Consider the following 230,686-nt stretch of genomic DNA (forward strand, 5'->3'; position numbering starts at 1 on the left):
TAATATTAACCCTGCCCTCTTTGATGCATTTATGGATGCCTCTACTAATCAAACGATTACCTTTATTGGCATTGTCTCATTAATGTCATGGGGATTAGGTTATTTCGGACAGCCTCATATTATTGTCCGTTTCATGGCTATTCGCTCTGTGAAAGATATTCCAGCTGCTCGAAACATCGGTATGAGTTGGATGATAGTGTCTATCATCGGCGCATTAATGACAGGTTTGTTTGGGTTAGCCTATATCACGGGCAATGGTAACGAGATTGATCCTGAAACCGTCTTTATCTACCTATCACAAATTCTCTTTCACCCGTTGATTGGTGGCTTTTTACTTGCGGCTATTCTAGCGGCCATCATGAGTACAATTTCATCACAACTGCTGGTAACGTCTAGCTCATTAACTAGCGACTTCTATCAAGCCTTTTTGCGCAAAAATGCTTCTGATAAAGAGCTAGTGGTTGCTGGTCGCCTTAGCGTAGTTGCGGTCGCGTTAGTGTCAATATTCTTAGCCTACGACAGAGACAGCACCATACTGACATTGGTGAGTAATGCGTGGGCTGGATTTGGCGCAGCATTTGGCCCGCTAGTACTGTTTAGTCTGTTTAAGCGTGAGATGACTCGTCGCGCAGCCCTAGGCGGCATGATTGTAGGCGCGGTAACGGTGTTACTGTGGATTTATCTTCCTGTCACCATTAATGGTCAGGCTTTAGGTGCTTGGATGTACGAGATTGTGCCTGGGTTTGTGCTTTCAAGCTTAACCATAATGATACTCAGCAAATCAGGTAAGCCCCGTGAAGGTGTAACCGAGACATTCGATGAATTCCAAAAGCAGTTCAATGCAAGATAATCGATAATGCTATGACTTTTAAAAAGCCCCAAACTGCAAAAACAGTTTGGGGCTTTTTTACTTTCTGATGGGTGAAAATAGCGCTTATGCCTAAATTGTATAGCAATTATTTTCTACGGCATAAGAAAGCTATTTTAAATAGCAAAATGGCATACTACTTTTGAAATTAAATATGTTATCTTTCTATGCAGAAAAACAACCCGCATATAACTTTTTTTTATATAACATAAATCGGACTTCAAAATGACTGCAAGTATCCCGTCTATCACGCATTTGAAACAACTCGAAGCCGAGAGCATCCAAATTTTCCGAGAAGTTGCTGCTGAGTTTGACAACCCAGTAATGCTTTACTCGGTAGGAAAAGACTCTTCGGTACTGCTTCATTTAGCACGTAAAGCCTTTGCACCTGGTAAAATCCCATTCCCACTTCTTCACGTTGACACAACGTGGAAGTTTCAAGAAATGATTAAATTTCGTGATGAGCAAGCCGAAAAGCACGGCTTCGATTTACTAGTGCATATTAATGAAGAAGGTGTTGAGCATGGCGTAGGTCCGTTTTCACACGGTTCAGCTAAACACACTGACATCATGAAAACACAGTCTCTTAAGCAGGCACTTAACAAGTATCAATTTGATGCAGCGTTTGGTGGAGCCCGTCGCGACGAAGAAAAATCTCGTGCAAAAGAGCGTGTCTACTCATTCCGCGACAGCAACCATCGCTGGGATCCAAAGAACCAACGCCCAGAATTGTGGAACATCTATAATTCACAGGTAAACAAAGGCGAGAGTATTCGTGTATTTCCAATGTCTAACTGGACAGAGCTAGATATCTGGCAATATATCTACCTTGAGAACATCGATATTCCACAGTTGTACCTGTCTAAGCCGCGTCCTGTAGTAGAGCGTGACGGCGTGCTAATCATGGTAGATGACGATCGCATGCCGTTAGAAGAAGGCGAAGTACCTGAAATGCGTTCTGTTCGCTTCCGTACGCTAGGTTGTTATCCATTGACCGGTGCTGTTGAGTCAACAGCGGCAACCTTACCTGAAGTAATTCAAGAAATGCTGCTTACCAAAACCTCAGAGCGACAGGGTCGAGTTATTGATCACGATAGCTCTGGGTCTATGGAGAAGAAAAAGATGGAAGGGTACTTCTAATGGCCACCGACAATGTTGTTTGGCATAAACATGAAGTGAATAAAGTGACACGCTCTGAAAAATTGAATCAGCGTCCACGAGTGTTTTGGTTAACGGGGCTAAGTGGCTCTGGCAAATCTACATTGGCTAATTTGCTTGAGAAAAAGCTTCACGAAAAGCAAAAGCATACCTATTTGCTTGATGGCGATAATGTGCGCCACGGATTATGTGGCGATTTAGGCTTTAGCGATAAAGACAGAGTTGAAAATATTCGTCGCATCAGTGAAGTGGCCAAGTTATTTGTAGACTCGGGCACCATTGTGCTGACTGCGTTTATTTCTCCATTTAAAGCAGACCGTGATTACTGTCGCAGCTTGCTTGAAGGTACGGAGTTTGTAGAAGTTTTCGTTGATACCCCCCTTGAGGTTTGTGAGCAGCGCGACCCTAAAGGCTTGTACAAGAAAGCCCGCAGCGGCGAAATCAAAGATTTCACCGGCATCGACTCTACCTACGAAGCACCTGAGTCGCCGGAAGTACACCTAACGTATCAGGAAGAACCTGCAGAGCAAACCGCTGAACGGTTATACACTTTGCTTCACGAAAAAGGATTAGTGTAAATGACACTGCCAATTAATTCTTTAGCACAAACTGTGCTGCGCATTGCCAAAGAGGCAGGCGATAAAATAATGGCGATTTATGAAAATGATTTTGCCATTTATGAAAAGCAAGACACCAGCCCCCTGACGGAAGCTGACTTAGCCGCTCATAACGTGATTGTTGATGCACTTACCGCAGAGTCAGACTTACCTATTCTTTCTGAAGAATCGGCTGATATCTCGTGGGACGAGCGTAAGCAATGGCAGTCATATTGGCTGGTTGACCCTCTTGACGGCACAAAAGAGTTCATCAAGAAAAATGGTGAATTTACGGTAAACATTGCCCTGATTGAAAATGGTAAACCAACCATGGGTATTGTTTACGCTCCTGCATTAAATAAAAGCTACGTAGGTATTGTAGGTGATGGTGCTTGGGCTGAAATAAATGGTGAGTTTGCACCTATTTCGGCGACAAAGCACAGTGGAAACGACGTTTGGAAAATCGTTGGAAGCCGCTCTCATCAAAGCCCTGAAATTCAGAATCTGCTAGCGCAACTTGACGGTGAGACTGAATTAGTTGCAATGGGTAGCTCATTGAAACTCTGTTTAGTCGCTGAGGGTGAAGCGCATCTTTATCCACGTTTAGGCCCGACCTCAGAATGGGATACAGGAGCAGCACATGCCGTGGCGATTGCAGCAGGCGCGAAAGTGACTGTCCTTGATCCGGCTAATCCTTTAGATTCCAATGCAGAAGATCTTACCTACAATCAGAAAGAATCTGTATTAAACCCCTTTTTCCTTGTGAGCGCATAACATGAACAACGAAAACGAATTATTGAGACAAGACATCCTGTCTTACCTAGAACAACATGAAGAGAAAGACATGCTTCGTTTCCTAACTTGCGGAAGCGTAGATGACGGTAAAAGTACATTGATTGGTCGTCTTCTTCACGATTCAAAAATGATTTATGAAGATCAGCTAGCTGCTATTACTAAAGACAGTAAAAAATCAGGTACTACAGGCGAAAAAGTAGACCTTGCATTATTAGTAGACGGTCTTCAGTCTGAGCGCGAACAAGGTATTACTATTGATGTAGCATACCGCTACTTCTCTACCGACAAGCGTAAGTTCATCATTTCAGATACGCCAGGACATGAGCAATATACTCGCAACATGGTAACCGGTGCGTCTACTTGTGACCTTGCCATCATTCTTGTAGATGCTCGCGGTGGTGTAAAAGTACAAACTAAACGCCATTCTTTCCTAGTGTCTTTATTAGGTATCAAGCACGTTATTGTTGCTATTAACAAAATGGACTTGATGGATTACTCACAAGAAGTGTACGAGCAAATTCAGGCAGATTACCTTAAGTTTGCCGAACAGCTTGATATTCCTGATATTCAATTTGTACCGTTATCGGCGCTTGAAGGCGACAACGTAGTAAGTATCAGTGAAAAAACACCGTGGTTTGACGGTATTCCACTGATGGAAATGCTAGAGAATATCGAAATTGGTGAAGATGATAATCACGATGATTTCAGATTCCCGGTTCAGTATGTTAATCGCCCCAACCTAGACTTCCGCGGATTTGCCGGTACAGTGGTTTCAGGCCAGGTAGCACCGGGTGACGAAATTACCGCATTGCCTTCAGGTAAAACGTCAAAAGTGAAGCAAGTGGTCACCTTCGAAGGCGATCAAGAAAAGGCCTACGTGCCACAAGCTGTAACGCTGACCCTTGAAGACGAAATTGATATCTCTCGTGGTGACATGATTGTGAAGTCGGATAACCTGCCTTTGCTGTCTACCCAGTTCAAGACACACCTTGTGTGGATGTCAGAAGAACCGTTAATGCCAAACAAACAGTATTTGTTTAAGTTTGCCACCAAATCAACGCCTGGCGTTGTAGCGCATATCGATAATCAAATTGATGTGAACACACTGGAAGAAACTGATGCTATGCACCTTAATCTCAATGAGATTGGTGTGGTAGACGTTAAATTTACCCAGCCTATTGCCTGTGACCCTTACAAACGCAACCGCCCAACGGGGTCGTTTATCGTTATTGATCGTCTCACAAATGGCACCGTGGGTGCGGGTATGGTGATTGATGCCATTTCAGGTGATGCACAGCACACTTCTCCAAACTTCTCTGAGTTTGAATTAGAATTCAATGAATTAGTGCGCAAGCATTTCCCTCATTGGAACGCTGTGGATATTTCCAAGCTATAAGCAGGACTGGACATATATGGATGTTACCCAGTTCATCGTACTGGCAATTTTTGCCAGTACGATTTTAGCGCTGATTTTTACCAATCAGCGCCCAGCTACCGTATTTTCAGGTGCGGTGTTAGGCTTACTGGTTACGCAGCAATTATCGCTAGATGACATTCTATCGAATTTAACGAACAAGGGCTTAATAACCCTTGTTTTGTTACTTTTGGTCAGTAGTGCCATCGATAAAACTGCACTCATTAAACGGTTGGGTAGAAAGCTCGTTACCGCTGACTTCACGCGCTCGTACTGGCGATTATTTTCGCTCACCTTTATTTCATCAGCACTGTTAAATAACACGGCTATTGTGGCCAGTCTCATTGGTCCGATAAAGCAAAACCAACATCACCCTGCTTCAAGATTACTAATCCCGCTGTCTTATGCCGCTATTTTAGGGGGAACAGTTACTCTTATCGGTACTTCTACCAACCTAATAGTAGACAGTTTTTTGCAGGAACACGGTCACCCTGGTTTCAACTTCTTTGACTTTACCTTGTATGGCACAGTAGCAGGATTAAGCTGTGGCTTACTGATGTTTGTATTGCTGCCACTTTTGCCGAATATCAGCAACAAAGACAGTAACTACTTTGAGTACATGGTCGAGGCTGAAGTAGAAGCAGGCTCTGAACTTATCGGCAAAACCGTTGAGCAAAACCACCTGCGAAACTTACCTGAACTGTTCTTAGTTGAAGTTGTTCGAGATAAAAATCTAATATCACCTGTTGGCCCTGATCTGATCATTCTCGAGCATGACAAACTCATATTTTCCGGAAATGTGCAGAAGTTAGAAAACTTAAGCCACATTAAAGGATTAAGTATGTTTGCAGAAACAGACGGTGTATTACGGGAAAGCCTCACCGAAGTGGTTGTTTCTAACCGCGCTCAAATTATTGGCCAAACTATTAAAGAGTTGGGCTTTAGAGCGTTATTCGATGCGGCAGTTGTGGCTATCCGCAGAGACGGCGAACAGCTATCAGGAAAGCTTGGAGAGATAAAATTAAAATCTGGTGATTTTTTACTGCTCGCTGCCGGCCCTGATTTTGCGACTCGGCAGAACCTAAGCAAAAACTTTTTTATACTTTCTGAACAGAAAATAGCGCGGCCGCTAACGAACAAGCAAGAGTGGATAACCCTAGGCGGCTTTTTAACCACTGTCGCCCTTGCTGCATCAAATATTATTCACTTAGCTATTGGTCTCTTATTTTTAGCCGCAGTGTTAGTGTTTATGAAAGTGACGTCTAACGGTGAAATGAAGCGCAATCTCCCCCTCAATTTGATTGTTGTCATAGTGGGTGCATTGAGTTTGGCTACCGCACTAGAAACCTCTGGCGTGATTGCAGTTACTACAGAGGCGCTCTTGCCGCTATTATCAAGCACTGACTGGTTTATTGCATTGATTGCTATTTATCTCATCACGCTTCTACTCACCGAGCTTGTCACCAACAATGCAGCGGCGGCGTTAATGTTTCCATTTGCTTATGGCTTGGTTGAGATTATAGGTGCACCACTTATGCCCTTTGCTCTCGCCGTCGCCTTTGCGGCAAGTGCGAGTTTTATATCTCCCTTTGGCTACCAAACTAACTTATTGGTTTATAATGCCGCGAACTACCGTTTTTCTCATTTTATAAAAATTGGGTTGCCCATCTCATTGGTTTATAGCGCCATTGTATTGTGCCTGCTAAACATCACCTATTTTTGAGTACAGCATCGCGCCTTATTCAAAATAAGGTAGAAAGTACGGTTGGAAACACGGTTGGAAATACGTTTAAAAGTACGGTTAGAAGCTCCGTTGAAATCACGGTTAGAAGCTCCGTTGAAATTACGGTTAAATATAGGGTGAAACGTACGGGTAGGCATACAATTTAACTAAAAAGGAAGCGAAGGCTTCCTTTTTTGTTGCCTAGCATTTTATAAGTAAACCTGTACCCCGGCTTTTTGACCAAGAGCTCGTTAATCAAGAGTGGGTAAACAGGAGCGTGTTGACCAAGAGGCATGCTGATCTGCTAATCACTTACAAATAGTCACTTACAAATAATCACCTAATTTGTGCCCATTTCTCTGTACTTAAATTCACCAACTCAGTAATCTATGCGTGCTTAATTGTTTATTTGTAAACCTTTAAAGCGACCCACAGGCCAACAAACCAATAAAAATAACTAAACTTTTTCAGGGAGTTAGAATGCACACAGTGTCAAATCCGTTTCAAGCGTGTAACGATATATTTTTCAAACCCAATGGGGTGTTCAAAGCCGTTGGCGAGAATAACAACTGGAGCTGGATGCCGTTTTTTATGGTCATGGGCGTTACTCTAGTCCTTCAATATCTTTATGTGAATTTTGTCGATATTGAATGGTTCGCGAATTTAAATATTGCCGCCCAGGGCGATATGAGTCCTGCTGAAGAAGATCAAATGCGTGCTTTTTTCACAAGAACAAGCCTAATGTGGTCCCAACTGATTGGGGCATTTTTTGTACTTACCATCGTTAATGCTATTTATGCTTTATACCTAAATCTTGCTACTCGTTCAGACGACAGCCACGTTTTTGGGTTTACTGACTGGTATGGCTTTTCGTGGTGGGTGGCGATGCCCTATGTTGTAACGGGTTTGATTGGCGTTGCCTTACTGCTTTTCGCAAGCGATCATCAGATATCTCCAGCGACACTCGCTCCCACTTCTCTTAGCTTTATGCTTAGTATTCCTATGGATTCACAGTGGTATGCCTTTGCTCAAGCAATTAGATTAGAGCTATTTTGGGGAATTTATCTTGCAATGGTCGGTATTGCTCAATGGACATCGTTTTCCAGGCAAAAAGCCGCCATTGTCGCCGCAGCACCATACCTCGTTATTTATTCTATATGGCTTATTGCAATCCTTGCATTTTAATCTGCTCATTAAGGGCCGGTAGCTACTGGCCCTACCGATTTCTACTAATCGTGCTTGAAAACATGCATTTCCCATAACCCATAACCTATAACCCATAACGTTAGAATGTCAGTATTGGCTATGGCTCCACAGCGGTAGCTGTATTGTTTGTTTAGCCCCCTTTCTAGCCGGCCTAAAATACTCTTCATTATCGTAAAAACTGTCAGACTGCGGGTGATGCCATCCTGGCACGCCAAGTAAAGGAATAGGTTTTAATATAGGTGCTTGCTGAAAGTCATCTAATTGGGCGATTCGCTTAACCATGGCATTATCCAACTCACTTCGTTGTTGCCACTGACTCAACTGACTAAAGCCCTCAGGAACTGCAACCGCTAACCATTTGCCGGTTAATCCAATAAAAGGGTTTAGCATCATTTCTAAATTTGCGTGGCCAAAAATGAAGGGCGTGACATCTCCTGCCCACTTGTTGCGCTGTTTTATAAACACTTCATGCCAGTTGTGCGTTGCTAGTGACGTTAAAAACGCTTCTAAATCGGCCGTATTATTGTCTTTGGGGGTTTCCACTGCCAGCACTACGCCACATTCATCGAAGTGAGTAATGCGATTGCGTCTCGCCGTACGGGGACTAATTCCAAACTCATTTATATCGTTCACATGCAGCGTATTCAACAAGCCTTTCGTGTTAGGAAACTGTATCCAGATAAGTGCGTTGAACAAGTCGTGCCAACTATCCTCCCGTGTAGGGACACGGTTATCTTCGCCAATGATAGTTTCGTAATATCGCGTCTCATCCTCGCCAAGCTCGCTTTGCGCTACAAAGTGAGGCCCCTGCCAATTGGAATGAAAGTATTGCGTTAATGCATTTAACTGCTTTGCCGAAGGAAACTCTCTGAGGTCTATCAAGTTCATTTCTGTCAAAAGGCGGGTAACACTTAACGAGGCACATTGCGATAAATACGTTTTACTAAAAGGAATATATGTTGATTGCATAACACCTATTGGTTCGTTTTGTGGATTTCTCTATACTGGGGTCTATTGTAGAGCAAACTAAGACGGTTAATAGAGACTAATAATGAAAAAAATATTCTTGCCCTTACTTGTTCCTACGCTATTAAGCGTAAGTGCATGTACTCCTTCTAACGACAGTGAAACGAAGGTTAGCGACACTGATACGTTAGCCACAGCACAAGAAACAACAAACTTCGACTCGGTGTACAACAGTATCTCCGATGCAGATATTCGAGAGCCGTTAAAAATACTTTCATCTGATGAATTTGAAGGTCGCCTACCCACGACAGAAGGTGAGAAGAAAACCATTGATTACCTTGTTAGCCAATTTAAAGAAGCAGGTCTTGAACCTGGAAATGGCGATAGCTATTTGCAGAAGGTAGCGTTAATGGAAATCACCGCGAACCCTGATATGACAATGACTATTGGTGACAACCGCTTCGCTTATAAAGAAGATATGGTGGCATCATCAAAGCGTGAACAAGCTTCGGTCTCGCTGAACGATTCTGAATTAGTGTTCGTAGGCTATGGTGTTAACGCACCAGAATATAAATGGAATGACTACGAAGGTCTAGACGTTGAAGGGAAAACGGTTGTTATCCTCATAAACGATCCAGGGTTTGAAAACCCAAAGAGTGGAAAGTTTCAGGGTACGACAATGACGTATTATGGTCGTTGGAGCTATAAATATGAAGAAGCCAGCCGCCAAGGCGCTGCAGCAGCTATTATCGTACACGAATCGGCCCCCGCATCGTATGGATGGTCGGTTGTTGCCAACAGCTGGAGCGGCCCGCAGTATGGTCTAGTTAGTGAAGACAAAGGCGCAAGTCGCGTTGCTGTTGAAGGCTGGCTGACTCTAGATGCCGCCAAACAAGTATTTAGCGATGCTGGATTGAACTTTGATGCTGAAAAAGCAAAGGCAATGTCAGGGCCTTACAACAAAGCCATGGACATAACCGCGTCGGTAACCGTTAAAAACACGTTCAAAAAATCAGAAAGTAATAACGTCATAGCCACATTACCAGGCTCTGCGTTTGCTGATGACCATATTATTTACACTGCCCATTGGGATCATCTTGGCAAAGATGAAAGCAAAGAAGGCGATCAAATTTACAATGGCGCCCATGACAATGCCACCGGCTCAGCTGCAATGATAGCGATGGCCAAGGCGTATTCATCACTAACGCCGAGACCCAAACGTTCAGTATCGTTTTTAGTGGTTACTGCAGAAGAACAAGGGTTACTAGGCAGTAAATACTATGCAGCTAACCCTGTTATTCCACTAGAAAAAACAGTGGCAAACATAAATATGGATGCCATGAATGTTTTGGGTAAAACCAAAAATGTTGCCGTTGTAGGTATGGGTAAATCAGAACTTGAAACCTATCTTAGAGCCGCAGCAAAAAAACAAGGCAGAGTGTTAACCCAAGAAGATAAGCCAGAGGCGGGATACTACTACCGCTCAGATCATTTTAGCTTCGCTAAGCAAGGCGTTCCAGCACTGTATGCTGAAGGTGGCAACGAGCCTGCTGATGAAGAAACAGCTAAATACCGCAAGCGAATGAACGTGATTGTGACCGGCTGCTATCACCAAGTGTGCGACGAGTATCGTGAAAATTGGGATATGGGCGGCATTGTTCAAGACACTCAAATGTTATTCGATGTAGGTGTGAATGTGGCGAATGCGCCAATGTGGCCAAAATGGAATGAAGGTAGTGAATTTCAGCGTCAGTATTAATCGACGTTGTCGTCATTAAACGTCAGAACATCTAATATGCGAAGAGAATAACTTAAGCCTGATTCAATCGGCATAAGTGGCTCCGAGTAAAGCTACAGTGCCCCGACGTATCGGGGCATTTCTTTTTTACACATCGTTATTGGTACTTTTCTGTAGATTCGCTTTTGTACTTACGCCTTTGCACTTACGCCTTTGTAAGTTCGCTTTTATAAGCACACTTTTGCCTCTGCACATTATCTATAGTCCGGTGATAATAGTTCTTTACTGGCGCAGACGAAAACTCAACGCATAAAGCTAAAAGATGGTTTTTTACGCAAAATAGGACACTTTTGCATTTATCATTGTAACTTCGCTAAAAAGAACCAATAAATTCCATTTTATCATCACAATGTACTTGCAATTTCCTGTCAGACTGGCACATTCAAGACACGCGAATCAGACAAATCAAAAATAATAATCCTTCGCTGCTCTTCAACGAGTACCCGACAGAAATAACCCATTTTTTTAAACCAGCGAACAGAGAGAATCCGTTTTATGTGTGGTATTTTCGGTATCCTTGATATCAAAACCGATGTGTCTGAACTCAGAACCCAAGCCCTCGACTTATCTAAATTATTGCGCCACCGTGGCCCTGACTGGTCGGGTATCTGGAATAATGACAATACCATTCTTTGTCATGAACGATTAGCCATCGTCGATGTGGATACAGGTGCTCAACCTCTTATCAGCCAGAACGACAAACATATCCTTGCAGTGAATGGCGAGATTTATAATCACAAGCAACTAGCAGCTGATTTAGACGAGCCTTATCCATTTAAGACTCGCTCGGATTGCGAAGTGATACTGCCTTTGTTTCAACAAAAAGGCATTGATTTCATTGATGAACTAGAAGGCATGTTCGCCTTTATTCTTTACGATGAAGAACAAGATGCATACCTGATTGCACGGGATCATATTGGTATTATTCCGCTATACACAGGCTACGATGAACACGGCAACTTTTATGTATCTTCTGAAATGAAAGCCCTTGCCAGTGTATGTAAAACAATTAGTGAATTTCCTCCAGGCCACTACATGTGGAGCAAAGAAGGTAAACTGACGAAATATTACAAGCGCGATTGGATGGACTATGAAAACGTTAAAGACAATAGTTCAGATTTAGACGAGCTTCGCGTTGCTTTTGAAAAAGCAGTAAAATCACACATGATGTCGGATGTGCCCTATGCGGTTTTACTATCTGGCGGGTTAGACTCTTCATTAGTGTCTGCGGTTGCTGCGCAATACGTGGCCAAACGCGTCGAAGATGAAGATAAGACAGATGCATGGTGGCCAAGACTACACAGTTTTGCTGTTGGTCTTGATGGGGCTCCAGATTTAAAAGCAGCCAAAAAAGTGGCTGACATGATTGGTACTGTGCATCACGAGATTCATTTCACCATTCAAGAAGGCCTAGACGCCATTCGTGACGTTATCTTTCATCTTGAGACCTACGACACCACGACGATTCGCGCAGCCACGCCTATGTACCTCATGACGCGTAAGATTAAAGCCATGGGTATCAAAATGGTTTTATCTGGTGAAGGTGCTGATGAAATTTTTGGTGGCTACCTGTATTTCCACAAAGCGCCAAATGCAAAAGAATTCCACGAAGAAACCGTGCGTAAGTTAGACCGCCTCCATATGTTTGACTGTGCTCGTGCAAACAAAGCAACGTCAGCATGGGGTGTAGAGGCACGTGTTCCCTTCTTAGACAAAAACTTTATTGATGTTGCTATGCGTTTAAACCCACAAGACAAAATGTGTCTTGATGGAAAAATGGAAAAGTGGATCTTACGTAAGTCTTTTGACAATGGCGACACCTTGCCTGCCGAGGTCTTGTGGCGTCAAAAAGAGCAGTTTGGTGATGGCGTAGGCTACTCATGGATAGATTCTATTCGCGAGTTTGTTGACGGCGAAGTAACCGACCAGCAGTTGGCAACAGCAGAGTTCCGCTTCCCTTACAACACGCCGGATACAAAAGAAGGCTACTACTACCGCACTATTTTCGAAAGCTACTTTCCACAAGAAAGCGCTGCACGTTGTGTTCCCGGTGGTAAATCAATTGCCTGTAGCACCGCAGAAGCATTGGAGTGGGATGAAAGCTTCAAGAATAATGCAGATCCGTCAGGTCGCTCAATGAAAGGTGTTCACTCTGGAGAGTCGTAAGCTTTTTCTTTAGCTAGCATATTCGAGTAACAAAAAACGCGACCCATGGTCGCGTTTTTTATGCATTATTTTTATTTTTCGGCTGCTGTTTTATACCACAACGCCTCATTCGACAAGGGTGTGTCGTTGGGTAAAAGCGGGTTTTCAATAGTAAAAATCGTTCTCTCATCCATATTTATTTCGTCGAGAATGGGCATATAAGTCGACTGGAAAAGTGTGTCGAAAGAACCGTCTTCAATGGCCCGTTGCAATCCGGTCTCAATTAAATGTGCAAGCGTTTTGTTATTGTTGCTCACAAAATAGTACATGGCCGTGGGGTAATAAATGGCAAGGGAAGGCTCAAGTGACACGCTGGCGCTTTTGCCTAGTTTGTCTAACTCTGGGGTAATTTCGATAACGGAGCGAGGGAAGAAATCCCCTTTTCCCTGGCTAAGGAAGTCGTAAGCTTTATCAAATTCTGGAACGGTAAATACATTGAATCCGCTGGCTTGCAGTATTTTTGTATCAGGCCAATCCTCACCCTGAATAGGAATAAGCTCACGCATATCGGCTATGGACTCAACCTGAGCAAACTTTGCACTTTTTTGGTCTTGAATGGCAAATACCCGTAACCCAATTAATCCTTTAGCAATGGGTATTCTAATGGCGGTTAGATCCTTCTCACGCTGGATGTCTGTCATACTCCATACCACGCTCACTTCTCTGTTTTCGCGCAGCTGTCGCATGGCTTTACCCGTAAGCAAAATTCTGTCAGAGGGCAGTAATTCATAGTTCACACCGGTTTTATCCAGTGCGAGTTTAAGCAATGCGATGGGGTATTGGGTTCGTTCATCGGTATCATCTATAGGGCGCGGATAAGTGATTGTCCACAATGCGCCGTGCGCACTAAGACCTACTAGCGAGAGCGTAAGCATCAACACTTTCAACAAACCTAAATTTCTTATTTGTTTTTTGCAGTCTCTAATCATTCTCAAGGCAACCAATACCCATTTACTCAATACCAATGTATTTATGTGTTTGTAAAGATAGCCGCCAGTTTCTTGCAATACAAGTCTCAACAGCGAGCTGTGTTGCTCTTGCCTGCTGACTAATGGGCTGCAGACATACCTGCTTGCCCTCTAAAGAAACATTTGCAAGCAGCGCGTCAAGTTCATCAATATGCTTTTGCATCGCAATAGGATGCTTTATTTCGTTAGCGCGCTCTAATGCGCTTGTCAGCACCTCAAAGCCGCCACGCATGTTAATTTTTGGCGACACTGTTACATAGGTTCGATCATCGCAGAGTACTTCAAAAGTACCGCTAGTTTCAATTTGCGTGGTAAAGCCATTATTGTGCAGCATAGTTGTCAGCCCCCGCAGATCGTACATGCAGGGTTCACCGCCGGTTATAACAACGTGAGTCGCTACGTAGCCTTCTTGTTTGAACAGCGAAAGCAAAGATTCATCGTCTGCCACAAAATAGGTCTCAGACTCCTCGGCCTGATCAATTACCTGCCGCGGGGCAACAATAAGGTCTTCTTTAATTTCCCAGGTGTGTTTTGTATCGCACCACGGACAACCCACAGGGCAACCTTGAAGACGAACAAAAATAGAGGGGATCCCAGTGTGTGCCCCCTCTCCTTGGATAGTTTCGAACATCTCATTGATGTTTAATGTGCTTAATACAGACAAATTGACGTCCTTTAACGATTGTGTGTTGGGATTTTACCAAGGATCACATAAAATTCTGACATTATTTCTTAATTCGTGAAAATCTATGTCAGAAAACGTTGTTGTTATTTACTCTGGGGGTATGGATTCTTTCACTGTGCTGCATAAAGCACTGCGTGAAGGAAAGAAAGTACATGCCCTTAGTTTTAATTATGGTCAGCGCCATAAGAAAGAGCTCGATTATGCCGCGAGAGTGTGTGATTCACTAGGCGTACCTCATAAGATTGTTGATATTAGTGCAATTAATTCACTGGTAGGTGGCTCTGCACTGACTTCTGATATTGAGGTTCCTGAGGGTCACTACGAAGAGCCAAGCATGAAGCAGACTGTTGTACCTAACCGCAACATGATCTTGCTTTCTCTTGCAGTAGGGTACGCAGTAAGCCTAGAAGCAAAAGAAGTGTATTATGGTGCCCACGCTGGAGACCATGCAATTTATCCAGATTGCAGACCAGAATTTGTACATCGAATGAATGATGTATGCGGTATTGCAAACTACACGCCTGTGGAAATTGTTACCCCTTACATTGATGAAAGTAAAACGGCTATTTTAACCGATGGGTTAAATATGGGGCTTGATTACGGCAAGACGTGGACATGTTACAACGGCCGAGAAAAAGCCTGCGGCAAGTGCGGTGCTTGTGAAGAACGACTAGAAGCCTTCAGAGACAATAACACCACCGACCCGTTAGAGTACGAGTAGTAACAGTTAATTTATTCATGTAGCGTCCAACTAGAGGCCTAAGCGCTTTTAATTGGATGCTTCTAGCTGGGCGCTTCTCGCTGAACAAAGTCGCCCCCCCCCTGCTTTATTTTTCAAGGGTTTCTCATTTTAATAGATAGGCGTGTCGCTACCATTTTAATGAGATGCACTGCTGACACTGAAATGAACGCGCAAACACCTAATGCTCCGCCAACGCCCTCAAGAAAGGGCAACAACAGCGAGCTAATAACACCAAATAAACATGCCGCCGCCACGACGCCTTTACTTGAAAGGCGATGAGATGATGTCATTCCTACAAAGCTTCCGCCAAAAAAGATGCTGGTATACGTATTAGCCGTCTCTGTGCCTGCTGTGTAAGCCAACAGTAAGTAACATATTAACGTACAGGTACTGCTTGCTCGAATAGCATTCATCCAAGGTAAGATAGACAGCTTATACGTAATAACACCCCCTAAAATAGCAAATAGTAACACTAACACTATTCAATCACCCATTTGCTAATCACCATTTACTAATAACCATTGTACAAAGCACGACACTTGCGACAGAGACAAAGGCGATTGCACCTAGCTTTCCCCCAACGCCAATAAAATGATTTTTTAGCGATGTGTAAATTGCCGCCCCAATGAGGCTAATAACAACAAGTTCATAAGGGGAATTAATAACATCAGACGAGCACATGCCCGCAAACGCGCCTGCATACATGGCAGCCTGTGGATGGTATTGAAATTGCGTGGTCGTGGGAAGGAAGCTGCCTATAAGCCCTATTGAGGCGGCACTCACCACAATAGGCACTTCCAATAACTGATGAAGCATAAAGCAGCCGTACAAACCCAAAAAGAAAGAAAGCAGTTTTACACTGTAAAAAAGACTCACTTTCTTAATGGCTTGCACTGCTTGGCTCCAAGTTAGTCATTGCTAGCGCCAAGTTAGTCATTGCTAGAACGCAAATCCAAGCACTTTTGAGAGGACGAAAGAATGCGACTACTTTTGGCTCTCAGCAATAAAGTAGCTTAGCTCTTTAATGCAGTGGCGTAACACGGGGTTCAATCGGGTATTTTTACCGTTCATCACAAACAATTCATGACTGAAGTTAAATAGGCTGCCATTGGCGATAGGTACAAGCCCTAGCGCGGCGCCCTGCTCTTTTGCCATATAATCAGGTAAAAGGCCTACATACTCTCCTGTCATTATCGCCGACATTGAAGCGTCAAAAGAGTCTGAGAATGTTTGAATGGCTAGCCTCGACTCATCTTCAATATAGTTCGCTGATGACAGCCCAGAAATTCCGATAGCGGGATAATCTTCAATATTCACATTATCAGGAAGCTCAGTATCTCGATATTTCGCTAGCACATGGGTAGGAGAACAATACAACCGGCCTTCAACATTCAAGCCTACCGGGTGGAAAGTCACTGATTCAGGTTTCACCATGTCGTAGGTAGACACTACCAAATGACACTCACCTGATAGGGCCACATGCTCTACTTCGTTGTAAAGACGAGTTTGAATATTCACGTGAATATCATCAAACTTTTTCATGGTGCTTTTAACCGCTTTACTCACTGCTAAATGCATTGAAAGTGGCAAACCAGCCATTAATACAAGGGTAATGTGTCCCGAATAATCATCGTGTAACGATTTGAGGTTAAAGACAAAGTTATCGAATGCATTAAAAATGCGCTTGGTTTCTTGAAAAACAACCTCGCCTTCTTTGGTCATTTGAAACCCGCCCCGCCCTCGGTGGCAAAGCACAAGATCTAGCCGTTCCTCTAACTTTTTGATTGCCGCACTTATATTTGGTCGCTGCATTCGTAGAACGGGTTCAGCCGCCGTAAATCCATTACAACTTGCTACTGCATAAAAAACGCGCAGTAACTTTATATCCGATTCTTGGAGACGATTTAACATAGTAGCACCTGTTTTAGGTATAGTTATTGATACTCTTTCACTAACTATATGAAACAACACAGGCTATTACAACGACAAATTGAGTCTTTTCATCGCAATGTTGTACATTTTAACGACTTGCCCGCCTACCGCGTGTTATTCAGCTTTATACTGAAAAACACGCGGTCTGAAAACGGCTTAAGACAAAGCGACGACTTGCTTTCTTAAAGCCTCTACATCATCGCGAAGGGAAGCTGCTTTTTCAAACTCCAACTCTCTGGCATATTCGAACATCTGTTTTTCAAGCTCTGCGATTTGGTCCATAAGATCCGTCGCATTCGCCGCTTTTTTCTGTTTATTCTTCTCTTCAACCTTACGCAGTCGAACCTTACCAGACGCAGGATGTGCACCTTCTCCCAAGTCCATAATATCCGTAATTGGCTTATTCAAGCGCATTGGCGTGATGTTGTTGGCTTTATTGTGTGCTAACTGCTTCTCGCGACGCCTATCAGTTTCATCTATCGCTTTGCGCATAGATTTCGTTATTTTGTCTCCATACAAAATAGCGCGACCATTTAAATGGCGGGCGGCACGACCTATGGTTTGAATTAACGAGCGCTCTGCACGTAAGAAGCCTTCTTTGTCTGCATCTAAGATTGCAACTAATGACACCTCCGGCATGTCCAACCCTTCCCTCAGCAGGTTAATGCCCACCAACACATCAAATTTGCCTAGGCGTAAGTCGCGAATAATTTCAATTCGCTCTACCGTATCGATATCAGAATGGAGGTATCGCACCTTAACGCCGTGCTCGTTTAAGTACTCACTTAAATCTTCAGCCATGCGTTTTGTTAGCGTGGTAATAAGCACCCGTTCATCTAGCGCAACACGCTTGTGGATTTCGGACAACACGTCATCCACCTGCGTAGCCACGGGGCGAACTTCAATAATTGGATCGAGTAGCCCGGTAGGTCGCACCACCTGTTCAACAATGTCACCTTCGGTTTTTTTCAGCTCGTAATCGCCAGGTGTGGCAGAAACATAAATAGTCTGAGGACAAATTTGCTCAAACTCTTCAAACTTCAGCGGGCGGTTATCAAGGGCCGATGGCAATCTGAAACCAAACTCAACTAATGTTTCTTTGCGAGAGCGATCGCCACGGTACATGGCGCCAACCTGAGAAACGGTCACGTGAGACTCATCGATAAACATGAGCCCGTCGGCAGGAAAATAATCGAGTAAGGTTGGAGGTGGCTCTCCTGGTGCACGACCAGAAAGATAGCGAGAATAGTTCTCGATACCCGAGCAATACCCTAATTCCATCATCATTTCGATATCAAATTGGGTACGTTGAGAAATTCTCTGCTCTTCAATAAGTTTGTTCGCTTCTTGCAACTGCGTTTTGCGCTCGCCCAATTCAACTTTGATATACTCAATCGCATTGAGAATTTTTTCTCTTGGCGTCACATAGTGAGTCTTAGGGAAAACCGTTGCCCGCACTACAGATTTGTCTACCGCACCCGTTAACGGATCAAATAAGCTTATCTTGTCTATCTCATCGTCAAACAGCTCTACGCGAACGGCTTGCTTTTCAGAGTCAGCAGGAAAAATGTCAATCACATCACCGCGAACGCGAAACGTGCCTCGCTCAAACGCCAAATCATTTCGTTTGTATTGAAGTTCAGCAAGTCTGCGCAGTATGTCACGCTGGTCCATCGTGTCGCCTTGGCGAAGATGTAGCAGCATTTTCATATAGGATTCGGGGTCGCCTAGGCCGTATATGGCGGAAACACTTGCAATAATGACAACGTCTCGACGCTCCATAAGCGCTTTTGTCGCAGACAAACGCATCTGTTCTATGTGATCGTTTATCGACGCATCTTTTTCAATAAATGTATCGGTGCTCGGCACATAGGCTTCGGGTTGATAATAATCGTAGTAAGACACGAAATATTCAACTGCATTATTGGGGAAAAAGTCTTTCATTTCCCCATAAAGCTGCGCTGCCAATGTTTTGTTGTGAGCAAGAATAAGCGTAGGACGCTGCACTTCTTTAATCACATTGGCCATGGTGAAAGTTTTACCAGAGCCCGTCACACCAAGCAGTGTTTGACCTGCTAAACCACTTTCCAATCCGTCGACTAGCGCCTCAATCGCAGCGGGCTGGTCACCGTCGGGTTTATATTTCGAATGAAGTTCGAAACCTCTACTCATTACTACACCTTTATTTTGTGCTAACTGGGTTGGCGTCAACTAAATTAGCATGCTCTTTAGTTACGGCCTGCGCTAAGGCTCTTTTAAATACAAAGAGTGATACACCTGCCATTGCCACATTAGCAATCACATTACCGACGAATAATCCTTGTAGACCATATAAATAACTTCCTAAAACGCTAATGGGTACGAAAAAAACGAACAAGCGGATGACGCTGAGAACAAGTGCGGTCATCGGACGATGCATTGCATTTAACGATGAATTAGTCAGAACAATAACTCCCTGCATGCCATAACCTAGGGGTACAATCATTAAAAACAACTGTATTAAACTACCCACTTCAGCCTCATGAGCAAAAGCTTGCGCTATCCACCCTGATAATCCCCACATAGCCAAAAAGACAATAAACTGCCATATCAATACGAACTTCAAGGTAATGGAATAGGCGCGTTTCACTCGCTCAATTTGCAGTGCGCCTACGTTTTGACTGATAAAAGGAGGCAATGTCATTGATAGCGCGAGTACAACGATACTTGCAATAGACTCCATTCGATTCCCCACTCCCCACGCGGCAACCGCTTCTGCGCCATAACTCGCCACTATTGCAGTCATTACGCCACCAGCAATTGGCGTGAGCATATTGGCACCTGCAGCGGGTAAACCAATTTTCAGAATGTCTCGGCTGCTGCTGCGAAGTTCACTCAGCGTCAGCAAACGAGGCAGCATTAATTTGCGGCGTACTGCCAGTATATAAATTATCCAACACGCTCCCACGAGCCATGCAATAAATGTGGCAAGTGCCGCGCCCTGAATTCCCATCGCGGGAATTGGACCAAAGCCAAAGATAAATAAAGGGTCTAACAAAGCGTTTAAACCGCCAACAGAAGCCATCACTATGCTCGGTGTTTTGGTATCACCGCAGGCGCGCAATACGCTATTTCCAACCATTGGTAGAGCAAGAAATACGCTCGACACGTACCAAAGCCCCATGTAGTCAGAGATATATGGCATGAGTCGTTCAGAAGCGTTTAATAAAGAAAATACCGGCGTTATAGAAAAGAAACCTATGGTAGCCAACACGCCAACCAACATTGCTGACAGCATTAAAGAACCGGTGGCGTAAAGTTTCGACTTCTCTATTTCCTTACTGCCCTGCAGCCGGCCAATTATTGCAGAAGTACCGATACCCAGGCCGATAGTTAAACTGATCACCGTAAACGTCACTGGGAATGTAAAGCTTATCGCTGCTAATTGCTCAGTGCCTAGCAAGCTAACAAAAAACGTATCAATTAAGCCGAAGCTCATCATCATTATCATGCCCAAAATCATGGGGATGGTCATACGCTTTAACGTGGACGCTATATTTCCCTCTAAAAGATTAGACGCTTTTGAGGATGACTTATTTTTTATCACTTATGCTCCTGATTCATGGTGTTTAAGCGCTCACTGATAATTTTACGTGTATAAACCGCACAATGCGATGACGGTGTGTGTAATGATGATGTTCTATGTACGCGAGCCGTTTGCGCGTGCATTGCCGGGTTTGCATTACCGATTTTGGCAAACGCACCATCGACACATCAGTGTAAAAGAGTACCCATCGTTACGCCACGTCAACACGATGAACTATGGGTTGAAAACGTCTGCTGCAATTTATTAGAGTGAAAGAGGAGTATGACCCTTTCTGTTTACTTGATACTAGGCTTCAGTAAATACTGGACTTCCTTTGATACTGAGCCACATGTTAACAATTTTTAGAACGCTAACTTCGCTGGTACCAAATATGCAAAACAGCATTATTTCTTCAGCTCGAGCTAGATTTGGGGACGAATTGGTCGAAATGTATATTTAGCCACCAAAATTAATCTTTGTTAGTAAAATACCCTATTTTTAATCATCTATTTTCTATCAGCTATCGATGCCGGCAGCATATTCCTACCTTATACGTCAGCAAAACTGGCTTTTTAGCCCTTTGCACTCAAAATTCGAAGGTTTAGCAACACGTAAATCTTGTTACAGTAATGTAACAACCTTTGATAAAACATAAATTTAGCTGCATAGCATTTAGTCAGTCGTTGAATTAACACACAAGCTAAATTTTGTCCATGAGATCTATTTCGATCTTATACTGAGATCGCGAATATGAATTCAGGTTATTGTTTTTACTTATTATTTATAAGTTACATGCAATTTAAAACAGAGATCAAAAGGACAAGGATCGTGCAATGAATTAGCACCAAATCAATCTATCAACATAGTTATCCACAGATTTAGTGGATAACTAACGCAAGACCATAGTTGGCGGGATTTTATGACCTAAAAGCAAAATAAAAGGTAAGTAGTGACTAACCTTTTAATCCTTACGTTCAGGTTACAGTTTTATTAAAGACTGTATATAATATCAGTATCAAAGCTTTTTTTTATTCTATTTTGTTATAGTAATTTCAAGTAATGGGATATAAAAAACAAAACATTCTAAGCGTGTTGTTCAAGTGACCGTAAAAACGTAATAAAGGTGATATTGAGGCTTTCGTTCACTAATTAATCATTAATTTTAACCCATTGGTGACAAATTAAGCATCAAGACGTTAAAAAGTTATTTTTTGTGCAGTCAGTACAAATATTTTAGATATATTGTTGACAGCAACTAAGTACCTCTTTAATATTCGCCCCCGTTGAAGCACAGGTCCCCCTTAGCTCAGTTGGTTAGAGCGACGGACTGTTAATCCGCAGGTCCCCCGTTCGAGTCGGGGAGGGGGAGCCAACTTCAGCAGCAAATTAAGTGTCAATTCCCCCTTAGCTCAGTTGGTTAGAGCGACGGACTGTTAATCCGCAGGTCCCCCGTTCGAGTCGGGGAGGGGGAGCCACTTGATTGGCTCCAAGCAACTCCCACATCATCAATGCCGTATTTATACATCTCTTTTATTCAGTTCTTGAATTACTCCTCCATATTTTCATTATTTAACCCAAATTCATTAAATTACCCTAATTCAATCAAGTTGTTAAAACGGCTGTAAAAAGCGATAATAGCGCTGCTATTTTTTCTTATTTATTTGCGATTAGAGCGCGCATAAAATTTACCAAAGATCCCCTCGCCTTCTTGAGCGTTTCTATTGGTTATTCATTTGGGTTTTTCATGACTGATTTTTTACTGCTATTGATTGGCACAGTATTAGTAAACAACTTCGTATTGGTGAAGTTTTTGGGCTTGTGTCCGTTCATGGGCGTTTCAAGCAAGCTAGAAACGGCTATGGGCATGTCTATGGCAACCACATTTGTGCTCACGTTAGCATCAGCGTCAAGCTATCTCGTTGAAACCTATTTATTGGCTCCTCTCGGGCTAAGTTATCTTCGCACCCTTGCCTTTATTTTGGTCATTGCAGTAGTTGTTCAATTCACCGAAATGGTAGTGCACAAAACGAGTCCTACGCTTTACAGACTATTGGGTATTTTTCTCCCCCTAATCACCACTAATTGCGCAGTACTTGGCGTGGCGTTACTCAACCTAACCGAACAGCACAACTTTATGCAGAGCCTCATTTATGGATTCGGCGCAGCCCTTGGCTTTTCATTAGTACTTATTTTATTCGCCGCAATGCGAGAGCGCCTTGCGGCCGCAGATGTGCCCGTTTCTTTCAAAGGAGCCTCCATTGCAATGATAACAGCAGGTTTAATGTCCCTCGCCTTTATGGGGTTCAGCGGATTGGTGAAAGTGTAATGTCTATTTCATTTGCTGTTATTACTATTGGTGTTCTTGCCGTTATCTTTGGCCTTATTCTTGGCTACGCCAGTATCCGTTTTCATGTTGAAGGCGACCCACTTGTAGAGCAAATTGACGAAGTTCTGCCTCAAACTCAATGCGGTCAATGCGGCTACCCAGGATGTAAACCCTACGCCGAAGCCATCGCTAACGGGGATGATATTAATAAGTGTCCTCCTGGTGGTGAATCAACAATTAAAAAGCTTGCGGATTTAATGGGTGTTGAAGCTAAACCCCTTGATGCTGCTCACGGTGAAGAAGATACAAAAAAAGTAGCGTTCATTCGCGAAGACGAATGTATTGGATGTACAAAATGCATTCAGGCCTGTCCAGTAGACGCTATTTTAGGGGCTGCTAAGCATATGCACACCGTTATTGTCGATGAATGTACCGGTTGCGACTTGTGTGTTGATCCCTGCCCCGTAGACTGCATTGATATGGTTCCATTGGTTCAAACAACGTCCACCTGGAACTGGGATTTTTCTTCATCACCGAAAGGTGACATTCCAATAAAAATGGTGTCTTAATCGTGTTATCTCCAAGCTTTGATTCCATTATTGAAACGCTGAACAACAACAAGCTGTATTCGTTTCCAGGTGGCGTGCACCCCGACGACAAAAAGTCGCTATCCAATACAACGACGATACAAGTGCCTTCTTTACCAGCGCATCTTATTATTCCTATGCGTCAGCATATTGGCTCTGATGGCGCGTGCTGCGTTGAAGTGGGCGATAAGGTGCAAAAAGGGCAAATACTGTCGCAAAGCGCAACGCCGTTTGCGGTGCCGGTGCACGCGCCCACATCCGGCGAAATTATCGCAATTGCACCACATGTTGTTGCCCACCCTAGTGGGTTAACTGAGATGTGTATCACATTGAAACCTGATGGAAATGATACATGGTGTGATTTAAGTCCTATTCCCAATTACACAGAGGTCAATAAAAACGAATTAATTAACCATATCTGCCAAGCAGGTATTTCTGGGATGGGCGGCGCAGGGTTTCCAACACATATAAAAACATCAACATCGAAGCCTATAGAGTTTTTGGTGTTAAACGGCATTGAGTGTGAGCCCTATATCACATCAGATGACCGTTTGATGAGAGAGCATGCCTGGCAAATTAGGCAAGGGCTCGACATATTAGCGCACCTTATTAACCCCAAGGCCATTATTGTAGCGATAGAAGACAACAAGCCGGAAGCACTTCAGGCATTAAACATTGCCTGCCAAGACAAAGATGCTTACCGAGTTGTTAGTGTGGAAACAAAGTACCCTGCCGGCGGTGAAAAGCAGCTTATTCAAGTGCTCACTGGCAGAGAGGTTCCCCGCGACGGCTTACCTGTTGATATCGGCGTGGTCATGTTTAACGTCGGTACTTGCTACGCAGTAGCCGATGCCATTTTGCAGGGAAAGCCTCTCGTAGAGAGAGTGGTGACGGTGACGGGAGAAGCCGTTAAACAGCCAGGCAATTTCAAAGCACTTATTGGTACACCTGTTGCTCATTTACTTGAACAGGCCCAGTACAATCCAAAAAAACAAAAAGCACCGAAAGTAGTAATGGGCGGCCCTATGATGGGGTTCACTTTATCAGATGCCACCATTCCTATTATAAAAACAACAAACTGCTTGCTAGTACCCAGCAAAAAAGAATTGGTAGACGACAATGCTGAGCGTCCTTGTATTAGATGCAGCGCCTGTGCTGATGCTTGTCCAGCGTCTTTACTGCCACAGCAAATGTTTTGGCATGCGAAAGCCAAAGAGTATGACAAAGCGGAAGAGTACGACTTATTCGACTGCATAGAATGCGGTGCATGTGCGTATGTATGCCCTAGTGAAATTCCACTGGTGCACTACTACAGACAGGCTAAAGCTGACATTCGCACCCAACGAGATGAAAAGAATAAAGCTGAAAAAGCTAAGCGGCGTTTTGAAGCCAGAAATGAGCGCCTAGAGCGGGAAAAACGCGAAAGAGAAGAAAAGCATCGCAGAGCAAAAGAGGCGCGACTGGCAGCAAATCAAGCTAAACCGGCAAACACTGACGCACCAGCACAACCGGCGAGTGACACCAAAGACAAAGTGGCGGCGGCACTTGCCCGAGCTAAAGCTAAAAAAGCAGCGCTACAAAGTAATGTCAGTAATCAAAGTCAATCTGAGCCTAAGACGCAAGAAAGCGCCCCGGTAACAGTAGTCGATTCAAGCGGCGGTTCAAGCGGCGAATCAAGCGAGGGATCGGGTAGTGATAAAAAGGCGCAAGTCGCGGCAGCAATTGCCAGAGCAAAAGCAAAGAAGGAAGCTCGGACGGCAAACGCATCCGAGGTGTCATCTTCGGGCACAGCAGACGTTGATGATAAAAAAGCGAAGATTGCTGCTGCCATAGCGAGAGCTAAAGCCAAAAAGTCAGCTCAACAGTCATCTGCGCCATCTAGCGATGAGCCCTCGTCTTTTGAAGCTAAGCCTTCTGAAGCTGAGCCTTCTAAATCTGAGTCTTCTAACGCTGAGCCCGCTAAAGAAGCGGAACTTGCGAGCACCACGGGTGACACTGAGGTAAATGATACGCCTTTAAGTGAGGCTGATGAGAAGAAAGCCCGTATTGCAGCTGCGGTGGCTAAAGCAAAAGCGAAAAAAGCTAGTGCAAAGCAGAGCATTAATAGCGGTGCAATAAGCAAAACCAGCAGTGAAGAAAGTCATATCAGCAAAAGAGAGAGTAATGAAGCCGCTGAGGTGTCAAAAAACGAAAGCATCAGCACACCGAGTAATAAGGAAGAGACTGGTTCGCAAGAGCACGGTTCACAAAATCACCATCCACAAAAGAATAGTACCGCAAATTCTAACAGTGGCGGAGATGCTAAAAGTGCCGCAGATGCGAAAAAAGCGCGTATTGCAGCTGCGGTGGCAAAAGCCAAAGCCAAAAAAGCAGCTATTGATAAAGAGAAAGAGTTGAAATGAAATTAAGTTTATCAAGCTCACCACATCAGCGCGTAAAACGAGATACGGGCCAAGTCATGCGCATAGTCATTTATGCCATGATCCCTGGCATGATAGCGCAGTCGTGGTTTTTTGGTTGGGGCATGCTTATTCAAGCTGTCATCGCAGTGGCTAGCGCGCTCATATTTGAAGGCGTGATATTGTATTTGCGAAAGCGCCCTATTGAGAGAACGCTTACTGACTATAGTGCGGTGCTAACGGGCCTGCTTATCGCTATCAGTATTCCACCTACCCTACCTTGGTGGATGACTATTATTGGGGTGTTTTTTGCCATTGCCGTTGCAAAACAAGTTTACGGTGGGCTTGGTTTCAATATATTCAATCCCGCTATGATAGCTTACGTGGTGCTACTTATCTCGTTTCCGGCAGCGATGAGTTTGTGGCTTCCTGCTGCAACACATGCCGCCATTACACCTAGTTTTCTCGACTCGGCATCACTTATTTTTACCGGATTTACCACCAGCGGCTATGATGTTACTCAACTTAGAACGATAGCCGGCGGCGCATCCATGGTTGATGGAGTCACTATGGCCACGCCTCTAGATACATTAAAAACTGATTTAACGCAGGGGCTTACATACTCAGAGTCATTAGCGAAACCCACATTTGACGGTAGCCTATTTGATGCAGCAGGTGCTGGTTGGGGCTGGGTTAGTCTCGCTTACCTACTTGGCGGTCTGGCCTTAGTGAAAACCCGCGTAATTAGCTGGCATATTCCTGGCAGCATGATAATCAGTGTGTTTGTTTGCGCAGCGGTACTGCACTTAGTTAACGGCGACCTGTACGCTTCACCTCTATTTCATTTACTCAACGGCGCAGTCATTGTCGGTGCATTTTTTATTGCCACCGACCCCGTATCGGCATCCACCACCCCAAAGGGCCGAATCATTTTTGGTGCTGCTATTGGATTCTGGGTCGTTATTATCCGTGTATTTGGTGGTTATCCCGACGCCGTAGCGTTTGCAGTTATTATCATGAACATGGCAGTGCCCTTAATTGACTACTACACACGCCCACGAGTTTATGGAAAAAATGTGAGTAGCAAACGGGGGGCTAAGTAATGTCAAAAGACAGCTTTTTTAAAGATCGTCCAATAAAAGATAGCCTGATTAAAAACGGCGCGATGCTAGGTGCCTTCGCGATTGTGACTACCGCACTTATTGCCGTTACTTTCTTTGGTACAAAAGACACTATTGAAGAGCAAAAAAGACGCAAGCTTTTGAGTGTTCTTAACGAAGTGGTGCCAAGTAGACTTCACACTAACCCGCTCTACGCCGACTGTACTGTTATTGATTCTTCGGCCCTTGGTCCAGGCAATCATGCTGTATATCGAGCCCGCCTTGACGGTCAACCCAGTGGGCTTGTTGTACAAGCCACAGCCCCTGATGGATATAGCGGCAACATCGACATGGTTATTGGCGTTGATGTTAATCTCAATGTGCTGGGCGTTCGTGTTGTTGAGCATAAAGAGACCCCAGGGCTTGGCGATAAGGTAGAGCTTGCCATTAGCGACTGGATAAAAACATTCGCAGGAAAAGACTTTTCTAGTGATAACCTCGCACCGTGGCAGGTAAAAAAAGACGGTGGTGAGTTCGATCAATTTACAGGGGCAACAATTACCCCACGAGCGGTGGTTAATGCCGTTAAAAATGCACTGATTTACGTGGAAGAGAATCAGACCGGCTTATTTGACGCCCCCAATCAATGCCGAATCGATAATGATATAAACGCCGACAGTCAGGAGCAGCCATCATGACAGATTTTCGCGATTTATCGCTTCAAGGACTATGGAAGAATAATCCTGCTCTAGTCCAGCTTCTCGGGCTATGTCCATTACTTGCAGTCACCTCTACCTTTATAAACGGGTTAGGGCTAGGTTTGGCGACCATGCTTGTTCTTATCGGCAGCAACGTTACTGTGTCGCTTGTGCGTAATATTGTGCGTAACGAAATCCGTATTCCCGTATTCGTTATGATCATCGCCTCATTTGTTACTATTGTTCAGCTACTAATGAACGCCTACACCTACGATCTGTATTTGGCACTGGGAATATTCATCCCTCTCATTGTTACCAACTGCGCCATCATTGGCCGCGCAGAAGCATTTGCTTCCAAGAATCAACCTCTCGCCTCGGCCTACGACGGCATGATGATGGGACTTGGATTCACCGCAGTTCTCGTAATTTTAGGCGGTCTCAGGGAAATTTTAGGGGCGGGTACCTTGTTTACCGGTGCCGATAGGCTATTCGGTGAGGTCGCACAAAACTGGACAATCACGCTGTTTGAAACAGACAGTCCTTTTTTACTGGCCATTTTGCCACCCGGCGCATTTTTAGCCATGGGCTTATTAATCGCAGTCAAAAACATGATAGACGCGAAAATCGCTGAAAAAGAGACAACACCGAAAGCGAAAGCTGAACGGGTGAGAATTACCGCAGAAACATAGCCATCAGCGGACCGTTCCTTAAACAGGGTTCAAGTTAACTATAATTATTATTAAGAGAGCACATTCATGGGTGACGCTGTAAAAACATTGTCAAAACACGAAAAAGTCCAGGCCATCATGGATATTCTCGACGAACTTTACCCTGAAATTCCTGTTCCTCTTGATCATACCGACCCATACACTCTATTAGTCGCCGTATTACTTTCTGCGCAATGTACCGATGAACGTGTTAATCAAATAACACCGAAGCTTTTTGCCAAAGCAGATAACCCATTCGACATGGTCAAAATGAGCATTGAAGAAATTCAAAATATAATAAGACCCTGCGGCCTATCGCCAATGAAGTCAAAAGGTATTTGGCACCTCTCTGACATGATCATTAAGCAGCATGACGGCAAGGTTCCTCAAGATTTTACGGCTCTTGAAGCTATGCCTGCTGTGGGCCACAAAACAGCGTCCGTAGTCATGTCTCAAGCATTCGGCGTTCCTGCCTTTCCCGTAGACACACATATTCATCGTTTAATGTATCGCTGGGGTTTATCAAACGGCAAAAGTGTCGAGCAAACAGAGCGTGATGCTAAACGCCTATTCCCTAGAGAGAGATGGAACGACTTACATCTACAAATAATTTTTTACGGCCGTGAATATTGCCCGGCTAGAGGCTTTTCGTTAGACCGATGCCTAATAACAAGAGAGTTTGGGCGAAAAAGCTTCATCAATGAAGTTATTAAAGAGCAGGAAAAGAAGAAAACACTAGCGGCTAAGAAGAAAGCAAAGCCCGTTAAGCGCAAATCGTAAAAATCGGAGCCACCTGTCCTCTGAAATCACGTTCTTGCAGCATGCAATATCGACATTCACTATGCAGTCGTTATGATTGAGTCATGCTTCAAAAATGTACAGTAGAAATCAAAACGCACTACTAACAAAAATAAAAACACAAAATTGACAAACAAGAACTTGGAGATGTCATGCTACAACTTAAAGCAGTAACACTGAGTGCATTAGTGGGAGTGTTTAGCACATCCTTACTCGCCGCTCCCTCCCCCATTACCGATTCACAAAAAGAAACCGCAGAACAACTCATACAAACAGCTCTTAAAAGTGATATGGGGTATGACATAGTCACATCACTGACAACAGAAGTCGGTCCTCGATTAGGTGGTTCAGAGGCTGAGGCTCGCGCAAGGAACTGGGGTGCTGAGCTTGGAAGAGAGTTAGGTTTTGATAGGGTATCTATAGAAGAGTTCACAATGCCTTTTTGGGATCGTGGTCACTTACATATTACGCTCACCTCTCCTTATCAACAGCCGCTTTATGGAACAGCCCTTGGCGGCGCTGCCCCGAGCGAGAGTGAAGTTAATGCCGATGTTGTTTATTTTCGCGACATTCACGCCTTAACAGATATCAAAGACTCAGAGCTAAAGGGAAAAATTGCCTTTGTTGACGGCGACGCCATGGTTAAAAGCCAAACTGGTGCGGGCTACGGACAGGCTAATCAGCGTCGACGCATTGGATGGCAACATGCACAGCGTGGTGGAGCAAGTGCGCTTGTTGTGCGTTCTGTTGGCTCTGACTCCCACCGTTTTCCCCATACAGGCATGATGAGTAAAAACGGCGACGAATGGGCAAACATACCCGTTATTGCTGTTTCTAATCCAGATGCCGACCACCTTCGCCGCCTTCATCAAGCCAATAAACCGCTTTCCATGTCGCTTCACAGTGAATCCAAGTGGAAAGGTGAAGTGAGCAGTGGCAATGTGATCCTCGATATCGTTGGTAGTGAGAAGCCAGAAGAGATTGTACTCATTGGCGGACATTTAGACAGCTGGGACTTGGGAACAGGTGCGGTTGATGACGGTGCTGGTGTTGCGATTACCACTGCAGCCGCAGCGCTTATTGCTAAGCTTCCAAAGCGACCTAAACGCACCATACGCGTTGTTATGTTTGGCGCTGAAGAAGTAGGCCTATTAGGTGCTTTTGCCTATGCAAAACAGCACGAGGCAAATTTAGCAAATCACGTTGTGGCCACTGAGTCAGATTTTGGCGCGCAAACAGTCTGGCAGCTAGTATCAAATGTTAATTCAGACGCAACGCAACTCGTGGACGATATCGCTAAGATACTGTCACCATTAGGCATTATTCGAGGCGGCTCTGACATCGCAGGCGGAGGCCCAGATATTATTCCATTAGCAGCGAAAGGCGTACCCACTATCAGACTGAATCAGAATGGACGTGATTACTTTGACTTACACCATACACCTGATGACACGCTGGATAAAATCAATCCTGAGGAGCTCGCGCAAAACATTGCAGCTTATGCGGCTAGTATCTATCTCTTGGCAGATACAGACGTAGACTTAAAAGGCGCAAAATAGCATCAAGATACGAGATAACAGTTAACATGGATGTTGGCTGTTCTATTTCGCGGCTTTTCTTATGCGGTTATTCCTACGAGCTTTTAATTACGCGTTTCTGACACGGGCTTTTTGGAAATTTGGTTTATGAGAATGTATTAAGCACTTTTCTCGAGCTAGGCTAGCTAATCAAATACGAATTTAATCAACACTGAAAGCGTTATGAAAAGTTTAATAACCAATTAAGGTAGGCTCTAGTTTCTTTCTTAGAACTGAATTCAATATGACGTTTGCTGTTTACTTCGGTAAAAGCAATGCTGTTTTTATAGACTGAAATATTGGAAATTGGAGTTTGTACTGGGGAGTTTTTTATAGATTGGATGTGCAAATTAATTACTTCTTTTATCATTATTATATTGTTGTTTTTAGTATTCCTTTTGTGGTCAGCAATTGGTAGTAAGAAATTTCAAAAACTTTATGTTAGGCTCTCATAAGAGAGCCTAATCACTTCAAAGACTCTAAGCGTCTTTTAGCTTATCGAACAACAACGTTAGCTGCTTGTGGGCCTTTTTGACCTTGTTCTACTTCGAAGCTTACCGCTTGGCCTTCAGAAAGAGTTTTGAAACCGTCAGAAGCGATTGAACGGAAATGTACGAATACGTCTTTACCGCCGCCGTCTTGAGTTAGGAAACCAAAACCTTTTTCTTCGTTAAACCATTTTACTGTACCGTTTACAGAATTAGACATAATATATACCTTTTAAAAAATTGATGTTTAAGTGGTGAAATCACCGATAGCGATAGACATAAACGAGCTAGTAAAGCAGATGTATATCTATATAAAACTTCAATTGAAGGAATAAAAGAGTGGTACAAAGCAGTATTAGGTAAAGCGTAAAACATATCTAAAGCCCGCGTAAGATACATGCAAAGCATGGGCATGTCTAACCTTTTCACCATTGATTTATCAACCTCACCCAAAAAAAAGCCAAATTAAATAGCAAGAAACTGTTTTATATGGATTTTATTGATTTTTTTCATGTGATTTTAATTTGGTTTTATTTTCTCCTCGTTTGAAAAAATTTGTGATTTACGTTTAAAACCCTTTTATTTTCGAAAATTGAGAGAAAATTAGGGTGTGAATAAAGGCATGCCGTCAATAAACCACTCATTTTCTTATCGGCTTATTAAGGCATGCCCTAATATAGACCGTTCGATTTAACCCCATCGATTTAAATCCAGCAATTTAAACTGTGTCTTCAAGTATTAACAATTACCTATTACTCTTAATCAAACGTGTTTCGATAACGTATCAATGACTTATCAATACTATATTAATGAAAGGAACGACTATGAGAATGCTCCACACTATGCTTCGCGTTGAAAATCTAGACGCATCACTTCACTTTTACACAGAACTAATGGGTATGCGCCTGTTGCGCCAATCTGACAATAAAGACTACGAATACACCCTCGCTTTTGTGGGTTACGGCAATGAGGAAGATTCTACTGTACTAGAGCTCACCTATAACTGGGGAGAAAATACCTACGACAAAGGCAATGCTTACGGCCACATCGCCATTGGCGTAGACGATATTTATGCATTTTGTGAAAACCTTGAGCAAAATGGCGCTGACGTTTACCGTAAACCTGGACCAGTAAAAGGCGGCAATACCGTTATTGCCTTTGTCCGCGATCCCGATGGCTATGCCATTGAGTTAATAGAAGGTCGCTAATCCCATTCAAACTAATTGCTGTTACCGTTTTTTTATTAAAGCGCTATTTATAATTGTGCAACTGATAAATAAAGCGCCCCGACTACGCACAATTCTTTTGGAGAATTCTTTTGAGTCTATTGATGAACAATCGCCACGGGATTTCGTTGTTTTTATTTTTCTGCTTAATGTCTTTGCCTTTTGCTAAAGTATCACAAGCACAAGGCCCATCAGCTGGGCTAAGCCCAGAAAAGATAAACAGCAAGACAAGCAGCAAGGTAAAGAATAATGAGGAAGGCCCTGAAAAATCCAGTAAAAGCCAAGCCTTTGAATTTACTGTCATCGCTCATCGGGGCGCCTCTGGCTATTTGCCCGAGCATACCCTTGAAGCAGCGACGCTTGCTTTTGCACTTAACGCAGATTTTATTGAACAGGATGTTGTGATCACCAAAGATGACATTCCCATTGTGCTTCACGATATACATTTAGAGACAGTCACCAATGTGGAAACTGTCTTTCCCGAAAGAGCACGAAAAGACGATAGGTTTTATGTTCGGGATTTTACATTAGCAGAGTTACGCAGGCTTAACGTGCACGAACGAGAAGATAAAAGCCAAAACAGAGTATTTCCATCACGTTTTTCCGCCACGACTTCTCGCTTTAGCATTGCGACTCTTTATGAGCACTTTGATTTAATAAGCGAACTCAACCGCCAGCTTGGCAAAAACATAGGGGTATATCCAGAAGTTAAATCACCTGCTTTTCACTTAGCTGAAGGAGTAGACGCAAGCCGCATTGTTATAGACGCACTCCAAGCATTTAATTTAGACGGTGCACAAGACAACAGCTACTTGCAATGCTTTGACTTTAGTGAAGTGAAAAGAATTCGCAGTGAGTTAGGCTACAAAGGCAAAGTTGTTATGTTAATTGGCGAAAATGATTGGAAAGAAAGCAGTACTGACTACACGTGGATAAGAAGTGCAGAAGGGATGGCAGAAGTCGCTAAATACGCAAATGGTATTGGGCCTTGGGTACCTCAGCTTTTCAATCAAGACGACGCAAAGAGTAAAAAAATTAAAGCTGCAGACTGGGTAACACATGCACACAGCAATAATCTGACCATTCACCCTTATACCTATCGTCAAGATGCACTGCCACCTGGATTAACGGGTCCGCACTTGCTAGACGCGTTGCGCAACATAGTTAAGGTAGACGGCATATTTACCGACCACGTGCCTCCTGTATTAGCATGGCGTGAACAAAGGCGTTCAAAGGTTGATGGCGCTCAATAATGCACCTATCACTTCTGACGGCTAGCCCGCAGCAAATACAGCGTAGCTAGCCAATCAGCCAATCAGGCAATCAGGCAATCAGGCAATCAGGCAATCAGGCAATCAGGCAATGCTACTATAAGGGCTCTGTCAGGAAAGGTTGTCTGGAAGCACTATTAATTAGAGTTTTTCAATAAGAGCCGCCCACCGTAGGCTACGGCGGCTATGACTTAGAAAGTCGTACTACAACTCGTCGATTTTGTGCTCGTGACTCTCTCGTATCATTAGGCGCCACAAAACGCTTTTCGCCATGGCCGGTTAGCTGAATACGATCATTGGGTACGCCAATAGCAGTGAGGTAATTTTTAACCTCATTCGCCCTTCTAATAGAGAGCTGCTCGTTGTTCCATCGCCCGCCGTAGCTATCGGTATAACCGTCTAGCAGCACGAGCTCTAACTCACCATCTTCTTTCAGATACTCGCCTATCATTGTCAGTCGCTTTTGCGAGTACTTAGTCAGCTCTGTGCTGTTATTTTGATAAGATAATACTGTGTAAGCTATATCATCGAAGGTATAAGGAAGCAGGTTAGAAACACACTCCACGAATTGTCTATAAACGCCGGCAAAATTACTGGCGTTCAGCGCCACGCTCACTTTGTCGTACTTATTGTACCAATCTTGGTAGTAGATAGTGGGCCAGAACCCTTTTTCAAGCTCTGAAAGCATGGTCCATGCCGCATCTTGAGGCAAGTCGCCGTTGTACTGCTTTCTCATTGTCATGTCCGCTATTGTTTTTGGTGCGACACCCGGCATCCACCTTGGCGGCACAGAGTATACCGCAGCAACATCAAAACGATTGGGCAGCAAATGCATATCAAGCTCAAATTCCATATTCAGCTGTTTAGACGCCACACTCGTAAACATGGCATCACCGTATCCGGGCAGTTCATGATTTAACGTACACTGCAAACGCGATTCTGTATCGACTTGCCAGTTAGACGTTTCCACTGTTGCTGAGTATTGGCGCATGGCCGCATGCGCTGCTGTCGAGCTCATCACAACGGCCGCGGTGACAACAAGCATGCAAATATAAGGGAGCCCCGTTAACGAAACTCTTCTTTTAAAATTCCACACTACTTTAGATGTCGATAGCATAACAAAAGCCTAGAAAATGAAAATTTAACCACGCAGCCAACGCGTGCTTGAGTACTTGATTAAGTACTTGCTTAGGTACTTGCTTGAGTAGCTGTCTTAGCACCTGCAAATACGAACTATAAACAGTATATCGCCTTAAGCACAAAAAAGTTTAGACGTGATTTATTAATTTACATTCTATAGGAGCGCATTACCCTTTTTAACACCGGGCGTTGCGATTTACCAAGCAGTGAAAAACCGGTGTTTAACAACGTTAACGCTGCAGGTTTATAAATTGCTTAATAAAGTGCAGCGCTAATTCGTGCTAGCACTTGCCTATTATCCTTGCGATAATCTCGTTCTATTGTTACCCGTGTCTGCGATTATCCTCACGACACTTCACATTCACTTGTCTTGAAAAGAGAATCTATGTCTTCAACCGCAATGCCTACTTTATCTCAGCGTTTCAGAGGTTATTTTCCCGTCGTAATTGATGTTGAAACAGCGGGTTTCATCGCTGGAACCGATGCGTTGTTAGAGCTTGCTGCTGTAACGGTAAAAATGGATGAAAATGGTCTGTTACACCCAGACGAAACCTTTCATTACCACATTGAGCCCTTCGAAGGCGCAAACCTTGAACCTGCTGCGTTAGAATTTAATGGTATCGATCCAAATTGTGCTCTACGAGGTGCTATTGAAGAAAGCGATGCAATGAAAGAGTTATGCAAAGGCGTTCGCAAGGCGCAAAAGAATGCCGATTGTCAGCGCTCGGTCATTGTGGCTCATAACGCCGCCTTCGACCAAGGCTTTGTGAATGCAGCCATAGCCCGATGCAATATAAAACGCACGCCGTTTCACCCTTTTGTCTCTTTTGATACCACAAGTCTTGCAGGTTTAGCTCTTGGCCAAACGGTACTAGTGAAAGCGTGTAGAGCTGCCGGTATAGACTTTGACCAAAACGAAGCACACAGCGCGCTTTATGATGCACAAAAAACCACAGAGCTATTCTGTTATATGGTAAATCGTTACCAGTCACTGGGCGGTTGGCCCCTTGCTGAAGAACAATAATCGGAAAACTCGGGCGTATTGGTAAAGTGCGCCTTATCAAGCACCATAAATTTAAGCCAATACGGGTAAATAAAAAGACTCAGTAAACCATTAGTCGTATTTAATGAAAATTATTCTCAACTAGCCTTGCCAAAAGCATGAATAACAATTATTATCATTTACAGATTCATTTGGAGTATTCGATAATGTTTGTATGTATGTGCTACGGGGTAACCGATAAGAGTATTCGTGCTGCTGTTGAGACTAACGGCGTAGGCAACATGCGTGAATTACGTGAGCATTTAGAGCTTGGCTCTCAGTGCGGCAAATGTATCGGCATGGCTCAGCAAATCATTGACCAAACGATCATCGACGAATCCCTATTCAAAAACGTGGGCTAATAATCGCTTCGACGCTTCGCAAATATCAATAGCTTGTTACAAACCATAGCTAGTTTTAAACCAAAGCGATTTTCAAATCATAGCCCGCAGCATTGAGTCCGCCTTTTTCATTTCACTACTTAAATTCAAACTCCAAACCTGCATAGAAAAAGTTTCCGTTTATACCGCCCGGCGTAGTCGGCGGATACAAAGCACCAACCTCTCCTTTGAAAATATTACTATCTGGCAACGTATTGAATAAGTTTTGCGCCCCTACTGTAAAGCGAGTTTCCTCTGACACTTGCCACGAAAACTGCGCATCCATTGTCAGTCTTGCACTACCGTATATATCAAAGCCTGCAGATGCATCTAAGTGATCTTCATAAAATGAGCCAAAGTAGTTTAAGCGCCATGTAAATGCGAATGACGAAATAGCTTGTTCGAGGGTAATGCTCCCCCTGTGGGCCGGCAAATTATCCTCCAGCATGCGTATCCGCGCATTGGTCAAATTTGGCGTAAGCTGAAGCGCGCCATTGACTAATGCTGGGTATAACGTCACTCGCTCTACCTGCGTATCGGTCCAGTTGTAGGCAAACAGCAGGTTGTTTTGCCATTCTCCTGCTGCAAATTGATAATTTACAACAACATCAACACCCTGTGTTTTCGTATCAAAATCGTTAGTAAAATATTTTGCAGCGTTGTATTTAGCCGCATCAGGTCGCCCATCGGCAATAAGTGCACTAATGTCATCTTCTGTGAGCGGGATAGCTGACGTAGTGCTGATCCTATCTTCCAAGCGAATATTGAAATAATCGACGGTGGCAAAGAAATACTCACTCACGTGCATTACCGCCCCTACACTGAAATTGACCGATTCCTCTGGTGTCAGCGGTGTCGCGCCAAGCTGTACGGATATTAAATCTGTAGGCGGCAGTGTGGCTTGGTCTTCTAGCCCGTTAGGGCCGTAGGCCGTGGTCACGTTAATAACATTGCTCTGCCCTACCGTGGGCGCTTTAAAGCCTGTATTCACTGAGCCTCTTAAAGCAAAAAGATCGGTAAGCTTGTAGCGCGTACTCAACTTGCCATCAAATGTAGTGCCAAAGTCACTGAAGTGCTCAAGCCGTGAGGCAACGCCAAATTGCAATGCTTCGGTAACGAAAAACTCAATATCGGCGTACATAGCCCAATTACTGCGGCTCCAATTTCCAGCAGACTGAGGCTGATAGCCTGGGAAACCGTTGGAGCCAATTGAAAATCCTTCGTTTAAGCCTAGCGGGGGCTCAAATGCGTAAGGCCCTGCAATATATGAACTCTCATCGCCTGCTTTTTGAAAATAGGTTTCTTTTCGCCACTCTATGCCAAGGCCAATACTCACAGGGTCGTCAAATACTGTTTGAATTAACTTTGAAAAATCCAAATTGAGCGTGCGTTCGACCTGAGACACGCCGCCAGGGTCGAATGACGTAGGAGAAAGTGGACCTAAGGACGGATTCACCGTGTTGGAAATGTCATAGTCTACGTTACTGTAGCCCAAACTCGCACTGACATCGAAAGCCCAATCGTAAGGAAGCTCTTTTCTAAGCCCCACAGCTAGTGAGGCATCTTCGATGGTGCCACCAAAGCTTGGCGTAAATCCACCTGGATAAAGTTCGTTAAAAGCAAAGCAGTTTGCGCCAAGCTCTGTACTGTTATCCGCAATCTGCTGATAGGTGGGATTTTGAAGCACATCGTTATCAGTGAGGGTAATTGAAGGGCATTGTATGCCAGAATCGATACCATCTAAGTCGGCAACAATTAATCGCCGTGCTCCGGTTTCACCATCAGTGCGGCTAAACACCCCGTCCCGTGTTTGGGGATTGCGGTAGTAAAATCCACCCGATAGCTTTCGAGTGGCTGCAGTGAGAAAGCCGTATACGGCCGTGGTGGAAGACGGACTATAGCCTGCGTTAATAGCGAGCTTCATATCGTTGTCAACATCAAGCGCTCCCCATATTTGCACGGGATCTTGAATGAAACCATTACCCTGTTCCAGAAGCGCTATAGCGTCGTCTCGCTGTACCGAGCGCGACGTCCCGCCCTGTTGACGATACTCACCAGTTACATTGATAAAACCAGTGTCGCCCAATGCAAAGCCCCGATTACCCTGAAATTGGAATAAAGCACCATCTCCCTCGCCATAGGCACCTGATTTCAAGGCAAAGCTTCCTCCTTCCCTATCATCTTTAAGCACAAAATTAATGACACCGGCAATAGCGTCTGAGCCATATTGCGCTGAAGCTCCATCTCGCAATACTTCCACCTGCTTTAACGCATACGCTGGAATAACTGAAATATCAGGACCCTGTGCGCCATCGCTCAAACCGCCACCTAAAAAGGTGATGACCGCAGAACGATGCCGGCGCTTACCGTTGAGCAATAGCAACGTATGGTCAGATGACATGCCGCGTAAATTTGCTGGCCTTACCAAGCTGCTTGCGTCGTTGATTGGTTGGTCGTTCACATTAAGAGATGGCACCATAACACTGAGCATTGACAGCACGTCTGCATTGCCTTGAGAGCTTAACGACTTAGCGCCAATAATATCCAGCGGAACCGGTGAATCAACAGCGCTTCTAGGAGCATTTCGTGTGCCAACGATAGCAATGCGTTCTAGGGCGTTACTATTGTCCTCTTGCTTTTCTTCTTTGCGCTCAACGGGCTTTTTAGCAACTAAAGATGCCCGCGAACGTATGCTTAGTACACCTGAATCATCAGCAATTACCGCAAGTTCGGTTCCTTCAAGCAGCTGCTCAAGTGCTTCATTCAGCGTATAGGTGCCATTTAGCGAGTTGGTTTTAACTCGCTTGGCTAAATCGAAGGGAAAAAGGAGTGTGGTATTTGCCTGCTTAGCCAACTCGGTTAGGGCTTCATCTGCCGATTGGGATTGCACCGAAAACGTAAAAGAGGGCGCTTCCGATAGAGCTAGGGGCTCGCTATCGCGGCTTGCAGGTATAGATTGCTGAGCATGGCTTACGCTTTGCCACCCCATGCTTGAAAAGGCTATGCATATCGCCAGCGCCACTTGGCTCTTTTTATTGCTGCTGTCATGGGCGTTACGAACGGCGATGTCATGGGAACCACGATAAGCGCCGAGATAAGCGCTGCGACCGGCGCTTTTGTGAGCACAGTGATGAGAGCCCACAGCACGAAAACACCAACTAAAAAGTTGACGTTTCATAGAATGAGTAATGTCTGCGAAATGCATGTACTGCAAGGTAAAATATCGATGTGCTGTTATTCTTTCGTATATTGTCACATTCAATAAGCGGATGCCAATAGGCCAATGCCAGCACGCTAATTATTTTTATATAATATTAGGGCGTGTTGATCTTTGCTGTACATTTTTGCAGCGGCCTGTGAGCTATTTAGACCAGGCGAATGGTTGAAGGTCTAGCGGGCTAAATCGAAACCATTCAACGCAGAGTAAATAGCTCACAGGCGCTGCCCGAAGGGGGCGTTATGGAAGCATTTTACTCTTTGGCACAGCCCTTTGACTTAGCCCACTAGGCCTACAGGACTGTTTCGCGATTAAAATGCTTCCATTTAGCCCAAAACTCGTACAACAAAAATCAACACGCCCTAGCCCCTGCCGCTCTTTTCTCTGTGCTTTTGAAGCTGCCCAAGCTATCCAGTTTCATACAGGCATTATCAAACGGCCTAAGAAGCGACAGATAACTGAATGCTTGTATCGGTTATTTTTTCATAATTGATATTAAAACTGCTTTTCAGCGCTGCCAGTAAGCCGTCGATATCGCCCACTTTAAAGTAGCCTGCAACTCGGCGTTTACGTAAGCGGTCATCCGTTATGCTAAATCTTACAGGCGTGTAGCGCCCAATTTCAGCAAGTACCGCTTCTAAAGGCTCGCCTTTAAATACAATCATCCCCTGCTGCCAAGCTAAATCATCATCGATATCGTTTTTCGACATGCTTTCGCGAGCTTCCACCTTGCCTTGCACCGTGGCTTTCTCACCCGCAAACATAAGCAGACCTTCCTCGGTAACAGGCTTCTTCCCAAACAAAGATTCGGCAGATGTGGAATCTCTGAACCGATCTTTAACTAACACCTTGCCGTCTGTCACAACCAATTCGAAGGCGTTATCGTTAACGTACTGCATATTAAATGCTGTTCCTACCGCGGTAACCGTGTTGTTGCCTGCGGTTACTGAGAAGGGGCGAGATGTGTCGTGGGCCACTTCAAAGTGAGCTTCACCTTTGAGTAATACAATAGAGCGAGCGTTTTGGGAGAAGTCTACCGTAACGATAGAGTTCGTATTTAAATGCAGCACCGACCCGTCAGCCAAAATAATATTTTTTTGCTCTCCAATACCCGTCTCCACTTTTTCGCTTATGGCGGCAAACTCAGGTGTATTGTCTAACCACACTTGCTGAACAATCGTCCCTATCGCTAACGTCATTACCAAAAAGGCAGCGGCAATACTCCACTTACCACGATGTTGAGAAGCGTTCTGGCGCTTTGCTCTGTTTCCATCACTTTTACGCATGTGAGACTCGGGAAACAAGCCACTTAACTCGTTGAGCACAGACATATCGTCCCAGAGGCTAGCCGCTTCAATAAGAGACTGACGATGGGCGTTACTCTCGCTAAGCCAGCTATCAAGTTCCGCGAGCTCTTCATCTCTCAAACCGCGGTCTAAGCGGCTTACCCATAAGCAGGCATGCTCTTGGATATCTTCTTTACTGGAAAATTGGCGAATGTTATTCATATCAACTACTGCTTATGTCCTGAGTCGCACTTAAAGGTGCTTGGGGTGACGAAGTATCTTTTGACAGGTCGGCCAAATACCGAGAGCACATTAAAAGACCTTTGGCGACATGCTTTTCCACAGTGCTTTCACTCAACCCCACGAGTTCGGCAATTTCTTTTTGTCGCATGCCATAGACTTTTTTCAATAAAAATACGCGCTTCACATCCGCAGACAGCGTGTCTGTGGCTCGGCAAAAGTGAATGAAGCGCTCTTTACTTTCTACGTTTTTTTCTAAGCTGTGCCCTATCAACTCATAGGGCAGCATATCCATATCGTCTAAATGCTGTTTATTTTTATTTTCAGCCTTCGACACATGGTTAAGCGCTAAATTACGCGCAGTTTTAAGCATGTAGGTCCGTTCGTACTGTATTTCTTGTTTTAGTTCGGCCTCATAGCTCTTAATAAATGCTTCTTGCACTATATCTTCAATATCATCAGTACCAACAATAGTGCCTACCGCGCGCATTAACTTGCTGCGGTATTTTAAGAAGGTTTCAGCTACTGTCGACTTTCTGGTCATAAATCTCTAATGAATGTGTTTCGAATTGCTTACAGATGTTCAAGAAATATAGATTTTGGGATAACACCTAAAATCTATAGCCCCTAATCATGCCTGTGTTTGTCAGGCTTTTCACGCTTTAAATATGGATTTTTGGTAAGTAAAAAGGGAGCAAAAGCTCCCTTTATTAGACGTACAAGTTAGAACGTGTACATGCCTCGTAGGTAGTAGAACCCACCATTAATACCAATAGGTGCTGTTGTTGGGTATAACGACCCAGCAATGCCCGCATATTGCGTATTTTCGTCTGGGTATTCATCCAACGCGTTTTTGGCGCCAACAGTAAGCGTGAAGTCTTCTGTAAAGCTATACGCTACTTCTAAATCAACGGTAAATTCAGAACCCACCTTGTTAATAGGAAGGGCTGAGTCTAAGTGATCTTCAAAGATGCTGCCAAAATAGTTAAGACGAGTAAGGAAACGCCAGTCACCGTTTGTGTGGTTAGCCGTTGCGCTGTAACGTACCGCTGGAAGGTTGTCTTCTAGCATGCGAATACGGAAATCTGAAATATTATCAGACGCGCGGTCAACTACTGTCGATGTCCAGTTATAAGCAAGTGAGAACTTAGTGTCTCCACCCAGCATTTCCATGCTGTAGTTTGCTACTACGTCAACACCTTCCGTTGTAGTATCAAAGTCATTGGTAAAGAAGCTGATTTCAGAGAAGCTAGACGCATCATTGATACCTTGAGAAATTAAGGTCGCAATATCTTCATCAGTTAGTGCAATGCCCGAAGCAGTACTTAAACGGTCTGTAAGTTCGATATTGTAGTAATCAGCTGTGATAAATAACCCGCTGTCGAACTGTGCAACAATACCAAATGTGATGCTTTCTGATTCTTCAGGAGTGAGTTGCTCACCGCCTTTAAGCTGCGATACTGGATCCGTTGGTGGAAGTGTCGCACGGTCGATAAGTTCGCCGCCAGTACCAAACGCTGTTGTTACGTTACGAACGTTACTTTGTCCCAGTGTTGGCGCTTTGAAGCCAGTTGAGTAAGCACCACGAAACGCGATGTTCTCAAGAGCTTGCCAACGGAACGCAATTTTACCTTTTGTGGTGTCACCGAAGTCTGAGAAATCTTCATAACGAAGCGCACCTGCTAACATGAAGTTTTCAGTGATGTATGCTTCTGCATCAATATAAAATGCAACGTTATGACGAGACACAAGGCCTTGGCTATTAGCTGCTAAGCCAGGGAAACCATTTGAACCAATGCCAAAACCTTGTGACGCCAATGGACCTATTTCATAGGACGCGGTATCACCTGCAAAACTTTCGTAGCTTTCGTGACGGTATTGGAAACCCGTTGCAACGAAAAGTGGCTCGTATAGGCCAACATCGAAAGGTTTAGTGAAATCTATATCTAACGTTTGTTCAGATTGCGTGTAACGACCTGGACTGAATTCAAACGGTGTATCTGGACCAAGAGATGGGTTGATAGTGTTGCTAATTTTAAAATCAACTTCGTTTTGGCCTAAGTTAACGCTGACGTCATAAGTCACGTCGTTGTCTAACTCGCCTTTCGTACCGAATACCAAAGACATGTCAGTTACTTCACCGCCGAAGCGTGGCGTGAAGCCGCCAGGAAGAATTTCGTTAAACGCAAAGCAATCAGGATTGTTCGCCACTTCATTGATGTAACGGTCGTTAGTCAACACATTTGCGCCTGGTGCAATATCAGTTGGACAGTTGCCCGACATATCACCAGTTAAGTCACCCACAAGAAGCGAACCGTCATTAGCGAAAACACCGCCGCGAGTGTGTGGGTTACGGTAGTAGAAGCCACCTTCAACTTCGCGCACCGCATAGTTACCAAACATGTAGGCTTCTGAAGAGTCTGATAGCTCTAGTCCCGCATTCGCGAAAAGCTTAATGTCGTGCTTAATTTCAGGCGAACCCCATATTTGTGCAGGGTCTGCGACAAAGGTGTTGCCAGCAGCAACAAGCGCTGCGGCGTCATCACGCTGCACGCTGCGAGATGTATCGTCTGCAGTACGATATTCAGCAGAAAGGTTGATGAAGCCCGCATCAGACAGTGGAAGACCAATGTTGCCTGAAAGCTGGATCATGTCACCATCGCCTTCATAAAATGAGCCGTAACGGGCTTCGAACGTACCGCCTTCTGATGCATCATTAAGGACGAAGTTGATAACACCTGCGATGGCATCTGAGCCGTACTGTGCAGCGGCGCCGTCACGAAGTACTTCTACCTGCTTTAATGCAGATGCTGGGATAACTGAAATATCTGGACCTTGTGCGCCGTCAGAAAGACCGCCACCAAGGAAAGTAATGACTGCTGAGCGGTGACGACGCTTACCATTGACTAAAACAAGAGTATGGTCAGCTGCCATGCCGCGTAAGTTTGCTGGGCGTACTAACGTTGATGCATCGTTGATTGGCTGGTCGTTCACGTTAAATGAAGGAACCACCGTTTGCATCATAGATACCATATCGGTGGCACCCTGTTGCTTAAAGTCCTCACTGGATATGATGTCAATTGGCACTGCTGAATCGCCAATTGAGCGTGGTGCTGCACGTGAACCAACTACCGCAATTTGTTCGTAATCTTCCGCTTTCTTTTCGTCGTCTGCTTCTTGCGCATAAACAGGCGCGGCAGCAATAACGGAAAACGCAGCAGAAGCAGCTAGTACGCTGCGTACGTTTTTAGTCAATAAAGACAAGTGTGTTTTCATGGTGTTTTCCCGGAGTTTTCTTTATCAGCTTTGGCGCTTTGGCGCCTTAAACCATAACCAGAGTGATTACGATAAAGTATTTTTTTATTAGACCTTCAACACTGACGACTGCTGTGTCAGCACAGGTTTTTTATAGAGGGTAACGTATTAAAAAACAAACCTTTTTCGATAAAATAAAAATATTTTTTCAAGGCGTAGAGGATTTATTTTTCTGGCTTGTCTATATAGTTTTAGCGGAATTGAAAGCAGTGTATTTTTGGGCGGTTTTAATCAAAAAAGCCGACTTAAAGCCGGCTTTTCAATAGAGAATTAAGATTTCCTAATTACTCTTCAGTTTTGTGTTTTTCAGCCGTTTCTTTGACTAAGGGCTGCAGCTCGTTTTGCTGGAACATTTCAATAATGATGTCACACCCGCCTACTAGCTCGCCATCAACCCAAAGTTGTGGAAACGTTGGCCAGTTTGCATATTTTGGCAATTCTGCTCGAATGTCTGGGTTCTGAAGAATATCAACGTATGCGAATGCTTCCCCACACGACATAAGCGCCTGTGAAGCTTGTGAAGAAAATCCACAGCTTGGAAGCTTAGGTGAGCCCTTCATATAAAGTAGGATTGGGTTCTCTTCAATTTGTTGCTTAATTCTGTCAATCGTCGATTGGCTTTCAGTATTGTCCATTGGATCCTCTCAGCGGAATAGTTAATACTCAGGAAGTGGGATTGCTCATCACATTTATCAAGGGCAGAATAACACAAATTATCTTATTGTGATGTTATCCAGTGTCTAACATAATCGCTAATATGCTGACTAATGAATAGAGTAACGCGGCAGTCGCTTTACCAGCGCCGATAAAACACGCGTTACAAAGTGATCTGTTAAAAGGTCATGTGGCTATCTATTGTATTGCTACTTACTTCTCTCAAGCATAGACAAAAAATTCATAATTTTGTCATTGAGTTATAAGACTTTATCCCCACTTCTACGTTATGCTTTATTTCGAAACTCTTTATTTCGAAACAAAACACATAGCGATATTAGTGAGCTAAATTAGCACGTTGTCCTCTATTTGCAGGCTTTAGAGGGTTAATAGCGTTATATCTATAAACTAATCATGGAGACCGACATGGCTTTTGAATTACCAGCATTACCATACGAACAAAATGCACTAGAACCGCATATTTCTGCTGAAACACTTGAGTACCACTACGGCAAGCATCACGCTACCTACGTAACTAAGCTTAACGGCCTAGTGGAAGGTACTGATATGGCGAGCAAGAGCCTAGAAGAAATCATTAAGGCTTCTGAAGGCGGTGTATTCAATAACGCAGCTCAAGTTTGGAACCATACTTTCTACTGGAATTGCCTAAGCCCAAATGGCGGCGGCGAGCCAACAGGTGCAGTAGCTGACGCAATCAATGCAAAATGGGGCTCATTCGCTGACTTCCAAGCAGCGTTTAATGACAAAGCAGTGAACAACTTCGGTTCAAGCTGGACGTGGCTAGTAAAAACAGCTGACGGCAGCCTAGACATTGTTAATACAAGCAATGCTGAAACACCTATTTCAGGCGACTCGCTAACGCCAATCCTAACTGTTGACCTTTGGGAACACGCGTATTACATCGATTACCGTAATGCTCGTCCTAAGTACCTGGAAAACTTCTGGGCATTGGTAAACTGGGAATTTGCGAACAGCAACCTAGCGTAAGCGACCTTTCTTTCTAGACAGGGTGAGCGCTATACAGAGCGGTCTCTGAATAGAAATAAATCGCTACAAACAGTTGAATATGAAAGCCTCGCACTAGCGAGGCTTTTTTGTGTTCAACGACAAAAATTCTCTAAAAAAGTTAACCTACAAAACCTTACCTTTTTAAGAATACCTACTAACATGAAAGTACGGGGTTCCGTTTTCTAAGGGGTATTTATGGGTATCTTTGAGCACTATCAAAGTCGCTATGAGGAGCGTAAACAGGAAGAATTTACCATTGGAGAATTCCTTGAAATCTGCAAGGAAGATTCTCTGGCATATGCCAACGCCGCCGAACGTCTTTTAATAGCCATTGGTGAACCTGAGCGGATTGATACCGCCAGCGATCCACTACTCAGTCGCATTTTTTCTAACCGCGTCATTTCTCGCTATCCAGCTTTTTCAGAATTTTATGGCATGGAAGAGGCGATTGAACAAATCGTGTCATATTTAAAACATGCCGCACAGGGATTAGAAGAGCGTAAACAAATCTTATATTTGCTAGGTCCTGTTGGCGGCGGTAAATCGTCATTGGCCGAACGGCTAAAAGAGCTGATGCAAAATGTCCCAATCTATATGCTCAAGGGCTCACCAGTAAATGATCACCCTTTCTGCCTATTTGATGAAAATGAAGATGGTGACATTTTAAAACGAGAATACGGTGTTCCCAAGCGCTACCTTAAAACCATTATGTCGCCATGGGCGCGCAAGCGTCTACACGAATTTAATGGCGATATTACCCAGTTCAAAGTTGTTCGGGTTTATCCTTCAATACTCGACCAAACTGGTATCGCAAAAACCGAGCCTGGTGATGAAAATAACCAAGACATTTCTGCGCTGGTAGGAAAAGTAGATATTCGCCGCTTAGAGCAATACGCTCAAAATGATCCAGACGCTTATAGCTATTCCGGCTCTCTATGCAAAGCTAATCAGGGGCTGATGGAATTTGTTGAAATGTTTAAAGCACCTATCAAGGTGTTACATCCTCTGCTTACAGCAACGCAAGAAGGTAATTACAATCCGACAGAAGGATTTTCGGCATTGCCGTTTGATGGTCTTATACTGGCTCATTCTAATGAATCTGAATGGCAATCCTTTCGCAACAACAAAAACAATGAGGCGTTTCTAGACAGGGTGTACATTGTCAAAGTGCCTTACTGCCTGCGGGTGAGTGAGGAAATTAAGATTTATAAGAAGCTGCTCGACACCAGTGAGTTACACGGTGCGCCCTGTGCCCCCGACACATTGGAATGTTTGGCTCAGTTTATTGTTCTCTCCCGTCTTAAAGAGCCTGAAAACTCAAGTCTATTTTCTAAAATGCGGGTGTATGACGGAGAAAGCCTAAAAGACACAGACCCAAAAGCGAAGTCTTATCAAGAGTATAGAGACTACGCGGGAGTTGATGAGGGCATGGAAGGCCTTTCCACTCGCTTTGCGTTTAAAATTTTATCTAGAGTGTTTAATTTCGACAGCCAAGAAGTGGCAGCAAACCCTGTGCACCTATTCTACGTTTTAGAGCGACAAATTGAGCGCGAACAGTTTAATCAAGAAGTTGCAGACAGATATCTCGAATTTTTGAAAGGATACCTTACTCCTCGCTATGTAGAGTTTATTGGAAAAGAGATACAAACGGCCTATTTAGAAAGCTACTCGGAATACGGTCAAAATTTATTTGACCGTTATGTCACGTATGCTGACTTTTGGATCCAAGACCAAGAGTATCGAGACCCCGAAACTGGCCAATTGTTCGACCGTGAGGCGCTTAATGCAGAGCTTGAAAAAACAGAAAAACCAGCGGGAATAAGCAACCCAAAAGATTTTAGAAATGAAATCGTAAACTTTGTGCTTCGCGCCAGAGCGAATAACAACGGTAACAACCCTTCATGGACCAGCTATGAAAAACTGCGCACCGTGATTGAAAAGAAAATGTTTTCAAATACTGAAGATTTGTTGCCCGTCATTTCGTTTAACACAAAAGGCTCCACTGAGGAGCAGAAGAAGCATGACGACTTTGTTAACCGCATGACCGAAAAAGGCTATACGCAAAAGCAAGTAAGATTACTCTGCGAATGGTATCTCCGAGTGAGAAAAGCATCGTAAAGACGCGCTTTCTCTCTGCCTATCGAATTCTCATTCGTGCGGATTTTCATTGTATGAATTTCCATTGTATGAGGTCGAAGTTTAATACATGAGTATCATTATGTAAGTAGGTGTTTATGGCCCATTTTATTGACCGAAGGCTCAACAGCAAAGGCAAAAGCACGATAAACCGGCAGCGCTTTATTAAACGCTATAAGCAGCAAATAAAGCGGGCGGTGTCAGACGCAGTAGGTAAGCGTTCGGTAACCGATGTGGAATCTGGTGAACAAATTAGTATTCCCACACGGGATATTTCAGAACCTGTATTTCACACTGGTAAAGGCGGGCGGCGGGATATGGTCCATCCCGGCAACGACCAGTTTTCAGAGGGAGATAGAATTGAGCGTCCCCCACAAGGAGCAGGCCGGGGCAATGGAGACGGAGACGCCAGCAACGACGGCGAGGGGCAAGACGAATTTGTCTTCTCTATTTCTAAAGACGAGTATTTAAGCATTCTGTTTGAAGATCTTGAATTGCCTAACCTACAAAAAAACCAATTCAATCACGTTACACAGTACGAAACGTATCGGGCAGGTTATCAGACCGATGGCATTCCCTCTAATTTAGATGTTGTGCGTTCGCTAAAAGGCTCTGTGGCCAGGCGCATTGCGTTGACTGCAGCAGACAAACGCAAGCTTAGAGAATTAGAGGAACGCTATGAGCAACTAAAAGCCAACGAAGGCAATAATACTGACAGCATAGATGAAGGCATGCATGCTAATTCGGGTTTAGTAACGGAAGAGCGAATCGCTCTAGAGGCGGATATTGCCGCATTAAAAGCCAAAATCGCCAAAGTGCCCTTTATTGATACCTTTGATCTGCGCTTTAAAAATTATGACAAACGACCGCTTCCCAGCAGTAAGGCCGTGATGTTCTGCTTAATGGACGTATCTGGCTCAATGGATCAAACTACAAAAGAGACGGCGAAGCGATTTTATATTCTGCTTTATCTGTTTCTCAGTCGTACTTATGAAAATGTTGACGTGGTGTATATTCGCCACCATACACAGGCTAAAGAAGTAGACGAACAAGAGTTCTTTTATTCACAGGAAACCGGGGGCACCATTGTTTCTAGCGCATTAAAGCTAATGAAAGACATCATTGAAGAACGATACAGCGACGGCCTTTGGAATATTTACGGGGCACAAGCCTCTGATGGTGATAATTGGGCCGACGACTCGCCAAAATGCAGTGCATTACTTGCCCACCATTTATTACCCGTTTGCCGCTACTACACTTACATTGAGATTACTGAACGGCCTCACCAAAGTTTATGGAAAGGGTTCGAGCAAGTAAGCGCCTCCCACGACAACTTCATGTGTAAGCATATTGAATCTCAAGCTGATATCTATCCCGTGTTTAGAGAGATATTTAAGCGCGCAGATGCTGACGCAAGTTAAGGAGCATTCTATGTCAACTCCCCCCTTATCCCATCAATTTTATAAGCTTAGTGATGGACCTGACTGGAACTTTGACCTCCTTGGTGAGTACGAGGAACATATTGACCGAATAGCAAAAGCATTCAAGCTAGACACCTACCCCAACCAAATTGAAGTTATTACCGCAGAGCAAATGATGGATGCCTACGCCAGCATCGGCATGCCGCTCAACTACACCCACTGGTCATTTGGTAAAAAGTTTATTCAGACTGAGCAGCAGTATAAACGGGGGCAAATGGGGTTAGCGTATGAAATAGTCATTAACTCAAGTCCTTGTATTGCTTATTTAATGGAAGAAAATACCATCACCATGCAGGCGTTAGTTATGGCCCATGCATGCTACGGCCACAACTCCTTTTTTAAAGGCAACTATCTATTTAAAACCTGGACCGACGCTGGCTCAATCATCGACTATCTAGTGTTTGCTAAAAACTATATTGCCGAATGCGAACAAAAATTTGGCTTTGAAGATGTAGAGAATATTCTTGATTCGTGCCACGCGTTAATGAACTTTGGCGTAGATAGGTATAAGCGGCCTCAGAAAATATCCCTACAGGAAGAAAAGAACCGTCAGCAAGAGCGCGAGACTTACCTGCAGTCGCAGGTCAATGAGCTATGGCGAACACTGCCGGATAACGCACAAAAACATAATGCACACCCTCGTCGCTTTCCTAGTGAACCACAGGAAAACTTACTCTATTTTATTGAAAAGAATGCGCCGCTATTAGAGCCTTGGCAGCGTGAGATTGTAAGAATAGTGCGCAAGGTGTCGCAATATTTTTATCCGCAAAAGCAAACCCAGGTAATGAATGAGGGATGGGCCTGTTTTTGGCATTATCACATTCTAAACAAGATGTACGACGACAAACTGGTAAGCGACAGGTTTATGATGGAGTTTCTGCATAGTCATTCAAGCGTTGTCATGCAGCCGGAATACAACAGTCCGTATTATTCCGGCATTAACCCTTACGCACTTGGCTTTTCTATGTTTATGGATATTAAACGGGTATGCCAATCTCCTACTGAAGAAGACTATTACTATCTTCCCAGCATCGCAGGGAAAGACTGGTTAGAAACAGTACATTTTGCCATGCAGAACTTTAAAGACGAAAGTTTTATTAGTCAGTTCTTATCCCCAAAAATCATTCGAGACTTCAAGCTATTCGCTCTTGAAGACGACACTTCAAAATCGTTTATAAGCGTTAGTGCTATTCACAATGAAAAGGGGTATCGCACAATCAAAGAAAAGCTCTCGGCCCAATATAACTTGAGCAATTTAGAGCCTAATATTCAGGTATACAAAGTAGATATAAGCGGCGACCGTTCGCTAACATTACGCTACATCCCTCAACACGATATCCCTCTTGCCGAGTCAAAAGATGAGGTTATGCGTCATTTGCATCGACTGTGGAAATTTGATGTCAGGTTAGAGCAAGAGCATAAAAGCGGTAAAATCGAAGTGATTTCACAATGTCCTAGCCCCACTTCTTTTGATACGTAGCCTTCCAAAAACTTGGCCTTCTGAAGCTTAGACGTCAATTTAGTGAGGTGATTAGGTTTATTGCGGTGCTTTACCATCCATCACTTTCTTAGAGCACAAGAAGAGAGACAGGGCCCCTACGGCCGCAAAAACGGCTGCAGTCACAAAGGCTTCATAGGCATTGGTGCCTTGTGACCACTGCTGACCTGCAAGGTAATTACCAGACGCGCCCCCTAAACCAAAGGCAATACTGATATACACTGCTTGCCCGCGGCTGTGAAATGCTGCGGGTAAATACTGATGAATAAAGTGCACAGACACCGCGTGAGTCAATCCAAAGCTTAATGCGTGAATAACTTGGCTAAGCACGATGACAGATATATGTTGAGCAAAGTCGGCAAGCAAGTACCACCTTAGAGCCGTCAACGCGATACTCGCAAACAGCAAATTCCACACGCCAAAACGGCTAATAAGATGTCTGGCAACCAAGAATATGCCCACCTCAGCCAGCACACCAAGTGCGATAAATACGCCGGTTTGCTGACCAGAGTATCCGAGATCTCGCATGTACAATGCAAAGAAGCCATAGAAAGCACCAAAGCTAATTTGTAGACATGCAGAGGCAAAAATAAATACCGCAAACGGTTTTTGCTTAACGAACGTCCAAATACTTCCAGGCTCACTTTCAGTTTCTGATTTCTTAGCCGGCGCAGTAATGAATAATGTACTGATGAATAGTAGCGATAGCACCCCAACACTGACATACACCGGAGTTTCGGTGGAAAACATATCAAGGGCTTTACCCGCAGTCACGGTCAAGCAAATAAAACCGATGCTGCCCCACAGTCTTATTTGCCCGTAGTTAGCGGAGCTCGTAGAGACTGCGTTCATTGTGATCACCTCCAGCTGTGGCAATACAGCAGTCCAAAACATCATCATAAGACCGAAGGCAAGAGTGAGGCCCCAAAAGCTAGAAAAGTAAAACACCGAGCTAAAGGTGAGCACCGTAAGCAAGCAGCCAAGTCGCATAATGCCAACCGCATTACCCGTTTTATCTGCCACACCTGCCCACAGTCCAGGGCCTAAAATACGCGCTAACGTAATAACAGCAAATAGCTCACCAATGTCCTGCGACGAAAAGCCTCGACCGTCTAAAAAAATACCTAAATAGGGAACAAGCACACCAAGTTGACCAAAGTAGAGCCAATAGGTTAATGCTAAAATAATGAGGGACTTTTTACTGGTAACCGAAGAATGGCTAGAAAGCGTCAATGCGTATCTCCATATGTATAAATTCCATTTACACCGACCATATAAAAAGGCGCCACTAATGTGATATTAGGGCGCCAATAACGTAATACAGGAAGCCAAGTGTTATAAACGATAGACAGTAGCGTTTAACGGCTGCCGGAAATCGGGGCTGTCGTTGATACAACGCCCATATTTTGTGCGCGGTGGCGCAATAGATGGTCCATCAACACTAGCGCCATCATAGCCTCAGCAATAGGCACCGCGCGAATGCCAACGCAGGGATCATGGCGACCTTTTGTCACAATATCAATTTCTTCGTTTTGCTTATTGATGGTCGTACCTGGCACAGAAATACTCGATGTTGGCTTTAATGCCATGTGAACTTCAACGTCTTGCCCCGTAGAAATACCACCAAGTACGCCACCGGCATGATTAGACGCAAAGCCGTCAGGCGTCAGCGTATCGCGATGCTCACTGCCCTTTTGATTGATAACGTCAAATCCATCACCAATTTCAACGCCTTTAACCGCATTGATACCCATCATGGCATGAGCAATTTCTGCATCTAGTCTGTCAAACACGGGCTCACCAAGGCCTACAGGCACGTTCTTGGCGACCACTGACACCTTCGCGCCAATACTGTCACCAGACTTCTTTAAATCGCGCATGTATTCGTCGAGGGCTTCTAGCTTGCTTTCATCTGGGCAGAAGAAAGGATTGGTATTGGTAATAGAATGGTCAACGTTCTCTACGGCAATGGGACCCAACTGAGATAGGTAACCCAACACTTCGATACCGTGAACTTCTTTAAGGTATTTTTTTGCAATACCACCCGCGGCTACGCGAATAGCTGTCTCACGGGCAGATGAGCGACCGCCGCCGCGATAATCGCGACTGCCATATTTTTGATCGTAGGTATAGTCGGCGTGGCCAGGACGAAACCGGTCGGCGATATTGCCGTAATCTTGGCTTCGTTGGTCTTTGTTTTTAATTAACAGGCCAATACTGGTTCCCGTTGTTTTGCCCTCAAAAACGCCTGAAAGGATTTGTACCTCATCATCTTCTCTACGAGCAGTGGTATAACGAGACGTTCCCGGCTTTCTTCTGTCTAAATCAATCTGAAGGTCTTCTTCAGTAATTTCCAATCCTGGAGGACAACCGTCTACGACACCGCCAATGGCAATACCGTGGCTTTCTCCGAAGGTGGTTACAGTAAAAAGTTTCCCGAAGCTGTTACCTGACATAATTAACCATTAATCCTTACTACTAAAATACTGAACCAGTGTGTCTTTATTCACAGCAAAAATGCCTTGGCCGCCATTTTCAAACTCTAACCAAATAACTTCTAAGCCAGAAAATCTCTCATTCATGTGCACTTCGCTATTGCCCACTTCGATAAATAGCCAACCGCCATCGTTTAGATACGTAGGGGCCTGACGCAACATGGTATCGACCAAATCAAGGCCATCTTCCCCTGCGGCTAGCGCGAGTTCTGGCTCATGATGATACTCTTCTGGGAGGTCTGCCATATCTTGTGCATCAACATACGGCGGGTTTGAAATGATTAAGTCGTACTTTTGCCCTTCAAGGCTTGTGAATAAATCAGACTGAATGGGATAAACGCGATGACTAAGGCCATGCTCTTGTATGTTGATATCTGCCACTTCAAGTGCGTCTGAACTAATGTCCACCGCATCTACCTGCGCTTCTGGATAAGCATGTGCAAGTGCAATTGCAATGCAGGCTCCCCCAGTACACATATCAAGAATGTTCGACGGTTCGTTCTCTACAAATGGCGAGAAGTGGTTTTGAATTAACTCAGCAAAGGGTGAACGAGGAATTAGCACTCGTTCGTCAACATAAAACGGCATACCGCAAAACCATGCTTCGTTGGTAATGTAGGGCAAAGGCATGCGTGTTTGTACGCGCTTTAATACAAGCTCTGCTATTTTCTCACGCTCACTTTTTGTAAGGCGAGAAGACAATATATGTTCTCCCACTGACGATAAGATTGGGTGTGGAAGGTGAAGGGCTTGCAATACCAAGCTTGTGGCTTCGTCCCACGCATTATCAGTGCCGTGACCAAAGTAGAGTTCAGCGTCATTAAAACGGCTTGTTGCCCATCGGGTCATATCTAGCAATGTGTGCAGATCGTCAATGGCTTCTTCTAGGTAAAACTTATCGGTCATAGCGTTTGGGTACATCAATATTTTGAAAGCTGGTATCATACCCAAACTTCATGCTAATTCACATAATTAACTGTGGGTGCAGCAGCGTCGAAAGGTATTTTATTAACGCTCGCTTTTGACAGAAGCATCTTGCTTCTTTGAAAGCCCAATGCAGATTAGATTCATTATGAAAGTGTTTAAAAAAGAATTGAAAGCGTTGAAAAAGCAGCAAAGTACGCACGCGCCTGCTGTTCAAGAAGAGACCTTTTCGTTTACCGACGCAATGGCTGGCGTAAAGCCGCTGGCTCAAGATAAAGTAGAGCCAAATAAGCAAGTAGAGCTGTTTAAAAAGAAACAGCAGTCGTCGGCTAAAAACCTTAAACACAGTAAACAACTTGCTGCGTCGTTTAACTTTTCAGACATGTACCAAGCCGTATTGCCACAAGAAGGCCCGATGCGTTATTGCCGCAGTGATGTGCCCACCCATGTCTTAAAGCAATTGCGACGAGGTGATTTTTCGCCAGAGCTACATTTAGATCTTCACGGACTGACCAGAGAAATGGCAAAAGACGAAATTGCCGCGCTCATTTACGCCGCTAGAAAAGACCTTGTAGACTGCGCCTGTATTATGCATGGCTTTGGTCAGGGCGTACTGAAAGCCGCCCTGCCCCATTACTTGGTTCAACATCCCCACGTTAAAGCGTTTCACCAGGCCCCATTAGAATATGGCGGTAAAGCCGCTTTACTGGTACTGCTTGATGTGCCGGTAATGGCTGGCAAACAGTAGCTACACTCTACTTTTTAAACTAGAGGTATGACTGCTTCTGCCGTTTAAAGCAACCAGCTTTATTTTCCAGCCGCGCTGTTGTGCATGAACAAATAAGTGTAGTACACCATCATTCCAACAATAATACCTATACCTAACAGCGAACCCCACACTACCGGATCTTTAATCATTGTCCACAACATAATTGTTCTCTCCATTAGTACGTAAAATAAACACGCAAACAAGTACATAAATAAAAACGTAAACGAGCACGTGAATAAAAAATCTATAGTTGGAGTGTATGGAAGTGTGAGAGCTGTGGTTATGATCTAGATCAACAGCGTAAAAAGGATGAATGGTTTCGCATGAGTATCTTGATCTGCATCAAGAAGTAGAAGGGTCACAAAAAATACATAAAAATGCTATTGCAAATCATTATCATTTGCAATACATTAGTTATGCCTGTTCGACGTTGGGTCAAAAAAACGGTCTTAGCTTAGCGTCGCTGAGGGGGTAGAGATAATCTACCCCCTCTTTTTTTGTTCTAATGTTTTATGATTTTGTTTTGAGATATGCTGTTTATTAATATGATAATTTCGAAGAGCGTGTAACAGCCCGCAGAGTGACAAGAACAAACGCCTTACGAAGTAGCTTTAGCTGAATAGCTTCATAAACCAACCTTTCTGAAGATCTTCTTCACAGGTTTTTAGCTGAGTGGCATAGCGTAACGAGCGCGCTTTGACCTTTGATGCCACCTTTTTAAGCCATGGCTTTCTATCGTAGCTGCGACGCTTATACCCGCCCCAACCTTCGTGATAATTAAGGTACTGGGCGTAAGCATCCCACTTAGACACACCATTGACCTTTTGGGATTTGTAGATAAACCAGCCCATAAAATCAATGGCATCTTCAAAGTCGTCTCGATCTGCGCCACCGCTATCTGTTTCTCTTATGTAATCTTCCCACGTAGGCGTTTTCGCTTGTGAATAACCATACGCCGAACTCACTCTTCCCCAAGGAACTAATCCAAAAAAAACATAGTCTCTGGGAGGAAGTGCGTCGTGTCTAAATGAGCTCTCTTGGTACATCATCGCCATGGGAATGTGAATTGGAACGCCCCATTTATCCCTCGCATCGGCAGCGGCATCGTACCAATCTTCTTTTTCGTAGAAGATTTCACACAAGTTACTGCTGTTTTTCGGGGGTGTTGTGGCACACCCTGCGATTAACAGCGGAAAAAGAACGATAAGGGCTGATAAAAAAACAACCCATTTTTTGAACTTTTGGCTCATAGCGTGTCTTAATTAATGTTCTAGTAAAATGTGTGTTTCCCTGGAACCCTTTAATGCCTGACCTATGTCAGGCATTTTTTTTTGCTTGGGGCTCGGCAAAATAGTCAGTAATAAAGGTATCAAAGTCTTTTTCATCTGACGCCTCTATTTCTCGCTGTGCGTCAAACGAACTTTCGCCCTGTCTAACAAACTCAGCACTATCGGTAAACGTGTAGTCAAAGCTTTTCATTTCGTTGCTGTATTTCTGCGCTAACTCTAACCCAAAAATACTATTGTCTTTGTCACCATCTAACAGAGACTGAAGCATTTTCCCTGAAGGCGTTAAAGCGGGGTTTTGAATTTTAGCGTATTCGTCACTCACCGCCTTGGTGTATTGTTTTGTGTTATTCGCTTCATCAAGCAATGTGGCCGCTTGACCAAAGTATGCAAAAAGCTTTTCGCTCCATTGAGGTAACGATACCGCGTTGCCGTTTTCTGTCAGCATTAGCTCCGGGTTTCGTCCTTCCAACACAACGCGATCCATATTTTCTTTTGCTTCATTAAGCTGTTGTTCGTCTAACGCTTCACTGGGCATCAGCAAACAGGAAAGCAGAAATACATCAAGAAAATCAAACTGCGAATCAGAGATGCCTATGGCAGAAAACGGGTTTACATCTAATGCGCGCACTTCTATGTAACTAATACCGCGCCTTACGAGAGCGTCGGTGGGCTTCTCCATTGACTCAGTAGGCTGCTTAGGACGAATAGGAGAATAAAGCTCGTTCTCAATTTGAATAATATTGTGATTGAGCTGCTGATAATTTCCGCCTTCACCTGAGGCAAATCGCTCAAAACGAGTGGAAGGTGTGCTCATCGCTTCGCGCAGCAAACGAACGTAATTATCCAATTCGTTGTAGCAAATTTTTAGCGAAGATTGTTCTGCGCTGGTATAGCCTAAGTCGCTCATTCTAAGCGATGTGGCGTAAGGCATGTACAGAGTACCTTTACCCACCTTCTTAAACGGTAGACTGTGCTCCTTGCCTTTTAAGAATGAGCTGCACAACGCTGGAGACGCACCGTACAAATAAGGAATTAACCAGCACAAGCGACGATAGTTTCTAATAAGGCCAAAATACTCTGCCGACGTTTGCTCTTGTGAGTGAGAAGTTCCATTTTGTTTAGCCCACAGTGCCCAAAAGCTCTCTGGTAAGGAAAAGTTAAAATGAACACCCGCGATAGCCTGCATCATACTACCGTAGCGATTTTTAAGCCCGATACGATACACGCGCTTCATTTTACCCACGTTAGACTCGCCAAAATAGGCAATGGGAATTTCCGTCTCATCATCAATAAAGCAGGGCATGCTAAGCGGCCAAATTTGCTCTTCTTCAATATTATCTGCAACAAAGCGGTGAATATCTTGAAGTTGTGCAATGGTCTTTGCTGAGCTTGCCTCTGGAGGAGTAATAAACTCTAACAAAGACTCAGAAAAGTCTGTCGTGATAGATTCGTGAGTCAGGGCCGAGCCCAACGGCTTAGGATGTGGCGTTTGTGCCAACGTACCGTTTGGATTGATTCGAAGCGCCTCTCGCTCTACACCACGCTTTATGTCTTTTAACGAGGCTAAAAATTCTGGCGATTTAAGCGCCTTAACGCGCGCGTCGAAACAAGTGTTGTCTGCTGTCAAAATGGTATTCCGTGATGTCATTATTGCGCCCAGTTTAGAAGTCATGGGCGGCAATAGTGTAAATTCAAGATACGTTGGCTGTTTAGTCTAACGCTTCTCGCTTGTTGTCCTCTACCGATAATTCAACCATCGGTATATTTAATGAGCTCAGCTGTGGCAAAATCTTCGTTTTATCACCCACTACAATAATTTGCATCTTATCAGCATTCAAATATTGTTTTGCTAGTCTGTTAATAGCAGCTTTATCTATGCGGTTAATGATGTCGAGCTGCTCGTCTCGATATCCTTTTTCCAAGTCATAGCTGAGCAACTGTCGTAAAAAGCGAGCTTTGCTAGAGGGCGTTTCAAATGCCAATGCATCACTTAATGTAAAGGCATTTCGCATAAATTCAATTTCAGACTCAGTCACGCCATTTTCTTTATACGCATTTATCTCGGCAAAAATCTCTTTGATGCCCAGTGCAGTATCCTTTGCGGTTAAATCAGTGCTCACTTCAAACCAACCTAAGGTTTTTCCACCAACAAAGCCGGTGCTCGCACCGTAGGTTATACCTTTATCTTCTCGTAGATTTAAATTGATTCTACTGTTAAAGGCTCCACCTAGCGGGAAATTCATAAGACGAGATTTAAAATATTCGCCTGTGGCATCAAAGGGTAAACCTCTATCCACAATATACACCACCGACTGCACCGCATCAGGACTGTTTACTACATACAGGTTTTTTTCTTGATACTGAGGAAATTCATGGTAATCGACAAAATCATAGTCTTGCCCTTCCCAGTTATTTAAAAAGCCAAGCGCTTCTATGGTCTGCTCTGGGGTTAGGTTACCCACAACAACAATGCTGGCCTTTGCGGGTGAATAAAAGCGCTCATAAAATGCTTTTACATCATCCAAAGTAATATTGTTTACCGACGCTATAGTGCCTCCATCAGGCAAACTTACTCGATTTTCTTCCCCAAACAAAATTAAGTCTTTGGCTCTCTGCGCTAGGCTAGAGGGCGTTTTTGCTTGCTGCTGCAAGCCCTGCAGAACTCGTTCTTTCATGCGCGAGAAATCTGCTTCAGTAAAAGCAGGGTTAAACAGTTTCTCTTCCATCAACGCCAGCGTGGGTTTAATATTTTTCGTCAAGGTAGACACCGACATCTGAGTAAACCTTCCACCAGTGCTAAAGCCAATTGAACTGCCTAGCTTTGCAAGTTCGTTTGCTAAGTCTTCATTACTGTAGTTTTTCGTGGTCTCGTTCATCAATAGCGCCGTAAGGTAAGCGGTGCCTGCTTTGCCTTCTGGGTCTAGCAACATACCACCGTCCATACCTAAGGTTATGGTTACCGTGGGCGTTTCATTACTGGTTACGCCAAGTACCTTAATATCATTACGTAGCGAACGTTCCCAATAGTCTGGCACTTTAGAAACCGGCGCAGGCCCAGCACTTGGCATAATGCTTCTATCAAACGTTGACGCTGCGCTAGCGAACGACTCATTGTCACCTTTGTGCTTATCAGAGGCTGATTGATGCTCAGATTGTAATTGGTCATCGGGCAGTGTGCGCGTGGGTCGCTCGAAAGTGGGCTCTGCTGCAGCAAGCTGAGGGCTGCCATTTGGCACAACACTTAATACAACGCTGTTGGCGTCTTTAATATAGTCGTTGTATACACGCATAATGTCGCTAGCGGTAACCGAATTGTATCGCGCAATGTCTTCTGCAATGAGGTCGGGCGTGTTGTAGTAGGTTTCATTTGCTGCAAGCGCAGAGACTTTACCTGAAACGCTTTGAAGCCCAAATACCGTCCTAGATTCTAGCTGACCTTTCGTTCTGGCAAGGTCATCGGCGGTAACCCCTCGGGTTTCAAATTCTTTTAATGTATCGTTGAGCGCTTGTTGAAGTGTCGCTAGCGACGTCACTTTAGCAGGATTGGCCAATGCCAATAGCTGAAACTCACAGGCTAGCTCGCGACAGGGGTGAGACACAGCGGCCTGCACCGCCATTCCTTGCTTTACCAAGTTCTTATAAAACAACGACGTTTTACCACCGCCAAGAATATTGGCCAACACATCTAAGGGTGCTTCATCAACGTGGCGGGCATATACCGTGGGGTACGTTATTTGCAGCAGGGGCAAATGTACTTTGTCTTCTAAGGTTAAGTAACGCGTTTCATCAAGCGTCACAGGCTGAGGCTTAGCATCCGTAACCTCTGGCCCTGCGGGTATATCGCCAAAATACTGCTGGATAAGTGCTTTTGTTTTGGCCACATCAATATCGCCGCCAATGGTGAGCACTGCATTGTTTGGTCCATACCAACGTTTAAAGAATGCCTTTAAATCGTTAACGTCTACGCGGTCTAAATCTTCAACGTAGCCTATTGTTAACCATGAATAAGGGTGCCCCTCGGGATAGAGCGCTTCGCCGTTTAGCTCAAATCGAAGGCCATAGGGCTGATTATCGACTCGTTGAGCCCTTTCGTTTTTGACGGTCTCCCGCTGGTTCTCAAACTTCTTCTGGTCTACCGCTTCAAGTAAATAGCCCATGCGATCAGATTCAAGCCACAAAACCTTTTCTAATTGATTAGCTGGTACGGTCTCAAAATAATTGGTTCTGTCTGTATTTGTTGTGCCGTTTAAGTTTCCACCTGCTTCGGTGATAACCTTAAAATGCTGTTCGTCGGCAACGTGCTTTGAGCCTTGGAACATCATGTGCTCAAAAAAGTGGGCGAATCCTGATTTGCCAACTTCTTCTCGCGCAGAGCCAACGTGATAAGTCACGTCTACGTGCACAAGTGGGTCTGAGTTATCTTCGTGAAGGATGACGGTTAGGCCGTTATCCAATGTGTACTTCTCAAAAGGAATAGAAACGGAGTTTTCTTCTTGCGGTTGTTCTACCTGCACCCGTTGGCAACCGCTACTGATTAATACTAGAAAGGCCGCACAGAGGATACGAAAGGAGGGGTTACCCGGCATGTTTTTTCCTTTTTAACTAACAACGTTATAAACCGCGCTTTTTAAAGCGGTGTTTTTATTATTTTACAACAGGAGGAGGGCGTCGCATTTGCATTGAAGATTAACAGAATTTTTAATGCTTTACTTGTACAGGCAACGCTATGGCTGTATTAATTTGTGCGATCTTGAAATACACTATCACCACTATACGCTCTATCATCTCTGGTAATGTAAACCAGTGCCATGTTGTTTCGCTCAATGGTAGTAAAGCAATGACCAACGACGTTGGAATAACGTCGCCTTAACGTGTTGTAGAAGGATACTTGCATGGACAAGTCAACCACATTAGTCGATCTCGAATTTGGAATGTCGCAGTTAAGCGGGAACAAAAAACTCTTATTTACCCTACTTGGTAAATTTACAGATGAATACCGAAATTTAGATGCAAACTTACAAGCGCTTATGGAAAAAGAGCAGTATGACGACGCCTACTCTCTTATGCACACGCTTAAAGGTGTAACCGGTAACTTGGGCTTATTCGCACTTCACAATGACAGCAAGCAAATAGAAAGCGCAATTAGAAACGAGCAACAGCTACCCGATTATTACCCTCAATTTGCTGCATTGCTTAATGACACGGTTGCCGAGATAGACAGCGTGACTGCTGAGCCTGCTGTATCTGAAACGCAAACTAATGCGACGAATAATGTGACAAATAGTGCCGCCGCAGAGCGCGCTGAAAAGCAGCTTGTGGCAGCGCTAAAAGCCAGCGAGTTTATTTCACAAACTACCCTCGATGACTGGCTAAATGCCATGAACCTTAGCGATGAAAAACGTGCAGCAATTATTGAGGCGGTGGACGAATTAGACTACGAAGAAGCTCTAGCAACCCTAGACGTTAAGTGAAGCTAGGTAGTGCAGCACATTCCTATTATTTATCAAAACAACGGGATTATTGTTGTCAATAAGCCCGTTGGCATTGCCATGCATACTAGGTCACCTACGCATAGCGAGCATGGAACAGAACTCGATGCAGAACTTAGTTCAGAGCTTGAACCGGAGTTGGGTATAGTCGAGTTATTAAAACGGCAGTTGAATGTACCTCAATTATTTTTATGCCACCGCTTAGACACCGGCACTTCAGGCTGTTTATGCCTTACTGAAAATGAGCATTTGGCAGCAGAAATTGGTTTGCTATTCGAGACTCGCCAGGTAAGTAAGTACTACTTAGCGCTCAGTGATAAAAAGCCTAAGAAAAAGCAGGGCTTAATCATCGGCGACATGAAAAACCGACGAGGTGGTCAACATATTTTGTTAAAAACCACTGACAACCCTGCCATCACTCAATTCTTTAGCCAGTCGGCAAAACAAGGGATCCGCGGGTTTTTATTAAAGCCCCATTCTGGTAAGACTCACCAAATTAGAGTTGCTTTAAAAAGCATAGGCGCACCTATTTTAGGGGATTCACTTTACGGCGGTAGCAGTGCCGATCGATTGTATTTGCACGCCTTTATGCTTTCATTACCTTTGAAAAGCGGCACATTGACCTTTACTGCGCCTCTATTAGAGGGCGATGAATTTAATGACGAAACCGTTAAGCAGTGGCTTTTGACTGTCGCAAACCCCGAGAATTTTGCATGGCCGGCACTGCCCTCTCGCTACACTCATGAGAGTGCCCCTAGCGCGGCCGGACAACCTAACTGATATGACGCACTTACATATTGTGGGCAGTGGTGCCATTGGGAGTCTTTTGGCGGCGGGCGCTGAGAAGCATAAGGTGACTTATACTCGCTACCCTCGTTTTTTTTCGTCTTCGCACCGCAATGAAGCTACCAAGCGTTGTGATAAACCAACACACGCTATACCTTTTAGCATTCCAAACAAGTCTAGCATTCCAAACGAAGCAACATGGCTTGATGGGCACTCTTTTCCCCTACAAGGCGCTATTGCATCACCCACAGAAATTGATGCCGACCATGTGCTAATATTTCCGCTTAAAGTGTATCAACTGGAATCGGCTCTTCGCCAATGGCTACCCTTTTTACACGCCAAACCGGTTATCGTATTGCTACAAAATGGCATGGGCGGACACGAAATAGCGCGGACTTTACTAGGTGATGACTATCCACTGTTATTAGCGACAACGAGCCACGGTGCGTTGAAAAAGCAGATAAACGATGCACAGCAACAGCTTATGTATACGGGCTTGGGAAGTACTACGCTAGGCAGTATAAAACACCCTAACTTATGTGCGCTAGCCGACTCATTCAATGCTGACATTCTATTGAAAACAGACAGTTTAGGGAAAACCGGCAAGCTATCAAAAGCAGACCCGTTTTTAAAATCAGAGTATGAAAGCAGACAGCTGGTGAGAGCCTATACATTACTGAATAAGACGTTGCCACCAGTGGCACTCTCCAACGACATCCTACACGCCCTTTGGAGCAAGCTTGCAGTAAACGCAGTCATAAACCCACTAACTGCGCTTAATAATGTCCCAAACCTTGCTATTTGTGATGAGAGCTACAGCGAACTGATACACGATATTTGCCAAGAATTTGTAGCAGTGGCTGAGGCTTGCGGTGAGCACTTTGACCTTAGTGAAGTTAAAGACAAGATAATGCAGGTAGCAAAGGCGACGGGAAATAATTTTTCCAGTATGCATCAAGATGTACAGTATAAACGTGAAACTGAGATAGACGCGATCAACGGCTATATTGTGTCTATGGCAAAGAAAAAGGGTATTAGCGTTCCCACCAATACCCTTCTTGTTGAGCGCGTAAAAGCGCTTCGTTTTTAGCTAGTTACTTGGCTTCAGGCGCTTCTGAGCCTTTTGCCTCAGCGTCGTTGCCTGCTTGAGGCTTCATGTGAGGGAATAAAATAACATCTTTAATAGTTGAGCTGTCGGTAAACAACATTGCTAATCTGTCGATGCCAATACCTTCACCCGCTGTAGGCGGTAAGCCATACTCAAGGGCGCGGATGTAATCGTCATCAAAATGCATAGCTTCATCGTCGCCAGCGTCTTTCTCTACCACTTGCTTAGCAAAACGTTCCGCTTGATCTTCTGGGTCGTTAAGCTCACTAAAGCCGTTGGCCAATTCACGACCGCCAACGAAGAACTCAAAGCGGTCAGTAATAAACGGGTTATTGTCGTTGCGACGCGCTAGCGGAGATACTTCCCACGGATATTCGGTAATAAACGTCGGTTGTTCTAGTTTCTCTTCTGCAGTGGCTTCAAAAATTTCACACAAGTATTTACCTGCACCCCAAATACCATCTACCTCAGGCTCTTTAATATGAAGCTGCTTTGCCATGGCTTTCAGCGCATCGAGGTTCGCTTCTGGGTCGCGGATTGCGGCTTCATTGGCCTCTGGCCAATATTTCAAAATGGCATCGCCCATGCTTAAACGCTCAAAAGGCTGGCCAAAGTCGTACTGAACTTCACTGGTTACGTTGCCATCAGTGTCTTTTGTGGTATTGGTAATAATGCTCGTGCCAAGGATATCTTCTGCCAGGGTGCGAAGCATATCTTCGGTAAGATTCATCAAATCGTTGTAATCAGCGTAGGCTTGATAAAATTCAAGCATAGTAAACTCTGGATTGTGACGAGTTGATAAACCTTCGTTGCGGAAGTTGCGGTTAATTTCGAACACACGTTCAAACCCACCTACAACCAAGCGTTTTAGGTAAAGCTCAGGGGCGATGCGCAAATACATATCAATGTCTAATGCATTGTGGTGCGTAACGAAAGGCTTCGCAGTAGCGCCGCCTGGAATAACCTGCAGCATTGGGGTTTCTACTTCTAAGTAGTCACGCTTAGTGAGATAATTGCGAATACCATTCACAATTTTGCTGCGGATCATAAAGGTTTTACGGGTTTGTTCACTGGTGATCAAATCCACATAGCGCTGACGATACTTAGTTTCCTGATCGCTTAAGCCATGAAACTTCTCAGGCAATGGGCGCAGTGCTTTAGTCAGCAGTTCGTATTCGGCCATGTTAACGTATAAGTCGCCTTTACCAGATTTGTGCAAATCACCGGCAACACCAATAATATCGCCAATATCTAACGCACCGTATTTGGCTTTAAGCACTTTCTGCGTATCTTTGTCAGCATAGGCCTGAATACGTCCAGTCATGTCTTGAAGCAACATAAATGGACCGCGTTTTGCCATTATACGTCCGGCAATGCTTACTTTATTACCCTGCTCTTGCAGCGTTTCTTTATCGAATTCACCGAACTTAGCTTGTAATTCGTCGGCGTAATTTTCGCGACGGAAGCTGTTAGGGAAACCGTTTGCACGGCACTGCTCACGAATAGCGCTTAACTTGGCACGGCGCTCTGCAATCAATTTGTTATCGTCAGTTTGTTGGTCAGTCATAACCTTTCACTTCGTTGTTCGGTCTACAGCCCAGATTTCAGGCTAGCTACAATGAATTTATCCAAATCGCCATCAAGGACAACCTGGGTGTTGCGTGTTTCAACGCCAGTACGCAAATCTTTTATGCGAGAGTCGTCTAATACGTAAGACCGTATTTGGCTCCCCCACCCGATATCTGACTTACTGTCTTCCATCGCTTGTTTTTCAACGTTTTGCTTTTGCAGTTCAAACTCATAGAGTTTAGCCTTCAACTGCTTCATGGCTTGATCTTTGTTTTTGTGCTGCGAGCGATCGTTCTGGCACTGCACCACAATTCCGGTGGGCTCATGGGTGATACGCACAGCGGAGTCCGTTCGGTTTACGTGCTGTCCACCGGCACCCGAGGCTCGATAGGTGTCAATACGCAAATCGGAAGGATTGATATCGATATCAATATCGTCGTCAACTTCAGGGTATACAAACGCCGAAGAAAACGAGGTGTGTCTTCTATTGCCAGAGTCAAATGGTGACTTTCGAACAAGGCGATGAACACCTGTTTCGGTACGCAGCCAGCCAAAGGCATACTCACCTTGAATGCGTAATGTCGCACTCTTTATGCCGGCAACATCACCGTCTGATACTTCGATAAGTTCGGTTTTAAAACCGTGAGCTTCACCCCAGCGAAGATACATGCGCAGCAGCATATTCGCCCAATCCTGAGCTTCCGTACCGCCCGAACCAGATTGAATATCAATGTAGCAATCGTTGGCATCGTTTGGCCCAGAAAACATACGGCGAAATTCAAGTTTCTCTAGCGCCTCAATTAAACTATTCAGTTCATTTTGCGCTTCTTCGAATGTCTCTTCGTCTTCGGCTTCTACGGCAAGTTCAACCAAACCTTCAACATCTTCGGTGCCTTGGTCTAAATTGTGAATGGTTTCCACAATTTGCTCTAAGGCTACCTTTTCTTTCCCCAGTGCTTGCGCTCTGTCTGGTTCATTCCACACATCTGGGTTTTCAAGTTCTCGACTTACTTCTTCTAAACGCTCTGACTTCGCATCAAAGTCAAAGATACCCCCTAAGCGCGTCGGTGCGCTCGCGGATATCTTTTATCGCATTAGTAACCGGGTTAATTTCAAACATAGTCCGCTTATTAATTAAAAATTAAGACCGCGGATACTACCGAATTTAGAGCAATTTTGATAGAGGCTGCAGTAAATAAGACTCAATTTAGACAGCCTATTTTACCAGCCCTTTTTGTCTTAATTGCGCTTGTCGTGTTTGAACATTTAATAATCGCCCTCTTGCTTTTTATTTTTTTAAGCTTACACTTGTGCGCTGATTGAGCGTACAAGTGTAAGCCAAAGACTGTACATATCTTTGGTGATAGTAAAAACGCTAACCGTACCTGTTTTTGAAGGCTCCCAGAGAGCTAATACAAAAGCTAATACAAGAGCAAAGAGTAAACATCGCAGTGAAAGCATTAATAAATAAGGCCGCAGCCATTTTCTTCCACCACGCTACGTGGGCAGGATATTGGGAAACGGTTTTTCAAATGGTGAATCCATCATGGCGGGACGGGTATTATCAAGCCCGTGTAAAATCGGTATCTACGCTAAATGCCACAACCGTTCAGCTTGTTCTCTCACCGCAAAAGCGCTGGCCAAAACACACGGCTGGTCAACATATTGCGCTTACCATAGAAGTAAACGGCAAGTTAGTCACTCGTGTATTTACCATCGCCAGCGGCCAAAAGAGCCGTCAGGATGATGGCACTATTCGATTGGTGATACGGGTTAAGAAAGACGGTGCGCTAACGCCATATTTGAGCGCCCTCTTATCAAAAACGGCATCAAAAAAGGCTTCAAAAACGGCGTCAAAAGCGTCAGTGAATATTTCTGCACCCATGGGCAACTTTGTTATGCCAAAGGCAGCGCTTTTAGATAAGCTTGAAACCTCTTCATTAGAACAAGCAGCACCTGAGCAAATCAAACCCATTGTAATGATAGCTGGCGGCTCAGGCATTACGCCTTTCATCGCTATGCTAGAAGATCTTAACAGTGCAAGTAGCGATATTCTGCAAAGTCGGCCTGTTCACTTACTGTATTTTGCTAAAGAGAATGAGCATCTACTCACACAAGAGCTTGCTGAATATAAGCGCCTAAATACTGACTTCACCTATGAATTACTGTGTCGCCAAAAAGATGGCGGGTTAGAGCAGCGTTTGGCTAGCCACACTGATGCACACTGGATGGTATGCGGCCCGCAGTCTCTCTATGATGAAGTGGCAAATACACATGCGAATCTTCCCCCTGCTAATGATGTGGCATTAGATAGCGAACATTTTGCAGCATTTCCCGTGGCAACTGCGCAAACCAGTGGTGAAAAAGCCTTTTTCTCTTTAAGCCATAACGGAAGCTCTCTTTCTGTAGATAACCAGCAAACCCTATTAACACAACTTCAGCAAGCTAACCGACCTGTTACCTACGGATGCGGCATGGGTATTTGTCACCAATGCCAGTGCGTAAAAAAACGTGGCGTGGTTCGAGATACACGAACCGGCGCGCTATCAGATAACGCAGAGCAGCTAATTCAACTTTGTGTATCTCAAGCCGTTACCGATTTGGAGCTTCAAGCATGATTACGACATTGAATACAAACACCGTAGATACAAGCACGGTTGATAAAAGTATCGTTAATGAGGGACAAGTCTCTAAAGGTTCAAGCAACCGCTCAAATAGTGGAGAAAATGCTAACGAACAGACTTCACAACATTCATCAAAAGATATCGATGTTGGCACTAAAAAAACACCTGACTATACCAAACTTGCTACTCAGCTTGATGCCATTAAAACCGACGTGAAAAGTAAAATTGGCAGTGAAGATGCAGCCTACATTAGACGGGTAATATTGGCCCAGCGTGGGTGTGAGTGGACAGGCAGAATACTGCTTATGTTAGGGTTTATACAACCTCTACTTTGGGTAATAGGTGTGCTGAGTTTAGCAACGGCTAAAATTTTAGATAATATGGAAATTGGTCACAATGTTATGCACGGTCAGTACGACTGGATGAACGATAAGCACATCAACTCCAAAGCCTATGAGTGGGACATTGCCTGTGACGGCTCTAGCTGGAATCGTGTGCATAATTACGAACACCACACCTATACCAATATTATTGGCAAAGACAGAGACTTTGGTTATGGCTTGCTGCGTTTGTCGAATGACTTTCGCTGGCGAGTAAAAAACCTGTGGCAGTTTATTATCTACGTAATGCTTAGCGTCATGTTTCAATGGGGAGTGTCGTATCATGAGATGGCGGCAGAGCGCGTATTTTTTGGTAAGAAAAAAGATAACCGCAAAAATCAACTGTCACATGCTGAGTTAAAGCGTCGCTTTTTTAGTAAAGGAGCCCGTCAATTAGTTAAAGACTACGTGTTATTTCCTTTACTAGCCGGCCCATTCTTTCTTTACGTTTTCACCGGCAACTTGGTGGCTAACTTACTGAGGAACTTATGGACGTCTACCATCATCTTCTGCGGGCATTTTACGGGGGATGTGCAAACCTTTAGTGCTGAAGACTGTGTTGATGAAACCCAAGGTCAATGGTATTACCGACAAGGGCTTGGTTCGTCCAACATAAAAGGCGGTACGTTATTTCACGTACTTACCGGTCACTTGAGCTTTCAGATAGAGCACCATTTGTTTCCAGATATTCCGGCCCGCCGCTACAAAGAAATGGCTCCTCGGGTACAGGCCATTTTCAAAGAGCACGGTATGCATTACAACACGGGCGGATTTTTTAAGCAGTATGCCAGCGTGCTAAAACGCATCATCCGCTATTCATTTCCGTAAAACAGCTATTTCCGTAGCACTGCCTTGAACCCTAACCAGCCTGCCATCGCGCTAGCGCTGGTTAGGAATGTTCCCCATGCCCAATCTATCAGCATGATAAACAAGGTGAACCCTTCGATAATACTGTACGCCGTGAGGTTGTAAGCGCCATAGCTGGCAAGCCCAAGTAATGCACCGTCAATGCCTGCGTACAATAGTGACTTATCGCGGTTTGCTACCACTGCCAATACAAATACAACACAGCCGTACATAAGATAAAATATTAGCCACGGCCACGTAATAAATTGCGAGCGTAGCAACGGCGCCATTTCGGTTTGATACCAGCTATCGGCAATAATGCCTAGCCACAGGAAATCGAGCACGCCAAAACAGATAAGGATAGCCAACAGCGAGACGACGATATTCTTTGCAAAACGTACGATATTACTCAGCAAGGTATTTGTTCCAGTTTTATACATTAAGAAGAAACTTACACTTTAAAACTGGTTAAGTCTTGCTTAATGTGTTGACTAAGCGAGCTTAACTGCTCGGCTAATACCGTTGACGACTTAGCATTTTTCGCAACATCATTGGTTAATTCATTTATTGAAGATACTTTGGTATTGACGTTAGTCGTAACCACGCTCTGCTCTTCGGTGGCCGTCGCAACACCTGAGTTCATATCATTGATAATTTGTACGTTTCTTATTATATCCTCAAGGGCTGCTATTGCATGAGATGACTCGTTAATTGTGTCAACTAGTCTATCCTTGGTGGTAATCATCAACTTATTTGCGCCTTCAGATGAGATTTGTAAATCGTTGATAATCACTTCAATTTCTTTTGTAGAGTCTTGAGTACGCTGTGCTAGCGCGCGAACTTCGTCGGCGACTACGGCAAACCCACGACCCTGCTCTCCAGCCCTTGCAGCCTCGATGGCAGCATTAAGAGCCAATAAGTTCGTTTGCTCTGCGATCCCCTTTATCACCGTGAGCACTGTATTAATCAGCTCACTTTTTTCTTTTAATTCCGAAATTTTAGTAGAGGTATCACCAATACTTTCACCCAAACTGTGAATATCATCAACGGTTTTCTGAACTATCTGATTACCCGAGCTTGCTAACTGATTACAACTTTTTGTTTTGTCGGAAGTTTGAACAGCATTATGAGACACTTCTTCGGTCGCTTTAGACATCTGACTTAACGCAGCTGATACTTCTTCAATTTCGGATAGTTGCATCTGAGTTTCAGTCACATTGTTATCAGAGTGCCTTCTTATCTCCTCGGCACATACCGAAAGGCGCTCTGCGTTTTCAACGATACCTGACACCAACATTTGTAAATTTGCCACGAACTTATCAAAATTGTTAGAAAGTTGGCCGACTTCATCATTCGCCTCAATATTAAGACGCCGAGTAAGGTCTCCTCCTCCCTGAGCAATCTCAGACATTGCGTCGGACACCCTTCCTAGTGGCGTAAGCACATAGTGTGATAATACAAACCAATTCGTAACACCAAGAGCGGCAATCAAAACCAGGCCTATGAGTAAAAACATCCACTTAACTGTAGAGAGGAGCGCCTGATTGGTATCTAGGAGATAGGAAACTTGAAGATGACCAATTTCTTTTTTACCCTCCCACGTTATTGCTACCCTTGCATCGCTGATATCGTGCGGCATTGCGTTTGAGGCTTTATCCACGGCACTAGCAATCGCCTTCCCTCTGTGATCGAATGCCTCTATTTCTAGTATGTGAGGATATGCCACAAAGGAAGTCAGTATGTCTTCGGTTAGCTTATTATCGTATGCAAATATGGGCTCTTGCATAACAATAGACAGCGCTTGGTTAGTATCGCGTATTTCCTTTTCTAATTGCTCATCAAAATACTGGCTAGTTGTAAAGTAACCAATCCCAAACACTAACAGCATCACAACACATGAAACGAGGGATAGGGTTACCATTGATTTTTGTTTTATCGATTGCATATTTTCATCCGTAATTTCGCCTTAAACTAAACTCTCATTTTGAATAATTCAAAGTCCCGTTTACTGTAAATTATTTATATCCAACCAAAACTCAGCTCTGTCGAGGGGAGTATCAGGATGTAAATGAGGGTTGCCCACTCGAAAGACTGTTCGTTGGGCTATATTTGCTTTGGTAAGCACGTCCTGAATCATGGAATTGCTGAAAAAGAGTTCGTCGTAACTACCATCCTCTATCGCCATTTCAAACCCGCGGTATAACAGGCTATGTAGCCGTTCGTTATTCTTATTGACGTAAAAGTACATAGCATAGGGGTATACCAGCATAACGTTGCTATCCACAACGAGGCCGAGGTGTTTATGGTTTTCAGCTTCAATAAATGGTTCGTGAAGCGCCCTCGGGAAATAATCAAACCTACCGCCTTCTAGCATGGGAAATAAGTTTTTATATTTAATTGTCGTGACGGTTGGTATCTCCGCACTCTTTAAAATTTGTGTATCTCCCCAGAACCTTCCCTGACCCGCTTCAAATTGCAGTAAGTCTTCAAACGTTCTAATGGTGGCAAAACGGGCTTTGTCTCGCTCTCGAATTAAGAAAATACGATGTCCTAACAGTCCTTTTAACACCGGAATACGCACTGCTTTAAGACGTTCGTCTTTTTCTTTATCTCCTCCGGACCACATGACATCAACATGTTCTGATTCAACTTCACTGACCAACTGTGCTTCATTAAGCACTTCCGGTAGAGTGGATAGGGTTATTGATGGCGCACTTTTACTTAGCGAAAGCGCCAAAATATCGTAAAGAATTTGCTCCTTTTCGCCTTGCACCTTTGGAACGACTACTGTTTGAGCATTGGCAAGAGAGAGAGAAATAGGGAGTAAACAACTAAGTAGTAAAGAGTACTTTCGCCATATCTTCATTGTAAAAAATTTCGCTTAAGATGCACACAGTTACCAAGTGTAGTACAAAGTAAACAATTTGGAGTATTGAAAACTCAGAGTGACTAACGACTCGTTAGTGGCATGGAAGAGGGATAGCTTCCCACGTCGAAAAGATGTTACACCGTTAGATGAGACCACGTTCTCTCAATCTTCGCAGAACGCCGATTCAGTGATGCCGTCAGATAAATAAATATGACACCCGAATAGATCCGTTGAGTGTAGACATACACCCTCGGCGCGGGCTCCTAGTTCAGCATCGCTATTTTGAGCCACGCAAGCTACCTCACATTCAGCACTGTCCTTGCACGCTTTCCCTGCATCGCTTGCAGGCAAAACACAAGATTCGTGCTGCTGCATACCCAGCTTTTTCCACGTTCCACCTTCCCTTTCACACACAGTTTCATGCGGAATCGCATAGGCTCTTTGAACAAGTGGTAAGGTGTAATCAACAACATGCTCTAGTTTTGCAATGTCTTTTGCGAGTATTTCAGGGGGTGGTTTGGCCCCACAAGCGGTGAGCGTTAATAGCAGTACAGATAAAAGACAGGCTACTTGAAAATAAATATTGGAATAAGCAATGCTTCTAAACAGCAACCTAATTTCACCCATGTTGATTTGCATAATAAAGAGCCTATTCTCATAATTAAGCAGCCCACTATCATCATTAGCACTATTGTATTTGCTAACCCCGCACTTACAGTAAAAGCTAAAATACATCCTGTGCAACCACAATCGTGTACTTTTATTTTTCTTGTATCATCTATGTGCTCAAACGATTGGGCAGTGCTTAGCAGTTAGCGGCTTTTAGTGTTTGAGCCAACGGACAATTTTGGCGACGCCGTAACTAAGAAATACCAAGTTTATATCTCGACCTACCTCTGTATTCACAAAGCATTTCCATACTCTTCACTAACAAGTTGACTAGCATAATATACCCAAAGGTGACAGCTTAAAGAAATATTGTCGCATTTTATCTTGTAAATCTAGAAAACATTGCATAAATAAACTGAAAAACCATTGCTATTCTACTTTTATAATTTCTACTTCGGCATGCTCCAAGGGGGTAAAATGACAGATTGGGTTTCCCAAGCGATAAAAAAGATAAATGCGGACTATCAGCGCTCAGCGGATACGCACCTTATCAAACTCGATGCACTCAAACTTAACGGTATCGATATCTACTTAAAAGATGAAAGTACCCATCCTACCGGCAGTTTAAAGCATCGCCTCGCCCGCTCGCTATTTTTATATGCCTTGTGTAACGGCAAAATAAATCAACACACTACCGTTGTGGAAGCATCTTCTGGAAGCACCGCGGTATCTGAAGCCTACTTTGCTCGTATGATTGGCGTTCCATTTATCGCAATCATGCCGCGCTCTACCGCCCTTAAAAAAATTGCGCTTATTGAGCAATTTGGAGGTCGCTGTCATTTTGTCGACTGCCCAACACAAATGCACGATGAGGCAATTCGTGTTGCTACGCAGAGTAACGGTTACTTTATGGATCAGTTCATGTTTGCAGAGCGCGCCACAGATTGGCGAGGAAATAACAACATTGCTGAGAGTATTTTTCACCAAATGGAGGCCGAACCTCACCCTCTGCCCCATACCATAGTGATGAGTGCGGGCACGGGCGGCACTTCTGCCACCATAGGGCGTTACATTCGCTTTAAAGGTATGACATCCAAATTGGTGGTGGTAGACCCTGAGTTCTCCGTGTTTTATAAAAGCTATAAACAACGAGACTCCTCATTAACGGCCAATAGAGGCAGTAGGATAGAAGGTATAGGCAGACCCAAAGTTGAGGCTTCATTTCAGGGTGATGTTATCGACGATATGATTCAAGTTCCTGATGCAGCAAGCGTGGCCACCATGCATTGGTTAAATAACACAATGGGTATAAAAGCGGGCCCGTCCACGGGGACCAATTTGTGGGGTGCGCTGGCAGTTGCTCAATCTATGTTAGAAAAAGGTGAGCAAGGCTCTATTGTTACGCTTATGTGTGACAGCGGAGAGCGCTATCTAGATACCTATTATAATCGCGAGTGGATTGACAGAGAAATAGGCAATACATGTGACTATGAAGAGATATTAAACGCCCTAGAAGTGGGTTAATCTCTAAGAAGGTAATTTCACGTTTACTAAAAAGGAATCTGTATGCGAAAGGTCAAGAACGCCATTCTCTGCTCTCTAACTGCTATTTTATTTTTCGCCAGTGCTATAGTCAGCGCGAGTGCTTCTTTTAACACTAGCGCTTCTTTGAACGCTAGCGCTGATGTGAACGCTAAAGGCCTTGCTACCAGTTTGAAGACTAGCGATGCAACGGCTGTTGCACACTTCAGTAACAACGCAAAAACTAGTACCAGTGCAGCATATGACTCAAGTAACAGTGATATCAAACAAGATAGCGGCTACGAGAAGGTATTTTCAGACCTCGCCCTTCAATGTATTCACCAAGAATACCCCAATATTATTAAACACACTATGAGCAGCAATGCCGATGCAAAGACGCCGAAAGCCCTTTACCCTGCATTTTATGGCTGTCTCGATTGGCACTCTTCCGTACACGGCCATTGGTTATTGGTTCGCATGCTCAATACCAGTAGCGATAACATTGCCACAGACACGATTATTGCCAGTTTGAATAAAAGTTTTAGCCAGCAAAATATCGAGGGCGAAGTAGCAACAATACAACGGCCAAATAATAACGCATTCGAACGCCCCTACGGCCTTGCATGGTTCTTACAGCTAACCGCTGAGCTGCGCCAATCGTCGTTGCCTGAAGCTGCCGTTTGGCTATCGCGACTAAAGCCGCTAGAAGCTATTATTGTCAAGCGAATAGAAAGTTGGTTACCCAAGCTCGCCTACCCCATACGCACAGGTGAACACAGTCAAACTGCCTTTGCATTTGGCTTAATGTTAGATTGGAGTCGTATTGCAAACAATGAGTCTTTTGAAGCTCTGCTTACATCCAGAATAAAAGATTACTACGAAGATGACACCACCTGCCCAATAAGCTATGAGCCATCAGGGCAAGACTTTCTTTCACCCTGCTTGGCAGAGGCGGATTTAATGCGCCGAGTTTTATCTAAAAAAGAATACGGCGAATGGCTCAATGACTTCTTCCCTACGCTTACCAGCACAAGCAACAATTGGTTGCAGCCCGCTACGGTAACCGATAAATCTGATGGAAAATTAGCACATTTAGACGGTTTAAATATCAGCAGAGCGTGGATGATTGAGGGTATGATAAACGCGCTAGACCCCAATGATCCGCGAGTAAGCGCTTTGCAAAATGTGATGAAAGCACATCGCGATGCAGGACTAAACGCAGTCCTTGAAGATATGCACTATATGGGAAGCCACTGGCTTGGCAGTTTCGCAAGCTATCTGGAAACGTCGAGAGGGATAAAGTAGAGGCTTTTTGTTATTGTCGTAAATTGGAACGCGGTTGACGATCAACATGGGCATATGCCATCTTTTAGTGAATTCTTTGGTTTAAATACCAAGGGGCTTTGTCGCTTGGGCTCAAAAGCTAAAATCGTTTTTACATTCAGGCAGGTAGTCCATTTATTCTTACTATAACCTTTAGCCGTATATCTTTTATCTAAATTCTGGAATGCCTTATGACCGAAACTTATCACCCTGGAAGCTTCTCCGCATTTTTTCTTATTGGAGTTGCCATCCTTGTACTGTTGATAAACATCAGTGTTTCGATAAATTTGTATAATTACAGCAAAAAGTTATACGAGCGAGAAGGTACGCACTTAATGTTCATTCATTCAGTCCTTTGGATACCTATCGGCTTGCTATCCGGTATGTTTGCAGCTGTATTAGTGAGCCTTATTTTATCCATACAACGTCGCTAGCGTTTCTGTGGCGTTTCTATAGCTTTGATGTAACTTTGATGAGACGTTAGCAGCAGCAATATTAGCCCCTTCACCACTGAAATTTCAGCGTTAATAAATAGCCTATAAACTAAAAACGCAGCTATAGAGCTGCGTTTTGCTTTTCACTAATTCTGCAAGTAAATAAAGCGTTGGCTATTTATGTTAGGTCAACTGCTTTACCCACAATCAATATTAATCGGCTAATTTACGCGCAAGCTCTGCGGTCTCTTTGCCTAAGTTTTTAAGCTGCTTTATTGTCTTTTCATCGCTTACGCTGCCTGAATCATCAAGCAAGGTGTTTACTTTCGCAATGGCCTTTTGATTTGGGCTAACAATAACGCCGATGTTTTCTAACAGCATTCTAAGCACTACCAGCACTCTTAAGCCACCTAACCCACCAGCAGATGCAGCCATGATACCAGCAACCTTTCCTTTGAATGCTTGAAGCGGCTTTTCACCTTCACTCATTCTAGAAGCCCAGTCGATAGCGTTTTTCAGCAAAGCAGGATAGCTGGAATTATATTCAGGCGACGCAATGAGAAAACCATCGTGCTCCATTAATAGCGCTTTAAACGCCAATGCTTTTTCTGGAATACCAAACTCAGCCTCTTCGTCTTCATTGAATATTGGCATTTGATAATCAGCTAGGTTGATAACGGTTACATCGGCCCCTGCTTCTTTTGCCCCTTCAGCGGCGACTTTTACGATAGCATTATTAAACGAACCGTCTCGAGTACTGCCAGCGAATGCGAGTATTTTTGTCATTGGTTTTCCTATTGTTGTTTTGTCGTTAATGTCTTGTCGTTATTTTTTTGTAATGGCCACGCTGTTTTTAGTATCAGCTTGTATGTAAACAAGCTGACCGGTTTACGCGCTTTAATATAAGCTTCAATCCATAAAGACAAAGCCTTGTTGACCTAGCTTGCAGAAATGAAAAAAGGCTGACATTACTGCCAGCCTCTTACTCATATAACTACTTTATACTGTGCAATGTATGACGTAGATTACATTTTTTCTAGTGTTTCGATACCGAGAAGGGTCAAACCTTTTTCCAACGTATTGGCAACTAAAGCTGACAATGCCAACCGGCTGTCGCGAACTGTTGGCTCTATGCCGTCTTTAAGCATTGGGCACGCTTCGTAGAACGTCATAAAGGCCGATGCCACATCGTACAGATAAGTACAAAGAATATGCGGCGTTGCCTCACGAGACACCATGCTGATAACTTCTTCAAATTGTAAAAGAAGTACCGCTAGCGCATGCTCTTGTTTTTCCACCAATGAAATATCAACCGGCAAAGACGCCATGTCTACCCCAGCCTTTCTAAATAAACTTTTCACTCGAGTATAAGCATACTGTAGGTAAGGCGCTGTATTGCCTTCAAAACTCAACATCGAGTCCCAGTTAAACATATAGTCAGTGGTACGGTTCTTAGATAGGTCGGCATATTTCACCGCACCAATACCTACCTTGTAGGCGACTTCATTCAGTTCGTCTTCGCTTAAATCGTTGTCACGTTCAGCAATCAGTTTGCCAGCACGCTCAATAGCTTCGTCTAGCAACTCTACCAACTTAACCGTTCCACCCGTACGCGTTTTAAAAGGCTTGCCATCGCTACCTAACATCATGCCAAACGGACAGTGCTCATAGGTTTGTGTTTCAAGCATAAAGCCCGCTTTGCGGCCTACAATTTCAGTTTGCTTAAAGTGCAACGCCTGACGGGCATCGGTAAGTATCAGCGTACGATCGGCATTTAACTTACCGCTGCGATAGCGCATTGCTGCAAGGTCGGTAGTGGCATAAAGGTATCCGCCGCCAGACTTTTGAACGATATAAACAGCAGGATTACCCTCTTTGTCGGCAAGTTCAGGAATAAACACCACGTGCGCACCTTGGTCTTCAACAGCAATTCCTTTTGCTTTAAGATCGGCAATGACATTAGCCAGATCGCTGTTGTACGCCGACTCACCCATAATATCGCTGCGAGTTAGACTGACATTAAGCTTTTTGTACACTTCTTCTGAATGAGTAATCGATACATCGATAAACTTTTCCCAAAGTGCTAAACATTTCTCGTCGCCACCTTGAAGTTTCACTACGTACTCTCTAGCGCGGTCAGCAAACCCCTCTTCGTCATCAAAACGAACTTTGGCTTCGCGATAAAAGTCTTCTAGGTCAGACAGCGCGGTTTCAGCCACTTCTTCTTGAAGCTTGTCAGACAGGTGTGCCAACAGCATGCCAAACTGCGTACCCCAGTCACCCATGTGGTTTTGGCGAATAACTTTATGCCCTAAAAACTCAAGCACCTTCACTACCGCGTCACCAATAATAGTGGTTCGCAAGTGCCCCACATGCATTTCTTTAGCTAAGTTTGGTGAAGAATAATCAACAACAATATTTTGTTCATCCGACTTAGCGATGCCCAAGCGAGGGTCAGCAAGTGAAGTTTCGCATTGGCTTGCAAGCCATTCGTCACTCAAGTGAATATTGATGAAGCCTGGGCCGGCTACTTCTAGTTTTGAAGATACGTCGTCAAGTTCTACTATTTCGACGATTTTCTCTGCAATGTCGCGAGGCTTTTGACGCAATTGCTTAGCCAGCGCCATAGCGCCATTAAACTGATACTCACCAAATTCTGGACGAGCACTGCGAGAAACGGGAATAGGCGCGTTTTCAACGCCCATTTTTTGAAGTGCTTCGCTGAATCGGTTAACTAATAGAGCATGTATATTCATAGTGTGTTCTTAATTTTCGCGCGTGTTCGTAAACTGAATGTCTGGGTAGCGCTCTTGCGCTAACTGAAGGTTCACCATAGTCGGTGCAATGTAAGTGAGGTTGTCTCCGCCATCTAGCGCAAGGTTTTGCTCACCCTTTCGACGAAACTCGTCTAACTTTTTCTCGCTATCAGAATAAACCCAGCGCGCTGTGCTTACATTGATATGCTCATACAAGGCTTCTACGTTGTACTCAGCCTTAAGACGCGCAACCACCACATCAAACTGAAGCACACCAACGGCGCCAACAATAAGATCGTTATTCGCAAGCGGACGAAACACCTGAACTGCGCCTTCTTCTGAAAGCTGTATAAGGCCTTTTAACAATTGCTTTTGTTTAAGGGGATCTTTTAGACGAATGCGTTTAAATAGTTCAGGAGCGAAATTAGGAATACCGCTGAATCGATAGTTATCGCCAGAGGTGAAAGTATCACCTATGCGAATAGTACCGTGGTTGTGTAAACCGATAATATCGCCGGCATAAGCCTCTTCAAGTAAAGAGCGGTCGCCGGCTAAAAACGTAAGCGCATCAGAAATACGAACGTCTTTACCTAAACGGCTATTGCGCATTTTCATGCCTTTTTCGTATTTACCCGACACAATTCGGCAAAACGCAATTCGGTCTCGGTGTTTCGGGTCCATGTTAGCTTGTATTTTAAATACAAACCCACTGAACTTGGCGTCTTTGCTGTCAACTTTGCCTGCTTCAGTATCACGACCTAAAGGCTCTGGAGCCCACTCGACTAAGCCATCGAGCATGTGGTCAACGCCAAAGTTACCTAACGCGGTTCCAAAGAATACTGGGGTTAATTGCCCCTCTAAAAACAGCTCTTTGTCGAAGTCATTTGACGCACCGCGTACTAATTCGAGTTCATCACGCAGTATATCTGCTAACTCGCTGCTTACTGCCTCATCAAGCTCAGGGTTATTCAGCCCTTTGATAGTGCGTACTTCTTGAATGGTGTGACCTTGACCACTTTGGTACAACACGGTTTCGTCGCGATACAGGTGATAAGTACCTTTAAATCGCTTTCCGCTGCCAATAGGCCATGTAATAGGAGCGCACAGAATATCTAGCTCGGTTTCAACTTCATCAAGAAGTTCTAACGGATCGCGAATGTCACGGTCGAGCTTGTTCATAAAGGTAACGATTGGCGTGTCGCGCAGACGAGTAACTTCCATCAACTTACGGGTTCTATCTTCTACCCCTTTTGCGGCGTCAATAACCATTAAGCAGGAGTCAACAGCGGTAAGTGTACGATAGGTATCTTCAGAGAAATCTTCGTGCCCTGGGGTATCGAGTAGATTCACTAAATGGTCGTTGTAAGGAAATTGCATAACCGAGGTCGTCACGGAAATACCACGTTCTTTTTCCATTTCCATCCAATCTGATTTGGCATGCTGGCCCGACTTTTTCCCTTTAACCGTACCTGCGGTTTGAAGAGCACGACCGAACAACAACACTTTTTCAGTAATGGTGGTTTTACCCGCATCAGGGTGTGAAATGATCGCAAACGTGCGTCGCTTTCCTATTTCTTCAAGAAGCTTTAGATCTGACATTAATAATAATCTTTTTCTGTGCTTTTGGATGTCGTGCTGATTAGCCAACTCGACTCCGACATTTGAACCACAATGCATTGAATTTCCATTTAGCGAATGTAATGAAAAAACAAAATTCGGGTGGTGTATTAATTGTTGGTGATTTTAGCATCTTACCGTCGGTAACAGTAGAGCCTTATTCCAAGAAATATTTACACGCTTAGCAGCAAAAGGATTTATTAACCTGAATCATAAAGAGTTCAATTTTAAACATATATTTTGTAAATATTACATAGCTCAGTTGATTATATGACAGCTTTGTGTATACATTAGATGTGCGCAAAAAAAACGCACACATAAAAAAAATCAAAAGTTCTAAGACAACACACAGTCTAGGGAGACTACAATGTTTACAAACCACAAGCTGGCTAAGTCAGTCAGACTAGCTTGCGCTTTCGGAGCTGCGGCTTCCATAGCATTATCCGGCAATGTGTATGCACAAGAAGATGCAGACAGCGAAGACGAAAAAGTCGAAAAAATTGAAGTTACAGGTTCTCGTCTACTTTCAAACCCAAATATTGCAGCTGCTACACCAGTACTAAGTGTATCAGGTGCTGAAGCTGCTGCTCGTGGTAACTTACGTGTAGAAGACTTCGTAAACGTGCTACCTCAGGTGTTCGCAGGTCAGGCCTCTGAAGTATCAAACGGCGCAACAGGTACGGCAACGCTAAACCTACGTGGTCTTGGTGCTAACAGAACTTTGGTGCTTATCGACGGTAAACGTCTGCCTTACGGTTCATCAAGCACAGCGGCAGCTAACGTCGATTTAGTGCCTACCCAAATGCTTGAGCGTGTAGACATCCTAACCGGTGGTGCATCGGCGGTATACGGCTCAGACGCTGTTGGTGGTGTTGCTAACTTTATTCTTCGTGACGATTTTGAAGGCGTAGAGTTCGGCGGTCAGTTTAGTTCAAACTACGCCGATAACGACAATGGTCTTTACGAAGGCGTTTTAAACGCAGCTAACCAGCCTATTCCTGGTTCAACCATGGATGGCGACGAAACTCTTATCTATACCATGTTCGGCGCCTCAACAGGCGATGGCAAAGGTAACGTAACCATTTATGCTTCTTATGAAGACAGAAATGAAATTGTTCAAGCAGACCGCGTATTCTCTGCGTGTACTCTTGGCCAAAGCAGCGGCGCATCTAGCTTTGAAGGTCTAGGCTGTGTTGGTTCTGCTAACTTCCGTTTATTTGGCGGCCCGGGTGGTTTTGCATTCCAAGAAGAAAATGGCAACATCATTCCTTACGCTGGCGGACCTGCGCAAACCTTTAACTTTGGTGCGCAAAACTTCTTCCAACGGCCTTCAGAGCGTTATCACTTTTACGCGAAAGGCGATTACGATTTAACTGAAAACCTAGAAGCTTATGCAGACTTCTCATTTATTAACAACACCAGTAACGCACAAATTGCTCCGAGTGCATCATTTGGTATTGGTGCTTATGACATAAACTGTGGTAACCCACTAATTCAAGGCAACAGCGGTATTGCGTTTACAGATATCTTTGGCTGTTCTGCTGATGATATCGCCAACAATGCCATTGTTAGCGGCGTGACCGCTTCTCACCGTAACGTGGAAGGTGGAGCTCGTGACTCTCGTCTTGAAAACAGCACATGGCGCTTTGTGGGTGGCTTAAAAGGCTTTATCGACGATACATGGGCCTGGAACGTATTTGGTCAAATCTCTGAAACTCGCGATCAAAGCGCTTCTACAAACGATTTTGTTGTAGCTAACCTACAACAAGCGTTACTTGCCACTACAGATGCCGACGGCAATGTCGTGTGTACTGACCAATCTGGCGGTTGTGTACCTTACAACATTTTCCAACGCCCAGGCGGTGAGAGCCAAGTTACGCAAGACCAGCTCGATTTCATTCAAGGTATTGGTATCGTTAACGGCGAAACCTCACAGAAAGTGTTTGGCGCAGACATTCAAGCTAACCTAGGCGATTACGGTATTCAGTTACCTACTGCTGACGATGGCATTGGCCTATTGATGGGTGTTGAGTATCGTAAAGATACGCTAGCCTCTTCACCTGATGAAATCAGCCAAGTTCAAGGCGGTGGTTTTACCGGTGTGGGCGGTGCGACTCTTGCCGTTGAGGGTTCTATTGAAGTTCGCGAATTCTTCTTAGAAACACAAGTTCCTTTACTTTCAGACGCACCTTTTGCTGAGCAGTTAGTGCTGAGCGCGCAATACCGCTTCTCTGATTACGATGCAAACGGCAATGGTACAAGCAACAGCTTTGATACCAATGCATACGGCTATCAGTTATCGTGGACACCGGTTGAAGACGTTAAACTACGTGCACAGTTCCAACGAGCGGTGCGTGCTCCTAACGTCATTGATTTATTCACAGGTCAAAACACCGGTCTTCCAAACTTAAGTCCTAAAGGTACTGATGCAAGTGGTGAGCAGCTATACGATCCGTGTGCGGGTAGTAACCCTCTTGCGTCACTAGAAACTTGTGCGCGCACGGGTGTAACTGCGGCTCAGTATGGCGGCATCCTTGACGTAATTTCAGGTCAAACACAGTCTCTAACAGGTGGTAACCCTAACCTATCGCCAGAAACTGCTGACACAGTAACCTTTGGTGCTGTAATTACACCTGAAAGCATTGAGGGCCTTTCAATCAGTATCGATTACTTCGATATTAAAGTAGATGACGCTATCTCTGCCGGTATTCCAGCACAGACTATCTTTGACAACTGTCTAGAAACAGGTGATCCAACATTCTGTGGTCTAATCACACGTTCATCTGCAGGTTCACTTGCAGCAGGTACGTTTGGTGTTGGTTTCCAGCAAACAAACTTGAATATTGCAACCCTTGAAACATCGGGTGTGGATTTACAAGTTGGCTATAACTTTGATACTGAGCTTGGCAACATCAAGCTAGATTACGCAGCAACATTGCTTGATGCGCTAGATACAGTGCCATTCCCTGGTGGTGATGCAGTTGAATGTGCGGGCTTCTTTGGTAACGCGTGTGGTGCGCCAAACCCAGAATACCGTCATAGATTTATGGCAACGTGGAACACCGAGCTAGACATCGATATTACAGCAACGTGGAGACACTTTGGTGCAACCGATAACGATGATGAAAACGATAATCTAGAAACCGGTTTCAATGCTATTAACTACTTAGATATCTCGGCAACGTATTACATGTCAGATAACTTCGAGTTTACGCTTGGTGCACTTAACTTACTTGGCGAACAGCCTCCTGTTTACTCAGGTGCTGGCCCAGCGCTAGGTAACGGTAATACTTACCCTACAGTGTATGATACAAGCACAAACTTCTTTGCTGGTCTTAGAGGTAAGTTCTAAAACACGTTTAGAATATAAGTTTAAAACATAAACATGTAGTCAAAGCCCGAGATATTCTCGGGCTTTTTTTTGCCTTTATTATTTTTGCCTTTACTATCTTGGACGTCAGCCTGCAGTTTTCTGATATTGTCTGATTTTTTTGGGGCAGGGTTGAAATCTTGTCTCTTGCTTCTACTCGCCGCCACCTAACCTTATTGACACTAAAACCGTTTATTCCTATGAAAGAATATGGGAAATTAGGGTAAAACATTAACGCATTGGCATGGTCAATTTACATGCAACGCCATGTATTAATTTGAAAGTGTTAAGATTAGGATCCATTCTTGTGCTAAAAAGACATAGTAGAAAATTATATTAAAAGGATGTTTTCGATGGTGAGGTTGAAACTGTTTCTTACATTCATGCTCTACAGCGTGTTTGTTTTTTCAGTAAACAGTAATGTAATTTTCATTGATACGAATGAAGAGTTAGCACTCACTGAGCATGCACAGTTCGCCATATCTAACACCTCTGTATTAACCGGTCGTGAAAATTGGGTTGATGACCCAAGTGGTTTAGACAGGAAGCCCAGTCAATATCTGCACTTTAAAATAGAAGTAAAAAGTAAGAGTAATAGACCTACACCGGTATGGTTCAATATTACGTTTCCTGCTATTAAACACCTACAGGTATCAGACGGTAGACGGGTATGGAACACAGGTGATGCACTCCCCTTTTCTACAAGAGAGATTAACCTACCGAATTACCACTTTCCATCAATATTACCCGCTAATGGCAGCGTGACGTTTACCGGCCATATGCGGGGTGAAATTCTTCGCTACAACTTCTCTCTTGCCACACCAGAGAAAGTGATTAATGACTATGTCGATACCCTACAGCGAGACATGGCCTTTTTTGGTGCCATGGCCATATTGACTGCCTTATCATTTTTGGTCTTTTTTGCCACGCGCAAAATTGCGTTTTTAAGCTTCGCGCTTTTTATCTTTGCAACCACCTTTTGGTTTTTCAGAGTGTTCGGTTACGCGTTTGAAATACTATGGCCTCAAACCCCTGAACTTAATGATATCAGCTACGCTGTCAGTATTTACGCACTGCTACTTTCTGCCTTCGGGGTGATAGTAACGGTATTGAAAAGACCAGGCAGACAGATTTACGGTGAAAAATTTATCAAGTGGTTTTGCTATTTACTGCCGCTTATTGGTATCGCTGTATGGCAAACCTTGGGATTAGATTTAGCGTTACGGCTTCCCGTTTTACTGTTCTTTCCCTACCTAATAATTTCTGTTGTGGTAATTATAGTGGAGCATAAGCGAGGGTCAGACATAGCAAAACGGTTTGCACTTGCCATGTTGCCCATAACAGTAAGCTCTTTGTTTTTAGTGCTTATCGCGCTCAATAATACACTCTCAACCTGGGACCCTGTTGCCACCTTCATGGCTGGGATCTTACTGACCTGCATGTTCATGATAGTAATAACTTCCAATTACTTGATAAAGCGACTTCAAAAAGAAAGGGATGCAGAAAAGGAGGTGGCACGAATGAAAAGCGAACAAACGTCCATCTTAGAGTCGTTAGTAAAAGAGAGAACCTTAGAACTCGAGCAGTCAAACAGAATGCTTGCTGAATTAGCATCTAAAGATGCGCTTACCAACCTACCAAACAGAAGAAGTGTCGACTTATTTGTGGACGCAAGTTTTGAAGACCTAGTAGGAGGCGACCGGAATATTGCGGTAGCGCTTATCGACCTTGATCATTTTAAAACCATTAACGACACCTTTGGTCATAACGTGGGCGATATTGTATTGAAAAAGGTTGCAAACACATTAGACGCGCTTAATGGCGATAACCTGTTAGCGGGCCGTTTTGGAGGAGAAGAGTTTGCCATTATTGCGCGAGATATGGATGACAATACATTTTATAATATGCTCAATAACGTACACGATGACATCAACGGGCTTTCTCTTTCAGAATTAGGGGATAGAACAGTGGGTGCCAGTATTGGCTTTACCATGTGTACAGGCCAAACTGATGTGGTCGACGCATTTAGACGGGCAGATAAAGCCCTTTACATTGCGAAAAACAAAGGTCGAAATTGTATAGTTCGTGCCAAAAAAGGGGAGTAAAGCAGCCCATCTTCATTTATATCTGAGCATGCAAAGACACACTCTATTTAAGAAGTAAACAGCGCCTAGGGCAGCCGGAACACTTTTTTCAACGTGTGCGGTGACAACCCGTTCACTATCAGTGCAGCAATCATCAACACTGCGCCAGCGACCACCATTGGCAATAAGGTTTCCTGTAAAATAATCACTGAACTTACATAGCCCACTATTGGAGTCAGCGTAGAAATAAGCACAATTTTTTCAGGAGGAAGCTTAGGCCCAGCAGCCACCATTAACCCAAACCCCAATCCTGTCGCCACAGGACCAATGTAGGTTAATAGAAGCCAGTCTGCCCATGTGTAAAGTGCAAAGTCTGGGATAGGTTCAAAAGCCAAGGCTAATCCCACCATAGCAATTCCTGCGATGGCGAACTGCCAAAATACTGCCTCGATTACGCTACCTTGCCACTTGTGAAATGACACTCTGCGGATTGCTACAGCCCAAAGCGCAGAGGCGACTAACATTCCCAACAACGGCAGGCGTGCGCCCGGCTCACCAGATGCAAACAAAATCATTGCGCAGCCAATGGTGGATATACCGGTAAGTATGAGTCGCTTTGATGGTGCACGCTGTTTGTACCATAAGGTGTCAATTAGCAACATCCAAAGCGGCGTGGTGTAAATGAGAATACTCGCCGTTCCTGCAGGAATAAACTGGAGGCAGACCGTAATTAGGCCCATAGATAAAATAAATTGAAAAAAAGCGACAACAAGAATGACGGACCTGTCTTTTCGATTGAGCATAGGTAACCGCTTCTTGGTTAACACCACAAAAAGCGCTAATACTGGTAAGCTGAGTAAAAAGCGTAAACTCACCATCCACAGCGGGGAAACTATCTCAAGCCCTACTTTCATTCCGGGCCAGTTAAACCCCAAGCACAGCACGGCAACTAAAAGCATTTTAATGCCTTTAGACTGGGTTTTATCTATTGTGGAAGTGTGTTGCATGGTTATTAGATCCAATTGGCTACATTTGCGCTGTTGCTGCGCACTGAGGTATTGAGCACCTCTTATACCAGCCCGCATAGATAATTACCCACTCAGCGAGATTTAAAATGTGCGTCATCGCGGCGTGTTACCGCAGTTGCACTGGTATTATCTGTAAAAAGCGCGACTATAAGGTAAAACCAGCCTAATTGAAATGAAGGGCGGAAAAATGCAAAACGGAATATGACCAAATGGTCAACTTTTAGTTACAGCTTAACAGGCTAAGATACCTTGGGGCTTCATCATCAAAATCGAGCATCTTTGCTATCGAATGCGATTGTAATTAGGGCGTGTTGGTCTTTGTTGTACGAGTTTTGGGCTAAATGGATGCATTTTAATCGCGAAACAGTCCTGTGGGCCTAGTGGGCTAAGTCAAAGGGCTGTGACAAACTCTACGGCTCAGCATTACTCCACTTCATAACTAAGGCATTCTCTCTGCCTGTTTCTGTGGGATAGTAATTTTTCCGTGTATCTATATAGGAAAATCCCAGCTGTTTATAAAGGGAAATAGCAACTTCATTACTTTTCCTCACGTCAAGCCACATCTCATCCATGCTGCGTCGTTTAGATTGCTCTAGTACGAAGGTAAGCAGCGCTTTACCAAGTCCTTTACCTCTTGCTTTCTTGTCTACAGCAATATCCATTAACGTAGCTTCTGACAGCACTTCAAGCACAATGGCGAACCCCACAACCTCTCCCTCAAGATAAGCGAATACGCCGTAATAAGGTGCTGTAAGGCAATCTTCAAAAGTAGCAAAAGACCACGGTTCTACCTGCACAGACTCGTGAATGCGATGGGCCTCGGTAAGAGAATCTAATGGCGTATGCGAGTTTACAATCGTCAAGTTTGGCACTCGTGCTTACTCGCTATTTTGGCTAGTTGATATTAACGCCTGCCATAGGTCTCGTTTTTGCTGCGTATTGAGCTGCGTTGGCGGTGCAGGTAAAACTATAGCGTCATTATGAATACTGAGTGTTGTTCCAATGAATACATTTACCTGACTCGAAGAGAGGCCTAGCTGCACGCAGGCTAAAGTGAGATCGGAAAGCCATGCTGCGCTTGCTACTTTCTGACTAGCACTTAGCGGTATACCCAGTGGTTGAGACTGGGAGCTGGTATCGCTTTGAGTAGGCTGTGGTTTATTGGTGGCTGAGCTTTCTTTAGCGGCTGAGTTTTCTTTAATGGGTTGGCTTTCTTTATGAGTAGTCGCTCCACCAACATGGGCTCTTAGCTGATCAAGTCTCGACTGCTTTTCTTGCTGTGAAATAGGCTTGCTAGATACTGGAGCAGGCGCATTTTCTCTAGAAGGCAATTTAGCTGTATTCTCACCGCCCGTATTCTTATTAGCCCCATTGCCTTCTTTACTATTTTGTGCGGCAAAATATGCCTCTTTAGATATCCAAACGGGAATACCCATCTCTTGCAAAACAGCGTGTTGATAAGGCGTAATGAGCATAATAATACCGGCAAATTAGATTAATGCTTTAAGCAGAAATAGCGTAGTAGAAACGTATCCGTAGTGTACTGCAATGACGTGAGATATTGAATGACTAATCGTATTCCACAGACTTTGCACAATTGGAAAACATTAAAAATGGGGAACTAAATAACAAGGAATAAAAGGGAATTACATTAAGGTTCGAGGCTCTACGAGAATTTGTAAAAGAGTAACCAGAAATAAATCAGAGGGAAAGTGGCAGGGGTGGAGGGACTCGAACCCCCAACCATCGGTTTTGGAGACCGCTGTTCTACCAATTCGAACTACACCCCTAGCGCGCTGTGCATTATACGTATGACAATTAAAAGGTAAAGACTTTTTGTTAGCTGCCCTGCTCTCATGCTTAATTTACACTCAATGCGTTGAATTTTCATTCAAAAGTGTCTCATTATTCGCTGTCGCATCCATTGCTGCGCGCCATAACGCGTTGGTTACATCCACGATGTCAGTGAACAACTTATGCTGCGACAATGCCCTTTGTGGGCAAATGCCCATTTCATCGGCGTAGGTGTTAACTAGCTGAAGGCTTTCGGCATCTGTAAACCCATTGATTAAACAACATGATGCTAAATCGAAATAGCGATTGCCAATGGCAGCGTATTCCCAATCAATCAGAAGAGGGGGTGTGGCCGTCGCTTTTAATACATGAGCTCTCAATAAATCGTTGTGGCAAATAACGATGTCGCTCTCACCAACACTATCATTGCTTCTGTTTTCGGCATCAGAGTCGCCACAGGACGCTCTTTCGCTATTAATAACGTGGTGTTTTAGCTCACACACTTTATCGAATAAAGCACTTGTCGATGTAATGTTTGCCACTTCAAGATAATGCTGCCAACGTTCATACAAATTCAGAGGATGACCGCTAACAGGTAATGCATGAAGCTGTGCTAACACCTGCGCCATTTGCTGAGGTGTTAACGCCTCTGGTTGACTATTTGCCTGTTTATAGTTTTTCTGCACAGAGCTCTTTTGAGCACTGTTGCCCTGTTCTATCTGATTGGCGTCACAATCTACCCACAGCTCTACCCAAATTGTTTCGTCAGCACTCAACCAAATGGGTTCTGGCGCAGCGCCTAAACGGGATAAGGATTGCTGCAATACAAATTGCTCACGTCGTTTTACGCCACTGAAGTTATCGTCACCAAGCCATTTTACCGCCGCGCTAAGGTTGGCATCTAGCAAGTGATACACATGGTTAACCGCCCCTGCAGGACAGCGATACAAACTTGCCTTAGCAGACAGCCCTAGAGGCTTATGTAACAGCTGTAGCAGTTGATTGTCTGTCATCTTGTGCTTTCCATTGGGAGAACCATTGATAGTAACCAAATATAGAAAAGCCCACATACCCTAGGAAAAGACATGCAGATAACGCATACCCTACCTGAAGATATAAATAGGCCGAAGCCAAGTTGATAAAAAACCAGTACACCCAGTTTTGTAATATTTTGTGGGCAACCATAAAGGTAGTAACAACACTGAGTAAATTAATACTGGCATCTAAGAGTAAGTAATCGCTAATAAACTGTGAGCCCGCAACTTGAGCTAACGCCCACGCAAGCAGCAGCATAGCAGGCACGATTAAACAATGAACCCACAGAGCCCATGAACGCACAGGCTTAACCTGCCCGTCTGCTGTGCTGCCCTTCGACCATTGATAGTATCCATAGCCGGCCATTGCCATGTAAAACAGGTTTAAGGCAGCTTGAAAGGGAAGCGTGACTTGCCAGAATAACCAGGTGTAAATGCCAGTGCTCACAAATGCACACGCCCAGCACCAACTGTTTTGCTTTGCGGCAAGCAGCACATACCCTAGTGCGAGCACAACGGCCACCCACTCTAATGGAGAGGTGCCCGCTATTTGGGCAATAAAATCAGAAAGAAAGCCGTCCACTACGACGACTTTCTTGATTGCATTGCATCAAAGTTAAGAAATTTGGCGACGAAGATCGCCTGCCCTACTTCCTCGTGTGTCCGTTGCATCTCTTTTCCTAAAATTTCCATCACCTTTGTATAATCACCAGTGACCTGAGTACTGGTGGAACAGGTGTTAATGCTTAACTCAGTATAGCTATTAAGCCTATCAATAAAATTTTGGATAGGAGGAATATACTCATTCACCAACGGATATAACGACAATTCAACCATGACTTGCATATTCATACTCCCTTAAAATTCATACTTAGCAGTTACGCCAAATTGACGGCCATTACCAAGCTGATAATACGGCTCTTCAAACGCATATTCATCTCTTGGATCATTGCTAAAGCCGCCAAAGCCCCGCGTGTAATACTCTCTGTCGAACGCATTTTGGATCCACACAGAGGTTTGCCAGTTGCCATGGTTTACTACCAGCTCTGAGTTCACCAACGTGGTAGATGGCGACGTCACATTGTGTCCGTCTGAAAAGCGATATTCGTCTTTATAATCTATGTCTACTCGCCACGTTACATTGTCGGTTAACGCATATTCACTGTATAGGTTACCTGTCCACTTTGGTGCCTGAGCCTGACGCTGCTCATTTACTTGCGTGCCATCGGCTAACGTATAACCTTCAAATGTGGCTGACAAATATCCTGCACTCGCACTTAGCTGCCATACATCGGAAACCAACCATGACAACTCAAGCTCAGCCCCTTTGTTGGTTCCAAGATCGGCATTATCAATAATATCGATAAATCCGGCCGTGCCGTCTTCACGAGTAATTACATCAAAATCGCTAACTTGAGTGTCTGTCCTGTCCATGTAGAAAATAGCAGCGCGGGCCGTTAAGTCAGGGGTTAACAGCGGCCCTTTAAATCCTAGTTCGTAATTGACGTTGTATTCTTCATCGAAGAACCGTTGTTCGTCGTTAACCCGGTTATCAGGGTTAAAGCCAGGTCCTTTATAGCCACGTGAAATACTGCCGTAGTAAAAGTGCTTGCCCAGTGTGTACTGCAATGCCACTTTGCCGCCCAGCATATTGGTATCGTTATCGCGGGTCAGGCCACGATTATCCGCAAAATCGAAATCATAATTTTCTGCGCGAATACCGGCTACCAGCGTTAAATCATCTCTTAAGCGGGTTTCGGTTTCTAAATAAAGCGCGGTTGTTGTGGGGGCAAACTCACTGGCGTAATCACTGTCTAAATACGTATATTGACGAAGCAAGTTTTCCTCAGTTTGTTTATAGAAAGCCCCTACCGTCCAATCTGTCATGCCATTGAACAGGGCAGCATCGCGAGAGGAAACAAAGCGGATTTCACCTGTCTGTGTTTCTACATCACGATAGTAAGCATCAAAGGATGTGTAGCCGAAAGGGTGGAAACCAGTGAATGTCCAATCTTCGTCGTAGCCATAGGCGATGTTATGAGAAGCATGTGTCGCAATTAAGATAAGGTCGCCTGCGCCAGTGGTGGTGGTAGAACGGGCACTTACTGCGTGGGTTTGGTGCTCGTCAAAACCCGGCTCGTCAGACAACGTTCTGTTGTCATTGTCTAAAGAGAATGCGTCGTAGCCGTTATCAATATCATACCAACGATAAGCCAATGCCAATGTGCTGTTGTCAGCAACATTTCCATCTATAGCGAAACGAAGCGCAGTCTCATCAATATTATTCGTATCGTCTCTATTTAAAAACGTATTCTCAACGAAACCATCGCTTCGATTATGAACCAGCGCTACGCGATAGCCCCAATTGGTGTTGATGTCATCACCAGTGGCAGCTTCAACGCGATAGCTATCTTTATTGCCAATTCGCGCTTCAACATAGTCAGGCGCCTCGCTGCCTGTTTCATTGCTTGATAGCTTAACGGCTCCGGCTAGTGCTCCTGTGCCATATAGCGTGGCCTGGGGACCGCGATAAACCTCAAGCTGCTTAGTATCAAATATAATGCCCGACGCAGCGAGACCAGAAAAATCAAACTCGTCAACGATAAAACTGACAGACGGATTAATCGGCTCAGCAAACTGGCTACGCTCACCAATACCACGAATTTGTATAAAGCGGCCGCGAGAGGCACCTGCCGCAAAATTTACGTTGGGAATACTATTGAGAATACTGTCAACATGAGAAGGCTGTCTGCTGCGCAAGCGCTCTTGATTCAGTATGGTTGCACTGGCGCTAAGCTGAGCTAGGGTAGTTTGACGAAAATTGCCCGTCACCACTACTTTTTCAATATCGTCATTGGTGTCAGTGCTTTTTTGAGCGTTATCAGAGGCTTCAGTTTGTGCTATCGCACTTATTGAGGTTGCCAATAGAGTGAGTGTGAAAAGTTGTTTGTACATGGGATCTCTTGTTCTCTTAATAAGAAAAAAGATCCGGGTTTAGCGGCAGGTGATCAGGCTATATTGTAAACCATTCCTACGCCGGTATTATCCGGATCAGGTTTAAGGGTTCCCACTAGTGTGGATCTCAGACCGAAAAACGGACACCCCTTGGTATAATTCGCAAGTGACTCACTCGTCATGTGCAAGCTGCTTGAATTAAACGAGCACAAGTCATCAACTTAACGAACGCCGTGGAGTCTACCACTTCGAAACACGCCGTCAAGCGCAGCGCTCGTTAAGCTAAGTTCATATTTAATCTAGGTTATTACAAATCTAAGCCGTTACAAATTTAGTGTGACGAACTAAACTCGACTTAGCTATTCTCTATATTAAGATTGAGCTTGCGCACTTCATCATCAGTTTGCGCAATTAACCCTTCTAATGTCTTTCCGTGAGAAGCCGGCTGTCTCGTCTCTGGGTCCACCTTAACGAAAACAATATCGTCTGCAAAACAAATCGTCTTTTTAGTGGCTTTATTACGCACTAAACAGCTCACCGTAATAGACGTGCGCCCTACTGCCTTGGTCTCAAGACCAAACTCAACGATATCGCCCTGTAAAGCTGGTGATTCAAAACTAATTTCGCCTATATGCTTGGTGACCAAACAATTGGTTTCTAACTGACAAATAGCCCATATGGCGGCCTCTTCATCTATCCATTCTAATGCTCTACCGCCGAACAATGAGTTGGCGTAATTGAGGTCGTTTGGCATCACTAAACGCCGAGAAAGAAAGCGCATTCGAATTCCTTAATATAAATCGCTACTATATGCGTTCAATTATACAGAAAAAAACTCTTCATGGCGCTACAACAATTACGTGATTGGCTACTCGCCCCCTACTACACGCAGGCTGCAAAGCAAAAAAGTGATGTAGAATATAATGCACAAAACAATGCAGAACGGCCACAGATTCATCGCCGACTCCTTGTTATATCTGGCGACATTGAGTTTATCGAGAATACTATTGATGTATTGCTCGCTGAACTACCAGTCCAGTGTCGTGCAGAAGCGTTTAGCGAGAGCCAATTAAAAGGTAAAAACAGAAAAATGCTATTGGGCTCTGAACGGGACATTGCCATTTTTCATTGCCATGAGTCTTTTAATCCAGGCAACTTTTTGGCGCTGGCTGGCACTATTAAGCATGGCGGTTGCCTCATTGTTACCTGCCCTTCTTTTAATAAGTGGCCACAGCAACACCATGCCTCTTTCATTTCATACGGCTACGAAAGTAATGAGAGTGCTTATTTAAAACGATTTATAACATTACTTTTAGATGACAAGCACACCGCAATTCACAGTCTTGAAGGTACCCGCCTACCGAATCAAGATATACCGTATCTTGATGCAAAGCAGGATATGGGTTATTTAGAGACTTACCAGGATAGCCAACACTTTATACCCTCTTTATTCAGCTCTAAAGACCAAAGAGCCGCATTTAATGCGCTGAGTGCACAGTTTAAAGAGGATAATTTGCATACTCTCGTAGCGGCACCCCGAGGGCGCGGTAAATCAAGCCTATTAGGAATATTCATATGGCACTTGTTAAATGAAGGCCAACATATTCTGCTAACAAGCACACTGTTTGAAAACGTACATTCTGTTTTCCGCCAGATTGACCGAATGTGCGAACATAATAAAACTACCAAAGGTGATAGCAAACATCCGCATGTTGAGCCTTTTTCTTCTTCAGATAAAAATTTGAATAAAGTATTGGATAAAACGCCCGAGAAAAAACGGTGCGTTGGCGAGGGAACCGTTGAATGGGTTGCACCAGATAACCCAGTCCTCTCTAGCGGCCATTGTAATATCGTCTTTATTGATGAGGCAGCTTCATTACCTATACCCGTAGTGCTTAATATAATCACAAATCATAAGCAGTGGCTGCTTAGCACCACATTACAAGGTTATGAGGGCAGCGGTAGCGGCTTTATTCATAAACTTATTCCGAAATTACACGCTCACTCAAACGAGAGTGAAGGTAAATCTGTCAACATTGTTGAGTTACACACGCCACTTCGCTGGTTGCACCATGACCCGATTGAACGCTTTATCACTAAAGCATGTTTATTTGATACAGGTGCTGAAAATTCAGAATCGTTTCTTGGATGCGATAAAGAAGACGGCGACAAAACAGTCGAAGCGCAATTAGTCCCGACTAACTCGTTTAGTGACACCTCGTTGAGCAAAACAAGGTTTCAACGGCTCAGTGAGACAGCGCTGGGCGACGTGATGAAGCTATTAACACTTGCCCATTACCAAACCACGCCTGATGACTTAATGCGCCTCTTAGATAGCCCAGACCTCATAGTGTTTTTATTGTATCAGGATGCCAAAGTAATTGGTGCCGCGGTTGTTAACGAGGAAGGTGGCGAGAAACTGAAAGACATTGCTGAGAATATAGCAACGGGTGAACGTCGACCTAAGGGACATTTAGGCGCACAGCAATTAACGCTTATGAGTGCAAACCCTACCCTTGCCACGTTGAAGTATTGGCGTATTAACCGTATTGCGGTGTGTCCAGAACTTCAGGGAAAAGGGTTTGGTACCTCTATTTTAACGTCCATAGAAAAAGCTGCTAAGGAAGCTGACATTGATAGCTTAAGCACGTCGTACGGTTCAGAGGATAAACTAGATAGATTTTGGCAACACAATGAATTTGTATGCGTACACAAAGGTGAGAAAGCCAACAAAGCGAGTGGTGAAACAAGCGTATTGCGAATAGCGCCTCTTTCTGACCGAGCACGAACACTTTCATCAGAAGTAGCCAGCATATACGACGCAAAGAAAAAGCAAACCACCTATGATTCTCTCTCTGCTTCTCTGCAATTACTTTGTATTACCAAACTTCGTCATTTTATAGCGGGTTATCGAAGCCTAGATAACATCTGGGGAGAGATAAATGCAATTGCACTCTGTTGCACTGAATACCCCGAGAGTTACCTGAGCGCCCCCTTACATGACAGAGATACCGCTACAGTGGATGAACTATCTGCACAGGCAGTAAGCGCAAATAAGCTGACTGATATTGAATCTAACGCTGATACACAAAGCCAAGATTTATTAAACAAAAACACATTGGACAAAAGTACATTAAACACAAGTACATTAAGCAAAAGTACATTAACCAGACGTACACCAAAAAGAGATCAGCAAAAAACGCGTTCTACTTCAGATTCATTCTTTGATGCACTCTTTACTGCAATAGGAGAATTTACCGGCAACCAAGCTAATGAAGTACAAAGTGAATTGATAAAACTTCTACAACAACCCCGCCCTAACTATGATTCACTCTCTAACACGCTAAAAACAAAAGGGAAAAAAGGAACAACTGCTGCGTTAAAAGAAATTATTAGCCGCTTTATCATCAGGCTTGAGATGGCAGATTAGGCACACTGTTATTATCGGCACGCTGTTATTATCTTGATAGCGAATAGTTAGGCTGGTAACTGCAGCAAAGCAGGCTCTAATTCTTTTTTCTTTGATCTTTCTTCTTTGTTCTACTCTCACTTTGACTATAGCTTCAGCCTCCGCTTTTATACCGTCGGCTTTTATACAGGCCTATAGAAAAAGTGCACCTGATTAGTTCATCTATAAAATGCTCAGAAACAAAAAAGCCTCCGTGAGGAGGCTTTCTTACTAAGCGTTGGTATTAACAATTAAATGTTGATACCACGGTTCTTCGCTTTTTCCTTGATGTAAGGTTCCCACGCTGAGGCGTTACGGCGTAGTGAGCGATCTTTCTTAGCTTCTTGGATGTGTCTGAAGGCTTCTCTGTAGTTGCCTGCATAGAAGTTCGCTTCCATAAGCGTGAAGTGAACTTTAGCCGGCTTCTCGATACCTCTCTCTAGCGCATTTTCTAGCGCAGAGATAGCACCTTTATAATCTTCAGCAACAAGTAACAATGTACCTTGCTTCTTATAAAGGTCAGGATCAGAACTCATTTTAGCGGCTTTGCCATAAAGTGACGCAGCAGTTTTGAATTCTTTCGCAGAGTGATAAGCGTTAGCAAGACTTGCTAACAACTTCTCATCTTCTTCTAGCAAACCAGACTTCATGAACTTTTCCATTACCTTGGCACCGCGATACGGCATGCCATTAGTTTGGTAAAGCTGAGAAAGTGCTTTAACTTCACTTTCTTTTTCTAGATAGCCCTGCATGTGTGCTAGTTCAAATGTAGAAAGTGCTTTCTTATAATCTTCCACTGAAAGATAAAAGAAACCTAACTGACTCCACCAACGTGGCTCTTCAGGGAAGTTACGCACCAACTCTTCTGCTACAGCAACTGTCTCAGGAAACATCTTGCGCTCGTAGTACGAAGTAAGCTTTAGCACATACGGGTTTTTATTTGGCTCTTCGTATAAAGCAATCGCTTTATCCGCTGGCTCAATCATTTTATCTAATTGCTTAGATTCATAATAAGCCTGAGTTAAACGCGTATACACATCAGCGTCTTCTTTACACGTGAAATCCATCCACGAGTTGTACCACTTAACCGCGTCAGTAAACTTTTCTTCCTGCATACTCAAGTCACCTAATAATTTAAGTGTTTGAGAATGCTCTAGGTCGTTAAGTACCTTCGGTTGAACTGAGTCTGCAAGATATCCATAAGCCTTGGCACCTTTACCTTCTTGCGCTGCAAGCAGGTTTCCGATGAAGCGCTTTACATAAGACTTGTCAAAGTCATCAGACGGGTCAATATCATAAAGGATATTCAACGCTTCATCGACTTGGTCTTCATTGTAAAACTCAAAGGCTTTCTGAACTTTCTTACCAGTACGCTCGCCAACCAGTGTTGTTTTGCCCTTTTCGTATCCAGGACAAACTACAGCAGATGACTGCGCTAAGGCAGCAGACGATGTGAACATCGCCCCTGCACCTAGCACTAAAGCAACGGCTGACATTTTGAATGAACGTTTCATCATTATCATTGCTCCAGTTTGAAGTCTAGCTGTACAAACATGTTGGTTTGCTTAACAGCTTTGCCATCAACAATTTTAGGCTTGTATTTCCACTTGCGAAGAGCACGACGTGCTTCGCGGTCGAATACACGCTTAGGTTCTGCTTCGATAACTTCGATATCGTCTACACCACCAACTTCGTTGATAGTGAAAGATAACCTAACCCAACCTTCACGGCCATCTCTGGCTGCTTGCGGCGGATACTTAGGATCGATACGAACGATAGGCGTTGCTTCACCGTCACGCTGCATAGCACCAACACCACCGATGTTTACACCTACGCCGCCAGTATCGATAGCAGGAATAGCTAAGCTAAACCCATCTGCATCTGGCTCCGCAGCTTCTGGCTCTACTTGCTCCATTTTAGGAGGCTGTGGAGGCGGAGGCGGCGGTGGAGGCGGAACACGTTGACGTGTTTGCGTCTGGTCGTCTGGTTCCTGCATCACAATATCGATTACGGGTGCAGGCGGCACTTCGTCTGCTGGCCTAGATGAGTTTTCAATCAGCTTGGCCATAAGAACGAATAGGGCAAATGCAACACCAGCACCTAATAATATAGATACAATTATACGTAACATCTTATCCCCTTGCCGCTACCGAGACTCGGTCAACGCCAGCGGCTTTGACCTGATCCATGATCTCAACTACTAAACCATGCTTCGCTTTAACATCAGCTTGAATGATTACATAGTCAGTTGGCTGCTCGGTAAGCAGTCTTTCTATATTCGCTCTTACGCTATCTGGCGCTACTTCACGTTTATCTAACCAAACATTCCCATCTTCCGTTACGGCGATAAAGATGTTTGCGTTTTTGTGAAGAACCGCCTGATTCGCATCTGGCTTGTTAACTTCAATCCCTGCTTCTTTAACGAAAACAGTGGTAACGATGAAGAAGATAAGCATGATAAAGACAATATCCAACATGGGAGTCATGTCAATCTGTGCATCTTCTTCCTCGGTTCTGACTTTTCGAGGCATAATCTCTCTCTCTAATGATGTGGCAGGCTATCAACTAGCCCTTCTCTTGCCAGCTTCACTTTCGCTTCAAGACGTGAACTGATAAACAGCCCAGATAGCGCCGCTACCATTCCCGCCATTGTCGGGATTGTAGCCATAGAGATACCAGATGCCATAAGACGTGCATTACTGGTTCCTTGTGTGGCCATTGTCTCGAAAACGCTGATCATCCCGGTTACTGTTCCAAGTAGTCCAATTAAAGGACACATTGCAATAATCGTTCTTATGATTAGCATTCTTGCGGTTAAGTCGTCTGACGCTTGAGAAATCCACGCGTCACGGATTCTATGCGCATACCATGAAGTAGTATCTGCTCGTGCATCCCAATTAGCGATGATGTTTTTCTTCACCTTTGGAAAAACAGAGGTTAAATACCAATAACGCTCAATCATTAAAACCCACATGAGAAAGAGCGCGGCAGCGACGAAGTAAAGCACGTCACCGCCGGTAGCGATAAAGTCCCTGACCGATTCAAATAATCCAATCAGGTAATTCATATTACGCCTTCTCCGACTCTGAGTGAGCAGCTACGATACCCGCAGTTTGCTCATCAAGAATATGGATGATTGACTTGCTGCGAGAAGCTACGATGCTGTGAGTAAGGATTAGCGGTAGTGCCGCAATGATACCCTGAGCTGTAGTTACAAGAGCCATTGAGATACTTCCTGCCATCATACGTGGGTCACCAGTACCGAACAATGTGATGGTTTGGAATGTCTCAATCATACCAAGTACTGTACCTAGTAGACCTAGTAGAGGTGCAATCGCTGCGAAGATCTTAATTACGTTGATACCGCTTTCGATACGTGGAAGTTCACGAAGAATAGCTTCATCAAGTTTAAGTTCCAAGTTTTCTGCGTCAGCATTTTTGTTCTCGCCGTATACTTTAAGGATACGACCAAGAGGGTTGCCTTCAGACGGGTTGTTTACGTTTTTAAGCTGTGAGCGCATTTTGCCGCCAACAACAGTAAGCGTAATTAGCTTGTAAACACCGATAAGCAAACCGATAACTAGCATCACTGTAATTGTGTAACCTACCGGTCCACCAGCGTGATAGCGCTCAGACATAGTTGCTTTTTGCTTTAACAGACCAAGGATCGCACCTTGAGAAGGGTCAGCATAAAAAGGAACTAGGCCAGAAGTAGCAGATACTAAGTCATTTGCTGAAGATACAAAGTGACCATCTGGCTGACGGCCAAGAGGCTGTACAACTTCTGCTTCTGCGTCGTATGCAAGATAACCGTCTGCACCAACAAGGTTAAACGTACCTACACGTACGATTTCTTGTTGAGATGAACCGCCGTCTAGGTTTACAACTTCAGTAGTAAACTTAACAACTTCACCGCCTTCAGTCATTTCTTTCTGAAGTGCAAACCATAGGTCTTCTAGTTCTTGAATGTTAGGAAGACCTTTAGAATCTTCTGACATTGCAGCAAGGAACTCACCACGACCTGCGTATTGAGCACTTACAATTGACGTAGAGATACGACCAAATGCTTCTGATGACGCTTGACGTACAACACCAAACATCTCACCAAGAGTACCTGTAGCTTGGTCTAGTTCAGCCGCTTTTTCGTTCAACGTTACTTCGTTGTCAGAAAATTGCTGTTGTAGACGATCGCCACGATCTTCTTCTGCTTTTAGTTCGTTTTGTGCTTTTCTTAGAAGCGCTTGCTTGTCAGCACGAGCAGACTGAAACTCAGCCTCACGTTGCTTGTCTAAGCGTGCTTCAGAAACACGGTTCTGCTGAACCTGGTCAAGCAGATCCTTAAGGCTCTTTGCTTCCTGAGCCTGTGCTCCGGTTGCCGCAACTGCAAGTGTCACAGCGGCTAAAAGAGATTTGAATACTGGTTTCATTAACTATTACTCCGCTGCACTAATTGGTAGTTTGATGAGATCTGCAGGAACGACGCCATTAGCCATCTTAACTGCATCAACAACTGATGAAAGGTATTCATCACCAAGTTTTTCCCATGCACGGCTCTCGTTGTTCCAAACCCACGCGTGAGTTTGATCAAGAGAAAGCGCAAGCAGTGCTGCACGACCAAGGTTGAAGAAATCAACAGTTACTTCTGTACCTGCATCATCGATTGTACCTTGGTATGAATTGATCTTAGTACCGTATTCAACTTCTACAAGGTACGCTTCAAGTACCTGGCGGAACTGCTCTGATACAGTAACGTTAGAGTTAGCCATTAGGTCGCGAAGACGCTCAACGCGCTGAAGACGCTCGTCTAAGTGAATAGGACGATCTAGTTTGATAAACTTCTCTAGGCTATCAATCATGCGGAACATAAGCGGAACGATGCCCTGCTTAGTTTCTTCAATGCTGTCAATCTGACGTTGCAATGAGTTGATGCCGCGCTGCTGGTCAGCAACAAGGCTAGCTAGATAATCATTGTAGATTTTGAGGTTTTCTGTCTGGTCTACTGTTTGACGATACTCAACAAGTAGTTCTTGAGATTGTTCAAACAACGTGTTGATTTTTTCTTGCGATTTCGCTGCAGCCGCATGAATTTTTGCTTCTTCTCTGTGAAGATCATCAAGGGTATCTGCAGAGACTGCGCTACCTGTTAGTGCGAATGCACCTGTAACAGTAGAAGCAATAAGAGTTCTCTTGCTCATTTTGGACATAGTTCCCAACCAAATTTCTTATTTGAATCCTCGCCGATAGGAAAATATTCGGGCAAGGGGCGTATTAAATTTTTACAATGTTGTTTCAAATATGTAGTGCATGAGGCGCTAACCAGCACTACGAACCTATTATACTCACACGGAATGTGAGGGTTAGTCAAGCAACACTATGTTTACACCATTGAAATGAAGCGTCGTCTGACTAAAAAACAAACGTTATGCCAACAATGCATTTTGTGTACTGTTAGTTTGTAAATAAAGTCTGCGAAGAAGCGCCTTACCGAACCGTCATCGCTTGCCAAACCAGCCTGTTATTGAAAACCTTGGTTTTTTAGCAAACGGAGTTAGATACGTCACGCTGTGAATATTTTCAACGGTAAACAGACTGAGCGTATTAAAGTTTGGCGTCCAACTTTCACTGGTAGTACCATCTTCATTAAAGAATTGAAGCAGTCCTCCCCAATCTGGATGCCACTCGGGAGATAGGTTAAATACATAGGCCAATTTACGTCCCTCAGCATCTACAACATCTTTATGACGAGTAAGAAACTGCCCGGGTATAAAGCGCGTTACCTGCATACTGGCATAATTGAGTTCTCCAACACCAGTGAGGTCGCTCATCACATTGAGAACATCTTCACTGTTTAATACCGTATAAAACGACCTAATAAGTTCGTCGGGCTCATCAGCGGTAATGTATTTTCTTCCGTAGGAGAATCCATTTCCTTTTGCCGCGTTGTCCATTAATTTGAAGTAGGTCTGCTTTTTCTGCTCGTCTGTAAGCGCTTTCCATTCATCTGGCGAAACAACAATATTTTGTCCATCTATCGCCATAGCATTATCAAATACAAATCGCTCACTCAGAGCTTGATATAAATGCGCAGCATTTTCGAAGGGCAATATATCGTTAACTCTTACTTTGCCATTATCAGCGAAGGTATTTTTAAAATCACTCAGGTCTATGTCATTGTTAAAAGGGGTATTCATTAGTTACTCGTCAATGATTTGAAGTAGGTTAATTAGGATGAAACATCGAAGGCGACAGTCAGTCGTTTTTCTGATGAATGAAAAGGGATTGTTCCGTGCCAAAAGTAAGAGGGAAACACAACCAGCTTACCTATTTCTGGCATGACTGAATATTCATGGGTTAAATCTTGGGGCAAATCAAAGTTAGGCTTGCCAAACACGAGATGCCCCTCTTCATTACTTTCACTAAGAGTATTAGGTATATCTACGTAAAACACCGCACTCAAGCCGCCTTCTGGATGCACGTGGTTTGTGTGGTACCCCTTGTTACTCAAATTTACCGACCAGGCACCGACAAATTTTATGTCGTTAGACAACGCGGGTAGATATGGATGAGCCTGCGCGACTCTATCAAGTTCGCTTATATAGTCTTTAATTGACTGTTCGCAAAATGCTTTTAAGCATACAATGAGCTCGTTGTCAGTCTGAGAGAATATATTGCCCCTAGTCTGAGTTCCTCCGTTCAATGTCTGTTGCAAAGGCGCAGATTTGGCTGTGTGTTGAGTGGATAGATAGGCACTTAGCTTATTACAAAAATCGGCAGCACCATCACGAGATATAGCATCGGGAAGTTCAAAAGTCTTAACTAGGCTTTCATAGTGACAGTAACTTTGCCTATGGGCGTTTTGGCCTGACAAACGCTCGGCAAGAGTGAGATAGGCTTTTGCCATCACTGCACTGTCTTTATTATTGGTGAGTTCAGGCATGTGTTCTAAAACAAAAGACGTATTGTTTGTTTGAATTGCATACTTTGCGCACTGAAGCAGTACCTTGTCTGACTTTATGTCCTTTGTTGTGCCAAATAGCGCATCAAAAGCACCTGCAATATCATTTTCTAGATATTTTATTTCGGCATTAACCAGCGCAATGTCCCCGTCAGTGTCGGTGTCGGTGTCGGTGTCAGTGTCATATAAATCAACACTGTCTTTTGCAAAGCCCTCGCCAGCAGAAAAATATTTTGAAATCAGCAGTTTTGCTTTTTCAGTGTTTCCTACACGTAAATAGTTTCTTATCAATTCTAGAATGATGTCTTTAGATACTGTATTGGCAGATATAGCGTTTTCATACAGCGCGACTGCAGAGCCAATGTCGCCTGATTCACTGTAAAGGGCGGCTAAATTTTTGTAGCTATCAATATAATAGGCGTTAAGCGATATCGCTTTTGAATATGCGGCTATTGCGCTGTCGATATCATTGAGATCAGAAAAAGCATTACCCAGATTATGGTGCAACTGAAAAGAGTCGAGACCCAGTGTTTGTGCTCGTTTAAGTAACACAAGAGCGTCATTAGGCAACTCTAGCCGTCTCTTAATTGTGGCTAAATTATGAAGAGCTAATACATTGTTAGGGTCTTTATTGAGAATCTTAAGGTAGATATCACATGAAGCAGTGTGCTCTCCCCTATCATCACAAAGCTGAGCCATCACTAGCATCAGGCTGCTTGAGTCATTCCAGTACGATAACTGTTTATGATAGTGCTGGGTAAGTTCGGCGGTATTACACACAAGGTGCTGCGCTTTAAGAAAGAGCTTTGACAGCTCTACCGATGTTTTACAATGATTCGACAGTAGGCCAATGACGTCCTCGCCTTTACCTAACGACAACATGCATTTTGCATACTCTGTTAAAATGCCCACATTTGTCGAGACCGCACTATATGCTTTACGCAATAATGCCTCTGCCCTTTTAGGCTGCTGTGTATCGTTGAGCAGCTTTCCATACAGAAAATTGACATTGATATCATTAGGGCTCTTTGCGAGCAAAGCCTGGTAACTCTTTGCCGCGATGTCTAATTTACCCTCTTGATGCAGGCTCAAGGTTTTTTGTAGGTCGTACATAGTTGCTACACTTTTTTGAATCTTAGTTCCCATGCTACGGGAAGTTTGCTACTAGCCATATAAAAGGGCTTGGCAGTCCAACATTGATGGTCTTGATTGGAAATAGCAATAATATCGTCTACATCTTGCATTGAAAGCGCAACGTCACATATGGCCGATACTCTCTGGTAAGCAAGCTGTAGCTGCTTATCCATACCCTCTATCCAATTCACAATATCATTCTTATTGTATTGCTTATAGTTTCCAAGCAGTTGGTAAGCGCCTTGAATAAAGTGTAAAGCCCCCCCATTCCAATGCTGCTTATTAGCCTCAAGAGTTTTGAAGTAAGCCGACATCGACGGCAAAACACTGTCTGGGTTCACAAATAAGTCAGTTGCCAGTTGTTTTGCTTGTTCAACTGCCTTTAATTCAGACAGCAACACCAGCGCATTTTTTTCAGCGGCATAGCGGCTGTGAATGTGTCCATCTTGATAATGACAAAGCGCGACGAATTCTGCGCCTTTCTTTAGCTGCGACGGCAATTTGGCTAACGTCTCTTTACCCAAGTATTCAATACCGAACTGGCTGACAACCTTATCAAAGGTGCCTATAACGTCGCTGGGAAGCTCTTTAGATGAATTTAGCATAGTGCGGGAGTGAGGAAAGGCTTCTTTAAAAAGCGCTAGTGCATGCTCACTGCAATCAATCCCCGCGATATTGCTAAAGGGTAAGTTAGACAGACTTTTGAATAACGCACCAGAACCACATGCTACATCAAGGATGTGCGAGTCTTTATCACTGTCGCTAAAGCAGTCTTCCCAAAAGACAACAAAATCATTTATCGCTTTACCTTCAGCGTCTGTAAACAAGGCATCGGATTGAGGTGCACTGGCACTGTTCCAATATTGGTTCCACTCTTCTACTGAGTTCATTATCTACCTTTTACGTAAAAAAAAAGGTGGGCAATAATGCCCACCTTTTTGTCTAACAACTAAGCTTAGAAGCTAGCAGTAACACCTACGAAGTAAGTTCTACCGAACACATCGTATGTTGCAGGGTAAGTGTTTGACTGCTCAGCATTACCACCAAAACGTGGCGCTTCACGATCGAACAAGTTACGAATACCTGCATTCAAGCGATAGTTTTCGCCTAAGTGGTATGTACCAGAAAGGTCGAAGTAGCTGAATGAACCGGTGTCTTCTTGGAAGTATGTAGTACCGTCGGCGTCATCTTCTGTTGCACCGATAAAGCGCCACAGTAACTGAGCGTCGAAATCATCCATACCCCAGCTAACTGTCATACGGTGGCTGTACTCTTGAGTAGGCTCGCCACAGGTATTACCGAATGTACCAGCACAATCTACTACTGGCTCACCAACAGCTGTTTGGAACGAATTCTCGGTTGTGTATGTACCAAGGTAGTTAATACGCATGTTGCCGCCAGCAACTTCCGCTGCATAGTCAGCTACAACGTCGAAGCCAGTTAGCTTAAGCGCACCAACGTTCTGGCTAAGGATTTCTACGAAATCGATAGAGCCATCAGGGCGACGATTTACTACGTCACAGAATGCTGAGCCTGCACCGCCTAGCTCATCTTCTGGATCATAACACTTCTGTAGAACGTTGTTAGTACCACCACCGAAGCCGAATACTGCGTCTTCAATTTCAATGTCGAAGTAATCGATTGATACACTTAAATCATCCATAGGCGTAACAACAAAACCTAAAGAGAAGGTATCAGCAGATTCTTCCTGAAGATTCGGATTACCACCACTTATCTGGCGAGTCTGACCAGAAATTGCGTCTAATGTAGGAGTAAATACTGCATCAGCTGGAACACCAGTAGCTGTACAAATTGCACTTACTGCAGCTGATTGGTCAGTTGCTTGCGATGAACATGGATCTTCAGCAGGCGGGAAGCCTTCGTTCTGAGGAGAGAACAATTCACCAATGTTTGGCGCACGTACAGCACGGTTAAAGCTTGAACGTACACGAACTACGTCGTTGATTGTCCATGAACCGGCAATTTTAAACGCGTCTACACCACCAACTGTTGACCAGTCAGCGTAACGATAGGCTAGTTCTAGGTCGATTAGCTCAGCAAACTCAAGACCTTCTACAAGCGGTACGTATGCTTCAACGAAATACTCGTTTACATCAAACTCACCAGATACTGGACCTGAACCGTTAAAGCCTGCAATGGTGCTTGCAGCCAAATCTTGTGACGGGTCAAACGAGAAGCTTTCTTCACGGCGTTCAAAACCAAATGCTAGACCAACTGGACCGCCAGGAAGTTCAAAGAAATCCATGGTGTCGCCGCTGATGTTAAAGCCATAAAGCTTTTGTTCATACTCTGATGATGAATTAACACGTGTACGAAGGAAGTCTGCTGCTTGGTCAGAGATATTGCCTTCACCAAATAGATTCATTGGTGAGCAACCTACTAACCCGCCGTTCGCACTTGGATCGGCACAGCTAGGATTACCGTTGGCATCAAGTATCACTTCGCCCGTTTCTTGGTCAGTGTTAAGGAGTAAGGATTGCTGGAATCGACCAACATTTACATTACCTAGTTGGATAGAGTTTTGATTTACACGGCCAGTTTGGAAGTATGCATCATAAGTCCAAGCAGAATCACCGAAAGAACCTCGAAGCCCAGCTAGCATAGAGAACATAGTATTGTCATCTTCAACAATACGTGGACCAACTTCTAGAAGACGACGACGAAGGAGTGCAGATGCAGTATCAGCAATTCCGTCACCATCAATGTCAGCTAGAACCTCTTCACCAGCAGCATTAAGTACTGGGTTGCCGTTTGCATCAAGTTGCGAGTCACCGAAAGCATCTGAAAGTATTTGCTGTGCTGCCGGGTCGATGAACGGGTTACCATCAAGTGTAAAAGTAGAAGTTTCAAATATCGGTGTAGCGGCAAGTTGCTGAGGAACATCACTATTTGCAAAGCTTCCGCGTGCATACAGTTCAGTTGTATCATTTAATTCAAAATGACCCATTGCTGTAATGTTATGGCGTTGCTGAGGTAGCTGAAGGTAGTTTACCGGAGCAAAGTTATATTGGTCGTTTACCGCACCACTTCTAACGAACGGTCGAATACTACCGTCTTGATTGAATATAGCTGCACCGCCAAATGAATCAGGGAATGCACTACTGAAAATCGATGTCCCAGGGACACCTGACGAACCAAATGGTTCAAGGAAAAGGTTGCCGTTTTCGTCTGCAGCATCAGTTAACGCAACGCTTGAAATAGCGCGAGAATCAGCAAAAAGCGCTGAACGTTCAGTGTACTGCATGCTTATTACAACATTACCACGGTCGTCAGCGAAATTTCCGCCAAGTGTTAATGAACCGTTCCAAATTTCAGCATCGCCTTCTTCGGTGGTTTCAAAACTTGTGTTGAAATCTACGCCTTCAAAGTTTTTCTTAAGCGAGAAGTTAACAACACCTGCTACCGCGTCAGAACCGTATACCGCTGATGCACCACCAGTAAGAACTTCAACGTTCTCGATTAGCGCCGCTGGAATAGTGTTGATATCAACCGTACCGCCAGCTGTGCTTGGAACAGCGCGAATGCCGTCTACAAGTACAAGCGTTCTGTTAGTACCTAAACCACGAAGGTCAACAGTTGCAATACCGCCACCTGGGTTGTTCGATGAACGGTCAAGACCAGGAACTGTTTGAGGAAGTGTGTTAAGAAGTGCTTCAGTGTTAACTGAGTTAGTTAGTTCGAACTGCTCGATGCCAACTGTTGCTACTGGTGCGTTACTTACGAAGTCAACTTTACGGATACGCGAACCAACAACCTGAACTTTCTCTACGCTCTTTTCATCAACTTGAGCGTCTTCTTGAGCGAAAACCGGTGCACTGATGCTTGCAGCAGCTGCAAAACTAAGTGCGCCCGCCAACTTTATAGAAGTGGCGATTTTAGATTTTTTAAACATGTATGTCTCCCTGGGCTACCTACTGTCTGAGGTAGTTATGAGTCGTTTAGAACGATTTATTATAGTTAAGGTGGAAACCTCGAGCCGGATAATACCCACAACACAAGCGAGCGGTCAACACACCATGCATTACGAAACACGTAGAAAGTTCAATTTTTTTTCACTTATTTGCAAATTTTGTACAAATAAAGATACGAAATTTACAAAACCTCACATTATTTAACATGTTACGTTTTTTGATTACATTTTAAAAAAAATTTCATTTTTGGCGAGAACGCCGGACGTAATTAATTAATTTGTATTTTTTTTAACCGCAGAACTGCGTTAAGAAGTGCATTGAAAAGGAATTTAAGGTAAGCGGTGTGTATCGAAGAGAAATACCTGTTATGAGATGCGTTTTACAATAAGCACATCATGAGCGGGACATTACTGGTATAAAAACTGGTATAAAAAAAGCCTGCTTGCGCAGGCTTTTCACTTTAATTTTCTAAAATAACACGTTAGTTAGAAGGAGCTCTTAGAAGCTCATACGAACGCTAGCTGTTATTCTGCGACCCACTAAGTCGTAAAGTGGGTTGAACGTGTAACCCGGAGGTACTTTATCAAACACGTTACGCATGTTAACGAATACGCTAGTGTCATCGTTTACATTGTAACGAACGCCTAAGTCATGAGTCCAGATTGAACCAACGAATGGAATATCCAAATCTTCAGTTGAACCTGCACCACCAAGTGCCTCAGGTGTAACGTCAAAGCGCGCTGCTCTTTCAAGGAAACGGCTTGACCAGTTGAAGTTCCAATCACCAACGTTGTAGTCAACACTCGTGTTTAGCTGGTCACGAGAATCACCTACTTCGCCAGCTTCAGCATTTGCTTCATTTGGACGGTCTTGGAAAGCAAACAGGTTAAGTTCAAGGTTTCTAGTACCGAACACGTTGAAACGAACTTCACCAGGAAGGTCTAAACCAAACTCTGCTAAGTCAGCAAGGTAGCGAACTTGGAAGTCAACACCACGTGATGTACGAGCACCGGCGTTAGCATAACCAGACGTTACAAGGTCAACATCGTTGGTAGTAGGGTCACGGGTAATCTGTCCACAGAATGCAGCGTCTAGACCAGCAGAACCATTAACACAAAGGTCTAGAATATCTTGCGGCTGGATAAACGTAATCGCGTCTTCTACTTCAATATCATAGTAATCTACTGTAACAGAGAAGTTCTCAAGGAACGTAGGTGTATATACAACACCGTAAGTGAAGCTTTTCGCTGTTTCAGAATCTAGGTCTGGGTTACCGCCAGAAATGATGTCAATACTTACGTTATCGTTTGCTTGGAAGCCTTCAGGAATACCCAAGGCAGCACAGTTTGCCGCTCTATCTGGATCTTCCGAAATGTTGTCGGCATCACACGGATCGTTGATATTAGCGAAACCAGGTGATTGAGGACTAAATGCTTCAGTCACGTTAGGCGCTCGTACCGCTTCACCAATCTGTGCACGTACTCTCACGTCGTCAAACGGTGCGTAGACTAAACCAACCTGCCAAGCGTCGGCAGTACCCGCGTGAGAGTAATCAGCCGTTCTGAATGCAGCATCTAAAGACAACTCTTTAGCGAATTCCATATCTGCTAAGATGGGAAGACGAACTTCCATAAAGAATTCATCTACATCAAAGCTACCTTCTTCATCTGGCGTCGCTGCGCCTAGGAAGAAACCTGCTTTAGTAAATTCATCAGTGGTTGTTTCAGACGTCTCAGTTCTGTTTTCATAACCAAATGCAACGCCAATCGCGCCACCTTGTAGCTCTAGGAAAGCAGACGTATCAAAAGAGAACTGGGCTAAGAATACTTCTTGTGAAATGCTATCCTCACGCGTTACGTTGCCAGAAACAAAATCTTTTGCTGCATCTGAACCTTGGTTGAAACCGAAGATGTTCAGCGGTGCACAGTTGCCGCCATTAACCAGCGCAGGATCTTCATAGCCTTCACCTTGCGCTGAAGGCACTTGGCTACGACAAGCTGCTAAACCAGTTTCTGGATCGATGACTGAGTCAACTGCTGCTACAAAGTTGGTTGGGATTAGGTCGTTAAGCGTGCGACGAGTGTTGTCTGTTTGACCATAGTTATACGAGATATCGTAATCTAACATGGTTTCACCAACATCAACGAAGCCTTCAAAGCCTGTCACAACTCTAAACATAGAGCGGTCATTAGATGCAGAACGGTTACCAATATCAGTGAAGAAACGCGCTGCGCTCACACTTGTTTGACCGCCGTCTAGTAGACGCGCTCTAGTAGCTGGGTCTAGGAACGCATTGTCTTCAACATCAATAGTGATATTACCGAATCGGAACGATGGCTGGAATTGTTGCTCGATGTCAGTATCAACATATTTAATATCGCCATATACGCGAACATTGTCGCTTATGTCGTATTTGAACGTTGACGCAACCGTTACTCGGTCTTGCTTAGGCGTAAAGTTTTCAAAGTCTTCGCCGAAGAACACTGTGTCAAATCGCTCAGTAAAGTTACCGAATGCGAAGCTGTTTGTAAGGTCACGAGATACTTGGTCAACCGGTGAACCGTCTGGGTTGAAGGTAATGCGAGGACCACCACCAAATGGGTTCAAAACGGTGGTGCTGTTAATAAACTCTGAACCTACAAAAGGTACTGTCAGTCTATCTGCAACGCCGTCGTCTTCAGCTGTATCATCTGGGTTAATAACTGTACCAAACGCTCTCGCTTGTTGAAGCTCAGGTGTTAACACCTCTGAAATTCTTTGATTCTCAACGAAGAAGGTAACGTTACCACGTCCGTCATCCGTATTAGCACCGGCAAGGAAGTTATAGCGGAAGCTTTCAACGCCAATACCATTGGTATCTGTACTGCCTTGGGCATTAACTTCGAAGCCTTCATAATCATCACGCATCACAAGGTTGATAACCCCAGCGATTGCATCAGACCCATATACTGCCGATGCACCACCTGTTACAACTTCAACGGTTTTGATAAGAGATACTGGAACCGTACCAGTATCAACCGCAGATGAGCCAGGCGCACCAGCAACGTGACGTTTACCGTTTACAAGAGTTAGTGTTCTGTTAACACCTAGGTTTCTCAGGTTTGGAGAACTTAAACCCGCGTTCGCGTTGCTGTTGTTGTTCCCGATAAGCGTTGAGCCTGCGCCAACTGCTGGAAGTTCTGCCAATATACTACCCAAATCTGGAGTATCGAAACGGGCAAGCTGCTCTGCGCCAATTGACACGATAGGGGCTGGAGTAGAAAGTTCAGCACGGGCGATGCGTGAGCCTGTTACCGAGATTTTCTCAACTGCTTCTTCAGCAGATTTGTCATTCGTTGCTTCTTGTGCCATGGCAAGGTTGCTTGCAGATACTGCGAGTGCAGAACCCAATACGCAAGCTAACTTGACTGACGTAGCCAACTTAGAATTTTTAAACATGTAAGTCTCCCTGGACCTAGTACTTTATTTGTGTGTTTTTTATTTCGTTTTTACGAACTTTTTATGATCGGGCTTTGCCCTGTGCCTTACTTAATACAAAAAAAGGCCGGGGGTCAATACATGCAGTTACAAGTGCATGCTGAAAAGTTCAATTTATTTTTTAACAAAGTCAGAAAACGTAAAGCCTAGAGTACACAAACGGTACTCATTACATTTTTTTCAGAGTACCGTATAGTTTTAATGCAATGTGCATTTTTCATACAACCGATTTTCAATTTCTCGCACTTTGACGACACGTTTTGTTACATTTGCATCAATTTCACTTTATTTTGCTGGCACTCTCTTATTTACTCACTCAAGTAAAAACCGAGTTTACGTTTAATGGCATCAGGTAACTCTGGCAACGCATCTTTAGGCAAAAGAAAGGTCGCCATGTTAAAGAAGTCGAGGAAAATGCGATTTGATTCGGTTGTTCGCTTTAAGTAGTGATGTCCCGACGAACCGCCTGTTCCAATTTTTGTGCCGAGCATTCGCTGTACCATCATGGCATGACGATAACGCCAGATAGTTAATTGCTCATCAATTTCAGTCAGTGCAGTGATAAGTTGAAATGGAAGATTAAAAACCGGCTCTTCTGAATACTGCTTTATAAATAGTGCAGACAATAACGCCTCGTGACTCAATCTAAACTTATCTTCTTTGCGAAGCGCTTCAAATTTTGCGTGATCAAAAAGCGCATCAAAGTTTTCTTTAGTCGACTGCCAGTCTTTTAACTCTTGGCGTTTATCTGTTGTCGAGAGCGTATCGTTGGTTGATATCGTCTCGTGGTCGTCGCTTAGCATTTCATCTGTGGCTTGTTTGTAATAGTGCCAAAAGTCAAAGTCATCTGTTTTTAGCAGGGGCATTCTCGATAGCCATTTGTCTACAAGGTCAAATAAACTTGGCTTTGCTTCTAAGCCTTCTAATAATGCTCTGTCATCGTCGCTTAATCGGCTATAAAAACTTTGCTTATCAAAATCCACCCGAAACTCACGCTTTAACCCCAGCGATATTTCTAAGCGCTTAAATTGGATGCTTTGAAAGCCAGACGCAGGTACAAGATAATCTCTGAATGAAAGAAATTGCTGTGGTGTCATAGTTTCCATTACCGCAATTTGATCATTCATCAATCGCTGTATGGTAATGACCCGCTGAAGGCGGTGGACAACTTGAGTGAGCTGCTGGTCTTTTACTACCTTTTGATTGAAGGTATCTATGGTCGCGTTTAATTCATGCAGTATTTGTTTAAACCACAGTTCGTAAACTTGGTGCACTATGATAAACAGCATCTCTTCATGGGCCGCATCGGAATATTTCGCACTTTGGAGTTTTTGTGCGCCAAGAATTTTATCCAGCTGCAAATAATCACCGTAGTAGCAGGGTTCGATATTCTTTTTCATCGTGTTCTTCTCTGTAATTGCTTTATTTTAGTTATTTTGCGTGTTTTTGACTGCTTTTGAGATAGTTAAAGGTTTGAGATTCAGTCTCACCTACTCGACTTATATAGAATACAGGCTATACCTTTATAGTGATAGAGCACTCTCTATTCAGTAGTTAAGGGCGTGCTGACCTTTTCTGTACATTTTTGCAGCGGTCTGTGAGCTATTTAAACAAGGCGAATGGTTGAAGTTCTAGCGGGCTAAATCGAAACCATTCAACGCAGTGTAAATAGCTCACAGGCGCTGCCCGAAGGGGGCGTTATGGAAGCATTTTACTCTTTGGAACAGCCCTTTGACTTAGCCCACTAGGTTTACAGGACTGTTTCGCGATTAAAATGCTTCCATTTAGGCCAAAAATCGTACAAAAAAGGGCAGCACGCCCTAGTGTTGTGCGTATAAAATACTGTCCAATATTTAAAAGAAGTATCGCCCGTGACCGTCGATACTCAATGTGTTTGAGGTAAGTAAAATGAAACTCGATGATGATATTCATAACTATTACGAGCATTTGGTGTTAGAGCGAATTGCGAAGCTTGGTCTTGATAAGACCAAAACAGCGGATTATTTGGCCGACTTATGCTGTTTAGCGTTAAACCAAGTACCGCCGCGATATATTCGCTTTGAAGTAGACATGGCATTTTATCTACCTCAAAGCGAACGTAGACAAATGGAAATGAACGTAGAATATGCAATCAGCAAGGCGCTGCGTTTTTTGAACGATGCTGAGAAGAATGAAAAGCCACACGGGCCAGACTCTGAAGACACTGAATCCATGAATATGGAAACGGAAGCTTCTGTAAATTTAGCGGCTGAAGACTTAAAAAACGATTAGTTTAATTCTATCGTCGTAATAGTAAGCGCTTTGTTGAGTGAGCTTATATTACATCGTAAAACAGAGAGTATGGACTCAAAAGAACTTAAAACAAAAAAGTTGACAGTGAAATATTGGGGGAGGTTTGGGTGGCGGGCCTCCAGCCACATCCCGGCACATGAGTCGTCTGCTGCGGCTGCTCCCTTCCAGGCCTGACCGAGTTCACAGAGTATCATTGCGGGAGGACCAAAAGCCCACCATAGAAAACTGCAATTAGTAAGTAGCTTGCGCCCTCCTCATTGCGGGGCGCATTATGACTATTTGAATGCTAAGTTTCAAGCCTTATTAGAAAATCTCTCTTCAGCTATCACATTAGCAATGCGGTTAGTCGCTGTATTTTCCTTTTCCGCGCGCTCATAAATTTCTTTGAGCGTGTCGCCGATTTGCTCAATGTGAGCACGCAATGCTTCATTTGAGCTCGATGCCATACGCTGATGGAAGATATCGATAACACCACCGGCATTAATAACGTAGTCAGGTGCGTAAAGAATGCCACGCTTGCTGAGTAACTCGCCCATTTCTTCTCGTGCAAGCTGGTTATTTGCCGCGCCCGCAATGACTTTCGCTTTTATATCTGGCAGCGTTTGGTCGTTAATTGCAGCGCCTAACGCACACGGTGCGAGCACGTCTACGTCTAAACTTAGAATATCTTCTGGCGCTACCACGGTGGCGCCAAATTCTTTTTGCGCTTTTTCTATGCCTTCAGGGAAGATATCTGCAACATAAAGCTTTGCGCCCTGCTCATGTAAATGCTTAGCCAGTCTGTAGCCAACATGCCCCATGCCTTGAATAGCAACTGAAACACCATCTAGGCTGCGCTTTAATCCAAACTCAACAGACGCCTTTAAGCCAACGAACACGCCATAGGCTGTAGAAGGGGCTGGGTTGCCGTTTGGTACTTCACCTGCATAGTGATATTTCGCGCTAACACCAGCAATATAGTCAGACTCTTCAGCCATTGTTTGTAAGTCAGTTACAGCAATACCAGAATCTTCTGCGGTGAAATACTTGCCGCCTAAAGAATCTACAAATTTCCCCATTGCCTTCATCATTTCTGGTGTTTTTGCTTTTCTAGGGTCGCCAATAATAACTGACTTGCCACCGCCTAATTCTAAATTGGCAAGCGCTGCTTTGTATGTCATCCCCTTTGATAATCGAAGCACATCCGTAAGTGCTTCACTACTATTCACGTATGGCCACATGCGGCAACCACCGAGTGCAGGTCCAAGATTGGTATTGTGCACTGCAATAATGGCACTAAGGCCCGCTTTTTCGTCGTGATAAAAAGCCACGTGCTCGTGATTATCAAATTCTGAATGATCGAAGACTGACATACGTTCCCTATTTTTATTTGCTGTTTAATCCGTCTAGTCTAGCTGAATACGCTGAGGACAAGCGTTGCGAGTTTCTCATGTGGTTTTTACAAACCGAAACGGAAAAGAAATGAACACTATTTTACTAGGACAGCTATCCTATAATTTTTTTTACTATATAATGAACATCATAAAAACGATGGACATAACTGTTATGAAATTAGATAAGTTTGACCGTGAAATTTTACGCGTCCTACAGCAAGATGCCACCGTCTCTATGGCTGATTTAAGCCAACAAGTCGGGCTCTCTCATACTCCGTGCTGGCGACGTGTGAAGCGAATGGAAGCAGATGGCATTATCCTAGGAAAAGTGACCTTGCTAAATAGCAAAAAACTTAACCTTGGTGTGTCTGTTTTTATCTATGTCACGCTTAAAAATCACGATGGTGACTCACTGACAGATTTTGAAACGGCAGTGCAGAATATTGATGAAATCGTGGAGTGTCATACAACCAGTGGCGAGAAGGATTATTTGCTTAAAGTCATTGTAGAAAGTATTGAAGAATATGAGTTTTTATTGAAAACAAAACTGACACATTTACCGTTAGTTGATCACCTCAGTTCTACATTTGCACTCAAGCAAGTGAAAAACACCACCGAACTTCCAATCAAGCGCCAGTAGATACAAAAAGGGGCAGTAAAAAACCGCCCCTCTTTAGCTCTAAATCAAACCCAAAGCTTCTTCTATACGAAATCTAACTAGCATCGATTTGATTTTCTGGCTTAGCCTTTTCAAAAGCTTCAAGGGCATTGCAGTTGTCCGCTATTTTGCTTATCAGGGGATATTGGTCCATATCAATATTAAAGCGCTTCGCATTGTAAACTTGAGGCACTAAACATATGTCGGCCATGGTTACGTCAAAATCAAAGCAATACTTTCCTGACTGAGTTTGCAGTCGTTTTTCAATAGCATCGAACCCCAGTGTTATCCAATGGGCTGCCCACACAGACACATCATCTTGGCTGGCATTAAACGTACCTTTTAATGCATTTAACACACGAAGGTTTCCCACAGGCTGAATGTCACAAGCAATGTCCTGGGCGAGCGCCCTTACTCTCGCACGCTCTGTTTTATGCTCTGGAATTAAACGAAAGTCGCTCTCATAGCGCTCATCGAGATACTCTATGATGGCTAACGATTGATTCAAGATAATGTCTTCGTCTTCATCCACAAACGTGGGAACAAGATGAGCCGGGTTTAAGCGGGTGTAATCCATACTGTGCTGTTCGCCGCCATTGGCAACTAAATGAACCGGCACATATTCGTAGTCTACACCTTTTAAATTGAGCGCTATACGCACGCGATAAGTAGCAGTAGAACGCCAGTAACCGTGAAGCTTAATACTCATCTTATAGTTCCTCTACACATGTTAACGATTGATAGGTTTAGCGCAAAGGCTTAACTTGCTGCTCGATAGCACCAAAAATACTGACGCCACTGTCATCAAGCATTTCCATGCGAATACGATCGCCAAACTGCATAAACGGGGTGGTTGGCTTGCCATCTCGTATTGTCTCAATCATTCTCACCTCAGCAATACAGGAATAACCTACACCGCCTTCGCTGATTGCTGAGCCGTGCTCGGTGCCTTGCTTATTCGATACGGTTCCCGAGCCTATGATGGCGCCTGCACCTAAGTTACGGCTTTTAGCGGCGTGGGCAACAAGCTGACCAAAATCAAAAGTCATATCTTGTCCTGCTTCAGGCTTACCGAATAGCTCACCGTTGTAGGTCGAGCGCAACGGCAGATGTACTTTGTTATCTTGCCATGCATCACCGAGTTCATCAGGCGTAACCGCTACTGGCGAAAAGCTAGAGGCTGGTTTGGATTGGAAAAAGCCAAACCCTTTGGCTAACTCACCCGGAATTAGGCCGCGAAGGGAAACGTCATTTACCAGCATGATTAAGCGAATGCGTTCAGCGCCTTGCTCTGGTGTGCATGCCATAGGCACGTCGTCGGTAACTACCGCAACTTCGCCTTCAAAATCTATTCCCCAGTCATCGCTTGGCAAAATGATATCGTCGTTTGGCCCAATGAAATCGTCAGAGCCACCTTGGTACATCAGTGGATCGGTCCAGAAACTCTCCGGTATCTCAGCACCCCGTGCTTTTCTTACCAGCTCAACATGATTCACATAAGCACTGCCGTCTGCCCATTGAAACGCTCTCGGCAATGGAGATTCACAGCGAGTTGAGTCAAATTGCACACTGTCACCGTCATTATCATTTAACTGCTCGTATCGGCTCTGTAGCTGCGGCGCAACTTCTTGCCAGTTATCGAGGGCATATTGCATTGTTGGCGCTATGTCTAACACGGCACTCGCTCTAGACAAATCTCGTGATACCAACATAAGGATCCCATCGCGGGTTTCATTTTTATATGTAGCAAGCTTCATTCTTTTTTCCTCGATAAGCACTAAGTAAATTAGGGCACGTTTGCTTAAGTATAAGTACAGTTATGCCATTACATGTAGGGGAAAGAGAAGTGTGCACAGCCACAAGTTTTAATAAGCTGTAAGAAAGGATGTACGGGGCGTAAGGGAGAATTGCTGGCAATTGCCTGCCGACGCTAGCTGCAAGGGTGTTGTAAACTTATCACAACACGCTTGCAACAGCGAAAAGTGAGCGCTCTACAGTTTAACTGTCGCCTTATTAATGCCATATTCGCGCAGCTTATTGGCAATGGCGGTATGACTAAGGCCCAATTTTTTAGCAAGCTGCCTGGTACTGGGATAGAACGGGTACAGACGCTTTAATAAATCTTTCTCAAACTTCTTCACTTCTTCATCCAGCGTACCCTCAAAATTCTCATCAATGTAGGTAACGCTTGGGGCGCAGCTTGGAAGCTGAATATCTTCTTTGGTTATTTCTTTGCCATCGAGCAAGGAAAGCGCACGATAAAGGGCGTTTTGCAGCTGCCTCACATTTCCTGGCCAAGGATATTGCTGCAAAAAGTCGACGCAAGATTTACTTAACTTAGCAGGTCGTCGACCCAGCTTGGTACTGTGCTGCAAGATAAAAGACTCTGCCAGAGGAACAATATCTTGGCGCCTATCTTTGAGCGACGGCATTACCAGGCTTAACACGTTTAAGCGATAATAAAGCTCTTTTCTAAAGCGCCCCTCTTCTACCAGTTGGCCTAGATCGCGGCAAGTAGTACAAATAAAGCGTACATCTACAGAGACAGGCTCCACATCCCCTACGCGTCTGAACTCACCGTCTTCAAGCACTCTTAATAGTTTTGCTTGCAGTTGCGACGACATATCAGCAATTTCATCAAGTAGTAAGGTGCCGCCCTTTGCTTGCTCGAGCAAGCCCACTTTGCCGCTAGACTGGTTGTAGGTTCCTGCTGCACAACCAAAAAGCTCAGTTTCTGCAACACTGTCGGGTAACGAGGCACAGTTTAATGCTAAAAATGCCCCTTCACTGCGACGACTTGATTGATGACAAGCTCGCGCGATCATCTCTTTACCTGTGCCAGTTTCACCGAATATGAGGATAGGTGCGTCTAAGTCCGCTACTCTTTTGGCTTCATGAACCGCACGTTTCATAAATGATGACTCTGTTACAAAACGATCGAAACTGTCTGTGGGCGACTGGTGAAATGCCGTGAACTGCTGGCCGAGGCGCATTTCGGATTTTAAAATGACCACCGCGCCAGCCATGATACTTTTCTTCTCTCCGTCCGCTACCGTAATAGGCAGCATGTCGGCCAGATAATCCTGCTGGATGAACTTCACCTTTGAAGATTGGGGGCCTGGACTTTTTCCATCCATCCACTTCGTAAAGTTAAACCCTTTAACAACCTCGGCAATCTCCATTCCGTCTATATCACTGGCAGGAAGCTCTAAGCCAGCACTTACTGCTTCATTACACAGTAAGATATTGCCTTTGGCATCAACAGAGAAAACAGGGTCTGGTAGCGTGCGTAGTATTGCTGAAAGCTGATTCTTCTCTCTTTCCCCTGGCATAAAAAGCGTGGTCTTGACGTCGTCTATACCGTCTATTCGACGAATTTGAGGCATGAGATGCTGGAAGTCTTCAAATTCTATATTAGGAAAATTGAGGAAGATTTTACCCACAGGGTCTATTTCGATTCCCCGAAGGTCTATTTCTTTAGTCACGAGAATATCCAGAACATCTTGGGCGATACCAAGGCGGTCCTGACAACTGATTTCTAGGCGCATAGGGTATGTATATTGTTGTAAAGATTTATGTACAAGATATCACACTTTTACAAAAAGATAACAAGATAATTGTTACTAAAGATTAAAAAACTGTGAGTTTGTAAACAGTGGGATACGAATTGGTGCAAATAAAAAAGGAGACTGAGTCGTCTCCTTTCTGCCAGATATACTTTTTATTCAGTATTTTGTTTATGCTTTTTTGTTAAGTATGCTTTTTCGCTTTTGTGCGACCGTTCACAAAAACTAGCCTGCCTTTTTCTCTTTTGGTTCGAACAAGGGTGCGAACAAACCAAGAAACTTCGCTTTTTCTACTAACGCCATAATATCCATTTCCGCTAATTCAAACAGATGGTCAAACTCTGGCAAAATGTAATACAGTGGCTGCATGATATCGATGCGATAAGGGGTTCTTAATGCGTCTGTAGCGGTGAGTGGCTTTCTTACTGGTACGTCGCTGTCTAGCGAATAAATAGTTTCACCCGGTGAAGAGAGAATTCCTCCGCCGTAAATCTTCAGCTCGTTCTTGGCTTTCACCAAGCCAAACTCAACGGTAAACCAGTAAAGGCGCGCCAAATAAATTCTATCTTCTTTACTCGCTGCCAGCCCTAATTTTCCGTAAGTATGCGTAAAGTGCGCAAACGCAGGGTTAGTCAGTAGTGGACAATGCCCGAATACTTCGTGAAAAATATCTGGCTCCTGCAGGTAATCAAACTCTTCACGTGAGCGAATAAACGTTGCCACAGGAAACTGCTTATTTGCTAGCAGACGAAAAAACTCACCAAATGGAATTAACGCAGGTACTTCTGCGGTTTGCCAGCCGGTTCTCTCTAGCAATACACGGTTAATATCGGGTAATTGAGGAATGCAGTTTTCGCTCAAGTTAAGCAATCTCAAACCCTCGATGTATTCGTCACACGCGCGCTCTTTTACCAAGGGTATTTGTCTTGAATAAAGTTCTGACCATATTTGATTTTCTTCTGTCGACCAGGCGATATGGCCGCTACCGTCAGATTCTCGCGATGCATATTGAGTTGTTTTTGGCATAACTTCTAAAACCAATGAGTTGCTAATTACGTGGACTGTAGTCTAACCAAAAACCGCTTTACGAGAAGCATTTGCCCCTATTGAGCCACTAAGATCACTGTAACAATGTTTTTACATCAAAATCTAACTCTATGATATAAATTAAAAAACCACCCATAAGGGTGGTTTTCAATCAGTACATTGGTCAGGCTTACAGTCGACTAATTTCTTTGTTCAGCTGATACTCTTTTGACGTTACATAGGTTTCCATTTTACGTAATCGATTCTCTGTTTTTTCAAATCGATTTCTAATATCGTGAAAGGCTTGTTTTGGTGGTTCGCCAGCCTGCCACACCTTAGTCTTCACCTCGACCTTCGTTTCTTTTACCTGCCCACGGTTTGGGTTTGTCCAACCTTTACCCCGTGAAAAAGCTTGAGGCGTAGGCTGTGCGTTATCCAAATGCTTTGGCTTTTTGTCTAAAATAAACCACGCGGCAATGTAGGCGACAAAGATGAAAGGCCCAGCAAGAAGGAAGAAACCTGTGACAACTAAAATTCTCACTAACCATGTTTCTAAGCCGAAGTACTCCGCAACACCTGAACAAACACCCGCTATTTTTGCCTTTTCCGGGTTGCGGTAGAGCTGCTTACCGTTTCTCATGCTCTATTCCTCCACTCAGGAGCCTCGCTATCAAGAATCGCTTCTAATGTCTCAATACGCTCGCTCATTTTTTCCGCTTTATCGGCTAATGTGCTCAACGCTGCGTACTCTTCAGCACTTAATCCCTGATTGACTTGTTTCTTGCTGCGATAGTGCAAAATTAACCATATGGGTGCTACAAAAATTGTGAAAACCACTAGTGGCATTACAATAATTGCGATCATGCCTTCTTCCATCTCGAATTCTCCTACAAACTCTGATCAGTCTGCTCCGCATAACGTCGGAGCAGCTCGTTATTTTTTATTATTCAGACTTTTCAGTATCTTTCTTGGCGTTTTGCATTTTTGCTTTCAACGCTGCTAATTCGTCTTCTACTTTGTCACCCGCTTCTAACTCTGCAAATTCATCTTGCAGCGACTTCTGACCTAAGTCATAAGATTCAACCTGCGACTCTAGGTCATCAATTTTGCGCTCGTATTGCTCGAACCGCCCCATTGCGTTGTCCACTTTGGTGCTGTCCAAGGTTTTCTTAACTTCAAGACGAGAGCTCGCTGTTTTCTGACGCATAATGATGGTCTTTTGACGGCTTTTGGCGTCAGCAAGCTTATCTTGTAGCTGGCCAATTTCATCCTGCAGTTTACTGATCTGAGCATCAACAATAGCCAATTCTTTGGTTAATGTCTCTGCTGCTTCTGCAGACTTTTTCCTCTCTTGCAGTGCCGCTCTTGCAAGGTCTTCGCGATCCTTACTCAGTGCAAGCTCTGCTTTTGACTGCCAGTCAGCTGCGTCACTTTCGTACTTCGCTATTTGACTGACAATATCTTTTTTATTGGCAAGGGTCTTAGCTGAAGCAGAGCGCACCTCTACTAACGTATCTTCCATTTCCTGAATGATGAGACGAACCATCTTTTCAGGATCTTCCGCCTTATCTAATAATGAGTTTATGTTTGAGTTCACAATGTCTGTAAAACGCGAAAAGATACCCATAATAATTACCTCTTAATGAAAATCTGGTCGTCATGTATTCTTGTGAAACTATGACTGACATATTGAATAATTCTGTATAGAAGAGTATTCAATATGCTTGCCAATCTGCTCAAACTCGTAAGTACCTAAATACAAAACCTTTTTTTAAATTTAAATAATGCTCGTTTATCAATTTTTTTTGTTCTACACTATTTATTAGTCGAAATGACTAACTATTGAGAGATTTAATGAGTCGATATCGCCAACAAGATAATTTGCTAGGCCAAGCAAATAGCTTTTTAGAAGTTTTAGAGCAAATTTCGCAAATTGCCCCTTTAGACAAACCCGTGTTAGTTATCGGCGAACGCGGGACAGGTAAAGAGCTAATTGCTGCTCGCTTGCACTTTTTATCGAAGCGCTGGGACCAGAATTACGTCAAGCTCAATTGCGCTGCACTGAATGAAAGCCTTTTAGAAAGTGAGCTTTTTGGTTATGAAGCGGGCGCATTTACCGGAGCGGCTAAGCGTCGCGAAGGCCGCTTCGAAGTGGCTCATAACGGTACGCTTTTTCTCGATGAACTTGCAAACACATCAGGGCTTATTCAGGAGAAGTTACTTCGCGTAGTCGAATATGGCGAATTTGAACGTGTGGGTGGCAGTAAGTCGGTCAAAACTGATGTACGCCTTATTGCAGCGACAAATGAAGATCTCCCGGCCCTTGCTGATGCTGGCGAATTTAGAGCAGACTTGCTCGACCGCCTTGCCTTTGATGTTATTACTATTCCCCCTCTTCGCGAAAGAAGAGAAGACATCATGATGCTAGCTGAAAACTTCGCAATTAATATGGCTCGCGAGCTGGAAATGGAGCTTTTTAGCGGATTCACCGAAAAAGCCAAACGCACGCTACTCGAGTATGAGTGGCCTGGCAATATTCGTGAACTTAAAAATGTTGTCGAGCGCGCTGTATACAGAACGAATAACCCTCACCTGCCAGTGCATGAAATTGTACTCGACCCCTTTGAATCTGCGTTTAGGCCAAAAAATAGAATGCGAACGCAGGATAGAGTCTCAACGCAGGATAGAGTCTCAACGCAAGACAGAGCCTCAACGCACAACACAGCAAATAGCACAGCAAATAATGCAGCAAATGACACAGCGAACTCAGAAACACTGCCGCAGAATACAGGCAATGCTGCAGATGAGCAGTCTTTCCAAGAGCTTTCATCAAAGGTAGATTCTATTGCTGTTGATTACCCTATCGATTTAAAAGAGCGTTCACAGCAGTTTGAAATTGATATTATTAAGCAAGCGTTATCAGATAGTCAGTTTAATCAGAAAAAAACAGCAGAAAAACTCAGCCTAACGTATCATCAGCTAAGGGGTTACTTGAAAAAGTACAACCTGTTAGATTCATCTGCGCAGGACCTAGAAGCGTGAGCTTATAGACAGCTGCATAAGGCTTTATCCGCAAAGGCTGAACCGTAAAAACTGAATCACAAAGGCTGGGGCGTAAAAATTGAGGCAATTAATATGATGAGCAGTGTTATAAAGCGCGTTGCTGTTTGCGCCGGCACGGCCTTACTTGTGGTGTCCTGTGCAAAGCAAAACAAGCAGCCCTTTTACAATACTGGCGTAGTGTATTGTTCTGAAAGTAACCCGGTTACTTTTAATCCCCAGCTTGATACCTCAAGTACAACGTCAGATGCCACTTCCCATCAACTTTACGACCGATTACTTGACTTCGACCCCGACTCTGGCCGCATAGTGCCAAGTTTAGCAAGCAGTTGGTTAATCTCAGAAGACGGTTTAACGTATGCGTTTCAACTGCGAAGAGACGTTGCGTTTCACACCACTGACTTTTTTACACCAACCCGTACTTTTAATGCCAACGATGTCATATTCAGTATCGATCGTTGGAGACTTGAATCTCATCCATTTCACAACGTATCAAGCGGCAGCTATCCCTATTTTGAAAGCTTAGGTTTAGCAGACAACATTGCTGACGTAACGCGAGTGAATGGCTATCGCGTTGAAATTACTCTTAAGCGTCGAGACAGTTCATTTCTAGCCAATTTGGCCACTGACTTTGCCGTCATATTATCCGAAGAATATGCGGCACAACTTTTCGAACAAGGTAATCCTAGCCAAATCGATCAGCTGCCGGTTGGAACCGGACCCTACCGATTTGATAGCTTTCGCAAAGATAGCTACATCAAATACCTCCACCATGAGGACTATTGGCGTGCTCTTGAAGAAAATAGTGATGACAATGACGGCATTTTGGCTAGCGACCGAGATCTTTCTGCCGAAGAGAATGTTGCGAACGGCGAAGACCTCAATCAAGCGACAGTTGAAAAAGCCCCAAGCGCTAGCGTAAAACAACTTATTTTTGATATTACTCCCCGTAGCTCACTTCGCCTGGCTAAGCTGATGACGGGAGAATGCGACGCTACTGCATTTCCTGCACAAACAGAGCTTGAAGTAATCAGGAATAGAGAAGATCTCACGTTAGCAGAAAAACCAGGACTGAATATTGGGTTTTGGGCCTTCAACACACAGCGGCCTCCTTTTGATAACCCAAACGTAAGACGGGCACTCGCTTTCGCTATCGATAAAAATACGTTGTTAGAGGCGGTGTATTTTGACAGTGCATCTCGTGCGAAGAGCCTGTTACCCGCCGCCAGCTGGGCTTATCAAAACGATGCAGACGATACGGCGTATAATCCTGTGCTAGCGCGAAGCTTGCTTGCTGAAGCCGGCATTGAGCCGGGCTTTTCAATGACGATTTGGGCTATGCCTGTAGAACGGGCCTACAATCCCAATGCAATTAAGATGGCAGAACTTATTCAGCGATACCTGCGAGAGGTGGGTGTTGAAGCCAACATAGTCACGTATGACTGGAAGACGTTTAGACGCCACCTACAAGAAGGTTTGCACGACTCGGTATTGATAGGTTGGTCTGCGGATAACGGCGACCCCGATAACTTTTACCGCCCTCTGCTTAGCTGCGGCGCTATTCCCTCAGGCACCAATAGAGCCATGTGGTGCGATGAGGATTATGATAGGCTTATTAACGAGGCATTGAAAACAGAAGACCTCGATAAACGACGGGCTATTTATCATCAAGTGAACAGGCTCATGTATGAGCGACTTCCGTTGGTGCCAATTGCCCATGCCTATCGCTATCAAGCCTACAGAAATGAAGTTAAGGGAATGACCATTAATCCCTTTGGCGGTGTCCGTTTTGGTGGAGTTGAAAAAGTACTGTGATTCGGATTTTAGCACGCTACAGCATTCTCTTTGTCCTGACGCTTTTAGTGTTAGCCGTCATGTCGTTCTCGCTGGCCTATTTATTTCCTGGTGATGTGTTAGAAAACCTCACTGGCATTGTTCCTGCCAATGACGCTCAGCGTCTTGCTTTAGAACGTCAGTTCCGCCTTGACCAGTCTTATTTTATCCAGTTTTTCTATTACCTCTCTAACCTATTTGCGGGAGACTGGGGGTATAGCTTTACCTCGGGCATTGCCTTGAGAGATGAGATTGGCATAGCAATGCCCGCTACCATTGAGCTTGCCACTTATTCAATCATGATTGCCCTTTTTGTTGGTATTCCTCTGGGGTACTACGCTGGAATGCGCTGCTACTCAACTTCTGACTACATAATTAACACGAGCAGCATCACCACCTATTCTTTTCCTGTTTTTTGGCTAGCGCTCTTGCTAATTCTTGTGTTCAGTCTGCAATTAGACAAAGCGCCTCTTTCTGGTCGAATAAGTTTGCTATTCGATGTAGAGCCTGTAAGCGGCTTCATACTGCTGGATATTTTACTTTCTGACATGCAAAACAAAAGCCTGGCATTTAAAGATGCCCTGTCCCATTTAACCCTTCCCACCGTTGCTATTGGCGCAGTTTCAACCGCTTCCATGGTGCGAATAACTCGGCGCTCGGTTATTGATGCTAGGCATCAACCCTACATTGCTGCAGCAGTGTCTAGAGGATTGTCAGGTTGGCAGATTTTCTTTCGACACATTTTAAGAAACGCTTTGCTTCCTATATTGCCACTGATGGCAATTCAGATTACGACCCTTATAACCAACACAATGATCGTAGAGACACTATTTTCGTGGCCGGGAATTGGCAATTGGTTAATTCAGGCTATTTATCAGCGGGACTATCCTGCGCTACGAGTAGGCATGCTGGCAGTATCAACGCTGGTTATCACCCTCACCATTACGGTTGATATGTTTAATCGACTCATCGATCCTAGCAGAGAGAAGTACGAGCATGCCGCAATATAGTTTGTACGAAGAAGAATTTCACCCCTCGCCATGGCAGCGCACGTGGCGCGCGTTTAAAGAGAGTCACATTGCAATGGCAGGTGCTGTGCTGCTTTGCGTGTTTGTTGTATTTGCGTTGTTTGCTCCGTTGTTAACGCCTTATGGGGTTAATGAACAAAATATCGATGGCCTGTTAGTACCACCAAGTTGGACGGGTAATGGTTCAATTTCCCATTTATTCGGCACCGACTCCTTAGGGAGAGACCTCTTTACTCGTGTAATCTATGGGTGCCGAGTAACCCTAGGCTCTGCATTTATTACCGTGGTATTGGCCATGCTGGTTGGCGTAAGCCTCGGCGCTTTTGCGGGCATGCTTCGCGGCGTTCGTTCAAGTATTGCCAACCACCTGCCAGACGCGCTAATGGCAATTCCCACCTTACTTATCGCTATTATTATTGTGGCTATTTTTGGTACTGGACTGGTGAACAGCATGTGGGCAATTACCCTTGCGCTCATACCTCAGTTTGTGCACCACACCCGAAGCCTCGTGCGTACTGAAATGAAAAAAGATTACATTGTGGCGTCGAAGCTAGACGGTGCGAACAAATGGCAATTATTTACCTATTCCATTTTACCCAACATGACTGAAATGCTGGTAGTGCAAGGAACAATAGCGCTGTCTATCGCCGTTATTGATATTTCGGCACTGGGATTTTTAAACCTCGGAGCACAATCCCCGCTGCCGGAACTCGGGGCAATACTATCAGACGGACTGGATGTGACCTATTTAGCCCCATGGAATGTCGCGCTTCCCGGTATGGCAATTTTCTTCTTAGTGCTTTCAATCAATGTGGTTGGTGACGGTCTTCGCTCAGCCTTGAGAAAAAGGGTAAATCACTAAAATGCCAATGTTAGATATAAAAAACCTGACGCTAGAAATGCATAGTAGTGAGGGCACCATTAAAGCTTTGGATAAAGTCAATCTAACGGTGAGCACTGGAGAAATTCGCGCATTAGTGGGTGAGTCTGGCTCAGGCAAGAGTTTAATCGTATCTGCAATATGTGGGGCCCTGCCCTCAGAGTGGTCGGTTACCGCAGACAGAATGAGTTGGAATGGTGAAAATCTTCTCGGTATGTCTTCTCAACAACGTCGTGAGGTGATGAGACGGGAAATTGCGGTGGTATTTCAAAACCCGCAAACCAGTTTAGACCCCTCTGCAACGCTTGGTGAACAGCTAGAAGAAAGTATTCCCAGTGAGTTTATTCAGGGGCGATGGTTTTGGCAACGCGCTCAACAACGCAGAAAAATTGCGATCAGCACGGTACATAAAGTAGGAATAAAGCATCACAAGCACTATTTAAGCGCCTATCCCCATCAAATTCCAAGCGATATTGGTCAAAAATTTATGATTGCCATGGCGCTGGTTTCACAACCTAAACTGCTCATTGCTGATGATCCTACACGTGGCATGGAGCCAACGACAAAGACACAAATTCTTAAGTTGTTCACTCGCTTAAATCAAACCCGGTCTCTATCTATTTTATTTGTGAGTCACGACCTTCTTGCCATCGCCAGCATGTCGCATACGATGACGGTGCTATATGCAGGGCAAACGGTGGAATCAGGTAAAATGAAGCATATTAAAAAGCGGCCGCTGCATCCTTATACAAAGGCTCTGCTTGATAGTGCCCCAAGCTTTAGGAAGGATTTACCGCCTAAGTCTCATTTGCCCACCATTGCTGGGTCAATACCCACCTTGCAGCATTTGCCTATTGGCTGTCGATTAGGTCCACGATGCCCCCGAGCACAACGTGCTTGCGTACAAACACCAGCAGTAAGGCGCATCCACGATCACAGCTACAGTTGCCACTATCCTTTGCATATGGAGAAACTATGACCGACGTTATGCAGGTAAAGCAACTTAGGTTTCTACACAATGAAAACAAGCGCTGGTTAAAACGGCCTGAAGTTTTTGAGCTTGGCCCCATTGACCTAACGGTTAAGCGCGGAGAAACCGTAGCTATTATTGGCGAAAATCGCTCTGGCAAATCACTGTTAGCCAAGCTACTCGTGGGTGCCGTTCGTGCTGACGAGGGCGAAATTGAAATTAATGAGCACAAGTATTTAGCCAAATATAAATCGAAAGACGGTCAGCGAAAACGAACGCATGACATTCGGATGATATTGCAGCACAGCAACGAAACCATGAACCCTTCGGTTCCGGTGGGCCGTATACTCGATGAGCCTTTGCGATTGAATACCACGCTGGAATCTAACGAGCGTAAGAAAATCATTGAAGATACCCTCGTCAAAGTAGGATTGTTAAGAGAGCACTTCTACTTTTATCGGAATATGCTCTCAGACGGTCAGCAGCAGCGTATTGCACTTGCTCGCGCAATCATGCTCAAACCCAAAGTACTGGTAGCAGATGAGCCTTTTGCCGCCCTTGATCCCTCTATTCGCTCGCAAACTGTCAATTTGATTTTAGAGTTGCAACAAGAGCTTGGTTTGGCGTTTATCTTTATTAGTCACAATTTGGGTATTGTGCGCCATATTGCAGATAAAGTTATTGTAATGGAGCGCGGTCAAATTGTTGAAGAGGGCAAAACAGAAACTATATTTCGTTGGCCCCAACACACTCGGACTAAAAAACTCGTGACTGCCTACCACTCTCTTGTGCCACAGCAAACCATTCGCTAATCAATAATATCGAAAGCGAAAGTCAACATTAAAAACGGCCAGAGCCTTTGGTTTGTTAACATAATGTAACTCATGAAAATGAACGTTTACTCTGTGTCGAACGAAACAAGCACTACACATTTAAATAATGGGAAAATGTTATGTTGATGACTTACGTGAGCTATGCAGTTATTGCTGGTGCAATTTTTATTCTTACTTCGTTTTTTTCGCAAAAGCTGCCAGCGCAGGCAAAAAGTAGATCGTTTGCTAAGAAGTTAGGTACGTTTTTAGCCGGTGCTGGCGTGGTTACGTTACTGGGTGCGGCAACAGCGGCCGCAGCAGTACACACATCTTCTGGATTCATTTTGTAAGTCAAATAGCCTGATCCTGCTGGTTTATATCCTGCTAGCACCATGCTTTGCTAGCACCTTGCTTTGCTGGCACCTGCTCTATTGGCACCCAGCCCTGCGCGCACTCTATACTTCTGGCAAAAGCGCGGCAGGGTTGAGCTCTACCGCGCTAATCATTATTATCCTTCGAGAGCTAGTTATCCTACGAGAGCTAGTAATATACCTGCGGCCACTGCTGAGCCTAACACGCCAGCCACATTAGGCCCCATAGCGTGCATAAGTAAGAAATTATGAGGATTGGCTTCTAGACCCACTTTATTGACTACTCGCGCGGCCATTGGCACAGCAGATACGCCCGCGGCTCCAATCAACGGGTTGATCGCATTGCCACTTAACCGACTCATTAATTTTGCCATGAGCACACCGGTTGCCGTACCAATTGCAAAAGCAATAGCACCTAGCCCGAGAATGCCAAGGGTTTCTACCGTGAGGAACGCCTCAGCCGATAACTTCGAGCCAACAGCAAGACCAAGAAAGATTGTCACTGTATTAATAAGTTCGTTTTGTGCTGTATTGCTCAGCCGGTCTACAACACCACACTCTTTCATTAAGTTACCGAAACAGAACATGCCTACAAGAGGGGTTGCCGCAGGTAAAAATAAAATCGTTAGGAACAACACCGCCAGAGGAAAAATTATCTTTTCTCGTTTAGAAACAAAGCGCAATTGCCCCATCTTAATCTCTCGCTCAGCTTTGGTAGTAAGAGCTTTCATAATAGGAGGCTGAATAATGGGCACTAATGCCATGTACGAATATGCCGCAACGGCGATGGCACCTAGTAAGTCCGGCGCTAAACGAGAAGCAAGGAATATTGCGGTAGGCCCATCGGCTCCACCGATAATAGCGATAGCACTGGCGTCTTTTAAGGTAAACTCAAAACCTGGCAGCAAATTTAAAGCGATGGCACCGAAGAGCGTAGCGAAAATGCCAAATTGAGCTGCCGCGCCCAGTAATAGCATTCTTGGATTAGCAATAAGCGCACTAAAATCGGTCATGGCCCCAACCCCCATAAAAATAAGGAGTGGGAACACACCGGTGTCGATACCGATTTTATAAATATAGTGGAGCAACCCTCCCGCTTCGGAGAAGCCCGCTATGGGGATATTAGTGAGAAGCGCGCCAAATCCTATGGGTAACAGCAAAAGAGGCTCAAATTTCTTAACGATGGCTAAATAGAGCAACCCAAAGCCCACCAACATCATTACGAGTTGGCCAGCCTCAAAATGGGCAAGTGCGGTACTATCCCAAAGCAGTAGTAAACTATCCATGTATTACCCCAACGAAATCAGTGATTGCCCACTGCTTACAGCGTCGCCATCACTAACGAGAATATCGCTAACTGTGCCTGTATAGGCCGAGCGTATCTCTGTTTCCATTTTCATGGCTTCCAAAATAATGACCACATCTCCCTCGGCTACGCTATCACCATTGCGCACCAAAACCTTGAATACGTTTCCGGCCAATGGCGCATCAATAATTTGTGCAGCGCTTGCTTGAGATGCTGATGCAGCTTGATTTGACGCTTGGGTTTGATTTGCAGGCATAGCAGCACTGGCTGTAGTATTGCCGTTAACCTCAGAAACTTGTTTTAATGCGCCTGAAGGAGCTACCTCTACGTGATAAAGCTTTCCATCAACGTTAACGTCATACGCGGCTGCATTTGCTTGTGAAGACGTCACCTGCTGGGTTTGGCCCTCTTGTGCAGCGTTTTTAGTAGAAGATGAGTTCTTGGTATTGCTCTTAGTATGGTCCTTTGAATTCTCATCGAGCGTCGGCGCAGCCTCAAATGCATCAGGGTTCCCTCGAATGGTAAGAAACTTAAGACCAATTTGAGGGAAGAGTGCATAGGTCAACACGTCATCAATTTTGCTTTCACACAGAGCAATGTTCTTTTTGTGAGCAAGTTCATCTAATTCTTTTTCAAGTTTAGTGAGTTCAGGTGAAATGTTATCAGCAGGGCGACATGTTATTGGCTCTGCTCCGTCTAGCACCCGCGCTTGTAACTCGCTGTTCACCGGCGCTGCAGTCGCACCATACTCACCTTTTAAAACTCCGGCGGTTTCTTTAGTAATACTTTTGTAACGCTCTCCCGTGAGTACGTTTAATACAGATTGGGTGCCTACTATTTGAGACGTAGGTGTTACTAACGGTATGTAACCGAGGTCTTCACGAACCCGCGGAATTTCTTTTAATACTTCTTCAAATTTGTCTTCTGCACCCTGCTCTTTTAGCTGGCTTTCCATGTTGGTAAGCATTCCACCTGGCACTTGAGCGAGAAGAATGCGCGCATCCACACCTTTCAAGCTGCCTTCAAACTGACTGTATTTTTTTCTGACCTCGCGAAAATAACTGGCGATCTCTTCTAAATGTGGAAGTGATATTCCCGTATCTCGCTGAGTACCCTCAACAATAGATACCATTGTCTCAGTGGCCGTATGACCATACGTCATGCTCATAGAGGAAATGGCGGTATCCAGCATATCGATACCTGCATCAATAGCCTTTTGATAAGTGGCCGTGCTTAACCCTGTTGTTGCATGACACTGCATTGCAATAGGAACATTCACTGTCTCTTTAAGCCCTGCGATCAAAGCTTCGCACTCGTACGGTTTAAGCAGTCCTGCCATATCCTTAATGCAAATAGAGTGAACGCCAAGGTCTTCTAACTGCTTGGCCATTTCTAACCACGTTTCTAGCCCGTGGACAGGGCTCACCGTATATGAAATGGTACCCTGCGCGTGGGCTCCGCTATCAATGGTAGCTTTAATGGCTGTTTTTAAATTGCGAATATCGTTCATCGCATCGAATATTCTAAATACGTCCACACCGCTTTCGTGAGCCCTTTCGACAAACCGCGTCACTACATCGTCGGCGTAGTGACGATAGCCGAGTAAATTCTGTCCGCGTAATAACATTTGTTGCCTGGTATTTGGCATCGCCTTTTTCAGTTTTCTAATACGCTCCCAGGGATCTTCCCCTAAGTAGCGAATGCAGGCGTCAAAGGTGGCGCCTCCCCAAGACTCTACAGACCAAAACCCAGCGCTATCTAATTTTTCAGCAATAGGCAGCATATCCTCTATTCGCATCCGAGTGGCGAGCAAAGATTGATGTGCATCACGTAAAACAAGCTCGGTAAGCGCAAGTGGCTTTGTCATGGTAGTTCCTTGAAGCTATATATTTTTGTTAGATTGACGGTGAGTATGAACAGCAGCGGAGATGGCGGCGATGATATTGCCATCAATACCCGGCTGCGCTGAATGCTTGGGTCTACTGGTAGAAACTGACTCTGAGTCAACCTCGCCGGGGAATGCTTTACAAAAGCGCGCAATAAGATGGATCCCTAGGATAAGCAAACCAAGAAAGGAAAATACAAACAGCATACCTATTAGCATAAGTGAAGCCGCTTCCATTAGCAGGCTAGTGACTGAATCGGTGTCCATGTGAACTCGCTTTAATAAAATCTAAGATAAATAACTATCATGGGGTTTATCAAAACTCAACAACACAATGTGATAAATGCCATAAAGATGAAAACTGTCGGTTTTTGATTGTGATTTTAGCAAGTGCAGAGGTGCACAATTTTTAAAAGAGAATAATGAAAAAGAGTGCATTAGTGCACGCCATGTAGAAATGAGGGAGCTTGGGTCATTTTGAGGCAGGCATAAAAAAACCCACCTCAATGAGGTGGGCTTTCTTATATGGCGCGTGTGGAAGGATTCGAACCTCCGACCGCCTGGTTCGTAGCCAGGTACTCTATCCAGCTGAGCTACACACGCGTAAACTGTTTTACTTTCGACTTTTACATCAAAAGGTGACGCTTCAAAATAAGTGGCGCGTGTGGAAGGATTCGAACCTCCGACCGCCTGGTTCGTAGCCAGGTACTCTATCCAGCTGAGCTACACACGCGCAATAAACTTTTTGTCGACCGCCACTATCAACGAATAATGGCGGAGAGGGAGGGATTCGAACCCTCGGTACGAATTAACGTACGGTTCCTTAGCAGGGAACTGGTTTCAGCCACTCACCCACCTCTCCTTGAGTGCGGGATGCATTTTACGGATTCATTGGCCTGAGTCAAACCTTTTTTAGGAAGAAAGTGTTCGTCCGCTGTCATTTTAAACGATTCGTTTAAAAAACACGTTAATTGTATACCAATCACACGACCCACGCCTACTGTTAACTCGTCAATCAATCATTGCCGGCAAATTTTGGGCTAGTACCATCCTTTTTAAAATACAGAAACAAAAAAGGCCGGCGTGCGCCGACCTTTCCCAATGAAGCTATATTAGCGTTTATTCTGCAGAGTCCGGCTGTCCGCCTTTTTCTGCCTGAATACGCATGTATATTTCTTCACGGTGCACAGAAACTTCTTTTGGTGCATTAACACCTATTCGTACCTGATTCCCTTTGACGCCTAACACAGTAACAGTAACATCGTCACCAACCATAAGCGTTTCACCAACTCGACGAGTCAAAATAAGCATTCGCTTGCTCCTGTTCCTTTATATTTAACGTTTCCATTATAGTTTGCTAACTCGCCGGCACGACCCAGCGGAAGCACAGTGATTCCATGTTTCTGTGTCACTTCAAAAACTCACTGTTATATGCACTTATCATTATAGCTTATCTTGTAACCAAGCGTTAACCGAATCTAACGCCTGATTGAGATTCTCAGGTTTGTCGCCACCTGCCTGAGCCATGTCAGGTCTACCGCCACCTTTGCCGCCAACTTGCGAGGCAATGAAGTTCACCAACTCGCCGGCTTTTACCTGACTAGTAAGGTTTTTGGTAACACCAACAATAAGATTAACTTTTGAATCATTTGCTACACCTAATACTACGATGCCTTCGCCGATTCGGTTCTTTATATCATCCATCATTGAACGCAATGACTTAGCTTCCACACCTTCTAAATTAGCGACTAGCACTTTTACGCCATTTATTTCTACCGTATTACTAAGCATATCAGCACCTTGCTGACTTGCCAGTTTTTGTTTGGCCGCAGTGAGTGCTTTTTCTAACTCTTTAGTATGATTTTGTAATGTTGCTACCCTGTCTAGCACATTGGCACTGTCTGTTTTCAACATTGCCGATAGCGACGCAAGCGTAGCCTGCTGGTTTTGGATTACACTTAGGGCCTCTTCGCCTGTCACTGCTTCTAAACGACGCACGCCAGATGCGATACCTGCCTCGCTGGTAATTTTAAGCAAACCAATATCACCGGTTCTCGTTACGTGAGTACCGCCGCAAAGCTCTACAGAAAACGGTCCCATCTTTACAACGCGCACTTTTTCGTCGTACTTTTCACCGAACAACGCCATTGCGCCTGACGCTTTTGCGTCCTCAAGCTCCATTAGCTCTGTAGATAGGACATGGTTTTCTCTGATTTGTTCATTGACTCGACGCTCTATTTGCGCAATTTGCTGTGGCGTCACGGCTTCAAAGTGAGAGAAGTCAAAGCGCAAGCGAGGAGCCTCAACTAAAGAGCCTTTTTGCGTTACGTGCTCGCCCAGTATCTCGCGAAGAGCAGCATGTAATAAGTGAGTCGCACTGTGGTTCTTTTTAATTGCTTCTCGGTTGGCCACATCAATAGATGCGGTAGCTGTATCACCTTTTTTCACTGTACCTTTAGCAACCCCTCTATGAGCGAATGCTTTACCCATCTTTTGAGTGTCTGATACAACGAATTCACCACCTGCTACGCTTAGTATGCCTTTATCACCAGATTGGCCACCGCTTTCCGCATAAAACGGCGTGCTGTTTAGCACCACAACACCTTCTTGACCGTCTTCTAAGGTGGCGACGAATTCATTGTTCGCAATTAGCTCAACAACCGTTGCACTGCCGTCAATGTCGGTGTAACCCGTAAAGGCGGTTTCTTGTTCAACTACCAATCTATTATTGTAGTCGGTACCAAAATTACTCGCTTGTTGCGCCCTTGCTCGCTGCTGCTGCATAGCAGACTCAAAGCCTGCCTCGTCAATTTTAAGCTCGTGCTCTCTTGCTACGTCGTTGGTCAAGTCAACAGGGAACCCGTAGGTGTCGTAAAGCTTGAACACAACATCGCCTGGGATAGTATCGCCTTCTAATGTTTCAAGGGTCTCGTTAAGCATTGCCATTCCGCGGGCAAGTGTCTTACTAAACTGCTCTTCTTCCACGCGAAGTACTTTTTCTACTACTGGCTTTTGGTCAACGAGCTCTGGGTACGCTTCGCCCATCTCAGTGGCCAATGAGGCTACCAGTTTGTAGAAAAAGATATCATCAGCACCTAGCTTATAGCCATGGCGAACAGCACGGCGGATAATACGACGAAGTACATAGCCACGACCTTCGTTAGACGGCATAACACCATCACAAATTAAGAAGCTACACGAACGAATATGATCAGCAATCACTCGCAATGATTTATTCTCTAAATCATCGGTACCGACAATTGACGCCGCTGACTTGATAAGATTTTGAAATAAATCGATTTCGTAGTTGCTGTGCACGTTTTGCAAAATGGCAGAAATACGCTCAAGTCCCATACCGGTATCGATAGAGGGTGCAGGTAAGGGCTCCATGCTGCCATCAGCCTGCTTGTTGTACTGCATGAATACTAGGTTCCATATTTCAATGAAACGATCGCCGTCTTCCTCTGGCGTACCAGGAGGACCGCCCCAGATATGTGCACCATGATCATAAAATATTTCAGAACATGGACCGCAAGGCCCTGTATCACCCATAGACCAAAAGTTATCAGAGGTACTTATGCGAATGATTTTCTCTTTGGGAACGCCAATGTGATTTTCCCAAATATCAAAGGCTTCATCATCTTCAGAGTAAACAGTCACTAATAGCTTCTCTTCAGGAAGGCCCACTTCTTTTGTTAAAAAGTTCCAGGCAAATTCAATAGCTTCTTTTTTGAAGTAATCGCCAAAGCTAAAGTTACCCAGCATTTCAAAGAATGTATGGTGACGAGCGGTGTAACCTACGTTCTCTAAATCGTTGTGTTTACCACCGGCTCTTACACAGCGCTGAGAAGACACTGCACGAGAATAACTGCGCTTATCTGCGCCTAACAAGGTGTCTTTGAATTGATTCATGCCTGCGTTAGTAAAAAGAAGCGTTGGATCATCTGCAGGTACCAGTGACGAGCTAGCGACGGCGTGATGGCCATGACTTTTGAAATAATCTTTGAACTTGTTGCGTAAGTCAGCAGTTGATATTGTCATTGAAAACCTAACTTCCTTTATACATTAATGAGACGGTGCGAAGCCCTTACTCGACATTGTTGCTTAAATCACTCAGTTGCTTAAATCACTCACAATTCCACTGCCCAAAAATTTTATAACCCAACAATTTCATAGCAAGGAAAAGTGCGTAAACAACAAAGTGAAAAGTCGAGTAAAAATAGTGAACAAAGAGATATCCGCGTCACGTGGCGTTATGCTCGCACAATTTTGCGAAACAATAGCACGAATAGTGGTTTTCTGTTAAGCCTAAGGGGGCTATGTAGTGGGCAATTTTTTACTAAACATCAACAAAACTGCAGCTAAAATAAAATTGTCGGCACATTTACTTGTTACTTACAGCATAACATCTCGTTGCTTACCACTTAGTCACTCGTTGCTTACCGCATAGTCTATATGCTCTTGGTAAAACCCTCGGTATTGTAAAAAGCGCTTTTGTTTTTGACGTAAGGTGAAGTCTGTTTCAAAGAATGCGCCAAATTTTTTCACTTTTGCCGTTTTGGCGCTTTCAAACCAATCCGCTTCAATTTCTTCAAAAGCCTCTCGAACATACCCTTCATCAACACCGTATTGTTGCAGGTCTAGCTTTATCACTCTTGGGCCCTTACCCTTTAAATACAGCGCCCGCGCTCTGCTTTGAGCAAATCGCTCGTCGCTTTGAATATCGGCTTCACGAAAAGCATCTAGAATTGGTAAGAACGCTTCGTTCTCAATGCCTTTTTGCGTAAGTTTACGCACTATCTCACTGTAGCTATGCTCTCGTCGTGCCAGCATGCGGGTAATCGCGTCGATAATGATCTTTCGGTCAAACTCTGACATTTTTGTGACCCTACTTGTTACTGTTTTCCGTAATTATTCAAATACTAAAATTACGGCATGGGTGATGTGGTTTGATTAGGTTCCGTTGACCTAGTTTGAAGCAGTATTTTATTTCGTAATACCGACGACAGTCTAGCCTTAATAAGAACAGAGTCGCATTACTAGCGCTTGATATACTTTAAATGAAATTATGAATGAACAAGTAATAATACACGACAGCATAGCAAGTATCTCCAAAGCGCATTGGAACTCTCTCGCTGAGAATGCAGGCCCATTTCTCCAATTTGAGTTTTTGCATGCATTAGAAACGTCAAAGTGTTGTAGTGAAGAATCGGGATGGCGCCCGTTTCATGTGACGGTAGAGCATGAGGGCCAACTTGTTATGGCGATACCTGGCTACCTTAAAACACACAGCTATGGCGAGTACGTATTCGACCACGCATGGGCAAATGCTTATCATCAACACGGTATAGACTACTACCCCAAATGGATAAGTGCCGTACCTTTCACTCCGGTAACAGGCAAACGGTTACTAATAAAAGAAGGTTTAACGTGCGCCCCTGCTCTATTAGCGCAAATTGCAGATACTTTAAGAGCGCAGTGCCAATCGAAACACAAAGAGCATATCTCGTCACTACACTGGTTATTTGTTTCAGACAGCGAAAACAACTTCCTAACTAAAGAACACTATTATTTAACTCGCCACAGCGTGCAATTTCAGTGGCACAACTATGGTTACACGCACTTTGATGATTTTTTGAATGCCCTCACCTCAAGAAAGCGTAAATCGATAAGCAAAACCCGAAAAAAACTGACTGAAAACGGCATCCAATTTTCACATTACAGCGGAAGCGACATTACCCCAGAAAGACTCGCCTTCTTCGTCAAGTGCTATCAATCTACCTATTTAAAGCGCAGTGGCCACCTTGGCTACCTCAATACCGCCTTTTTTGAAACGCTTGTGTCGACTATGAGTGAACGCCTGCTTATTGTTACAGCAGTTGAGCACGGAAATCCGGTGGCTAGCGCTTTATTTTTTCACGACGAATCTGGCCTTTATGGACGTTATTGGGGAGCACTCAAAGATATCGATAGCCTGCATTTTGCATGCTGTTATTTCGAAGGTATCGAGTTTGCGATAAACAATAAGCTCACTCGTTTCAACCCAGGCACTCAAGGCGAACATAAAATATTGCGGGGGTTTGAGCCTATTTACTGTCAGTCCAAACACCAGTTGTTTGAGTCTGCTTTCCACGATGCTGTCGCAAATTTTTTACAGCAAGAAAACGAACATATCGCCCACTATTTTAATCAGGCACAGAATGCTTTACCTTTTAACCAGGAATTTGTGCCTACTTTAAAAACAAAAAGTGTCATTCATCCTAACGACGACACATAAAACTAAAATGAGAAACCATATGAAATATAAACTCCTTGCCGTAGCGATTGCGGCATCACTTGGCCTGGCTGGTTGCTCTCAACCAGAGCAAGTCAAAGAACAAATGACCAAAGCAGAGCCTGCTGAAGCAAAAGCCGAAGCAGAACTTGGCTCGTTTGGTGTTGATCTTTCTGCCCGAAATGAAGCGGTTAAGCCAGGTGACGATTTCTTTATGTATGCCAGTGGCACTTGGTATGACAACTATGAACTCCCTGCTGATAAAACGCGCTATGGCGCATTTACAGGCTTAGCTGAACGCAGCGAAGAGCAGGTAAAAAGCATTATCGATGGTCTGACAGAAAAGGAAACGCTTAACGCTGATGAAAAGTTAGTAAGAGATTTCTACGTTGCCTTTATGGACACAGAGAGCATCAATGAAAAAGGCCTATCTCCTATTAGTGATGTATTAAGCGACATTGATAGTATAGAGAGCACAAAAGACCTAACCGCAGCCTTCGGTAAAAGCTGGCTATACGGTTATAGCACGCCTATTGGTGGCGGCATGTGGTACAACCGTCTTGACCCCAATGAATATCAGTTAAGTGTAGGTGTTGGTGGTATTGGTCTTCCCGATCGCGACTACTACCTAAGCGATAGTGAGCGCTTTGTAAAAATTCGTGAAGCCTATGTAGCACACATTGAAGAGATGCTTACCTTAGCTGGCGTAGAAGACGCGGGCACAAAAGCAGCGAATATTATGGCACTAGAAACTCAGCTAGCTGAAGTTCAGTGGCCTCGTGAAAAACGTCGTAATCGTGACCTAACCCTAAACCAAATTGAGCGCAGCAAGCTATCTGATGCATACCCTGGTTTCGATTGGGATGTCTATTTCGCACAGTCAGGCTATAAGGTACCAGAGCTCAATATTTCTCAGCCTCAGCCTGTGAAAGATGTGATCAAATTGATAAACCAAGTTGACTTAAACGACTGGAAATCTTATTTGAAATATCACACGATTTCTAACAATGCTGACATGCTTGCCGAAGATGTGTACATGGCCAATTTCGACTTTTACGGTCGTACGCTTAACGGTCAACAAGAGCCGCGCCCTCGTTGGAAGCGTGCGTTAAGTCAAATGTCTGGTACGCAATCGCTTGGTTTTGCCATTGGCAAGATTTACGTAGATGAGTATTTTCCTGAAAGCTCTAAAACACAAATGGCTGAGCTAGTTGAAAACTTACGTGCTGCATTAAGCGAGCGTATAGATACCCTTGATTGGATGGGAGAAGAAACCAAGGTTAATGCCAAAGAAAAGCTAATGGCATTTCGTCCTAAAATTGGTTACCCAGATGAGTGGCAGTCGTTTGATGGCGTAACTATTAGTGACAACGACCTTATTGGTAATGTTCGCAATTTACGTGAATTCTTCCATGCTGAATCGGTAGAGCGTGAGCTTGAGAAAACCGATCGTGAGCGTTGGGGTATGACACCACAGCGAGTCAATGCTTACTACAACAGCTCGTTCAACGAAATTGTTTTCCCTGCGGCAATTCTTCAACCACCATTTTTCGACCCAAATGCAGACGCAGCGGTTAACTACGGTGCCATTGGTGCTGTTATCGGTCATGAAATGGGTCACGGTTTTGATGACCAAGGCTCAAAGTCTGATGCCATGGGTATACAAACTAACTGGTGGACAGACGAAGATCGCGCGGCGTTCGAAGAAAAAGCAGATGCCCTTGCAGCTCAATACAGTAAGTACGAGCCCATTGAAGGCAACTTCGTCAACGGTCGTAACAGCCTAGGTGAAAACATTGGTGATGTAGGTGGTCTTGCAATGGCCTACCACGCTTACAAACTTAGCCTTAACGGTGAAGAAGCGCCAGTTATTGATGGTCTTACAGGCGATCAGCGTTTCTTCCTTGCTTGGGCTCAAGTTTGGAAAGAAAAGCGTACTGAACAAAGCATGTTGAACCAGCTTCGTGCCGGTACACACGCACCAGGCCGCTTCCGTGCACAAGCACCTCGCAACCATGATGCGTGGTATGAAGCGTTTGATGTTAAACCGGGTGACGCGCTATACCTAGCGCCAGATGAGCGTGTACGTATTTGGTAATAACCCTATACTGGGTGTCAATTAACCTGAGACAGCGCCGGTTAGCACTATAATCGGCCTATTTCCTGACAGTGCATTAGCTATGAAGTAGCAATTCTTACGCTATGCAACGGCACTCTAAAAAACCTAAAAAGCACCCTACGTAAGTACGGTGCTTTTTTATTGGGCTAAAAGCCTTGTCTGATCTTACCTATCTATTCTTAACTTCTATTTTTACCTTTCATCCATTGCCAACGACGACTACCTAATAGCGACTTGTAATGAATAGAGGCTGGCTATTGGCTATTGGCTATTGGCTATTGGCTATTGGCTATTGGCTATTGGCTATTGGCTATTGGCTATTGGCTATTGGCTATTGGCTATTGGCAGTCTGGTTGTAGTGGGTCTTTGTTTCAAACACAATACGTAACTTAGAAGGTATTTCAGTGAGGGCACAAAAAAGCCCCCGGTTCTTTACGAAGCAGAGGCTTTTAACCAGTGTAATCTATTTATTACGACTGAGCAGCGGCTTGCAGCGATGGTTTGCTATCGTCACTCCCGCCTACTTTCTTTTTTGCGTATAAAAGCGCATCGTGTAGCGTCTCAAAATTAGGAATGCCAGGGTGAGCTTCATTAACACCCTCAAGTACTTTGTTGAGCTTTTCGTTGGCACCACAAATTATCAACTGTCTTCCTGCCGCTAGTGCGTCTGATGTTACTGTATCAACTGCCATTGCTGCAGATACATCCATCAAAGGTACCCGTGAGAAGTCCAAAATAGTGAACTTACTGCCAGGCTGAACACGCTCGCGAACACGGTGACCTAAATCAGCTGCCGCACCAAAGCTCAATGGACCACCGAAGCTAAAGATAGACACTTTGTCTTTTAGTTCTTCAAGTAATCCATTCTCTTTAGGGTCGTTAAGATCTTGAGGTATCTTTTGCAGCTCTTCAATTTGAAGCTGTGCGACTTGTCTAACATACGCTAGAGCTCCAAGCACAACACCTACGCCCACTGCGGTGATAAGGTCTACAAATACCGTCAGTGATAATACAAGAATCATTAAGGCGAAGTCCCAACGCGGGCCTTTGTGACCACGTTTTAGGTAGCCCCAGTCGATAATGTCTAGTCCAACTTTTACCAATATACCGGCTAGCACAGCGTGAGGAATTTGAGCCGCGAGAGGACTTAAACCCAAAACGATGCCAAGTAATACCAACGCATGCACCATACCAGACACGTTGTACTTACCGCCGCTTCGGATATTTACCACAGTACGCATGGTTGCACCTGCACCGGCAATACCACCAATTAGACCAGCAAAAGTGTTACCAATACCCTGACCGATAAGCTCTTTATTACTATCATGACGAGTACGCGTCATGTTATCTGCAACAAGCGAAGTCAAAAGACTATCGATAGCACCTAACAGCGCAAGAACAAATGCAGCTTCAACCACTAGCCATATTTTGCTTTGGTCAAATACAGGCAATTGAAGGCTAGGCAAGCCAGTTGGAATATCACCTAATACTGGTACGCTTAGCGCGAGACTTACTAATGTTCCGATAATAAGTGCAGCAAGTGCACCAGGTACATACTTACCTAAAGACGCAGGCCATTTGTACGCTACGATTAAGGTACCAAGACCCAATGCAAGGGTTGAAAAGTTGATATCAGCCAACGCTGTTGGGAGATACGAAAGCGCACCGATGGTACCACCTGGAGGTTCATGACCTAGTAAACGGCCGATTTGCAAAATTATAATAATGGCACCGATCCCAGACATGAAGCCCGAAATCACTGGATAAGGGACGAGCCTTATATACTGCCCGACCCCAAAAAAGCCAAACGCTATCTGGAATAAACCAGCTAGCATTACCGCCGTAAATATTAGGCTTGCATCGCCAGACAGGCTGGCAAATAAGCCAGCAAGTACCACCACCATTGGCCCAGTAGGACCAGAAATTTGAGCTGGTGTGCCACCAAAAAGAGCAGCAAAAAAACCAACAGCTATTGCACCATACAGGCCAGCCATAGGTCCAAGACCTGAGGCTACACCAAGCGCTAATGCAAGAGGCAATGCAACGATACCGGCGGTTAAACCGCCAGTGAGATCACCTCTTAAATTTGAAAAATTTATTTTTACCACAAATGTTCCCTCTTATTCAGCCGATTTTGCACGTTTGAATCGCGCTTCAGCCTCTGTCTGGTCCATAGTAACAAAGTCGCCAGCTTCGCTGCTGTAACACAACATGTCGCCGCTACCGATATTGTAAACCCAGCCGTGAAGCTCTACTTGTCCAGTCGCAATTTTAGCTGCCACTGCAGGATGAGTGCGAAGGTGCTGTATTTGTTGCAATACGTTTTCTTTTGTCACCGCCTCTAGATCGTCAATCGATAGTTTATCGTGACCACAACGTTCTTTAACAACGTCGGTCGCTGCGCGGCAGTGACCTAACCACTCCTTTACATGAGGTAATGAATCTAAACCTTCAGGGCTGATAGCGCCTTTCATAGCACCACAATCTGTATGACCACATACAACAATGTGGGAAACGCCTAGGGCAGCTACCGCAAATTCAATAGACGCTGTCATGCCACCGGTTTGATTGCTATGAGGAGGAACAATATTGCCCGCATTACGACAAATGAAAAGCTCGCCCGGATCGGTTTGAGTAACTAAGTTCGGGTCAATACGAGAATCTGAGCACGTGATGAAAAGAACTTCTGGGTTTTGACCATTCGCTAACTTTTGAAAGGTTGCTTTTTTGTTTGGATAAACTTCTTTTTGAAACTTCGCAACACCTGAAAAGACGTGTTCCATAGAATACTCCCGGTTATTTTTAATAGTTATAACAATGTTAATACTCTAGTGTCACTTGATAGATTAATAGTTTAATATACCACCTCGTGATAACCAAAAACTATCAAGCGAGTTAATTGTTAGATGGATTGCCCATTAATTATAGCCAAAAGTAGGAGTTTTAATTATGCAATTAGGTGGTAAAGCCCCCTCGTTTAACCAGATTCGCTACTTTGTGGCCGTTGCAAAATACCTCAATTTTCGACAGGCAGCGGGGGCACTTGGCATTAGCCAACCTACGCTGACTAGCCAGATAAATGCGTTAGAAGACACACTGAATTTAACGCTTTTAGAACGTTCCCGTACTGGCACCTTGCTTTCGCCACAAGGAAAGGCGCTTTTAGCAAGTGCAGAAGAGGTCTTGCAGTCTACTCAACGCTTCTCGGAAATGGCTCGCGATCTCTCAAAAGGAGAAGTAATCACCTATCGGCTGGGTATTCCTCCGACACTTGGCCCTTATTTATTGCCTTTTGTTTTACCCGATTTGCACAGACTAAAGCCGGGACTGCGATTTTACGTAAGAGAAGCGTCACCCGATGACTTGCAGCACGGATTATTAAGAGGTGAGTACGACATTATCCTTTCCCCCCTTTCAAGTGATAACTCACAGCTTATTACCTCGCCGCTGTTTAAAGAACCGCTAAAGTTTGTTACTCCGTCTGATCATTTTCTATCGGGAAAAGCATTTGTGCACCCTGAAGATATCAGCGGTGAAAAAATACTTACGTTAGAAGATAAGCATCATTTTCACCATCAAGTGCAAAGAATATGCGAAGACATAGGTGCAGACTTACAGCGAGACTATGAAGGCACTAGCCTTGATACATTAAGACAAATGGTGGTTATGGGTATGGGTGTTGCCTTTTTACCCGGTCTTTATATTCATTCTGAATTACACAAACCTGAAGCTTTACACGTGTGCGAAATTGCTAACATGCCTATTGAACGCCAGCATTCTCTTGCATGGCGTAATACATCACCTAGTCGAAAGACCTTCCGTGAGATGTCTATTATTATTAGGCGTATTATTGAAGAGCGGCTGGCTGATGCTGTCACTATGTGTGATTAGGCTTGGTGAGTGAAAAGATGCTCGTTATTTAATTAAAACCAGTTATTTAAATAGGGTTATTGAATTAGCGCTTTTAACACATCTATTGATGTTATATTGACTACACACTCACAAGCGCTTTTATACACATGATTGATAGACAACACCTGCGTATTGTCCACGCAATACACCAGCATGGCACGATGACTCAAGCCGCGAAATCCTTGTACTTAACCCAGTCGGCCTTAAGTCATGCTATGAAAAAGCTTGAACACGAGTTTGATGTTCCGCTGTGGCAAAAAGAAGGCAGGCGTTTGTTTTTAACTCAAGCAGGTGAAAGTTTACTTGGCCTTGCACAGCGTATTTTACCTCAGTTTGAACACACAGAAGCGCAACTTCGTCGATTTGCCGAGGGCAAGCAAGGCACACTGCGCATTGGAATGGAATGTTACCCCTGCTTTGAATGGCTATTGAAAATAGTCGCTCCCTTTCTAAAACGCTTTCCTGATGTAGACGTAGACGTACGACGTGCCTTTTCTTTTGGTGGCCTACAAGCGCTGCATGGTTATGACATTGATGTACTCATTACTCCCGATCCCCTGCACTTAGACGCGATTACTTACACACCTGTGTTTAGCTATGAACAGGTTCTCGTTATGCACAGTACACACAACTTGGCGTCGAAGGCATTTATAGCACCTCGGGACCTCGCTCAAGAGACGCTCATTTCTTACCCAGTTGAAAACAGTAGATTGGACATATTCTCTCAATTTTTAACACCGGCCAATGCATCTGTTAAAAGTCACAAAACTATAGAGACCACTGAGATTATTATGCAAATGGTTGCAGCAGGAAGAGGGGTAACTGCGCTGCCTAAATGGCTTGTAGATGAGTCGAAAGAAAGTGAACTGCTGTGCTGTCGTCCCCTTGGCGAAGAGGGGCTAACAAAAACCTTATTCGTGGGGCACAGAAAGCGTACTGACACACTGGGTTTTATTGATAGTTTTGTAGAGATGGCAATGGCGCAAGGATTAAAAACAAACAGCCCGCAGCAATAACGGCGGGCTGTTGAAGCGAAGGCGCTGTTGAGAATCGAGGCCCTTCGTCCATATAGGTATTAGCTAGGGCTAAGGCTTTCTGTGCATTTAGCCCAAAACTCGTACAACAACGTTCAACACGCCCTAACTAGCTGTAAAAGCAAAGGTAAGCCGTTGGCGATGATACTTTTACGTCAAACGACACATTGGCATCTACGTTAAATTCAGTGCCGGCCGGAAACGATTGCCACTCATCGCTACCGGGTAGTTTTACGGTAAGCTCACCCTCGACAACTTTCATTAGTTCTTTCTTTGAAGTATCGAAAGTATACTCACCTACAGACATCACACCCGATGTACAGGGACCATTTGCTGAATCAAATGCTATTGAGGTGACTTTATTGTCGAAGTAGTGGTTAACTGAAAATGACATAGTATTCCTTGATAGTTTTTTAGAAAATTGGTTTTAAATGTTATTATTCTTTCGTCCACACTAACATAAGATTGTTAGCAGGCATCGTTATCATTTCTTTCAATGTGAGTCGTTTAGCCCATGCTTTGAGTTCATCAATATCTCTGTAGCCGCCACATCCCCGCTCGACTAACGATTGATGAAACTCAGCATTACTTTGAGATGAGAAAACACCTGATTGTGTGAACGGGCCATATTGGCAAAATGTGCCGCCTTTAGGAAGTTTCTGCGACACTAATTCCATAAGCAGTTTTGCCTCATGCTTTTGCATAATATGGGCAGTATTGGCGGAAAATATTCCATCAAAGGGCAAAGCAGGAAACGGATCTACACCCACCTTAAATCCGATTGGCTGAATAAGATTGGATAGTGAAGACTCACTTACCCAAGCGTTTATTCCGTCGTGGTACTCGTATTGATCGCTCGTATGCCACATCAAATGAGGCAAATGAGCAGCAAGGTAGGATGCGTGCTGCCCGGTTCCGCTGCCAATTTCAAGCACCTGTTGAGTATGGGCGAACGCCCTTTTTAGAATATCTAAAATTGGGCGTTTGTTATTCTCACAGGCTTGGCTAAATGGTTTTTCCATTACTGTTATAACTTCCATCTTACAGATAATTTAGCAAAGCGGCAGATTGACCTAATCACTCAGATTAGGCCCAAGCCATTTCTCGGCTTCTTCCAATGTCCAGTTTTTGCGCTTGGCGTAATCCTCAACTTGGTCAGGTTGGATTTTAGCCACCGCAAAGTATTTTGCTTCTGGGTGAGCGAAGTACCATCCCGATACGGACGCGCCAGGCCACATTGCATAACTTTCAGTAAGCGTCATGCCGGTGTGCTCTTTTGCAGATAACAAATCCCAAATGAGCTGTTTCTCAGTATGCTCTGGACACGCCGCATAACCTGGCGCAGGTCGAATACCCTGGTACTTCTCCCTAATGAGTTCTTCATTGCTTAAGGTTTCATTAGGCGCATAGGCCCAATACTTCAAGCGCACCTGCTGATGAAGGTATTCAGCAAACGCTTCAGCTAGGCGATCAGCAACGGCTTTTACCATAATGCCATTGTAGTCATCACCGGCCTTAATATATGCATCGGCAAGGGTGTCCTCACCTATGCCGCCAGTAACTGCAAACGCGCCGATATAATCTGCAATTCCGCTTTGCTTTTCAGCCACAAAATCGGCAAGGCAGTAGTTGGCAAATTTATCTTTTTGGGTTTGCTGACGCAAATGATGTGCAACCCCTTTTACCGAAGTGCGGCTCTCATCTGAATAGACTTCGATATCGTCGCCCACCCTATTTGCGGGAAACAACCCTATCACGCCTTTTGCTTCAAGTGAGCTATCAGCAATAATTTTATCTAACATGGCGTTGGCATCAGCAAACAATGACGTTGCTTCTTCACCAACCACGTCATCATTAAGGATTCGTGGATATTTCCCTGCTAATGACCACGTTAAAAAGAAAGGCGTCCAGTCAATATAATCTCGTAATGTAGCCAAGTCTGCGGTGATAGGCGTTACACCAAGCTGCGCTGGCTTAACAGGGTGCTCAGCAAAATTGACTTTGCAGCCATTAGCTCGCGCAGCCTCAAGTGTAACAGGCTTACTGCGGGGCTTTTTACGAGCATGCTGCTCTCGTACCGTATCGTATTCTTTCGCTAATTCTTTTGCGTATATATCCCGCGAACCTTTGTTCAGCAATTTCTGACACACGCCTACTGCACGACTCGCATTAGGTACATAGGCCACAGCTGGATGATAGTTTTGCTCTATCTTAACGGCAGTATGGGCTTTCGACGTTGTTGCACCACCGATAAGCAGTGGCATATCAAAACCTTGGCGCTCCATCTCTTTAGCCACGTACACCATTTCATCTAGCGACGGTGTAATGAGACCCGAAAGGCCAATCATATCCACATTTTCTTCTTTCGCTTTTTGAAGAATATTTGCCGCGGGCACCATGACACCCATATCAATAACTTCAAAGTTATTACACTGCAAAACAACACCAACAATATTTTTGCCGATATCGTGAACATCACCTTTTACGGTGGCCAGTAATATTTTACCGTTACTTTTATTATCGTCAGACTTCTCAGCTTCAATGTATGGCTGTAGGTGAGCGACTGCTTTTTTCATTACTCGGGCAGATTTAACTACCTGAGGTAAGAACATCTTACCTTCGCCAAATAAATCCCCGACGACATTCATCCCATCCATGAGCGGGCCTTCAATAACGTGTAGCGGGCGTTCAGCCTCTAGACGCGCTTCTTCGGTATCATCAATAATGTAATCGGTAATCCCTTTTATCAAAGCATGCTCTAAGCGTTTACTTACGTTTTGTTCTCGCCAGGTAAGATCTTCTTTTGCCGCAGCCTTTCCATCGCCTTGGAACTGTGGCGCAATATCGAGTAGCCGCTCGGTGCCATCGCTGCGCCTGTTTAAAATAACGTCTTCTACCGCTTCGCGAAGTGCCTTGGGAATCTCATCGTACACCTCAAGCTGACCGGCATTAACGATGGCCATGTCCATCCCCGCTCGAATAGCGTGGAAAAGAAAAACCGAATGCATAGCTTCGCGAACAGGGTTATTGCCACGAAACGAAAATGAAATATTGGAAAGGCCACCTGAAATGTGCGCATAGGGGCACGTTTTGCGGATAACACGTGTTGCCTCAATAAAGTCGACCGCGTAGTTATCATGCTCTTCAATGCCGGTTGCGACAGCAAAAATGTTCGGGTCAAAAATAATATCTTCGGGAGGAAACCCAACTTGTTCAGTGAGGACCTTATAGCTTCGTTGACAGATTTCAACTTTGCGCTTTTGGGTGTCTGCTTGGCCTTTTTCATCAAACGCCATAACAACCGTAGCGGCGCCATATCGTTTGATTTTTTTCGCTTGTGCAATGAAAAGTGCCTCACCCTCTTTAAGGCTTATGGAGTTTACAATGGCTTTGCCCTGTACGCATTTAAGCCCGGCCTCAATGACGTCCCATTTTGAGGAGTCAATCATGATAGGCACTCGGCTTATGTCAGGCTCAGACGCAATAAGGTTTAAAAACGTCACCATTGCCTGCTCTGAATCGAGCATCGCCTCATCCATGTTGATATCGATGATTTGCGCACCGTTCTCAACTTGTTGACGAGCAACGTCGAGTGCAGCTTCGTAGTCACCGTCCAAAATGAGCCGTTTGAATCGAGCTGATCCGGTTACGTTGGTTCTTTCACCAATATTTATAAATGTAGAAAAATCTGCGCTCACATTGCCCTCCTAGTGTACAAATGGCTCTAGGCCTGACAGACGCATTTTAGGTTCAAATGCTGGAACTTGACGAGGCTTAATGCCCGCAACGGCGTTGGCTATATCACTTATGTGCTCAGGCGTACTTCCACAGCAGCCTCCCACAATATTGACTAAGCCAGATTCCGCCCACTCTTTGATATGTTCGGCCATTTCAGGGCCTTCCATATCGTATTCACCAAACTCATTGGGCAGCCCAGCATTGGGGTGTGCTGAAATTAAACACTCTGAAATAGTGGCAACTTCATCAACATACTGTCGCAGAAGATCAGGGCCTAATGCACAATTAAGTCCGAAAGAAAATGGACTAATATGACGCATAGAGTAATAAAACGCTTCGGCGGTTTGACCTGATAGTGTGCGCCCCGATGCGTCGGTAATAGTACCCGACACCATAACTGGCAAGGTTTTACCCACTTTCTCAAAGGTTTGCTCAACAGCAAAGGCCGCCGCTTTGGCATTTAGCGTATCGAAGATGGTTTCAAGCATAATGAGGTCAGCACCACCTTCAATGAGTGCTTCGGTAGACTCGCTGTACGCGTTAACTAATTCGTCAAAGGTGACGTTTCGTTTGCCCGGGTCATTTACATCTGGGGATATTGACGCGGTGCGGTTGGTAGGCCCAAGTACGCCGGCAACGTAACGAGGCTTGTCCGGTGTTTTTAGACTGTATTGTTGCGCAGCTTTTTTAGCCAGTTTTGCAGCTGCCACGTTAATATCACGAGATATGGCTTCCATGTCGTAATCGGCCATGGCGATGGTGGTGGCATTAAACGTGTTCGTCTCAATAATATCGGCACCTGCGTCTAGGTAGTCGCAGTGAATTTGGTAAATGAGGTCGGGCTGAGTTAATACAAGAAGGTCGTTGTTCCCTTGAACATCGCAATGCCAATCGGCAAATTGGTCGCCGCGATAGTCATCTTCTTCCAGTTTATGGCGTTGGATCATGGTGCCCATGGCGCCATCTAGAATTAAAATTCTTTCTTTTGCGGCACTGGCTAAACTAGCTCGTGCTTTCGAATCAAAATCGTTACTCACGCGTTACCTCTTTGGCTGTGGTTTTTCAGCTAACTGGCTTAAATCGTACGGCGTTGTTTGATAAACGTAATAGTTAAGCCAATTTGTAAACAATAGACTTCCATGGGAGCGCCATTGAACTAAAGGCGGTTTAGTAGGGTCATTGTCAGTGAAATAATTGTTCGGCACCGCTGGGTGTTGACCAGCCTGCACGTCACGCAGATATTCGTCTTTTAGCGTGTCCGGTTCGTACTCGGGGTGTCCGGTAACAAACACCATCCGTTTGTCTTCAGAAGCTACAATGTAAGCGCCCACTTCCTCTGACTCAGCCACTACATTAAGACCTTCAACACCATTATAAAGTGATGTGTCTATGTGACCGTAACGAGAGTGTGGTGCTGCAAAGGGAGAGTCAAATCCACGCAGTAATTCGTTGTTTGGATCGTTGACATTGTGCTGGTAAACGCCTGAAAACTTTTCGTTTCGAAGCTCCCGCGTCACGCCGTAGAAATGATACATTGCCGCGTGAGCAGCCCAGCATAAATAGAGGGTTGAGTTAACGTGGCGCTGGGCCCACTCCAAAATAGTTTTCATATTTTCCCAATACTTTACCTCTTCATAATCGAGTAAAGCAAGGGGGGCACCCGTGACAATCAATCCGTCATACTTTTTATTCGCCACGCTGGAAAACTCGTGATAAAAGGCATCCATATGAGACTGTGGCGTATTTTTTGGTGCTTGGTTATCGATGCGAATAAAGTCCACATTAATTTGCAATGGCGTATTAGACAACAATCTCAGTAACTGCACTTCTGTCTCTATCTTATTGGGCATTAAATTAAGAATACCCACTTCAAGAGGACGAATTTCCTGACTCGCCGCTCTATCCATATCCATAGTGAATATGTTTTCACCTAACAAGACATTCTGAGCAGGCAGTTGCACAGGGATACGGATTGGCATAAATAACTCCAGTCGAAAAAAACGATAACTGTATTGTGGCGAATACTGTGAATATGTCAACATCTTTACGTCTAGACGTCTAAACGCAAAGTTGGTAGGGAAGTGGAGGAAACTGGGAGGGAAGTGTATGAGCGCTAGATAAGAGTAAGAAAGATTAGAAAATATATAAGTGGCATGCGCGCATCACGCACCATTAAGACAAACGCAAAGAAATACTGAAAGGTAGCAGCAATAAAGAACTAGCAGCCCGACTTGTGCACCATAACAAGCATCTCGGCTTCGGCACGGGGAATATCGCAGGTTTCAATGATTTCTTCAATCGTGGCGCCTTGTTTGACTAAATCAGCAGCCCGCTGATACAGCTTTAACGATGGATCTTGAAATTTTAGCTCTCGAAGCTGATTGTCCACGTCTTGCTGCTTTTCATCAATACGCTGTAAATGCTTACTGATCACAACGCTTCTAGCCTGAATTTCAGATTGCTGGTTGTTAGCATCATTAACTTGGACAGCAATGTTCGACAGCTCTGTTGAGACCTTGACGGTAAGGTTTTCTAACAATTCAGTTGTTTTGCGAAGTTTTGTATAAAGCACTATAACGGCGATAATAAGTAAAAAACTGATTATCGCGAGTATACATTCAACCAGTGACAGAGCAGCAAGCTGCAAGTCCATATGCGACACACCTAAATGAGACAGGGATACAAGGGGGAGCTGACGGCACACGTGCCATCAGCTCTACTTTCACTACATAGTACTTACTAAAGCCTAGTCACTAAATACTACTCAGCTCGTCCCACTCTTCATCGCTTAGCAACTTGTTCAAATCGACTAAGATAAGAAGCTCGCCATCGCGATTGCTTACGCCTTGTATAAACTTAGCACTTTCTTCAGTGCCTACGTTTGGCGCACTATCAATTTCAGACGACTTCAGATACACCACTTCAGCGACGCTATCGACGAGTATGCCAACGACTTGTTCATCAGACTCTATGATAACAATACGCGTATTGTCGGTAACTTCGGTAGGAGGTAAACCAAAGCGTGCTCGCGTATCGATAACCGTAACAACGTTACCACGCAAGTTTATTATTCCTAACACATAGTCAGGCGCACCGGGCACCGGCGCTATTTCGGTATAACGCAATACTTCTTGTACCTGCATTACATTAATACCGTATGTTTCATCACCTAGGCGATATGTCACCCACTGAAGGACTTCATCGTTGCTGTCAGTGCCGTTATTTTTCATCTTTTCGTCGCTCATGAACCTGGCTCCCGTACTATGGCGTCTGGTCGTTGCTGCCTAAGCCTTTGTTAAGCATAGATATTAATTCTTCAACGTCAATTAATGCACACATCTTTTCTTTAACCATCCCCGCTAACCAAGGACGTTTACCAGTGGATCCGCGCCATTTGACATCATCTTTTGTTAAATTAACGGTGTTAACGAGCTTTTCGCTAGCTAATCCCCATTCGCTTTCTCCCAACATGATCATGTATCGATAGTTAAGAGATTCAGCGAGTTCTTCGGTATATTTTTCTGGCATTACCCACTTTGCTGAGTCTACTACACTTAGTTTAGACTCTCTGTGCAACATTACACCCATAAACCAGTCAGGTTTTCCAAAAAGTGGTGCAATTTTATCTATTTGGTGAATTCCACCAAGGGTGGTTAATGGAACGGCAAGGGTTAACCCTGCCACTTCAAAAAATAACGCCTGAAAACGAAAGTCTAGACTATCTTGTAGTGCAACCTTCGTTTTTGCAGCTATTGTTTCTTCATCGCGACTTTTTTCAGTAGACGAAGAATCTCTAATTTCCAGTTCATCTGTGGTGATAACCCCAGGCGTTTTTACACTGGAATCAGCTACGTTTTCGTGTTCTGTTAATTGACGGCTATCTTTCGCACTACTTAGTTCACGTAAGCTATTCTTTTCATAAATGCCGTGCTCAGAAACGTTTTGCTCAGCTTTCAATGTAACGGCATCAATCACATCGTTATCTTGAGGCAGCGGTATAGTATCTTTAACTAACCGCTCCTCAGTAATGTGATGAGAAGCTTGCTCAAGCAGCTTAGCTGCCCGTGCGGTTGCGTCGTCAGCCACTGCAGGCTCTTTGAGCAAACCATCTAAATACGCTTCCATCACGTCTTCACGTGCAAACGGAGACTGCTTACTCATCGCTCATTATTTCCCTAACACTTCAAGCAGTTTACCGTAGGCCGCAACGCCTCGTGTTTTCGGATAGGCCGCTGAAATGGGCAATTGCACCAAGCTAGCATCTCTAAAATGCGTATCAACTGGAATAACGCCTTCCCAAACACGCTCACCGTAATCGCTCATTAAGCGCTTACGCGATTCAAGGGCCGCGTTTGTTCGTTTATCGAACATGGTTGGAATAATGCAGGTATCAAAACTTTTGCCCAATGAGCGCCCCATTATTTCCATTGTACGAATCATTCTATCTAAACCTTTTAACGCCAGGTATTCGGTTTGTGTCGGCACGATAACCTTGTCACACGCTGCCAGTGCATTCACCATCAACACACCTAATACAGGTGGACAGTCGATAATAGCCACATCAAATTCGTTGTCGACTTTTGCCAGCGCTTTCTTAAGCACTAAGCCCATGCCCTGTTCACTCCCCATGGTTCTATCAAGGGTAGCAAGCGCCATTGTTGCCGGTAGTACATAGAGATTATCTATTTTGGTTGGGCAAAGGCAATCTAAAACGTTATCGGCCGTTAAACTGGCAGACTTAATAAAAATGTCGTAAACCGAATGACTTAGCGCTTCAGCATCTATACCAAAATAGTAACTTAACGATGAGTGAGGGTCGGTATCAATGAGTAACACGCGCTTACCTTGCTGCGCGAGCAAACCGCCTAAACTCACGGTGGTAGTAGTTTTACCTACCCCACCCTTTTGATTTGCTACTGTCCATACCTTCACGACATAAAGTCCACTACACGATTAATACACTAACGCATTTCACAAAGAATGCAGTTGCTCATATCATCAACATTAATATTTTGCGTTGATATATTCGCCACGGCAACCGCTTGAGGCATGCCGTAAACCACACAGGAGTCTTGATCCTGGGCCCAAATTGTAGCGCCTTTCTCTTTTAACTTTCTACAGCCCTCGCGCCCGTCGGCTCCCATACCAGTGAGAATTATCCCCAATACGTCGCCAGAGAAAGCCCGCTCTAACGAGCTAAAGGTAAGGTCAACACTTGGCTTGTAGTTAACCTTGTCAGCACTGCTAGCATCGACAATAGCAATCTTTTTTTGCCCGCCCACAGTTTCAATGAGCATTTGTCTACCGCCAGGGGCCAAGTAAGCCTGACCAGGCATTAAAATGTCTCCGTGTTCAGCTTCTTTCACGCCTATTTTACAGTTTGCATCTAACCGCTGCGCAAACGCCGTCGTAAAAGTGCCAGGCATGTGCTGAACTAAAATAATTGGATACGGAAAATCTGAGGGTAAAGGCATTAGCACTTTTTGAAGCGCTACCGGACCACCCGTTGAAGCGCCAATGGCAAGGCACTTATATCGCTTACCCGTTGCTTTAACCGACGAAACCGTAGGCTGCTTAGCTGCGTCTTTATGACCCGAAAGCAATCCAGACGTTTTAAAAAAGGCCTGTTTCGGTGCATTAGGGGGTAATCGTCGGGTTTCCTCAGATCTAAACGTGGGGCGTTTCAGCCCTATACCTCTGCGCGCAATCAAACGAACTTTAGTACACAACAGTCGCGTCGCATCTTTTCTATCTTGCGCTATATCTTCAAATTTCTTCGGTAGAAAATCGAGTGCACCTGCTTCTAATGCATCTAACGTTGCTTGCGCCCCATGATGGGTTAACGAAGAAAACATTAAAATAGGGATGGGCTTATTTTCCATGATGGCTTTAACCGCCGAAATGCCGTCCATAACGGGCATTTCTACGTCCATCGTAATTACGTCGGGAGATAGCTCTTTAATTTTATCAAGGGCATCTCTGCCGTTTCTAGCTTCACCTACAACCTCTAACTCTCTATCTTCATCGAGTATTTCTCTTACTCGACGACGATAAAACGTTGAGTCGTCCACGACCAGGACTTTAAAGACCATGGATTACTTTTCCTATTGTTTGTAAACCAGCTTATTATGGCTTACGAGCATACCGCTTCAGAAGGCTTGGAATATCTAAGATCAACGCAATACCACCGTCTGAGGTTATCGTTGCGCCTGCCATTCCTGGAGTGCCCTGTAGCAGCGCATCCAATGGCTTGATCACCACTTCTTCTTGCCCTATTAATGCATCGACAACAAAACCAACTTGTCGGGTACCAACTTGCACCACGACCACATGCCCTTTCTCTCTCTCGATAGACTTAGGCCCTCTGATTAGCCAGTCGCCAAGGAAAAATAACGGTATGGCTTTAGAGCGAACTATCATTGTTAACTGTCCATCAACCGTATTGGTCTTTTTGATGTCCATGTTAATTATTTCACTGACAGAGCCTAGAGGTAATGCAAAGGTTTGCTTACCAATTATAATCATCAGTGTTGGCAAAATAGCTAGGGTAAGTGGAACTTTTATCTCTAAACGAGTGCCCTTACCAAGCTGAGAGTCGATATTTACCGTACCGTTGAGCTGATTTATCTTAGTTTTCACCACGTCCATGCCAACGCCACGACCGGAAATATCGCTGATTTCCGTTTTCGTAGAGAAGCCCGGTGCAAAAATAAGATTAAACGCTTCAACGTCTGACATTCGCGCTGCGGCGTCGGCGTCTAGCACACCGCGACTGATAGCAATTTCCTTTAATTTTTCAGGGTCCATGCCCTTACCGTCGTCTTCGATGGTAAGTAAAATGTGATCACCTTCCTGCGATGCAGATAGCTTAACCGTTCCCATTCTTGGTTTGCCAGAAGCTGCTCGGTCATCTGGCATTTCCACACCGTGGTCGACGGAGTTTCTCACCAAGTGAACCAGCGGATCGGCAAGTGCTTCCACCAAGTTTTTATCTAAATCTGTTTCTTCACCTTCAAGCTCTAGGGTAATCTCTTTTTTGAGACTTCGCGCTAAATCACGAACAACCCTTGGGAAGCGGCCAAATACTTTCTTAATTGGCTGCATCCGAGTTTTCATTACCGCGCCCTGTAGGTCTCCGGTAACCACATCTAAGTTTGCTATCGCCTTAGACATGCTCTCATCGTTGGTGTTTATACCAAGGCTTATCAATCTATTACGAACGAGTACCAGTTCGCCCACCATATTCATTATTTGATCTAAGCGTTTAGTATCAACACGAACGGTGGTTTCAGCTGGCGGTGAGCTAGGTGAAGCTTTCTTCTCGTCTTTCTTACCAGCATCTTTACTTGCTGGGGCTGCAGATGCTGCCTTACTGGGCGCTGACGCAGCAGGTGCCGCTTTAGCCGCAGCGGGTGCAGATTGCTTTGCCTTTTGTATAGCTTCAGTCGCCGCTTTATCAACATTAGGCTCTGGTGCTTTGGTATCTGAGGCGCTTTGAACGGTTGGGCCTTGCCCTGAACCGTGAAGTTGGTCTAGCAGCGCTTCAAATTCATCGTCAGTAATTTCTTCATCGCCGGACGCAGATGTGGATTTTGGCGCTGGCTGACTGGGTGCAGCGCTTTCTTCTGCGGCGCTGAACTTGCCTTTACCGTGAAGGTCATCAAGAAGGGCTTCAAACTCATCGTCGGTAATATCATCGCCACTGCTCGAAGATACATCAGGGCTTGTTACATCAGAGCTTGGCGCAGCAGATGCTTTCGCTTCGCTTTTGGTGCCTGTGGTCGATTGGCCTGGGGCCGATTTCCCAGGCGCAGAGGAACCGTGGAGTTCATCAAGTAAAGCCTCGAATTCATCTTCACTGATTTCGTCAATATCCCCACCAGAGCTTGCCGGAGCAGGCGCCTCGTCTACGAAGTCGAATTCAAGTTCAGGTTCAGAGGCTATTTCAGGTTGAGCACTTGGTGCAGATTCATCGGTATCAAAAATATTTTCGTCCGGTGACTCTGGTTTGCTCAACTTGTGCAGAGTATCTACAAGTTTGGCGTCGGCAGGTTCCAATGGTTCTTGGGATTTTACCCGCTCAAACATATCTACCACTACGTCTGTAGCCTGTAGAATAATATCCATTAATTCTGGCGTGAGCGTGCGCTGGCCATTTCTCATAACATCGAAAACGTTCTCGGCGCCATGACAAATTTCAACTAACTCGGTGAGCGATAAAAATCCCGCTCCGCCTTTAACTGTATGATATCCGCGAAAAATTGCGTTAAGCAAATTCGCATCTTCAGGATTGTTCTCAAGATCAACGAGCTGTTCTTGTAATTGTTCAAGTATCTCTCCAGCTTCAACTAGAAAGTCCTGTAGTATTTCCTCGTCAACATCAAACGACATGCGCCCGCTCCCCTAAAAACCTAAGCTCGACAGAAGATCATCAACATCATCCTGGCCCGATACAACATCATCACGCGTTTCAGCGTCAATAATCGGACCCTCTGCTTTCACACCTTCAGCCTTATCGGCCTCAGGGCTTAATGGTTTAGTTTGTTCTGAACCATCTCGCTCGCCAAACATGGTAAGCATGTTGACTAAGCTCTCTTCAACTTCTTTTACTAAGTCGATAACGCGGCGGATAACCTGACCTGTAAGGTCTTGATAACCCTGTGCCATTAATACTTCAGTTAGCAGTTGTGTAAGTTTAGCCGACTGCGAAGCACCGTCTTCTAACAATTCGTCTAAGTCTTTACATAAAACTTTGAATTCACCCACTTCAATCTGGCGAGTCATGAGCTTTTTCCACTCAGGCATCACGCTGTCAATGCGAGAAGCTAGCAGTTCAGCTATAGGCATGCTCGCCTCTACCGCATCCATGGTAGTGTTGGCAGCTTTCTCAGTTTCTTCAATAACGTAAGTTAGGCGAGATTGCGCATCGGGAATATCGTCTGTCGCTAAATTCTTTATGCGATCGTCTATTTGAAAATTGTTTAGCGCGTCGTGAAGTTGGCGCGTTAGCTTTCCTACCTCAGCGAAAAGCTCTACATTTTCTTTCATTGACGCCGCTTCAAACAGCGCATTAGCCGACGCATTATCACCAGCTTCAAGATAAACAACGAGTTGCTTAGCTTCTTCTAATGAAAGTGGAACGTTTGTATTCGTTGTCATCCAGTAAACCTCGTTTCTCTGGTGAGCGTCTGGATCAACCTAAACGTTCGAATATTTTATCTAGCTTTTCTTTCAATGTAGCTGCAGTAAATGGCTTAACGACATAGCCATTCACGCCTGCTTGCGCAGCGGCAACGATTTGTTCTTTTTTCGCTTCAGCCGTTACCATTAGTACCGGCAAGTGCTTCAGTTTGTCATCGGCGCGAATTGCCCTAAGCAAATCGATACCCTGCATGCCTGGCATGTTCCAGTCGGTTACAACAAAATCGAAATCACCCTGCTGTAGCATAGGTAACGCCGTATTTCCGTCGTCCGCTTCCTGGATGTTTGCGAAACCCAAATCTTTTAGTAGGTTTTTTATGATACGTCTCATGGTTGAAAAGTCATCGACCACGAGAATCTTCATGCTCTTATCCAAAATAGCCTCCAGTGAGGGGTTAATTGTTTTAATTTCTATTCTTCGTCAGCTTGCCACGACTTCATTCGAGATTTGAGTTTTAACATGGCCTGACTGTGAATTTGACTTACTCTCGATTCACTTACATCAAGAACTTCACCGATTTCTCTTAGGTTCAATTCTTCATCATAGTATAAAGAAAGCACGATCGCTTCTCGCTCTGGTAACGTGGTGATTGCTTGCGCAAGCGACTTTTGAAACGCCCCTTGCATAAGATCTTCCAGCGGTGCATCACTACCTCTACTTTGCTCAGTAGTAATCACATCTTCTGAAACACCTAAATCTTCAATCCCAACTAGCTTACCTGCATTTACCTCGTTGAGCATTTGATGATAGTCCTGCAAGCTTACGTTTAGCTTAGCAGCAATATCAACATCTCTTGCATCTCTTCCCGTTTCGCCCTCTACACGAGAGATGGCGTCTGTAATGGCGCGCCCGTTTCTATGCACAGAGCGCGGCGTCCAGTCACCTTTGCGAATTTCGTCTAACATAGCACCGCGAATGCGAATACCCGCGAACGTTTCAAAGCTTGCGCCTTTCGAACCGTCAAAGTTTCGAGCGGCCTCTAGCAATCCAATCATGCCAGACTGAATAAGGTCATCAACGAGCACACTGGCAGGGAGTCGCGCTATTAGATGATGCGCTATGCGCTTCACAAGAGGCGCGTGTCGCTCTACTAACTGCGACTTATCAGTTTGTTGTTGATAAGCTGCCGCCTTACTATTCAACGCTGATTCCCTACTGCTTTTTCTGCAATTAATTGCTCAATGAAAAACTCTAAGTGACCACCTGGCTGAGCCGGTATTGGCCATGATGCCGCTCTATTCGCTAGCTGACTTATCGCAACAGCAGCAGGTGAGCCTGGATAGGCATCGACTATAGCAGTTTGCTTTCTAACTGCACGGCGAATATTTTCATCAAACGGTATTGTTGCAACTAATTCTAGCGCAACATCTAAGAAGCGCCCTGTTACTTTACTCAATTTGCTGAATAGTTCTTGCCCCTCACGCACGTCCCTCACCATGTTCGCCACTATTTTGAAGCGAAATACACCGTGCTCGCGGTTTAGCAATTTAATAAGCGCGTAGGCATCGGTAAGTGAAGTGGGTTCATCGCACACTACTACCATGATGTCTTGAGAGGCTTTTGCAAAGCTGAGCACCATGTCAGAAATACCCGCGGCAGTATCGACAAGCAACACATCAATAGGCGTACGAAGTTCACTAAACGCACGTATCAAGCCCGCATGCTGGGTCGTTGAAAGCTCTGCCATCGACTGAGTTCCCGATGTTGCAGGTGCAATTTTAATACCGTGGGGACCAGTAACCAGTACATCATCTAGCGTGCACTCACCGGACAAAACATGAGATAAGTTCTTTTCAACGCGAAGGCCCAACATGACATCTACGTTTGCCAATCCTAAGTCGGCATCAAGAACCATCACACGTTTACCTTGCTTAGCCATAGCAATTGCTGTGTTAAGCGTAATATTTGTTTTACCTACGCCACCTTTGCCTCCGGTGACGGCGATAACTTTGATTAACCGTGATTGCTTCATTTTTCTTAAGCTACTCGCTTGGTCGTCAATCATACTACTTATGCTGTTTTAATATCGTTGTTATTACTAGTATGATCCAAACCATATTTTTTATAAAGCTTTGCAGCAGCTGAAACTAAAGATTTCGCTTCTGCAATCTTAATGTCTTCAGGTACTTTCTGACCGTCGGTGACATAGCTAACCGGTAACTGATACTCGACTGCCGCACTGAGTACCTCTCCTAAAGAATAGCACTCATCTAACTTTGTGAAAATACAACCACTTAGTTCGATGTCGTCATACGCTCTAATGATACGCTGTAATGCAGGATATTGTGTATTTGCCTGCGCGACTAAATATTTTTTCACTACGGGCATCTGACCGTTGTCAAAATGCTTTATTTGCTTAATTAATCGACTATCTCGTTGACTAAATCCAGCCGTATCAATCAATACTAGTCGTTTATGACGAAGTTGGAACAATAAATCTGAAAGTTCTTCACTTGATTGCGCTTTTCTCACCGTACAGCCAATAATCTTGCCGTAAGTTGCAAGTTGCTCATACGCCGCAATACGATAGGTATCAATGGTGATCATTGCCACAGAATCTGCGCCATACTTTTGTGCATAGCGAGCGGCCAATTTCGCCACTGTGGTTGTTTTACCCGTACCCGTTGGACCGACTAATGCAACAGCACCCTGCGCGGTAAGTATATCGTTACCTGTTACATTTAATCGATTAGCCAATAGGTTAAGAAGATAAACCCACGCATCTCTCTCGTTATAATGCGAAGGCGTGTAACTGATTAGTTGCTTAGATAATGCTTTGCTAAGCCCCATATCGGTTAAGCGAGTGATCAAATACTGATGAACGGGTTTTTGACGAGTCTGCTTTGCCTCCATTAAGTCAGCCACTTGGTGCTGTAGTACCCCTCTTAACGACGCTAGCTCTTCTTTTATCTGTGCAAGCTCATCAGACGGTGCAGCTGGCGCTTCTTCAATGCTCGACGCTTGATGAGAAGGGAATGCTTCGCTGTGTCTTTGGTACTCACTTGGGCCCGTATGTCTGTCAACAGGTTGCTGTGCTTCAACCTCGTCAATGAATGCGTCGGAGAAATTAAGGTGGGATGCAATATCATTGGCATGTTGTGCATTTGCGGATGTAGGTTGCACGACATCTTTTGATGCGCCTTGTCCTGCGCCATGTTGCTTTTCAAGCAGCGCCTTTAGGCTGTCTGGACCATCATCGCCAATAATCTCGCTAAGACTCGGTGTAGGATTTTGCTTAGAAGACGTTGGTGAAGAAGGTGCACCGGAAGGTTTACTAATATTTAGCTTTGCTTCTGGCTCTTTATCATAAGCTGCTACAAGTTCGATGCCATCAGCCACTTTGCGATTTGACATGATAACCGCATCGCTACCTAACTCAGCCTTTACTTGGCTTAACGCCTCGCGCATATCTTTGCCAAAAAATCGTCTTATTTTCATTGCAACCTCTCCACTCACCCAGCGTCAGATTATTGACCGACCGAACTGACTATTTTTATCTGCTTGTCGTCGGGTACTTCTTGATAAGAAAGCACATGTAACCCAACAACAGAATACTTAAGGAAGCGTGATAACACCGGTCTTAGCATTCCTGAAGTAAGAAGCACCGCGGGCTCTCCTTCAAGTTCTTGCTGCTGACTGGCTTGTTGCAGTGATTTTTGCAACTTATCTGCCAAGCCTGGTTCAATACCAGCGCCATCTTCGCCACCTGCTTGAAGTGACTGGTGCAACATCTGTTCCAACTCTGGCGCCAAGGTTATGACAGGTATCTCTTTAGAACCTTGAGTAATTTCTTGAACTATTAGGCGCTTAAGGGCAATTCGCACCGCCGACACCAACACATCTGGGTCTTGGCTGCGGGTTCCATACTCACTTAACGTTTGAACGATAGTTCTCATGTCACGAATTGGCACACCTTCAAACAGCAGCGTTTGCAGTATTTTAACTACCGTACTAAGAGGGAGTATGTCAGGTACTAATCCCTCTACGAGTTTAGGATGCTGCTTCGCTAGCATATCGAGAAGCTGCTGCGCCTCTTCGTGGCCTAAAAGCTGATAGGCATTGTTCGTCAGCAGCTGACTTAGGTGGGTTGCGACTACCGTTGCAGCATCGACTACGGTGTAACCAAGTGTTTGTGCGTGCTCTCGCTTGTTCGGTTTAATCCATACCGCATCAAGACCGAAGGCAGGGTCTTTTGTTGCCCTTCCCTCTAACTTGCCAAAGACTTGCCCTGGATTGATTGCTAACTCTTCATCATGGCTTATTACTGAATCGCCAATGGTAACGCCAAGCATCGCAATGGTGTACGTATTGGGCTCTAAGTCGAGGTTATCTCGAATATGCACAGGGGGAATGAGAAAACCCAATTCTTGAGACAGTTTTTTACGTACCCCTTTAATACGGGTTAATAGCTCGCCCCCTTGGGACTTATCGACTAACGGTATTAGGCGATAACCCACTTCAAGACCGATTGTGTCTACCTGCTGTACATCGTCCCACCCAAGCTCTTTCACCTCTGGCGTAACTGACTCGTCTCGTGACAGCGTGTCTGGCACTTGTGGCTCAGCCGCTTTTTTCTTCGCGTTGTGAGTTTGAAAATAAGCAACACCAGCAATAAGAAAAGAGAAACCAAGAAACGCAACATGGGGCATTCCCGGTATAATTCCCATGACGAATAACACGCCTGAGGCTATATACAGCGCTTGGTTATTACCAAGCTGCCCGCGAATTTCTTTACCCATTTCTTGAGACTCATTCTCACGAGTCACAATAATCGCGGTAGCGACGGACAAAAGCAGTGAGGGAATTTGAGCAACTAAGCCGTCGCCAATAGTCAGTAGCGTATATATTTCAATTGCATCGCCAAATGACAGATTATATTGAATTATCCCGATAAACAGTCCGCCAACGATGTTGATGAGCATAATAAACAGGCCAGCAACAGCATCACCCTTAACAAATTTTGATGCACCATCCATAGAACCGTAAAAATCTGCTTCTGCGGTTATTTCTTCACGGCGCTCCCGGGCTTGGTCTTGGTCGATATATCCGGCGTTTAAATCGGCGTCTATGGCCATTTGTTTTCCAGGCATTGCATCAAGGGTAAAGCGAGCGTTCACCTCAGAAATTCGCCCTGCACCGGCGGTAACTACTTTAAAATTGATAATCAGTAAGATAGCAAATACCACGATACCTACCGCGTAGTTACCACCAATAACCACTGCACCAAAAGCTTCAATAACCTTACCCGCAGCGTCGCCGCCTTCATGGCCGTACAACAACACAACCCGCGTGGAAGCCACGTTCAAAGCAAGGCGCAATACCGTGGCGATAAGCAACACAAGTGGAAAAATACCGAAATCGACAGGTTTTTGAGTTAAAACCGCCACCAGAATAATGACCAAGGACAATGCAATATTGAAGCTGAACAACACGTCTAGAAGAAAGGGGGGCATGGGTAGAATGACCATACCCATAATGGCAAGCAAAACTATCGGGGCACCTAAGCCACTGGTGAAGTTTTGCAACTGATTCTTATCGAACCGCTGAAGATAGCCGGATAACTGCATCGTTGGATGTCTCTCTATCAGAAAATTGACGCTTAACGTTAATCTGATAGAGATATAACAACTAACGTGCCAGCTTTAGGTTTTTTATAAAATAAAAAATGCTCTAGCGACGATATTCTGGAGGTATAGGTAAGTCTCGTTTTAAAGGCTTAGGACGCTTGCCCTTTCCAGCTCTATGCGCTTTTAGCTGATAGACGTGGGCCAATACCTGAGCCACAGCCATAAACAATGCGTTGGGTACTTCATCGTCAACTTCTGTTGAGTAAAAAATCGCGCGGGCTAACATAGGCGAGGGTATAAGCGGCACATCATTGGCCGTGGCGATTTTTCGTATGTGCATAGCAAGCTCATCAGCCCCTTTAGCAATAACAACAGGGGCTCGGTTGCCATTATCGTCATATTTAATTGCCACAGAAAAATGGGTGGGGTTAGTGACAACCACGTCAGCATTGGGGACTTCTTGCATCATTCGTTTAGAGGCTGCTTGATATTGTAAACGGCGTATACGCCCTTTTACCATAGGATCGCCTTCTGCATTCTTGCGCTCGTCTTTGACCTCTTGCTTGGTCATTTTCATTTCTTCGTTGTGCTTATACATTTGATAAGGCACATCAATAAGCGCAATAGGGATCATGCCGCACACAAGAAGTAAAAATGCCCATTTAAGCATATCAAGGGCGTGGAAAATGTTGCCAGGATAGAGCTCCATATCCAGATGCAGAGCTTCGTCTTGAAAGAAAAGCAGTGCGGCAATAGCCATGCCGATTATGGTGATAACCTTAGCGATTGACTTAAGTAACTCCACCAAGCCATTAGTGCCAAACATGCGCTTAAAGCCTTGAATTGGGCTTATTTTGGAGGCTTTTGGTTTTGCACCGCTCCATGTAAAGTTATAGCCGCCTAGGGCAATTGAACCATAGATACCGGCAATCATGGCCACAACCATATACAAAAGTACAGGTCCGCTAATAGTAGTAAATGCGTCTCCCCACGCAGCTAACATATGCGTGGTGTCGTAGGTTTCGTCACGAGACAAAATAAACATGCGGCGAGTCAGTGTGAAAACCGATTCAGCAATCCAACTTCCCACAAATAAGAACATGACGGCACTGATAATAAGCACTAACGTGGTGGATAACTCACGGGATCGCGCAATCTGCCCTTTTTTTCGGGCATCCTCGAGTTTTTTCCCCGTGGGGTCTTCTGTTTTTTCTGCTGAATCTGACATCTATCTTCTCAAACCAACATAGTCATTTCTGAAATCTAAGAACATATTCGTAACAGCTCGCACATATATTGCTGAGCCCGCATCCACTGAGTCTCAAAGTGCGCCGTAAAGTTACCTAGGGTTATCCAGATGATAAGTAACCCCATCATCTGCGCTATAGAAAAACCAATACTGAAAATATTTAACTGGGGGGCCGCTTTTGTCATAACACCAAAGGCAAGGTTAACCACCAGCAATGAGACGATAGGTGCTAGCGACAATGTAATGGCAGATACAAACATCCAACCACCCCAATGAGCAATGCCTTTAAACTGCTCTCCCGTCCACCATGCCTCACCGATTGGAAAGGCCTCAAAGCTCATCACAATCATTTGAATCATAGACAAATGCCCATCGAGGGTCCAGAACAACAAGGTCGCTAAAATAAGATAAAACTGGCCAACCGCGGGTACATTAATTCCGTTTACAGGGTCTACGATAGACGCAAAACCCAAACCTGTCTGCATGGCAATTATCTGACCGGCTAAAACGAAGGTGTTTAACACCATCATTGAAATAAAACCAATGGCAATGCCGATAAGCAGCTGCTGGACAATGATCAAAAAAGTACCAGCGCTGACCAAATCATCCACTGGAGACGGGGGCACCATGGGCATGATAATCAACGCAAGCAAAATACCAAGTAGCGCCCTAACCTGTGGAGGAATAGATTTAGCGCTGAGGCCAATCATCGCGATAAACATTCCGCTTATTCGCATAAACGGCAACATTAAATCGGCCAAGAATTGGTTTATTGTCGCTAAATCAACTTCCACTAGAGACCCCAGTTTCTCAATTCACTCACCTTTTTACCCCACATATATTTCTACTCAACAAGCCTGTTCAGCCAACATCGTCTCTGCCCCATTTTTTAGCCAACGACTTGGGGGATCATTTCAACCATATGAAAGGTGAAATCCATTAGCTGTTGAACAAGCCAATTACCGCCCCAGCTTAGCGCGAGAAGCGTAATCAACAAGCGAGGCAAAAAACTCATGGTTTGCTCGTTAATAGAGGTCGCGGCTTGGAATACAGCAACAACTAAACCAACTATCAGGCTAGGTACGATAACCGCAGACACTAGCATGATAACCATGAACATGGCTTCTCTGAGTATTTCAACAAAGACTTCTGGTGACATAAGTCCTCCTAGACGCCCATACCAAAGCTAGTGGCTAAGGTACCAAAAATAAGATTCCATCCATCAACTAAAACAAAGAGCATTAATTTAAACGGCAGTGACACTATCATGGGGGAGAGCATCATCATCCCCATTGCCATTAAAATTGAGGCCACCACTAAATCGATAATGAGAAAGGGAATGAACAGCATAAAGCCAATTTGGAAAGCGGTTTTGAGCTCACTGGTGACAAATGCAGGGATAAGTATAGTGAGCGGCACCTCATTGGTGTCGGCGTACTTATCTTCATCACCCGCTATGCGAACGAAAGTTTCCAAATCTTTTACCCGTGTTTGCGAGAGCATAAACGCCCGCATTGGGCCTTTTGCTTGCTCTAGCGCATCGAGACTGGTCATCTCTTCATTTAAATATGGCTGAAGCGCGCGCTCATTAACCTCTTCAAATACAGGAGCCATAATAAACATAGACAAAAACAGGCTCACGCCTATGAGAATCTGGTTAGAGGGTGACTGCTGTAAACCAATGGCCTGGCGCAAAATAGATAACACCACAATAATGCGAGTAAAAGATGTCATCATCATGATAAATGCAGGAATAAGGCTGAGCGCTGTCATAATAAACAGCGCTTGTAGGGTCATTGTGTAGTCTTGAGAGCCATCTTCATTGGTAACCACGGTAACCGCCGATATGCCCTGCTGTGCATACACAGGCTCAGCAAACAATGCCAACGACACCAAAGCTATACATAGAAACGCTAGATTACGCATTTTTTTAGTTATCCTTTTGCTTCGTATCGGCCTGCGGATTCAGTTTACCCGCCATCGCGGCCACCAGCTTTTGTTTAAATGCGTCTTGGTTACTTCCGGCCTTGCCCTTCACCGGCACATCTAAGTTTTTTTCCAGTTTACTTAAGTGGGAAATATTATGGCTAGTAACACCAATAAGGTGCTGCTCGTCGCCCACCTGTATTACCATTATTTTTTCTTTGGTGCCCGCCACCATGCTTGCCACCACCTTCATGTGGTTGCTACCCATGGCAGTGACGTTAAACCGACGCATGATGTAAGCAAGCGCAAAAATAACGCCAACAACAACCAGTAACGAAAGAAAAATTGACAGTACAGATGTGGGGTTGGTAATTGACTGAGTGGTTTGCGCGCTGGCAACTTGGTTAATGAAAAGGGGCAGCATTGCGCAACCCCTTACTATGTAAGAAGTTTTATCTAAGCTTCTTGATTCTCTCAATTTGACTAATAACATCCGTTAATCGAATACCGAATTTGTCGTTAACTACTACTACTTCACCATGAGCAATCAACGTGCCATTTACTAATACATCTAGTGGCTCACCGGCTACGCGATCCAGTTCCACCACAGAACCCTGGTTCAACTGTAGCAGATTTCGAATACTAATTTGACTACGGCCTACTTCCATCGAAATAGTAACCGGAATATCTAAAATAGTATCTAGCTTCTTTTTCTCTTCCTGAGTAATTGGCGCATCATCGGTTAATTCATCTAATTCGGCAACCTGAACGTCTTCGTTCTCGCCGCCTTCTTGGTCTGCTTCTGAATCAGCCTGTTCAGCCATGGCTGCAGCCCAATCGTCCATACCGTCTTCACTCATGGGAACTCCCCTTACCTTACAGGTCTTCTTCGAGTACTTGTAGCTCGGCGTCATTATCAATAATGCGCCCGCCACGGGTTAATAATTGCAGCTCAGACTTCACAGAAGTCGGTCTTGCTATTTTCTCTACAATCTTCAAAGCTAAGTTGTCTCTTGAGCGTCCAAGTTTAGCTCTAAATGTGGGTAAGTCTTCGATGAGTACCGTGATAGTTTCAGGCATTTCAACAGGAATAATATCGCCCGGTTTAAACTCCATCACGTCTCTCAGCGGCACATCTACATCAAGCATGTGCGTGGTTAACGCCACTTTGACGTCCATAATTTCGTCGCGAAGCGCTTTGCTCCAGCGAAGGTCCGTATCTTCTTTGTCGCTTTGTACACCCGCATCGAGCAACTCTCGAATAGGCTCTAGCATCGAGTATGGCAATGATACGTGGAAATCACCACCGCCACCGTCAAGCTCTATATGAAACGAGCTTATCACCACCACTTCAGTGGGGCTCACAATGTTGGCCATAGCAGGGTTAACTTCTGAATCTAAATATTCAAAAGAGACGTCCATTACCGGCGCCCATGCCTCTTTATAATCTTCAAATATTATTTTGAGCAACATTTGAATGATACGACGCTCGGTAGGCGTAAATTCCCTACCCTCAATTTTTGCATGATAGCGTCCGTCTCCACCAAAGAAGTTATCAACCAGTATAAATACAAGTCGCGCTTCCATAGTAATCAGGCCAGTACCTTTTAAGGGGCGAAAACGCACCATATTCAAACTGGTTGGAACAAACAATGTGTGAATGTATTCGCCGAACTTAATCATTTGAATACCGTTGATTGACACTTCAGCAGAACGACGCATCATGTTGAAGAGGCTAACTCGCATATGGCGAGCAAATCGCTCATTCACAATCTCAAGGGTTGGCATGCGCCCACGAACAATGCGATCCTGTGAGGAAAAGTCATACTCGAGCGTCGAAGCGCCAGATTCAGCATCGCTGCTAACCTCTTCTTCTTCCACATCATCCACGCCGTGTAATAGGGCGTCGATCTCATCTTGTGATAATAAATCGCTCACAGTGTTCTACCCGTTATCGCATGCACAATATGCATACTGCTACTGCATCACAAAGCCAGTGAATAACACTCGCTCCACTACGTTGCTACCTATATCGTTTTCTTCCAGCGCTTTTTTAACTTCGCTGACAGCCTGTTCACGAAGTTCTATTTTGCCTGCTTCGGTTACCAAGTCTTCAGCATTTGACATACTAAACGTTTGTAACAGCGTACCTTCAATTAAAGGAATATGTGTTTTTACAAGCTCTTCGTTGTCAGAACCACGTACTAACAGCTGTACTTTAATTTGTACTAAGCGGTCACGCCCTCCGCCGGGAACATTAAACACAAAGGGTCTTGGCATAGCCACATATAGTGCGGTTCCAATTTCTGCCCCGCCACCTTGTGTTGCTGGCGCTGCAGAAGCTGCGGCCTCTGTTTCAGGGAGTTGATCTGCCGCAGGTTCATCACTGCCTGCAAAAAGGAAAAAGTAAGCACCGGCCGCACCGCCGATAACTACGACAGCAATAATGATGATAAGCATCAATTTGCTTTTCTTTTTTCCGCCTTCTTCTACCTGTAACTCTTCATCTGCCATGGAAATCTCTTCTATATCTTATTTAGTACCACAAAGCCTGTATTATCAGACTTCAGGTAAAAATCGCAATGCTGCCTTAGTCAAAATTTGCAGATATTTGCTGATATACACTGTTTGAGCTTAACTGTTCGGTCAAAACCAGCAGTATTAAACTTACTCTGCTAAAAAAGCACCTTGCCAAAAGGACTAAGCGTAATAATCAATACCGCCTTTTGCTTCTCTCGTTACCGCTTGTTCAATCACTCGAGTGTCGTCATCAAACTCAGCGTCATTATTTCCACGATGCCCCTGACCATTTCCACTTTGACTTGCAAGTTGCTGACCACTTTCACCGTTTTGTGAGTTATCTTTTCTTACTTGAGCATCGCCAAGTTCGATGCCTTGTTCAGATAACATGTCTCTGAGTTTTGGCATAGTGTCGGCAAGGGCGTCTTTAGCCTGCTGAGATTGCACGATAAAGCTTACGCTAGCCGCATCACCCTGCACGTTTACACGCACCTGCATACTGCCCAATTCTGGCGGGTCTAAACGAATCTCTGCCATTGTATTTCTGGCGTTAACCATCCAGCGAATTTTTTCGTTCAGCTGCTGTTGCCCTTCTGGCTTATGAATATTAACGGCTTTATCAAAGCCCTCAAACTGCTGTTGCGGTTTAGAAGCCTCTGAGCGTAGCTGGCTGTTTTCATTAATCGTTGTATCAACTTGCGCTAATTGATTCTGCACGATTTGATGGATACTGTTTTGGGCGTTGTTCATCAACTGCATAAACTGCCCCGCTTGGGCATCGACTCTTGAATTAAGGGCAGCCGATACGTCACTGGCAAGTGAGGCTTCTTTGGCAGCGTCAGCAACTATTGCTGATAAGTCGATACCAGGCTGATGGCCCTGTTCAACCTGCTTTTGGAACTCGTTAATGCCCGCAATAATATTTGCTTTCACCGCCTGTTGCTGCTGACTATTTGGCACAAGAGCAACCATGCGTTCGGCAAAGGCTTCTGTCGCTTTTTGCGCCGTTTCAGGCGATAATTTATTAATTGCCATTAAAAGAGACTCATCGCTTAAGGTAGCCGCCTCTAAGCTCGCTACAGAGTTGTCTCCACCTTTATTAAGGCTAGACGTAGCGCTCGTTGTATTTGCATTCTCTCCATTACCCGCAGCAGCGGATGCCACTACTTTGGCAGAAACGTCTTGCTGAGCAGCAGTAAGCAAACTCTGTTCGGCCTCTGAATCTGAAGCAATTAGGTTTGAAGCGTTGGGGTCTGGAACATCTAGACCTGAAGCATCTATATCAGAAACCGCTGTCTTTGCGCGCAATGCAGATAACTGTTGAAGAGTGACGGAGTCTTGGCCCTTTGTACCTGCGTTTGTTAGCTCATCATGCAAGGTGTCAATATTGGTGTTTGTTTGCACAGTGGCGGTTTCACCCGCATTTTCTTTAGACAGTGCCTTACGTAGTCTGTCGGTTGGTGTTGGAAGCGCATCTTTTGCAAGGCTGAGTAAAAACGCTTTTTGTGCGCTCTCTTCGCTGCTAGCATCTTCTGGGCTGGCATTCTCTGAGGCACTTTGTCGCTCAGAAGACTCTGAACCTGTTAGCGCTGCAAGCAACTCACTCAATGTATCTGTGCCTTTATCTTCTCCCGCACCCTCGCTCTGTGCACTATCTTTCGTGTCTGCATGTTCGACTTGTTTATTAAGCAAATTACTCAGCTCGCTTAATTTATCAGCCAGTGTTTGATTAGAAGCTACATCGTCCCCTTCCATAGACTGTAACTGAGACATTAATTCAGAAGCTGCATCAGCAATGGCGCTGCTCTCGTCTAGCCTCCCGGCATTAATTGATTGAATGCTATTGTCGGCACTACCAACCCCTCCAGCGCTGCTACTGTTAGAAGCCTGTCCCAATGCGCTTTTAGTGATGCCCTCAACGAGTGCTATCCAATCGGGTTCACCAGCCTCTTCATTTGTAATCCGATCATTGGTAAGCGCTTTGTTACCATCAGCGTCTATTGTGTATTCTTTTTCAGTAACGGTTAGCGATGCATTCACAGGAGATTTACCGTTATCAAAATCAAGCCCTCTGTGACTGCTATCTTTCAACATTGAGTCATTATTTGACTGTTTATTCGCGTTTTCGGGGCCTTTAGCGTTCGTGCCTTTGTTGTTCAATTCGGCACGTTCAGCTCGGGTATCACTTTCGCGAGACGCATTGTCAGCACTGCGAGCGTTTTCATTTAATACGAAGTCACGGCCTGCAGACTTTGCCTCTTGGTAAAGACTGTTAAAAGCGTCGGTATTTTGTCCTTTAGCTTGACTGTCTAGGCCTGTCCCCACCGCTTTTGCTGTGGAAGTTGCCGAGAAGGGCAATGCGGCAATGTCTGTTTTATTTGCGGCAACTTGTTGCATGATTTTCTACCGTCCTACACGTTCACCGGCAAAGCCAGTAATGTAAAAAGTTATATCGTTGTCTGTACGCAAATAAAAATGTAACTACATGAAAGTTATAAATTTTAAAAACATCCTTTTTTATAAAGGTATTTTTAAACTTACAATTTGCGTTAACAACGGTGTAAAAGCCTAATGGTCTTTCTTGCTTTCTTCGCCATGGTTAGCGATATCTAGCGATACTTAATAACTGGTGGAGCAATAAACGTACCGAAATAAACATTTCAAGCCATACGTTTTATTCCTATCTGTATTCCAATGGAAATAATGGTGTCGTTTAGACTCGCTTCGATGCTTACTGACTCCTTTGGCTCAGAATCGCTTGTCTATAAATCCCTTGACTCTAAATCGCCTGAAACCAAATCGCGGCTCTTTAAAAAGACAAAGCAAAGGACGCACCAACAGGTTTATAACGTCAGCACTTAAAGAATGAAGAAGTGACTTATGAAGCTAGAATTATGAAGCTAGAGTTATGAAGTGGCAGATATAAAATTGGAGACAACATGATCAAGAGTCGAGAGGTATTTCATCAAAGGGAAGATAAATTGAAAACAAGTGGTAGGGTAAAAAGGAGTTAGAACAGGTTAGAAAACCGAACGCTTAGAGCGAATAAATCGCTGAGTGGCAAACTCATCCATCATGGCCTGCTCTGCTTTTGCCTCTTTTTGCTCTTTTGCTATACGCTTTTTATCGAGTAAAAGCGTGACCGCTTTCACCTTTTGCTGCTGTTTAAGCCACATTTGCTTGCGTTGATCGGCGGCCACTTTCGCTTGGCCAATAATGTGCATTTGCTGTTCGCATGCCTTATCGAGCTTTCCCACAAAAGAAAGGTGCTGCTGATAATAGGTGGCTGTAACACCAGACTGTCCGGTCTGTTGAATACCCTTGATATAATCAACGCGATATTGCTCTAAACTAGAAAGCTTTTGCTTTTGTTGATTAACATTAAGCTGCGCCTGTTGGTAAAAACGCGCCTCTCGCTGTTCTTTTTCCTTTTCAAACTCGGCTAACCGCTCTAGTTGTTTCGACATTATCCTAATCCTTTCGCGAGCGCTGCCATACCCTCTAGACTTTCGTCATAAGCTAACACTTGATTCATTCCCTGCTGCAAAAATGCGTTGATTGCAGGTTCTGCCCTTATGGCTAAATCGATACGCGGGTCTGAGCCTTTTGCATATGCACCAATAGAGATGAGATCTTGGTTTTGTTTGTATTGAGAATACACCTGACGAATACGCCGTGCCATTAATTGATGCTCTTCACTCACAACTTGCGGCATCACTCGACTAATAGATGATTCAATATCGATGGCAGGATAATGGCCACTGTCCGCCAATGTACGAGATAGCACCACATGGCCATCAAGAATGGCTCTTGCGGCATCCGCTACCGGGTCTTGTAAATCATCGCCTTCTGTTAATACCGTATAAAACGCAGTTATCGAACCCTGCTTTTCACTTCCATTACCGGCGCGCTCTACCAGTGCTGGTAACCGCGCAAATACGGAAGGTGGATAGCCTCTTGTTGCAGGCGGCTCTCCCACGGCTAACGCTATTTCGCGCTGTGCCATGGCATAACGCGTGAGAGAATCGATTAAAAGCAGCACTTTCATTCCCTTGTCGCGAAAATACTCTGCAATAGTCACTGCAGTTTCGCAGCCTTTTAGTCGCATTAATGGAGACGTATCTGCTGGTGCTGCGACTACCACTGCACGCTTGCGCTCTTCTTCTGTGAGAATGTCGTGAATAAATTCTTTTACTTCTCGCCCACGCTCTCCCACAAGGCCAACTACAACTACGTCCGCTTCACAGCCCCTTGTCATCATTCCTAATAACACACTTTTGCCTACACCACTGCCGGCGAATAGGCCCATGCGCTGTCCAACACCTACGGTATTAAGTGCATTAATGGCGCGAACGCCCACATCCATTGCAGTATTAATAGGTCGCCTTATGAGCGGGTTCATCGGCGGACGGGTAGTAGGTGCGCGATGTTCAGCCTCAATTTCACCAAGGCCATCGAGTGGCTGGCCGTTGCCATCTACCACTCTGCCTAATAGCCCCATCCCCACGGGTAAACCGCCCTGTCGATTTAATGGCATTACCCTACTGCCAGGAACAATCCCTCTTACCGCTTCGGTGGGCATTAAATAGGTAATGTCATCGCCAAACCCTACTACTTCCGCTTCAATTTCGCCTTCAATGGTTTGCACAAGGCATTGGCTTCCAACGGGAAGTTGACATCCAACCGCTTCCAAGGTTAAACCAATACCGCGAACCAGCTTACCCGCCGCCACAATTGGTACCGACGCCACCTGCTTAGTCAGCGACTCAAAGTGATTGTGCCATGGGCTAGTCATCGTTTAACCCCTGGTTTAGAAGGAAGCGCTCAATGACCTCTCGGCAACGCCTTTCAACAGAAACATCCACTGCGTTTTGGGCTGTCACGATGTCGCAGCCACCTCGCTCCATGTTAGGCGCGGCGATCAAATTCCACTTTTTCTTTTCCACTTCCTCTTCAGAAAAGTGCTCGTTCACAATAATGATATCGTCTGGGTGTAAATGTATTTGGTATTCATTTTGATTGATGGGAAGCGCTTTTATACCCTCGCTGAGCGCCTGTATAATCACGCTTTTGTTGGTATCAATTTCAGTTTTAATGACGGCTTTGGCAAGGGTAACCGCCAGCTTTACTAGCTGGTCGCGGGTTTCATCATTTGCTTGGGAGAGTGGGTCATGTAACTTATCAACGAGCATCTGCCACTGCTCAGTTTGCGTCGCTATTTGAGACTGCCCTTCTTCTAGGCCTTGGGCTAACCCTTCTGTGTGGCCTTTTTCACGGCCTTCGTTAAATCCTTCCTCTAGCCCTTGGGCTTTTCCTTCTTCATAGCCGGCGGCCTTTCCATCGCTCATCCCCTCATCAAATGCTGCTTGACGAATCGCCTCAATTTCATCCGCGGTTGGCGGAGAAATTTCTTCTATTTCTTCAGGGGGCTCATACTTCCAGTCTGAGCGACGGTTTAAGGCGTTAGTCGTGCCGTCATTTTTTTTAGCACTGGCATCTTCTACAAATGGCAGGTCCCATTTCTTAGCATCGCTTGCTTCCCTTTCACTAAAACCTTTGTTCGTAGACATCATTTTTCCCAGTATTTGAAGGCAACAGCATTTAAAGGCAAATCAGTATTTAAAGACACTATTACAAGAACTCTTCGCCGCCACCGCCGCCAAGCATAATTTCGCCAGAGTCAGAAAGTCGACGGGCCACTGAAAGAATTTCTTTCTGCGCCACTTCAACTTCAGAGATACGAACTGGACCAAGCGCCTCAAGGTCATCGTTAAGCATTTCGGCCGCACGTTTTGACATGTTGCGCATGATCTTGTCTTTAAGCTCTTCATCCGCACCTTTAATTGATTTGAGTAGGGCGTCTTGCTGCACTTCTCGAAGAATAGCCTGAATGCCTTTGTCATCAACATCAATTAGGTTGTCGAAGACAAACATGAGATCTTGAATTTGCTGACTCATTTCTTCGTCTTGCTCGCGAATTGCATCCATCAACTGCCCTTCAATAGAGGTATCTAGGTAGTTCATAATATTGGCTGCAGATTTCAAGCCGCCCATTTTCGCGGCTTGTGTTCCAGCTTGACCCGCGAACTGTTTCTCCATAATTTCGTTGAGCTCTTGCAGTGCTGCTGGCTGTACTTCTTCAAGATTAGCAATACGCATAAGGAGGTCTAACCGCACCTTCTCTGGGAACTGGGCCAAAATCTCTGCACTTTGTTCCGGCTCTAAATAGGACAATACAATAGTTTGTATCTGCGGGTGCTCGTTTCGAATGATGCTGGCCACCTGCTTAGAATCCATCCACTTAAGTGAATCGAGGCCTTTCGCACCGCTTCCCATAAGTATTTGATCAATAAGATTGGCGGCTTTGTCTTCACCAAGAGCGGCAGTAAGTGCTCGCTTAACAAAGTCTTGACTCTGGAACCCAATGGTACTGTAGTTTTGAATCTCTTCAATGAAATGCTTGTGCACCGCCGTGATTTTGGTTTGTGTCATATCATCGACTTTCGCCATCTCACTGCCGAGCTTTTGTACCTGCTTTGGCTCTAAGTGCTTAAGTATTTGCGCTGCATCTTCTTCAGACAAGCTCAAAAGCAATATTGCTGCCTTTTCAACGCCTTCTAATTTACTGACGTCGTAGGACTGGTCTTCAACGTTGGCAAGTTCTTCAGCCATAATATTTTCTCACTACTCGTCTTGCATCAACCAGCCCTTCACAACTTGGGCTGACAATTCTGGTTCGTTTGCAACTAAGGCGCGCACGGCTTTTAATACATCTTCGTCTTTGTGCAAGTCAGGTAACATAAGCGACCCATCTGCTGCAAAGCCAACTTGACCCTCGTCGAAATCTGTCGACAGCATGCTAATGGTATCGTCGCCTAAATCTAAGCCTTCATCAGCATCGAAATCGTCAACTTCTTTCGTTTCGTCTGGATTAATCAAGCGACGCAACATTGGACGGATGACAAAGATGATAAGTACTATTATAACCAATCCACCGATGATGAGCTTGATTATAGGTAGAAGATCGGGGTCTTTCCAAAATGGAATATCTTCGACTTCTCCCGTATCCATACGCATGAATGGCACGCTAACCACTTCAAGAGAGTCTCCCCGCGTGACATCAAAGCCTACGCCACCTTGCAACAGTCGGCGTATATTGAGTATTTCTTCTTGTTTGCGAGGTGACGGTGTCATTGTGCCATCTTCGCCCGCCACTTGGGTATAATCTACTGCCACAGAAACACTTAACCTACGGATTACGCCCGATTGTTTTTTAGTGTGGCTGATTGTGGTATCAAGTTCGTAGTTGCGCGTTGATTCTTTTGCCGTACGCCCTGGAATAGTTTGTTGACTTGCCGCACCGGTGGCATTTTCAGGAATGTTAGAGTCTAGCGGGGGCTGATTGGAGAGCGCACCTGGAATACCGCCTACCCCGCCGCCAACGCTATTTTCTTCTACAATCATCTCACTTCGTACTGCAGGTAAATCTGGATTGTAGCTACGCTGAGTTTGTTCCATCGCAGTAAAGTCCATCGATACGTCTGCTTGGGCAGTATAATTACCGATGCCCAATACTGGGATAAGTATGGCATCAATTTTTTCTAAATACTCCTGCTCACGCTGGCGCTCAATTTCATATTCTTTTCGAGCCCGTGCACTCAATGAATCTTGCGAGCCTGAATTGAGTAAACGTCCGTTGCTGTCGGTGACTGTTACTTTTGATGGGTCGAGGTTTTGTACTGCTGATGCAACAATATCCACTACTGCGTCAACTTCCTCACCGGTAATTACTGAGCCTCGCTTAGCGGTTAGTACTACCGTAGCCGACGCTTTTTTCTCTCTTCGCGCAAATACATTTTCTTTAGGCATAGCCAGCAAAACACGTACTTTTTGAATACTCGACATATCCTGAATGGTTGATGCAATCTGCTGCTCGCGAGCATGCTTAAGACGCTCCATTTCAACCCGCTGACTCACACCAAACCCCATGTCTTGCATGATGATGTCTGTGCCTGTCTCAGTAGGGTTATTTAGACCTTGTCGCGTCATGCCTAGGCGGATGGTTTGAAACTCATCGGTTCTCACGTAAACCGTATTGCCTTCAAGCTTATAATCAATTTGGTTGGCGTCCATGTAATCAAGGGTTTCAATTAACTCTTGAGTTTCCATTTTGGCTAGTGGCCGATAATCTGCCTCTTGCGACCAAATAAGAATAAAAATAGCGATAGCCACACAAATAACTAACACAACGACCAATGCCATTTGACGCATCATGTCGGCGCTGCCTAGGGTATCCATAAAGCCTGATTTATTTTCCGGCTCGCTATCCATTCCATTCCCTTGGTCGGGGACAGATAAATTTGTGCCTGTTGCCTCAGCCATAACTTACTCCACCTACACCGGCATATTCATGATTGTTTTGTATGCTTCAAGTACTTTATTGCGTACCTGAACCGTTGCCTCAAACGCAATACCCGACTTTTCTTTTGCCAGCATGACTTCAGCAAGGCTAAGGTTGGCATCGCCCATTTCAAAGCGCTGTTGCATGGACTTCGATTCGTGCTGAATGTTATTTACACCATCGACAGCGTGCTTGAGCATAGAGGAAAAATCACTCGCAGAGGTGTTTATCTCGTTAGTAGGTTGAAGCCCATTTGAGGGTTGTAGCTCGTTAACTGGAAGACGAGTCTGCCCAATCATACTTTGCATTTCTTGGTACAAGCTGTTGGCTTTAACGTCCATAACCACTCCTAAGTATCGATGAATTGTGACGGCTATCGGTCACATTTTTATTATATAAGGAAGGTTTTGCAAAGGGCTTGCCAAGTTTTTAATCCATTAAAAATCAACAAGTTGAGAATGGAAAAGCCAGAGAGCCAAAATAATGACGTGAAGGGGAAAAGCGTATTAATTACCGACAACAAAAAACCGCCACCAACAATATGATTAATGGCGACGGCATCTCTTGTATGAAATATCTTGTATGAAGTCTCTTGTATAAAATTCTTGTGTGAAAATGCTTTTATAAAAAACTAACGCAATACTAGGCAGGCACTTCGATACCATCATCGCGCATGCGAGCCAATTTATAGCGGAGGGTACGAGGACTGATCCCCAGTTTCTCCGCTACGTCTTTTCGTTTGCCATTACACGACGCTAACGTATCCAGAATAATTTGGTGCTCTTGATACCGAAGCTCTGAACCCAGATGACTATCTTCGTTCGCCTCTGGCGTAATAGCCGTATCCGCAGCAAGGGATACGCTTTCATCTATCATTAAATCGCTAGAATCTATCTCACCGTCTTCACATAAGATAAGCGCTCGCTGCACAACGTTCTCAAGCTCACGAACATTTCCTGGCCACTGATATTGAGATAGTTTACTGCGCCCTGCCGCACTTAACCTAATGTTGCCCAGCCCTTGCTGGCTTGCGTGGCGGGTAATAAGATGTTCAGCCAACGGTACAATATCACCGGGACGCTCAGATAGCGGACGCCATTCAATGGGAAAAACATTTAATCGGTAGTATAAATCTTCTCTGAATTCGCCATTATCAACAGCCTTACGTAAGTCTCGGTTACTCGTTGCAATAACTCTCACGTTTAGTTTAACTGTTTTTCGTGCACCCAATCTTTCCACTTCGCGCTCTTGCAAAACCCGTAGCAGCTTAGCTTGAAGCGCTAGGTCCATCTCTGTAATTTCATCGAGTAGCAAGGTACCATCTTGCGCTTGCTCAAACTTACCAGGACATGCTTGAACCGCGCCAGTAAACGCACCTTTTTCATAGCCAAATAAGGTGGCCTCTAGCATGTTTTCTGGAATGGCAGCGCAATTAATGGCCACAAATGGCGATTCACTGCGATTAGACTGGTCGTGTATGTAACGAGAAATAACTTCTTTACCCGAGCCACTTGGTCCTAACACCATTACGGTTGCTTCTGATTTTGCCACTTTGCGAGAAAGCTCAAGTAGCTTAATGCTCGATGGGTCGGCAACGATTGGCGTTCGCGACTCTATTTTTTGCGCAGGAGCATATCGCCCGACTAGGTTTAACAATACCTCTGGCGCAAATGGCTTTGATAAGTAATCAGTTGCACCGTCTCGCATGGCTTGCACTGCATCATCAATGGTCGCATAGGCTGTCATCAGCAGTACCGGCATGCTTGGGTATTTAGCTTTAATGCTCTTTAACAGCGTAAGCCCACTCATTTCGCCCATTTGAATATCGCTCACCACCAAATCTATCTTTCTGGCCGACAGGATCATAAGAGCTGACTCTGCGCAATCTGCATCGATAACGTCATAGTCACCAAGCAGCAAGGTATCAAAGAGTGCTTCGCGCAAACCTGCGTCATCTTCAACAATCAAAATAGTAGTTTTAGACATTGGTATTCTCCTATGAGTTTACGCGACGTTAGTCAGCATATTGTCGGTGTTACACGGCAAGCTAACACTGAAACATGCGCCACCATTTTCTGCATCACCGACATTTAACACGCCGTCATGTGCATTAATAACCGACTTAACAACCGCTAATCCAAGACCAGTGCCATGAGTTTTAGTGGTGAAAAAGGGTTCGAATATTTTCGATTTGATGGCGTTTGGTACGCCCGTGCCACTATCTGTTACCTCAATCGCCAAAGAACCATTATCGAGTTTCGCTTCTACGACTATCTCAAAACCTTTAGGTGTTACCTGACTTGCATTGTGTATGAGGTTGAGTAAGGCACCTTGAAGCGCCGTTAAATTACCAGTGATCGACGCCGCGCTATCGAACCCTTTGAATAAAAGGGTTTGCTGCTCTTGTGACGTCATGGCGTGAGCGTTTGACTCTATAGATTCAAACAGCTCGGATAAGGTAATCTGGCTAACCACTTGTTGCTCTCCTGATTTTGCAAACAGCAACATGTCGTTCACTTGGTTCTCTAGTTCTTTGAGGCGATCGGTAAGCTTGTAGGCAAACTGTTGTGAGGCATTTTCAGGCAAATTTTTACGTGTAAGGTTAGATGCATACAGTACCGCCGCTGATAGTGGGGTTCTTATTTGATGCGCTAATGACGCAACCATCTTTCCTAAGGAAGATAGACGCTGCATGTGACTAACTCGCGCTTGAAGCTCTCTGGTTTCAGTTAAATCAGTGATGACAATAAGTTGGCCTGGTTCATTTTCCAGAGGCGTTATTGACAGCTTAACTCTGCGTCCATCTACCAGTGATACTTCATGCCCATCATCGGCTCTTGGCTTAAAAGAGCGTGTGATGATACGTCGCCAAATTTCTTCTTCAAGGGGTTCGCCGAGTAATGCTTTTGCTTGGTCGTTGGCTTGGCGCACTATGCCTTTGCCGTCGAGGACGATAACGCCAGCGGGCATAACTTGTAGCAGATGCTCTAGGCGACTTGCTTGAAGTCTCAGCGAGGCCACTTCTTCAGAAGAAGGCGTTTGATTTGTTGAAAAGTCAGCTAGGTTATCGTTGCTTTTCGAGCCATGAAAAACAAAACTAGAAGCAGCGTATTCGGAAATTGTTTGTGAGCTGTCGTAAGCCATATAACCCTCGTCAAATTGCAGACGTTAACGAAATATGGCTTAACTAAAGCAGAAGGCGTGCCAGTTTTATTTTTCTTTTCTATTCAAAAGGTTAGCACTTATTATGCGCCAAAAAAAATACGTCAAATACCTGACGTTAGGCATCCTCAGTGCGCTGAATATCGTATTTACGCATTTTCTCCACGAGTGTGGTTCTGCGCATTCCTAACTTATCCGCGGCGCGAGCGACTACCCACTCTTGGCTCTCTAAGGCTTGGCGAATAAGGTTTACTTCAAGTTCCGATAGGTATTCTTTGAGGTTAACACCCTCTTCCGGCAGTGTAGAGGAAATGAATTTGTCCTGTGCAGTCTCAGCAGATTCTCCTAGCTCGAGCACTTGCTCTTCAATGCGTTCTTGCGCTGCTGATTCAGCGAACAGGCTATTGAACGCTTCGCGTTCGAGTATCTCTTCAGGGTAATCTGGCTCGTAGGCGGCAGTGTCACCGTATTGATATTTCTCGGGGAGATCGCTTATATCCACAATGTGACCAGGATATAAAATGGTGAGCCGCTCTACTAAGTTAGAGAGCTCTCGCACATTACCTGCCCATTCATGTTCCATAAGCGATGCAATGGCTCTTTCAGTAAAGCGAACCCCATCAACTCCGTCGCCTTGTATTCGACTGTTGATCTCTTGCAGTAAAAGCGGGATATCGTCTTTTCGTTGACGAAGGGCCGGGCTATCGATGGGAAAAACATTGAGACGATAATATAGATCTTCACGAAATTTATCTTGGCTTATCATCGTCTCTAAATCACGGTGCGTAGCGGCAACAATGCGAACATTACATTTAAGCGGCTTAGTACCGCCAACGCGCTCAAATGTTTTCTCCTGCAGCACACGAAGTAGTTTTACCTGCATTTGTAATGGCATATCTCCTATTTCATCAAGAAACAAGGTGCCACCTTCGGCTAATTCAAAACGACCTTTTCTGGCGCTAATCGCACCGGTGAAAGCGCCTTTTTCATGTCCAAAAAGTTCACTTTCTAAAAGCTCACCTGGAATAGCACCGCAGTTTACCGGAATAAAGGGGCCATCTTTACGCTCAGAAAAGAAATGGACATTTCGTGCAACCACTTCTTTACCGGTACCAGATTCACCGAGTATGAGTACTGTAGCATCAGTAGGAGCCACCTGCTCCACCAAACGCCTTACAATTTGAATTTGATCGCTCTTACCCACCAAGCTTCTAAATAGCCGCGTTTTCGTGCCTGAAGATTTCGACAAATTAGGTTTTCGACGCGAGTACTCTTGGCAACGGTGGATAGCTTGAGTCAATACCGGGTAAGTAAGAGGCGTACTGATAACGCTTACCAAGTTACAGTTTACGTTCGCTTCGCCTTCGTTTTGTACAAGGGCTACAAAAGGAATATGGGGATATTTCGTGACTAGTTTATTAACAATGGCTGCTGATGAGTGTTCAATAAGTACAGCGTCAGCGCCGGAAGAAGATAGGTACGTATCGCAGTCACTGAGCCCTCGCGACAAACACGACTCTCCCATGAAGGTTACGATCGTTTCTAAATTTTGAATGAGTTCCTGATTATCACTAATCAGCAATATGTCCTTCATCTATTCCCCAATGACGCTTTGTTATTATTTATAGTGTAGCGCATAAGCAAATTGTAACGGTAAAAGTTAACTCTGCAACCGATGTTTTCGGAAATATAGCAATAAAAAAAGCAGGTTACCCTGCTTCTTTTGGTTAATTTGTAGAAAATAACGCTGTTGGCGTTACTTAAAATGCAGCATCGATTAATTAAGCAGTGCCAATACCTGGCCTTGCTGCTGATTAGCCTGTGCCTGCACGGAAAGTGCTGCTTGTGATTGAACATCGTTCGATGCACGCTGCGAGGCCGCCTGAGCAAAATCAAGATCTTGAATTCTGCTGCGGGCATCAGCCGTATTTACATTTGCTTGTGTGAGCGTTCTCGCTGCACTCTCAAATCGATTTTGTGTTGCACCAAGGTCGCCTCTAGCGCCACCAATTATTTCTAGAGCCGAATCGGCCGCTGATAATGCATCATTTACACTCGTGCCCGACGTGATATCGATATTAAGCACATCGCCTAGTTGCGCAGCAATGTCTTGCGTTTGCACACTGATAGATTGTTCAGAACCTGCACCAGCCTGAAAATTCAACGAACCGTTGTCGGATAACAGAGGCTTACCAGCGAAATTTGTCTGCTCGATGGTTTGCGATATATTTTCTTGAAGCTGAGTGATTTCAGACTGGATAGAACGGCGATCACCTGAACTTAAAATACCATTGCCTGACTGAATCGTGAGTTCGCGAATTCTGTCGACGTCGGAATTAATGCTACCTAAACCGCCCTCTGCTACCTGCGCAACTGAGATACCGTCATACACATTATTGACGGCTTGGCGGTTACCTTCAACTTCGGAGGTTAACCGGTCGATGATTTGCTGTGCAGACGCATCATCCAGCGCATTATTCACCTTTTTGCCAGAGGCGAGCTTCTCGAAAAGGTTAGTTTGCCTTTCTTGAATCTGCCCAATTAGCGAAGATGGGCCGCTGTTATCTATTTGCATAATTCTGCCTATCAGGAAAATCTTAGTTTGATTATAGCACAATATTGCTCAACATCTAACCAACCACGTCTTATCAGCATTACCAATTGGTATTAAAATTCAGTGCAGCATATGTAGTTTTATACTCAACAAACCCTTCGTAATGAGAACTGAAAATCATGAGCGAAATTAAAAATAGGATCTGCTCTACTTTATACGGTTTATTTACAAACAGGCGAGCTAGCTAAAGTATAAAAATTCGTGTGAATTTCACATAAAAACTAATGGTTTATGGCATTACCGCCGACACATGATATATTTATTTCATAATCATAAAAAACAGCGGCAGATATATGTTCGATGGGAAATCAATACTGATAACTGGTGGGACGGGGTCTTTTGGCCACAAATATACAGAGATTCTGTTAGCTAAATACAAACCAAAGCGTTTAATTATTTATTCTCGTGACGAACTAAAACAGTTCGAAATGCAGCAAAAGTTTAATGCTAACTGCATGCGCTATTTTATTGGTGATGTTCGCGATAAAGACCGTTTAACTCGTGCTATGCAGGGCGTTGATTATGTTATTCACGCGGCCGCCATGAAACAGGTTCCAGCCGCTGAGTATAATCCCACTGAATGCATTCGCACCAACATAGACGGTGCTGAAAACGTAATAAATGCGGCCATTGATAATGGCGTAAGCAAAGTTATCGCCCTTTCCACCGACAAGGCCGCTAACCCTGTTAATCTTTACGGTGCTACCAAACTTGCCTCCGACAAGCTATTTGTAGCAGCAAATAATATGGTGGGCGCAAGAAAACCCCGTTTCTCAGTTGTTCGATACGGTAATGTTGTCAATTCTCGAGGTTCAGTGGTTCCCTTTTTTAATAACCTGATACAAGAAAATACAGACCACATTCCTGTCACACACCAAGACATGACTCGGTTTTGGATTACTCTCCAGCAAGGTGTCGATTTTGTATTAAAAAATTTCGAACGTATGCTGGGGGGGGAAATTTTCGTTCCCAAAATTCCATCGATCAGGATCACAGACTTAGCCAAAGCAATGGCACCAGATATACCAATTAAAATAGTGGGTATTCGTCCCGGTGAAAAATTACACGAAATGATGTGTCCTGGTGATATGGCCTTTCACACCTATGAGTTTGATGATCATTTTGTTATTGCTCCTGCTATAAAATTCTTTCATCGCAGCAATGATTTCACCAGCAATGCGCTAGATGAAAAAGGCAAGCCAGTGGACGAAGGATTCGAGTATGTTTCAGATACGAATCCGCACTTTCTTTCCGTAGATGAGATTTGTTCATTCAATGAGGAAGCGAAGAAGTGATACCTTATGGTCGTCAGCACATTGACGATACCGATATTGACGCAGTGGTAGAAACGCTGAAATCAGATTGGCTTACGCAAGGGCCTCGCGTACCTGCGTTTGAAAGTGCATTGTCCTGCCACGTTGGTGCGAAATTTGGTATTGCAGTTAACAGTGCTACCTCAGCACTTCACATTGCATGTCTTGCGCTAGAAGTAGGCACTGGCGATATTGTTTGGACATCGCCGAATTCGTTTGTGGCCTCTGCAAACTGTGCACTTTACTGCAACGCCTCCGTTGATTTTGTTGATATCAACATTGATACAGGAAACATGTGTGTTGACGCGTTAGCCATTAAATTAGCCTATGCAGCCGAACACAATTGCCTTCCAAAAGTGGTTATCCCGGTACACTTTGCTGGGCAACCCTGTGACATGAAACAAATTGCTAAACTTGCAGAGCAATACAAGTTTAAGGTTATTGAGGATGCATCTCATGCTGTAGGCGCGAAATATTTCGAAAGCGCCATTGGTAGCTGCAATTACTCCGACATTTGTGTTTTTAGTTTTCACCCTGTGAAAATCATAACGACAATGGAAGGCGGAATGGCAATGACCAATCAGGAGTCTCTCGCCGACAAAATGCGTCTCTTTAGGAGTCATGGTGTCACAAACGCAGCGTCTGCTATGCGTAACCCAGCGCACGGGCCTTGGTACTATGAGCAGGTCGAGCTTGGCTTTAACTACAGAATGAATGATATTGAAGCCGCACTTGGCTGCAGCCAAGTTGAAAAACTCGACGACTTTATCGTTAAGCGGAATAAAATAGCCGAACACTACAATAAACGATTCTTTGAAAGCGACTTCATTACTCCACTTGCAATAAGCGATGGTTGCTACAGTAGTTTCCATTTATATGTGGTGCGCATTGCAAACTTAACTCAACATCAGCAACGCGAGCTCGTCGAAACAATGAGGGAAGAAGGTATATTTGCTCATTTGCATTATATTCCCATTCATACTCAACCTTATTATGCTGATCTCGGTCACAAGCTTGGTGACTACCCTAATTCAGAGCGGTATTACCGCGAGGCAATAACACTTCCCATCTTTCCAAACTTAACGACTTCACAAATAAATTTTATTGCCGATACGTTAATAACTCTGGTCAATTCTTTGAAAAGGTAACGGGTAGTTGTAAGTTAATACGCAGGCTATTCACTTACTTTACTAGCCAAGAATGATATGAATATAGCTATCATTCCCGCACGGGGCGGGAGCAAACGTATACCTCGAAAAAACATTAAGTCATTTTGCGGAAAACCCATCATCGCTTACTCTATAGAGGCAGCCAAAAATAGTCATGCTATCGACCGCGTTTTTGTTTCTACTGATGACCATGAAATTGCTGACGTTGCTAGAGCACATGGCGCTGAAGTCCCTTTTTTACGCGATGCATCACTTTCAGACGATTCGACAGGAACAACGCCAGTTGTGCGCCAAGCGCTATCTACATTGGTAGAGCAAGGACTTACAATTGAAGCCTGTGTCTGTATTTACGCTACAGCTCCTTTTCTGTCATCTGAGATCATTGATAAGTCCATTGAAAAGCTACTGAAAGAAAAAGCTGAGTTTGTGTTCACTGCAAATCAATTTTCATTTCCTATTCAAAGAGCGCTTTTAGAAGGGGAACGCGGAGAGGTAAGCCCTTTCTCTAGAGCAGATATCGGCAAACGTTCACAGGATTTAGCCGAAACCTTTCACGATGCTGGCCAGCTGTATACCGCTTTGAGTAGCACTTGGCTTACTCCATCAGCGCGTGTTTTTTCTAAACACTCTAGAATGATTAAGCTCCCCAGTCATCTAGTTCAAGATATCGATACAATACACGACTGGAAACGCGCAGAGGTTATGTTTAAAGTTCTTCAAGAAATGGGAGAATGCTAGTTTGCGTTTAGCCGTTCGAGTAGATGCGTCCCCTGACATTGGCTCAGGACATGCTGTACGCTGTGTCACTTTAGCCAAAGCACTACAACAAGCATTGAAAGCTGACAATATTCTATTGAAAGTCGATATTGTAATCTCGCGCGGTGCGGACATGTTAAACGATGCTTTTAAATCCGCTGGCTTTAGCGTTATTCACGTTGATGACATACATCACGATGTCAGTCACATTAAGGCAGATATTTGGATTGTCGACCACTATCAGCTTGATGCGAGCTTTGAGACCCCCCTGGTAAACAGCGGTGCACTTGTAGTGGTGATTGACGACCTTGCTAATCGACAGCACAATTGTCACCTCCTTATTGACGCAAACCTAACGAACAATGCCGAACATCGTTACAACACATTAGTCACACAGAATTGTGTTCAGCTGATTGGCCCAAAGTATGCGCTGTTGAGGGAGGAGTTCTACCACGTACAAAAGAAGATGGTACCGAGAACCCCTAATCACATACTCATTTGCTTTGGTGGTAGCGACCCCACTAACACAACGTCTATGGCTCTTGAGGCGTTGAAAGAAGTTAAAGAGTTACCGCTTACCGCCGATGTGGTGATAGGCGCAGGGAACACTCATAAGCAAATTATCATCGAGCAGGTGCAACTCCTTGATAACGTAACGCTTCATGTTGATAGCCAAAACATGGCCGAATTAATGTGTAAAGCAAGTGTAATGATTGGCGCTGGAGGCAGTATGCACTGGGAACGGTGTATCTGCGATTTGCCCGGGCTTATCATTACTATCGCGGATAACCAAAGAGAGGCCACACAGTGCCTGGCTTCACGCTACGCATGTGAATATCTTGGTCATGTAACGTCAGTTAACCGTGAAGTTATCGCTGCAGCGTTGCGAAACCACTTCGTAAAAAGTGGATCTGAGACAGCAACCCAAAAGCGTCTTAACCAAATTGTTCCGCTAGATGGCGGAGCAGCATCAGTCAGCAAAGAAATTATTTATTTGATAAACACAAAGAACGACGAAAGAGGTTTTACCATTGAAGAACATTAAAATTGATCGTTTCAATGTAGGCGATGGGTTTCCTCCTTTCATTATTGCCGAACTTTCCGGAAACCATAATCAAGACTTAGAGCTAGCGCTAAAAATGGTAGACGCTGCAGCTGAAGCAGGTGTGCATGCGCTAAAATTACAGACGTATACAGCAGACACAATGACTATCGACGTGTCTGAGGGTGAGTTTTATATCGATGATGAAAACAGCCTGTGGAACGGCAGCTCTTTGTATCAGCTTTACCAAAAAGCATATACCCCTTGGGAGTGGCACAGCGCTATTTTCAGTAGGGCCAAAGAACACGGTATGGTGGCTTTTAGTACGCCTTTTGACGGGACAGCTGTGGACTTTCTAGAAACTCTCGATGTTCCTTGTTATAAGGTTGCTTCATTTGAAAATACTGATCACACACTGCTTGCTAAAGTAGCTCAAACGGGCAAACCCGTAATAGTCTCTACTGGAATGGCGAGCCTGGTTGAGATAGCCGAAGCTGTGGACACACTCGAACAAAACGGCTGCACAGATTACGTATTACTAAAATGCACTAGCCAGTATCCTGCCGATCCAGTTAATGCAAACCTTGCAACTATTCACCATATGAAACAGATGTTTAATTGCCATGTAGGGTTATCAGATCACACAAAAGGAATTGGCGTAGCCGTGGCTGCAACTGCACTTGGTGCAACAGTTATAGAAAAACATTTTGTTATTGATAGAAATGCTGGGGGTGTAGATGCTGCTTTCTCACTTGAGCCCGATGAATTTAAGTCTCTAGTGGATGAGACTGGGCGCGCAGCTATTGCCGTTGGAAGCGTGAACTATGGCTGTACATCATCTGAATTAGCCTCTCGCACTCATCGCCGATCACTTTATATATGTGAAGACTTGGCAGAAGGTGAGCTATTAACTGCATCAAGCTTACGCGCTATTCGCCCCGGACTGGGTTTGGCGGTAAAACATTTACCAACGCTTTTAGGAAGACCAGTAACCAAAGCTGTCACTAAAGGAACGCCAATGTCATGGGACTTGGTTTAACGATGGCATCACATTCACCTAAAAGTCGCTTTTCCCTATTGTCTCACAATGAGTTAGAAACCGTGCTTAAGTGGCGCAATAAACCACATATACGCCAAAACATGCACCATCAAGATACAATAACTTGGGCACAGCACAGTCAATGGTTTGAGACACTAACAAATGATGACAGCCGCCTCTTTTTTGTTTTCTATCAGAATGATAGACCTATTGGAGTACTCAATTTTTCTCAGTACCCTTCAATGCCTGATACTTTCGAATGGGGGTGTTATATTGGCGAAGACAACGCTTGGCCGGGATCAGGGCTTTTGTTGGAAATTGCTGCTTTACAATTTGCTTTGGAAATTAAGTCTGCAAATGCGCTTTACGCAGAAGTTTTATCGTTCAACAAGAGCGTCATCAAGCTCCACACACTTTTTCAATATATGCCGCTAGAGGATGGCCCATCGTTTGTCCGTGATGAAGAAGAGCATTGCGTAAAGCGCTTTAAATACAAAAGAGAACAGTGGCAACACAACAAGGCCATTGTATTTAATCGTTTACCAAAGCAAATTTGCGCAGCTGCGCGTAACATTGAATTTGAAGTATAAACCGTACCTGCACAGTAAATTACGAGAAAAATGTGAACATGTCTGACCTTAAAAAAACCATCTTAGATTGCATGGAGCAAGTTGCAGTGATAGCTGACTGCACGTTAATCGAAAATATTTCCGACGATACCGTTTTATTACAAAGTGGCCTAGATTCGCTGGGCTTTGCTATGCTGGTTGCAAAACTTGAAGAAGAACTAGGAACGGATCCCTTTAGTGAAATGGAGTTAGCGGTGTACCCCAGAACGCTTGGCGAATTCGTTACTGTATACAAGAATGCATTAAGTTGAGCAGATAACCTCTCGTGACTACATTACTTCAGCAACTCGACACATTTGATGGAGCCGCCATCACTCTGCCTAATGGGGATACAGTTTCATTTTCCTCTATTGTGTCAAAAACCAACGTTTTACGAGAGGAAATCAAAGCCGTAGCTGCGAAATTAGCTGACGCTTTGGTCAATAATTCACATCAAAATGATGCTGCGACAAAAGACAGGGAATTACCCTTTTCTTCACTTACAGAATTTGTAATTGGACTGCTTGCCTTAGAAGGTTCGGTTGATAAATTTTCAATTTTATCTGACAGGTTTATTTACCCTCTCCCCTCAACACTGGGCGAAAAGAGCGCAGTCAATTCCACGTGGTTTCTTTTTACGTCTGGTACGACAGGCAAACCGAAGCAAATTGCGCACACCACAAAAAGCATATGCGCTTCTCTTAGGTTGCGTGGACATTCAAAGCAAAGTTGCTGGGCACTTACATACAAACCTAGTAAGTTTGCGGGCATTCAAGTGATTCTTCAGAGCCTGCTGAGCGGCAACAGTTTAGTTGATTGCGCCTCTGGCTCACCCGACGAAAAAGTGGCGTTGCTAAAGAAAACCAAAGCCAGTGCGATATCAGCGACGCCCTCATGGTGGCGACAACTACTGATGACGAATAACATAGACTCTCTCAGCCTGACCCATATCACTCTTGGCGGCGAAACTGCTGACCAGCATTTACTAAGCACCTTGTCTTCATGTTTTCCATCAGCAAAAATTTTTCACATTTATGCATCAACTGAAGCTGGAGTGGGTTTTGCGGTCAGCGATAAAAAAGCAGGCTTTCCGAAATCATGGGTAGATAATGGCGTAAACCGGAATTACCTTCGCATAAAGCAGAACATTTTGTGGATTAAACCTTGGTTTGACGCAGCACGGCTTAATAATGCTGCTGCAATTGAGTGTGACGATGAAGGGTACATCAATACACAAGATGTGGTATTTGTAGAGGGCGAACGAGTCTTTTTTAAAGGACGGCTGAATGGCACTATCAATGTTGGCGGACACAAAGTCTTTCCGGAAACGGTAGAAAGCGTTTTATTAAACTCACCTTTAGTTGCACAGGCCAGAGTATATGGCAAAGAAAATAAGATTTTAGGTAGTGTTGTCGTTGCCGATATAGTGTTAAGTAAAGCGCCAGCGAATGCTGACCATAAAAAAATAAAACTGTCGATAATGCTTTACTGTAAAACGCATTTAGACAGAAAAGACATGCCCACAAAAATTAACGTCGTCGATACACTAGCCTTGTCCGACAATGGCAAGTTAGTGAGAACGACAAGCTAACCAGTACCCCAAGGAATAGTGCTGTTGAATTCGATCGTAAAAAGCCAAAAGAAAACCGTGATTGTCACTGGCGCAAGTCGAGGGCTTGGCCTCGCCATCTGCAATCAATTACTTCAAGAAAACTATTTCGTTGTTGCTATTTCACGTAGCCTAAGTAATGAGCTAGCAAACCTATGCGATGGTCACCCACTTTCAATTGCTCATGTCCCGTATGACCTTGCCAATCTTGATGATATACACACTCTCTGCAAAACAATCATTGAAGAGTTTGGACGGCCTTATGCCCTGATAAACAATGCTGCTGTTGGCCATGACGGCGTCTTGGCTACCATGCACAACAGTGAAATTAACTCACTACTTAATATTAATGTTCAGGCGCCTATTTTGTTGAGTAAGTACCTTTCACGCAGCATGATGTTAAACCGTACCGGACGCATTATTAATATATCGTCAATTATTGCCAGTACAGGGTTTAGTGGACTCAGCGTATACGCCGCCAGCAAAGCGGCTATTGAGGGCTTTACACGGTCTCTCTCAAGAGAGGTGGGTAAAGCGGGTATTACGGTAAATTGCGTTGCACCCGGGTATATGCAGACTGAAATGACATCGTCTTTGCAGGGCGAAAAGTTAGAGAGTGTAAAGCGCCGCAGTCCCTTAGGAAGATTAGCGTCTCCTGCCGATGCCGCCTCCGCAGTGTTGTATTTAATGAGCGAACAAGCAAAGTCTATGACAGGCACCATAATGACGGTTGATGCTGGCTCTACAGCCTAACAGGTTGACGGTTTTAAAAACCCACAGCATAGCGGGAAGGCGATGCAAAACGATATAGATAAAAGCACACCTCTTTATATTGCACCAGCTAACCCCGCTGGTAGAAAATTAGCAAAAGCTCTGCAAAATGCCGGCTACAATATAAGAGGCTTCGTTGATAACCTTAAACAAGGGGACGATATAGTCAGCCAGGCATCCCGCCTTGAGCAACATGCGAAAGTAATACTACATAAGGCAACTTATACCGACAGCGTCGCCGCTGGGCTTTTACAACGCCATTTTGCTCAAGGAGTTCTGTGGCTGTGCCATACCACTGGCGACTCGCCTCCACCCATAACATCATCAACAGCCTTCTCTGAAAACGCTAACGTTGATATATCGTTTTCTCGCTATTCACTGCCGTTAAATTTTCGGTGGCGCCAGGTGGTATTTAATACATGCTTACTGCTGTTTAAAGCGTTGCGCTTGGTTGCTCCCAAACGTAACTACGCATACTACGCAGAAGGTTTTTTTGATACGAATGTTCTTTTAGCGTATCGAGAACATAAAAGACGCTATAAAAAAGAAGCCTTTTTGCTTGGTTTGGGTTTAAAACAACATATCGCTGAATTGGAAAGCGACAACACACAATTTGACCATCTGTCTTTATCAGTCTTGTGGAAACTCTGTTGCGCAAAACGAATTATCGTTGACCATGAATACACAGGAGATACGTTTTCACTTCTGCGAAAACATATTCCTGTGATTCAGCTATGGCATGGTCTGCCCTACAAAGCGTTAAGCGGGAATAAGCATTATCCAGATATATGCGATGAGGCATTTGTTTCTAGCTCGACTTGGTTCAACAATGAAATTTTCCCTAAGATCTTTCGAGCTAAAAATTATCTAGCATTAGGCTACCCAAGAAATGATGCTTTCGTTCAAAGCCCTAATGAGCGTGATTGGATAAATGCAGAGCCCTATGAATCGCTGAAGCAGATAGAGGATAACTCGGGCAGCATCATAGTTTATGCCCCCACATACCGCGACTGGGGCAACAATGAATACCCCATCGATTTGAACGCCATCGATACTTGGTGTAGGGAAAATAAACGTGCATTCGTGCTCAAGTTTCACCCTTTTATTTCACGCCTATTTGGAGAGGCTATGGGGCTTGAGGACAGTAATTCATTGCAACAGCTCCCTAGCCACCCTCATATTTACATGTATCCCAGCGGCAAAAACATCTATCCTTGGCTTGCAGAAGCATCAGCTCTGGTAACCGACTACTCGTCTATTGCTTACGATTTTTTACTGGCCAATAAACCAATTGTTTATTTTCAATATGATAAAGCCGATTATGTGAAATTACGTGGGCAGACCATGGTAAGTGATAAATACTTTATAGCCGGTAAGGTCGTCAGTAATACATCAAGCTTACTAAAAGCACTCGATGTACCTTTTCCAGAGAGCGTAAACAACGTTCTGCTAAGGAAATCGTTAAATATTCCGATACAAGATAGTATCAATCAAATAATAGGATTTGTTCGCAATGAACTCCCAAGAAAGTAATGCACAGGAAAAGATATTTATTTTTGGTTGTGGAAGCAAGAGCATGCGGGCATTACCAGCGTTAGCTTTACACTACGATGTCATTGGTTTTATAGACTCTGGCGTGGTTCAAAATAACCAACATTTTCTGGGAAAACCGCTGATTTCTCCATCAATGCTAACTAATTACACTTTCGACTTAATTGTCATCGCTAGTAGTTTTGATAATGAAATAAAAAGTCTGCTTGAGAAAAACAACGTACACAATTTTACTACTTTGGAATGTTTGCCAAACATAGATATTTCAACGGAAAACTACCATAGACACTTTGGTGACACTCAGGAGCGAGTTCTAGGCACTACTAAGCAGTTAGAACAGCGTCATTTAGAGGGAACAAAACTGCTCACGAATAGAGTGGAGCTTCTCAAAAAACTTCCCAAAAACATGAAATGCGTTGAATTAGGTGTAGCAAGCGGGGACTTTTCAAGACAAATCATTACGTATTTACAGCCCTCTTTTTTAGCACTTGTAGATTTATGGGACAGCGATAGATATAGCGAAAAAATGTATCAAGCTGTGTCTGAGCATTTCAAAAATGAGCCCTGCTGCGATGTAAAGATATACCGTACGTCCTCTATAGATGCTTGTCAGCAATTTGAAGATGGCAGCTTAGATTTTGTTTATATTGATACCACGCATAGCTACAGTACTACAAAATCAGAATTACAGCTGTATAGTAAAAAACTGAAGCCTGGCGGTATCTTGGCAGGTCACGACTTTTCTCAAGGAAACTGGAGCAAGAGAAGCCGATATGGCGTGATTGAAGCCGTATATGACTTTTGCATTGAAAGTAACTGGCGCCTTGATTATCTAACGATGGATATAAATGAGCGACAGAGTTTTGCGCTATTACGCAACTAGACAGCCCTCTGCACTCAACACCATAAGTTCAGCTATGCTAATTTGGCGGCGTAGCTTGGGCTATACCCCGGTGCAAAACTGTGCAAACTTCGTTTTGTTGTTCTTCGGTAATACCGGCCCACAGGGGTAAGCGAATAATCCGCTCAGACAGTGATTCGGTGACACTTAGATCTCCATTTTGTCTTGCGTATTTTTTACCTGCTGGTGAAGAGTGAAGTGGGATGTAATGGAATACTGCGCCAATCCCCTCGCTTTTCAAGTGTTGTAAAACTTGCTGCCGATTTATTTTTTCTGGCAACAAAACGTAATATAAATGAGCATTGTGGCCACAATGCTTAGGGACAATTGGTCGTCGTAGAATCTCATTCTTTTCTAAAGGCTCAAGCATTTTATTGTAAATTTCCCAACTGGTAATTCGTTGCTCAGTAATTTCTTTTGCACTTTCCAATTGAGCCCATAAAAAAGCAGCAACCAACTCACCTGGTAGGTATGATGAGCCTATATCTTGCCAAGTATATTTATCAACTTCGCCTCGAAAAAATTGACTTCTGTTAGTGCCTTTTTCACGAATCACCTCGGCCCTGAGTTTAAATGACTCATCGTTCACCAAAATGGCACCGCCTTCACCAGAAATAATATTTTTAGTTTCATGAAAACTAAAAGCGCCGAGGTGCCCCATACTTCCTAGAGCTTTGCCATGATATGACGCCATTATTCCTTGAGCAGCATCTTCAATCACAAATAAACCATGCTTTTCCGCTATCGCTAAAATAGCGTCCATCTCACAGGATACACCAGCATAGTGAACAGGAACGATAGCCTTAGTTTTCGATGTAATAGCTTGCTCAATGAGTGTTTCATCAATATTGAGAGTGTCTTTTCTAATATCAACAAAAACAGGGACTGCACCTCTTAGAACAAAGGCATTCGCTGTAGACACAAATGTGTACGAGGGCATTATCACTTCGTCGCCTGGCTGTATATTTATTAACAAAGCGGACATTTCAAGTGCGGCTGTACAAGAGTTTGTCAAAAGAGCATCTACTGCTTCAACGTTATCTTTTAACCAGGAGTGACATTTCTGCGTGAACGGACCATCACCAGCCAATCTGCCGTTAAAGTGACTTTCAGCGATATTATAAAGCTCTTTCCCCGTCATGTATGGCCAATTAAAAGGAATTTTCATAACGTGCTTCTCTTTAGGTAATTCATTGCGTCAGGCCCTATATTGAATAACAAATCCAATACACTTAGATTGGATACAAACCCGTCAAAACACTGCTGGTATGGTTCATAACCACTATAATCTATCCAGTTGATATCGATGTTTGATTGTTTAAATTTCTCTAAATCTATATAGCTCTTAGCAGCCGGACCACTGATATATGAATTACTGTCTAATTGCTTGGCAAATGAAATGAGACGTGAGTTTTTATCCCCACAATGTGCTAATTCAGAAGAACAAATTATCTTGGTGTCGATTCCCAATAGTTGAACAAAATGTAGGATCAAGTATCTATTCAATTCACTTAACAGTGTCCATTCTTGTTCGTAGAAAACTTTGATACCTGATCGATACACCTCAAAAAATGGGGATTTCTTGTAACTCTGTTCAATCGACATCCAGTGCTTTCTTTGCCATTTTTGATTAGCGATTAAGGTTTCGTTAATCAATTGAGTAGAGCTTTGATGATTTACAGGTACTGTAAGCCAAATGGGACCAGCTTGCGACAGTATGCGGTTTCTATTTCGCCAGTCATTTTTTGTGTATTGCACTGTATCGTAAATAACAAAGACATCCACTTGACTGATAAGATCGAAATATCCTATCCAAGGAATGTAGTTTGACTGGCTAACTGCAAACCTCATTTTATACAGATTCCAGAGCGTGTGTGATTGCGAGCTTGTTGAGCTGGGCTTCCTGTGTAAGTAAAGCCTGATAAGGAATTTTCGATTAATAGTGAGTTCGCACCAAGAAGAGTCTCCGACGCAACGCGAACATGTTGCAAAACGACACTGTTAAAACCGAAGAAGCACAGATTGCCTATTGTTACACCACCGCCTACTACCGACCCCGCAGCAATAAAGTTATGGTCGCCAATATTAGTGTCGTGACACACCGTGACGCTGCTCCACAACAGGTTATTACTGCCGATTGAGCACCCAGGCTCAATGGTGACATTAGGAAACACTATACAACCGTCGCCAATAGTCGCACTTTTTGAAATTAATGCGTTTTTAGAAACGAAGCTCTCAAAATTGAACCCTGCCAGGCTCAATTTTTCGAAAGTTGCCTGACGCTTTCTCATCTCTGCATAGCCAATCGTATTAATGACTTTGTAGCGACGTTTATCAAAGAGCTTTTGCGCCTCGGTGAAGCCTACGATGGGTTTGTTAGCAAGCTTGTTATTTTTGTTGTCGATATATTCATCGTCGACAACAATTGCGGCAACCGAATAACGGCTGTCTTCAGCTATAAATTCAATCAACAATTTTGCGACAGTTCCAGCGCCGAACAACAAAAGAGGCTGAGTGCTCATTACTCTTGCCCTGGTTTATAAAGTCTTCGATCGGAAGGTAAATAAAACTCGCTTAGACTTGTAGGCATTCTGACATTAAATCCAACTCGCTGTTTCGTGACTTCATCCATAGCATCTAACTGAGACTTTGGGATCAACCTCGGAAAGTCGAATCTCTGACGCATAAACGGACGACAATAATTGATCGTGAGGGCATGGCGCGGTTCGCTTGTATTATTCCTACCCGCTGCATGAAACAGCCTGCCGTTGAAAAAAATCAAGCTTCCTTTTTTACATTCTAATTGCCGACAATTTTCATAAAAATACTCGTCTGAAGGAGTCGATGGCGTTTTATGTGATGCAGGTAGATAATAAGTGCCTCCATTTTCAGCTGTAAAATCATCTAACGCGATTATCACACCTAAATTGGTCATATAATTATCGATAAACCGAGGGCAATCAACATGAACCCTAGAGCCATAATTTCCAGATTCTGCATTTAAACTAGAGGACTGATAGGCGTATATAATTGCGTGGGGAGTGAATAAGTTGTCTACGTAGTCGTTCAGCACAGGTTGAGAAATAACTTTTTGCATCTCTTGGCCCCTAACCATGCAGTTATGGACCATACCGCGATCAAACACATCTTCGTTCTGGCTAGAATCCTCAGAAATAGCCACAACAAGTTCTCGCCGCAACGTTTCGATTTGAGCGCTAGGTAGGGCATTCTCTACAACTATTATCCCCTGCTCTTCAAACTCGTTAAGCTTTTTATTTGCGTCAGACAAATTAGACCTTATTTCACAAAGATGAATCGAAGATACTTGTAATATCTTGATGTTGAAGGAAGCAAAGACTGAAGGTACCTTTCTACTATTTCAGAATTGCCATTCTTTTCCTGATTGACCCAATGTCCCTGGTCAACAAACCATTCAAACTCGATCTCCACTTTTGAAAAACCAATGTGTGATGCTATATCTGCCACCTCATTGGCATCAAACCCTTTACCTAGTGTTTTTCCCGGCTCAGCATCTTGGAGTGTATTTGAATCGAGACCATACTTGTCTTCATAGTAATCACCATTATTAAGCGCACCGTTTATCTCTCGTTTCAACAAAGGCGACAAACTCTCAATACCATCAGAAACCAAAAGTTCTTCCATTTCTGAAATAAAAGCCCTGTTAGGATTCAAATCAGCATAGAAAATACCACCATTGCTCAGCACTCTATGTGCTTCTTTTAACACAGCGGTATAGTCAATGAGATGATCAAGGAAAGAGTATGCAGTTACCATATCGAAACTACCGTCATCAAATGGTGTATTTTCTGCAACGCAGTTATAAAGTGAAATATTGCCTGGAGACAAGTCCACCTTTTTCATCATTTCTTCGGTAATATCCACACCGACAATATGCTCAAACAGTGAATGACTAAGCGAAGGTATAAATCCAGTTCCACAGCCCAAATCAAGTAGATTTACTTTTTTATTAAGCCGCTTTGTTAAACGCTTTAGTATAGATGAGACCTTCTCTTGATTTTCCTGGCGAAAATGAGGGCTTTTTTCGTATTCCCCAGAGTCGGCAAGAAAAGCATGTACCACTCTATTGGCTGATAGTACTTTATCTTTGTCTAAAGTTTTTTCTTTCACCTAAATCTCCAGCTCCAAATTCTCACCAACCTCTAAATCAAAAATTGACTTAAGATCTTGTCTTAACCGATTTTCTGAAAAGTAATTTTTAATTATTCTATTATTATCGGCAGCAACTCTATTTGATAAAGAAGAAATGTTGACTTCGTCAAGAGGGTAAAGAGTGACTCCCATGCGCTTAAAAAACGACCATGTTGAGACTCGAGTATCGAGAAATACCTTTTTCCGGCTACCAAGTAGGTTCACTAAGTTTCCCATACCGTGCTGTCTAGAGGATGGGAATACAGCTATATTTATAGTGTCTATCCAATCTAGATATTCGTCTAACGGGATAAAATCAATTAAATAGATAAATTTGTCACCAAAGAGTTCGCGACCTCGCTGAATAACTTTATCTCTGTACTCCGCGTTACTTTTGGGATAAACAAGTGGGCATTTTATTCTTATGTCTTCATCGATAAATTGAGCCAGTTTCTCCATGTATTCTATATGCCGATTTTCAACAACAGCTGAGTGACCTAATAATATTTCAGTCCCCTCAATATCATTGTCCATGGAACACTCATGAAAAATTGTCGTATTATAAAAGAAGCTTCGAATATGCTTTCCTTTAGCGTTATAGACATTCCTCACCATATCGATTTCTTCGTCAAGTACGTTCACCAAGTATGGAACGTTTTCAATTATATGAAGATGATCGTCATTATATGTCGTTGGATAATAAAAATCCCCGCCCCACATTACCCAAATACACTTTTTCAACAAGTGTGGGTTGTTTCTCAAAATTGAATGCACCTTATCTCTTTTTAAGCTATGCAGTATTATTTTTTCAGCGCTTTCCATGTAATCGGTTAACACTTCAAAATCATCGTCTTTATATAGGAATTCTGCATTATCATCTTCTGTTAAACCAAACTCATAACGCGGACTCGTTATAAAAGTGAACTTGTGCTTCCCAGCATCAAAATTATCTTTAACAAAATGGATAAATAGAGGAGTAAACTTTTCCAGTGTCATTACGTGTAATATCACCAATTTATTTCCTTATTGCCTTTCACTTTCTAAAGCAGAACCGCAGAGTTCATTTAACATATCTTCAATTTCAGGTAACCGGCGATGTAAAGAGTGATATTCATTTATGCACATCATCTTTCTCTCTGCCTTGCTGAATAATGAGAATAAAAATTCAATTTTTTCTTTGCTCGCAATACGACACATCTCAAAACTAAAGTGAACCATTGTTGTGGTCGGCAAAACAGTCTGATTGAGATATTTTACGCAATAATGATTCATTAACGACTCCGTTAAAAACTGGCTCCGATGTCTAAACTTGTGCGCAATATTGTTATCAAATTCTCTAGGGAATAAAGACTCAGCTCTGGCATTCAAAGATTTGCGCATTGCTTGAAATCCATGACTCAGATTAATGTACTTTCCATTATAACCAATTACGCTAGCCGCATTTATCATGCCCTGTTGATATAAAGAGCATGCATTCCCCTTTTCATGACTATACCAATCACCGTAAATGACAGGTAAGTTTTCCTGAAAAAAATAATCCGGTGTTACCTCTGAGCCTAAAATAAAATCATCATTCCCGTAGACAAAAAATTCACTAAGCTCACTAATATGATGCAGGACGGATGAGATTGCACGAGTATTAAAGGTTGGTAACACACTCGGTTTTTTTCGAAATAAAGCTACGTGGTCGATTACACAAATGCGATCGCTTGCCAAATTTTTCTTATTGAGGAATGAGGGGAACTGTTTGTCAGTAATAATAAAAATTTTATTGTACCAAGGTGCATATCGCTTTATCGACCTCAACGCAAACTTTAACTCATCAAATTGAAAGAACCTGTTATCGCTCGTGGACTGCTCTTTATCCTCCTCTCTAAGCGCAATTGAAGGCTTGTATCGATTTCGCTTGGCGATATGCTCTTTATCTTGACCATCTACCCAAGGTATGACGAAATCTATCTTTGTCATATTCAGAAAAACACCAACACTATTTACCTAAGTAAAATTGATCGAATGTTTTCTCATCGATTAACTTACCAAGATAATTTCGTTTTGTTAATTGTGGAACAAAATTCAGGCGGTCACCACTATTTAATAATCTCTTATCATATGGGATCTGCGTATGAGACATCACCAGAAGAAAAGGCGTATCGTATACATAGTACTTTTCTGCAGCTTCAGCGACTTCCAAAGGTATATCAACGTCTATCTCAGTAACAAAATTTGGCTTAGGTATCGCTAACACACTTTTTAAACTTGCTCCTAATATAAAAAGAGCGCAATTAATTCTGACGTGGTCTTCATAGCGCTTCATATCTCTAACTTCGTACGAAGACAATGGGGCATAAACTTTAAGGCCATCTCCGCTAACCAAAGCATCTAGGCTCGATGAATGCGTATCAAAAACTTCGCACATATTACTATCAGGATGAGTAGAAAAGTCATCCAATCTAGTTACTGTATCGGTTCTAAAAACAATTCTTAATAGTTTATTTGCCGTTTTTGATGTCGGAGTAAAAGCGGATAAAAACGTATACTCTGGTCTGTGAATAATTGCTCGGTTTTCAACAGCGACTGAGTAATTTCCTTTTTGGGCAAAATGCTGTAACGCCAACTTTCTTCTTTGCCCACCAAATGTTGAAGAGCCATCGGCTCCAAGGGGATCATCCAAAATAGAAGAGGAAATACTGATAAGTGTACGTTTCCAATATCTTAAAATATCATTTGAGGCCTCAAGAACTACCTTATCCTCTGAAATATTTAAAATTTTACTAAATACACTATTTGCAAAATTCACTGTGCCATTCATATAGAAAAACAGTGCAGACTTTTTAGATAAGTAAGATGCGACTAGCTTGTCTCTCTGATATTGAATTATCTCATCGACTCTATGCCTACTGAAAACCTCTTCGTCCAAAGCCTCAATGAGCTCTTGGAGTTCTCGTCTTAGCGCGCTTGTATCGAACCTTTGCTCATAAAGCTTTGTAAACTCAGTATGGTCTATAGTCTCAAAAGCTTTTTCACCTATTTCATCAAGAACTCTCGACTTAGTAACCTTGTCTTGATTAAGCAGAACATAGTCCTTGTCTAGGGGACGAGCGCCCTTAATCAAGGCTCCATCGCTTAAGTTATAGGCATCTATATTTCTGCTTGCCAAAACGTTTTCTAAGACGGCTTTTGACATTTTAAATTCAAGTTTAGTATTTACCCACTTCCTAAAATTACCAGGTACTACAAACGAAGTGTTGTTTTGTTCTGTGTAGCTATAAAGCTCTTTTCCTTCTTTATCATAATATCCAGAACTCTTTGAATGATGATGCGTATCATCTACAAAACCTAGATCAACGCCTAAAAAATAGAACTGCGTTAAACCCAATGTAGAAAGAAAGTCCAATGCGAAGTTTGATACTGTGGGGTAGGAAAAATTAAGCAGAGCAAATTGATTCTTCTGCCAAACCTCAGTAATTGAAACCGTAGAAGATTCGCCTTGTTTAAAAGCAAGGTGAACATCTTTATACAAAGAGCAAGTATCAGGATGGATACCATTGCAGCTGATGAGAGAAATGTCTGAAAGATAATCTAGGTCGCCAATTCTCATTGCCCAGTCATAAGTCGCTCGGTTTATTTCAATTTCAGCGTGATAGTCTGGTTTAATACCGTGATTATAAAGCGATTGGAGTGCAGTACCACAAGACACAAGGATTGCATTATCACGTTCTTGTTTTATTAGCTCTATCTGACAATCTAAGGAAGGCCCATTTCCTATGATAAACACTGGAAAATCTTTGGTAGTTAGCCCCATCAATTTGTCAGCATTTAATTTAAGAAAGCCGATGTTACGCGCAATTGAACTTTCTGTGTGAGCAAGCCCAAATTTTGCGTTGTCAAAATAGTCTCCCATGGCGATTAAGACCTGCAGTTGCTCTCTTAACTGAGAGATTGCTCTTGTTAATCTTGGGTTAAAATAGTCTTGATAAAAGTAAGTACTCGCGAGGACATAAGGGCCAATCGATTGAAATTGTACCATTAGGTCGTTGACGAGGTTACTTCCGTCATCGCCAATATTTAAGTACAAGCGACTTTTCTCACTTTGAAAATTTGAGAGGATCTCAGCCCAGTCGACACTATATAATGAGCTATAGAAAAAATCTTTATTCGGTTCGCAGACAAATAACTTGTTAATTGTGCTTCTTTTAAAAGCCTCAACTAATGAATAACCGCAACCTATACCAAATACAATCATTGATTTTATCTGCTTAGGCAGCTCACCTAACTCATTACTAAGAGAATCGAGAACTGGTTCGCACTCTTTCACGAATTGATAATGAAGATAATGCTGAAGTTTTTTACCTTTGTACCCTAGGACCAATCCATCTTTTTGGGGATGTGAGCAAAAGTTTTCGTAACTAACGATAGAATCTTTAACAGGGTCCTCATTATAAAGCATAGCGTTTGTATCTATGTGCACGCTGTTTACAATGCCTTTGCCATTTTTTACTGGACGCCATTTTTGTGGTACGTAATCCAAGAATTCTAAATATAAATCAGGAAAGAAGGGCTTAAGCGCCTCTAGGTTGTTTTTAAATGTCGGGTAATCTTTATCTAACTCTTCCCAATCGTCTTCAAAGCGGTAAGATGTTTTAAAAGGAATAAAATCAACAAACGAATTTTGATTTGCTTTAACGTTCCAAAACTTTAAATCTTTCCAGCTGTTATAAGCCAAAAATTTAGATATTTCGCCAAATGAAGGGCTATTGAGATGTCTTATCAATGTAAACCTGTTTACATTGAGCTGATTCGATATTTCTTCAATATTGTCATAAAGGTTTCGAGCATCTTCTCCAATCTGAAGAAACAGACCTATTCCCTTTTTCTTGGCTTCGGTAAATATTATGTTCCATCTAATTGACGATAGTGAACATCTAAAAAAATCTAAATTTGGTTCATAAACCACAATGTTTTGAAACTTAGATGTTGATACCAATTCTTCTAAGTGAAAACCCAACCCCAAACCAAAGACCACTGCGGCGGAAGTCCCTTCAAACTCAGCAACAAATATCTCTTGCGCGTTTGACAAGTTATTACTTAGTTGAGTAAGCGTTTCTTCCTTTGGATTTTCCCCGTAAACCACTTGCCCGGTGCTTATGTCAACTATGTTTGCTCTGCCTTGTTTATTGCAAAACAACGTGTGAGTACCTGAGTTTTCATTGCTCATTAAGGGCACAAGGGACGGAATATACCTCTTAAACGACTCGATATTAGTTCGTCTTAATCCATCTATTTGCTTGGCAAATGCTAGCTCAATGTCTTTCTGTTTAAGCGGATCAATATGAAGATGAGAGCGAATTTCATTTAGCATAATTATTTATTATATTTTTTCACAGCTGACCGACCTCGAGAGAATTTAACAGCTTCGTCTTTGGCATTGAGAAGCAAACCTTGCGCCAGCTTTTCTAAGTTGTTATTTATCTCAAGTTCTTCTTTGGCAAATGAGTGTCTTACATCCGGGTCAAGTCGAGCTAATGCCCGAATGACTACTTTGTGACGAACATCGCAGAGGTATCTAAAACGATCTGTTGAAAAATCTTCACCAGGAGTAGAAAGACAAGCAGCTAATTCAGAATTAACTGCTTGCAGAAAAAGTGGAGTGTTAGCGTGATTTAATATTGATTTGTTCAAATAGCTTGTCGGTTTTGGCGCTGTGTTTCGTAAGCTTCCTGCTTGGCATCTTCAGGAATCAAAACCCATGCATCACGTATTGGTGTTAACAGGCTAGACACTTCGTCCAACATATTCAAGTCGTTATTAATATGAGCATCGCCAAGACGCTCAACCATGTAGTTGTAAAGCGCGAACATATTTTCAGCAACTTCACCGCCCACCTTTAAGTCTAACGTATCTCTTAGGTGCATTATTATTGCACTTGCCTTTGAAATATAGTCAGCTTTCACAATGAGATCTTTGCGCTCCATCGCGCCTTTTGCATATGCAATACGGTCAAGCGCCCCCTGAAGTAACATCAGCGTGAGCTTGTGAGGATCGGCACTTGAAACATCTTGTTTTAAGTTGCCTTTACGATAAGCGTTAATACCCTTAAGTGACATACTATCTCCGATTACATCTTTAAACTTATAACGAGGCTAATAATGCAGAGCCAGTTTGGTTTAGTCGCGCTACAGTTTGGTCAAGGTTTAAATACTTGTCTCTAAGCGTCTGCTCAAAACTCAACATACGTAGCTCCAGCGTTTCTCTTTGGTCGAGAATTTCGTCTCGATTATCCTTTGCCGCTCGTTCTCTTAAACTGATCAGCCCGCTGAACGAAGTGTATTCTTTGGCAAATTCGAACATACGCGTAGCGATACCTTCGTCTTTATCAGTGAACAGTTTCGCGATTTCGTCGAAGTTATCTTCGAGTGCATCCTCTAATCTGTCCTCACCAGACCCTAAACCAAAATCGGTAGTGCCTACTTCGAGCTTACCGTCACTATCAACTTCTATGCCAACCTGAAAAAGATTCCCAAGAGCTGAATTACTCACACTTCCGCTGACTATGGAAGCAAGGCCAGACTGAATTCCGCGAAGCAGTGAGTCGCCAGCAAGCGCTCCGTCATCTTCAAGTTCTGATTCGCCATAGCTAGTTAACGTACCTATTTCATCAATCAACGCATTGTAATTATCAACAAAATCGCGGATTTTTTTATCCAAACCTTCCTTGTCAAAACCAATGTCCAACTTAGTCGTCAAAAAATCGCCAACGGAGTCTTTTGGAGAAACCTCATTGACATCAAAGGATACGTTTTGGATTGTATTTTCGAACTTATTTGACGTACTTTGAACTTCAATGCCATCTATATAAGCTATAGCATTTTTAGCACTCTCAATATTCGCCGCACTAATATTGGCGGTACCGCCCGTTGTAGATAGGCGGTCAAGTTCAGCAACTCCAGTATCGTTAGTAATAACAAGATCGTTGCCTTCACCCGTTTCAGATGAAGAGAATACAAGCCGGGGGCCTGCACCAGTGCCTGTATCGATAATATTTGCGGTTACGCCGAAGTTATCGTCAGCACCATTGATTTTTTCACGGAGAGCGGTTAGCGACATACCGGCTGTAACGTCTACTGTGAAGCTATCTGCTCCACCCACATCAAATGAAAGTGAACCTGTGCCCGACGTTAGAACTGGATCGCTACTAGATGTGAATGCACCTGCATCGGTGGTGATACGACTACCGGCGGCAAGTTGCTCTACCGATATTTCGTAGCTACCTCTGAGGGCTGAGTTGGATGCTTCTGCTGATAGGACATCGTCATCCTCGGAAGGATTAGTAATCGTTGGCTCTCGGCCATTTATACCGTTATCGCTTCGAAGGTCATCTACCGTGTCTTTAAAATCAGAAAGCTTCGATTTGATTTGACCAAGGCCCGAAATTTCAGCCTCAATTTGCTCTTCTTTCGCATTTAAACGATCTTCTTTCGGTTTACGTTCTGCGGTTATAAGCTGCTGTACAAGATCATCAAGGGCTAACCCCGATCCTACACCTAGAGACTGAATTGTCATTGTATTACCTCATTAAACCTGGTTGTTGATAAACACTCCCACACTGTTCCCAACATCCTGTTGGAGATCTTGGATACGCTCGGCAAGTTCTAGCACCTCTTCGGAAGGAATTTGCCGTATCACATCGCCAGATTGAGAATCTTTAACCGTAACTATTGAACGATTGGTTTCTTCGTCGATAGAAAACGCTAAATCCCGATTCTGAACTTTTAGGAATGACTCGACTTTTGATATTGCATCATCAAGCTGTTTATCATTCTCCGTGCTTCTTACGTTATCGGCCTTTAATCCAGATGCTTGAGACAATTCTTTATTCGTCTCGATAGAAAAGGAATCACGAGTTTGCAATGTTGCTAAAGAACCATTGTTTCGCTGATTAGACTCTTTATTTTCACTGCCGGAAGACTCTTTCTTTACATCAGTATCCGTCCGAATAGGTGTGACATTTGGTGATGCAAAAGCTTGACCACCTTGGGTATTTTGAATTTCCACCTAATACCTCCTGACCTAAACCAGAAAAACGGGCGTTACATCACATGTAAGCACCCGCCCTACTAACTATAGCTACTTTTCTACCGCTTATCCAAGTAGTGATAGCGCTGTTTGCGGACGCTGGTTAGCCTGGCTAAGGATTGAAACCGATGCCTGCTGGACAATCTGATTTCGAGTTAGCTCGGCAGTTTCAGCCGCAAAGTCTGTATCGCGTATTTGCGAACGAGCCGAGGACAAGTTTTCACTGATGTTGCTCAGGTTACGAATTGTCGACTGAAAGCGATTTTGAAGTGCACCAAGGTCTGCTCGCACCCCCCCGATACCCGAGATTGCGCCATCAATATCGGCAAGTAATGAAGAAGCGCCTGCGGCTGTAGACACATCATTAGTCGTAATGCCTAAACCGGTTGCACTAAAACCGCTTATTGAGCCAAGGTTACCTGACGAAAGATTAACCGAAATCGTTTGACCTGCGTTAGCACCGACTAGGAAGCTTGCAGAGAAATTTCCATCAAGGATGTTGACGTTACCAAACTGAGTATCCGTAGCGATACGAGAAATCTCAGTTCGCAACGCAGAAACCTCTTTTTGAAGTGCTGCACGGTCTGCAGACGAATTAATACCGTTTTGAGATTGTACTGCAAGCTGACGGATTCGCTGTAGGCTACTGGTTACCTCACCTAAAGCACCTTCTGCGGTTTGCGATAAAGAAATTGCGTCGTTCGCATTTCTTACCGCTTGATTAAGACCCTGAACTTGTGATGTAAGACGGTCAGAGATTTGAAGACCTGCCGCATCATCAGCTGCACTGTTTATACGAAATCCCGATGAAAGTCTTTCGAACGATGTGTTTAAACGGTCGCTTACGTCAAAAAGCTGACGTTGTGCATTTAACGACGACACATTAGTATTTACAAATAAAGACATTAGATTACCTCCTAGAGATTCGATGTGCTTACAAGTACATTCAAATCCATCCAGTTCAAATTAGCCGGGTCACTACGCCTGCTAACCTCTCTTGTAAAAGTAAAGTAAATTACCCCTCAACAATAGGTATCGGCCAAGGCTTTAGGTTCTTTAGCCTTTTTTTTAATTTTTTTTCAAAAAATTATTAAGTTGATTTATAGCATTGATTTTGTTGGTTTTTATTTACTCTAAATTTACGTATGCGGACTCTCAAACCACAGCGGCAAATATAAATTCGTTGTCAAAGACAATAAATTGGACTTATATGGAGCGGTATCCGGTTGCGGTGTGAATAGGTCAGGGCTCTAATACAGCCTACAACCAATTAGAAATATGATTGAGTAAAGCTGCACTGCTAGTGAAAATTAAACGGGAGTTTTAAATTAAGTTGGCATCAAAGATGCTTTATAAAAAGAGGATTCCAGCGTTGCTCTACTGGAGTCTGAAATTGGTGGGATGTTTCGGCGATTATAAAAAAAAGGCCGAGACATAATATCTCGGCCAATTTGCTCACGTTAGGAGATTGAGCAAAATTAGTTTCTGTCGGCTGGCAGGGTTTAGTAGGACAAACTGGCCTCTCAACCAACGCTTCTACACTCTCAGTCCTGTTAGTCGGCGCTTTCTTAAAGGTGCGACCTCTCGGTCGCATTCCTTTCTAGGGGATGGCCTCTCAACTCCTTCCCAGACTTACGCCTAATTTAAAAGATTAACCTAGTAGTGATAATGCAGCCTGTGGACGCTGATTAGCCTGCGATAGGATAGTAGTACTTGCCTGCTGTAATATCTGATTACGGGTTAGTTCTGCCGTCTCTGTGGCAAAATCAGTGTCTTTGATGCGAGATCTTGCCGCTGACACATTTTCAGAAATATTACTTAGATTACGAATAGTTGATTGAAATCTATTTTGTAGAGCACCTAAGTCAGCTCTAATTCCACCGATTGCTGATATAGCGCTATCAACTGAAGACAATAAACCTGATGCATTGGTTTCCGTCAACACGTCTTCGGATGTGATACCTAAACCTGTTGCACTGAATCCATTTACCCCTGCTCGGGTTAATGCCTGACTAGATAGGTTAACTGAGATAGTTTGACCTGCATTTGCACCCACCAAGAATCTTGCTGAAAAGCTTCCTGTCAGTACGTCTACACCGGCAAATTGAGTCGTTGTCGCAATTCGCGAAATTTCAGTACGTAATGCAGATACTTCTTTTTGCAGTGCTAAGCGGTCAGCAGAGCTATTTATGCCGTTTTGCGATTGGATTGCAAGGGTACGGATACGTTGTAACGCGGTCGTAGTTTCCGCCATTGCACCCTCAGCAGTCTGCGCTAGCGAGATTCCATCATTCGCATTTCTAACAGCTTGGTTTAAGCCTTGAATCTGCGATGTCATTCTGTCGGTGATTTGCAAGCCCGCTGCATCATCCGCAGCGCTGTTTATGCGAAACCCAGAAGATAGACGCTCAAATGCGGTATCTAGATTGTTTCCGGTATTAAATAATTGACGTTGTGCATTCAATGATGACACGTTGGTATTTACAAATAGACTCATGGGGTCTCTCCTAACAGTTTCGAGTGATTGCGCTATTGGTTTTATTATTTGCGCGTTGTATTAAATTCTTGGCACAGTGCGTGCTTGATTTAAGTCGTCAGATTTATCTGACACTTCATCGGCACACTACTGATGAAGTTTGCTAAACGGAGAAGTTTTCTTCTCTTTGCTGGCTGGTGAGATTGATGTTCCAGACCTCAAACCTCTCACTACCTCCTGGCTTCATTCTTGCCTGTCAGCAGCTCCAACCCTTCTAGCAAACCTTCCTATATATCGACATTAAAACACAATTACTTTAGAACTTTTTAAACTGCACTTTTAACATCTTAATAGGTTGATTTTCCTAACCTTTAATTTCACTTAATTTATTTACTTTACGCAAATAAGGTCTTGCTTAGTGCACTACTATTGTTGTTATTAGCACTTGGGAAGTAAAAACGTTCTTTATCTCCCCTTTGTAATAGTTATCGTCCTATTACCGATTTTCCTTTAGCGTTTTTTGCCCGCTGAGACGAAAAAAAAGTAAAATTTTTAAAAACCGATGATTTTCATGACATTACGAGCCAATTGAAATCATAAAGTTGAGGTTGAGATGCAGGAGAATTAAGACTTTGTGTATAAAACAGCCTTTGTGAAAATAGTAAGAGGCAGTAGTGAAAACATTTTTTCGATACGGGACAAGAGTTGACAACTCACAAGGAACTGAAAACAAACATTCGCTTTCTAGAGACTTTAGATACAAAAAAGCCAGTAAATTGAAATACATTCAATTACTGGCCATTTAAATAGATAACAAGCACTGGGTCACTACCCCCTGGCTTCATCCTCGCCGTAGTCTATAGCTTAGAAAGCTTATCCTAGAAGCTGTAATGCTGCCTGTGGGCGCTGATTAGCCTGAGACAATACAGTTGTACTTGCCTGCTGCAGTATCTGATTACGGGTTAGATTAGCGGTTTCAGTCGCAAAGTCCGTATCTTTTATTTGTGAACGAGCAGCAGAAACATTTTCAGAAATGTTGCTTAGGTTACGAATGGTTGATTGGAAACGGTTTTGAAGCGCACCCAAATCAGCACGTAAACCACCTACCGCTGATATTGCTGTGTCTAGTTTTGCGAGTATTCCTGAAGCGTTCTCAGAAGTAAGAACGTCTACATCGGTACCTGTAATACCCAAACCACTAGCCCCAAATCCTTCAACACCAGCACGCGTGAGCGACGGAGTAGATAAGTTTACTGAGATAGTCTGACCGGCATTAGCTCCCACCAAAAACTTCGCAGAAAAGTCACCAGATAGAATATCTACACCGGCAAACTGTGTCGTTGTAGATATTCGTGAAATCTCAGTACGCAGGGCAGACACTTCTTTTTGAAGTGCAACACGGTCTGCAGAGCTGTTAATTCCATTTTGCGATTGTACTGCTAAAGTACGGATACGCTGAAGCGCGGTGGTAGTCTCAGATAGCGCGCCCTCGGCAGTTTGCGATAGTGAAATCGCATCATTTGCATTTCGAACCGCTTGGTTAAGACCTTGAACTTGTGATGTCATTCGATCTGAAATCTGAAGCCCTGCAGCATCATCAGCAGCGCTGTTGATGCGAAAACCTGAAGACAAACGCTCAAATGACGTATTCAAAGAATTACTCACATCGAATAACTGACGCTGTGCATTCAATGATGATACATTGGTATTGACGAACATAGACATAAAGTCTCTCCTACACTCTCAGTCCAGCGTGGGCTGGCTGTCGGGTTTTCCGACGTTTTGTTTTAGTAGTCATCAACACCTGAGGGGTAATTGATGAACTGGCTCTCTCAGAAACTGTATCGACAATATGTAACTTCCCTTTAGAAAAAATTACGATTATTGCCGATTAGCGGTAACATATTGCCGCTTATTGCCTGAATTAAACGCCGTAACTCTCGGATTTTTATAGGAGAAATTTAGTGCTGGATAAATTGAAAATACTTGAGGTCACTCAGATATCAGCGCCCGCACCTCATGCTGCCTTTACTGATTTATGCACTGACCCTTTTGATAATTCAGATTCATCGCTATTTTGCACCTACCGCGAGGCTGACAACCATGTCAGCCCTAACGGCAAAATTATCGTTTTACAGATAAATAAAAATACATTGCAGCCATTCAACTCTTTGGCATTGGAAATACCAGGCACAGATCTTAGGGATCCAAAACTCTCATTCGATGGCAAACGTCTTATCATCACCGCTTATGCCAAAACTGTTTTAGAAGACAGTAGCCTTTCACGTCATATGGTGAGCTATAGCTCTGACACAGGATTATCGTGGTCTGAACCCCATCATTTTGGTGACGACGCCTGGTGGATTTGGAGTTGTGATTGGTTTAGAAAAACGGCATACGGGTTTGCCTATAATCGCAAAGCGCAATCTATAAGCTTGTATAGAGGCAATCCTTTAAACTCAATGACATGCTATCAAAACAATGTATTTGGACTTGAAAAGTCAGACAAAGGTTACCCCAATGAAAGTGCGCTTCTCTTTGATAAACTGGGTAATGCCAGTGTTTTTTTACGCAGAGATGCCGACACCTACAGCGCTCAATTTGGATACGCTAATCCCCCTTACTCAAACTGGGCCTGGCATGATTTAGAAATATACATCGGCGGACCAGCGGCAGTTACGCTCAAAAATGGGAATTTTGTTGTGGCAGGCAGACACATTGATTGGGAGGAGGATATTTTCAGTACTAAAGTATGGCATTTTGATGTTAAATCAAAAAAGCTCACTGAGCTGATTACTCTTCCAAGTGGCGGTGATACCAGTTATCCAGGCTTGGTCCTCAATGACGATATACTTTATGTATCCTATTATTCGAGTCATTGCGATGAAGAAGCACGGGTTTACCTTGCTAAATTGAGCATGTAAATACGCGTCAATAACCAGTTCAACACACCTTAGATAAAGTTAAATAACGACAAGTTGGTTATCTTTGGAAATGTAGCAAGAGCGGCATTTAGCGCCGTCTCTTGTTGAGCAAATTTAGTCGACGCTTCAGCGTAGTCTACATCTTGAATGGATGAGCGTGCGGCTTTAGCTGCAATTTCCATATCCAGATTAGTTTCGTACGATGACTCTGCAATGTTCAGTCGACTGCCGATGGACGCCCGTTCTAGAGAAATTCGCTCTAAGCCGTTATCTAGCCCTACCAATGCATCGGCAATAGACTCTTGCAGTGCGCCGTTATTAATGGTGCTGTCTAGCAGAATCTCTTGAATTTCATGAATTGCCTGGGCCATGCTTTTCTTTTCTGGCGTATCCAGAGAAAAATCTATACTGTCGCCGGCAACCGCAGTAGCCTCAAATTGCATACCTTTTATGGTGAAAGGTTGGCCCGATGTAAAGCCTACTGTATCTACTACTGCGCCGGTGCCTTGATTGACAAGTTCAGCTTGTCCACCGGCTAAAAAGTTTACCCGATAATTATTGTTTGCTGCATTTACAGGGTCAAAGTTTTTATCAAAAAACGTATCGAATGTCCCCTGCTCTTTTACTGTGGCACTTTCTAAATTGCCCACCGCGCTTCCCGTCACTGAAAATTTAAAACGAGACAGCACGTTTTCAAATACATCATAGCCGTTACTGGTTGACTGAATTTTTGAGCTATTTGAAAGCTGAATAAAACTCACACCAGCGTCACCGGCGAATGAAATGGCATTCCCTGCAGATGCAGGATTAAAGGAAAACGCCTGATTAGCTGACTGATAACCTGCATAAAGATAATTGCCGTCGGCATCTTGCGTGTTCATTAAATCTAAAACTTCTAATTTTATCTGCTCTAGCTCTGCTCCTATGGCCCGTTTATCGGGGTCGGCTAAGATTCCGTTGCCTGATTGGACAACGAGGGTTCTAGCACGGTTGATAGAATTAGTGATATTCGTCAGTACTGCTTCTTGCTGTTCTAAAGACCCTGTCACTAAATCGTTGTTGCGCTGAAATTGGGTAAGCTCGTCCACTTCTTCGGTTAAACGCAGTACCTTTGCTGCGCCAACGGGATCGTCACTTGGCGCAATAATTCGTTTACCTGAAGCAAGTTGCTCTTGAGTCTTAGACAGCTCGGTCTGATTGTTCATTATTGAACGAACGTTTTGATCGTAAATTTGATTTGTAGTTATGCGCATTCTTTTAACTACCTCGCGGACTGTAGAATGGTGTTAAACAGCTCTTGTGCGGTGGTAAGAATCCGAGCCGCCGCGGAGTAACTTTGCTGATACTTAATCAAGTTGGCAGCCTCTTCATCCAAGCTCACTCCAGAGACTGACTGAAACCAGTTTTCTGATTGCACCTGCATAGCTTCAGCCGAGGCCAATGACACTTTGGCCATTGCAGCATCTTCACCGATGCGACCTACCATTGACGCATAGGCATCTTGAAATGTACGAGGTGTATTTGTGGCTTCACTGCTCACTTGAACTAAATTCTCATTTTGTAATGCCGCAAGATTAAGCGCATTGCTGTTATCGTTAAAACCGTCGGTATTATAGGCGAGTGAAAAGCTATCACCGGCTCTTGGAACGCCGTCTAAACTTATATCGTAGCCTGGGTAATCTGTTAAACCGCTTAGTCCTGCTGGCCACGTACCGCTATTTTTTGCCTGTTCAATCAGGTTGTTCAAATCGGTGGTTCCGGTAACGCTTGCCATAACGGCTCCGGTCCCATCAACAACATCAAACGTGTCTGGGGCAGTGAATACAATTTGAGCGGGTGCTCCTGTATCAATACCACCGGCACCATCAAAGGCAGAGCGGTCGATACCTGCACCCACCGTAGTATTAGATACGCCTACATTCACCACATTCGCATCACCTAAGTTTGTACTGTCGGCTTGACCGCGAACGGGCGTTGCAAATGCCAAATCTTCTGGTCGCATTGTGCTGAAATCAATTTTTGACGCTATCGTTTTTGTAGGCTGTATGAGGAATTCGTTGCCTACTGTGTAGCTAGACGTTCCTGCAAAATCCACTTCAATTCCACCTGGCAGTTCGTTAAAGCCAGAGGAAACAGGAAAGTTTGAAAACACGATGTCGTTACCAGATCCATCTTTCTTTGGTGTTCCGTCAGCATTTAAAAACGTTATTTCCAGCTCACTAGGTGCTCCGGCGGAAACCGCAGTGACTTCAATTTTGTAATCAGCATCTGTTAGTTCTGCCCCCATACCTTCAGTAACTTGCGCTGTGACTACGTAATCACCATTAGTGTTTGCGTATGCTAGGCCGCGAAATGAGGGGATATCGAAAATATTACTTCCAAGCTGGCCGTCTAGGTCCATACCTAGCTTATTCTGCTCGTTCATAGCGTCTGCAAAAGCAATAGACAGCTGACCAACGTCTCGCATTGTAGGCCCAAGCACTTCGTTTCGGTAGCCGAATAGTCCGCCAAGTGCACCGCCTAAATCACTTTCCTGAATTCGCAGTGACGCGTCGCCTTTGGTTTGCGAGCCAAAGTTAGTTTGAAGAGTTAACTGCTTTAACGACAGGTCAGCATCGGTGTTAACTTCAAATAAGTTAAACGCGCCGTTTTCCAACACCAAAGATTCACCAGAGGTTAAGTTAATGGTAACCGCACCGTTTTGTGTCTGACTTTCCTTAACATTAATACCCATAATTGACGATAACTCATCAACGGCTTTGTCTCTCTCGTTGAGCAGTGCTGATGGCTGATCGGCTGTACTGTTTCCATTAGCAATAACGATATTTCGGTTTAAATCACCGATATTGCCAATAAGAGTGTTTGCGCGATTAATCAAAGAGGTAAACTCTAAGTTTAGCTCTTCCTCTTTTTCAATCATGTAGTCAGACAGGGTTCTCATACGCTGAAACAAGGACTCTGACTTGCCAAGTACCTGCTCTCGAGACGCCAAGTTTGTTGGGTCGTCAGCAGCAGTCTGTAGTGCAGAAAAGTATTCGCTCATTCCTTTTGAAATAGAGTTTGCATCACCCGCAAGCAAATTATCGATAGCCGTGGTTTTTGACGAAAATGCCTCAAGCTCTCCAACCGAGGTGATATCGCGTCGAAGTTGATTTTGCGCAAACACGTTGATAATTCTTTCCGTATTGCCAATTTCAACACCAAACACTTGGCTGTTATTCAGCTCTGTGCGCTCGCGTACGTATCCAGGCGTATTAACATTGGCAATGTTATTACTGGTTGTTTGTAACAACTTTCCACTGGCATTAACGCCACTGGTTGCAAGAGAAAATAAGTCAACTGAACTCATGGTGTATGCCTCCCCTATCTCTGTGGTATTAGCGCATTAAGTCTATCGCTGTTGTAAACAGACATGATCTTATCGGCGTAGTGTGGGTCGGTTGCATAACCTGCGTTCTGCAATGCTTGGGTATACTCTGTGGCATTACCTGCAGCTTTCACTGCGTCACTGTAACGCGGCTGCGAAGCAATAAATCGTCCATAGTCATCCATAGCGTCTTCAATAGAACTGTATGACCTAAACGCTGCTTTTTGTTTCTGTGGTACCAAACCGTTAAATTCAAGCGTATCAACAACCGCCTGCTCTCCTTTCCACTCACTATTGGCTTTTATTCCAAATAGGTTGTGGGAGCTTTTACCGTCGGCTGAGTGAATAACAAATTTTCCCCAACCGGTTTCAACGGCGGCTTGTGACACAATTGCTTTTGCATCCATACCATATTTTTCAGCTATTTTTTCAGCGTGAGGCATAAGTGACTCAACAAATTGCTCAGGACTATCGAACATCGCGTCCTTATGGGCACTTTTGCTGCTCATAGAGTGCGAGGATAACGCTACGTCTTGCGCATGAGATATAGACTGAGCGCGATGTTGATTGAGCGAAGATAAATTGCCGTCGCTACGTATAACGCTAGCTGGCGTGTAACTTTCTTCGGTTTGGCCAAGCTGCTTCACAATCACATCGGCAAGACCCATTCCACCGCCTGCGGTCAAATCCGTGGCTAGCTGCTGGTCGTGCATATCGCGATAAAACTTTACTTGCTGTGAATTAAACGGGCTGTCTTCGTCGGCTAATGCGTCTTGAGCTTTACGCATAGACTTAAGCATCATTTGCACAAAAATCGCTTCGAACTGCTCTGCTGCTTCTTGCAATACGGTTTCATCGCCCGACGCTATGGCCTCGCGCATCTTGTTGATGCTGCCCATATCGTGAACGTTGCGAGCCATGTCTAGCTGGCCTTTTGTGCTGAGTGCGTCCATTATCGTAAGCCCCTAAATAATAACCAGTTCGCCGCGTAACGCACCGGCCTGCCTTAATGCCTCAAGGATTGCCATTAAATCGCCCGGTGCTGCGCCCACTTCGTTCACTGCTCGCACTAGTTGGTCAAGGGTTACGCCTGGCTCAAACTTAAACATTCGGCTGTCGGCCAAGTCGACGTCAATGATTGACTGAGTTGTTACAACCGTGTCGCCATCTGCAAAGGCATTGGGCTGAGCAACCTGCTGGTTCTCTGAAATAGTCACGGTAAGCCCACCATGTGTTATCGCAGCAGGTAGAAGACGTACTTCGCTGCCGATGACGATAGTGCCGGTTCTGCTATTAATAACCACACGAGCAGGAGCCTCGGCAGGCGTAAATTCAAAGTTTTCTAGTGTGGCGAGAAAGCCTACACGCTGTCCTGCATCTCGGGGAGCCGATACTCGAACAGAGGCAGCATCAATGGGTGTTGCAATGACATAGCCATTTTCTGGTTGCGCACCTAAGCGTTCATTGATGGTATCTGCTAGCGATTTCGCTGTAGTAAAATCAGGATAGTGAAGGTTAAGCGTTAACGAATCACCGTTTGCAAAACCACTTGGCACTTCTCTTTCCACCATGGCGCCGTTTGGAATACGTCCTACCGTAGGTGTGTTAACCACTATTCGCGAGCCATCGCCACCTTCAGCACCAAAACCACTGACCACTAAACTTCCTTGGGCCACGGCATATACTTCGCCATTTACACCACGAAGAAAGGTTTGTAGCAGAGAGCCGCCTTGAAGGCTTTTCGCTTCGCCCACCGACGAAACGGTGACATCAATTGTTTGACCGGGCTTGCTAAATGCAGGAAGCTCCGCATGCACTGCAACGGCCGCAACGTTTCGAACGTTAGGTCGCACGTCGGCACCTAAGCGGATACCAAAATTGGCGAGCATGGTTCTAAAGCTTTGTTCAGTAAACGGGTTCTGCTCGCCTGTTCCGGGTAGACCAACCACTAGCCCATAACCTATCAATTGGTTAGAACGCACACCTTGAATAGATGCTACGTCTTTAATCCTTTGAGCATTGGCTGCGCCTGAAAGGCTGAGTGAAAGCAATAAACATATTAAAACACGCATAGTAAACCCCGTCATTTATAGCGGCCACCAAGTAGAAGAGAAAAACTTACCTAGCCATCCCTTTTCTTGTGCATTAGCAAATGATCCAGTACCACTATATTGAATGCGCGCGTTTGCAATACGCGTAGATTCAACCTGATTGTCTGGGTCGATATCGAGCGGTCTAACTATTCCAGTTAACCGAATATATTCATCGCCGTGGTTTAAGGTCATCCACTTCTCACCTCGCACCACAAGATTGCTGTTTGGCAACACATCCACAACGGTGACAGAGATACTTCCCTGAAGGCTGTTTGTTTGGTTAGCTGCAGCATCACCGCTAAAATCGTTTGAGCCATCAATGCCAAGCTGTATGGATTCACGACCTATATTTACCGCGTTACCACCTAACCCAATAATAGGGTCAAGCTCGGCAGAGGTTTCTCTTGATGTAGTCGTGTTTGCAGACTTAGTTGCCGCCGTATTTTCGCTTAGCGTAACGGTGATGATGTCACCCACTTGACGCGCAGTGACATCAGAATAAAGGCTTCTTGCTAAATGACCGCGAAATAGTGAACCGTCTTCAATGATCGTTTCTCTGGGGTAATCAGGAATAATTGGCGCATAAAAAGGATCGTTTGCCTGTACCGGTGTATCAGGCGTGCTCTGACAACCTGTGACTGCTGATAAAGCAACTAGCGCAGTAAAGAAATAACCGAAACGATGCATAGTAAACACTCCTACAGCTGCTGAATAACTTGACCCAGCATTTGGTCAACTGATGAGATAACTTTGGAGTTCATTTCGTAAAGTCGCTGACTTTCAATCAAATTAACGAGCTCTTCCGTTACGTTAACGTTCGATGTTTCCAGCGCGCCCTGCGCTAACATTCCTAGGCCCTGAAGACCTGGAACACCTCGGTTAGGGAACCCGCTAGACACCGTTTCTGAATACAAATTCTGACCAATTGGCTGCAAGCCTGTTGGGTTAACGAAGTCGGCAATATTAATTTGACCAAGCTGCTGAGGCTGAGCCTGCCCTCTGATACTCACGCTTACTTGCCCATCTTGAGAGATGGTTATTTGCTGTGCATCAGGTGGTATGGTTATCTGAGGCTGAAGTAAATAACCCGCGCCAGAGGTCACAATTTGACCTTGATCATTTAAACTAAACTGACCATTTCTGCTGTAGGCAGTAGTGCCGTCAGGCTGTAAAATCTCGAAGTAGCCGCGCCCTTGGATAGACAAATCAAGCGCGTTATCAGTGGTTAGCAGATTGCCTTGTGTATGGGCTTTTTGTGTAGACACAACCTTTGAACCAGAGCCAAGCATAAGACCTGACGGCAGCTCAGTATCAGCAGACGATCTGCCGCCTGGTTGGTTGATGTTTTGATAGAGTAAATCTTCAAATACGGCGCGGTCTTTCTTAAAACCTACCGTTGAGGCATTCGCTAAGTTGTTAGAAACCACAGCCACGTCAGTTTGAGCGGCATCTAATCCGGTTTTACTAATCCACAATGCTGGATGCATGTTAACCTCCAAACAACACGACGATACGTATTGCTGTTAAAGAAAAATATTAAAGAAAAATATTGAACAAAAATTGAAAACTGCTATTACAAAATTCTTAACATCATATTACCGCGGGTATCGAGCTCTTCCGCTTGCTTCATGACTTTTACCTGTAGCTCGTAGTGACGCTGAAGGCTTATCATATCTACCATTTCTTCAACGGCGTTTACGTTAGAGCCCTCAAGCATGCCCGACATCACTTTTACGTTAGCTGATGGGTCTGCCACCGAGCGGTCTTTCATATGAAATAAACCATCAGTGCCACGCTCCATATCCGAGTAGTTAGGGCTTACTAGCTTTAACCTGCCAACCGTCTCGATGACATTAGCCGGTGCGCCAACCTGTCTCATCGACAGTGTTCCGTCCGCAGCAATGGTCAGATTATCAAGAGGCACTGGCAAAAATAGCGGACCGTTATCCCCTAACACTGCGCGACCGTTAACATCTGTCAAAATTCCGTCGGTGCTTAATTTAAAGTTTCCGTTGCGTGAATAGGCCTCTTGACCGTCGTCGCCCTGAACAGCAAACCAACCGTCTCCTTGAATTGCCACATCTAAATCACGGTCAGTTTTAATCATAGGGCCAGATTCATAGTTATTAGACGGGCTTTCAGTCATTGAAAAAACACGGGTAGGCAAACCTTTGCCGTAGGCCGGCATTGCTCGTGCTTGCTCTAGCTGAGCTCTAAATCCTGTCGTTTGGGCGTTGGCCAAGTTATTCGAGCGAATACCTGTCGCCATAAGGTCTTGAGACGCACCGCTTGCTGCAATATAGAGAAGTTTATCCATGACTGACTTTTGACTCTGTTCAAACCATATACAAAGATTGCAAAGGTAGTGCCAGAATGGTGGGAGTTAGAGCGATGATTTTGACTAGGGCGAGGATGTATAACTAACGTTCTGATTTTAAGTAATAAAAAGCCGCAGATTCTATCTGCGGCTTTAATTTTGCTAGCTTTATTTTTCCACTTTAAGCTACTTCGCGTTAAATCATTTCGCCTATCGGATATTCAAGATAGTCTGGTTAAGTGAGTTATTCACTTCCAGAGCTCGAGAGTTGGCCTGGAAATTACGCTGAGCGATGATCATGTCGATAAGCTCAGTGGTCAAGTTTACGTTGGCTTGTTCTAGTGATGATGAGTTTATTTCACCGTAGGTTCCGGTTGTTGCCTCACCCGCAAGAGCCTCGCCTGAAAGAATACTTTCTTTCCACTGAGTACCACTTTCCTGCGTTAGGCCTTGCTCATTAGAAAATCTAACTAGCGCAACGCGGACAATGGGCTCAGACGTACCGTTTGAGAAAGTTGCTCTTACCAATCCATCCGGCCCGATATCAATACCGGTCAAACGGCCTACTGGCAAGCCATCTTGCTCTAATGACGTTACCTCGAATGCGGAAGCAAACTGAGTGGGTTCATTTGGCGTTGCATTGTTAACATCTAGATTAAAATCGATGCTAATTTGTTGGGTTGGATCTGAACCGTTTGCAAGAATCCCAGCGCCCAACGCTTCGGTTTGCATCTTAAAGTCTAACGTGGGGAGACCATCTGGCGTCTCCATTCCGTTAAAATCACCACCTTGTGAAAACAGCAGTTTGGAGGCAGATACTGCATTACCTGTATTTCCGCCAACGGAATTCACCGCAGTTGCTGGGTCGGTATCTGCACCCGTAGAATCGGTCATGTCCACCAGCGTATCATCAACCGCTGTTGCCACATACCACTCATTATCTGCAGTAGGTGCATTGTCCTTTATAAAGTAATACGTCATTACATGACTATCACCTAACGAGTCATACACTGTTACAGACGTTGCTGCGTTGTAGGTAAGGGGATCTTCTGGGTCAAAGTCCTGTGGATCTAGACCCACATCGCCCGCAGGTAAGTTCATTCGAATATCAACTTCAGACGTCTGCTGAGGTGAACCCGATGAATCAGGAATACGAACAGGTTCAGTGGTACTCAAGGCAACTGAAGCGCTTGTTCCGTCGTTATTAACTGGGAATCCAAGAAGGTTATCGCCCGCGCTGTTAACAACAAAATTATCGTCGTCCAGCTTAAATTGACCTGCACGAGTGAATGAAAAATCTCGCGAAGTTATTTCTGGGACCGTAGCAAAGAAGCCGTTACCCGTTATCGCAAGATCCAGTGATGTATTGGTGAACTGAAGACTACCTTGTGAAAATTGCTGAGCAACTTCCTGGGTAAGCACACCATCACCCACTTTGGTTTTACCACCTGCAAGTAATGATGCTGCGTACACGTCACCAAACTCTGCCCGTGATTCTTTAAAGCCAACAGTGTTGACGTTTGCAATGTTATTGGCGGTTACATCCAAATCTTTTTGCGCGGCTGATACACCGCTCAGTGCAATATTAAAAGACATTATTAATTCTCCTACTAACTGCCGATTTGAATGACGTCGTCAAGATTAATACTGACATCACCATCCAAATTCAAAATGACACCTTGACCGCTTCCAGCCAAGCTTACGCTACCTACATGACGATTGACCGCTGTGTTCAGCTGTACACCCTCGCCGTTTAATTCGCCCGTGGCGCTTATTACATATTCACCGGCTCGCATGAGGTTGCCCTGCTGATCTTTCCCATCCCAATCAAACTGGATGTTTCCTGCAGTTTGCGTTCCAGCATCTATCGTTTTGACAACTTCACCAAACTGGTTTTCGATGCTTATCGTCATATTCTGAACAGTGCCTTCATTTACAACGACGCCAGAAATTCCTTCACCGTCGCTGCCTTTGAAACCAACGTTGCCTTGAACAAGCACGTTCTGACCAATCAAGCTGGAAGCCTGAAGCGCCTGATTAGACGTCATTGACGACGCAAACGTTTCAAACTTTTCGTTTAGCTGAGAGATACCATCAGCCATAGTAAACGATGTCATTTGGGCGACCATTTGGTCGTTGTCTACTGGCTTTGTTGGATCCTGATTAGCAAGCTGCTCTGTCAGCATCGAGAAGAAATCTTCTTGTGAAAGCTGCTGCTCCGTACCGTCAGCTATTTTCACCGTTTCCTCTTGCCAGTAGAGGTCGGTATTTAAGCCGGTGTTATTAATTGTGTTCACTGGTTTGTCCTCACATTAACCCAACCGCGCATTATTGCCCTTGCCCTAATTGCAATACTCGGCGGAAAATACGCTTCGTGGTGTCAGCCACTTGAACGTTTGTTTCGTAAGCTTTAGATGCCGACATCATGTTCGCCATTTCTTCGACGATATTCACGTTTGGCTTGTAAATATAGCCTTCAGCATCAGCCATAGGGTTGTTGGGCGAATACTCAACTTGTAAAGGCGCGTCGCTTTCTACGATACCTTTAACCTGAACTCCCACACCTTTTGACTGGCTGTTCATTGCATCTTGCAATGCTGATGCAAACACGGGGTGGCGTGCACGATAGGTCTCTTCGTAGCTGCTGCTCACTGAATTTGCATTTGCGATATTACTAGCCGTGGTGTTAAGGCGAACATTTTCCGCCTCCATACCCGTGCTTGATATCTGCATAACGTTAAATAAACCCATTGCTACTGCCCTCCAGAGCCTAGTGCTTTTTTCATGCCTTTAATCTTTCCGTTTAAGAACTGCAAACTCGCTTGGTAGCGAAGTCCGTTATCTAGGAAGCGATTCCTTTCAGACTGAACTTCAACAGTATTGCCATCACCCGTATCAGGTTGAGTAGGGATACGGTATTGCATGTCAAAATTTGCCGCGACTGACGAAGGATTGCCGCTTAGGTGGCGTTCATTGGTACGAACTAATCCACCAGTGCTTTTGTGTTGACCCTGAACACCTTCGTTCAGGGCTGACTGCATGGCTTTGTTAAAGTCGATGTCTTTTGCTTTGTAGCCAGGAGTGTTAGCGTTCGCTAGATTGCCAGAGATGACTTCCATCCGCTCAGTGCGGATCTTAAGCGCTGATTCGTGGAACCCTACTAACTTATCTAGATTGATCGCCATTGACTATGACCCCTAACTTTTCACCACCTTCTGATGCGTGTTGTCCCATCAGAAAGATATTAATTACCTTCTAGTGAAATAGTTAGCAAGGCGAGTGCCAGTTTGGATTTTGACGTTTGTTATTTTGCGGAATAAGAGGAGCAGGTAATAAAAAAGCCTTTAAAATTCAGCTTTCAACTACCCTACCTTTTTTGATACTACTTTATCGTTTTTGGTAATAGAGGCCAGGTTGGCATTTAACCATAGAGTAAGTGTCGCTGGCTGAACTGATGGATTCAGAAGCGCCAAGGAAAAGAACGCCTTTTGGCTGCAGCTGGCCGGCAATTTGTTGCAGTATCCGCTGTTTCACGTCTGCAGAGAAATAAATGAGTACGTTACGGCAAAACACGATATCAAACCGGCCGAGGGCGGCATAGCTCGACAATAAGTTAAAACTTTTAAACGTCACCATGCGACGCACTTCTGGCTTTATCTGCATTCGCCCCATTTCGTGCTGCTGGAAAAACGTTTGTCTGCGCTGTGGAGAAAGTCCTCGCGCTAGAGACAGTTCATCGTAAACACCGAGCTCGCACTTAGACAGCATTTCAGATGACAAATCTGTCGCCACAATATCAACACCTCCTCTCAAGATGCCAGGACGCTGTCGCTGAAACTCTAAAATTGCCATTGCTATTGAGTAGGGTTCTTGACCTGAGGAACAAGCCGCACTCCAAATTTTGATATTCCTGTTGGTTTTGGCCAAATCAGGAAGCAAATCTTTCACGAGAAGATCAAAGGGGTAGTTATCGCGAAACCACAAGGTTTCATTTGTCGTCATGGCATCGATCACGCTTTGCAATAATCCGCGATCGTGACCGCGCACAACCACGTTGATCAATTCATCCGCAGAGCTATAGCTGTATTTATACAGCAAAGACGCCAGTCGACTTCGTACTAAATACTGCTTGTTTTCGCCAAGCACTATTCCACACTGCTTTTCTAAAAACTGCCTAAACTTTAGGTAGCCCTCTGGCGAAACCTCTTTATTAATCAATCCCTTGGTGCTCCGTTATTCGCATTCAGTCATTAGCCATTTTTGCACTGCGGTCGCTAGTTCGTCAGGGTGGAATTTTGCGATAAAGTCATCGGCGCCCACTTTCTGAACCATAGCCTGATTGAATACGCCGCTTAACGAGGTGTGAAGGACAACATGAAGCTTTTGCAGTTCAGGCGTATTCTTGATTTCTGCAGTTAACGTATAGCCATCCATTTCAGGCATTTCAATATCAGAAACTAAAACACCAACGCGTTTAGTAATATCGCCATACTCTTCGGCAATTTCTTTTAAACGCTTAAGCGCCTCAAGACCATTTTTGGCGAGCTCAATCTCAAGACCTAATGAAGTCAGCGCCTTTTTAACCTGATTTCTTGCGACTGTGGAGTCATCCGCAATAAAGATAATTTTGTTTTCTTGCCCTTCGGTAGTTAGCCCTTCAGCGACTTCTGAGCTGACTTCCGCATTCAGTGGAGAAATTTCGTTAAGTATTTTTTCAACATCGAGGATTTCAATGAGTTCGTTCTCAACTTCAGTTACTGCGGTGAGGTAACTTGCGCGCCCAGTCCCCTGAGGTGGCGGCATTATCGCGTCCCAGTTGGTATTAATGATGCGTTCTACCGCGCCCACTAAGAAACCTTGCACTGAGCGGTTGTATTCTGCAATTACGATAAAGGCGTTAGACAAGTCTTCTATTTTTCTGCCTTTCGTCGCCATGCTTAAATCGATAACGGAAATAGTCTGTCCACGTATATGGGCAATTCCCCGTACCAGAGGATTTAGCTTGGGCATGGAAGTTAACGGAGGGCACTGAAGCACTTCGCGAACTTTAAACACGTTTATGCCAAAGCGCTGACGTCCGTTTAGCCTAAACAATAATAATTCTAAACGATTCTGCCCCACAAGCTGCGTGCGCTGGTTAACTGAATCTAAAATCCCCGACATAAGTCACCTCTAGGTAATTCTGGGCATGAACATTGCGTTATCAAATAAGATAGACAAGATCACTTGGTTTTTGCAGGTTAAACGACAGAAAAATGACAGTATCGCCTAAAACTTTTAAAAGCAACTCTCAAAAGCGACTGACATTGGAAAGCTCGGTCGTGGTAACCCCGCATCTTGTTACTAAGCATAGCCAATAACTCACGAACTGAACACGAAAAGTCACAATGAAAAAATTGAATAGCAAAAGACAACAGAAAACATTGGCCGCCATTGCGCTTATTATGTCAAGTGCAGTGTCATTTTCATGTGTTGCGACAGACAGTTTACACCGTGTTGTGGAAAATGGCGCTAAAGACTACCTAGTATCGCAACTCTCTGATAACACGGCGGATACTAACATCGACGTCGATATGGTTAAAATAGACGATAGGATAAATATTCCCGAATGCCCTGAGGGCTATCAGTATCACACCTCAGAAGAAGCCCTTCGTCAATCGTACATTTCTGTGCGGGTGAGTTGTCAAAATAATGATTGGTATTTATTCACTAGTGGTCAGGTATCAAGGACAAAAGATATTGTGGTGACCTATGGCGCCGTTAGCCCAGGCACAGTGTTGACCTCATCAAATTTGAAAATGGCGAGTGTAGACATTAAACGTCTTCGCTATACAACGTTTACCAACATTGAAACGCTAGTTGGTGCACGTATGAAACGCCGCGCCACAAATGGACAAGCTATCCAGGCAAATATGCTCTGTTTTGTATGCAAGGGCGATCGTATTACCATCTCTGCCGAAGCAGGCAAAATGAAAGTAAAAACCGCCGGTATAGCGCAACAAGATGGCGTGGTTGGCGATAATATTCAGGTACTCAATGCGAGCTCAAAAAAGACCGTTATAGCCAGAGTCGCCAGCGTAGAGAAAGTCGTGATACAATTGTAATAATGGCGTACGAAAACTATCCTTTTTACGTTAATTTGGGCTAAAGAAAATGTATCAGCGGCCGATAACGTATAGAGAGGTAAAAAGGTAGTGAGGAACTATTATGGCTATTAACAATATAAACAATGGGTTACCAAAAAATCCCGTTGATAATGGTAAGGTTTCACAGCAAAACCAGACCCAGCAAGCTCAACAGCAAGCGACTGCTAAAACCGCCACCGCGGCGCCAGCACCTCGCCAAGATTCTGTTTCGTTGACGCAATCGGCCCAGCAGTTGAACCAAGTTCAGAAAAAAGGGACTGAGGCGCCAGTTAATCAGGAAAAGGTCGATCGTTTGAAAAAAGCAATTCAAAGCGGCGATTACCAAATCAACCCTGAAGTACTTGCAAGTAAGATTGCAAAAGCTGAGGCAGAAATTTTCGGCACCAAATAGCGATAGCGCAGAGCTCTGGAAACGACCAATACTCAGTAGTGAGGGTATAGCGTAGGTTCCAAGCTTCGCTGCTTTAGTATCATCGCTAATGGCTTTATGTATCGCTAAAGGCTTCATTTAACGCTAAAGGCTCCATTTAACGCTAAAGGCTTCATTTAACGCTAAAGGCTCCATTTAACGCTAAAGGCTTCATTCAACGCTAAAGGCTTTTACCAAACCCCTTGCGGCGAGATATAAAACGCTAACTTGAAAGCCACCATCTAAAAGCGTACATTATTCAAACTAGACGTGCCAATTTCGCAGCGAACAGTTAACAACAGAAGCTTAACTGTTATACAAGGCGAATGAACCATAAGAGTAATAAATTGACGAATCAGCATGCAAACTTAACATCGGTATTAAGCAGCCAGGTGGATAAGCTGACGGCGCTTTCTGGGCTATTAGAAAGAGAGCTTCATCTTATCAGCTCTCGTGATGCCGAAGCGTTAATGACCTTGCTTGATGAAAAAGCGCAGCTTCTAGAAGAAATCCAAATGTTAGACGGTAACGCAGAATCAATGTTTGCGAATGGCCAGTCTTACACAGAGGAAGACGATGCGCTTACAGATAAGGCTAAAATCTTGCTTGATGACTGTAAGTATCGTACTCAGGTAAACCAAAAAGCCGTTGAACAAGGTCAACTTCGTTTAACCCACCTGCGCAACCTGATGATGGAAGTACGTGCGAAAGAATCACTTACGTATGACAAAAAAGGAAAGCCGAAGGGCGGTACCCTTGGTTCAGGTGTGAGTGCATAGCGTTTATAGTTTATACACAGCGCTTATTCATAGCTCTTACAAACGCTGCTTACTCCACTGTAATTAATTATACCCTTCACGAAATCCCGCTTTGATATAACCAGTACCTCATCGCCGCTCAGTAATATTTAACGTCTTTGACTCTTCGGGGCTTTGCCGTCGTCAAATATATGTCGTGCACACGTTTCATATCCAAAGAAAGTTCTGTGACATACGTGTCTTCACCTACCGGGTAAGTTTTCACAATTTTTGCTCCCCTAATTACGCCATCCACAGAAGCACGTAAGGACTCACTATCAACAACCAAACTAGATAATGATTGGCTGCCTTCAATACGCTGACCGTAAACTTGTTCGGCTAACTCTCTGTAGGCCTCTAGTTTTGACGCTTTCATCGCCATTAAAAGCTTTACGTTAGCATTACTGCCCTGCTGCGATTCGATAGGCGCATACCCTATGGCGGTAAGAACAGGGTACGACGCTGGCTCAACGGTTTCCCACTCAACATGCTTATCGATAACACCACAGCTCGCGAGCGTCATGATACTAAACATAAGTAAAGCAGCTTTCACTCTAACAACACTTGTTGACATACCCATTACATTCTTTCCTATTCCTGATATCACGCGTAACGGTTAACTAAGATGCTCACCCTGTCATCATTAATCTTAACGGTGTGCGTTACGCTTATATCTGCGATAATTTTTTTATGCTTGTGCTTTGCTTGTATGTTTATCTGCAAGGCCTGTGCCTAACCTCTGCAAAGCCTGCGCCTAATCGTGTGCAAGGCCTGTGCCTAATCGTATGTGGCTCACAAGAGAATACGTTTTGAAATAACCTATTTATATTCTGCCTAAAACCTGTTTACCGCATTACGGCTTAATCATAGTGCTAACGACTCGCGCTTTTTGTAGAGCTCATTCTTTTTACCTGCTCATTCTTTTTAGTTGCTTAGCCTTTTGAACTGCTTAGCCTTTTAACTAGACTGCGTCTATACGTTCTACTGCGCTTTTTAATTATGTTTCGCAACGTTATCCCCTCTCACTTGGCACTGTTTTAGCACTTGGCACTGTTTTAGCACTTGGCACTGTTTTAGCATATATGTAAAAGGTTATAGGGTTACAAAGCCATTACTGAATACGTAGCGTCATTTTTATGTAAAAGCGCTTTTTGTAAAAGAGCTAGATAAAAGCACTCACTACTACATTGTGGAATTGCTGAGTCATTCATACAGTCACTACAGAGCCGTCGCAAGTTAAGCGTTGATAAACGTCAAACACAAATAAGCGATGCATTATTTGCAGCGTTCGTGAGGTTTATATGCAAAGTAAAAAGATAAAAGGCTACGCCATTTTGATCAATGTGTGTGTGGCACTGGTTTGCCTGATTGCCTTGTTTGGTGGGCAATCCCATGCCATGTGGTATGAGGCTAAAGGGCGAGCGATTATCTTAAATGGTGACAAAGAAACGGCTAAACGTGAGGCAATCGAAGAGGCCCTCAAACAAGCCATGCTTTTCTCAGGAGCATCTATCAAAAGTGTCCAACAGCTAACAAATGGATTGCTTGAAAACGAAGAAATGACAATTCGCAGTACCGGCGAAGTTGAACAACTAGAAATTATCGACGAAAGGTACAATGGCGAAGTTTTCACTGTGAGTATTAGGGCTGATATCTTCCCTGCCACCCAACAATGCGCCGCCATATCTGATATCAAACGTTTTGCAACAACGCACTTCCTTATTCCAAATAGACAACAACTTACCGAGGGCAATATTAGGCACTTAGATGAAGCGGTAACGAAACGCTTTGCAGACTTAATGGCTAACACGACTGATACGCTTCGCTTGTCTTACATTGCACCGCATACAGCAAAATTTAAAAGCGAATTTACCGAACAAAACGTGCGCTCTTTGTCTCAAAGAGGAAACTCTCAATTTGTAATAGTGGGCACCATTGACGACTTGAGTATTAAAAGAAAAGCAGCCTCAGTATTTACGCCGTGGGCCGATGATAGCGTTGACAGATACTTTGGAATGACTCTTCATGTTTTTGACGGCATCAATGGAGGTAAACTCTTTACCAAGTCTTACAGTACACATGCGCAGTGGACATTTGACCGGTTTGCTCAAATCGATGAGTTTTCAAATTACTTTTGGCACTCTACTTATGGTCGTGAGGCACAAAAGCTAATGCTAGATGCTATTCAAGACTTAAAAGAGGCGACAGCCTGCCAACCGGTAACAGGGCGAGTGATTAATGTGGCCGGAGATATTATTTCTATTTCCTTAGGGCGAGATAACGGTTTGCAAGACAGCGACGAGCTTGTGCTTTATCAGGCAAAAGAAGTCATGGATAATAAAGGAAAGAAATACCTTCAATACTCGCTTTACCCTGGTGTTTTTGTGGTTGAAAATACTTTTGCAAACTCTTCAACGATTATTCACAAAAACTCTGGTTTGGTTGCAAATATCCAAGAAAATGACTTTGTGGTGAAAAAATAAACGCACCAGAAGCAACGGGGTAATTATCCTAAATCCAGGGTTCCGTATTTGGCTTAGGT

198 protein-coding genes, 6 tRNA genes, 1 other RNA gene, 1 pseudogene and 1 riboswitch (1 of these 207 only partly in view) are annotated in these 230,686 nt (G+C 44.1%); of the genes and pseudogenes, 69 read left to right on the forward strand and 137 right to left on the reverse strand.

Annotated features, from left to right (window positions below; all coding sequences use genetic code 11):
- From putP to AC27HD_RS04530, 7 genes are all read left to right on the forward strand, one after another.
- Nucleotides 1–850 carry the 3' portion of a sodium/proline symporter PutP gene (gene putP / locus AC27HD_RS04500; RefSeq protein WP_487104102.1) on the forward strand. Its footprint begins 656 nt before the window's first position, so the window shows 850 of its 1,506 coding nt (coding positions 657–1,506); its start codon lies beyond the left edge, outside the window; its stop codon occupies nucleotides 848–850.
- A gap of 243 nt (nucleotides 851–1,093) precedes the next feature.
- Nucleotides 1,094–2,008 (forward strand): sulfate adenylyltransferase subunit CysD, encoded by a 915-nt coding sequence (gene cysD / locus AC27HD_RS04505; protein WP_032094520.1) that lies wholly within the window; start codon nucleotides 1,094–1,096, stop codon nucleotides 2,006–2,008.
- Nucleotides 2,008–2,604, forward strand: coding sequence for an adenylyl-sulfate kinase (cysC, locus tag AC27HD_RS04510; protein WP_032094519.1), 597 nt, complete (start codon nucleotides 2,008–2,010; stop codon nucleotides 2,602–2,604). Before cysD ends, cysC begins: the two co-directional genes overlap by 1 nt.
- Nucleotides 2,605–3,396, forward strand: coding sequence for a 3'(2'),5'-bisphosphate nucleotidase CysQ (gene cysQ / locus AC27HD_RS04515; RefSeq protein WP_487104105.1), 792 nt, complete (start codon nucleotides 2,605–2,607; stop codon nucleotides 3,394–3,396). It begins immediately after the preceding gene.
- 1 nt (nucleotide 3,397) lies between these two features.
- On the forward strand, nucleotides 3,398–4,813 hold the full coding sequence (gene cysN, locus AC27HD_RS04520; protein ID WP_487104107.1) for a sulfate adenylyltransferase subunit CysN: 1,416 nt from the start codon (nucleotides 3,398–3,400) through the stop codon (nucleotides 4,811–4,813).
- A gap of 16 nt (nucleotides 4,814–4,829) precedes the next feature.
- Nucleotides 4,830–6,554: an SLC13 family permease gene (locus AC27HD_RS04525; RefSeq protein WP_032094516.1), complete on the forward strand. Its 1,725-nt coding sequence runs from the start codon at nucleotides 4,830–4,832 to the stop codon at nucleotides 6,552–6,554.
- A gap of 480 nt (nucleotides 6,555–7,034) precedes the next feature.
- On the forward strand, nucleotides 7,035–7,739 hold the full coding sequence (locus AC27HD_RS04530; protein ID WP_349379033.1) for a YIP1 family protein: 705 nt from the start codon (nucleotides 7,035–7,037) through the stop codon (nucleotides 7,737–7,739).
- Between the two features lie 108 nt (nucleotides 7,740–7,847).
- On the opposite strand, the gene AC27HD_RS04535 is transcribed toward AC27HD_RS04530, so the two are convergent.
- Nucleotides 7,848–8,729: a DUF3025 domain-containing protein gene (locus AC27HD_RS04535; RefSeq protein ID WP_487104109.1), complete on the reverse strand. Its 882-nt coding sequence runs from the start codon at nucleotides 8,727–8,729 to the stop codon at nucleotides 7,848–7,850.
- Nucleotides 8,730–8,811: 82 nt separating this feature from the next.
- On the opposite strand from AC27HD_RS04535, the gene AC27HD_RS04540 reads away from it, so the two are divergent.
- Complete coding sequence (locus AC27HD_RS04540; protein ID WP_487104111.1) at nucleotides 8,812–10,485, forward strand: M28 family metallopeptidase; 1,674 nt, start codon at nucleotides 8,812–8,814, stop codon at nucleotides 10,483–10,485.
- Nucleotides 10,486–11,019: 534 nt separating this feature from the next.
- Nucleotides 11,020–12,690 carry an asparagine synthase B gene (asnB, locus tag AC27HD_RS04545; protein WP_032094512.1) on the forward strand — a complete coding sequence of 557 codons (1,671 nt, stop codon included), beginning with the start codon at nucleotides 11,020–11,022 and terminating at the stop codon, nucleotides 12,688–12,690.
- Between the two features lie 71 nt (nucleotides 12,691–12,761).
- On the opposite strand, the gene AC27HD_RS04550 is transcribed toward asnB, so the two are convergent.
- Both AC27HD_RS04550 and queE read right to left on the reverse strand, forming a co-directional pair.
- Nucleotides 12,762–13,604, reverse strand: coding sequence for an amino acid ABC transporter substrate-binding protein (locus tag AC27HD_RS04550; protein ID WP_235207812.1), 843 nt, complete (start codon nucleotides 13,602–13,604; stop codon nucleotides 12,762–12,764).
- Nucleotides 13,605–13,680: 76 nt separating this feature from the next.
- Nucleotides 13,681–14,328 carry a 7-carboxy-7-deazaguanine synthase QueE gene (queE, locus tag AC27HD_RS04555; protein WP_487104689.1) on the reverse strand — a complete coding sequence of 216 codons (648 nt, stop codon included), beginning with the start codon at nucleotides 14,326–14,328 and terminating at the stop codon, nucleotides 13,681–13,683.
- A gap of 118 nt (nucleotides 14,329–14,446) precedes the next feature.
- On the opposite strand from queE, the gene queC reads away from it, so the two are divergent.
- Nucleotides 14,447–15,103: a 7-cyano-7-deazaguanine synthase QueC gene (queC, locus tag AC27HD_RS04560; protein ID WP_487104113.1), complete on the forward strand. Its 657-nt coding sequence runs from the start codon at nucleotides 14,447–14,449 to the stop codon at nucleotides 15,101–15,103.
- A 113-nt stretch (nucleotides 15,104–15,216) separates the two neighbouring features.
- Here the strand turns inward: queC and AC27HD_RS04565 are convergent, their stop codons facing one another.
- From AC27HD_RS04565 to AC27HD_RS04585, 5 genes are all read right to left on the reverse strand, one after another.
- A complete protein-coding gene (locus tag AC27HD_RS04565) occupies nucleotides 15,217–15,603 on the reverse strand; it encodes a hypothetical protein (protein ID WP_487104114.1) in 387 nt (128 codons plus the stop codon).
- A 22-nt stretch (nucleotides 15,604–15,625) separates the two neighbouring features.
- Nucleotides 15,626–16,018: a hypothetical protein gene (locus AC27HD_RS04570; RefSeq protein ID WP_487104116.1), complete on the reverse strand. Its 393-nt coding sequence runs from the start codon at nucleotides 16,016–16,018 to the stop codon at nucleotides 15,626–15,628.
- Between the two features lie 90 nt (nucleotides 16,019–16,108).
- A complete protein-coding gene (locus AC27HD_RS04575; protein ID WP_032094509.1) occupies nucleotides 16,109–17,035 on the reverse strand; it encodes a LysR family transcriptional regulator in 927 nt (308 codons plus the stop codon).
- Between the two features lie 177 nt (nucleotides 17,036–17,212).
- A complete protein-coding gene (uvrB, locus tag AC27HD_RS04580) occupies nucleotides 17,213–19,228 on the reverse strand; it encodes an excinuclease ABC subunit UvrB (protein ID WP_487104118.1) in 2,016 nt (671 codons plus the stop codon).
- A gap of 10 nt (nucleotides 19,229–19,238) precedes the next feature.
- Nucleotides 19,239–20,642: an MATE family efflux transporter gene (locus tag AC27HD_RS04585; RefSeq protein ID WP_487104120.1), complete on the reverse strand. Its 1,404-nt coding sequence runs from the start codon at nucleotides 20,640–20,642 to the stop codon at nucleotides 19,239–19,241.
- A 1,274-nt stretch (nucleotides 20,643–21,916) separates the two neighbouring features.
- Here AC27HD_RS04585 and AC27HD_RS04590 point away from each other — a divergent pair.
- The 10 genes from AC27HD_RS04590 to AC27HD_RS04635 all read left to right on the forward strand — a co-directional run bounded on the left by AC27HD_RS04590 (nucleotide 21,917) and on the right by AC27HD_RS04635 (nucleotide 30,795).
- Nucleotides 21,917–21,993, forward strand: a tRNA-Asn gene (locus tag AC27HD_RS04590).
- Between the two features lie 26 nt (nucleotides 21,994–22,019).
- Nucleotides 22,020–22,096, forward strand: a tRNA-Asn gene (locus AC27HD_RS04595).
- Between the two features lie 269 nt (nucleotides 22,097–22,365).
- Complete coding sequence (gene rsxA, locus AC27HD_RS04600) at nucleotides 22,366–22,947, forward strand: electron transport complex subunit RsxA (RefSeq protein ID WP_032094593.1); 582 nt, start codon at nucleotides 22,366–22,368, stop codon at nucleotides 22,945–22,947.
- On the forward strand, nucleotides 22,947–23,516 hold the full coding sequence (rsxB, locus tag AC27HD_RS04605; protein ID WP_032094506.1) for an electron transport complex subunit RsxB: 570 nt from the start codon (nucleotides 22,947–22,949) through the stop codon (nucleotides 23,514–23,516). Before rsxA ends, rsxB begins: the two co-directional genes overlap by 1 nt.
- A gap of 2 nt (nucleotides 23,517–23,518) precedes the next feature.
- Nucleotides 23,519–25,936: an electron transport complex subunit RsxC gene (gene rsxC / locus AC27HD_RS04610; protein ID WP_487104123.1), complete on the forward strand. Its 2,418-nt coding sequence runs from the start codon at nucleotides 23,519–23,521 to the stop codon at nucleotides 25,934–25,936.
- Nucleotides 25,933–27,036 (forward strand): electron transport complex subunit RsxD, encoded by a 1,104-nt coding sequence (gene rsxD, locus AC27HD_RS04615; protein ID WP_487104125.1) that lies wholly within the window; start codon nucleotides 25,933–25,935, stop codon nucleotides 27,034–27,036. The genes rsxC and rsxD overlap by 4 nt, the downstream gene beginning before the upstream one ends.
- Entirely contained in the window at nucleotides 27,036–27,731 is a 696-nt protein-coding gene (gene rsxG / locus AC27HD_RS04620) for an electron transport complex subunit RsxG (RefSeq protein WP_487104127.1), read from the forward strand. The genes rsxD and rsxG overlap by 1 nt, the downstream gene beginning before the upstream one ends.
- Nucleotides 27,728–28,420, forward strand: coding sequence for an electron transport complex subunit E (locus tag AC27HD_RS04625; protein ID WP_487104129.1), 693 nt, complete (start codon nucleotides 27,728–27,730; stop codon nucleotides 28,418–28,420). Before rsxG ends, AC27HD_RS04625 begins: the two co-directional genes overlap by 4 nt.
- Before the next feature lie 66 nt (nucleotides 28,421–28,486).
- On the forward strand, nucleotides 28,487–29,218 hold the full coding sequence (locus tag AC27HD_RS04630) for an endonuclease III domain-containing protein (protein WP_487104131.1): 732 nt from the start codon (nucleotides 28,487–28,489) through the stop codon (nucleotides 29,216–29,218).
- Between the two features lie 170 nt (nucleotides 29,219–29,388).
- Complete coding sequence (locus AC27HD_RS04635; protein ID WP_487104133.1) at nucleotides 29,389–30,795, forward strand: M20/M25/M40 family metallo-hydrolase; 1,407 nt, start codon at nucleotides 29,389–29,391, stop codon at nucleotides 30,793–30,795.
- Between the two features lie 513 nt (nucleotides 30,796–31,308).
- Here AC27HD_RS04635 and cspE read toward each other — a convergent pair.
- Nucleotides 31,309–31,521, reverse strand: coding sequence for a transcription antiterminator/RNA stability regulator CspE (gene cspE, locus AC27HD_RS04640; protein ID WP_032094499.1), 213 nt, complete (start codon nucleotides 31,519–31,521; stop codon nucleotides 31,309–31,311).
- 604 nt (nucleotides 31,522–32,125) lie between these two features.
- Here cspE and gloA point away from each other — a divergent pair.
- Together gloA and glpQ are read left to right on the forward strand one after the other, a co-directional pair.
- The gene (gene gloA / locus AC27HD_RS04645) at nucleotides 32,126–32,509 is read left to right on the forward strand and encodes a lactoylglutathione lyase (RefSeq protein ID WP_487104135.1); all 384 of its coding nucleotides are present in this window, start codon (nucleotides 32,126–32,128) and stop codon (nucleotides 32,507–32,509) included.
- A gap of 110 nt (nucleotides 32,510–32,619) precedes the next feature.
- The gene (gene glpQ, locus AC27HD_RS04650; protein WP_487104137.1) at nucleotides 32,620–33,780 is read left to right on the forward strand and encodes a glycerophosphodiester phosphodiesterase; all 1,161 of its coding nucleotides are present in this window, start codon (nucleotides 32,620–32,622) and stop codon (nucleotides 33,778–33,780) included.
- 202 nt (nucleotides 33,781–33,982) lie between these two features.
- Here glpQ and AC27HD_RS04655 read toward each other — a convergent pair whose 3' ends face one another.
- Nucleotides 33,983–34,843 carry a flagellar protein MotY gene (locus AC27HD_RS04655; protein WP_487104691.1) on the reverse strand — a complete coding sequence of 287 codons (861 nt, stop codon included), beginning with the start codon at nucleotides 34,841–34,843 and terminating at the stop codon, nucleotides 33,983–33,985.
- 480 nt (nucleotides 34,844–35,323) lie between these two features.
- Between AC27HD_RS04655 and rnt the strand changes: the two genes are divergently transcribed.
- Nucleotides 35,324–35,962 (forward strand): ribonuclease T, encoded by a 639-nt coding sequence (rnt, locus tag AC27HD_RS04660; protein ID WP_487104139.1) that lies wholly within the window; start codon nucleotides 35,324–35,326, stop codon nucleotides 35,960–35,962.
- A gap of 185 nt (nucleotides 35,963–36,147) precedes the next feature.
- The gene (locus AC27HD_RS04665; RefSeq protein WP_032094496.1) at nucleotides 36,148–36,342 is read left to right on the forward strand and encodes a bacterioferritin-associated ferredoxin; all 195 of its coding nucleotides are present in this window, start codon (nucleotides 36,148–36,150) and stop codon (nucleotides 36,340–36,342) included.
- 115 nt (nucleotides 36,343–36,457) lie between these two features.
- Here the strand turns inward: AC27HD_RS04665 and AC27HD_RS04670 are convergent, their stop codons facing one another.
- The 5 genes from AC27HD_RS04670 to AC27HD_RS04690 form a co-directional block, all read right to left on the reverse strand.
- Nucleotides 36,458–39,538, reverse strand: a complete 3,081-nt coding sequence (locus AC27HD_RS04670) for a TonB-dependent receptor domain-containing protein (RefSeq protein WP_487104141.1) — start codon at nucleotides 39,536–39,538, stop codon at nucleotides 36,458–36,460.
- A 479-nt stretch (nucleotides 39,539–40,017) separates the two neighbouring features.
- Nucleotides 40,018–41,085 carry a FecR family protein gene (locus AC27HD_RS04675; RefSeq protein WP_487104143.1) on the reverse strand — a complete coding sequence of 356 codons (1,068 nt, stop codon included), beginning with the start codon at nucleotides 41,083–41,085 and terminating at the stop codon, nucleotides 40,018–40,020.
- A gap of 1 nt (nucleotide 41,086) precedes the next feature.
- The gene (locus tag AC27HD_RS04680) at nucleotides 41,087–41,647 is read right to left on the reverse strand and encodes an RNA polymerase sigma factor (RefSeq protein WP_032094494.1); all 561 of its coding nucleotides are present in this window, start codon (nucleotides 41,645–41,647) and stop codon (nucleotides 41,087–41,089) included.
- A gap of 179 nt (nucleotides 41,648–41,826) precedes the next feature.
- A complete protein-coding gene (locus AC27HD_RS04685) occupies nucleotides 41,827–44,379 on the reverse strand; it encodes a TonB-dependent receptor plug domain-containing protein (RefSeq protein ID WP_487104144.1) in 2,553 nt (850 codons plus the stop codon).
- Between the two features lie 323 nt (nucleotides 44,380–44,702).
- Entirely contained in the window at nucleotides 44,703–45,053 is a 351-nt protein-coding gene (locus tag AC27HD_RS04690) for a Grx4 family monothiol glutaredoxin (RefSeq protein WP_032094492.1), read from the reverse strand.
- Between the two features lie 445 nt (nucleotides 45,054–45,498).
- On the opposite strand from AC27HD_RS04690, the gene sodB reads away from it, so the two are divergent.
- From sodB to AC27HD_RS04710, 4 genes are all read left to right on the forward strand, one after another.
- A complete protein-coding gene (gene sodB / locus AC27HD_RS04695; RefSeq protein ID WP_032094491.1) occupies nucleotides 45,499–46,080 on the forward strand; it encodes a superoxide dismutase [Fe] in 582 nt (193 codons plus the stop codon).
- A 216-nt stretch (nucleotides 46,081–46,296) separates the two neighbouring features.
- Nucleotides 46,297–48,219 carry a PrkA family serine protein kinase gene (locus AC27HD_RS04700; protein WP_487104146.1) on the forward strand — a complete coding sequence of 641 codons (1,923 nt, stop codon included), beginning with the start codon at nucleotides 46,297–46,299 and terminating at the stop codon, nucleotides 48,217–48,219.
- A gap of 116 nt (nucleotides 48,220–48,335) precedes the next feature.
- Nucleotides 48,336–49,658, forward strand: coding sequence for a YeaH/YhbH family protein (locus tag AC27HD_RS04705; protein WP_487104148.1), 1,323 nt, complete (start codon nucleotides 48,336–48,338; stop codon nucleotides 49,656–49,658).
- A gap of 10 nt (nucleotides 49,659–49,668) precedes the next feature.
- Nucleotides 49,669–51,198, forward strand: a complete 1,530-nt coding sequence (locus tag AC27HD_RS04710) for a SpoVR family protein (RefSeq protein ID WP_487104150.1) — start codon at nucleotides 49,669–49,671, stop codon at nucleotides 51,196–51,198.
- Between the two features lie 57 nt (nucleotides 51,199–51,255).
- On the opposite strand, the gene AC27HD_RS04715 is transcribed toward AC27HD_RS04710, so the two are convergent.
- From AC27HD_RS04715 to prmB, 3 genes are all read right to left on the reverse strand, one after another.
- Nucleotides 51,256–52,449 carry an MFS transporter gene (locus AC27HD_RS04715; protein ID WP_487104152.1) on the reverse strand — a complete coding sequence of 398 codons (1,194 nt, stop codon included), beginning with the start codon at nucleotides 52,447–52,449 and terminating at the stop codon, nucleotides 51,256–51,258.
- A gap of 125 nt (nucleotides 52,450–52,574) precedes the next feature.
- Nucleotides 52,575–53,672, reverse strand: coding sequence for a chorismate synthase (gene aroC, locus AC27HD_RS04720; RefSeq protein WP_487104154.1), 1,098 nt, complete (start codon nucleotides 53,670–53,672; stop codon nucleotides 52,575–52,577).
- A 9-nt stretch (nucleotides 53,673–53,681) separates the two neighbouring features.
- Nucleotides 53,682–54,617: a 50S ribosomal protein L3 N(5)-glutamine methyltransferase gene (prmB, locus tag AC27HD_RS04725; RefSeq protein ID WP_487104692.1), complete on the reverse strand. Its 936-nt coding sequence runs from the start codon at nucleotides 54,615–54,617 to the stop codon at nucleotides 53,682–53,684.
- A 166-nt stretch (nucleotides 54,618–54,783) separates the two neighbouring features.
- On the opposite strand from prmB, the gene smrB reads away from it, so the two are divergent.
- Nucleotides 54,784–55,383 (forward strand): endonuclease SmrB, encoded by a 600-nt coding sequence (smrB, locus tag AC27HD_RS04730; RefSeq protein ID WP_081926583.1) that lies wholly within the window; start codon nucleotides 54,784–54,786, stop codon nucleotides 55,381–55,383.
- Between the two features lie 59 nt (nucleotides 55,384–55,442).
- Here smrB and AC27HD_RS04735 read toward each other — a convergent pair whose 3' ends face one another.
- The 4 genes from AC27HD_RS04735 to AC27HD_RS04750 all read right to left on the reverse strand — a co-directional run bounded on the left by AC27HD_RS04735 (nucleotide 55,443) and on the right by AC27HD_RS04750 (nucleotide 61,279).
- Nucleotides 55,443–55,565: a DUF3149 domain-containing protein gene (locus tag AC27HD_RS04735; protein ID WP_152561496.1), complete on the reverse strand. Its 123-nt coding sequence runs from the start codon at nucleotides 55,563–55,565 to the stop codon at nucleotides 55,443–55,445.
- Between the two features lie 450 nt (nucleotides 55,566–56,015).
- A complete protein-coding gene (locus tag AC27HD_RS04740) occupies nucleotides 56,016–56,654 on the reverse strand; it encodes a transglycosylase SLT domain-containing protein (RefSeq protein WP_487104156.1) in 639 nt (212 codons plus the stop codon).
- 67 nt (nucleotides 56,655–56,721) lie between these two features.
- Nucleotides 56,722–58,341, reverse strand: a complete 1,620-nt coding sequence (gshA, locus tag AC27HD_RS04745; RefSeq protein WP_487104158.1) for a glutamate--cysteine ligase — start codon at nucleotides 58,339–58,341, stop codon at nucleotides 56,722–56,724.
- A 61-nt stretch (nucleotides 58,342–58,402) separates the two neighbouring features.
- Nucleotides 58,403–61,279: a M16 family metallopeptidase gene (locus tag AC27HD_RS04750; RefSeq protein WP_487104160.1), complete on the reverse strand. Its 2,877-nt coding sequence runs from the start codon at nucleotides 61,277–61,279 to the stop codon at nucleotides 58,403–58,405.
- Between the two features lie 140 nt (nucleotides 61,280–61,419).
- Between AC27HD_RS04750 and AC27HD_RS04755 the strand changes: the two genes are divergently transcribed.
- The 4 genes from AC27HD_RS04755 to AC27HD_RS04770 are packed head-to-tail and all read left to right on the forward strand — an operon-like array spanning nucleotide 61,420 to nucleotide 64,058.
- Nucleotides 61,420–61,563 (forward strand): hypothetical protein, encoded by a 144-nt coding sequence (locus AC27HD_RS04755; protein WP_487104162.1) that lies wholly within the window; start codon nucleotides 61,420–61,422, stop codon nucleotides 61,561–61,563.
- A gap of 22 nt (nucleotides 61,564–61,585) precedes the next feature.
- The gene (locus AC27HD_RS04760; RefSeq protein ID WP_487104164.1) at nucleotides 61,586–62,164 is read left to right on the forward strand and encodes an Hpt domain-containing protein; all 579 of its coding nucleotides are present in this window, start codon (nucleotides 61,586–61,588) and stop codon (nucleotides 62,162–62,164) included.
- 9 nt (nucleotides 62,165–62,173) lie between these two features.
- The gene (locus AC27HD_RS04765) at nucleotides 62,174–62,962 is read left to right on the forward strand and encodes a pseudouridine synthase (RefSeq protein WP_487104166.1); all 789 of its coding nucleotides are present in this window, start codon (nucleotides 62,174–62,176) and stop codon (nucleotides 62,960–62,962) included.
- A 1-nt stretch (nucleotide 62,963) separates the two neighbouring features.
- Nucleotides 62,964–64,058, forward strand: coding sequence for a ketopantoate reductase family protein (locus AC27HD_RS04770; RefSeq protein WP_487104168.1), 1,095 nt, complete (start codon nucleotides 62,964–62,966; stop codon nucleotides 64,056–64,058).
- A 4-nt stretch (nucleotides 64,059–64,062) separates the two neighbouring features.
- Here the strand turns inward: AC27HD_RS04770 and lysS are convergent, their stop codons facing one another.
- Together lysS and prfB are read right to left on the reverse strand one after the other, a co-directional pair.
- Entirely contained in the window at nucleotides 64,063–65,643 is a 1,581-nt protein-coding gene (gene lysS / locus AC27HD_RS04775; RefSeq protein WP_487104170.1) for a lysine--tRNA ligase, read from the reverse strand.
- A 23-nt stretch (nucleotides 65,644–65,666) separates the two neighbouring features.
- A protein-coding gene (gene prfB / locus AC27HD_RS04780) for a peptide chain release factor 2 (RefSeq protein ID WP_152561495.1) occupies nucleotides 65,667–66,765 on the reverse strand; the annotation gives its coding sequence in 2 pieces (ribosomal slippage) (nucleotides 65,667–66,689 and nucleotides 66,691–66,765; 1,098 coding nt in all).
- 412 nt (nucleotides 66,766–67,177) lie between these two features.
- Between prfB and AC27HD_RS04785 the strand changes: the two genes are divergently transcribed.
- Together AC27HD_RS04785 and AC27HD_RS04790 are read left to right on the forward strand one after the other, a co-directional pair.
- Nucleotides 67,178–68,263, forward strand: a complete 1,086-nt coding sequence (locus AC27HD_RS04785; RefSeq protein ID WP_487104694.1) for a flavin reductase family protein — start codon at nucleotides 67,178–67,180, stop codon at nucleotides 68,261–68,263.
- Nucleotides 68,260–69,477, forward strand: coding sequence for a fatty acid desaturase family protein (locus AC27HD_RS04790; RefSeq protein ID WP_487104172.1), 1,218 nt, complete (start codon nucleotides 68,260–68,262; stop codon nucleotides 69,475–69,477). The genes AC27HD_RS04785 and AC27HD_RS04790 overlap by 4 nt, the downstream gene beginning before the upstream one ends.
- A 5-nt stretch (nucleotides 69,478–69,482) precedes the next feature.
- Here the strand turns inward: AC27HD_RS04790 and AC27HD_RS04795 are convergent, their stop codons facing one another.
- From AC27HD_RS04795 to AC27HD_RS04810, 4 genes are all read right to left on the reverse strand, one after another.
- A complete protein-coding gene (locus AC27HD_RS04795) occupies nucleotides 69,483–69,911 on the reverse strand; it encodes a DUF2177 family protein (protein ID WP_487104174.1) in 429 nt (142 codons plus the stop codon).
- A gap of 35 nt (nucleotides 69,912–69,946) precedes the next feature.
- A complete protein-coding gene (locus tag AC27HD_RS04800; RefSeq protein WP_487104176.1) occupies nucleotides 69,947–71,440 on the reverse strand; it encodes a methyl-accepting chemotaxis protein in 1,494 nt (497 codons plus the stop codon).
- Nucleotides 71,441–71,500: 60 nt separating this feature from the next.
- Nucleotides 71,501–72,361 carry a diguanylate cyclase gene (locus AC27HD_RS04805; protein ID WP_487104178.1) on the reverse strand — a complete coding sequence of 287 codons (861 nt, stop codon included), beginning with the start codon at nucleotides 72,359–72,361 and terminating at the stop codon, nucleotides 71,501–71,503.
- Between the two features lie 165 nt (nucleotides 72,362–72,526).
- Complete coding sequence (locus AC27HD_RS04810; RefSeq protein WP_487104180.1) at nucleotides 72,527–73,003, reverse strand: hypothetical protein; 477 nt, start codon at nucleotides 73,001–73,003, stop codon at nucleotides 72,527–72,529.
- A 447-nt stretch (nucleotides 73,004–73,450) separates the two neighbouring features.
- Here AC27HD_RS04810 and AC27HD_RS04815 point away from each other — a divergent pair, with 447 nt between their 5' ends.
- Together AC27HD_RS04815 and AC27HD_RS04820 are read left to right on the forward strand one after the other, a co-directional pair.
- Nucleotides 73,451–74,497, forward strand: coding sequence for a PLP-dependent cysteine synthase family protein (locus AC27HD_RS04815; RefSeq protein WP_487104182.1), 1,047 nt, complete (start codon nucleotides 73,451–73,453; stop codon nucleotides 74,495–74,497).
- Between the two features lie 42 nt (nucleotides 74,498–74,539).
- Nucleotides 74,540–75,799, forward strand: coding sequence for a DUF2891 domain-containing protein (locus tag AC27HD_RS04820; protein WP_487104184.1), 1,260 nt, complete (start codon nucleotides 74,540–74,542; stop codon nucleotides 75,797–75,799).
- Nucleotides 75,800–76,464: 665 nt separating this feature from the next.
- On the opposite strand, the gene AC27HD_RS04825 is transcribed toward AC27HD_RS04820, so the two are convergent.
- The 3 genes from AC27HD_RS04825 to prfC form a co-directional block, all read right to left on the reverse strand.
- A complete protein-coding gene (locus AC27HD_RS04825; protein ID WP_349377921.1) occupies nucleotides 76,465–77,037 on the reverse strand; it encodes an NADPH-dependent FMN reductase in 573 nt (190 codons plus the stop codon).
- Nucleotides 77,038–77,276: 239 nt separating this feature from the next.
- The gene (gene argS / locus AC27HD_RS04830; RefSeq protein ID WP_487104185.1) at nucleotides 77,277–79,007 is read right to left on the reverse strand and encodes an arginine--tRNA ligase; all 1,731 of its coding nucleotides are present in this window, start codon (nucleotides 79,005–79,007) and stop codon (nucleotides 77,277–77,279) included.
- A 9-nt stretch (nucleotides 79,008–79,016) separates the two neighbouring features.
- Nucleotides 79,017–80,606, reverse strand: a complete 1,590-nt coding sequence (gene prfC, locus AC27HD_RS04835) for a peptide chain release factor 3 (protein WP_032094579.1) — start codon at nucleotides 80,604–80,606, stop codon at nucleotides 79,017–79,019.
- A 385-nt stretch (nucleotides 80,607–80,991) separates the two neighbouring features.
- Here prfC and AC27HD_RS04840 point away from each other — a divergent pair, with 385 nt between their 5' ends.
- A complete protein-coding gene (locus tag AC27HD_RS04840; protein ID WP_032094474.1) occupies nucleotides 80,992–83,976 on the forward strand; it encodes a TonB-dependent receptor plug domain-containing protein in 2,985 nt (994 codons plus the stop codon).
- A 371-nt stretch (nucleotides 83,977–84,347) separates the two neighbouring features.
- Entirely contained in the window at nucleotides 84,348–86,099 is a 1,752-nt protein-coding gene (locus AC27HD_RS04845) for a diguanylate cyclase (RefSeq protein ID WP_487104188.1), read from the forward strand.
- Nucleotides 86,100–86,164: 65 nt separating this feature from the next.
- On the opposite strand, the gene AC27HD_RS04850 is transcribed toward AC27HD_RS04845, so the two are convergent.
- The 9 genes from AC27HD_RS04850 to AC27HD_RS04890 form a co-directional block, all read right to left on the reverse strand.
- Nucleotides 86,165–87,085, reverse strand: coding sequence for a DMT family transporter (locus tag AC27HD_RS04850; RefSeq protein WP_349378842.1), 921 nt, complete (start codon nucleotides 87,083–87,085; stop codon nucleotides 86,165–86,167).
- 431 nt (nucleotides 87,086–87,516) lie between these two features.
- The gene (rimI, locus tag AC27HD_RS04855) at nucleotides 87,517–87,978 is read right to left on the reverse strand and encodes a ribosomal protein S18-alanine N-acetyltransferase (protein ID WP_487104190.1); all 462 of its coding nucleotides are present in this window, start codon (nucleotides 87,976–87,978) and stop codon (nucleotides 87,517–87,519) included.
- Between the two features lie 6 nt (nucleotides 87,979–87,984).
- Nucleotides 87,985–88,581, reverse strand: coding sequence for an alanine acetyltransferase (locus AC27HD_RS04860; RefSeq protein ID WP_487104192.1), 597 nt, complete (start codon nucleotides 88,579–88,581; stop codon nucleotides 87,985–87,987).
- Nucleotides 88,582–88,819: 238 nt separating this feature from the next.
- Nucleotides 88,820–88,896 (reverse strand) — tRNA-Trp (locus AC27HD_RS04865).
- A gap of 81 nt (nucleotides 88,897–88,977) precedes the next feature.
- On the reverse strand, nucleotides 88,978–89,913 hold the full coding sequence (locus tag AC27HD_RS04870) for a phosphotransferase (protein WP_487104194.1): 936 nt from the start codon (nucleotides 89,911–89,913) through the stop codon (nucleotides 88,978–88,980).
- A complete protein-coding gene (gene pnuC / locus AC27HD_RS04875) occupies nucleotides 89,879–90,517 on the reverse strand; it encodes a nicotinamide riboside transporter PnuC (protein ID WP_032094470.1) in 639 nt (212 codons plus the stop codon). Before pnuC ends, AC27HD_RS04870 begins: the two co-directional genes overlap by 35 nt.
- The gene (locus AC27HD_RS04880) at nucleotides 90,517–90,780 is read right to left on the reverse strand and encodes a hypothetical protein (protein ID WP_032094469.1); all 264 of its coding nucleotides are present in this window, start codon (nucleotides 90,778–90,780) and stop codon (nucleotides 90,517–90,519) included. Before AC27HD_RS04880 ends, pnuC begins: the two co-directional genes overlap by 1 nt.
- 12 nt (nucleotides 90,781–90,792) lie before the next feature.
- Complete coding sequence (locus AC27HD_RS04885; protein WP_487104196.1) at nucleotides 90,793–92,889, reverse strand: TonB-dependent receptor; 2,097 nt, start codon at nucleotides 92,887–92,889, stop codon at nucleotides 90,793–90,795.
- Between the two features lie 56 nt (nucleotides 92,890–92,945).
- Nucleotides 92,946–93,050, reverse strand: a riboswitch (TPP riboswitch).
- Nucleotides 93,051–93,244: 194 nt separating this feature from the next.
- Entirely contained in the window at nucleotides 93,245–93,670 is a 426-nt protein-coding gene (locus AC27HD_RS04890; protein ID WP_032094467.1) for an acyl-CoA thioesterase, read from the reverse strand.
- 60 nt (nucleotides 93,671–93,730) lie between these two features.
- Here AC27HD_RS04890 and AC27HD_RS04895 point away from each other — a divergent pair, with 60 nt between their 5' ends.
- Nucleotides 93,731–96,319, forward strand: coding sequence for a GNAT family N-acetyltransferase (locus AC27HD_RS04895; protein ID WP_487104198.1), 2,589 nt, complete (start codon nucleotides 93,731–93,733; stop codon nucleotides 96,317–96,319).
- A 269-nt stretch (nucleotides 96,320–96,588) separates the two neighbouring features.
- Here the strand turns inward: AC27HD_RS04895 and AC27HD_RS04900 are convergent, their stop codons facing one another.
- From AC27HD_RS04900 to AC27HD_RS04955, 12 genes are all read right to left on the reverse strand, one after another.
- Complete coding sequence (locus AC27HD_RS04900) at nucleotides 96,589–97,854, reverse strand: tetratricopeptide repeat protein (RefSeq protein WP_081926564.1); 1,266 nt, start codon at nucleotides 97,852–97,854, stop codon at nucleotides 96,589–96,591.
- Between the two features lie 2 nt (nucleotides 97,855–97,856).
- Nucleotides 97,857–98,468 carry an energy transducer TonB gene (locus tag AC27HD_RS04905; RefSeq protein ID WP_032094466.1) on the reverse strand — a complete coding sequence of 204 codons (612 nt, stop codon included), beginning with the start codon at nucleotides 98,466–98,468 and terminating at the stop codon, nucleotides 97,857–97,859.
- Between the two features lies 1 nt (nucleotide 98,469).
- Nucleotides 98,470–98,868 carry an ExbD/TolR family protein gene (locus AC27HD_RS04910; RefSeq protein WP_032094465.1) on the reverse strand — a complete coding sequence of 133 codons (399 nt, stop codon included), beginning with the start codon at nucleotides 98,866–98,868 and terminating at the stop codon, nucleotides 98,470–98,472.
- Between the two features lie 11 nt (nucleotides 98,869–98,879).
- Complete coding sequence (locus tag AC27HD_RS04915) at nucleotides 98,880–99,404, reverse strand: MotA/TolQ/ExbB proton channel family protein (RefSeq protein WP_032094464.1); 525 nt, start codon at nucleotides 99,402–99,404, stop codon at nucleotides 98,880–98,882.
- A 1-nt stretch (nucleotide 99,405) separates the two neighbouring features.
- Nucleotides 99,406–100,764, reverse strand: coding sequence for a MotA/TolQ/ExbB proton channel family protein (locus AC27HD_RS04920; protein ID WP_032094463.1), 1,359 nt, complete (start codon nucleotides 100,762–100,764; stop codon nucleotides 99,406–99,408).
- 6 nt (nucleotides 100,765–100,770) lie between these two features.
- The gene (locus tag AC27HD_RS04925; protein ID WP_032094462.1) at nucleotides 100,771–101,532 is read right to left on the reverse strand and encodes a DUF3450 domain-containing protein; all 762 of its coding nucleotides are present in this window, start codon (nucleotides 101,530–101,532) and stop codon (nucleotides 100,771–100,773) included.
- 297 nt (nucleotides 101,533–101,829) lie between these two features.
- Nucleotides 101,830–102,528 (reverse strand): 2OG-Fe(II) oxygenase, encoded by a 699-nt coding sequence (locus AC27HD_RS04930; protein WP_487104202.1) that lies wholly within the window; start codon nucleotides 102,526–102,528, stop codon nucleotides 101,830–101,832.
- A gap of 32 nt (nucleotides 102,529–102,560) precedes the next feature.
- Complete coding sequence (locus AC27HD_RS04935) at nucleotides 102,561–104,405, reverse strand: putative 2OG-Fe(II) oxygenase (RefSeq protein WP_487104204.1); 1,845 nt, start codon at nucleotides 104,403–104,405, stop codon at nucleotides 102,561–102,563.
- A gap of 5 nt (nucleotides 104,406–104,410) precedes the next feature.
- On the reverse strand, nucleotides 104,411–105,316 hold the full coding sequence (locus tag AC27HD_RS04940) for a class I SAM-dependent methyltransferase (protein WP_487104206.1): 906 nt from the start codon (nucleotides 105,314–105,316) through the stop codon (nucleotides 104,411–104,413).
- 65 nt (nucleotides 105,317–105,381) lie between these two features.
- On the reverse strand, nucleotides 105,382–108,339 hold the full coding sequence (locus AC27HD_RS04945) for a TonB-dependent receptor domain-containing protein (protein ID WP_487104208.1): 2,958 nt from the start codon (nucleotides 108,337–108,339) through the stop codon (nucleotides 105,382–105,384).
- A gap of 517 nt (nucleotides 108,340–108,856) precedes the next feature.
- The gene (locus AC27HD_RS04950; RefSeq protein WP_487104210.1) at nucleotides 108,857–111,796 is read right to left on the reverse strand and encodes a TonB-dependent receptor domain-containing protein; all 2,940 of its coding nucleotides are present in this window, start codon (nucleotides 111,794–111,796) and stop codon (nucleotides 108,857–108,859) included.
- A 347-nt stretch (nucleotides 111,797–112,143) separates the two neighbouring features.
- Nucleotides 112,144–113,235: a tryptophan 2,3-dioxygenase family protein gene (locus AC27HD_RS04955; RefSeq protein WP_032094457.1), complete on the reverse strand. Its 1,092-nt coding sequence runs from the start codon at nucleotides 113,233–113,235 to the stop codon at nucleotides 112,144–112,146.
- Nucleotides 113,236–113,743: 508 nt separating this feature from the next.
- On the opposite strand from AC27HD_RS04955, the pseudogene AC27HD_RS04960 reads away from it, so the two are divergent.
- Nucleotides 113,744–114,013, forward strand: a pseudogene (locus tag AC27HD_RS04960) (late competence development ComFB family protein); the annotation flags it as partial.
- A 227-nt stretch (nucleotides 114,014–114,240) separates the two neighbouring features.
- Here the strand turns inward: AC27HD_RS04960 and ffs are convergent.
- Nucleotides 114,241–114,337: signal recognition particle sRNA small type (gene ffs, locus AC27HD_RS04965), an RNA gene on the reverse strand.
- Between the two features lie 83 nt (nucleotides 114,338–114,420).
- A complete protein-coding gene (locus AC27HD_RS04970; protein WP_032094456.1) occupies nucleotides 114,421–115,479 on the reverse strand; it encodes a Glu/Leu/Phe/Val dehydrogenase dimerization domain-containing protein in 1,059 nt (352 codons plus the stop codon).
- Between the two features lie 193 nt (nucleotides 115,480–115,672).
- Between AC27HD_RS04970 and AC27HD_RS04975 the strand changes: the two genes are divergently transcribed.
- Complete coding sequence (locus tag AC27HD_RS04975) at nucleotides 115,673–116,140, forward strand: Lrp/AsnC family transcriptional regulator (protein ID WP_032094572.1); 468 nt, start codon at nucleotides 115,673–115,675, stop codon at nucleotides 116,138–116,140.
- 73 nt (nucleotides 116,141–116,213) lie between these two features.
- On the opposite strand, the gene maiA is transcribed toward AC27HD_RS04975, so the two are convergent.
- From maiA to pspA, 7 genes are all read right to left on the reverse strand, one after another.
- Nucleotides 116,214–116,867 (reverse strand): maleylacetoacetate isomerase, encoded by a 654-nt coding sequence (gene maiA, locus AC27HD_RS04980; protein WP_032094455.1) that lies wholly within the window; start codon nucleotides 116,865–116,867, stop codon nucleotides 116,214–116,216.
- Nucleotides 116,868–116,904: 37 nt separating this feature from the next.
- Complete coding sequence (locus tag AC27HD_RS04985) at nucleotides 116,905–117,915, reverse strand: fumarylacetoacetate hydrolase family protein (protein WP_487104213.1); 1,011 nt, start codon at nucleotides 117,913–117,915, stop codon at nucleotides 116,905–116,907.
- A 234-nt stretch (nucleotides 117,916–118,149) separates the two neighbouring features.
- A complete protein-coding gene (gene tyrR, locus AC27HD_RS04990; protein ID WP_032094453.1) occupies nucleotides 118,150–119,706 on the reverse strand; it encodes a transcriptional regulator TyrR in 1,557 nt (518 codons plus the stop codon).
- Between the two features lie 243 nt (nucleotides 119,707–119,949).
- Nucleotides 119,950–120,750, reverse strand: a complete 801-nt coding sequence (gene phhA / locus AC27HD_RS04995) for a phenylalanine 4-monooxygenase (protein ID WP_487104215.1) — start codon at nucleotides 120,748–120,750, stop codon at nucleotides 119,950–119,952.
- A 190-nt stretch (nucleotides 120,751–120,940) separates the two neighbouring features.
- The gene (pspC, locus tag AC27HD_RS05000; RefSeq protein WP_032094452.1) at nucleotides 120,941–121,390 is read right to left on the reverse strand and encodes an envelope stress response membrane protein PspC; all 450 of its coding nucleotides are present in this window, start codon (nucleotides 121,388–121,390) and stop codon (nucleotides 120,941–120,943) included.
- Nucleotides 121,387–121,626 carry an envelope stress response membrane protein PspB gene (pspB, locus tag AC27HD_RS05005; RefSeq protein ID WP_032094451.1) on the reverse strand — a complete coding sequence of 80 codons (240 nt, stop codon included), beginning with the start codon at nucleotides 121,624–121,626 and terminating at the stop codon, nucleotides 121,387–121,389. The genes pspC and pspB overlap by 4 nt, the downstream gene beginning before the upstream one ends.
- Nucleotides 121,627–121,693: 67 nt before the next feature.
- On the reverse strand, nucleotides 121,694–122,377 hold the full coding sequence (pspA, locus tag AC27HD_RS05010; protein WP_487104217.1) for a phage shock protein PspA: 684 nt from the start codon (nucleotides 122,375–122,377) through the stop codon (nucleotides 121,694–121,696).
- 227 nt (nucleotides 122,378–122,604) lie between these two features.
- On the opposite strand from pspA, the gene pspF reads away from it, so the two are divergent.
- The 7 genes from pspF (at nucleotide 122,605) to AC27HD_RS05045 (ending at nucleotide 129,683) form a co-directional block, all read left to right on the forward strand.
- On the forward strand, nucleotides 122,605–123,792 hold the full coding sequence (pspF, locus tag AC27HD_RS05015) for a phage shock protein operon transcriptional activator (RefSeq protein WP_487104219.1): 1,188 nt from the start codon (nucleotides 122,605–122,607) through the stop codon (nucleotides 123,790–123,792).
- 93 nt (nucleotides 123,793–123,885) lie between these two features.
- Nucleotides 123,886–125,625, forward strand: coding sequence for an ABC transporter substrate-binding protein (locus AC27HD_RS05020; RefSeq protein ID WP_487104221.1), 1,740 nt, complete (start codon nucleotides 123,886–123,888; stop codon nucleotides 125,623–125,625).
- Nucleotides 125,622–126,653: an ABC transporter permease subunit gene (locus AC27HD_RS05025; protein ID WP_349379149.1), complete on the forward strand. Its 1,032-nt coding sequence runs from the start codon at nucleotides 125,622–125,624 to the stop codon at nucleotides 126,651–126,653. The genes AC27HD_RS05020 and AC27HD_RS05025 overlap by 4 nt, the downstream gene beginning before the upstream one ends.
- Nucleotides 126,640–127,533: an ABC transporter permease subunit gene (locus AC27HD_RS05030; RefSeq protein WP_032094446.1), complete on the forward strand. Its 894-nt coding sequence runs from the start codon at nucleotides 126,640–126,642 to the stop codon at nucleotides 127,531–127,533. Before AC27HD_RS05025 ends, AC27HD_RS05030 begins: the two co-directional genes overlap by 14 nt.
- A gap of 1 nt (nucleotide 127,534) precedes the next feature.
- Nucleotides 127,535–128,530: a peptide ABC transporter ATP-binding protein gene (locus tag AC27HD_RS05035; protein ID WP_032094445.1), complete on the forward strand. Its 996-nt coding sequence runs from the start codon at nucleotides 127,535–127,537 to the stop codon at nucleotides 128,528–128,530.
- Nucleotides 128,527–129,333, forward strand: coding sequence for an ATP-binding cassette domain-containing protein (locus tag AC27HD_RS05040; protein ID WP_032094444.1), 807 nt, complete (start codon nucleotides 128,527–128,529; stop codon nucleotides 129,331–129,333). Before AC27HD_RS05035 ends, AC27HD_RS05040 begins: the two co-directional genes overlap by 4 nt.
- Nucleotides 129,334–129,473: 140 nt before the next feature.
- Nucleotides 129,474–129,683 (forward strand): hypothetical protein, encoded by a 210-nt coding sequence (locus AC27HD_RS05045; RefSeq protein WP_487104225.1) that lies wholly within the window; start codon nucleotides 129,474–129,476, stop codon nucleotides 129,681–129,683.
- A 176-nt stretch (nucleotides 129,684–129,859) separates the two neighbouring features.
- On the opposite strand, the gene AC27HD_RS05050 is transcribed toward AC27HD_RS05045, so the two are convergent.
- From AC27HD_RS05050 to AC27HD_RS05090, 9 genes are all read right to left on the reverse strand, one after another.
- The gene (locus tag AC27HD_RS05050; RefSeq protein WP_487104227.1) at nucleotides 129,860–130,990 is read right to left on the reverse strand and encodes a sodium ion-translocating decarboxylase subunit beta; all 1,131 of its coding nucleotides are present in this window, start codon (nucleotides 130,988–130,990) and stop codon (nucleotides 129,860–129,862) included.
- A gap of 3 nt (nucleotides 130,991–130,993) precedes the next feature.
- The gene (gene oadA, locus AC27HD_RS05055) at nucleotides 130,994–132,877 is read right to left on the reverse strand and encodes a sodium-extruding oxaloacetate decarboxylase subunit alpha (protein ID WP_487104229.1); all 1,884 of its coding nucleotides are present in this window, start codon (nucleotides 132,875–132,877) and stop codon (nucleotides 130,994–130,996) included.
- A gap of 15 nt (nucleotides 132,878–132,892) precedes the next feature.
- Nucleotides 132,893–133,162, reverse strand: a complete 270-nt coding sequence (locus AC27HD_RS05060; protein ID WP_032094440.1) for an OadG family protein — start codon at nucleotides 133,160–133,162, stop codon at nucleotides 132,893–132,895.
- Between the two features lie 259 nt (nucleotides 133,163–133,421).
- A tRNA-Arg gene (locus AC27HD_RS05065) sits at nucleotides 133,422–133,498 on the reverse strand.
- 53 nt (nucleotides 133,499–133,551) lie between these two features.
- Nucleotides 133,552–133,628 (reverse strand) — tRNA-Arg (locus AC27HD_RS05070).
- A 39-nt stretch (nucleotides 133,629–133,667) separates the two neighbouring features.
- A tRNA-Ser gene (locus AC27HD_RS05075) sits at nucleotides 133,668–133,757 on the reverse strand.
- A 257-nt stretch (nucleotides 133,758–134,014) separates the two neighbouring features.
- The gene (gene csrA, locus AC27HD_RS05080) at nucleotides 134,015–134,206 is read right to left on the reverse strand and encodes a carbon storage regulator CsrA (protein WP_032094439.1); all 192 of its coding nucleotides are present in this window, start codon (nucleotides 134,204–134,206) and stop codon (nucleotides 134,015–134,017) included.
- Between the two features lie 132 nt (nucleotides 134,207–134,338).
- Nucleotides 134,339–136,936, reverse strand: a complete 2,598-nt coding sequence (gene alaS / locus AC27HD_RS05085) for an alanine--tRNA ligase (RefSeq protein WP_487104232.1) — start codon at nucleotides 136,934–136,936, stop codon at nucleotides 134,339–134,341.
- A 387-nt stretch (nucleotides 136,937–137,323) separates the two neighbouring features.
- The gene (locus AC27HD_RS05090) at nucleotides 137,324–137,773 is read right to left on the reverse strand and encodes a regulatory protein RecX (protein WP_032094437.1); all 450 of its coding nucleotides are present in this window, start codon (nucleotides 137,771–137,773) and stop codon (nucleotides 137,324–137,326) included.
- Between the two features lie 190 nt (nucleotides 137,774–137,963).
- Here AC27HD_RS05090 and AC27HD_RS05095 point away from each other — a divergent pair, with 190 nt between their 5' ends.
- Both AC27HD_RS05095 and AC27HD_RS05100 read left to right on the forward strand, forming a co-directional pair.
- On the forward strand, nucleotides 137,964–139,172 hold the full coding sequence (locus tag AC27HD_RS05095; protein WP_487104234.1) for a GNAT family N-acetyltransferase: 1,209 nt from the start codon (nucleotides 137,964–137,966) through the stop codon (nucleotides 139,170–139,172).
- Nucleotides 139,173–139,191: 19 nt separating this feature from the next.
- On the forward strand, nucleotides 139,192–141,267 hold the full coding sequence (locus AC27HD_RS05100) for a M13 family metallopeptidase (RefSeq protein WP_032094435.1): 2,076 nt from the start codon (nucleotides 139,192–139,194) through the stop codon (nucleotides 141,265–141,267).
- A 491-nt stretch (nucleotides 141,268–141,758) separates the two neighbouring features.
- Here the strand turns inward: AC27HD_RS05100 and AC27HD_RS05105 are convergent, their stop codons facing one another.
- Both AC27HD_RS05105 and AC27HD_RS05110 read right to left on the reverse strand, forming a co-directional pair.
- Entirely contained in the window at nucleotides 141,759–143,396 is a 1,638-nt protein-coding gene (locus tag AC27HD_RS05105) for a SulP family inorganic anion transporter (protein WP_032094434.1), read from the reverse strand.
- Nucleotides 143,397–143,408: 12 nt separating this feature from the next.
- The gene (locus AC27HD_RS05110) at nucleotides 143,409–144,071 is read right to left on the reverse strand and encodes a carbonic anhydrase (protein WP_032094433.1); all 663 of its coding nucleotides are present in this window, start codon (nucleotides 144,069–144,071) and stop codon (nucleotides 143,409–143,411) included.
- Between the two features lie 166 nt (nucleotides 144,072–144,237).
- Here AC27HD_RS05110 and AC27HD_RS05115 point away from each other — a divergent pair, with 166 nt between their 5' ends.
- Nucleotides 144,238–145,179 (forward strand): hydrogen peroxide-inducible genes activator, encoded by a 942-nt coding sequence (locus AC27HD_RS05115; RefSeq protein ID WP_032094432.1) that lies wholly within the window; start codon nucleotides 144,238–144,240, stop codon nucleotides 145,177–145,179.
- Nucleotides 145,180–145,307: 128 nt separating this feature from the next.
- Entirely contained in the window at nucleotides 145,308–146,216 is a 909-nt protein-coding gene (locus tag AC27HD_RS05120) for a LysR family transcriptional regulator (protein ID WP_032094431.1), read from the forward strand.
- A 127-nt stretch (nucleotides 146,217–146,343) separates the two neighbouring features.
- Here the strand turns inward: AC27HD_RS05120 and ppnP are convergent, their stop codons facing one another.
- The 36 genes from ppnP to AC27HD_RS05300 form a co-directional block, all read right to left on the reverse strand.
- Nucleotides 146,344–146,628, reverse strand: coding sequence for a pyrimidine/purine nucleoside phosphorylase (ppnP, locus tag AC27HD_RS05125; protein WP_032094430.1), 285 nt, complete (start codon nucleotides 146,626–146,628; stop codon nucleotides 146,344–146,346).
- A gap of 43 nt (nucleotides 146,629–146,671) precedes the next feature.
- Complete coding sequence (locus tag AC27HD_RS05130) at nucleotides 146,672–147,256, reverse strand: DUF938 domain-containing protein (protein ID WP_032094429.1); 585 nt, start codon at nucleotides 147,254–147,256, stop codon at nucleotides 146,672–146,674.
- Nucleotides 147,257–147,307: 51 nt separating this feature from the next.
- Nucleotides 147,308–149,932, reverse strand: a complete 2,625-nt coding sequence (metH, locus tag AC27HD_RS05135) for a methionine synthase (RefSeq protein ID WP_487104238.1) — start codon at nucleotides 149,930–149,932, stop codon at nucleotides 147,308–147,310.
- Between the two features lie 9 nt (nucleotides 149,933–149,941).
- Nucleotides 149,942–151,009 carry a homocysteine S-methyltransferase family protein gene (locus AC27HD_RS05140; protein WP_487104240.1) on the reverse strand — a complete coding sequence of 356 codons (1,068 nt, stop codon included), beginning with the start codon at nucleotides 151,007–151,009 and terminating at the stop codon, nucleotides 149,942–149,944.
- A 3-nt stretch (nucleotides 151,010–151,012) separates the two neighbouring features.
- Nucleotides 151,013–151,951 carry a homoserine O-succinyltransferase MetA gene (gene metA, locus AC27HD_RS05145; RefSeq protein WP_487104242.1) on the reverse strand — a complete coding sequence of 313 codons (939 nt, stop codon included), beginning with the start codon at nucleotides 151,949–151,951 and terminating at the stop codon, nucleotides 151,013–151,015.
- Nucleotides 151,952–152,190: 239 nt separating this feature from the next.
- Nucleotides 152,191–152,625 (reverse strand): DUF2802 domain-containing protein, encoded by a 435-nt coding sequence (locus AC27HD_RS05150; RefSeq protein WP_487104244.1) that lies wholly within the window; start codon nucleotides 152,623–152,625, stop codon nucleotides 152,191–152,193.
- 100 nt (nucleotides 152,626–152,725) lie between these two features.
- Entirely contained in the window at nucleotides 152,726–153,217 is a 492-nt protein-coding gene (locus tag AC27HD_RS05155; RefSeq protein ID WP_032094424.1) for a chemotaxis protein CheW, read from the reverse strand.
- A gap of 16 nt (nucleotides 153,218–153,233) precedes the next feature.
- Entirely contained in the window at nucleotides 153,234–154,133 is a 900-nt protein-coding gene (locus AC27HD_RS05160; RefSeq protein ID WP_487104246.1) for a chemotaxis protein CheW, read from the reverse strand.
- 6 nt (nucleotides 154,134–154,139) lie between these two features.
- Nucleotides 154,140–154,904, reverse strand: a complete 765-nt coding sequence (locus AC27HD_RS05165) for a ParA family protein (protein ID WP_032094422.1) — start codon at nucleotides 154,902–154,904, stop codon at nucleotides 154,140–154,142.
- A 29-nt stretch (nucleotides 154,905–154,933) separates the two neighbouring features.
- Nucleotides 154,934–156,064, reverse strand: a complete 1,131-nt coding sequence (locus AC27HD_RS05170; RefSeq protein ID WP_032094421.1) for a protein-glutamate methylesterase/protein-glutamine glutaminase — start codon at nucleotides 156,062–156,064, stop codon at nucleotides 154,934–154,936.
- Nucleotides 156,065–156,098: 34 nt separating this feature from the next.
- Nucleotides 156,099–158,363 (reverse strand): chemotaxis protein CheA, encoded by a 2,265-nt coding sequence (locus AC27HD_RS05175; protein ID WP_487104249.1) that lies wholly within the window; start codon nucleotides 158,361–158,363, stop codon nucleotides 156,099–156,101.
- 12 nt (nucleotides 158,364–158,375) lie between these two features.
- Nucleotides 158,376–159,131, reverse strand: a complete 756-nt coding sequence (locus AC27HD_RS05180) for a protein phosphatase CheZ (RefSeq protein ID WP_032094419.1) — start codon at nucleotides 159,129–159,131, stop codon at nucleotides 158,376–158,378.
- 34 nt (nucleotides 159,132–159,165) lie between these two features.
- A complete protein-coding gene (gene cheY, locus AC27HD_RS05185; RefSeq protein ID WP_013785088.1) occupies nucleotides 159,166–159,549 on the reverse strand; it encodes a chemotaxis response regulator CheY in 384 nt (127 codons plus the stop codon).
- Between the two features lie 35 nt (nucleotides 159,550–159,584).
- The gene (locus AC27HD_RS05190) at nucleotides 159,585–160,316 is read right to left on the reverse strand and encodes an RNA polymerase sigma factor FliA (protein WP_032094418.1); all 732 of its coding nucleotides are present in this window, start codon (nucleotides 160,314–160,316) and stop codon (nucleotides 159,585–159,587) included.
- Complete coding sequence (locus AC27HD_RS05195) at nucleotides 160,313–161,179, reverse strand: MinD/ParA family protein (RefSeq protein ID WP_032094417.1); 867 nt, start codon at nucleotides 161,177–161,179, stop codon at nucleotides 160,313–160,315. Before AC27HD_RS05195 ends, AC27HD_RS05190 begins: the two co-directional genes overlap by 4 nt.
- Before the next feature lie 5 nt (nucleotides 161,180–161,184).
- Nucleotides 161,185–162,612, reverse strand: a complete 1,428-nt coding sequence (gene flhF / locus AC27HD_RS05200; protein WP_487104252.1) for a flagellar biosynthesis GTPase FlhF — start codon at nucleotides 162,610–162,612, stop codon at nucleotides 161,185–161,187.
- Between the two features lie 29 nt (nucleotides 162,613–162,641).
- Nucleotides 162,642–164,741: a flagellar biosynthesis protein FlhA gene (gene flhA, locus AC27HD_RS05205; protein WP_487104254.1), complete on the reverse strand. Its 2,100-nt coding sequence runs from the start codon at nucleotides 164,739–164,741 to the stop codon at nucleotides 162,642–162,644.
- A gap of 103 nt (nucleotides 164,742–164,844) precedes the next feature.
- The gene (flhB, locus tag AC27HD_RS05210; RefSeq protein ID WP_163105287.1) at nucleotides 164,845–165,969 is read right to left on the reverse strand and encodes a flagellar biosynthesis protein FlhB; all 1,125 of its coding nucleotides are present in this window, start codon (nucleotides 165,967–165,969) and stop codon (nucleotides 164,845–164,847) included.
- A gap of 35 nt (nucleotides 165,970–166,004) precedes the next feature.
- On the reverse strand, nucleotides 166,005–166,784 hold the full coding sequence (gene fliR, locus AC27HD_RS05215) for a flagellar biosynthetic protein FliR (RefSeq protein WP_487104256.1): 780 nt from the start codon (nucleotides 166,782–166,784) through the stop codon (nucleotides 166,005–166,007).
- A gap of 95 nt (nucleotides 166,785–166,879) precedes the next feature.
- Entirely contained in the window at nucleotides 166,880–167,149 is a 270-nt protein-coding gene (gene fliQ, locus AC27HD_RS05220) for a flagellar biosynthesis protein FliQ (RefSeq protein ID WP_032094412.1), read from the reverse strand.
- 8 nt (nucleotides 167,150–167,157) lie between these two features.
- Nucleotides 167,158–167,916 (reverse strand): flagellar type III secretion system pore protein FliP, encoded by a 759-nt coding sequence (gene fliP, locus AC27HD_RS05225; protein ID WP_032094411.1) that lies wholly within the window; start codon nucleotides 167,914–167,916, stop codon nucleotides 167,158–167,160.
- Nucleotides 167,917–167,920: 4 nt separating this feature from the next.
- Complete coding sequence (fliO, locus tag AC27HD_RS05230) at nucleotides 167,921–168,340, reverse strand: flagellar biosynthetic protein FliO (RefSeq protein WP_032094410.1); 420 nt, start codon at nucleotides 168,338–168,340, stop codon at nucleotides 167,921–167,923.
- A 28-nt stretch (nucleotides 168,341–168,368) separates the two neighbouring features.
- Nucleotides 168,369–168,776, reverse strand: coding sequence for a flagellar motor switch protein FliN (gene fliN, locus AC27HD_RS05235; RefSeq protein ID WP_163105282.1), 408 nt, complete (start codon nucleotides 168,774–168,776; stop codon nucleotides 168,369–168,371).
- A 16-nt stretch (nucleotides 168,777–168,792) separates the two neighbouring features.
- Complete coding sequence (gene fliM, locus AC27HD_RS05240) at nucleotides 168,793–169,854, reverse strand: flagellar motor switch protein FliM (RefSeq protein WP_032094408.1); 1,062 nt, start codon at nucleotides 169,852–169,854, stop codon at nucleotides 168,793–168,795.
- 39 nt (nucleotides 169,855–169,893) lie between these two features.
- Nucleotides 169,894–170,430 (reverse strand): flagellar basal body-associated protein FliL, encoded by a 537-nt coding sequence (gene fliL / locus AC27HD_RS05245; protein WP_032094407.1) that lies wholly within the window; start codon nucleotides 170,428–170,430, stop codon nucleotides 169,894–169,896.
- A 186-nt stretch (nucleotides 170,431–170,616) separates the two neighbouring features.
- Nucleotides 170,617–172,833: a flagellar hook-length control protein FliK gene (locus tag AC27HD_RS05250; RefSeq protein WP_487104260.1), complete on the reverse strand. Its 2,217-nt coding sequence runs from the start codon at nucleotides 172,831–172,833 to the stop codon at nucleotides 170,617–170,619.
- A gap of 623 nt (nucleotides 172,834–173,456) precedes the next feature.
- Nucleotides 173,457–173,903, reverse strand: a complete 447-nt coding sequence (gene fliJ / locus AC27HD_RS05255; protein WP_032094405.1) for a flagellar export protein FliJ — start codon at nucleotides 173,901–173,903, stop codon at nucleotides 173,457–173,459.
- Nucleotides 173,903–175,231: a flagellar protein export ATPase FliI gene (fliI, locus tag AC27HD_RS05260; RefSeq protein WP_032094404.1), complete on the reverse strand. Its 1,329-nt coding sequence runs from the start codon at nucleotides 175,229–175,231 to the stop codon at nucleotides 173,903–173,905. The genes fliJ and fliI overlap by 1 nt, the downstream gene beginning before the upstream one ends.
- Nucleotides 175,224–176,006, reverse strand: coding sequence for a flagellar assembly protein FliH (fliH, locus tag AC27HD_RS05265; protein WP_487104262.1), 783 nt, complete (start codon nucleotides 176,004–176,006; stop codon nucleotides 175,224–175,226). Before fliH ends, fliI begins: the two co-directional genes overlap by 8 nt.
- 61 nt (nucleotides 176,007–176,067) lie before the next feature.
- Entirely contained in the window at nucleotides 176,068–177,108 is a 1,041-nt protein-coding gene (gene fliG, locus AC27HD_RS05270) for a flagellar motor switch protein FliG (protein WP_032094402.1), read from the reverse strand.
- A gap of 12 nt (nucleotides 177,109–177,120) precedes the next feature.
- Complete coding sequence (gene fliF / locus AC27HD_RS05275) at nucleotides 177,121–178,818, reverse strand: flagellar basal-body MS-ring/collar protein FliF (protein ID WP_032094401.1); 1,698 nt, start codon at nucleotides 178,816–178,818, stop codon at nucleotides 177,121–177,123.
- Between the two features lie 12 nt (nucleotides 178,819–178,830).
- The gene (gene fliE / locus AC27HD_RS05280) at nucleotides 178,831–179,178 is read right to left on the reverse strand and encodes a flagellar hook-basal body complex protein FliE (RefSeq protein WP_032094400.1); all 348 of its coding nucleotides are present in this window, start codon (nucleotides 179,176–179,178) and stop codon (nucleotides 178,831–178,833) included.
- 301 nt (nucleotides 179,179–179,479) lie between these two features.
- Nucleotides 179,480–180,823, reverse strand: a complete 1,344-nt coding sequence (locus tag AC27HD_RS05285) for a sigma-54-dependent transcriptional regulator (protein WP_487104265.1) — start codon at nucleotides 180,821–180,823, stop codon at nucleotides 179,480–179,482.
- Between the two features lie 18 nt (nucleotides 180,824–180,841).
- Nucleotides 180,842–181,981 carry a sensor histidine kinase gene (locus AC27HD_RS05290; protein ID WP_032094398.1) on the reverse strand — a complete coding sequence of 380 codons (1,140 nt, stop codon included), beginning with the start codon at nucleotides 181,979–181,981 and terminating at the stop codon, nucleotides 180,842–180,844.
- Nucleotides 181,982–182,117: 136 nt separating this feature from the next.
- The gene (locus AC27HD_RS05295) at nucleotides 182,118–183,593 is read right to left on the reverse strand and encodes a sigma-54 dependent transcriptional regulator (RefSeq protein ID WP_487104267.1); all 1,476 of its coding nucleotides are present in this window, start codon (nucleotides 183,591–183,593) and stop codon (nucleotides 182,118–182,120) included.
- A 183-nt stretch (nucleotides 183,594–183,776) separates the two neighbouring features.
- The gene (locus AC27HD_RS05300; RefSeq protein WP_487104269.1) at nucleotides 183,777–184,574 is read right to left on the reverse strand and encodes a flagellin; all 798 of its coding nucleotides are present in this window, start codon (nucleotides 184,572–184,574) and stop codon (nucleotides 183,777–183,779) included.
- 332 nt (nucleotides 184,575–184,906) lie between these two features.
- Here AC27HD_RS05300 and pseB point away from each other — a divergent pair, with 332 nt between their 5' ends.
- From pseB to AC27HD_RS05355, 11 genes are read left to right on the forward strand one after another with little or no spacing between them, the layout of a single operon-like run.
- The gene (pseB, locus tag AC27HD_RS05305; RefSeq protein WP_487104271.1) at nucleotides 184,907–185,908 is read left to right on the forward strand and encodes a UDP-N-acetylglucosamine 4,6-dehydratase (inverting); all 1,002 of its coding nucleotides are present in this window, start codon (nucleotides 184,907–184,909) and stop codon (nucleotides 185,906–185,908) included.
- Complete coding sequence (pseC, locus tag AC27HD_RS05310) at nucleotides 185,905–187,074, forward strand: UDP-4-amino-4,6-dideoxy-N-acetyl-beta-L-altrosamine transaminase (protein ID WP_487104273.1); 1,170 nt, start codon at nucleotides 185,905–185,907, stop codon at nucleotides 187,072–187,074. The genes pseB and pseC overlap by 4 nt, the downstream gene beginning before the upstream one ends.
- Before the next feature lie 57 nt (nucleotides 187,075–187,131).
- Nucleotides 187,132–187,833, forward strand: coding sequence for a pseudaminic acid cytidylyltransferase (gene pseF / locus AC27HD_RS05315; RefSeq protein ID WP_487104275.1), 702 nt, complete (start codon nucleotides 187,132–187,134; stop codon nucleotides 187,831–187,833).
- A 1-nt stretch (nucleotide 187,834) separates the two neighbouring features.
- Entirely contained in the window at nucleotides 187,835–188,896 is a 1,062-nt protein-coding gene (gene pseG / locus AC27HD_RS05320; protein WP_487104277.1) for a UDP-2,4-diacetamido-2,4,6-trideoxy-beta-L-altropyranose hydrolase, read from the forward strand.
- The gene (gene pseI, locus AC27HD_RS05325) at nucleotides 188,883–189,932 is read left to right on the forward strand and encodes a pseudaminic acid synthase (RefSeq protein WP_487104279.1); all 1,050 of its coding nucleotides are present in this window, start codon (nucleotides 188,883–188,885) and stop codon (nucleotides 189,930–189,932) included. The genes pseG and pseI overlap by 14 nt, the downstream gene beginning before the upstream one ends.
- Entirely contained in the window at nucleotides 189,917–190,522 is a 606-nt protein-coding gene (pseH, locus tag AC27HD_RS05330; RefSeq protein WP_487104281.1) for a UDP-4-amino-4,6-dideoxy-N-acetyl-beta-L-altrosamine N-acetyltransferase, read from the forward strand. The genes pseI and pseH overlap by 16 nt, the downstream gene beginning before the upstream one ends.
- 38 nt (nucleotides 190,523–190,560) lie before the next feature.
- A complete protein-coding gene (locus tag AC27HD_RS05335) occupies nucleotides 190,561–190,812 on the forward strand; it encodes an acyl carrier protein (RefSeq protein ID WP_487104283.1) in 252 nt (83 codons plus the stop codon).
- 14 nt (nucleotides 190,813–190,826) lie between these two features.
- Complete coding sequence (locus tag AC27HD_RS05340) at nucleotides 190,827–192,131, forward strand: AMP-binding protein (RefSeq protein WP_487104285.1); 1,305 nt, start codon at nucleotides 190,827–190,829, stop codon at nucleotides 192,129–192,131.
- 24 nt (nucleotides 192,132–192,155) lie between these two features.
- Nucleotides 192,156–192,902 carry an SDR family NAD(P)-dependent oxidoreductase gene (locus tag AC27HD_RS05345; RefSeq protein WP_487104286.1) on the forward strand — a complete coding sequence of 249 codons (747 nt, stop codon included), beginning with the start codon at nucleotides 192,156–192,158 and terminating at the stop codon, nucleotides 192,900–192,902.
- A 42-nt stretch (nucleotides 192,903–192,944) separates the two neighbouring features.
- Entirely contained in the window at nucleotides 192,945–194,453 is a 1,509-nt protein-coding gene (locus AC27HD_RS05350) for a CDP-glycerol glycerophosphotransferase family protein (RefSeq protein ID WP_487104287.1), read from the forward strand.
- Nucleotides 194,434–195,354, forward strand: coding sequence for a class I SAM-dependent methyltransferase (locus tag AC27HD_RS05355; RefSeq protein WP_487104289.1), 921 nt, complete (start codon nucleotides 194,434–194,436; stop codon nucleotides 195,352–195,354). Before AC27HD_RS05350 ends, AC27HD_RS05355 begins: the two co-directional genes overlap by 20 nt.
- A 37-nt stretch (nucleotides 195,355–195,391) precedes the next feature.
- Here AC27HD_RS05355 and rffA read toward each other — a convergent pair whose 3' ends face one another.
- From rffA to AC27HD_RS05430, 15 genes are all read right to left on the reverse strand, one after another.
- Entirely contained in the window at nucleotides 195,392–196,540 is a 1,149-nt protein-coding gene (rffA, locus tag AC27HD_RS05360; RefSeq protein ID WP_487104290.1) for a dTDP-4-amino-4,6-dideoxygalactose transaminase, read from the reverse strand.
- The gene (locus AC27HD_RS05365; RefSeq protein WP_487104292.1) at nucleotides 196,537–197,223 is read right to left on the reverse strand and encodes a WbqC family protein; all 687 of its coding nucleotides are present in this window, start codon (nucleotides 197,221–197,223) and stop codon (nucleotides 196,537–196,539) included. Before AC27HD_RS05365 ends, rffA begins: the two co-directional genes overlap by 4 nt.
- Complete coding sequence (locus tag AC27HD_RS05370) at nucleotides 197,220–197,894, reverse strand: acetyltransferase (protein ID WP_487104294.1); 675 nt, start codon at nucleotides 197,892–197,894, stop codon at nucleotides 197,220–197,222. The genes AC27HD_RS05365 and AC27HD_RS05370 overlap by 4 nt, the downstream gene beginning before the upstream one ends.
- Nucleotides 197,894–198,661: a phytanoyl-CoA dioxygenase family protein gene (locus AC27HD_RS05375; RefSeq protein ID WP_487104296.1), complete on the reverse strand. Its 768-nt coding sequence runs from the start codon at nucleotides 198,659–198,661 to the stop codon at nucleotides 197,894–197,896. Before AC27HD_RS05375 ends, AC27HD_RS05370 begins: the two co-directional genes overlap by 1 nt.
- A gap of 8 nt (nucleotides 198,662–198,669) precedes the next feature.
- Nucleotides 198,670–199,521, reverse strand: coding sequence for a class I SAM-dependent methyltransferase (locus tag AC27HD_RS05380; protein WP_487104297.1), 852 nt, complete (start codon nucleotides 199,519–199,521; stop codon nucleotides 198,670–198,672).
- Nucleotides 199,522–200,553 (reverse strand): TDP-N-acetylfucosamine:lipid II N-acetylfucosaminyltransferase family protein, encoded by a 1,032-nt coding sequence (locus AC27HD_RS05385; RefSeq protein WP_487104299.1) that lies wholly within the window; start codon nucleotides 200,551–200,553, stop codon nucleotides 199,522–199,524.
- A 12-nt stretch (nucleotides 200,554–200,565) separates the two neighbouring features.
- Nucleotides 200,566–201,510 (reverse strand): stealth family protein, encoded by a 945-nt coding sequence (locus AC27HD_RS05390; RefSeq protein WP_487104301.1) that lies wholly within the window; start codon nucleotides 201,508–201,510, stop codon nucleotides 200,566–200,568.
- 19 nt (nucleotides 201,511–201,529) lie between these two features.
- Nucleotides 201,530–204,901, reverse strand: a complete 3,372-nt coding sequence (locus AC27HD_RS05395; RefSeq protein ID WP_487104303.1) for a motility associated factor glycosyltransferase family protein — start codon at nucleotides 204,899–204,901, stop codon at nucleotides 201,530–201,532.
- 2 nt (nucleotides 204,902–204,903) lie between these two features.
- Nucleotides 204,904–205,221, reverse strand: coding sequence for a hypothetical protein (locus AC27HD_RS05400; RefSeq protein ID WP_163105248.1), 318 nt, complete (start codon nucleotides 205,219–205,221; stop codon nucleotides 204,904–204,906).
- Complete coding sequence (gene fliS, locus AC27HD_RS05405) at nucleotides 205,218–205,646, reverse strand: flagellar export chaperone FliS (RefSeq protein ID WP_163105247.1); 429 nt, start codon at nucleotides 205,644–205,646, stop codon at nucleotides 205,218–205,220. The genes AC27HD_RS05400 and fliS overlap by 4 nt, the downstream gene beginning before the upstream one ends.
- A gap of 25 nt (nucleotides 205,647–205,671) precedes the next feature.
- Nucleotides 205,672–207,102 carry a flagellar filament capping protein FliD gene (gene fliD, locus AC27HD_RS05410; protein WP_487104305.1) on the reverse strand — a complete coding sequence of 477 codons (1,431 nt, stop codon included), beginning with the start codon at nucleotides 207,100–207,102 and terminating at the stop codon, nucleotides 205,672–205,674.
- Between the two features lie 12 nt (nucleotides 207,103–207,114).
- Complete coding sequence (locus tag AC27HD_RS05415; protein WP_487104307.1) at nucleotides 207,115–207,594, reverse strand: flagellar protein FlaG; 480 nt, start codon at nucleotides 207,592–207,594, stop codon at nucleotides 207,115–207,117.
- Between the two features lie 87 nt (nucleotides 207,595–207,681).
- Complete coding sequence (locus AC27HD_RS05420) at nucleotides 207,682–208,521, reverse strand: flagellin N-terminal helical domain-containing protein (RefSeq protein ID WP_334063207.1); 840 nt, start codon at nucleotides 208,519–208,521, stop codon at nucleotides 207,682–207,684.
- Between the two features lie 745 nt (nucleotides 208,522–209,266).
- Nucleotides 209,267–210,112 (reverse strand): flagellin N-terminal helical domain-containing protein, encoded by an 846-nt coding sequence (locus AC27HD_RS05425; RefSeq protein ID WP_487104309.1) that lies wholly within the window; start codon nucleotides 210,110–210,112, stop codon nucleotides 209,267–209,269.
- A gap of 852 nt (nucleotides 210,113–210,964) precedes the next feature.
- The gene (locus tag AC27HD_RS05430; RefSeq protein WP_487104311.1) at nucleotides 210,965–211,816 is read right to left on the reverse strand and encodes a flagellin N-terminal helical domain-containing protein; all 852 of its coding nucleotides are present in this window, start codon (nucleotides 211,814–211,816) and stop codon (nucleotides 210,965–210,967) included.
- Nucleotides 211,817–212,055: 239 nt separating this feature from the next.
- Here AC27HD_RS05430 and AC27HD_RS05435 point away from each other — a divergent pair, with 239 nt between their 5' ends.
- Complete coding sequence (locus tag AC27HD_RS05435) at nucleotides 212,056–213,015, forward strand: hypothetical protein (RefSeq protein ID WP_487104313.1); 960 nt, start codon at nucleotides 212,056–212,058, stop codon at nucleotides 213,013–213,015.
- Between the two features lie 29 nt (nucleotides 213,016–213,044).
- On the opposite strand, the gene flgL is transcribed toward AC27HD_RS05435, so the two are convergent.
- From flgL to AC27HD_RS05500, 13 genes are all read right to left on the reverse strand, one after another.
- Entirely contained in the window at nucleotides 213,045–214,268 is a 1,224-nt protein-coding gene (flgL, locus tag AC27HD_RS05440; protein WP_487104315.1) for a flagellar hook-associated protein FlgL, read from the reverse strand.
- An 8-nt stretch (nucleotides 214,269–214,276) separates the two neighbouring features.
- Entirely contained in the window at nucleotides 214,277–216,364 is a 2,088-nt protein-coding gene (flgK, locus tag AC27HD_RS05445; RefSeq protein ID WP_487104317.1) for a flagellar hook-associated protein FlgK, read from the reverse strand.
- Between the two features lie 14 nt (nucleotides 216,365–216,378).
- Nucleotides 216,379–217,335, reverse strand: coding sequence for a flagellar assembly peptidoglycan hydrolase FlgJ (gene flgJ, locus AC27HD_RS05450; RefSeq protein ID WP_487104319.1), 957 nt, complete (start codon nucleotides 217,333–217,335; stop codon nucleotides 216,379–216,381).
- 12 nt (nucleotides 217,336–217,347) lie between these two features.
- The gene (locus tag AC27HD_RS05455; RefSeq protein WP_487104321.1) at nucleotides 217,348–218,454 is read right to left on the reverse strand and encodes a flagellar basal body P-ring protein FlgI; all 1,107 of its coding nucleotides are present in this window, start codon (nucleotides 218,452–218,454) and stop codon (nucleotides 217,348–217,350) included.
- 15 nt (nucleotides 218,455–218,469) lie between these two features.
- Entirely contained in the window at nucleotides 218,470–219,162 is a 693-nt protein-coding gene (gene flgH / locus AC27HD_RS05460) for a flagellar basal body L-ring protein FlgH (protein ID WP_487104323.1), read from the reverse strand.
- Nucleotides 219,163–219,173: 11 nt separating this feature from the next.
- On the reverse strand, nucleotides 219,174–219,962 hold the full coding sequence (gene flgG, locus AC27HD_RS05465; protein ID WP_032094378.1) for a flagellar basal-body rod protein FlgG: 789 nt from the start codon (nucleotides 219,960–219,962) through the stop codon (nucleotides 219,174–219,176).
- An 86-nt stretch (nucleotides 219,963–220,048) separates the two neighbouring features.
- Nucleotides 220,049–220,792 carry a flagellar basal-body rod protein FlgF gene (gene flgF / locus AC27HD_RS05470; RefSeq protein ID WP_487104325.1) on the reverse strand — a complete coding sequence of 248 codons (744 nt, stop codon included), beginning with the start codon at nucleotides 220,790–220,792 and terminating at the stop codon, nucleotides 220,049–220,051.
- A gap of 210 nt (nucleotides 220,793–221,002) precedes the next feature.
- The gene (flgE, locus tag AC27HD_RS05475; protein WP_032094376.1) at nucleotides 221,003–222,388 is read right to left on the reverse strand and encodes a flagellar hook protein FlgE; all 1,386 of its coding nucleotides are present in this window, start codon (nucleotides 222,386–222,388) and stop codon (nucleotides 221,003–221,005) included.
- A gap of 14 nt (nucleotides 222,389–222,402) precedes the next feature.
- Nucleotides 222,403–223,089: a flagellar hook assembly protein FlgD gene (locus AC27HD_RS05480; RefSeq protein ID WP_032094375.1), complete on the reverse strand. Its 687-nt coding sequence runs from the start codon at nucleotides 223,087–223,089 to the stop codon at nucleotides 222,403–222,405.
- Between the two features lie 31 nt (nucleotides 223,090–223,120).
- Nucleotides 223,121–223,543, reverse strand: a complete 423-nt coding sequence (flgC, locus tag AC27HD_RS05485; RefSeq protein ID WP_032094374.1) for a flagellar basal body rod protein FlgC — start codon at nucleotides 223,541–223,543, stop codon at nucleotides 223,121–223,123.
- Nucleotides 223,544–223,545: 2 nt separating this feature from the next.
- A complete protein-coding gene (gene flgB, locus AC27HD_RS05490) occupies nucleotides 223,546–223,977 on the reverse strand; it encodes a flagellar basal body rod protein FlgB (RefSeq protein ID WP_032094373.1) in 432 nt (143 codons plus the stop codon).
- A 202-nt stretch (nucleotides 223,978–224,179) separates the two neighbouring features.
- Nucleotides 224,180–225,010: a CheR family methyltransferase gene (locus AC27HD_RS05495; protein WP_032094372.1), complete on the reverse strand. Its 831-nt coding sequence runs from the start codon at nucleotides 225,008–225,010 to the stop codon at nucleotides 224,180–224,182.
- A gap of 15 nt (nucleotides 225,011–225,025) precedes the next feature.
- On the reverse strand, nucleotides 225,026–225,955 hold the full coding sequence (locus AC27HD_RS05500) for a chemotaxis protein CheV (protein ID WP_032094371.1): 930 nt from the start codon (nucleotides 225,953–225,955) through the stop codon (nucleotides 225,026–225,028).
- A 224-nt stretch (nucleotides 225,956–226,179) separates the two neighbouring features.
- Between AC27HD_RS05500 and flgA the strand changes: the two genes are divergently transcribed.
- The 3 genes from flgA to flgN all read left to right on the forward strand — a co-directional run bounded on the left by flgA (nucleotide 226,180) and on the right by flgN (nucleotide 228,126).
- The gene (gene flgA / locus AC27HD_RS05505) at nucleotides 226,180–226,896 is read left to right on the forward strand and encodes a flagellar basal body P-ring formation chaperone FlgA (protein WP_032094370.1); all 717 of its coding nucleotides are present in this window, start codon (nucleotides 226,180–226,182) and stop codon (nucleotides 226,894–226,896) included.
- 103 nt (nucleotides 226,897–226,999) lie between these two features.
- A complete protein-coding gene (gene flgM, locus AC27HD_RS05510) occupies nucleotides 227,000–227,329 on the forward strand; it encodes a flagellar biosynthesis anti-sigma factor FlgM (protein WP_032094369.1) in 330 nt (109 codons plus the stop codon).
- A gap of 365 nt (nucleotides 227,330–227,694) precedes the next feature.
- Entirely contained in the window at nucleotides 227,695–228,126 is a 432-nt protein-coding gene (gene flgN / locus AC27HD_RS05515; protein WP_487104328.1) for a flagellar export chaperone FlgN, read from the forward strand.
- Between the two features lie 118 nt (nucleotides 228,127–228,244).
- Here flgN and AC27HD_RS05520 read toward each other — a convergent pair whose 3' ends face one another.
- On the reverse strand, nucleotides 228,245–228,679 hold the full coding sequence (locus AC27HD_RS05520) for an LPP20 family lipoprotein (RefSeq protein ID WP_239059996.1): 435 nt from the start codon (nucleotides 228,677–228,679) through the stop codon (nucleotides 228,245–228,247).
- A 766-nt stretch (nucleotides 228,680–229,445) separates the two neighbouring features.
- Here AC27HD_RS05520 and AC27HD_RS05525 point away from each other — a divergent pair.
- Nucleotides 229,446–230,627 (forward strand): flagellar assembly protein T N-terminal domain-containing protein, encoded by a 1,182-nt coding sequence (locus AC27HD_RS05525; protein WP_487104330.1) that lies wholly within the window; start codon nucleotides 229,446–229,448, stop codon nucleotides 230,625–230,627.
- Nucleotides 230,628–230,686: the final 59 nt, after the last annotated feature.

This window comes from Alteromonas sp. 4NS20-0143 (assembly GCF_057542855.1).

Excerpts from the sequence above, each read along its gene's own strand:
- cysD (WP_032094520.1), top strand. The coding sequence starts at position 1,094 with ATGACTGCAAGTATCCCGTCTATCACGCATTTGAAACAACTCGAAGCC.
- cysC (WP_032094519.1), top strand. The coding sequence starts at position 2,008 with ATGGCCACCGACAATGTTGTTTGGCATAAACATGAAGTGAATAAAGTG.
- cysQ (WP_487104105.1), top strand. The coding sequence starts at position 2,605 with ATGACACTGCCAATTAATTCTTTAGCACAAACTGTGCTGCGCATTGCC.
- cysN (WP_487104107.1), top strand. The coding sequence starts at position 3,398 with ATGAACAACGAAAACGAATTATTGAGACAAGACATCCTGTCTTACCTA.
- AC27HD_RS04525 (WP_032094516.1), top strand. The coding sequence starts at position 4,830 with ATGGATGTTACCCAGTTCATCGTACTGGCAATTTTTGCCAGTACGATT.
- AC27HD_RS04530 (WP_349379033.1), top strand. The coding sequence starts at position 7,035 with ATGCACACAGTGTCAAATCCGTTTCAAGCGTGTAACGATATATTTTTC.
- AC27HD_RS04535 (WP_487104109.1), bottom strand. The coding sequence starts at position 8,729 with ATGCAATCAACATATATTCCTTTTAGTAAAACGTATTTATCGCAATGT.
- AC27HD_RS04540 (WP_487104111.1), top strand. The coding sequence starts at position 8,812 with ATGAAAAAAATATTCTTGCCCTTACTTGTTCCTACGCTATTAAGCGTA.
- asnB (WP_032094512.1), top strand. The coding sequence starts at position 11,020 with ATGTGTGGTATTTTCGGTATCCTTGATATCAAAACCGATGTGTCTGAA.
- AC27HD_RS04550 (WP_235207812.1), bottom strand. The coding sequence starts at position 13,604 with ATGCTTACGCTCTCGCTAGTAGGTCTTAGTGCGCACGGCGCATTGTGG.
- queE (WP_487104689.1), bottom strand. The coding sequence starts at position 14,328 with ATGTTCGAAACTATCCAAGGAGAGGGGGCACACACTGGGATCCCCTCT.
- queC (WP_487104113.1), top strand. The coding sequence starts at position 14,447 with ATGTCAGAAAACGTTGTTGTTATTTACTCTGGGGGTATGGATTCTTTC.
- AC27HD_RS04575 (WP_032094509.1), bottom strand. The coding sequence starts at position 17,035 with ATGTTAAATCGTCTCCAAGAATCGGATATAAAGTTACTGCGCGTTTTT.
- uvrB (WP_487104118.1), bottom strand. The coding sequence starts at position 19,228 with ATGAGTAGAGGTTTCGAACTTCATTCGAAATATAAACCCGACGGTGAC.
- rsxA (WP_032094593.1), top strand. The coding sequence starts at position 22,366 with ATGACTGATTTTTTACTGCTATTGATTGGCACAGTATTAGTAAACAAC.
- rsxB (WP_032094506.1), top strand. The coding sequence starts at position 22,947 with ATGTCTATTTCATTTGCTGTTATTACTATTGGTGTTCTTGCCGTTATC.
- rsxD (WP_487104125.1), top strand. The coding sequence starts at position 25,933 with ATGAAATTAAGTTTATCAAGCTCACCACATCAGCGCGTAAAACGAGAT.
- rsxG (WP_487104127.1), top strand. The coding sequence starts at position 27,036 with ATGTCAAAAGACAGCTTTTTTAAAGATCGTCCAATAAAAGATAGCCTG.
- AC27HD_RS04625 (WP_487104129.1), top strand. The coding sequence starts at position 27,728 with ATGACAGATTTTCGCGATTTATCGCTTCAAGGACTATGGAAGAATAAT.
- AC27HD_RS04630 (WP_487104131.1), top strand. The coding sequence starts at position 28,487 with ATGGGTGACGCTGTAAAAACATTGTCAAAACACGAAAAAGTCCAGGCC.
- AC27HD_RS04635 (WP_487104133.1), top strand. The coding sequence starts at position 29,389 with ATGCTACAACTTAAAGCAGTAACACTGAGTGCATTAGTGGGAGTGTTT.
- cspE (WP_032094499.1), bottom strand. The coding sequence starts at position 31,521 with ATGTCTAATTCTGTAAACGGTACAGTAAAATGGTTTAACGAAGAAAAA.
- gloA (WP_487104135.1), top strand. The coding sequence starts at position 32,126 with ATGAGAATGCTCCACACTATGCTTCGCGTTGAAAATCTAGACGCATCA.
- AC27HD_RS04655 (WP_487104691.1), bottom strand. The coding sequence starts at position 34,843 with ATGCTTGTTGTCACCGCGGCCGTTGTGATGAGCTCGACAGCAGCGCAT.
- rnt (WP_487104139.1), top strand. The coding sequence starts at position 35,324 with ATGTCTTCAACCGCAATGCCTACTTTATCTCAGCGTTTCAGAGGTTAT.
- AC27HD_RS04665 (WP_032094496.1), top strand. The coding sequence starts at position 36,148 with ATGTTTGTATGTATGTGCTACGGGGTAACCGATAAGAGTATTCGTGCT.
- AC27HD_RS04670 (WP_487104141.1), bottom strand. The coding sequence starts at position 39,538 with ATGAAACGTCAACTTTTTAGTTGGTGTTTTCGTGCTGTGGGCTCTCAT.
- AC27HD_RS04675 (WP_487104143.1), bottom strand. The coding sequence starts at position 41,085 with ATGAATAACATTCGCCAATTTTCCAGTAAAGAAGATATCCAAGAGCAT.
- AC27HD_RS04680 (WP_032094494.1), bottom strand. The coding sequence starts at position 41,647 with ATGACCAGAAAGTCGACAGTAGCTGAAACCTTCTTAAAATACCGCAGC.
- AC27HD_RS04685 (WP_487104144.1), bottom strand. The coding sequence starts at position 44,379 with ATGAAAACACACTTGTCTTTATTGACTAAAAACGTACGCAGCGTACTA.
- AC27HD_RS04690 (WP_032094492.1), bottom strand. The coding sequence starts at position 45,053 with ATGGACAATACTGAAAGCCAATCGACGATTGACAGAATTAAGCAACAA.
- sodB (WP_032094491.1), top strand. The coding sequence starts at position 45,499 with ATGGCTTTTGAATTACCAGCATTACCATACGAACAAAATGCACTAGAA.
- AC27HD_RS04700 (WP_487104146.1), top strand. The coding sequence starts at position 46,297 with ATGGGTATCTTTGAGCACTATCAAAGTCGCTATGAGGAGCGTAAACAG.
- AC27HD_RS04705 (WP_487104148.1), top strand. The coding sequence starts at position 48,336 with ATGGCCCATTTTATTGACCGAAGGCTCAACAGCAAAGGCAAAAGCACG.
- AC27HD_RS04710 (WP_487104150.1), top strand. The coding sequence starts at position 49,669 with ATGTCAACTCCCCCCTTATCCCATCAATTTTATAAGCTTAGTGATGGA.
- aroC (WP_487104154.1), bottom strand. The coding sequence starts at position 53,672 with ATGTCAGGTAACAGCTTCGGGAAACTTTTTACTGTAACCACCTTCGGA.
- prmB (WP_487104692.1), bottom strand. The coding sequence starts at position 54,617 with ATGACCGATAAGTTTTACCTAGAAGAAGCCATTGACGATCTGCACACA.
- smrB (WP_081926583.1), top strand. The coding sequence starts at position 54,784 with ATGAAAGTGTTTAAAAAAGAATTGAAAGCGTTGAAAAAGCAGCAAAGT.
- AC27HD_RS04735 (WP_152561496.1), bottom strand. The coding sequence starts at position 55,565 with ATGTTGTGGACAATGATTAAAGATCCGGTAGTGTGGGGTTCGCTGTTA.
- AC27HD_RS04740 (WP_487104156.1), bottom strand. The coding sequence starts at position 56,654 with ATGAGCCAAAAGTTCAAAAAATGGGTTGTTTTTTTATCAGCCCTTATC.
- gshA (WP_487104158.1), bottom strand. The coding sequence starts at position 58,341 with ATGACATCACGGAATACCATTTTGACAGCAGACAACACTTGTTTCGAC.
- AC27HD_RS04750 (WP_487104160.1), bottom strand. The coding sequence starts at position 61,279 with ATGCCGGGTAACCCCTCCTTTCGTATCCTCTGTGCGGCCTTTCTAGTA.
- AC27HD_RS04755 (WP_487104162.1), top strand. The coding sequence starts at position 61,420 with ATGGCTGTATTAATTTGTGCGATCTTGAAATACACTATCACCACTATA.
- AC27HD_RS04760 (WP_487104164.1), top strand. The coding sequence starts at position 61,586 with ATGGACAAGTCAACCACATTAGTCGATCTCGAATTTGGAATGTCGCAG.
- AC27HD_RS04770 (WP_487104168.1), top strand. The coding sequence starts at position 62,964 with ATGACGCACTTACATATTGTGGGCAGTGGTGCCATTGGGAGTCTTTTG.
- lysS (WP_487104170.1), bottom strand. The coding sequence starts at position 65,643 with ATGACTGACCAACAAACTGACGATAACAAATTGATTGCAGAGCGCCGT.
- AC27HD_RS04785 (WP_487104694.1), top strand. The coding sequence starts at position 67,178 with ATGGTGAATCCATCATGGCGGGACGGGTATTATCAAGCCCGTGTAAAA.
- AC27HD_RS04790 (WP_487104172.1), top strand. The coding sequence starts at position 68,260 with ATGATTACGACATTGAATACAAACACCGTAGATACAAGCACGGTTGAT.
- AC27HD_RS04800 (WP_487104176.1), bottom strand. The coding sequence starts at position 71,440 with ATGCAATCGATAAAACAAAAATCAATGGTAACCCTATCCCTCGTTTCA.
- AC27HD_RS04805 (WP_487104178.1), bottom strand. The coding sequence starts at position 72,361 with ATGAAGATATGGCGAAAGTACTCTTTACTACTTAGTTGTTTACTCCCT.
- AC27HD_RS04810 (WP_487104180.1), bottom strand. The coding sequence starts at position 73,003 with ATGCAAATCAACATGGGTGAAATTAGGTTGCTGTTTAGAAGCATTGCT.
- AC27HD_RS04815 (WP_487104182.1), top strand. The coding sequence starts at position 73,451 with ATGACAGATTGGGTTTCCCAAGCGATAAAAAAGATAAATGCGGACTAT.
- AC27HD_RS04820 (WP_487104184.1), top strand. The coding sequence starts at position 74,540 with ATGCGAAAGGTCAAGAACGCCATTCTCTGCTCTCTAACTGCTATTTTA.
- AC27HD_RS04825 (WP_349377921.1), bottom strand. The coding sequence starts at position 77,037 with ATGACAAAAATACTCGCATTCGCTGGCAGTACTCGAGACGGTTCGTTT.
- argS (WP_487104185.1), bottom strand. The coding sequence starts at position 79,007 with ATGAATATACATGCTCTATTAGTTAACCGATTCAGCGAAGCACTTCAA.
- prfC (WP_032094579.1), bottom strand. The coding sequence starts at position 80,606 with ATGTCAGATCTAAAGCTTCTTGAAGAAATAGGAAAGCGACGCACGTTT.
- AC27HD_RS04840 (WP_032094474.1), top strand. The coding sequence starts at position 80,992 with ATGTTTACAAACCACAAGCTGGCTAAGTCAGTCAGACTAGCTTGCGCT.
- AC27HD_RS04845 (WP_487104188.1), top strand. The coding sequence starts at position 84,348 with ATGGTGAGGTTGAAACTGTTTCTTACATTCATGCTCTACAGCGTGTTT.
- AC27HD_RS04850 (WP_349378842.1), bottom strand. The coding sequence starts at position 87,085 with ATGCAACACACTTCCACAATAGATAAAACCCAGTCTAAAGGCATTAAA.
- AC27HD_RS04860 (WP_487104192.1), bottom strand. The coding sequence starts at position 88,581 with ATGCTCATTACGCCTTATCAACACGCTGTTTTGCAAGAGATGGGTATT.
- AC27HD_RS04870 (WP_487104194.1), bottom strand. The coding sequence starts at position 89,913 with ATGACAGACAATCAACTGCTACAGCTGTTACATAAGCCTCTAGGGCTG.
- AC27HD_RS04880 (WP_032094469.1), bottom strand. The coding sequence starts at position 90,780 with ATGCAAGTCATGGTTGAATTGTCGTTATATCCGTTGGTGAATGAGTAT.
- AC27HD_RS04885 (WP_487104196.1), bottom strand. The coding sequence starts at position 92,889 with ATGTACAAACAACTTTTCACACTCACTCTATTGGCAACCTCAATAAGT.
- AC27HD_RS04890 (WP_032094467.1), bottom strand. The coding sequence starts at position 93,670 with ATGCGCTTTCTTTCTCGGCGTTTAGTGATGCCAAACGACCTCAATTAC.
- AC27HD_RS04895 (WP_487104198.1), top strand. The coding sequence starts at position 93,731 with ATGGCGCTACAACAATTACGTGATTGGCTACTCGCCCCCTACTACACG.
- AC27HD_RS04900 (WP_081926564.1), bottom strand. The coding sequence starts at position 97,854 with ATGATGAAACGTTCATTCAAAATGTCAGCCGTTGCTTTAGTGCTAGGT.
- AC27HD_RS04905 (WP_032094466.1), bottom strand. The coding sequence starts at position 98,468 with ATGTTACGTATAATTGTATCTATATTATTAGGTGCTGGTGTTGCATTT.
- AC27HD_RS04910 (WP_032094465.1), bottom strand. The coding sequence starts at position 98,868 with ATGCCTCGAAAAGTCAGAACCGAGGAAGAAGATGCACAGATTGACATG.
- AC27HD_RS04915 (WP_032094464.1), bottom strand. The coding sequence starts at position 99,404 with ATGAATTACCTGATTGGATTATTTGAATCGGTCAGGGACTTTATCGCT.
- AC27HD_RS04920 (WP_032094463.1), bottom strand. The coding sequence starts at position 100,764 with ATGAAACCAGTATTCAAATCTCTTTTAGCCGCTGTGACACTTGCAGTT.
- AC27HD_RS04925 (WP_032094462.1), bottom strand. The coding sequence starts at position 101,532 with ATGAGCAAGAGAACTCTTATTGCTTCTACTGTTACAGGTGCATTCGCA.
- AC27HD_RS04930 (WP_487104202.1), bottom strand. The coding sequence starts at position 102,528 with ATGAATACCCCTTTTAACAATGACATAGACCTGAGTGATTTTAAAAAT.
- AC27HD_RS04935 (WP_487104204.1), bottom strand. The coding sequence starts at position 104,405 with ATGTACGACCTACAAAAAACCTTGAGCCTGCATCAAGAGGGTAAATTA.
- AC27HD_RS04940 (WP_487104206.1), bottom strand. The coding sequence starts at position 105,316 with ATGAACTCAGTAGAAGAGTGGAACCAATATTGGAACAGTGCCAGTGCA.
- AC27HD_RS04945 (WP_487104208.1), bottom strand. The coding sequence starts at position 108,339 with ATGTTTAAAAAATCTAAAATCGCCACTTCTATAAAGTTGGCGGGCGCA.
- AC27HD_RS04950 (WP_487104210.1), bottom strand. The coding sequence starts at position 111,796 with ATGTTTAAAAATTCTAAGTTGGCTACGTCAGTCAAGTTAGCTTGCGTA.
- AC27HD_RS04955 (WP_032094457.1), bottom strand. The coding sequence starts at position 113,235 with ATGAAAAAGAATATCGAACCCTGCTACTACGGTGATTATTTGCAGCTG.
- AC27HD_RS04970 (WP_032094456.1), bottom strand. The coding sequence starts at position 115,479 with ATGTCAGTCTTCGATCATTCAGAATTTGATAATCACGAGCACGTGGCT.
- AC27HD_RS04975 (WP_032094572.1), top strand. The coding sequence starts at position 115,673 with ATGAAATTAGATAAGTTTGACCGTGAAATTTTACGCGTCCTACAGCAA.
- maiA (WP_032094455.1), bottom strand. The coding sequence starts at position 116,867 with ATGAGTATTAAGCTTCACGGTTACTGGCGTTCTACTGCTACTTATCGC.
- AC27HD_RS04985 (WP_487104213.1), bottom strand. The coding sequence starts at position 117,915 with ATGAAGCTTGCTACATATAAAAATGAAACCCGCGATGGGATCCTTATG.
- tyrR (WP_032094453.1), bottom strand. The coding sequence starts at position 119,706 with ATGCGCCTAGAAATCAGTTGTCAGGACCGCCTTGGTATCGCCCAAGAT.
- phhA (WP_487104215.1), bottom strand. The coding sequence starts at position 120,750 with ATGCCAAAAACAACTCAATATGCATCGCGAGAATCTGACGGTAGCGGC.
- pspC (WP_032094452.1), bottom strand. The coding sequence starts at position 121,390 with ATGAGAAACGGTAAGCAGCTCTACCGCAACCCGGAAAAGGCAAAAATA.
- pspB (WP_032094451.1), bottom strand. The coding sequence starts at position 121,626 with ATGGAAGAAGGCATGATCGCAATTATTGTAATGCCACTAGTGGTTTTC.
- pspA (WP_487104217.1), bottom strand. The coding sequence starts at position 122,377 with ATGGGTATCTTTTCGCGTTTTACAGACATTGTGAACTCAAACATAAAC.
- pspF (WP_487104219.1), top strand. The coding sequence starts at position 122,605 with ATGAGTCGATATCGCCAACAAGATAATTTGCTAGGCCAAGCAAATAGC.
- AC27HD_RS05020 (WP_487104221.1), top strand. The coding sequence starts at position 123,886 with ATGATGAGCAGTGTTATAAAGCGCGTTGCTGTTTGCGCCGGCACGGCC.
- AC27HD_RS05030 (WP_032094446.1), top strand. The coding sequence starts at position 126,640 with ATGCCGCAATATAGTTTGTACGAAGAAGAATTTCACCCCTCGCCATGG.
- AC27HD_RS05035 (WP_032094445.1), top strand. The coding sequence starts at position 127,535 with ATGCCAATGTTAGATATAAAAAACCTGACGCTAGAAATGCATAGTAGT.
- AC27HD_RS05040 (WP_032094444.1), top strand. The coding sequence starts at position 128,527 with ATGACCGACGTTATGCAGGTAAAGCAACTTAGGTTTCTACACAATGAA.
- AC27HD_RS05045 (WP_487104225.1), top strand. The coding sequence starts at position 129,474 with ATGTTGATGACTTACGTGAGCTATGCAGTTATTGCTGGTGCAATTTTT.
- AC27HD_RS05050 (WP_487104227.1), bottom strand. The coding sequence starts at position 130,990 with ATGGATAGTTTACTACTGCTTTGGGATAGTACCGCACTTGCCCATTTT.
- oadA (WP_487104229.1), bottom strand. The coding sequence starts at position 132,877 with ATGACAAAGCCACTTGCGCTTACCGAGCTTGTTTTACGTGATGCACAT.
- AC27HD_RS05060 (WP_032094440.1), bottom strand. The coding sequence starts at position 133,162 with ATGGACACCGATTCAGTCACTAGCCTGCTAATGGAAGCGGCTTCACTT.
- csrA (WP_032094439.1), bottom strand. The coding sequence starts at position 134,206 with ATGCTTATTTTGACTCGTCGAGTTGGTGAAACGCTTATGGTTGGTGAC.
- alaS (WP_487104232.1), bottom strand. The coding sequence starts at position 136,936 with ATGACAATATCAACTGCTGACTTACGCAACAAGTTCAAAGATTATTTC.
- AC27HD_RS05090 (WP_032094437.1), bottom strand. The coding sequence starts at position 137,773 with ATGTCAGAGTTTGACCGAAAGATCATTATCGACGCGATTACCCGCATG.
- AC27HD_RS05095 (WP_487104234.1), top strand. The coding sequence starts at position 137,964 with ATGAATGAACAAGTAATAATACACGACAGCATAGCAAGTATCTCCAAA.
- AC27HD_RS05100 (WP_032094435.1), top strand. The coding sequence starts at position 139,192 with ATGAAATATAAACTCCTTGCCGTAGCGATTGCGGCATCACTTGGCCTG.
- AC27HD_RS05110 (WP_032094433.1), bottom strand. The coding sequence starts at position 144,071 with ATGGAACACGTCTTTTCAGGTGTTGCGAAGTTTCAAAAAGAAGTTTAT.
- AC27HD_RS05115 (WP_032094432.1), top strand. The coding sequence starts at position 144,238 with ATGCAATTAGGTGGTAAAGCCCCCTCGTTTAACCAGATTCGCTACTTT.
- AC27HD_RS05120 (WP_032094431.1), top strand. The coding sequence starts at position 145,308 with ATGATTGATAGACAACACCTGCGTATTGTCCACGCAATACACCAGCAT.
- ppnP (WP_032094430.1), bottom strand. The coding sequence starts at position 146,628 with ATGTCATTTTCAGTTAACCACTACTTCGACAATAAAGTCACCTCAATA.
- AC27HD_RS05130 (WP_032094429.1), bottom strand. The coding sequence starts at position 147,256 with ATGGAAAAACCATTTAGCCAAGCCTGTGAGAATAACAAACGCCCAATT.
- metA (WP_487104242.1), bottom strand. The coding sequence starts at position 151,951 with ATGCCAATCCGTATCCCTGTGCAACTGCCTGCTCAGAATGTCTTGTTA.
- AC27HD_RS05150 (WP_487104244.1), bottom strand. The coding sequence starts at position 152,625 with ATGGACTTGCAGCTTGCTGCTCTGTCACTGGTTGAATGTATACTCGCG.
- AC27HD_RS05155 (WP_032094424.1), bottom strand. The coding sequence starts at position 153,217 with ATGAGCGACGAAAAGATGAAAAATAACGGCACTGACAGCAACGATGAA.
- AC27HD_RS05160 (WP_487104246.1), bottom strand. The coding sequence starts at position 154,133 with ATGAGTAAGCAGTCTCCGTTTGCACGTGAAGACGTGATGGAAGCGTAT.
- AC27HD_RS05170 (WP_032094421.1), bottom strand. The coding sequence starts at position 156,064 with ATGGTCTTTAAAGTCCTGGTCGTGGACGACTCAACGTTTTATCGTCGT.
- AC27HD_RS05175 (WP_487104249.1), bottom strand. The coding sequence starts at position 158,363 with ATGTCGTTTGATGTTGACGAGGAAATACTACAGGACTTTCTAGTTGAA.
- AC27HD_RS05180 (WP_032094419.1), bottom strand. The coding sequence starts at position 159,131 with ATGACAACGAATACAAACGTTCCACTTTCATTAGAAGAAGCTAAGCAA.
- AC27HD_RS05195 (WP_032094417.1), bottom strand. The coding sequence starts at position 161,179 with ATGATTGACGACCAAGCGAGTAGCTTAAGAAAAATGAAGCAATCACGG.
- flhF (WP_487104252.1), bottom strand. The coding sequence starts at position 162,612 with ATGAAAATAAGACGATTTTTTGGCAAAGATATGCGCGAGGCGTTAAGC.
- flhA (WP_487104254.1), bottom strand. The coding sequence starts at position 164,741 with ATGCAGTTATCCGGCTATCTTCAGCGGTTCGATAAGAATCAGTTGCAA.
- flhB (WP_163105287.1), bottom strand. The coding sequence starts at position 165,969 with ATGTCAGATTCAGCAGAAAAAACAGAAGACCCCACGGGGAAAAAACTC.
- fliQ (WP_032094412.1), bottom strand. The coding sequence starts at position 167,149 with ATGTCACCAGAAGTCTTTGTTGAAATACTCAGAGAAGCCATGTTCATG.
- fliP (WP_032094411.1), bottom strand. The coding sequence starts at position 167,916 with ATGCGTAATCTAGCGTTTCTATGTATAGCTTTGGTGTCGTTGGCATTG.
- fliO (WP_032094410.1), bottom strand. The coding sequence starts at position 168,340 with ATGCTGCCCCTTTTCATTAACCAAGTTGCCAGCGCGCAAACCACTCAG.
- fliN (WP_163105282.1), bottom strand. The coding sequence starts at position 168,776 with ATGAGTGAAGACGGTATGGACGATTGGGCTGCAGCCATGGCTGAACAG.
- fliL (WP_032094407.1), bottom strand. The coding sequence starts at position 170,430 with ATGGCAGATGAAGAGTTACAGGTAGAAGAAGGCGGAAAAAAGAAAAGC.
- AC27HD_RS05250 (WP_487104260.1), bottom strand. The coding sequence starts at position 172,833 with ATGCAACAAGTTGCCGCAAATAAAACAGACATTGCCGCATTGCCCTTC.
- fliJ (WP_032094405.1), bottom strand. The coding sequence starts at position 173,903 with ATGTCGAAACAACTAGAGCGGTTAGCCGAGTTTGAAAAGGAAAAAGAA.
- fliI (WP_032094404.1), bottom strand. The coding sequence starts at position 175,231 with ATGACTAGCCCATGGCACAATCACTTTGAGTCGCTGACTAAGCAGGTG.
- fliH (WP_487104262.1), bottom strand. The coding sequence starts at position 176,006 with ATGTCTACGAACAAAGGTTTTAGTGAAAGGGAAGCAAGCGATGCTAAG.
- fliG (WP_032094402.1), bottom strand. The coding sequence starts at position 177,108 with ATGGCTGAAGAACTTGCCAACGTTGAAGACCAGTCCTACGACGTCAGT.
- fliF (WP_032094401.1), bottom strand. The coding sequence starts at position 178,818 with ATGGCTGAGGCAACAGGCACAAATTTATCTGTCCCCGACCAAGGGAAT.
- fliE (WP_032094400.1), bottom strand. The coding sequence starts at position 179,178 with ATGGACGTTAAAGCCAACAGCTTGTACCAAGAAATGCAAAGTATGATT.
- AC27HD_RS05285 (WP_487104265.1), bottom strand. The coding sequence starts at position 180,823 with ATGTCTAAAACTACTATTTTGATTGTTGAAGATGACGCAGGTTTGCGC.
- AC27HD_RS05290 (WP_032094398.1), bottom strand. The coding sequence starts at position 181,981 with ATGGCTTACGACAGCTCACAAACAATTTCCGAATACGCTGCTTCTAGT.
- AC27HD_RS05295 (WP_487104267.1), bottom strand. The coding sequence starts at position 183,593 with ATGAAGGACATATTGCTGATTAGTGATAATCAGGAACTCATTCAAAAT.
- AC27HD_RS05300 (WP_487104269.1), bottom strand. The coding sequence starts at position 184,574 with ATGCAAATAGATAACAGCGGCCCATCTTCGCTAATTGGGCAGATTCAA.
- pseB (WP_487104271.1), top strand. The coding sequence starts at position 184,907 with ATGTTCGATGGGAAATCAATACTGATAACTGGTGGGACGGGGTCTTTT.
- pseF (WP_487104275.1), top strand. The coding sequence starts at position 187,132 with ATGAATATAGCTATCATTCCCGCACGGGGCGGGAGCAAACGTATACCT.
- pseH (WP_487104281.1), top strand. The coding sequence starts at position 189,917 with ATGGGACTTGGTTTAACGATGGCATCACATTCACCTAAAAGTCGCTTT.
- AC27HD_RS05335 (WP_487104283.1), top strand. The coding sequence starts at position 190,561 with ATGTCTGACCTTAAAAAAACCATCTTAGATTGCATGGAGCAAGTTGCA.
- AC27HD_RS05350 (WP_487104287.1), top strand. The coding sequence starts at position 192,945 with ATGCAAAACGATATAGATAAAAGCACACCTCTTTATATTGCACCAGCT.
- AC27HD_RS05355 (WP_487104289.1), top strand. The coding sequence starts at position 194,434 with ATGAACTCCCAAGAAAGTAATGCACAGGAAAAGATATTTATTTTTGGT.
- rffA (WP_487104290.1), bottom strand. The coding sequence starts at position 196,540 with ATGAAAATTCCTTTTAATTGGCCATACATGACGGGGAAAGAGCTTTAT.
- AC27HD_RS05365 (WP_487104292.1), bottom strand. The coding sequence starts at position 197,223 with ATGAGGTTTGCAGTTAGCCAGTCAAACTACATTCCTTGGATAGGATAT.
- AC27HD_RS05370 (WP_487104294.1), bottom strand. The coding sequence starts at position 197,894 with ATGAGCACTCAGCCTCTTTTGTTGTTCGGCGCTGGAACTGTCGCAAAA.
- AC27HD_RS05390 (WP_487104301.1), bottom strand. The coding sequence starts at position 201,510 with ATGACAAAGATAGATTTCGTCATACCTTGGGTAGATGGTCAAGATAAA.
- AC27HD_RS05395 (WP_487104303.1), bottom strand. The coding sequence starts at position 204,901 with ATGCTAAATGAAATTCGCTCTCATCTTCATATTGATCCGCTTAAACAG.
- fliS (WP_163105247.1), bottom strand. The coding sequence starts at position 205,646 with ATGTCACTTAAGGGTATTAACGCTTATCGTAAAGGCAACTTAAAACAA.
- fliD (WP_487104305.1), bottom strand. The coding sequence starts at position 207,102 with ATGACAATTCAGTCTCTAGGTGTAGGATCGGGGTTAGCCCTTGATGAT.
- AC27HD_RS05420 (WP_334063207.1), bottom strand. The coding sequence starts at position 208,521 with ATGTCTTTATTTGTAAATACTAATGTGTCGTCGTTAAATGCACAACGT.
- AC27HD_RS05425 (WP_487104309.1), bottom strand. The coding sequence starts at position 210,112 with ATGAGTCTATTTGTAAATACCAACGTGTCATCATTGAATGCACAACGT.
- AC27HD_RS05430 (WP_487104311.1), bottom strand. The coding sequence starts at position 211,816 with ATGTCTATGTTCGTCAATACCAATGTATCATCATTGAATGCACAGCGT.
- flgL (WP_487104315.1), bottom strand. The coding sequence starts at position 214,268 with ATGCGCATAACTACAAATCAAATTTACGATCAAAACGTTCGTTCAATA.
- flgK (WP_487104317.1), bottom strand. The coding sequence starts at position 216,364 with ATGAGTTCAGTTGACTTATTTTCTCTTGCAACCAGTGGCGTTAATGCC.
- flgJ (WP_487104319.1), bottom strand. The coding sequence starts at position 217,335 with ATGGACGCACTCAGCACAAAAGGCCAGCTAGACATGGCTCGCAACGTT.
- AC27HD_RS05455 (WP_487104321.1), bottom strand. The coding sequence starts at position 218,454 with ATGCGTGTTTTAATATGTTTATTGCTTTCACTCAGCCTTTCAGGCGCA.
- flgH (WP_487104323.1), bottom strand. The coding sequence starts at position 219,162 with ATGCATCGTTTCGGTTATTTCTTTACTGCGCTAGTTGCTTTATCAGCA.
- flgG (WP_032094378.1), bottom strand. The coding sequence starts at position 219,962 with ATGCATCCAGCATTGTGGATTAGTAAAACCGGATTAGATGCCGCTCAA.
- flgF (WP_487104325.1), bottom strand. The coding sequence starts at position 220,792 with ATGGATAAACTTCTCTATATTGCAGCAAGCGGTGCGTCTCAAGACCTT.
- flgE (WP_032094376.1), bottom strand. The coding sequence starts at position 222,388 with ATGTCTTTTAATATTGCACTGAGCGGTGTATCAGCCGCGCAAAAAGAT.
- flgC (WP_032094374.1), bottom strand. The coding sequence starts at position 223,543 with ATGGGTTTATTTAACGTTATGCAGATATCAAGCACGGGTATGGAGGCG.
- flgB (WP_032094373.1), bottom strand. The coding sequence starts at position 223,977 with ATGGCGATCAATCTAGATAAGTTAGTAGGGTTCCACGAATCAGCGCTT.
- AC27HD_RS05500 (WP_032094371.1), bottom strand. The coding sequence starts at position 225,955 with ATGTCGGGGATTTTAGATTCAGTTAACCAGCGCACGCAGCTTGTGGGG.
- flgA (WP_032094370.1), top strand. The coding sequence starts at position 226,180 with ATGAAAAAATTGAATAGCAAAAGACAACAGAAAACATTGGCCGCCATT.
- flgM (WP_032094369.1), top strand. The coding sequence starts at position 227,000 with ATGGCTATTAACAATATAAACAATGGGTTACCAAAAAATCCCGTTGAT.
- AC27HD_RS05520 (WP_239059996.1), bottom strand. The coding sequence starts at position 228,679 with ATGTTTAGTATCATGACGCTCGCGAGCTGTGGTGTTATCGATAAGCAT.
- AC27HD_RS05525 (WP_487104330.1), top strand. The coding sequence starts at position 229,446 with ATGCAAAGTAAAAAGATAAAAGGCTACGCCATTTTGATCAATGTGTGT.